General features: G+C 63.5%; 217 protein-coding genes, 3 tRNA genes, 1 pseudogene, 1 CRISPR repeat array and 1 riboswitch (2 of these 223 running past the window's edge). Of the genes and pseudogenes, 95 read left to right on the top strand and 126 right to left on the bottom strand.

Translation table 11 applies throughout. The annotated features are described in order from the left end of the window. Positions 1–343, bottom strand: partial view of a BA14K family protein gene (locus tag ACK8CP_RS04070; protein WP_414833428.1) — the 5' portion only. It extends 182 nt beyond the left edge of the window; 343 of the gene's 525 nt are visible here — the first part of the coding sequence; it begins with the start codon at positions 341–343; its stop codon lies off the left edge, out of view. A gap of 422 nt (positions 344–765) precedes the next feature. Here ACK8CP_RS04070 and ACK8CP_RS04065 point away from each other — a divergent pair. The 8 genes from ACK8CP_RS04065 (at position 766) to cas2 (ending at position 9,170) form a co-directional block, all read left to right on the top strand. After that, positions 766–841: transfer RNA gene (locus ACK8CP_RS04065), tRNA-Thr, on the top strand. A gap of 517 nt (positions 842–1,358) precedes the next feature. Further along, positions 1,359–3,647, top strand: coding sequence for a CRISPR-associated helicase Cas3' (cas3, locus tag ACK8CP_RS04060; protein WP_414833427.1), 2,289 nt, complete (start codon positions 1,359–1,361; stop codon positions 3,645–3,647). Between the two features lie 98 nt (positions 3,648–3,745). Continuing rightward, positions 3,746–4,444, top strand: coding sequence for a type I-C CRISPR-associated protein Cas5c (gene cas5c, locus ACK8CP_RS04055; protein WP_414833426.1), 699 nt, complete (start codon positions 3,746–3,748; stop codon positions 4,442–4,444). Next, on the top strand, positions 4,441–6,207 hold the full coding sequence (cas8c, locus tag ACK8CP_RS04050) for a type I-C CRISPR-associated protein Cas8c/Csd1 (protein WP_414833425.1): 1,767 nt from the start codon (positions 4,441–4,443) through the stop codon (positions 6,205–6,207). The genes cas5c and cas8c overlap by 4 nt, the downstream gene beginning before the upstream one ends. Next, entirely contained in the window at positions 6,200–7,153 is a 954-nt protein-coding gene (gene cas7c / locus ACK8CP_RS04045) for a type I-C CRISPR-associated protein Cas7/Csd2 (protein WP_414833424.1), read from the top strand. The genes cas8c and cas7c overlap by 8 nt, the downstream gene beginning before the upstream one ends. 11 nt (positions 7,154–7,164) lie before the next feature. Beyond that, positions 7,165–7,845, top strand: coding sequence for a CRISPR-associated protein Cas4 (gene cas4 / locus ACK8CP_RS04040; RefSeq protein WP_414833423.1), 681 nt, complete (start codon positions 7,165–7,167; stop codon positions 7,843–7,845). Beyond that, a complete protein-coding gene (cas1c, locus tag ACK8CP_RS04035; RefSeq protein ID WP_234628259.1) occupies positions 7,842–8,876 on the top strand; it encodes a type I-C CRISPR-associated endonuclease Cas1c in 1,035 nt (344 codons plus the stop codon). Before cas4 ends, cas1c begins: the two co-directional genes overlap by 4 nt. Positions 8,877–8,879: 3 nt before the next feature. Beyond that, positions 8,880–9,170, top strand: coding sequence for a CRISPR-associated endonuclease Cas2 (cas2, locus tag ACK8CP_RS04030; protein WP_234628260.1), 291 nt, complete (start codon positions 8,880–8,882; stop codon positions 9,168–9,170). Positions 9,171–9,384: 214 nt separating this feature from the next. Next, positions 9,385–10,407: direct repeats of the CRISPR family, unit length 32 nt; unit sequence GTCGCCCCTCACGCAGGGGCGTGGATCGAAAC. Positions 10,408–10,785: 378 nt separating this feature from the next. On the opposite strand, the gene ACK8CP_RS04025 is transcribed toward cas2, so the two are convergent. Then, positions 10,786–11,919, bottom strand: coding sequence for a 1-propanol dehydrogenase PduQ (locus ACK8CP_RS04025; RefSeq protein ID WP_414833422.1), 1,134 nt, complete (start codon positions 11,917–11,919; stop codon positions 10,786–10,788). 761 nt (positions 11,920–12,680) lie between these two features. On the opposite strand from ACK8CP_RS04025, the gene ACK8CP_RS04020 reads away from it, so the two are divergent. Then, complete coding sequence (locus ACK8CP_RS04020) at positions 12,681–13,136, top strand: DUF2231 domain-containing protein (RefSeq protein WP_414833421.1); 456 nt, start codon at positions 12,681–12,683, stop codon at positions 13,134–13,136. Then, complete coding sequence (locus tag ACK8CP_RS04015) at positions 13,129–14,811, top strand: PQQ-dependent sugar dehydrogenase (RefSeq protein ID WP_414833420.1); 1,683 nt, start codon at positions 13,129–13,131, stop codon at positions 14,809–14,811. The genes ACK8CP_RS04020 and ACK8CP_RS04015 overlap by 8 nt, the downstream gene beginning before the upstream one ends. A 147-nt stretch (positions 14,812–14,958) precedes the next feature. On the opposite strand, the gene ACK8CP_RS04010 is transcribed toward ACK8CP_RS04015, so the two are convergent. From ACK8CP_RS04010 to ACK8CP_RS03975, 8 genes are all read right to left on the bottom strand, one after another. Beyond that, positions 14,959–15,651, bottom strand: a complete 693-nt coding sequence (locus ACK8CP_RS04010) for a response regulator (RefSeq protein WP_414833419.1) — start codon at positions 15,649–15,651, stop codon at positions 14,959–14,961. Continuing rightward, positions 15,648–18,347, bottom strand: coding sequence for an ATP-binding protein (locus ACK8CP_RS04005; RefSeq protein ID WP_414833418.1), 2,700 nt, complete (start codon positions 18,345–18,347; stop codon positions 15,648–15,650). The genes ACK8CP_RS04010 and ACK8CP_RS04005 overlap by 4 nt, the downstream gene beginning before the upstream one ends. After that, positions 18,344–18,955 carry a potassium-transporting ATPase subunit KdpC gene (gene kdpC, locus ACK8CP_RS04000; protein ID WP_414833417.1) on the bottom strand — a complete coding sequence of 204 codons (612 nt, stop codon included), beginning with the start codon at positions 18,953–18,955 and terminating at the stop codon, positions 18,344–18,346. The genes ACK8CP_RS04005 and kdpC overlap by 4 nt, the downstream gene beginning before the upstream one ends. Before the next feature lie 8 nt (positions 18,956–18,963). Next, on the bottom strand, positions 18,964–21,000 hold the full coding sequence (gene kdpB / locus ACK8CP_RS03995) for a potassium-transporting ATPase subunit KdpB (RefSeq protein ID WP_414833416.1): 2,037 nt from the start codon (positions 20,998–21,000) through the stop codon (positions 18,964–18,966). Positions 21,001–21,095: 95 nt separating this feature from the next. Next, on the bottom strand, positions 21,096–22,817 hold the full coding sequence (kdpA, locus tag ACK8CP_RS03990; protein ID WP_414833415.1) for a potassium-transporting ATPase subunit KdpA: 1,722 nt from the start codon (positions 22,815–22,817) through the stop codon (positions 21,096–21,098). 9 nt (positions 22,818–22,826) lie between these two features. Next, on the bottom strand, positions 22,827–22,916 hold the full coding sequence (kdpF, locus tag ACK8CP_RS03985; RefSeq protein ID WP_092816200.1) for a K(+)-transporting ATPase subunit F: 90 nt from the start codon (positions 22,914–22,916) through the stop codon (positions 22,827–22,829). A gap of 634 nt (positions 22,917–23,550) precedes the next feature. Then, positions 23,551–24,774 (bottom strand): hydantoinase/carbamoylase family amidase, encoded by a 1,224-nt coding sequence (locus ACK8CP_RS03980; RefSeq protein WP_414833414.1) that lies wholly within the window; start codon positions 24,772–24,774, stop codon positions 23,551–23,553. A gap of 181 nt (positions 24,775–24,955) precedes the next feature. Continuing rightward, positions 24,956–25,933 carry a transporter substrate-binding domain-containing protein gene (locus ACK8CP_RS03975; protein WP_414833413.1) on the bottom strand — a complete coding sequence of 326 codons (978 nt, stop codon included), beginning with the start codon at positions 25,931–25,933 and terminating at the stop codon, positions 24,956–24,958. A gap of 435 nt (positions 25,934–26,368) precedes the next feature. Here ACK8CP_RS03975 and ACK8CP_RS03970 point away from each other — a divergent pair, with 435 nt between their 5' ends. The 3 genes from ACK8CP_RS03970 to ACK8CP_RS03960 all read left to right on the top strand — a co-directional run bounded on the left by ACK8CP_RS03970 (position 26,369) and on the right by ACK8CP_RS03960 (position 31,969). Continuing rightward, positions 26,369–27,961, top strand: a complete 1,593-nt coding sequence (locus tag ACK8CP_RS03970; RefSeq protein ID WP_414833412.1) for an alpha-amylase family glycosyl hydrolase — start codon at positions 26,369–26,371, stop codon at positions 27,959–27,961. A 27-nt stretch (positions 27,962–27,988) separates the two neighbouring features. Then, positions 27,989–29,638, top strand: a complete 1,650-nt coding sequence (locus ACK8CP_RS03965) for an alpha-amylase family protein (protein WP_414833411.1) — start codon at positions 27,989–27,991, stop codon at positions 29,636–29,638. Between the two features lie 156 nt (positions 29,639–29,794). Next, positions 29,795–31,969: a putative bifunctional diguanylate cyclase/phosphodiesterase gene (locus tag ACK8CP_RS03960; RefSeq protein WP_414833410.1), complete on the top strand. Its 2,175-nt coding sequence runs from the start codon at positions 29,795–29,797 to the stop codon at positions 31,967–31,969. A 17-nt stretch (positions 31,970–31,986) separates the two neighbouring features. Here the strand turns inward: ACK8CP_RS03960 and ACK8CP_RS03955 are convergent, their stop codons facing one another. Both ACK8CP_RS03955 and cutA read right to left on the bottom strand, forming a co-directional pair. Continuing rightward, positions 31,987–32,511, bottom strand: coding sequence for an AAA family ATPase (locus ACK8CP_RS03955; protein WP_414833409.1), 525 nt, complete (start codon positions 32,509–32,511; stop codon positions 31,987–31,989). After that, a complete protein-coding gene (gene cutA, locus ACK8CP_RS03950; RefSeq protein ID WP_414833408.1) occupies positions 32,508–32,873 on the bottom strand; it encodes a divalent-cation tolerance protein CutA in 366 nt (121 codons plus the stop codon). The genes ACK8CP_RS03955 and cutA overlap by 4 nt, the downstream gene beginning before the upstream one ends. Positions 32,874–33,019: 146 nt before the next feature. Here cutA and ACK8CP_RS03945 point away from each other — a divergent pair, with 146 nt between their 5' ends. Continuing rightward, on the top strand, positions 33,020–33,799 hold the full coding sequence (locus ACK8CP_RS03945; RefSeq protein ID WP_128291722.1) for an NAD kinase: 780 nt from the start codon (positions 33,020–33,022) through the stop codon (positions 33,797–33,799). A 3-nt stretch (positions 33,800–33,802) separates the two neighbouring features. Here the strand turns inward: ACK8CP_RS03945 and ACK8CP_RS03940 are convergent, their stop codons facing one another. After that, entirely contained in the window at positions 33,803–34,963 is a 1,161-nt protein-coding gene (locus tag ACK8CP_RS03940) for a DUF2336 domain-containing protein (RefSeq protein ID WP_414833407.1), read from the bottom strand. Positions 34,964–35,066: 103 nt separating this feature from the next. On the opposite strand from ACK8CP_RS03940, the gene ACK8CP_RS03935 reads away from it, so the two are divergent. Next, a complete protein-coding gene (locus tag ACK8CP_RS03935) occupies positions 35,067–35,990 on the top strand; it encodes an HpcH/HpaI aldolase/citrate lyase family protein (protein WP_414833406.1) in 924 nt (307 codons plus the stop codon). Here ACK8CP_RS03935 and ACK8CP_RS03930 read toward each other — a convergent pair. Beyond that, positions 35,956–36,573 (bottom strand): flavin reductase family protein, encoded by a 618-nt coding sequence (locus tag ACK8CP_RS03930; RefSeq protein ID WP_414833405.1) that lies wholly within the window; start codon positions 36,571–36,573, stop codon positions 35,956–35,958. The two genes, ACK8CP_RS03935 and ACK8CP_RS03930, sit on opposite strands and share 35 nt — an antisense overlap. 9 nt (positions 36,574–36,582) lie before the next feature. Further along, positions 36,583–37,194, bottom strand: a complete 612-nt coding sequence (locus tag ACK8CP_RS03925; protein ID WP_414833404.1) for a nitroreductase — start codon at positions 37,192–37,194, stop codon at positions 36,583–36,585. A 77-nt stretch (positions 37,195–37,271) separates the two neighbouring features. Between ACK8CP_RS03925 and ACK8CP_RS03920 the strand changes: the two genes are divergently transcribed. Further along, positions 37,272–38,405 carry a hypothetical protein gene (locus ACK8CP_RS03920; RefSeq protein ID WP_414833403.1) on the top strand — a complete coding sequence of 378 codons (1,134 nt, stop codon included), beginning with the start codon at positions 37,272–37,274 and terminating at the stop codon, positions 38,403–38,405. Positions 38,406–38,423: 18 nt separating this feature from the next. Here ACK8CP_RS03920 and thrS read toward each other — a convergent pair whose 3' ends face one another. Genes thrS through ACK8CP_RS03905 form a run of 3 tightly spaced genes read right to left on the bottom strand, consistent with a single transcriptional unit; the run spans position 38,424 to position 41,308 of the window. Next, on the bottom strand, positions 38,424–40,436 hold the full coding sequence (gene thrS / locus ACK8CP_RS03915; protein WP_414833402.1) for a threonine--tRNA ligase: 2,013 nt from the start codon (positions 40,434–40,436) through the stop codon (positions 38,424–38,426). A 16-nt stretch (positions 40,437–40,452) separates the two neighbouring features. After that, positions 40,453–40,806: a membrane protein insertion efficiency factor YidD gene (gene yidD / locus ACK8CP_RS03910; protein ID WP_414833401.1), complete on the bottom strand. Its 354-nt coding sequence runs from the start codon at positions 40,804–40,806 to the stop codon at positions 40,453–40,455. A 4-nt stretch (positions 40,807–40,810) separates the two neighbouring features. Beyond that, positions 40,811–41,308, bottom strand: coding sequence for an iron-sulfur cluster assembly scaffold protein (locus ACK8CP_RS03905; RefSeq protein ID WP_234628279.1), 498 nt, complete (start codon positions 41,306–41,308; stop codon positions 40,811–40,813). Between the two features lie 123 nt (positions 41,309–41,431). On the opposite strand from ACK8CP_RS03905, the gene folE reads away from it, so the two are divergent. Both folE and hisI read left to right on the top strand, forming a co-directional pair. After that, complete coding sequence (folE, locus tag ACK8CP_RS03900) at positions 41,432–42,052, top strand: GTP cyclohydrolase I FolE (RefSeq protein WP_234628280.1); 621 nt, start codon at positions 41,432–41,434, stop codon at positions 42,050–42,052. An 18-nt stretch (positions 42,053–42,070) separates the two neighbouring features. Beyond that, positions 42,071–42,478: a phosphoribosyl-AMP cyclohydrolase gene (gene hisI / locus ACK8CP_RS03895; RefSeq protein ID WP_414833400.1), complete on the top strand. Its 408-nt coding sequence runs from the start codon at positions 42,071–42,073 to the stop codon at positions 42,476–42,478. 9 nt (positions 42,479–42,487) lie between these two features. Here the strand turns inward: hisI and ACK8CP_RS03890 are convergent, their stop codons facing one another. Next, the gene (locus ACK8CP_RS03890; RefSeq protein ID WP_414833399.1) at positions 42,488–42,916 is read right to left on the bottom strand and encodes a CBS domain-containing protein; all 429 of its coding nucleotides are present in this window, start codon (positions 42,914–42,916) and stop codon (positions 42,488–42,490) included. A 122-nt stretch (positions 42,917–43,038) separates the two neighbouring features. Beyond that, a complete protein-coding gene (locus tag ACK8CP_RS03885) occupies positions 43,039–43,734 on the bottom strand; it encodes a rhomboid family intramembrane serine protease (RefSeq protein WP_414833398.1) in 696 nt (231 codons plus the stop codon). A 216-nt stretch (positions 43,735–43,950) separates the two neighbouring features. On the opposite strand from ACK8CP_RS03885, the gene ACK8CP_RS03880 reads away from it, so the two are divergent. Both ACK8CP_RS03880 and ACK8CP_RS03875 read left to right on the top strand, forming a co-directional pair. Beyond that, positions 43,951–44,616 (top strand): PilZ domain-containing protein, encoded by a 666-nt coding sequence (locus ACK8CP_RS03880; protein WP_234628284.1) that lies wholly within the window; start codon positions 43,951–43,953, stop codon positions 44,614–44,616. A 372-nt stretch (positions 44,617–44,988) separates the two neighbouring features. Then, complete coding sequence (locus ACK8CP_RS03875) at positions 44,989–45,510, top strand: transglutaminase-like cysteine peptidase (RefSeq protein ID WP_414834186.1); 522 nt, start codon at positions 44,989–44,991, stop codon at positions 45,508–45,510. Between the two features lie 127 nt (positions 45,511–45,637). On the opposite strand, the gene ACK8CP_RS03870 is transcribed toward ACK8CP_RS03875, so the two are convergent. From ACK8CP_RS03870 to ACK8CP_RS03855, 4 genes are all read right to left on the bottom strand, one after another. Continuing rightward, on the bottom strand, positions 45,638–46,165 hold the full coding sequence (locus tag ACK8CP_RS03870) for a gamma carbonic anhydrase family protein (RefSeq protein WP_234628285.1): 528 nt from the start codon (positions 46,163–46,165) through the stop codon (positions 45,638–45,640). 250 nt (positions 46,166–46,415) lie between these two features. Continuing rightward, positions 46,416–46,628, bottom strand: a complete 213-nt coding sequence (locus ACK8CP_RS03865; RefSeq protein WP_092816236.1) for a DUF3126 family protein — start codon at positions 46,626–46,628, stop codon at positions 46,416–46,418. A 62-nt stretch (positions 46,629–46,690) separates the two neighbouring features. Next, entirely contained in the window at positions 46,691–47,536 is an 846-nt protein-coding gene (gene cysE / locus ACK8CP_RS03860; protein WP_092816238.1) for a serine O-acetyltransferase, read from the bottom strand. A 242-nt stretch (positions 47,537–47,778) separates the two neighbouring features. After that, positions 47,779–48,543, bottom strand: a complete 765-nt coding sequence (locus ACK8CP_RS03855; RefSeq protein WP_414833397.1) for an alpha/beta fold hydrolase — start codon at positions 48,541–48,543, stop codon at positions 47,779–47,781. A 170-nt stretch (positions 48,544–48,713) separates the two neighbouring features. Between ACK8CP_RS03855 and ACK8CP_RS03850 the strand changes: the two genes are divergently transcribed. The 3 genes from ACK8CP_RS03850 to ACK8CP_RS03840 all read left to right on the top strand — a co-directional run bounded on the left by ACK8CP_RS03850 (position 48,714) and on the right by ACK8CP_RS03840 (position 51,999). Then, entirely contained in the window at positions 48,714–48,950 is a 237-nt protein-coding gene (locus ACK8CP_RS03850; protein WP_234628287.1) for a zinc-finger domain-containing protein, read from the top strand. A gap of 45 nt (positions 48,951–48,995) precedes the next feature. Continuing rightward, the gene (locus tag ACK8CP_RS03845) at positions 48,996–50,132 is read left to right on the top strand and encodes an FAD-dependent monooxygenase (RefSeq protein ID WP_414833396.1); all 1,137 of its coding nucleotides are present in this window, start codon (positions 48,996–48,998) and stop codon (positions 50,130–50,132) included. 139 nt (positions 50,133–50,271) lie between these two features. Further along, positions 50,272–51,999, top strand: a complete 1,728-nt coding sequence (locus ACK8CP_RS03840) for a PRC-barrel domain-containing protein (RefSeq protein WP_414833395.1) — start codon at positions 50,272–50,274, stop codon at positions 51,997–51,999. A 264-nt stretch (positions 52,000–52,263) separates the two neighbouring features. On the opposite strand, the gene ACK8CP_RS03835 is transcribed toward ACK8CP_RS03840, so the two are convergent. Further along, positions 52,264–52,350, bottom strand: a tRNA-Leu gene (locus ACK8CP_RS03835). Between the two features lie 208 nt (positions 52,351–52,558). On the opposite strand from ACK8CP_RS03835, the pseudogene ACK8CP_RS03830 reads away from it, so the two are divergent. Together ACK8CP_RS03830 and ACK8CP_RS03825 are read left to right on the top strand one after the other, a co-directional pair. Next, positions 52,559–52,803: pseudogene (locus ACK8CP_RS03830) on the top strand (BrnT family toxin). After that, positions 52,800–53,108, top strand: coding sequence for a BrnA antitoxin family protein (locus ACK8CP_RS03825; RefSeq protein ID WP_414833394.1), 309 nt, complete (start codon positions 52,800–52,802; stop codon positions 53,106–53,108). Before ACK8CP_RS03830 ends, ACK8CP_RS03825 begins: the two are co-directional and overlap by 4 nt. Positions 53,109–53,147: 39 nt before the next feature. On the opposite strand, the gene ACK8CP_RS03820 is transcribed toward ACK8CP_RS03825, so the two are convergent. From ACK8CP_RS03820 to ACK8CP_RS03810, 3 genes are read right to left on the bottom strand one after another with little or no spacing between them, the layout of a single operon-like run. After that, positions 53,148–54,596, bottom strand: a complete 1,449-nt coding sequence (locus tag ACK8CP_RS03820) for a TrkH family potassium uptake protein (RefSeq protein ID WP_234628291.1) — start codon at positions 54,594–54,596, stop codon at positions 53,148–53,150. 22 nt (positions 54,597–54,618) lie between these two features. Continuing rightward, positions 54,619–55,116, bottom strand: coding sequence for a xanthine phosphoribosyltransferase (gene gpt / locus ACK8CP_RS03815; RefSeq protein ID WP_234628292.1), 498 nt, complete (start codon positions 55,114–55,116; stop codon positions 54,619–54,621). Positions 55,117–55,140: 24 nt separating this feature from the next. Further along, complete coding sequence (locus ACK8CP_RS03810) at positions 55,141–55,902, bottom strand: competence/damage-inducible protein A (protein WP_414834185.1); 762 nt, start codon at positions 55,900–55,902, stop codon at positions 55,141–55,143. Between the two features lie 153 nt (positions 55,903–56,055). Between ACK8CP_RS03810 and map (ACK8CP_RS03805) the strand changes: the two genes are divergently transcribed. After that, positions 56,056–56,859 (top strand): type I methionyl aminopeptidase, encoded by an 804-nt coding sequence (gene map / locus ACK8CP_RS03805; protein ID WP_092816250.1) that lies wholly within the window; start codon positions 56,056–56,058, stop codon positions 56,857–56,859. 7 nt (positions 56,860–56,866) lie between these two features. Beyond that, entirely contained in the window at positions 56,867–57,571 is a 705-nt protein-coding gene (gene radC, locus ACK8CP_RS03800; RefSeq protein ID WP_234628293.1) for a RadC family protein, read from the top strand. A gap of 18 nt (positions 57,572–57,589) precedes the next feature. Here radC and ACK8CP_RS03795 read toward each other — a convergent pair whose 3' ends face one another. The 9 genes from ACK8CP_RS03795 to ACK8CP_RS03755 all read right to left on the bottom strand — a co-directional run bounded on the left by ACK8CP_RS03795 (position 57,590) and on the right by ACK8CP_RS03755 (position 64,035). Continuing rightward, on the bottom strand, positions 57,590–57,994 hold the full coding sequence (locus ACK8CP_RS03795; RefSeq protein WP_414833393.1) for a c-type cytochrome: 405 nt from the start codon (positions 57,992–57,994) through the stop codon (positions 57,590–57,592). Beyond that, on the bottom strand, positions 57,991–58,383 hold the full coding sequence (gene cueR / locus ACK8CP_RS03790) for a Cu(I)-responsive transcriptional regulator (RefSeq protein WP_261214067.1): 393 nt from the start codon (positions 58,381–58,383) through the stop codon (positions 57,991–57,993). The genes ACK8CP_RS03795 and cueR overlap by 4 nt, the downstream gene beginning before the upstream one ends. Before the next feature lie 89 nt (positions 58,384–58,472). After that, positions 58,473–58,754 carry an usg protein gene (locus tag ACK8CP_RS03785; RefSeq protein WP_234628296.1) on the bottom strand — a complete coding sequence of 94 codons (282 nt, stop codon included), beginning with the start codon at positions 58,752–58,754 and terminating at the stop codon, positions 58,473–58,475. A gap of 102 nt (positions 58,755–58,856) precedes the next feature. Continuing rightward, positions 58,857–59,189, bottom strand: coding sequence for a c-type cytochrome (locus ACK8CP_RS03780; protein ID WP_234628297.1), 333 nt, complete (start codon positions 59,187–59,189; stop codon positions 58,857–58,859). 61 nt (positions 59,190–59,250) lie between these two features. Further along, on the bottom strand, positions 59,251–60,873 hold the full coding sequence (locus ACK8CP_RS03775) for an NTP transferase domain-containing protein (RefSeq protein ID WP_414833392.1): 1,623 nt from the start codon (positions 60,871–60,873) through the stop codon (positions 59,251–59,253). Then, positions 60,870–61,565: an XdhC family protein gene (locus ACK8CP_RS03770; RefSeq protein WP_414833391.1), complete on the bottom strand. Its 696-nt coding sequence runs from the start codon at positions 61,563–61,565 to the stop codon at positions 60,870–60,872. The genes ACK8CP_RS03775 and ACK8CP_RS03770 overlap by 4 nt, the downstream gene beginning before the upstream one ends. Beyond that, a complete protein-coding gene (locus ACK8CP_RS03765; RefSeq protein ID WP_414833390.1) occupies positions 61,565–61,891 on the bottom strand; it encodes an XdhC family protein in 327 nt (108 codons plus the stop codon). Before ACK8CP_RS03765 ends, ACK8CP_RS03770 begins: the two co-directional genes overlap by 1 nt. 11 nt (positions 61,892–61,902) lie before the next feature. Beyond that, positions 61,903–63,099, bottom strand: coding sequence for a vWA domain-containing protein (locus tag ACK8CP_RS03760; protein WP_234628299.1), 1,197 nt, complete (start codon positions 63,097–63,099; stop codon positions 61,903–61,905). Between the two features lie 15 nt (positions 63,100–63,114). Next, on the bottom strand, positions 63,115–64,035 hold the full coding sequence (locus ACK8CP_RS03755) for an AAA family ATPase (RefSeq protein WP_414833389.1): 921 nt from the start codon (positions 64,033–64,035) through the stop codon (positions 63,115–63,117). Between the two features lie 236 nt (positions 64,036–64,271). Between ACK8CP_RS03755 and pcaD the strand changes: the two genes are divergently transcribed. The 11 genes from pcaD (at position 64,272) to ACK8CP_RS03700 (ending at position 75,106) form a co-directional block, all read left to right on the top strand. Beyond that, positions 64,272–65,057: a 3-oxoadipate enol-lactonase gene (gene pcaD / locus ACK8CP_RS03750; protein ID WP_414833388.1), complete on the top strand. Its 786-nt coding sequence runs from the start codon at positions 64,272–64,274 to the stop codon at positions 65,055–65,057. A gap of 249 nt (positions 65,058–65,306) precedes the next feature. Further along, complete coding sequence (locus ACK8CP_RS03745) at positions 65,307–66,563, top strand: outer membrane protein (protein WP_414833387.1); 1,257 nt, start codon at positions 65,307–65,309, stop codon at positions 66,561–66,563. Between the two features lie 169 nt (positions 66,564–66,732). Further along, positions 66,733–67,659 (top strand): ABC transporter permease subunit, encoded by a 927-nt coding sequence (locus ACK8CP_RS03740; RefSeq protein WP_261214081.1) that lies wholly within the window; start codon positions 66,733–66,735, stop codon positions 67,657–67,659. A 1-nt stretch (position 67,660) separates the two neighbouring features. Continuing rightward, entirely contained in the window at positions 67,661–69,112 is a 1,452-nt protein-coding gene (gene livM, locus ACK8CP_RS03735) for a high-affinity branched-chain amino acid ABC transporter permease LivM (RefSeq protein ID WP_414833386.1), read from the top strand. Further along, the gene (locus ACK8CP_RS03730) at positions 69,112–70,119 is read left to right on the top strand and encodes an ABC transporter ATP-binding protein (protein WP_414833385.1); all 1,008 of its coding nucleotides are present in this window, start codon (positions 69,112–69,114) and stop codon (positions 70,117–70,119) included. The genes livM and ACK8CP_RS03730 overlap by 1 nt, the downstream gene beginning before the upstream one ends. Continuing rightward, positions 70,116–70,859, top strand: a complete 744-nt coding sequence (locus ACK8CP_RS03725) for an ABC transporter ATP-binding protein (protein WP_128291689.1) — start codon at positions 70,116–70,118, stop codon at positions 70,857–70,859. Before ACK8CP_RS03730 ends, ACK8CP_RS03725 begins: the two co-directional genes overlap by 4 nt. Then, positions 70,856–71,221: a DUF6867 family protein gene (locus ACK8CP_RS03720; RefSeq protein WP_128291688.1), complete on the top strand. Its 366-nt coding sequence runs from the start codon at positions 70,856–70,858 to the stop codon at positions 71,219–71,221. Before ACK8CP_RS03725 ends, ACK8CP_RS03720 begins: the two co-directional genes overlap by 4 nt. Before the next feature lie 145 nt (positions 71,222–71,366). Then, positions 71,367–72,506, top strand: coding sequence for a branched-chain amino acid ABC transporter substrate-binding protein (locus ACK8CP_RS03715; RefSeq protein WP_128291687.1), 1,140 nt, complete (start codon positions 71,367–71,369; stop codon positions 72,504–72,506). A gap of 84 nt (positions 72,507–72,590) precedes the next feature. After that, complete coding sequence (locus tag ACK8CP_RS03710) at positions 72,591–73,646, top strand: P1 family peptidase (protein WP_414833384.1); 1,056 nt, start codon at positions 72,591–72,593, stop codon at positions 73,644–73,646. A 106-nt stretch (positions 73,647–73,752) separates the two neighbouring features. Further along, complete coding sequence (locus ACK8CP_RS03705) at positions 73,753–74,181, top strand: Lrp/AsnC family transcriptional regulator (protein WP_092816352.1); 429 nt, start codon at positions 73,753–73,755, stop codon at positions 74,179–74,181. Positions 74,182–74,389: 208 nt separating this feature from the next. After that, positions 74,390–75,106, top strand: coding sequence for a 3-keto-5-aminohexanoate cleavage protein (locus ACK8CP_RS03700; RefSeq protein ID WP_414833383.1), 717 nt, complete (start codon positions 74,390–74,392; stop codon positions 75,104–75,106). Between the two features lie 8 nt (positions 75,107–75,114). Here the strand turns inward: ACK8CP_RS03700 and ACK8CP_RS03695 are convergent, their stop codons facing one another. Further along, positions 75,115–75,735: an HAD-IA family hydrolase gene (locus tag ACK8CP_RS03695; RefSeq protein ID WP_414833382.1), complete on the bottom strand. Its 621-nt coding sequence runs from the start codon at positions 75,733–75,735 to the stop codon at positions 75,115–75,117. A 230-nt stretch (positions 75,736–75,965) separates the two neighbouring features. On the opposite strand from ACK8CP_RS03695, the gene purB reads away from it, so the two are divergent. The 4 genes from purB (at position 75,966) to ACK8CP_RS03675 (ending at position 81,135) form a co-directional block, all read left to right on the top strand. Next, the gene (gene purB / locus ACK8CP_RS03690) at positions 75,966–77,273 is read left to right on the top strand and encodes an adenylosuccinate lyase (RefSeq protein ID WP_128291684.1); all 1,308 of its coding nucleotides are present in this window, start codon (positions 75,966–75,968) and stop codon (positions 77,271–77,273) included. 42 nt (positions 77,274–77,315) lie between these two features. Next, on the top strand, positions 77,316–77,864 hold the full coding sequence (locus ACK8CP_RS03685; RefSeq protein ID WP_128291683.1) for an RBBP9/YdeN family alpha/beta hydrolase: 549 nt from the start codon (positions 77,316–77,318) through the stop codon (positions 77,862–77,864). 100 nt (positions 77,865–77,964) lie between these two features. Then, positions 77,965–79,383 carry a glutamate decarboxylase gene (locus ACK8CP_RS03680; RefSeq protein WP_414833381.1) on the top strand — a complete coding sequence of 473 codons (1,419 nt, stop codon included), beginning with the start codon at positions 77,965–77,967 and terminating at the stop codon, positions 79,381–79,383. A 147-nt stretch (positions 79,384–79,530) separates the two neighbouring features. Next, positions 79,531–81,135, top strand: a complete 1,605-nt coding sequence (locus ACK8CP_RS03675) for an inorganic phosphate transporter (protein WP_414833380.1) — start codon at positions 79,531–79,533, stop codon at positions 81,133–81,135. 86 nt (positions 81,136–81,221) lie between these two features. On the opposite strand, the gene ACK8CP_RS03670 is transcribed toward ACK8CP_RS03675, so the two are convergent. Both ACK8CP_RS03670 and ACK8CP_RS03665 read right to left on the bottom strand, forming a co-directional pair. Then, positions 81,222–82,016, bottom strand: coding sequence for an HpcH/HpaI aldolase family protein (locus ACK8CP_RS03670; protein ID WP_414834184.1), 795 nt, complete (start codon positions 82,014–82,016; stop codon positions 81,222–81,224). Next, a complete protein-coding gene (locus ACK8CP_RS03665) occupies positions 82,013–82,336 on the bottom strand; it encodes a DUF1476 domain-containing protein (protein ID WP_234628312.1) in 324 nt (107 codons plus the stop codon). The genes ACK8CP_RS03670 and ACK8CP_RS03665 overlap by 4 nt, the downstream gene beginning before the upstream one ends. Before the next feature lie 200 nt (positions 82,337–82,536). On the opposite strand from ACK8CP_RS03665, the gene purC reads away from it, so the two are divergent. The 5 genes from purC to ACK8CP_RS03640 all read left to right on the top strand — a co-directional run bounded on the left by purC (position 82,537) and on the right by ACK8CP_RS03640 (position 85,662). Beyond that, positions 82,537–83,301, top strand: coding sequence for a phosphoribosylaminoimidazolesuccinocarboxamide synthase (gene purC / locus ACK8CP_RS03660; RefSeq protein WP_128291678.1), 765 nt, complete (start codon positions 82,537–82,539; stop codon positions 83,299–83,301). Between the two features lie 156 nt (positions 83,302–83,457). After that, entirely contained in the window at positions 83,458–83,691 is a 234-nt protein-coding gene (gene purS / locus ACK8CP_RS03655; RefSeq protein ID WP_261214102.1) for a phosphoribosylformylglycinamidine synthase subunit PurS, read from the top strand. 93 nt (positions 83,692–83,784) lie between these two features. Continuing rightward, on the top strand, positions 83,785–84,525 hold the full coding sequence (locus tag ACK8CP_RS03650; protein ID WP_414833379.1) for a DUF4336 domain-containing protein: 741 nt from the start codon (positions 83,785–83,787) through the stop codon (positions 84,523–84,525). 16 nt (positions 84,526–84,541) lie between these two features. Beyond that, positions 84,542–85,225, top strand: coding sequence for a phosphoribosylformylglycinamidine synthase subunit PurQ (gene purQ, locus ACK8CP_RS03645; protein WP_414833378.1), 684 nt, complete (start codon positions 84,542–84,544; stop codon positions 85,223–85,225). Continuing rightward, entirely contained in the window at positions 85,222–85,662 is a 441-nt protein-coding gene (locus ACK8CP_RS03640; protein ID WP_414833377.1) for a hypothetical protein, read from the top strand. Before purQ ends, ACK8CP_RS03640 begins: the two co-directional genes overlap by 4 nt. 113 nt (positions 85,663–85,775) lie before the next feature. Here the strand turns inward: ACK8CP_RS03640 and ACK8CP_RS03635 are convergent, their stop codons facing one another. Continuing rightward, positions 85,776–86,003 carry a DUF1127 domain-containing protein gene (locus ACK8CP_RS03635; RefSeq protein WP_370642314.1) on the bottom strand — a complete coding sequence of 76 codons (228 nt, stop codon included), beginning with the start codon at positions 86,001–86,003 and terminating at the stop codon, positions 85,776–85,778. A gap of 82 nt (positions 86,004–86,085) precedes the next feature. On the opposite strand from ACK8CP_RS03635, the gene ACK8CP_RS03630 reads away from it, so the two are divergent. Then, entirely contained in the window at positions 86,086–87,492 is a 1,407-nt protein-coding gene (locus tag ACK8CP_RS03630) for a PLP-dependent aminotransferase family protein (RefSeq protein WP_414833376.1), read from the top strand. 25 nt (positions 87,493–87,517) lie between these two features. Here the strand turns inward: ACK8CP_RS03630 and ACK8CP_RS03625 are convergent, their stop codons facing one another. Beyond that, positions 87,518–88,219, bottom strand: a complete 702-nt coding sequence (locus ACK8CP_RS03625; RefSeq protein ID WP_414833375.1) for a class I SAM-dependent methyltransferase — start codon at positions 88,217–88,219, stop codon at positions 87,518–87,520. Continuing rightward, complete coding sequence (locus ACK8CP_RS03620; RefSeq protein ID WP_414833374.1) at positions 88,209–88,667, bottom strand: Rrf2 family transcriptional regulator; 459 nt, start codon at positions 88,665–88,667, stop codon at positions 88,209–88,211. The genes ACK8CP_RS03625 and ACK8CP_RS03620 overlap by 11 nt, the downstream gene beginning before the upstream one ends. Before the next feature lie 190 nt (positions 88,668–88,857). Here ACK8CP_RS03620 and purL point away from each other — a divergent pair, with 190 nt between their 5' ends. The 4 genes from purL to ACK8CP_RS03600 all read left to right on the top strand — a co-directional run bounded on the left by purL (position 88,858) and on the right by ACK8CP_RS03600 (position 93,355). Next, positions 88,858–91,089, top strand: coding sequence for a phosphoribosylformylglycinamidine synthase subunit PurL (purL, locus tag ACK8CP_RS03615; RefSeq protein ID WP_414833373.1), 2,232 nt, complete (start codon positions 88,858–88,860; stop codon positions 91,087–91,089). A 107-nt stretch (positions 91,090–91,196) separates the two neighbouring features. After that, positions 91,197–91,430 carry a BolA family protein gene (locus ACK8CP_RS03610; protein WP_092816322.1) on the top strand — a complete coding sequence of 78 codons (234 nt, stop codon included), beginning with the start codon at positions 91,197–91,199 and terminating at the stop codon, positions 91,428–91,430. Between the two features lie 47 nt (positions 91,431–91,477). Next, positions 91,478–91,807 (top strand): Grx4 family monothiol glutaredoxin, encoded by a 330-nt coding sequence (grxD, locus tag ACK8CP_RS03605; RefSeq protein ID WP_234628322.1) that lies wholly within the window; start codon positions 91,478–91,480, stop codon positions 91,805–91,807. Positions 91,808–92,119: 312 nt separating this feature from the next. Then, on the top strand, positions 92,120–93,355 hold the full coding sequence (locus tag ACK8CP_RS03600; RefSeq protein WP_414833372.1) for a multidrug effflux MFS transporter: 1,236 nt from the start codon (positions 92,120–92,122) through the stop codon (positions 93,353–93,355). 57 nt (positions 93,356–93,412) lie between these two features. Here the strand turns inward: ACK8CP_RS03600 and ttcA are convergent, their stop codons facing one another. Further along, a complete protein-coding gene (gene ttcA, locus ACK8CP_RS03595; protein WP_414833371.1) occupies positions 93,413–94,288 on the bottom strand; it encodes a tRNA 2-thiocytidine(32) synthetase TtcA in 876 nt (291 codons plus the stop codon). Between the two features lie 98 nt (positions 94,289–94,386). Then, positions 94,387–95,007, bottom strand: a complete 621-nt coding sequence (gene rpsD / locus ACK8CP_RS03590; RefSeq protein ID WP_092816678.1) for a 30S ribosomal protein S4 — start codon at positions 95,005–95,007, stop codon at positions 94,387–94,389. A gap of 352 nt (positions 95,008–95,359) precedes the next feature. On the opposite strand from rpsD, the gene ACK8CP_RS03585 reads away from it, so the two are divergent. Beyond that, entirely contained in the window at positions 95,360–96,709 is a 1,350-nt protein-coding gene (locus ACK8CP_RS03585; RefSeq protein WP_414834183.1) for an esterase-like activity of phytase family protein, read from the top strand. A gap of 81 nt (positions 96,710–96,790) precedes the next feature. On the opposite strand, the gene murI is transcribed toward ACK8CP_RS03585, so the two are convergent. Together murI and ACK8CP_RS03575 are read right to left on the bottom strand one after the other, a co-directional pair. Then, a complete protein-coding gene (gene murI / locus ACK8CP_RS03580) occupies positions 96,791–97,573 on the bottom strand; it encodes a glutamate racemase (RefSeq protein ID WP_414833370.1) in 783 nt (260 codons plus the stop codon). Between the two features lie 5 nt (positions 97,574–97,578). Further along, positions 97,579–98,388: an RNA methyltransferase gene (locus ACK8CP_RS03575; RefSeq protein ID WP_370642315.1), complete on the bottom strand. Its 810-nt coding sequence runs from the start codon at positions 98,386–98,388 to the stop codon at positions 97,579–97,581. 477 nt (positions 98,389–98,865) lie between these two features. On the opposite strand from ACK8CP_RS03575, the gene ACK8CP_RS03570 reads away from it, so the two are divergent. Beyond that, positions 98,866–100,080, top strand: coding sequence for an NADP-dependent isocitrate dehydrogenase (locus ACK8CP_RS03570; RefSeq protein WP_234628325.1), 1,215 nt, complete (start codon positions 98,866–98,868; stop codon positions 100,078–100,080). Positions 100,081–100,143: 63 nt separating this feature from the next. On the opposite strand, the gene ACK8CP_RS03565 is transcribed toward ACK8CP_RS03570, so the two are convergent. Continuing rightward, complete coding sequence (locus ACK8CP_RS03565) at positions 100,144–101,388, bottom strand: MFS transporter (protein ID WP_414833369.1); 1,245 nt, start codon at positions 101,386–101,388, stop codon at positions 100,144–100,146. A 133-nt stretch (positions 101,389–101,521) separates the two neighbouring features. Here ACK8CP_RS03565 and ACK8CP_RS03560 point away from each other — a divergent pair, with 133 nt between their 5' ends. From ACK8CP_RS03560 to ACK8CP_RS03550, 3 genes are all read left to right on the top strand, one after another. Next, positions 101,522–102,331: an AraC family transcriptional regulator gene (locus ACK8CP_RS03560; protein ID WP_414833368.1), complete on the top strand. Its 810-nt coding sequence runs from the start codon at positions 101,522–101,524 to the stop codon at positions 102,329–102,331. A gap of 126 nt (positions 102,332–102,457) precedes the next feature. Further along, positions 102,458–103,723 carry an NnrS family protein gene (locus tag ACK8CP_RS03555; protein WP_414833367.1) on the top strand — a complete coding sequence of 422 codons (1,266 nt, stop codon included), beginning with the start codon at positions 102,458–102,460 and terminating at the stop codon, positions 103,721–103,723. A gap of 149 nt (positions 103,724–103,872) precedes the next feature. Then, positions 103,873–104,574: a Crp/Fnr family transcriptional regulator gene (locus ACK8CP_RS03550; RefSeq protein ID WP_414833366.1), complete on the top strand. Its 702-nt coding sequence runs from the start codon at positions 103,873–103,875 to the stop codon at positions 104,572–104,574. A 74-nt stretch (positions 104,575–104,648) separates the two neighbouring features. Here the strand turns inward: ACK8CP_RS03550 and alaS are convergent, their stop codons facing one another. From alaS to ACK8CP_RS03525, 5 genes are all read right to left on the bottom strand, one after another. Then, positions 104,649–107,318 (bottom strand): alanine--tRNA ligase, encoded by a 2,670-nt coding sequence (alaS, locus tag ACK8CP_RS03545; RefSeq protein WP_414834182.1) that lies wholly within the window; start codon positions 107,316–107,318, stop codon positions 104,649–104,651. Positions 107,319–107,827: 509 nt separating this feature from the next. Beyond that, a complete protein-coding gene (gene recA, locus ACK8CP_RS03540) occupies positions 107,828–108,916 on the bottom strand; it encodes a recombinase RecA (RefSeq protein ID WP_128291660.1) in 1,089 nt (362 codons plus the stop codon). Positions 108,917–109,042: 126 nt separating this feature from the next. Beyond that, positions 109,043–109,696, bottom strand: a complete 654-nt coding sequence (locus tag ACK8CP_RS03535; RefSeq protein ID WP_234628330.1) for a carbonic anhydrase — start codon at positions 109,694–109,696, stop codon at positions 109,043–109,045. Between the two features lie 120 nt (positions 109,697–109,816). Continuing rightward, a complete protein-coding gene (cckA, locus tag ACK8CP_RS03530; protein ID WP_414833365.1) occupies positions 109,817–112,318 on the bottom strand; it encodes a cell cycle histidine kinase CckA in 2,502 nt (833 codons plus the stop codon). 222 nt (positions 112,319–112,540) lie between these two features. Then, entirely contained in the window at positions 112,541–112,747 is a 207-nt protein-coding gene (locus ACK8CP_RS03525; RefSeq protein ID WP_234628332.1) for a hypothetical protein, read from the bottom strand. Here ACK8CP_RS03525 and ACK8CP_RS03520 point away from each other — a divergent pair. Then, complete coding sequence (locus ACK8CP_RS03520; protein WP_414834181.1) at positions 112,673–114,514, top strand: hypothetical protein; 1,842 nt, start codon at positions 112,673–112,675, stop codon at positions 114,512–114,514. The genes ACK8CP_RS03525 and ACK8CP_RS03520 overlap by 75 nt on opposite strands. A 123-nt stretch (positions 114,515–114,637) precedes the next feature. Here ACK8CP_RS03520 and dksA read toward each other — a convergent pair whose 3' ends face one another. Beyond that, on the bottom strand, positions 114,638–115,054 hold the full coding sequence (gene dksA / locus ACK8CP_RS03515; protein WP_092811269.1) for an RNA polymerase-binding protein DksA: 417 nt from the start codon (positions 115,052–115,054) through the stop codon (positions 114,638–114,640). Positions 115,055–115,249: 195 nt separating this feature from the next. Here dksA and ACK8CP_RS03510 point away from each other — a divergent pair, with 195 nt between their 5' ends. Beyond that, positions 115,250–115,627, top strand: coding sequence for a hypothetical protein (locus ACK8CP_RS03510; RefSeq protein ID WP_234628334.1), 378 nt, complete (start codon positions 115,250–115,252; stop codon positions 115,625–115,627). Between the two features lie 5 nt (positions 115,628–115,632). On the opposite strand, the gene ACK8CP_RS03505 is transcribed toward ACK8CP_RS03510, so the two are convergent. Next, complete coding sequence (locus tag ACK8CP_RS03505) at positions 115,633–116,967, bottom strand: NAD(P)/FAD-dependent oxidoreductase (RefSeq protein WP_234628335.1); 1,335 nt, start codon at positions 116,965–116,967, stop codon at positions 115,633–115,635. A 296-nt stretch (positions 116,968–117,263) separates the two neighbouring features. On the opposite strand from ACK8CP_RS03505, the gene ACK8CP_RS03500 reads away from it, so the two are divergent. From ACK8CP_RS03500 to ACK8CP_RS03470, 7 genes are all read left to right on the top strand, one after another. Further along, on the top strand, positions 117,264–118,598 hold the full coding sequence (locus ACK8CP_RS03500) for a hypothetical protein (protein WP_234628336.1): 1,335 nt from the start codon (positions 117,264–117,266) through the stop codon (positions 118,596–118,598). Then, positions 118,585–119,472 carry a hypothetical protein gene (locus ACK8CP_RS03495; RefSeq protein WP_414833364.1) on the top strand — a complete coding sequence of 296 codons (888 nt, stop codon included), beginning with the start codon at positions 118,585–118,587 and terminating at the stop codon, positions 119,470–119,472. Before ACK8CP_RS03500 ends, ACK8CP_RS03495 begins: the two co-directional genes overlap by 14 nt. 71 nt (positions 119,473–119,543) lie before the next feature. After that, on the top strand, positions 119,544–120,050 hold the full coding sequence (locus tag ACK8CP_RS03490) for a SixA phosphatase family protein (protein WP_234628338.1): 507 nt from the start codon (positions 119,544–119,546) through the stop codon (positions 120,048–120,050). 65 nt (positions 120,051–120,115) lie between these two features. After that, entirely contained in the window at positions 120,116–121,612 is a 1,497-nt protein-coding gene (locus ACK8CP_RS03485) for a YcjX family protein (RefSeq protein WP_414833363.1), read from the top strand. Further along, positions 121,609–122,658, top strand: a complete 1,050-nt coding sequence (locus ACK8CP_RS03480; RefSeq protein WP_414833362.1) for a YcjF family protein — start codon at positions 121,609–121,611, stop codon at positions 122,656–122,658. Before ACK8CP_RS03485 ends, ACK8CP_RS03480 begins: the two co-directional genes overlap by 4 nt. A gap of 59 nt (positions 122,659–122,717) precedes the next feature. Then, positions 122,718–123,296, top strand: coding sequence for a hypothetical protein (locus ACK8CP_RS03475; RefSeq protein ID WP_234628340.1), 579 nt, complete (start codon positions 122,718–122,720; stop codon positions 123,294–123,296). Between the two features lie 73 nt (positions 123,297–123,369). Continuing rightward, positions 123,370–124,587, top strand: coding sequence for a GNAT family N-acetyltransferase (locus tag ACK8CP_RS03470; RefSeq protein ID WP_414833361.1), 1,218 nt, complete (start codon positions 123,370–123,372; stop codon positions 124,585–124,587). A gap of 135 nt (positions 124,588–124,722) precedes the next feature. On the opposite strand, the gene ACK8CP_RS03465 is transcribed toward ACK8CP_RS03470, so the two are convergent. The 3 genes from ACK8CP_RS03465 to ACK8CP_RS03455 form a co-directional block, all read right to left on the bottom strand. Beyond that, entirely contained in the window at positions 124,723–125,751 is a 1,029-nt protein-coding gene (locus ACK8CP_RS03465; protein ID WP_234628342.1) for an NAD(P)/FAD-dependent oxidoreductase, read from the bottom strand. Beyond that, complete coding sequence (locus ACK8CP_RS03460) at positions 125,748–126,068, bottom strand: 2Fe-2S iron-sulfur cluster-binding protein (RefSeq protein ID WP_234628343.1); 321 nt, start codon at positions 126,066–126,068, stop codon at positions 125,748–125,750. Before ACK8CP_RS03460 ends, ACK8CP_RS03465 begins: the two co-directional genes overlap by 4 nt. Before the next feature lie 96 nt (positions 126,069–126,164). Continuing rightward, positions 126,165–126,482 (bottom strand): Hpt domain-containing protein, encoded by a 318-nt coding sequence (locus ACK8CP_RS03455; protein ID WP_414833360.1) that lies wholly within the window; start codon positions 126,480–126,482, stop codon positions 126,165–126,167. 412 nt (positions 126,483–126,894) lie between these two features. Here ACK8CP_RS03455 and ACK8CP_RS03450 point away from each other — a divergent pair, with 412 nt between their 5' ends. Further along, on the top strand, positions 126,895–133,182 hold the full coding sequence (locus tag ACK8CP_RS03450) for a hypothetical protein (protein WP_414833359.1): 6,288 nt from the start codon (positions 126,895–126,897) through the stop codon (positions 133,180–133,182). Positions 133,183–133,317: 135 nt separating this feature from the next. Here the strand turns inward: ACK8CP_RS03450 and map (ACK8CP_RS03445) are convergent, their stop codons facing one another. The 5 genes from map (ACK8CP_RS03445) to ACK8CP_RS03425 all read right to left on the bottom strand — a co-directional run bounded on the left by map (ACK8CP_RS03445) (position 133,318) and on the right by ACK8CP_RS03425 (position 138,657). Further along, the gene (gene map / locus ACK8CP_RS03445) at positions 133,318–134,067 is read right to left on the bottom strand and encodes a type I methionyl aminopeptidase (RefSeq protein ID WP_414833358.1); all 750 of its coding nucleotides are present in this window, start codon (positions 134,065–134,067) and stop codon (positions 133,318–133,320) included. A gap of 85 nt (positions 134,068–134,152) precedes the next feature. Continuing rightward, positions 134,153–134,782 carry an ABC-type transport auxiliary lipoprotein family protein gene (locus ACK8CP_RS03440; protein ID WP_414833357.1) on the bottom strand — a complete coding sequence of 210 codons (630 nt, stop codon included), beginning with the start codon at positions 134,780–134,782 and terminating at the stop codon, positions 134,153–134,155. A 53-nt stretch (positions 134,783–134,835) separates the two neighbouring features. Beyond that, entirely contained in the window at positions 134,836–136,698 is a 1,863-nt protein-coding gene (locus ACK8CP_RS03435) for an MlaD family protein (RefSeq protein ID WP_414833356.1), read from the bottom strand. A 2-nt stretch (positions 136,699–136,700) separates the two neighbouring features. After that, positions 136,701–137,522 (bottom strand): ABC transporter ATP-binding protein, encoded by an 822-nt coding sequence (locus ACK8CP_RS03430; RefSeq protein WP_414833355.1) that lies wholly within the window; start codon positions 137,520–137,522, stop codon positions 136,701–136,703. A 7-nt stretch (positions 137,523–137,529) separates the two neighbouring features. Further along, positions 137,530–138,657: an MlaE family lipid ABC transporter permease subunit gene (locus ACK8CP_RS03425; RefSeq protein ID WP_414833354.1), complete on the bottom strand. Its 1,128-nt coding sequence runs from the start codon at positions 138,655–138,657 to the stop codon at positions 137,530–137,532. Between the two features lie 124 nt (positions 138,658–138,781). Here ACK8CP_RS03425 and dgcN point away from each other — a divergent pair, with 124 nt between their 5' ends. Together dgcN and dgcA are read left to right on the top strand one after the other, a co-directional pair. Then, positions 138,782–139,789 (top strand): N-acetyltransferase DgcN, encoded by a 1,008-nt coding sequence (gene dgcN, locus ACK8CP_RS03420; RefSeq protein ID WP_414833353.1) that lies wholly within the window; start codon positions 138,782–138,784, stop codon positions 139,787–139,789. After that, positions 139,786–140,760 carry an N-acetyl-D-Glu racemase DgcA gene (dgcA, locus tag ACK8CP_RS03415; RefSeq protein ID WP_234628352.1) on the top strand — a complete coding sequence of 325 codons (975 nt, stop codon included), beginning with the start codon at positions 139,786–139,788 and terminating at the stop codon, positions 140,758–140,760. The genes dgcN and dgcA overlap by 4 nt, the downstream gene beginning before the upstream one ends. 28 nt (positions 140,761–140,788) lie before the next feature. Here dgcA and ACK8CP_RS03410 read toward each other — a convergent pair whose 3' ends face one another. Continuing rightward, the gene (locus ACK8CP_RS03410; protein ID WP_414833352.1) at positions 140,789–141,970 is read right to left on the bottom strand and encodes an MFS transporter; all 1,182 of its coding nucleotides are present in this window, start codon (positions 141,968–141,970) and stop codon (positions 140,789–140,791) included. 44 nt (positions 141,971–142,014) lie between these two features. Between ACK8CP_RS03410 and ACK8CP_RS03405 the strand changes: the two genes are divergently transcribed. Then, entirely contained in the window at positions 142,015–142,443 is a 429-nt protein-coding gene (locus tag ACK8CP_RS03405; protein ID WP_234628354.1) for a hypothetical protein, read from the top strand. Here ACK8CP_RS03405 and ACK8CP_RS03400 read toward each other — a convergent pair. From ACK8CP_RS03400 to ACK8CP_RS03390, 3 genes are all read right to left on the bottom strand, one after another. After that, positions 142,440–143,429, bottom strand: coding sequence for a threonine/serine dehydratase (locus tag ACK8CP_RS03400; RefSeq protein WP_234628355.1), 990 nt, complete (start codon positions 143,427–143,429; stop codon positions 142,440–142,442). The two genes, ACK8CP_RS03405 and ACK8CP_RS03400, sit on opposite strands and share 4 nt — an antisense overlap. A gap of 71 nt (positions 143,430–143,500) precedes the next feature. After that, positions 143,501–144,523 carry a glycosyltransferase family 4 protein gene (locus ACK8CP_RS03395; RefSeq protein WP_414833351.1) on the bottom strand — a complete coding sequence of 341 codons (1,023 nt, stop codon included), beginning with the start codon at positions 144,521–144,523 and terminating at the stop codon, positions 143,501–143,503. A 10-nt stretch (positions 144,524–144,533) separates the two neighbouring features. Continuing rightward, complete coding sequence (locus tag ACK8CP_RS03390) at positions 144,534–145,334, bottom strand: UDP-2,3-diacylglucosamine diphosphatase (protein WP_234628357.1); 801 nt, start codon at positions 145,332–145,334, stop codon at positions 144,534–144,536. 151 nt (positions 145,335–145,485) lie between these two features. Here ACK8CP_RS03390 and ACK8CP_RS03385 point away from each other — a divergent pair, with 151 nt between their 5' ends. Beyond that, positions 145,486–146,262, top strand: coding sequence for an SDR family oxidoreductase (locus tag ACK8CP_RS03385; protein WP_414833350.1), 777 nt, complete (start codon positions 145,486–145,488; stop codon positions 146,260–146,262). A gap of 163 nt (positions 146,263–146,425) precedes the next feature. Here the strand turns inward: ACK8CP_RS03385 and ACK8CP_RS03380 are convergent, their stop codons facing one another. After that, positions 146,426–147,691, bottom strand: a complete 1,266-nt coding sequence (locus tag ACK8CP_RS03380) for an OmpP1/FadL family transporter (protein ID WP_414833349.1) — start codon at positions 147,689–147,691, stop codon at positions 146,426–146,428. Between the two features lie 495 nt (positions 147,692–148,186). Between ACK8CP_RS03380 and ACK8CP_RS03375 the strand changes: the two genes are divergently transcribed. Genes ACK8CP_RS03375 through ACK8CP_RS03365 form a run of 3 tightly spaced genes read left to right on the top strand, consistent with a single transcriptional unit; the run spans position 148,187 to position 150,588 of the window. Continuing rightward, the gene (locus ACK8CP_RS03375; RefSeq protein ID WP_234628360.1) at positions 148,187–149,188 is read left to right on the top strand and encodes a sulfurtransferase; all 1,002 of its coding nucleotides are present in this window, start codon (positions 148,187–148,189) and stop codon (positions 149,186–149,188) included. Positions 149,189–149,228: 40 nt separating this feature from the next. Continuing rightward, the gene (locus tag ACK8CP_RS03370; RefSeq protein WP_414833348.1) at positions 149,229–150,431 is read left to right on the top strand and encodes a YeeE/YedE family protein; all 1,203 of its coding nucleotides are present in this window, start codon (positions 149,229–149,231) and stop codon (positions 150,429–150,431) included. A 7-nt stretch (positions 150,432–150,438) separates the two neighbouring features. Then, positions 150,439–150,588 (top strand): hypothetical protein, encoded by a 150-nt coding sequence (locus ACK8CP_RS03365; RefSeq protein ID WP_164879583.1) that lies wholly within the window; start codon positions 150,439–150,441, stop codon positions 150,586–150,588. A gap of 15 nt (positions 150,589–150,603) precedes the next feature. On the opposite strand, the gene ACK8CP_RS03360 is transcribed toward ACK8CP_RS03365, so the two are convergent. The 4 genes from ACK8CP_RS03360 to thiM are packed head-to-tail and all read right to left on the bottom strand — an operon-like array spanning position 150,604 to position 153,960. Next, entirely contained in the window at positions 150,604–151,689 is a 1,086-nt protein-coding gene (locus ACK8CP_RS03360) for a TRAP transporter substrate-binding protein (protein ID WP_414833347.1), read from the bottom strand. Continuing rightward, the gene (gene thiD, locus ACK8CP_RS03355; protein WP_414833346.1) at positions 151,686–152,492 is read right to left on the bottom strand and encodes a bifunctional hydroxymethylpyrimidine kinase/phosphomethylpyrimidine kinase; all 807 of its coding nucleotides are present in this window, start codon (positions 152,490–152,492) and stop codon (positions 151,686–151,688) included. The genes ACK8CP_RS03360 and thiD overlap by 4 nt, the downstream gene beginning before the upstream one ends. After that, the gene (gene thiE / locus ACK8CP_RS03350) at positions 152,489–153,142 is read right to left on the bottom strand and encodes a thiamine phosphate synthase (RefSeq protein ID WP_414833345.1); all 654 of its coding nucleotides are present in this window, start codon (positions 153,140–153,142) and stop codon (positions 152,489–152,491) included. The genes thiD and thiE overlap by 4 nt, the downstream gene beginning before the upstream one ends. Further along, positions 153,139–153,960, bottom strand: a complete 822-nt coding sequence (thiM, locus tag ACK8CP_RS03345; protein WP_414833344.1) for a hydroxyethylthiazole kinase — start codon at positions 153,958–153,960, stop codon at positions 153,139–153,141. Before thiM ends, thiE begins: the two co-directional genes overlap by 4 nt. Positions 153,961–154,015: 55 nt before the next feature. Then, positions 154,016–154,126, bottom strand: a riboswitch (TPP riboswitch). A 98-nt stretch (positions 154,127–154,224) separates the two neighbouring features. On the opposite strand from thiM, the gene ACK8CP_RS03340 reads away from it, so the two are divergent. Further along, entirely contained in the window at positions 154,225–154,461 is a 237-nt protein-coding gene (locus ACK8CP_RS03340) for an Lrp/AsnC ligand binding domain-containing protein (RefSeq protein WP_234628365.1), read from the top strand. Between the two features lie 12 nt (positions 154,462–154,473). Here the strand turns inward: ACK8CP_RS03340 and ACK8CP_RS03335 are convergent, their stop codons facing one another. After that, a complete protein-coding gene (locus tag ACK8CP_RS03335; protein WP_414833343.1) occupies positions 154,474–155,400 on the bottom strand; it encodes a DMT family transporter in 927 nt (308 codons plus the stop codon). Positions 155,401–155,463: 63 nt separating this feature from the next. Continuing rightward, complete coding sequence (locus ACK8CP_RS03330) at positions 155,464–157,785, bottom strand: xanthine dehydrogenase family protein molybdopterin-binding subunit (protein WP_414833342.1); 2,322 nt, start codon at positions 157,783–157,785, stop codon at positions 155,464–155,466. 117 nt (positions 157,786–157,902) lie between these two features. Here ACK8CP_RS03330 and ACK8CP_RS03325 point away from each other — a divergent pair, with 117 nt between their 5' ends. The 3 genes from ACK8CP_RS03325 to ACK8CP_RS03315 all read left to right on the top strand — a co-directional run bounded on the left by ACK8CP_RS03325 (position 157,903) and on the right by ACK8CP_RS03315 (position 160,557). Further along, positions 157,903–158,856 (top strand): DMT family transporter, encoded by a 954-nt coding sequence (locus ACK8CP_RS03325; RefSeq protein WP_234628368.1) that lies wholly within the window; start codon positions 157,903–157,905, stop codon positions 158,854–158,856. 128 nt (positions 158,857–158,984) lie between these two features. Continuing rightward, complete coding sequence (locus tag ACK8CP_RS03320) at positions 158,985–160,049, top strand: DNA topoisomerase IB (protein ID WP_414833341.1); 1,065 nt, start codon at positions 158,985–158,987, stop codon at positions 160,047–160,049. Between the two features lie 28 nt (positions 160,050–160,077). After that, the gene (locus ACK8CP_RS03315) at positions 160,078–160,557 is read left to right on the top strand and encodes a pyridoxamine 5'-phosphate oxidase family protein (protein ID WP_234628370.1); all 480 of its coding nucleotides are present in this window, start codon (positions 160,078–160,080) and stop codon (positions 160,555–160,557) included. Positions 160,558–160,669: 112 nt separating this feature from the next. Here ACK8CP_RS03315 and ACK8CP_RS03310 read toward each other — a convergent pair whose 3' ends face one another. From ACK8CP_RS03310 to ACK8CP_RS03300, 3 genes are all read right to left on the bottom strand, one after another. Further along, positions 160,670–161,218 (bottom strand): sigma-70 family RNA polymerase sigma factor, encoded by a 549-nt coding sequence (locus tag ACK8CP_RS03310; RefSeq protein WP_092811201.1) that lies wholly within the window; start codon positions 161,216–161,218, stop codon positions 160,670–160,672. A 12-nt stretch (positions 161,219–161,230) separates the two neighbouring features. After that, on the bottom strand, positions 161,231–161,452 hold the full coding sequence (locus tag ACK8CP_RS03305; RefSeq protein WP_234628371.1) for a NepR family anti-sigma factor: 222 nt from the start codon (positions 161,450–161,452) through the stop codon (positions 161,231–161,233). Positions 161,453–161,984: 532 nt separating this feature from the next. Next, a complete protein-coding gene (locus ACK8CP_RS03300; RefSeq protein WP_414833340.1) occupies positions 161,985–162,248 on the bottom strand; it encodes a Rho termination factor in 264 nt (87 codons plus the stop codon). 148 nt (positions 162,249–162,396) lie between these two features. On the opposite strand from ACK8CP_RS03300, the gene ACK8CP_RS03295 reads away from it, so the two are divergent. Then, positions 162,397–163,557: a hypothetical protein gene (locus tag ACK8CP_RS03295; protein WP_414833339.1), complete on the top strand. Its 1,161-nt coding sequence runs from the start codon at positions 162,397–162,399 to the stop codon at positions 163,555–163,557. Here the strand turns inward: ACK8CP_RS03295 and ACK8CP_RS03290 are convergent. The 3 genes from ACK8CP_RS03290 to ACK8CP_RS03280 form a co-directional block, all read right to left on the bottom strand. Continuing rightward, positions 163,551–164,468 (bottom strand): diacylglycerol/lipid kinase family protein, encoded by a 918-nt coding sequence (locus ACK8CP_RS03290; protein ID WP_414833338.1) that lies wholly within the window; start codon positions 164,466–164,468, stop codon positions 163,551–163,553. The two genes, ACK8CP_RS03295 and ACK8CP_RS03290, sit on opposite strands and share 7 nt — an antisense overlap. Before the next feature lie 114 nt (positions 164,469–164,582). Next, positions 164,583–164,849, bottom strand: a complete 267-nt coding sequence (locus tag ACK8CP_RS03285) for a DUF2945 domain-containing protein (RefSeq protein ID WP_234628375.1) — start codon at positions 164,847–164,849, stop codon at positions 164,583–164,585. Between the two features lie 2 nt (positions 164,850–164,851). Next, positions 164,852–165,256, bottom strand: coding sequence for a hypothetical protein (locus tag ACK8CP_RS03280; RefSeq protein WP_234628376.1), 405 nt, complete (start codon positions 165,254–165,256; stop codon positions 164,852–164,854). 169 nt (positions 165,257–165,425) lie between these two features. Between ACK8CP_RS03280 and ACK8CP_RS03275 the strand changes: the two genes are divergently transcribed. The 6 genes from ACK8CP_RS03275 to menA all read left to right on the top strand — a co-directional run bounded on the left by ACK8CP_RS03275 (position 165,426) and on the right by menA (position 171,981). Further along, entirely contained in the window at positions 165,426–166,310 is an 885-nt protein-coding gene (locus tag ACK8CP_RS03275; protein WP_234628377.1) for a formate/nitrite transporter family protein, read from the top strand. A gap of 109 nt (positions 166,311–166,419) precedes the next feature. Then, positions 166,420–166,617: a CsbD family protein gene (locus ACK8CP_RS03270; protein ID WP_234628378.1), complete on the top strand. Its 198-nt coding sequence runs from the start codon at positions 166,420–166,422 to the stop codon at positions 166,615–166,617. A gap of 125 nt (positions 166,618–166,742) precedes the next feature. Further along, the gene (locus tag ACK8CP_RS03265) at positions 166,743–168,092 is read left to right on the top strand and encodes a UDP-glucose dehydrogenase family protein (RefSeq protein ID WP_234628379.1); all 1,350 of its coding nucleotides are present in this window, start codon (positions 166,743–166,745) and stop codon (positions 168,090–168,092) included. A gap of 22 nt (positions 168,093–168,114) precedes the next feature. Then, entirely contained in the window at positions 168,115–169,017 is a 903-nt protein-coding gene (gene cysD, locus ACK8CP_RS03260; protein WP_414833337.1) for a sulfate adenylyltransferase subunit CysD, read from the top strand. Continuing rightward, positions 169,017–170,915, top strand: coding sequence for a sulfate adenylyltransferase subunit CysN (gene cysN / locus ACK8CP_RS03255; protein ID WP_234628380.1), 1,899 nt, complete (start codon positions 169,017–169,019; stop codon positions 170,913–170,915). The genes cysD and cysN overlap by 1 nt, the downstream gene beginning before the upstream one ends. Before the next feature lie 139 nt (positions 170,916–171,054). Further along, complete coding sequence (menA, locus tag ACK8CP_RS03250; RefSeq protein WP_234628381.1) at positions 171,055–171,981, top strand: 1,4-dihydroxy-2-naphthoate octaprenyltransferase; 927 nt, start codon at positions 171,055–171,057, stop codon at positions 171,979–171,981. On the opposite strand, the gene ACK8CP_RS03245 is transcribed toward menA, so the two are convergent. The 25 genes from ACK8CP_RS03245 to nifA form a co-directional block, all read right to left on the bottom strand. After that, positions 171,968–172,750, bottom strand: a complete 783-nt coding sequence (locus ACK8CP_RS03245) for a metallophosphoesterase family protein (RefSeq protein ID WP_234628382.1) — start codon at positions 172,748–172,750, stop codon at positions 171,968–171,970. The genes menA and ACK8CP_RS03245 overlap by 14 nt on opposite strands. Before the next feature lie 155 nt (positions 172,751–172,905). After that, on the bottom strand, positions 172,906–173,205 hold the full coding sequence (locus ACK8CP_RS03240) for a ferredoxin family protein (protein WP_234628383.1): 300 nt from the start codon (positions 173,203–173,205) through the stop codon (positions 172,906–172,908). Continuing rightward, positions 173,202–174,509 carry an FAD-dependent monooxygenase gene (locus ACK8CP_RS03235; protein ID WP_234628384.1) on the bottom strand — a complete coding sequence of 436 codons (1,308 nt, stop codon included), beginning with the start codon at positions 174,507–174,509 and terminating at the stop codon, positions 173,202–173,204. Before ACK8CP_RS03235 ends, ACK8CP_RS03240 begins: the two co-directional genes overlap by 4 nt. A gap of 10 nt (positions 174,510–174,519) precedes the next feature. Then, a complete protein-coding gene (locus tag ACK8CP_RS03230; RefSeq protein WP_414833336.1) occupies positions 174,520–175,620 on the bottom strand; it encodes an electron transfer flavoprotein subunit alpha/FixB family protein in 1,101 nt (366 codons plus the stop codon). A gap of 12 nt (positions 175,621–175,632) precedes the next feature. Next, positions 175,633–176,487 carry an electron transfer flavoprotein subunit beta/FixA family protein gene (locus ACK8CP_RS03225; RefSeq protein WP_128291605.1) on the bottom strand — a complete coding sequence of 285 codons (855 nt, stop codon included), beginning with the start codon at positions 176,485–176,487 and terminating at the stop codon, positions 175,633–175,635. A 204-nt stretch (positions 176,488–176,691) separates the two neighbouring features. Further along, positions 176,692–177,030 (bottom strand): nitrogenase stabilizing/protective protein NifW, encoded by a 339-nt coding sequence (gene nifW, locus ACK8CP_RS03220; RefSeq protein ID WP_414833335.1) that lies wholly within the window; start codon positions 177,028–177,030, stop codon positions 176,692–176,694. A gap of 51 nt (positions 177,031–177,081) precedes the next feature. Next, positions 177,082–178,236 carry a homocitrate synthase gene (nifV, locus tag ACK8CP_RS03215; protein ID WP_414833334.1) on the bottom strand — a complete coding sequence of 385 codons (1,155 nt, stop codon included), beginning with the start codon at positions 178,234–178,236 and terminating at the stop codon, positions 177,082–177,084. Next, the gene (gene nifS / locus ACK8CP_RS03210) at positions 178,229–179,431 is read right to left on the bottom strand and encodes a cysteine desulfurase NifS (RefSeq protein ID WP_414833333.1); all 1,203 of its coding nucleotides are present in this window, start codon (positions 179,429–179,431) and stop codon (positions 178,229–178,231) included. The genes nifV and nifS overlap by 8 nt, the downstream gene beginning before the upstream one ends. A gap of 10 nt (positions 179,432–179,441) precedes the next feature. Beyond that, the gene (locus tag ACK8CP_RS03205) at positions 179,442–179,912 is read right to left on the bottom strand and encodes a NifU family protein (RefSeq protein WP_414833332.1); all 471 of its coding nucleotides are present in this window, start codon (positions 179,910–179,912) and stop codon (positions 179,442–179,444) included. Between the two features lie 11 nt (positions 179,913–179,923). Then, on the bottom strand, positions 179,924–180,244 hold the full coding sequence (locus tag ACK8CP_RS03200) for a HesB/IscA family protein (protein WP_128291600.1): 321 nt from the start codon (positions 180,242–180,244) through the stop codon (positions 179,924–179,926). 158 nt (positions 180,245–180,402) lie between these two features. After that, a complete protein-coding gene (locus tag ACK8CP_RS03195; protein WP_414833331.1) occupies positions 180,403–181,023 on the bottom strand; it encodes a nitrogen fixation protein NifQ in 621 nt (206 codons plus the stop codon). Between the two features lie 4 nt (positions 181,024–181,027). After that, complete coding sequence (gene fdxB / locus ACK8CP_RS03190) at positions 181,028–181,324, bottom strand: ferredoxin III, nif-specific (protein WP_234629357.1); 297 nt, start codon at positions 181,322–181,324, stop codon at positions 181,028–181,030. A 44-nt stretch (positions 181,325–181,368) separates the two neighbouring features. Beyond that, positions 181,369–181,845, bottom strand: a complete 477-nt coding sequence (locus ACK8CP_RS03185) for a NifX-associated nitrogen fixation protein (RefSeq protein ID WP_234628391.1) — start codon at positions 181,843–181,845, stop codon at positions 181,369–181,371. A gap of 2 nt (positions 181,846–181,847) precedes the next feature. Continuing rightward, positions 181,848–182,300 (bottom strand): nitrogen fixation protein NifX, encoded by a 453-nt coding sequence (nifX, locus tag ACK8CP_RS03180; protein WP_234629358.1) that lies wholly within the window; start codon positions 182,298–182,300, stop codon positions 181,848–181,850. Positions 182,301–182,313: 13 nt separating this feature from the next. Further along, positions 182,314–183,711, bottom strand: coding sequence for a nitrogenase iron-molybdenum cofactor biosynthesis protein NifN (gene nifN / locus ACK8CP_RS03175; RefSeq protein WP_234628392.1), 1,398 nt, complete (start codon positions 183,709–183,711; stop codon positions 182,314–182,316). Beyond that, the gene (nifE, locus tag ACK8CP_RS03170) at positions 183,712–185,157 is read right to left on the bottom strand and encodes a nitrogenase iron-molybdenum cofactor biosynthesis protein NifE (RefSeq protein ID WP_414833330.1); all 1,446 of its coding nucleotides are present in this window, start codon (positions 185,155–185,157) and stop codon (positions 183,712–183,714) included. A gap of 26 nt (positions 185,158–185,183) precedes the next feature. Continuing rightward, the gene (gene nifK / locus ACK8CP_RS03165) at positions 185,184–186,719 is read right to left on the bottom strand and encodes a nitrogenase molybdenum-iron protein subunit beta (protein ID WP_414833329.1); all 1,536 of its coding nucleotides are present in this window, start codon (positions 186,717–186,719) and stop codon (positions 185,184–185,186) included. A gap of 33 nt (positions 186,720–186,752) precedes the next feature. Then, on the bottom strand, positions 186,753–188,252 hold the full coding sequence (gene nifD, locus ACK8CP_RS03160) for a nitrogenase molybdenum-iron protein alpha chain (RefSeq protein WP_234628395.1): 1,500 nt from the start codon (positions 188,250–188,252) through the stop codon (positions 186,753–186,755). Between the two features lie 69 nt (positions 188,253–188,321). After that, a complete protein-coding gene (gene nifH / locus ACK8CP_RS03155) occupies positions 188,322–189,221 on the bottom strand; it encodes a nitrogenase iron protein (RefSeq protein WP_234628396.1) in 900 nt (299 codons plus the stop codon). Positions 189,222–189,546: 325 nt separating this feature from the next. Continuing rightward, a complete protein-coding gene (locus ACK8CP_RS03150; RefSeq protein ID WP_414833328.1) occupies positions 189,547–190,446 on the bottom strand; it encodes an SIR2 family NAD-dependent protein deacylase in 900 nt (299 codons plus the stop codon). Further along, positions 190,443–190,658, bottom strand: coding sequence for a putative nitrogen fixation protein NifT (gene nifT, locus ACK8CP_RS03145; protein WP_092811143.1), 216 nt, complete (start codon positions 190,656–190,658; stop codon positions 190,443–190,445). The genes ACK8CP_RS03150 and nifT overlap by 4 nt, the downstream gene beginning before the upstream one ends. Continuing rightward, positions 190,655–190,972 (bottom strand): nitrogen fixation protein NifZ, encoded by a 318-nt coding sequence (locus ACK8CP_RS03140; RefSeq protein WP_414833327.1) that lies wholly within the window; start codon positions 190,970–190,972, stop codon positions 190,655–190,657. The genes nifT and ACK8CP_RS03140 overlap by 4 nt, the downstream gene beginning before the upstream one ends. 106 nt (positions 190,973–191,078) lie before the next feature. After that, positions 191,079–191,273, bottom strand: a complete 195-nt coding sequence (locus ACK8CP_RS03135) for a 4Fe-4S dicluster domain-containing protein (protein WP_092811139.1) — start codon at positions 191,271–191,273, stop codon at positions 191,079–191,081. A gap of 17 nt (positions 191,274–191,290) precedes the next feature. After that, the gene (gene nifB / locus ACK8CP_RS03130) at positions 191,291–192,715 is read right to left on the bottom strand and encodes a nitrogenase cofactor biosynthesis protein NifB (RefSeq protein ID WP_414834180.1); all 1,425 of its coding nucleotides are present in this window, start codon (positions 192,713–192,715) and stop codon (positions 191,291–191,293) included. 230 nt (positions 192,716–192,945) lie between these two features. After that, complete coding sequence (gene nifA, locus ACK8CP_RS03125; protein ID WP_414833326.1) at positions 192,946–194,667, bottom strand: nif-specific transcriptional activator NifA; 1,722 nt, start codon at positions 194,665–194,667, stop codon at positions 192,946–192,948. A 557-nt stretch (positions 194,668–195,224) separates the two neighbouring features. Between nifA and ACK8CP_RS03120 the strand changes: the two genes are divergently transcribed. After that, positions 195,225–196,193, top strand: a complete 969-nt coding sequence (locus tag ACK8CP_RS03120) for a bile acid:sodium symporter family protein (protein ID WP_414833325.1) — start codon at positions 195,225–195,227, stop codon at positions 196,191–196,193. A gap of 116 nt (positions 196,194–196,309) precedes the next feature. Here ACK8CP_RS03120 and ACK8CP_RS03115 read toward each other — a convergent pair. Then, positions 196,310–196,385: transfer RNA gene (locus tag ACK8CP_RS03115), tRNA-Lys, on the bottom strand. Positions 196,386–196,585: 200 nt separating this feature from the next. Between ACK8CP_RS03115 and betB the strand changes: the two genes are divergently transcribed. Beyond that, positions 196,586–198,040, top strand: a complete 1,455-nt coding sequence (gene betB, locus ACK8CP_RS03110) for a betaine-aldehyde dehydrogenase (RefSeq protein WP_414834179.1) — start codon at positions 196,586–196,588, stop codon at positions 198,038–198,040. A 56-nt stretch (positions 198,041–198,096) separates the two neighbouring features. Here betB and ACK8CP_RS03105 read toward each other — a convergent pair whose 3' ends face one another. After that, on the bottom strand, positions 198,097–199,041 hold the full coding sequence (locus ACK8CP_RS03105; protein WP_414834178.1) for a LysR family transcriptional regulator: 945 nt from the start codon (positions 199,039–199,041) through the stop codon (positions 198,097–198,099). Positions 199,042–199,101: 60 nt separating this feature from the next. Here ACK8CP_RS03105 and ACK8CP_RS03100 point away from each other — a divergent pair, with 60 nt between their 5' ends. Next, on the top strand, positions 199,102–200,412 hold the full coding sequence (locus tag ACK8CP_RS03100) for an aspartate aminotransferase family protein (RefSeq protein ID WP_414833324.1): 1,311 nt from the start codon (positions 199,102–199,104) through the stop codon (positions 200,410–200,412). Between the two features lie 205 nt (positions 200,413–200,617). Then, complete coding sequence (gene recQ, locus ACK8CP_RS03095) at positions 200,618–202,429, top strand: DNA helicase RecQ (protein WP_414833323.1); 1,812 nt, start codon at positions 200,618–200,620, stop codon at positions 202,427–202,429. Positions 202,430–202,568: 139 nt separating this feature from the next. Here recQ and ACK8CP_RS03090 read toward each other — a convergent pair whose 3' ends face one another. The 4 genes from ACK8CP_RS03090 to ACK8CP_RS03075 all read right to left on the bottom strand — a co-directional run bounded on the left by ACK8CP_RS03090 (position 202,569) and on the right by ACK8CP_RS03075 (position 207,527). Next, the gene (locus ACK8CP_RS03090; protein WP_414833322.1) at positions 202,569–203,423 is read right to left on the bottom strand and encodes a DUF1624 domain-containing protein; all 855 of its coding nucleotides are present in this window, start codon (positions 203,421–203,423) and stop codon (positions 202,569–202,571) included. An 11-nt stretch (positions 203,424–203,434) separates the two neighbouring features. Then, positions 203,435–204,997 carry a 2-isopropylmalate synthase gene (locus tag ACK8CP_RS03085; protein WP_414833321.1) on the bottom strand — a complete coding sequence of 521 codons (1,563 nt, stop codon included), beginning with the start codon at positions 204,995–204,997 and terminating at the stop codon, positions 203,435–203,437. A 377-nt stretch (positions 204,998–205,374) separates the two neighbouring features. Continuing rightward, positions 205,375–206,274, bottom strand: a complete 900-nt coding sequence (locus ACK8CP_RS03080; protein WP_234628406.1) for a PhzF family phenazine biosynthesis protein — start codon at positions 206,272–206,274, stop codon at positions 205,375–205,377. 8 nt (positions 206,275–206,282) lie between these two features. After that, complete coding sequence (locus tag ACK8CP_RS03075; RefSeq protein WP_234628407.1) at positions 206,283–207,527, bottom strand: cation:proton antiporter; 1,245 nt, start codon at positions 207,525–207,527, stop codon at positions 206,283–206,285. 133 nt (positions 207,528–207,660) lie between these two features. Here ACK8CP_RS03075 and ACK8CP_RS03070 point away from each other — a divergent pair, with 133 nt between their 5' ends. Further along, positions 207,661–207,927, top strand: coding sequence for a PilZ domain-containing protein (locus tag ACK8CP_RS03070; protein ID WP_128291865.1), 267 nt, complete (start codon positions 207,661–207,663; stop codon positions 207,925–207,927). Positions 207,928–208,016: 89 nt separating this feature from the next. Here ACK8CP_RS03070 and ilvC read toward each other — a convergent pair whose 3' ends face one another. The 4 genes from ilvC to crcB all read right to left on the bottom strand — a co-directional run bounded on the left by ilvC (position 208,017) and on the right by crcB (position 210,421). Further along, complete coding sequence (gene ilvC / locus ACK8CP_RS03065; RefSeq protein WP_414833320.1) at positions 208,017–209,036, bottom strand: ketol-acid reductoisomerase; 1,020 nt, start codon at positions 209,034–209,036, stop codon at positions 208,017–208,019. A gap of 217 nt (positions 209,037–209,253) precedes the next feature. Next, positions 209,254–209,598, bottom strand: a complete 345-nt coding sequence (locus ACK8CP_RS03060; RefSeq protein ID WP_128291581.1) for a DUF190 domain-containing protein — start codon at positions 209,596–209,598, stop codon at positions 209,254–209,256. 3 nt (positions 209,599–209,601) lie between these two features. Further along, on the bottom strand, positions 209,602–210,036 hold the full coding sequence (locus tag ACK8CP_RS03055) for a fluoride efflux transporter FluC (RefSeq protein WP_414833319.1): 435 nt from the start codon (positions 210,034–210,036) through the stop codon (positions 209,602–209,604). Further along, positions 210,017–210,421, bottom strand: a complete 405-nt coding sequence (crcB, locus tag ACK8CP_RS03050; RefSeq protein WP_414833318.1) for a fluoride efflux transporter CrcB — start codon at positions 210,419–210,421, stop codon at positions 210,017–210,019. The genes ACK8CP_RS03055 and crcB overlap by 20 nt, the downstream gene beginning before the upstream one ends. A gap of 480 nt (positions 210,422–210,901) precedes the next feature. Between crcB and ACK8CP_RS03045 the strand changes: the two genes are divergently transcribed. After that, positions 210,902–212,131, top strand: a complete 1,230-nt coding sequence (locus ACK8CP_RS03045) for a S8 family serine peptidase (RefSeq protein ID WP_414833317.1) — start codon at positions 210,902–210,904, stop codon at positions 212,129–212,131. 70 nt (positions 212,132–212,201) lie between these two features. Next, a complete protein-coding gene (locus ACK8CP_RS03040) occupies positions 212,202–212,444 on the top strand; it encodes a hypothetical protein (protein ID WP_414833316.1) in 243 nt (80 codons plus the stop codon). 64 nt (positions 212,445–212,508) lie between these two features. Here the strand turns inward: ACK8CP_RS03040 and ACK8CP_RS03035 are convergent, their stop codons facing one another. The 6 genes from ACK8CP_RS03035 to ACK8CP_RS03010 form a co-directional block, all read right to left on the bottom strand. Next, on the bottom strand, positions 212,509–213,645 hold the full coding sequence (locus ACK8CP_RS03035) for an ATP-dependent DNA helicase (protein ID WP_234628412.1): 1,137 nt from the start codon (positions 213,643–213,645) through the stop codon (positions 212,509–212,511). A gap of 144 nt (positions 213,646–213,789) precedes the next feature. Beyond that, the gene (locus tag ACK8CP_RS03030; RefSeq protein WP_414833315.1) at positions 213,790–214,239 is read right to left on the bottom strand and encodes a hypothetical protein; all 450 of its coding nucleotides are present in this window, start codon (positions 214,237–214,239) and stop codon (positions 213,790–213,792) included. A 129-nt stretch (positions 214,240–214,368) separates the two neighbouring features. Next, complete coding sequence (locus ACK8CP_RS03025) at positions 214,369–214,962, bottom strand: LysE family translocator (RefSeq protein WP_234628414.1); 594 nt, start codon at positions 214,960–214,962, stop codon at positions 214,369–214,371. Positions 214,963–215,020: 58 nt separating this feature from the next. After that, positions 215,021–215,581 carry an acetolactate synthase small subunit gene (ilvN, locus tag ACK8CP_RS03020; RefSeq protein WP_307155704.1) on the bottom strand — a complete coding sequence of 187 codons (561 nt, stop codon included), beginning with the start codon at positions 215,579–215,581 and terminating at the stop codon, positions 215,021–215,023. Between the two features lie 178 nt (positions 215,582–215,759). Continuing rightward, the gene (locus tag ACK8CP_RS03015) at positions 215,760–217,517 is read right to left on the bottom strand and encodes an acetolactate synthase 3 large subunit (RefSeq protein ID WP_414833314.1); all 1,758 of its coding nucleotides are present in this window, start codon (positions 217,515–217,517) and stop codon (positions 215,760–215,762) included. A gap of 207 nt (positions 217,518–217,724) precedes the next feature. Continuing rightward, a complete protein-coding gene (locus tag ACK8CP_RS03010) occupies positions 217,725–218,126 on the bottom strand; it encodes a hypothetical protein (protein WP_414833313.1) in 402 nt (133 codons plus the stop codon). A 119-nt stretch (positions 218,127–218,245) separates the two neighbouring features. Between ACK8CP_RS03010 and ACK8CP_RS03005 the strand changes: the two genes are divergently transcribed. Next, positions 218,246–219,688 (top strand): sensor histidine kinase, encoded by a 1,443-nt coding sequence (locus ACK8CP_RS03005; protein ID WP_414833312.1) that lies wholly within the window; start codon positions 218,246–218,248, stop codon positions 219,686–219,688. A gap of 27 nt (positions 219,689–219,715) precedes the next feature. Here the strand turns inward: ACK8CP_RS03005 and miaA are convergent, their stop codons facing one another. Then, positions 219,716–220,630, bottom strand: a complete 915-nt coding sequence (gene miaA, locus ACK8CP_RS03000; protein ID WP_414833311.1) for a tRNA (adenosine(37)-N6)-dimethylallyltransferase MiaA — start codon at positions 220,628–220,630, stop codon at positions 219,716–219,718. Between miaA and serB the strand changes: the two genes are divergently transcribed. Continuing rightward, positions 220,629–221,543, top strand: coding sequence for a phosphoserine phosphatase SerB (gene serB, locus ACK8CP_RS02995; protein WP_414833310.1), 915 nt, complete (start codon positions 220,629–220,631; stop codon positions 221,541–221,543). The two genes, miaA and serB, sit on opposite strands and share 2 nt — an antisense overlap. Beyond that, positions 221,540–222,106: a GNAT family N-acetyltransferase gene (locus tag ACK8CP_RS02990; RefSeq protein ID WP_414833309.1), complete on the top strand. Its 567-nt coding sequence runs from the start codon at positions 221,540–221,542 to the stop codon at positions 222,104–222,106. Before serB ends, ACK8CP_RS02990 begins: the two co-directional genes overlap by 4 nt. A 2-nt stretch (positions 222,107–222,108) precedes the next feature. On the opposite strand, the gene ACK8CP_RS02985 is transcribed toward ACK8CP_RS02990, so the two are convergent. The 4 genes in view from ACK8CP_RS02985 to hflK are tightly spaced (at most 44 nt apart) and all read right to left on the bottom strand, a layout consistent with a single transcriptional unit that may run on beyond the window. Beyond that, entirely contained in the window at positions 222,109–223,629 is a 1,521-nt protein-coding gene (locus ACK8CP_RS02985) for a DegQ family serine endoprotease (RefSeq protein WP_414833308.1), read from the bottom strand. 44 nt (positions 223,630–223,673) lie between these two features. Further along, entirely contained in the window at positions 223,674–223,859 is a 186-nt protein-coding gene (locus ACK8CP_RS02980; protein WP_092811084.1) for a DUF2065 domain-containing protein, read from the bottom strand. Then, on the bottom strand, positions 223,856–225,082 hold the full coding sequence (locus ACK8CP_RS02975; protein WP_414833307.1) for an SPFH domain-containing protein: 1,227 nt from the start codon (positions 225,080–225,082) through the stop codon (positions 223,856–223,858). The genes ACK8CP_RS02980 and ACK8CP_RS02975 overlap by 4 nt, the downstream gene beginning before the upstream one ends. Then, positions 225,079–225,902 carry the 3' portion of an FtsH protease activity modulator HflK gene (hflK, locus tag ACK8CP_RS02970; RefSeq protein WP_234628421.1) on the bottom strand. It continues 319 nt past the right edge of the window, so only the last 824 of its 1,143 coding nucleotides appear in the window; the start codon falls outside the window, past its right edge; the stop codon is at positions 225,079–225,081. Before hflK ends, ACK8CP_RS02975 begins: the two co-directional genes overlap by 4 nt.

The raw sequence follows: 225,902 nt of genomic DNA, 5'->3' as shown, positions 1-225,902 counted from the left end.
GCCCAAGACCCAAGCCGGCGACACCCGCTCCAATGCTGTTCCTGTTGCGATGCCGGTAATAGTGGCGCCCGTAGCGGTAGTGCCGATCACGGTAGTGCCGCCCGCGGTAATGATGACCGCGATATCGGTGGCCGTTATAGTAGCGACGGGGCGCACGAGGCCCGATGCGGTGGCCGCCCCGCCAGTGACGATCCTGCACTTTGATGAGAGGGGCTTCGACACCACTCGCCGGTGAAGCCTGGGGCGCGCGAGGCATCGCTGCCATCGTCGGCGAGAGAGATGCAATCACCATCGAAAGCCCTGCCGCGATCGCGATTGCTGCCCGAGTAGACCTGGATTGCATGACGAAAATCTCCTGAGGACCGCACCACAAGATTCTCGTGCGGCCAACCATTCTTAGAATGCTAACAAATTAAGCAGCTGCATGTTCCCCATTGAAAAGGTCCGATCACGTTTCTTTTACCGCCGGGCGTCGGAACGCGGTCGATTCATGGTTTCCTCCCCTCACCGTCATCGCTGCCCGAGCTTCCGCCCCTGACAGGCATCCCCTGACAGGCATCGAGGCCGATCGCGCAGCCTCGTTGGCCCCGCATGTTGGTCCGAAAAGGCACTCGTTGTGACAGGCTTGCGAGCCCGCCGACGAAGCTGTTGCGCCTGTCAGAAGGAGCGGTTAGGGAATATCGGCTCCAGGCGGCGTCAAATGGCGGAATTTGGAGCCCTGAAGGCGCACCAGAGGCCCAGCCAGTCTCTGCCGTCACGCGTCATGCCGGCTTAGCTCAGTTGGTAGAGCATCTGATTTGTAATCAGGGGGTCGGGGGTTCGAGTCCCTCAGCCGGCACCATTTTCACCATTGATATATCTCGCCTTTTTAATCAGCTGCCGTTTCTTAAAAAACACCACCAACAAAATCATCCGGCCGCACGGAGCGACATCCCTGCCCGGCCGAGAGAAAAGACGTCACTCACGTCTCTCTGATGATCTGGTGATGATGGCCCTAGACTTTCTCTGCAGTCTGCCGGCTCATGCCCAGGAAACCGGCCACCTTCCATTGTCAACGCCCGACTGCATCGCCCATGTCTCCGCCGTGTGCCGGAGTGCGTGCCCGACGACGACGTCTTCCACTGAAAAACCAGAGCGCCGGCCCTCCGCGCACCCACGGCCATTCCGCCCACACAGCGCCGGCATGCGACTCGATTACCCTCCACACATCACGTGAATGGAGATAACATTTGAGAATATCTCGATATTCGCTCGCATATTGAATTTCAGTATTAGCTTGAACAAGCGATGCGCCAATATTTCTGGGATTCATGACCAACACGTACTTCGGCTTCGCAAAGCCGCGATAGTGAAGGAAAATGGAATTCTACGCCCATTCCACCAAGGCGACCGATTGCTGCGATTGGGAGCTTCTCTCTGACCACCTCAGTGCCGTGGCGCGGCGGGCACGCGAATTCGGAGCGCCCTTGAAGATTGCAGAGGCCACCGCGTTTTGCGGCGCCCTGCATGACCTGGGAAAATTCTCGCCAGCGTTCCAGGCGCGACTGCAAGGCGCGAGCGAACCGGTCGACCATTCCACGGCCGGTGCGAAGGCCGTTCTCGGTCTCTTCGCGCATGCGCCGAACCAGTGGATCGCCTGGCTCATGGCGCAGGCGATCGCCGGCCACCACGCGGGTCTGCCCGACCGGGCCAGCCATGAGCCCGGCTCCCTCGAGGAGCGCCTGGAAGGTTTTGCCATGGAAAGGCTCAACGCAAGCTGGCAGACCGTCGTTCCTGACACGCCGTCCGAACTCATGCCGCCGTTCGACTGGCAAGCCCCCAACGAGCCCCAACGCGCCTTCCGCTTCGCCATGCTCGGGCGCATGCTCTTCTCCTGTCTCGTCGATGCCGACTTCAAGGAGACCGAGCTCTTCTACGAGAAAGCCGGAGACGTCGCGAAGGACCGCGACTGGCCGAACCTTGCGGAATGCTTGCCCACGTTTTTGGACGCCTTTGAGAAGAGGATCGCCGCCTTCGGCGAGCCGCAGAGCGAGATCGGCCGATTGCGGGCCGAAATCCTCGCCACTGCGCGGGCACGCGCAGAAATGGCGCCCGGCCTCTTCACGCTCAACGTCCCGACCGGCGGCGGCAAGACGCTCGCTTCGCTCGGCTTTGCGCTCGACCATGCGAAACAGCACGGCCATCGCCGGATCATCTTCGGGATTCCCTTCACGTCCATCATCGACCAGACGGCCGCGATCTTCCGGGAGATCCTGGGCAACGATTTGGTGCTGGAGCATCATTCTGCCATCGAAGACGAAGAGACCGGCCAGGTCGGCCCAGCGGACAGCACCCGATCGATGAAGGGCAAGATGCGGTTCGCCATGGAAGACTGGGCCGCACCCGTGATCGTCACAACGCATGTGCAGCTGTTCGAGAGTCTGTTCGGCGCCCGCACCTCGCGCTGCCGCAAGCTCCACAACATCGCCGGCAGCGTCATCGTGCTCGACGAAGCACAGACCCTGCCGAAGAAGCTCTTGGCACCGACGGTCTGGGCAATCGACGAGCTCTGCCGCAACTACGGCTGCTCAATCGTTCTGTGCACGGCGACGCAGCCCGCCTTCGATGCACGCAAGCTGAAGGCGCTGAAGCCCGACCATCTCCTGGCGCTCGATCTCGACGGCCGCGAGCTCGCACCCGACCCGCCGCGACTTCACAAGGCCCTCGAGCGTGTGCGCCTCGTGTTCGCCAGAGAGATGAGTGACGAGGATCTCGTGGAAGCCCTGAAGGACCATCCGCAGGCGCTCATGATCGTCAACAGCCGCCGCCACGCGCTCGATCTTTACCGGGCGGCGCAGATGGAGGAGCTCGACGGGCTCGTGCATCTGACGACCCGGCAATACGCGGCCCATCGGCGCAACATCCTGGCTGACGTGAAAACGCGTCTCAACGAGGGACGCCCCTGCCGTCTGATCGCCACGTCACTGATCGAAGCGGGCGTCGATGTCGATTTTCCCGTCGCCTGGCGGGCCGAAGCGGGGCTTGATCAGATCGCCCAGGCCGCGGGGCGGGTGAACCGTGAGATGCGGCGACCAGTCGACGAAAGCGTCGTCACGGTTTTCAGGCCGTCCGACCCGGACCATGCGCCGCCCGCCGAAATCAAAAGCCTCATCGGCAGCATGGAGCGGATGAAGGATCTCTTCGACAACCATTTCGCGCCGGAGGCCATCGAGCGCTACTTTCATGAGGTCTACTGGCAGGCCGGTGAGGAACGCCTCGGCAAGCCGATCCTCCATCTTTCAAAATTCTCGCAGAGCTACGGTCCGGACATTGCCTATCGCACCATCGCCGAACACTACCGGATGATCGAAGACGGCATGGCGCCGGTGATCGTCGCCCGCGACGAGAAGGCGCGGAAAGCGGTTAGAAACCTAGAAGTGCCCGAGATTTCCTCGGGTCGGATCGCCCGTGAATTACAGCCGTATATTGTCTCGGTCCCGCCCCGGGCGCGGGCACTCCTCAAGACAAACGAACATATCGTCTTTCCACATCGGGAATTGCGGAAGAAACAGTTCGCGATCCTGAAGACGGACACGCTCTACGAGGAAGACGTTGGTCTGCTCTGGGAGAATGCAGAGTACTTGGAGCTCGAAAACACCATCACTTAGAAAACGACCTTCTCTGCGGCTACGCGGCCCAGTTGCATGATCTCCATAAGAGACGAGATAATCAGTAACCGAGAAAACAAAGGTGGGGGCGATTCACCATGACCTACGGCATCCGTCTTTTGGTCTCAGGTCCCTTCGCCTGCTTCACCCGACCCGAAATGAAGGTGGAGCGCGTCTCCTATGACGTGATGACGCCCTCGGCCGCGCGCGGCATTCTGGAGGCGATCCACTGGAAGCCGGCGATCCGCTGGGTGATCGACGAAATCCATGTGCTGAAGCCGATCCGCTTCCGATCCATCCGGCGCAACGAGGTGGGTCACAAAGCCTCGGCCCGCAATGCCAAGACGGCGATGAATCGCGGCGATCTCTCCGGCCTCGCCCTCCTCGTCGACGACGACCGCCAGCAGCGCGCCTCCACCATCCTCGTCGACGTCGCCTACGTCATCGCCGCGCATTTCGAGATGACGGAAAAGGCCGGACCGCAGGACAATGAAGGCAAGCATCTCGACATGTTCAATCGCCGGGCGCGCAATGGGCAGTGCTTCCACCAGCCCTGCCTCGGCACGCGGGAGTTCGACGCCCGCTTCCGCTTGATCGAACCGGATGAACCAATCCCCGAACCCGACACCTCCGCACATACGGCCGAGCTCGGCTACGGCAGCCCTCGCGATCTCGGTTTCATGCTCTTCGACATCGACCACCAGGCAAAGGGGCGGCCGTCACTCTTTTTTCGGGCCATGCTTCAAAACGGCGTCGTGAAGGTGCCTCCCCCCGGCTCGCCGGAGATCCTGCGATGACCATCCTTCAATCCCTGGCGCGCGCCTATGAACGGATTCCCGACGCACCACCTCCAGGTTTCGCGATGCAGAAGGTCGGGCTCGCCATTGGACTAAACCCCGATGGGACGATCGCGACCGTCACAGACCTGAGGGAAGCGCAAGGCAAGAAAAAGGTCGCGCGGCAGATGTCGGTGCCGGCCCCGGTGAAGCGCGCTTCCAACATCCTTCCGAATACCCTTTGGGATAAGACGGCCTACACGCTGGGCGTGACGAAGATGCCTAAGCCGCGCACGGCGCAGGAGCATCAAGCCTTCGTCGAACATCATCGCGCGTTGATCGGGACGAGTGACGATCCGGGCCTTCTCGCCTTTTTGCGCTTTCTCGACCTCTGGAAGCCGGAAATGTTCGAGGAACACTTCGCCGAGGAGATGAAGGACGAGAATACCGTCTTCGCGCTGGAGGAGGAGCGGCTTCGGCACATCTATCTGCACGACCGCCCGGCGGCCCGCGCCCTTCTTAAGAACGGCGAGGGCCGTTCCGGCCAACTCTGCCTCGTTAGCGGACAGCACGGCCCGACCGCCCGGCTCCACCCGGCGATCAAGGGAATGTGGGCCAAACCTGGACAGAAAGCCGCAGACACGATTGTCGGATTCAACTGGCCTGCCTTCGAATCCTACGGCCATTCGCAGGGCGACAACGCCCCCGTCTCCGAGAGCGCGGCAGAGGCCTATACCGGTGCACTCAACCATTTTCTCCAAAGGGGCTCCGGCCATCGCGTGCAGATCGGCGACGCCTCGACCGTATTCTGGGCGGAAGCAGACGATGCGCAAATGGCCGCTCTGTCGGAGAGTATCTTTGGAGCGATGGTCGGCGGAGCGGACACTAAGGCGTCGGCCGCCGAGGACGAAGCCGCGGCCAAGCGGGTCGGCATCGTGCTTGAGAAAATCCGCGCCGGCCAGGCGCTGAAAGACGTCGAACCGAAGCTCGGCGAGGGCGTTCGCTTTTACGTGCTGGGCCTGGCGCCGAACGCTGCGCGCATTTCCGTCCGTTTCTGGCTGGCGGAGAGTTTCGGCGAGCTCGCGAAAAACTACGGCCGCTACACCGCGGACATGCGCATCGCGCCGCCCGACCCACACGGCACGCCGGCGCTCTGGCAGTATCTTTCCGAGACGGCGGTCCTCGGCAAGCGCGAAAACGTCCCGCCGAACCTCGCCGGCGAGTGGACGCGCGCAATTCTGACGGGCACGCCCTACCCGCTGACGCTTCTCAATACGGTTCTCATGCGCATCCGCTCTGACGGGATCATCAACGCCCGCCGCGCGTCGATGCTGAAAGCCATTCTCGTTCGCAATTTCCGTAAGGAAAAGGAGGCTCCTGTGGCGCTCGACCCGGACAATCGTAACAAAGGCTATCTGCTCGGCCGCCTCTTCGCGGCCTACGAGCACGCCCAGACCGGCGCACTCGGCCGCAGCGTCAACGCCACCATCAAGGACAAATTCTACGGCGCGGCCTCCGCCCAGCCGAGAAAAGTCTTCGCACTCTTGGAGGCAGGTTCAGCCAACCATCTGTCGAAGATCGGCAAGGTCCGGCCGGGCCAGCGCATCCATATGGAGCGCACGATCGGCGAGATCATGGACCTGATGGATCCGAATTCCGACCCCTTCCCCGCGACCTTGTCCGCCACCGAGCAGGCTCTTTTCGGCCTCGGTTATTACCACCAACGCAACGCCTTTTTCGCACCCAAAGAAATTTCGTCTGAGGAGACTTCGACCGATGCCTGATCTTGCGCAGCGCCATGACTTCGTTCTGATCTTCGACGTCAAGAACGGCAATCCGAACGGCGATCCCGATGCGGGAAACCTGCCCCGGCTCGATCCGGAAACGGGCCACGGCCTCGTCTCCGACGTCAGTCTGAAGCGCAAGATCCGCAATTACATGGAGATCGCGCATGGAGGAGAGAGCGGCCGGGCCATCTACGTGCAAGAAGGCGCAATCCTGAACGAAAAACACCGTGAGGCTTACAAGGCCATCCGGCCGGGCGAAAAGGTCGATGGTGCGAAGCTCAACCCCCATGGCGACGAGGAAGCCGACAAGCTGCGCCGCTTCATGTGCGACAATTTCTTCGATGTCCGCACCTTCGGGGCCGTCATGTCGACAGGCATCAATTGCGGTCAGGTACGTGGCCCTGTGCAGATGACCTTTGCCCAATCGGTCGAGCCAATCGTGCCGCAGGAGATTTCCATCACCCGCATGGCCGCAACGACCGCCAGAGAAAAAGAAGAACGCCGCGAAGGCGAGGTCGATGACGACAATGCCCGCACGGAGAACCGCACCATGGGGCGCAAGCACATTGTCCCCTATGGCCTCTATCGTGCCCATGGCTTCATCTCTGCAAAACTTGCGGAGCGCACCGGTTTTTCGGACGATGACCTGGCACTCCTTATGGAAGCGCTGGAAGCCATGTTCGAGCATGACCATTCGGCCGCACGCGGCGAGATGGCGACCAGGAAGCTCATCGTCTTCCGCCATGCAACCGCACTCGGCAACGCGCCCGCCCATAGCCTTTTCGATCGCGTCAAAATCTGGCGCGCCTTCAAGGGCGAAACGTACGAGCCGGGCAGCGAACGCCTCGACAACGCGCCTCCCGCCCGCGCCTTTTCCGACTATGCCGTGACGATCGACCGGGAGAACATGCCGGACGGGGTGGAGATCATCGAGCGGCTGTAATGGCGGTGGCGGTGGATCTTCCTGCAACACAAGCCACCGTTGAGAGCGGCGAGCCCATTCCCCTCTCCGCCCTTCAGCATGCCGTTTATTGCCCGCGCCAAGCCGCGCTCATCCATCTGGAACGCATGTGGGCGGAGAACCGCTTCACGGCCGAAGGCGATATCCTGCACATTACGGCGGACCGTCCCGGCCAGCGCCGTGTCCGCGGTGTGCGTCGCGTCTTTTCGCTGCCGCTTGCGAGCAAGCGCCTCGGCCTCGCCGGCGTCGCCGATTTAGTCGAATTCCATGCCACGGAAGACGGACGCGAAGTGCCGCTGCCCGTCGAGTATAAGCGCGGTAAGCCGAAGGCCCATCATGCCGACGAGGTGCAGCTCTGCGCCCAGGGCTTGTGCCTCGAAGAGATGCTCGGACGGCCCGTGCCGGAAGGCGCGCTCTTCTATGGCGAGACGCGCCGACGTGTCGCCATCACTTTCGACACCGGCCTGCGCGCGTTGACCGAAGAGACGGCTGCCGAACTCCGCACCATCTTTGCGGAGCACGTGACGCCCGCTCCCACGCCTCACAAGAGCCGGTGTCGGGCGTGCTCGCTCGCCGAGCTCTGCCGTCCGACGGCGGTAGTCCGCTCCGCCGGCGCCTGGACACGGCAGAGGCTCGCCGACCTCCTTGCAGAAGTGCCGGGAAACGCTGGATGAAGAAGCTCCTCAACACGCTCTACGTCACCACCGAGGGCGCCGCACTTCGCAAGGACGGAGAAAACGCCGTGGTCTCGGTCGAAGGCATAGAGCGGGCGCGCGTTCCCTTCCACATGCTCGCCTCGATCGTTCTGTTCGGCCCGATCGCCGTCTCACCCGCGATGATCGGGGCAGCAGCCGCACAGGGTATGACGATCGTGCTTCTCGACCGCGTCGGCCGTTTTCAAGCACGCATCGAAGGGCCCGTCAGCGGTAACGTGCTCTTGCGGCGCGCCCAATACGCCGCCTCCGCGACGCCTGTCGACATCGTCCGCGCCCTCCTTTTGGGCAAGATCGCCAACCAGCGCACTGTCTTGATGCGAGGTTTGCGCGACCATGGCTCCGGACTGAGCGAAGGAGCGCACCAGGCCCTTGAAAACGCGGTTGCGCGACTTGCCCAGATCTTGCGACGGGTCGAACTTCGCGGAGGTGACGCAGAAGCGCTGCGCGGCGCCGAAGGCGAGGCTGCAGCGCTCTATTTCACCGTCTTCGACCATCTGATCCGCGTCGAAGACGGTAACATGCGTTTTCGCGGCCGTTCGCGTCGCCCGCCGCTCGATCCCGTCAACGCGCTCCTCTCCTTCCTCTACACGCTTTTGACGCATGATTGCCGTGGTGCGGCGGAAGCCGTCGGACTCGATCCGGCCGTAGGTTTCTTGCACCGCGACCGCCCTGGACGTCCGAGCCTTGCGCTCGACCTGATGGAGGAGTTGCGCCCCGTACTGGCCGACCGGCTGGCGTTGTCGTTGATCAATCGCAGGCAGCTTGCTGCCGACGATTTCGAGACACGCGAGGGCGCCGCGGTGATCATGCGTGACGAGGCTCGTCGCACCGTTCTGACGGCCTGGCAGGAACGCAAGCGTGAAGAGCTTCTCCACCCCTTCCTGGGCGAAAAAGCACCGCTCGGCCTCGTCCCGTACATCCAGGCGCAGATGCTCTCGCGGCATCTTCGCGGCGACCTCGACGCCTACCCGCCCTGGTTCTGGAAATAGACGATGCTGGTTCTCGTAACCTATGACGTGAGAACGAGTGACCCGGGCGGTGCCAGGCGGCTCCGACGCATCGCCAAGGCTTGCCGCGATTTCGGCCAGCGCGTGCAATTCTCGGTCTTCGAGATTGAGGTCGACCCGGCCCAATGGACGAAACTGAAGGGACGGCTGGAAGGCATTATCGATCCGGCAGCCGACAGCCTGCGCTATTATTATCTTGGTGCAAAAGGGCAACGCCGCGTCGAACATGTTGGCGCCAAGCCAGCATCCGATCTTGAAGGCCCCCTGATCGTATGATCCTCCACCGAAAGCGGTGGCAACGCTGAAGAGCTATCGCGAACCGCAAGCGTGCCGCGTTTTCCCGGCAGGTTCGCGCACGCCCCAACCTCCTGAAAACATTGCACTGAAACGGAAGCCTTTCCCGGAGCGCCGTCTTCCAGACGCACGCCGAGGCCCGGTTCGCGCAAACATCGTCGTTTTCTCTGCCTTGGTCTCGCTTTATCGTGAGGCCGTCGCCCCTCACGCAGGGGCGTGGATCGAAACGATGTCCGTTGCTCTCCTACAGATCGCAAAGGCCGGTCGCCCCTCACGCAGGGGCGTGGATCGAAACAAGAGCGAGTTCCCCGACGCAGAAGATCCGGACAAGTCGCCCCTCACGCAGGGGCGTGGATCGAAACTCTTACCGGCAATTACACCCTCACGGCGACGAAGTCGCCCCTCACGCAGGGGCGTGGATCGAAACTTGCGCCATCGCGAGGCGGTGTTCCAGGCGGAAGTCGCCCCTCACGCAGGGGCGTGGATCGAAACAGACAGAGCCTCTTCCGCCAGCAGCTTCCATTTCGGTCGCCCCTCACGCAGGGGCGTGGATCGAAACTTACGATCGATATGATCACGCGGGAAGCTCTGCGTCGCCCCTCACGCAGGGGCGTGGATCGAAACCGTCATGCTAATCCGAACGCGGCCCGCCAGACTTGTCGCCCCTCACGCAGGGGCGTGGATCGAAACCTCAAGAATGCCCATGGCCCGTGCCCTATCTGCCGTCGCCCCTCACGCAGGGGCGTGGATCGAAACTCTTGCTGCGACGGGGACAGGTTGTCCCACGCATGTCGCCCCTCACGCAGGGGCGTGGATCGAAACTCTAAGGGCTCCACGTCGAAATTATAAGTCAGCGTCGCCCCTCACGCAGGGGCGTGGATCGAAACATTGAGACGCTTGCCAGCGTCGTCGATGGCTGTCGTCGCCCCTCACGCAGGGGCGTGGATCGAAACCCACCCGCCGATGACCTGCATATAATTGTTGCGCGTCGCCCCTCACGCAGGGGCGTGGATCGAAACCTTGGAACAGGCACGCAGAAAACTCCACGAGTGCGTCGCCCCTCACGCAGGGGCGTGGATCGAAACCGGTCACGCTCTCGACGCTCCGAAGGTGCTCCGCCGGTCGCCCCTCACGCAGGGGCGTGGATCGAAACATGCGCACGGAAACCGCCGACGGCGTCCGCCGATGTCGCCCCTCACGCAGGGGCGTGGATCGAAACCAGTATTGTCGGCCGGTTCGGCGGCGATGGATTGTCGCCCCTCAGGCGGCACCATTTTCACCCTGAAAAGACTGCGCTTTTTAGACCAGCCGGTGTCTCGAGGAACGGATTGGGAGACACGCGCTTATCCGGCCGCGCGGCGCCTCTCGACTCAGAGAGAGCGCCCGGCCGCGCCTTTGAGGCGCGGCCTTTGTCTGGCGGCCGGGACTGCGCATAAGCCCAGTTCCGGGGAATCGAGCGCCAAGTGTGGATCCCCCACTTTCCCGTAAAATTGCAACGCCAGGAAAGGGCCGCCGAGAGACGGTTGAAGACGGCTCAACGAGATTGGCAAGACCCGGACGACGCCTTAATCGCCCGGGAATCGACAGGGCCGGCGCCTCAGCCAGCCACCTTTTCGATGATCCGCCGGACATCCTCCGCACTTGCCTTGCGCGGGTTTCCGGACGTGCAGAAATCCGCCAAGGCGGAAGCAACGAGCGCATCCTTGCTCTCAGCCAGCACATCCATGTCGGCGCCCAAGGCCTTGAGCGTCAACGGGACTCCAAAGCGCTTGTTCAGGCCCACGATCGCGTCGATCAAATTCTGCGTGCCTTGCAGGGCTGTCTCGCCTTCAAGATCGAGGAGCCGCGCCAAACGCGCATAGCGCTCTGCCGCGGGCTCCGCAGAGTTCGTGTCGAGACCGGCATTGAACGCGATCACGTACGGCAGGAGCATGGCGTTGATGCGCCCATGCGGAATATGCAGGCGGCCTCCGATGGCATGCGCCAGCCCGTGGTTGAGACCGAGCCCGGCCGAGTTGAAAGCCATGCCGGCCATGCACGAGGCGTTGTGCATTGCAATCCGGCCCTCGACGTTCTGGCCATCGGCAAAAACCACGGGAAGGTTCTTGAAGGTCAGGCTGACAGCCTTCTCGGCAAGAGCATCGGAGAAATCGGTCGCGCAATGGGCGACATAGGCCTCCAGAGCATGGGTCAGCACATCCATGCCCGTATCCGCCGTGATCTGGGGCGGCACGGTGCGCACGAATTCCGGCTCCAGCAGCGCGATATCCGGAATCAGATCGTCGGAGACGAGCGGGAACTTCGTGCCCTTCTCGGGATCGGAAATCACCGAATAAGCCGTCACCTCGGAGCCGGTGCCGCTCGTCGTCGGAATGGCGATGAAGGTGATGCGGCTCCGGCTGTTCATCTCCCGCAGGATGGCCAGTATCGCTTTCGCTGCATCGATGGCCGAGCCTCCGCCGAGGCCGATGATGATCGTCGGGCGAAAGGCGGAAAGCTCCCTCGCCCCTTCCTTGACGCTGGCAATGGGCGGATCGGGAGTGACTTTGTCGTAGATCGTGACGGCGGAGCCGGAAAGGTACTGGCGCACCCGGTCCGCCACACCGAGCTTCACCATAAGCGCATCGGTGACGATACCGACCCGCTCGCCGTGGAACTCACGAAGCCGCTCGAGGGTACCCACCCCAGAGACAACCTCTGTCTTGAGTGAAAACGTATGCATGGCGCTCATCGTCTTGGCCTCCTTAGCCGAAGAGCTCCCCCGCATTTTTAGGTCCGGCGTTGCCCGGAGCTGAAAACCGGTCCCTTCGCGCCATCGCATCAAGCCCCAAGCGACATCGCATCCAGTTTCGGATCAGTGCGCCATCATCTGGCGCGTCAGTTGAGCTCCGTCTAGCGATGAGGGGTAGTATGTCGGGCGATGGGGCCTCGAATTGGCGGGCCCCACCCGATCGCCCCTCCTCCCGGTCATCTGAGCGGCATGGGGCTGGGCGACCTCAGATCCTTGCGGGAAGCGCACGATCTCGCGTGTTTCCTCGCCGCTTTCGTCGCGGCGGCACGGCTCGCCTCTCCCGCTCCGGCATCTCCGCACGCCGGCGCCGGCCACCCTCCGCGGCATTATGCCCCTGTGTTTCCTCAGCTTTTGGAGCTCTGTGCCCGACCGCTCGTCACGACAAAATCATCCATCGAGCGGCAATCGGCTCTTCGATGCGACGAATGCCGCTCCACACGCACAACCTTTCGTTGAGATAGCGCAAAGTTGATCCTGTCTTCTTCGGAAGCGGCCCGCACGGGCCCTTCAACCCATACGCAAGAAACCCGGCCGTAGAGACCAAATCTCGCGCGGTTCTGAGCACCGATGCTCGAAGCGGCCGCGTGCGTTTTGTCGATCCGGCCGGCCTCACCGGAACCGGATGGAACTGAAAGCGCCCCCACGGGTCATTTCACTGTCACTCAGTCCAATGCCACCGAACAAATCGGAAGGTGCAATCCATGGCGCAATCGCATCCCGCCGCGGACGACGCCGTCGCCGGGCAGCCCATCCACGCAGTGCTGGTCCAGTTCCCGACGGTCTGTTTCACCCTCGCCCTCCTCACGGACCTCGCCTACTGGCAGACGGCCAATCTCATGTGGCAGAATTTCTCCGCATGGCTCCTCTTCGTCGGTCTCGTCGTCGGCGTCCTTGCCGCGCTTGTCGGTATCATCGACATTCTCGTCCGCAGGTCGGCCCGCAGAAGCGGTGCAGCCGGGCCGCACGCGATCGGCAGCATCATCGTCCTCGTGCTCGCCTTCATCAACAGCCTCATCCATGCCGGTGACGGCTGGACGGCCGTCGTTCCGTGGGGCCTCACCCTCTCCATTCTCACCGTCCTCGTCATGATAGCGACCGGATTTCTCGGCCGCTCCATGACGGCGAGCAGCCATCGGGGAGATCGCGACCATGCCTAGACTTCACGCGGGTCTCGCGGGCCGCACGCTCACGCTCGCCGGCAGCGTCCTCCTGACCGCCATGCTGGCGAGTTGCGGTGACGACGGCTCAGACTTCGACATTTCGCAACAGATCGGTCCCGATCCGGTTCTCCCGGAGCCTGATCCTCCGCTCATTGCCAACATGAAGGTGGCAGAGGTGATCGGCTGGAATGAGGGCGAAGCGCCATCGGTGCCTGATGGCCTCGCCATCACCGCCTATGCCCAGGATCTCGCCAATCCGCGGGCGCTGCATACGCTGCCGAATGGGGACGTCCTCGTCATCCAATCGCGAGGTCCAGGAGGCGAACCCGTGTCGCGTCCGAAGGATATCATCCGCGGATGGATCATGTCTTTTGCCCATGGCGGAGGCGGCGATACGAAGGAAAGCAATCTCATCACGCTTTTGCGGGACACCGATCGCGACGGCACGGTCGATGAACGCCACGATCTTCTCACCGGACTGAACTCCCCCTTCGGCGTGGCGTGGGCCGACGGCACGCTCTACGTGGCCGCAACCGACGCCATTCTCACCTATCCCTACGCGCTCGGAGACACCGAGATTACGGCATCGCCGGAAGTGCTCACCCCGCTTCCAGGCGGACCGATCGACCATCATTGGACGAAGGATCTCGCCCTCTCTCCGGACGGGCAGAGCCTCTTCGTGTCGGTCGGCTCCAATTCCAACATCCTGGAAAACGGACTGGAGGCCGAGAAAGGTCGCGCCGCAATCTGGCAGGTCGACCGTCAAACCGGCGCAGCGCGGGTTTACGCCTCGGGACTCCGCAACCCGAATGGCCTGACCTTCAATCCGGAGACCGGCGCGCTCTGGGCGGTCGTCAACGAGCGCGACGAACTCGGGCCGAACCTTGTCCCCGACTACATGACCTCCGTCCAGCAGGGCGCCTTTTACGGCTGGCCGTGGAGCTATTACGGCGATCATGTCGACGAGCGCGTCCGCCCGAAGAGGCCCGATATGGTGGAGAAGGCGATCGCGCCGGACTACGCCCTCTCGAGCCACGTCGCGCCTTTGGGCATGACCTTTTCGTTGAACTCTGCCCTGCCACAGGCCTATCGCAACGGCGCCTTCGTCGGCGAGCACGGCAGCTGGAACCGCAGCTTCTTCAACGGCTACAAGGTCGTCTTCATCCCGTTTGAGAACGGCACACCCTCTGGCATGGCGCAAGATGTGGTGACCGGCTTCATTGATGGCGACGAAGCGCATGGCCGCCCGGTCGGTGTTGGGATCGACGGCACTGGCGCGCTCTTGATTGCCGATGACGCCGGCAACACAGTCTGGCGCGTGGCGGCCGCCGACGGCTCCGTCACGCCTCAGCCGATCGGCACCGATCAGGTCTCGGCCGCGTCTGCGGGCAGTGCCGGAGCCTCCGGTGCAACCTCGGGATCGGCAGCAGGCAGCTCCGGCCCGCAGCAATCGCCAGAGGCGGCTTCGCCATCCGGCACAACGTCGGCGCCAGATCAGGCCTCCACACCTGCCGACCAGGAGAGGCCCGCCGCCTCTGCCGACGAGATGATGACAGGCCAGGCGCCCGTTGCGCCGCCGGCGGATTCGGCGCCTGCCCCCGGCCAGACGGAGATCGCTCCGGCTGTTCTTCCGCAGACAGAGCCGGCACCGAACTCTGGCAGAAACCAGTGACAGGCGAGCCGGTGTTCTGCGGAGCCACGGAGCGATGGCAACAGCGCCCATATGGCATTAACAAAACCAAACATCATATTGGTTTATAATGTGATTTAGGCAGAACCATATGGAGCGGCGACGGGCATGAGTTTCAGCACGCCGCCCTCACTCCTCCGGGCGCAGGAAGCGGTAGCCGACCCCGGGCTCGTTCAGGATGTAGCGAGGGCTCGCCGGGTCATCGCCGAGTTTCTGGCGCAGACGTCCGACGAAGACGCGCAGATACTGCACGTCTTCGGCATTCGCGGGCCCCCAGACGCTCGTCAGGATCTGCCGGTGGGTGAGGATGCGGCCGGCATTGCGCATCAGATAAGCGAGAAGTTCGAATTCTTTCGGCGTCAGCTTGAGCTTCTCCGCCGCCAGCGACACCTCGTGGCGGGCGAGATCGAGCGTCAGATCACCGACGATGATCTCGGCGCTGTCCTCTCCGGTTTTTCGCGCGGGACGCAGGAGAACCCGCACGCGCGCCAGAAACTCCGGGATTCCGAAAGGCTTGACCACGTAGTCGTTCGCCCCGGCATCGAGGGCGGCGACCTTCTCGTCCTCGCCTTCCCTGACGGACAGCACGAGGATCGGCAGGTTCGACCATTCGCGAAGGCGCGTGATCACCTCCTTGCCATCGATATCGGGCAGACCGAGATCGAGAATGACGAGGTCGGGTTCCTTCAAGGCGACGGCCTCCACTCCCTTGCGGCCATTCTCCGCCTCGAAAACCTCAAAACCATGCGCTCCGAGCGCCACCCGGAGGAACTTCCGGATCTGCGGCTCGTCGTCGACGATCAGGATACGCGTGGCGCTCATGGTTCTGCCGTCGCCGTCTTCGGCACCTCGGGAGCCAGAGGAAGCTTTACATTTATGACGGTTCCGCGGCCTCCCGAGCCCGTGCCGATGGTGATCTCACCGCCGTGTGCCTCCACGATCCCCTTGCAGATGGCGAGCCCGAGGCCGGTGCCGGCTCTCTGCGCGTCACCGGCACGCACGCGATAGAACATGTCGAACACACGGGCGCGGTCCTCGACCGGGATGCCCGGGCCCTCGTCGCGCACCGAGAGATGAAGCTGCCCCGCCTCGACGCGGCCCGAAACCGCGATCTCGGTGCCGGCCTCGGCGTATTTCGCGGCATTGTCGAGAAGATTTGCGATGACCTGCTCCAAAAGCACGGGATCCCCCGCAGCCATGGGCAAGTCACGCGGCAGCTCGATGGCGAGGGTATGTCCCGCAAGGCGCCGCCGAAGCTGACGAACGGCGCGGCCCACCACCTCCCGCATGTCGACCCAGTCGCGCCGGACCTGCAATGCGCCATAGCCGAGACGCGTCATGTCGAGGAGATTCTGGATGTAGCGGTTGAGCCGCTCGCCCTCGTCGCGGATGGTTTCCGCCATCGCCACACGACCCGACGGGCCGAGCGCTTCATCGGCCTCCAGGAGGCCCGACGCGGCCCCAATGATGGACACGAGCGGCGTGCGCAGATCGTGGCTGACGGACGACAGAAGCGCGGCGCGCAGCCTCTCCGTCTCGGAAAGCAGCCGCGTCTCCTCCATGTCGGCCGCCAGACGGGTGCGCTCGACGGCGATCGCCACCTGATCGACGAGCGCTTCCAGGAGGCGGCGCTCGTCGGGAGCGAGCGGCTGCGAGCGCGCAAAGCTCACGCCGAGCAGCCCTTCCCTGCCATGCGCCGTCTTGAGCGGCAGAAACAGCCACGAAGACGCCGGCAGCGTGGGCGAGCCCCAGCCGGCGATTTCGCCGTGCTCCCAGGCCCATTCGGCGGCTCCACGATCCTTCGCCTCGAGCTGATCCTCGGGCGGATAGCCGCCGAGGATGGTCAGCTGCCCGTCCGGGCCGGGCCCGAGGATGAGCGAGGAGCAGTTCAGCGTCGAGGCGACGTGGTGGACGGCCGCCCAGACCACATCGTCGAGCGAAGCGGCGCTCGCGATCTTGCGGCTGAAATCGTAGAGCGCGGCCGTACGCCGGGCGATGTTGCGCTGTGCCTTCACCTGCGCGCGCAACCGTGCGGCCAGATTGCCGGTCGCGATCGCGACGGCGAGATAGAGGAGAAGGGTGCGGACCACCGTCTCGCTGTGGACGCTGAACGTATAATACGGCTCGGTCAGAAAGTAGTTGTAGGCGAGGAAGGACAGGACGCTCGCATAGATCGAGGGCCAGAGGCCGTACCGCGTGGCGAGGGCGATCACCGAGGCAAGGTAGAGGAGCGACAGGCTCTCCACCGGCAGAGCCCGATGGACCGCCGCCCCGATCGCGCTGCTCGCGAGAACGGCCACGGTCGCCACCCCATAGGCTTCCGCCTCCCAGGTCGGAAAGAGATGCGGCGCCCTCACCTTGTCGCGACGCGCTCGTGCGGCGTCCGAGGCGATCACCGTGACCTCGAAATCCCTCGCGGCGCGAATGATCTCGCTCGCCACGTTCTCGCGAAAGAACCGCGCGGAAAAGGTGCGCATGCGCGGGCGACCGACGACGATGCGGCTCACATTGCGCGAGCGTGCAAAAGCGAGAATCTCTTGCGCGATGCGCGATTCTGCGTTGAGCGAAGCGACTTCGCCGCCGAGGGTCTCGGCGAGCCTCAGCGTCTCGGCGATCTGATCCTTCGCGGCCTCCGGCAGGCTCTCCGAGGCCGGGGTGACGACATGCACCGCGATCCACGGAAAGCGGCCGCGGTCGGCAGCCCGTTTGGCGGCCCGCACCAGCACGCCGGCGACCGGCGATTCGTTGACGCAAACGAGGATTCGCTCCTGTGTCGGCCACGGCCCCGGGATCGCGTGGCTCTTCATATGCGCCATCATCTGCGCGTCGACGCGATCGGCCGCGACGCGCATGGCAAGCTCGCGCAGAGCCGTCAGATTGCCCTTGGAGAAGAAGTTCTGGATGGCCCGCGCAATCTGCTCCTGGACGTAGACCTTCCCCTCACGCAGCCTTTCGATCAGCTCGTCGGGAGGCAGGTCGATCAGCTCGATCTCATCCGCCAGTTCGACGACGCGATCGGGCACCGTCTCGCGCACACGCACGCCGGAGATGCGCGCGACGACGTCGTTGAGGCTCTCCAGGTGCTGGATGTTGAGCGTCGTATAGACGTCGATGCCCGCGCCGATCAGCTCCTCCACATCCTGCCAGCGCTTCGGATGCCGGCTTTCGGAAACGTTGGTGTGGGCGAGTTCGTCGACGAGGACGAGGCCCGGCCGACGCTTCAGGATCGCATCGACGTCCATCTGGGAGAGAAACCGGCCGCGATAGAGGACGCGCCGCCTCGGGATGATTTCAAGCCCGGCTGCAAGGCGTTCCGTCTCGGCGCGGCCGTGCGTTTCGACGACGCCGACGGCAACGTCGAGACCCGCCGTGCGGCGCTCGCGCGCTGCTTCGAGCATGGAATAGGTCTTGCCGACGCCGGGCGCTGCACCGAGGAAAATCTTGAGCCGCCCCCTTCCTTCCCGCGATGCTTCCGCAAGAAGAGCTTCAGGCTCGGGACGGTTATCCGGCTCGTTCATTGCGTCCTGCTGATCGCCCCTTCCGCCACCGGCACGCCGTTATTCCCGGCCGGCCGAAGCTCGTCGAGCGCCAGGTTGAGCGCAAGAACATTCACGCGTGCCTCGCCGAAAAGACCGAAGCTGCGCCCCTCGATATGACGCGCGACCAGGTCGCGCATCTGCTGCAGGGGAAGGTCTCGCGCCTTGGCGACTCGCGGCGCCTGAAAGAAAGCCGCTTCCGGAGAGATATGCGGATCGAGACCGCTGCCCGATGTCGTAACGAGATCGACGGGCACGCGCGCACCTCCGGCTTCCCGGCTGAGCCTTTCGGCCTCGCTCGAAACCCGCTTGAGGAGGGCCGCGCTGGTGGGACCGAGATTGCTGCCTCCGGACGCGCCGGCATCGACGTCACCGGCCGACGGCCGCGGATGGAAATAGCCCGGAGCCGAAAATGTCTGGGCGACCAGACGGGATCCCACGACCTGTCCGTTGCGCTCGACGAGGCTGCCGGCGGCCTCGGGTGGAAACAGCGTTTGAGCGAGACCGGTCATGGCGAGCGGATAGCAGAGGCCGAGAAGCACGGTCATGAGAACCGAAAGAACGATGGCAGGACGAAGCTGGTCGATCATGGCTTTGCTCAAACGATTGCGATGGAGGTGATGAGAAGGTCGATGGCCTTGATGCCGATGAAGGGCACGATCAGCCCCCCGAGGCCGTAAATGAGAAGATTGCGCCGCAAGAGGCTCGCGGCCGTCGCCGGCGCATAGCGCACGCCCTTCAAGGCGAGCGGGATGAGCGCGATGATGACGAGCGCGTTGAAGATCACCGCCGACAGAATGGCGCTTGCCGGGCTTTCCAAGCGCATGACGTTGAGCGCTGCGAGACCTGGATAAGCGGCCACGAAGATCGCCGGCAGGATCGCGAAATATTTCGCCACGTCATTGGCGATCGAGAAGGTCGTGAGCGAACCGCGGCTGATCAGCAGCTGCTTGCCCACGAGCACGATCTCGATGAGTTTCGTCGGATCGCTGTCGAGATCGATGAGATTGCCGGCCTCCTTGGCGGCGGGCGTGCCGGAATTCATGGCGACGCCGACATCGGCCTGCGCCAGCGCCGGCGCATCGTTGGACCCGTCGCCGCACATGGCGACGAGTTTGCCCCCCGCCTGCTCGGCGCGAATGAGTTCGAGTTTCTTTTCCGGCGTCGCTTCCGCCAGGAAATCGTCGACGCCTGCTTCGGCCGCGATCGCTGCCGCCGTCAGCGGGTTGTCGCCCGTCACCATAACGGTGCGCACCCCCATGCGCCGGAGCTCGGCAAAGCGCTCGCGGATACCGGGCTTCACCACATCCTTCAGATGCACGACGCCGATCGGCTTGCGGTCGGCGGCGACGACGAGCGGCGTGCCCCCGGAGCGGGCGATGCGTTCGATGAGGCGCGAAAGCTCCGGCGTCGGCGCCTTGTCGCACCAGGCGAGAATCGCGTCGCTCGCCCCCTTGCGGATCGCGCGCCCGTCTTTCAGATCGGCCCCTGAGATACGGGTCTGCGCGCTGAACGGAATAGCCGCGACCACCCGATCATCGTGATCGATCTGCCGGCCGAGGCGTTTGCGGGCAAGGTCGACGATCGATTTTCCTTCCGGCGTCTCGTCTGCCGCCGAAGCAAGATGCGCGAGCTCGGCAAGCTGCCGTTCATCGATGCCTGAAACCGGCAGAAAATCGTCGGCCATCCGGTTGCCGAAGGTGATCGTGCCGGTCTTGTCGAGAAGGAGCGTATCGACATCGCCCGCCGCCTCCACGGCCCGACCTGACTTGGCAATGACGTTCGCCTTCACCAGCCGGTCCATTCCGGCAATTCCGATCGCCGAGAGAAGGCCTCCGATGGTCGTCGGGATGAGGGTGACGAGAAGCGCGATCAGAAAGGCCACGGGAACCGTCGCACCGGAATAAAGCAGGAAGGGCTCGAGCGTCGCGGTGACGATCAGAAAGATGATGGTCATGCCGGCAAGCAGGATCCCGAGCGCCACCTCGTTCGGCGTCTTCTGCCGCTCCGCTCCCTCCACGAGCGCGATCATGCGGTCGAGAAACGTCTCGCCCGGCTTCGACGTCACCTTCACCTTCAGCCAGTCGGAGACGAGGCGCGTACCGCCGGTGACGGCGGAGCGATCGCCCCCCGCCTCGCGAATGACGGGGGCGGATTCGCCGGTGATTGCCGATTCGTCGACCGAGGCGATGCCGTCGACGATCTCACCATCCGCCGGGACGATGTCGCCCACTTCGACGAGAACGAGATCGCCGGGTTTCAGCGTGTGGCTCGAAACCGTCCGTGTCTCCACCGCATCGAGCGCTGCGAGAAGCTTCGCAGGCGTTTCGGTCTGCGTCGCCCGCAGCGTGTCCGCCCGCGCCTTGCCACGACCTTCCGCCATCGCTTCGGCAAACGTCGCGAAATAGACCGTGAACCAGAGCCAGGCTGCGATCTGGCCCACCACCGCCGTCTCGCCGGCACCGGTCACGACACCGCGCAGGAAAAGGAGCGTGGAGAGCGCCGCCGCCACCTCCGTGACGAAGATGACGGGGTTCTTCATCAGATGACGCGGATCGAGCTTGACGAGCGCCACGCGCAAAGCCGGCCCCGTCACCTGCATGTCGAAGAGAGAAATATCAGGCTTTCTGCGCATGGCGCCTGGCTTTCTGACAGGATGCTGATGGAGGGCCGCAGTGTCGGCGCTCGGGAGATCGCCGTGAGTTGCGGCCTGCAAAGGAGCTTGCGGCATCAGAACGTCTCCCCGGCGAGCATCGCCGTGTGTTCGGCAATCGGCCCGAGGGCGAGCGCCGGAAAGAAGGTGAGCCCGCCGAGGATCAGGACGACCGCGACGAGAAGCGTGACGAAGAGAGGACCGTCCGTCGGAAATGTGCCGGCCGAGGCCGCGACCTTCTTCTTGGCCGCCAGCGAGCCGGCGATCGCCAGCATCGGCACGATGAAGACGTAGCGACCGAGGAGCATGGCAATGCCGAGGAGCGTGTCGTGGAAGGGCGTGTCAGCACCGAAGCCCGCAAAGGCCGAGCCGTTGTTCCCCGTCGCCGAGGAATAGGCGTAAAGGATCTCCGACAGCCCGTGCGGGCCTTTGTCCTGAAGCGAGGCGAGTGCCACCGGGAGCGTCGCGGCCGCGGCGCCGAAAACGAGGACGCCGAGCGGCATGACCAGGAAGGCGATGACGGCGAGCTTCACTTCTCTCGTCTCGATCTTGCGTCCGAGATATTCAGGGGTTCTTCCGACCATCAATCCGGCCAGGAAGACGGTCAGCACGACGAAGGCGAGCATGCCGTAGAAGCCGGAACCGACACCGCCGAAGACCACCTCGCCGACCTGCATGAGCAGCATCGGCGCGAGAGCACCGAGCGGCGTGAAGCTGTCGTGCATGGAATTCACTGAGCCGTTGGAGGCGGCAGTCGTCGCCGTCGCCCAGAGCGCCGATTCGCCCACGCCGAAGCGGACTTCCTTGCCCTCCATATTGCCGGCGGCCTGCTCGACGGGAAGGTTCGCGAAGAGCGCGTTGCCTTCGCTCTCCGCCCCATAGGTGAGCGCCAGCGCGCCGAGAAAGAGGATGCCCATGGCGGCAAAGATCGCCACGCCCTGGCGCATGTCGCGCACCATGCGACCGAACATGAAGGTGAAGGCCGCCGGGATGAGAAGGATCGTCACCATCTCGGCGAAATTCGAAAGCGGCGTCGGGTTTTCATAAGGCACGGCGGAATTGGCGTTGAAAAAGCCGCCGCCATTGGTGCCGAGCTGCTTGATGGCGATCTGCGCCGCTGCTGGCCCCTGGGCGATCGTCTGCCGCGCGCCCTCGAGCGTCGTGGCGTCCACATAGGCGGAGAGGTTTTGCGGCACCCCCTGCCAGACGAGAAAGAGCGTGAAGAGGATCGAGAGAGGCAAGAGCAGGTAGAGGACCGCCCGGGTGAGATCGACCCAGAAATTGCCGAGATTGCGCGCATCCGCGCCATCGGACCCGCGGCCGGCAAAGCCTCGGATCACGGTGGCGCCGACGGCGATGCCGGTCGCGGCCGAGACGAAGTTCTGCACCGTCAGCCCCGCCATCTGGCTGAGATACGAAAGCGTCGTCTCGCCCCCATAGGCCTGCCAGTTGGTGTTGGTGACGAAGCTGACCGCCGTGTTGAAGGCGAGATCGGGCGCAAGCCCCCCAAAACCTTGCGGGTTGAGCGGCAGGTGGCCTTGCAGGCGCAGGATCGCATAGAGGATCAGCCAGCCGGCCGCGTTGAAGGCGAGGCAGGCCGCCGCGTAGCGTGCCCAATTCTGACCCGCATCGGGATCGATGCCGCCGGCGCGATAGAAGAGCCGCTCGATCGGGCCGAGCACCGGCGTCAGGAGTGTTCGTTCTCCCGAAAAGAGCCGCGCCATAAAGAGCCCGAGCGGCCAGGCGAGCGCCGTGACGACGGCGCCGTAGACGATGAAAAGCAGGATGTCGGACGACATGGCCGCGCCTCAAAGCTTTTCTGGATTGAGGAGCGCCCAGACGAGATAGCCGAGAAGGGCGAGCGCCACGACGGCGCCGAGCACAAGGTCGAAAGCCATCGCTCAAAGCCTCTCGATGAGGCGCAGCGAAAGGGCTGCGGCAGCGAAAAAGCCAAGCGCGAGGCCGACAAAGAAGACGTCGAGCATTTCATCTCCATCATCCGGAACGTGACCGGAGGATGGGCGCGGAGGCCATAAACGGGCCATTCGCGTTTTTGGCGGATCGCATCAACGAGGCATAAATGAAGGAGGCGACATCCGGCCTCCCTCAGACGACCATGACCTCATGCAGGATCTCTGCGGGTAGACCATGGGCCCTTCGGGGGTGAAGTGCCCTGCCCGTCCTCAGCCGCAATGCTTGGATGAACGTTTCGATCGAAGTCGTTGAGACGATTCCGGACTTCGCAGTCGGAATGCCTCGCCGGAGGCTAACGCGACGCGGGCTCCGTTTCCGAAGCCGGGCTCCCGTCCTCTGCCTTTCGGTCCGGCTCGTGCCATTTCTGAGCGAGCCCGGAAAGGTCATCGAACGTGTTGGACGTATCCGACACCGTGCGGCCCATCCCGCATCCGCCAAGCGTTCCGAGAACGGCGAAAAGACCAAGCGCCAAGGCGGTTTGCGTCACGACCTTCGAGGCGGCATTCGAAGAGGAGGTGTCCTTTCGACGGTGAATGGCGCGCATCGTTCTTCCCCTCGTCACGGCAGCTCGTTTGAGATCAGTCGCTCGACCGCACGAGCCAGCACCCGACAGCCGAAGACGATATCCTCTTCCGCCGTATCTTCGTCGATATCATGGCTGCGTCCACCGATGCTCGGTACGAAAAACATCGCCGCCGGCATCGTCTGGCCGATAATCATGCAGTCGTGACCGGCCCCGCTTGCAAGCCGCATCGGTTGTTCGCCGAGATCTGCGGCCGCTTCGGCGAGTTCCTCCGCAAGCTGCGAATTGGTCGTCGTCGGAGGGACCCGCGTGGTCACATCGACGGAGACAGCAAGCCCGGTCTCGCGCTGAAGTGCCGCCGCCTTGTCGTGCACGGCCGATTCCATTCGCTCCAGCCGCTCCAGGTCGCCGTCTCGAAACTCCAGCGCAAGTTCGGCCCGAGACGGCACGACATTCGGGGCGCCCGGTTTCAGCGCCACACTGCCGATATTCCAAACGGTCTCCGATCCGGAGAGCTCCGGAAAGGTCGAATCCACCCAGGACGCGAAAGCGAAGATCGCGCGGCCCGCATCGCGGCGCATCGTCATCGGTGTCGTTCCGGCGTGATCTGCACGCCCCTCCGCCTTCACGCTCATGCGGCGCGTGCCGGCAAAGCCGGTGACGATGCCGATCCTCCGCCCGGCGGCAAGGAGCCGTGGGCCCTGTTCGATGTGGCCCTCGAGGAAACCACTGAGACGACGCCTGTCGGCGACGATCGGATCGCCCAGGAAACCTGCCGAAGCGATGGCAGAGGTGAGCGCCTCGCCATCCGATCGGTGCGCATGCCCGACGTCACCCTCCGACAGGAGCCCGGCGAGGCTCTTGGAGCCGAGGAGAGGCAGATAGGTGCCCTCCTCATCCTGGAAGGCGATGACGTCGATACCGATAGGAACGCTCGTGCCGCTCTCGCGAAATGCCCGCGCGACTTCGAGCGCGTAGATGACGCCCATCGCACCATCGAGCCAGCCGCCACGCGGCACCGTGTCGGAATGCGAACCGAGCAGCAGAGCCCGGTCGACGTCCGGCCACGCCCCGTAGACATTGCCGAAACGATCCTGCTTCACGACGAGGCCGATTTCGCCCAGCCTCTCTTTGAGCCAGTCGCGCGACGCGACATCGGCCTGCGAAAACGCGATCCGATCGACCCCGGTCTTGTACTTTCCGAATTCGGCGAGGCGCCGCAGATCTGCGATCAGCCGTTCACTTTTGATCTCAACCACAGCCGGCTCTTCATTCTGGCGCGGACGAAGCCAGCGCGATCGATGCGCCGCCCCGACCGCCGCGAACACGTGAAGGCTCCTTCATGGCGCGGATCGCGAGCCTCGTCGAGCGCCGAAGGCACGACCACGGGAATGGACGCCTTCGGCGACAGCGGAGCGCGCCGGCCACGATGCAGAAAGCTCAGGAGGGATCGTCGCCGAAATACTGCGTGCGCAAACGTTCCACCAGCTCGCTCTCTTCGGCCCAGATGACCTCGACGGTCAAATCCCGCGTCAGACCGGAATTTCGGCTGACGCCGAAACCATATTTGTCCGGCTCGAAGATCGGACCCACGACGTCGAGCGGCTCGTCCTGATGCGTGTGGGCGTAATATTCCAGGACGGGCGCATCGGCGATGATCGCATCGATATCGCCATCAAGGAGACCGGCCACAGCCCCGTCGAGATCATTGTAGGCCCGCGTCTCGAGAAAGGCCTGCTGGGCGAAAGCCTCCGAAACACCGCCCTTGAACACCCCGACGGTCTTTCCCGGCAGATCGGCAAGACTGTCGATCTGGCTGTTGATCGAAATCGCCGTCATGACGCTGGTGACGGTCGACGTCAGATAGGCGACGACAGCGACACCGCAGACGAGCCAGAGGGCTGCCCAGACCCGGCCGACCCAGCCGAACAGGTTCTTGCGGATCGGAGCCCGCCCGGACGTCGCCACCGACATGACGGAGTAAAAGCCCTCGGCGAGCGCATCGGGCCACGTCTTCGGAAACTCCGGATCGAAGCGACGATAGTAGATAGTGCTCAGGACGGTCGCCACGAGAATGACGAAGGCGAGCCAAAGATAGGCTCTCAGAAAGCCGCTATCCCTCAACCCCGACACGACCTCGCTGAAGCCGGCCCCGGCATCCTCGTTGATCATGATCCGAAGGCCGGCGTCGAACCAGGGATAGGTGAAGTCGATCCGGTGGGCACGCTGTTCGGTGATGGAGAGATTGGTAACCGCAACGTCGATCTCGCCAGAGGCCGTCGCATCGAGAAGTGCCGCAATGGTCGGATAGGGCTGGTAGTTCGTTTTGAAATTCAGTCGCCCGGCGATCGTCTCCCAGAGATCAATCGCCATGCCCTCATAGCGGTTGTCCTGTTCCATGACGAAAGGCGGGCTCATGTAAAGCCCGACATCGACCGCACGCGGCGATGCTTGCTCCTGCGTCTGTTCGTCAGGTGCCGGCGGTTCTCCGTCCGAGGTTTGGGCAAACGCAGCGCCCGCAGCACTCATGAGAACGAGAACAAGCAAAAGCATCACGAGATGAGACAGTGCCGTCCACCGCCTCTCGAAAACATAACGACTTGATAACTTCACTGAGACTGTCCCCCGGCGCCCTTCTTTGGGTTTTCGATTGCTCCGGCCACATCTTCGTCAAGATGTCTTAGCCGTCGCCTAACACAAACTCGGAACGCCGACTTGCCGGTCCGCGAAACCCGCTAGCCTCCAAGCGAAATCGGTTTTTCGCAGATGCGAACCTCACGCGGCCTCACGCGTTCAGTTTGCGACGGGCGACGACGGTTTCACAGCAAAGAAAGAGCGAGAGAAAGAGGCGAGATGTCCGACACTCTGTGGTGGCAGCATGGAACGATCTACCAAATCTATCCGCGGTCTTTTCAAGATTCGAATGGCGACGGCATCGGCGACCTGGAAGGCATCCGTCAACGCCTTCCCTATCTCACCTGGCTCGGCGTCGACGCAGTTTGGATCTCGCCCTTCTATCCCTCTCCGATGGCAGATTTCGGCTACGACGTTGCCGATTATTGCGACGTCGATCCGATCTTCGGGACGCTCGAGGATTTCGACCGCCTGAGCGCCGACATCCACCAAGCCGGCATGAAGCTCATCCTGGACTTCGTGCCGAACCACACATCGGACCGGCACCCCTGGTTTCAGGAGAGCCGCATTTCGCGCGATAGCCCGAAACGGGACTGGTATATCTGGCGCGACCCCGCTCCGGACGGCAGCCCACCGAACAACTGGATCTCCAATTTTGGTGGCAGCGCCTGGCAGTTCGACGAAGCGACGGGCCAGTATTACTACCATGCCTTCCTGAAGGAGCAGCCCGACCTCAACTGGCGAAACCCGGAAGTGCGGTGGGCCATGCACGACGCCCTGCGCTTCTGGCTCGACCGAGGCGTCGACGGGTTCCGCGTCGACGTGATCTGGCACCTGATCAAGGATGCCGACCTGCGCGACAACCCCATCAATCCCGCCTACGAGCCGCATCAGCGCGAGCTCAATCGCCTGCTCGAGGTTCATTCCTGCGATCAGCCGGAAGTGCACGAGGTGATCGCTGAGATGCGCGCCGTGCTCGAGGAGTACGACGAGCGTGTTCTCATCGGCGAAATCTATCTGCCGATCGAGCGCTTGATGGCCTATTACGGCGACGACCTCAAAGGCGCGCACCTCCCGTTCAACTTCCAGCTCCTGCAATCGGCCTGGGATGCCCGCCACATCGACAATCTCATCCGCGAATACGAGACGGCGCTTCCCGACGGCGGGTGGCCGAATTGGGTGCTAGGAAACCACGACCAGGCGCGCATCGCCGATCGTCTCGGCCCTGCCCAGGCGCGGGTTGCGGCTTTGCTGCTTCTTACCCTTCGAGGCACACCCACGCTCTATTACGGCGACGAGATCGGCATGGTGCAGGTCCCGATCCCTCCCGAACGCGTGCAGGATCCGTGGGAGAAGAACGAGCCGGGCCTCGGCTTCAATCGCGATCCGGCGCGCACCCCGATGCAATGGGATGAGAGCGCCCACGTCGGCTTTTCGACTGTCGAGCCCTGGCTGCCGGTGGATCACCGAGAGAGCAACCGCAACGTCGCCGCGCAGAAGCAGGATCGATCCTCGCTTCTCTGCCTCTACAAACGATTGCTCGAGCTGAGGCGCGAGCGAAAGGCTCTTTCCATCGGACGCTACGTGCCCGTGACGGCCGAAGGAGACATCCTCGCGTTTCGCCGCGAGCACGGCGAGGAGCGCTTTCTGATCGTCCTCAACCTCGGCAGCACCACCCATCGGCTGATGCTGGATGAGGGCGTGCGTGGCCACGTCGTGCTGTCTTGCCTCGGAAGAGAGGCCGGAGACGAGCTCTCCGGCACCATCGAGATACCCGCAAACGAAGGCCTCGTCGTCGAACTCGCCGACTGATCTCAAACCTCAGGCAGGAGCCCTGCAATGCTCGATCTCTGGTACAAGAACGCTGTCATCTATTGCCTCGATGTGGACGCCTATATGGACGGCAATGGCGACGGAGTCGGCGATTTCCGCGGGCTGGCCGATCGCCTCGATCACATTGAGGCACTGGGCGCGACCTGTATCTGGCTCCTGCCCTTCTACCCGACACCCAACCGCGACAACGGCTACGACATTTCCGATTTCTACAATGTCGATCCACGTCTCGGCTCACTCGGGGATTTCGTCGCCTTCACGCGCGCCGCGGCAGACAGAGGCCTGCGAGTTCTGGTCGACCTCGTCGTCAACCACACCTCGACGGACCATCCCTGGTTCCAAAGCGCCCGCTCCGACCCGAACTCCCCCTATCGCGATTGGTATGTGTGGTCGGAGGAAAAGCCGGAGAATATCCACGACGGCATCGTGTTTCCCGGCGTGCAGGAGGCGATCTGGACCTACGACCAGAAGGCTAAGGCCTGGTACCTGCACCGCTTCTACAAACACCAGGCCGATCTCAACATCGCCAACCCGGCGGTGCGCGAAGAGATCGACAAGATCATGGGCTTTTGGCTGCAGCTCGGCGTCTCGGGCTTCCGCATCGATGCCGTGCCCTTCCTGATCGAATATCTCGGCCTCGATCACGCACCGGCCCGCAACCCGGCCGAGTATCTCTCCGACATGCGCCGCTTCCTCTCCTGGCGAAAGGCGGAATCGGTCCTTCTCGCCGAAGCCAACGTCACCATGAAGGAAGTGACGAGCTATTTCGGCGAAGACGGCAACCGCATGCACATGGTCTTCAACTTCATGCTGAACCAGCACATGTTTCTGGCCATGACGCGCCGCGATGCCGAGCCGATCCGCCGCATCATGTCGATCATGCCGGATCTGCCGGTGGAAGGTCAGTGGGGCTCCTTCCTCCGAAACCACGACGAAGTCGATCTCGGCCGCTTGTCCTCGCAAGAGCGCCAGGAGGTCTTCGATGCGATGGCGCCCGATCCCGGAATGATCGTCTATGACCGGGGCATCCGTCGCCGCCTCGCACCGATGCTCGAAGGCGATGTCCGCCGCCTCAAGCTCGCTTACGCTCTCATGTTCGCGCTGCCCGGAACACCCGTCATCTGGTACGGCGAGGAAATCGGCATGGGCGACGACCAGAGCCTTGAGGAGCGCAATTCCGTGCGCACGCCGTTGCAATGGTCGAACCGCAAGAACGGCGGCTTTTCCTCAGCCGATCGCGAAGCACTCGTTCGTCCAGTCCTGAGCGACGGCCCTTTCGCCTACGACAAGGTCAACATCGCCGACGCCATACGCGAGCCGGACTCGCTGCTCTCCTTCGTTCGCGAACTCGTGCACATTCGAAGGTCGTTGCCCGAAATCGGATGGGGAAAATGGACGGTGATGGACAGCGACACGGGGGTTCTCGCACTGCGCAGCGAGTGGAAGGGAAATGTCACCCTCACCTATCACAACCTTTCCGATGAGGAGGTCGAGGTGACACTCGAACCCGCTCGGGAAAGCGATAGCGAGGAGACCGCCTATACCTCCGTTCTCTTCGGACCCGGCGCACCCCCTCGCAACTTGAAACCGGGCACCAGCCTGAGGCTCGCGCCCTACGGCTTCGCCTGGCTGCGGCCGGACAAGGAGCGCCGCTGACCGCAAGCCGCTGAAGTCCCAGCGGCAGCACCAAACCCCGCACAAAATTCGTTATTTCTCAACCACATCTCGCCTTGCTCCGACGCTTTGCGGCCAGGAGGTCAGCCTCAGATCAGACAGACATCCCATTAGATCTCGATTCAAAGAGGTTTCGACATGGGAGCTATCCGCAAGGCGAAAGCGCTTTCCACCCACGTATTGTGGGTGATGAGCCTGTTCGCCCTCCTGGCTGTTGGCGGAATGTTGTTCGTCGTTCTGCAAGCGCTCGTGGGCACAGACCACGTCTCCATCGAAAGACAGCAGCAGCTCGTGCGCCATGCCATGGAGGCCCAGACGACGCGCGTCTCCGAAGAGCAGAAGAGCGTCACCTGGTGGGATGAAGCCGTCGAGGCGGCAAAAAACCGGGATATGCCTTGGATTCACGAGAATCTCGGCGAGTGGATGTATGAATTTTTTGGGCACGATCGCACCCTCGTCGTCGCGCCTGACGACCGTGCGATCTACGCCATGGAAGAAGGCCGGGCTGCAGACCTTGAGACAGCCGCAGACGTGCTGCCCATCATGGGACCCGAACTGGCAAGCCTTCACCGCCGTTTCGCAGAAGTCGAAGGACGCGACGCCGTCGTCGAGCGCAGTGTCAAGATGGTCGGCGGACGGCCTGCGATCATCAGTCTCCTCCCGCTCCTGCCTTACTCTGAGGCTTTGCGTGTCACGCCGGGCGAAGAATACGTGCTCGTCAGCGTGCAATTTATCGATCGCGCCTTCCTCGATCACATCCGCGACGGCTACCTCCTGGCCAAAGCGCGCATCCAGGCGGATGAGCCGGAGAAGTTCAACGAAACGTCTCTCCCGGTTCTGGACGATAAGGGCAACACGCTCGCCTATCTCGCCTGGGAGCCAGATCTGCCAGGTCGTGAAATCCTCAACCAGGTGCTTCCGACGGCCGTAATCGCGGGTCTTGCGATGCTGGCACTCATCGTCTTCTACGCCCGCAACATCTACCGCAGTTCGGCCGAGATCGAGGCTGGGCGACTCCGCGCGCTCCATCTCGCATCGCACGACGGGCTGACCGGCCTGCCGAACCGCTCAGGCGTCATTCAACGGCTGGAGCGCATTCTGCCTCTGGCAGGCGAAGAGAGCATTGCCCTCCTTTTCGCCGATCTCGACCGCTTCAAGGAAGTGAATGACACTTACGGCCACCCGGCAGGAGATGATGTCATCCGGCAGTTCGCAACCCGCGTCACGCGCCTGCTCGGTGAAAAGGACATGCTCGGACGCCTCGGCGGCGACGAATTCGCCATTCTTATTCGCAATCTCGGCACGCGAGAGGATATCTCGGTGATCTGCGAGCGCATCCTCTCATGCGCCAGCGCGCCTTTCTCGATCGAAGGAGGCACGGCCCATGTCGGCGTCTCGATCGGCTACACCTTTCTTCATCCCGACATGCCCCGGAGCGAATCTCTGAGGCGGGCCGACATTGCTCTTTATGCGGCCAAGCGCGAGGGCCGCGACCGCTTCGTCGCCTTCTCACAGGAAATGGACGCTGCCCTGCGCGCCCGTCACCTCATCGAAGAAGAACTCGCAGCGACGCTGGCGCGAGGCGGGCGCGATCTCGTCCTTCACTATCAGCCGCAAGTGTCGGGACGCGACGGCGAGATTTGCGGGGTGGAAGCGCTCCTGCGTTGGCGTCATCCGCGGCTCGGCTTCCTTCTGCCCGGCGCCTTCATCGGCCTCGCCGAAGACACGCGCCTCGTGGCCAAGCTCGACGAGTGGGTTCTGCGCCACGCCTGCCGTCAGGCGCGAGACTGGCCGGAGCTGACCGTTGCCGTGAACATATCGCCCTGCTCTTTCGAACGGCTCGGACTTGCCGGGCGCCTGCTCCGGATCATGCGCGAGGAAAGGGTGAACCCGAACCAGATCGAAATCGAAATCACGGAAAGCGTCCTCCTCAAGGAAGGCAAAAGTGCTGCAGAGGAATTGCTGCATCTGAGAAGCCATGGCGTGCGGGTCGCGCTCGACGATTTCGGCACGGGTTATTCGAGCCTCAATCGGCTCAGAATGCTGAAGGTCGACAAGGTGAAGATCGACCGCTCCTTCGTGCAACCGATCGGAGAAACGGCTGATTCGACCGCGATCGTCGACGCGATCGTCGAACTCGGCCACGCGCTCGGACTTTTGGTGACGGCCGAAGGCGTCGAAACCGAGCGGCAGCGCGAATATCTGCGTTTCATCGGCTGCGACGAAATCCAGGGCTTCTTGTTTTCCGGGCCGGTCCCGCCGGAAGCGATCAACGATATGCTGATCGAAGAAAGACAACGCGGCGCCGCCTGATTGCGCGGGCGAGCCTCTTAAAGCGCCAGCATGTGCCGGATATCGGCCGCACAGTCGCAAACCTTTCTGCCCGCGGTTTCGACCACCGGGACGGGACGCGTCCAGGGCCGGTAATCCCGCGCCACAACCTCTTGCCAGGTCGGTCCTGCGCAGCCGTCCGAAACCATCCTTCGGGTTTCGACCCGCTGGCGGTGCGCATCACGATCCGTGCAGATGATCTCCACCTCCAGAAGCTCTGCGTCGGCTGTGTGCGCGACCTCGCGCCACGCGTCGCGGGTCAGCATCCACGGATTGACGCAATCGGCGATGACGCGATGACCCAAGGCGAGATTGTCCGCGGCAACGGCATAGGCCGCGCGGTAACCGGCATCCTTCATATCGTCATCGACGACGCCGGACGCGCGAATGGCGTTCTCGATGGAATCGATACGAAGCCAGATGGCCGCGATCTCAGCGGCCAGCACGCTCGCGATGCTTGACTTGCCGACACCGGGAAGACCGGAGAGAGACACGAGGAGCCCGCGCTTGCGGCTGCGGCTCATGCCGTCTCCGCCTGCGCCCATTCGAGATAGGGTGTGTTCACCTGCACCGAGGCAAGCGTCAGGATGGCCGGGACGTCATAAGGGTGTCTTGCCTCGATGAGGCGACGCAGGTCCGCCTCCCTCTCGGGCGGCGTCTTCAGGATCAGCACCGTCTCCTCCTCGTCCTCGATGGCGCCCTGCCAGCGATAGACGGAGACCATTGTCGGGAGGATATTGGCGCAGGCCGCCAGCCTTTCGGAAACCGCGGCTGCAGCGAGCTCTTTCGCCGTCTCCATGTCCGGGCAGGGAATATAGAGAAGCATCAACTGCCCCGTCTCCTGCAGCCCGCCCACACTGCGCTTGCGCTCGTCTTCGTCGTCCATGGTCGTTCGCCTTTGATTTCCGTGTCCGCGAGGGCCTTCCAGGGTCCACGCGCAACTACAGCTTTGCCGAAGCGGCCGGCTCCGTGCTAGGCGAAACGTGACCCGAAGCTGGGCTCGCCACAACCGCCGCTACCGACACGCCCGTCATGACGATCGTATCGCCGATCAAGAAGATCGCCATCATGTCCTCCGATTCGCCCGAGGCCGTGGGGGCGGCAGACCTTTTGCGGGAAACCTATGGCGAGGTCCCGCCCAAAGATGCCGATGTCGTCGTGGCTCTCGGCGGCGACGGGCTGATGCTGCAGGCGCTGCACGCACACATGGATTCGGGCAAGCCGATCTACGGGATGAACCGCGGCTCCGTCGGCTTTCTGATGAATGAGTACAGGCCGGAAGGTCTGATGGAGCGCATTTCGGAAGCGAAGGTGGAGCCGGTCCATCCGCTGCGCATGAGCGTTCTCACCGCGGACGGCGAAACGATCACGGCGCACGCCGTCAATGAAGTGGCGCTCTTCCGCCAATCCTATCAGGCCGCAAAGCTGAGGATCACGATCGACGGCCATGTCCGCCTCGAAGAGCTCATCTGCGACGGCATCCTGCTTGCGACACCGGCAGGCTCGACGGCCTACAATCTCTCCGCCCACGGGCCCATCATCCCGATCAACGCACCCTTATTGGCCTTGACCCCGATCAGCCCGTTTCGGCCGCGTCGCTGGCGCGGCGCCCTGCTGCCCGATCGGGCCGAAGTGACGCTCGAAGTGCTCGAGACCGACAAGCGGCCGGTCAATGCAGTCGCCGACCACACGGAATTCAAGAGCGTGCGTCAGGTTTCGATCGTCGAAGACAAGACGGTGACCGGCTTTATCATGTTCGATCCCGATCACGGCTGGGACGAACGCATCCTGGCCGAGCAGTTCCGCTACTGACGCTCAGGCGGCCGCCTTGATCTGAAGGGCGTAGCCGCGCGCCGCATCACGCTTTGCATCCATCGCAAGACGCCTCAGAAGAGCGAGAAGATCGTCGAGTTCCCCCGTCGGCCGGGCTCCGTAACGCAGGAGCACGGCGTCGATCAGCCGGGTGGCGCGCCGATAATCGTGACCGGAACCGGCCTCGCAATCGAGGTCGCGCAAGACCTCCATGACGGTCACGATGACAGGCACGGCGCTCGCGGGCAGTCCGGCCTTTCGAAGAAGTGCGCCGAGCCCGGAGGAGCGCCCGGCGGCCACGAGAGCGGAAACCCGCCGTCGCGGCATATCGGCAAGCGCGGCGATCGCTTGCTCGAAGAAATCGATCTGTCCGCAGACCGCCGCGCGCACGAGGAGCACGGGGGTCAGCTGATCCGAATCGAGAAGTCGGTTGACGAGTTGCACGAGGCCCGCAGGTCCGGCGTCTTCGGCCAAGACGAGGACCGCGCGTTCGAGCGTTTCGTCGGCAACCGCACGCGCCTGCATCGGAGAAAGCCAGCCTTTCGCGGAGACGAAGGCGCAGAGGCTGTCCGCCAGATCTTCCAGAAGGACCTGGCGCACGCCCACAGGCAGATCGCTGCGCGCCAAGAGCATTTCGCGCAGCTCCGCCTCGTGGCCATAGCGTTCGACGATCCGATCGAGGGAGAAACGCGCCACGCAGGCCCCGTCGTTACAGAGGAGATCCATCACGGCTTCCAGGCAGCCGACTTCCGCGATCGCGGCGGCAAGCGCGCGCGACACAGTTCTGCGACGCGCGATCGCCGCCTGCACTTCCGGCTCGCGTGTCGCCACGAGATCGACGAGTTCGCCGTCGAGGAGAAGCGGCGAGTGTTCGACCACGATCGTCGCCACTTCAAAGTGATCTGCAGACAGCGCGAGAATGACATGGTGCGGCGCCCTATCGCTGTCTGCCAGCTGTTCCGCGAGCGCCAGACGGACCAGACGATTCGGATCGTCGAGCAGGATGGTCATCGCTGCTTCGAGGCCGTCATGCTCCTCCGGCGACAATTCGGAGGTGAGAAAAGCACGTGCAAGCGCACTCGCGGCTTCCACACGTCGCCTCGGTGCGGCACTTTCGATCCAGGTCAAAAACCGTTCGACGATCATCAAGACAATCTCCTGCATGTCGATCGTGCACGGGGATGATTAATGATCGGTTCACCATAGCGTCGGCCTTTGCGCAGCGCCCTCCTCAGTCCCCAGCTATGGCCCCAACAATGGGTGAAAAATGATGCGCTCCTACCTCCTCGTACCCGCAGACAGCGAGCGGAAGCTCGCGAAAGCGCTGACGAGCGGCGCCGACGCGCTCATCCTCGATCTCACCGATTCGGTTGCCCCGCGGGACAAGGGCAAGGCCCGAAAGCTGGCGACAGACTTTTTGCGCAGGCATGTCGGTCTCATGCGCCCTCGCCTCTTCGTGCGCATCAACGCTCTCGCGAACCCCCTGAGCGAGGGCGATCTCGACTACGTCATGACCGGAGCGCCGGCCGGCATCGTGCTGTCGGCCGCAGCGGGAAAAGACGATGTCGTGCTCCTCGGCGCCCGCATCGCCGTTCGCGAAGCGCTTCACGGTCTCCCAGACGGCGGCACACGCATTCTCGCAATCGCAGGAGATCGGCCCGATTCCCTCTTGGCGCTCGGAAGCTATGCCGGCGACGTTGCGCGCCTCTGCGGCCTTGTCTGGTGCGGCGACAGGTCTGCGGCGGGAATCGGGCGCCAGAGGGAGAGCGATGAAGACGACGACTGGGGAAACCCAGCTGCGCTTGCACGCAATCTGTGCCTTTTTGCCGCCGGTGCAGCACATGTCGATGCCATCGATCGCCCCTATCAGGACTTTGCCGACTCAGAGGGGCTTGCCGCCGAAGCCGCGAAGGCTGCTGACGCAGGATTCGCGGGCAAGATCGCTATCCATCCCTCACAGGTGGCGGCAATCAACGCTGCGTTTACGCCGGATCCCGACGCGGTCGCGATGGCCGAGGCTTTGATTGCCGCGTTCCGAGAAGCAGGAAACCCGGGCGCGCTCGCGATCGAGGGGCATGCCTGCGATCAGAGCGATCTGCGAAGAGCCGAACGCCTTGTCGCGCGCGCCGCTCAGATCACCCAGATCCGTAAGATCGTCAGCCCGTCACCTTCGGATCCTTCGGGCGAATGATCTCGAAGACACCGTCGACCACGGCATAGTCGAAATAGCCGCAGCGCGCGATCGTTCGGGCCGCCGCCATATCGAAGCGGTCGTCGCGGATGAAGCGGTCATCGACATAGATCGAGACGACTTCTCCGAAAACGACGATGTTACCGGACCACTGCCCGTCGAGACCGGCGAGACGGTCCGCCTTGAGAAGCCGGCATTCTAGCGCGGTCGGGGCGTCGCGAACGCGCGGCGGTTTGACGACGGCGCTCTCCGCCATGGCGAGCCCCGCCTCTTCCGCCTCACTCACCCCGCGAGGATAGGCGGCTGAGGTCGCATTCATCTCTTCGCGGAGATCGAACGTCGTGAGATTGCACACGAATTCGCCTGTCGCCTCGATGTTCTTCACGCTGTCTTTCTCGCCAAAGGACGAGAACATCACGATATGAGGATCGTTGGAGACGGCGTTGAAGAAGGAATAGGGCGCGAGATTGAGACGCCCTTCCGGATCGAGACTCGAAATCCAACCGATCGGACGGGGCGCGACAATCGCCTTGAACGGATCATGTGCGAGCCCGTGGTCCCGCAGGCGCGGCGTATAACGCATCTAAAATCCTCAGTTAGAAAAGAAAGTCGTGAGCGCGGAGATATCCGGCCGGTCGCGTTCCGGCGTTTCCTGGCTCGCCGTTCCGATATGGATGAAGCCGGCAAGCTTCTCGTTCTCACCAACGCCGAGCGCGCGAAGCGCTTCCGCATCGAAGGCGAACCATTGCGTCAGCCATTGGGCGCCGAAACCGTGGCCCGCGGCTGCGTGCAGGAGGTTCATGCAAACGGCGCCCGCCGTCAGCTCCTGCTCCCAGACCGGCACTTTCGCATGCGCGGCCGCTGTCGAGACAACGCCGATGACGACCGGCGCAATCGCAAACTGGGTGGCCTTTCCCGCTTTGCGCTCGGCCTCGGGATCACCGCTCTTAAGAACCAAAGCCTTCAGCGTTTCCGCCAAACGTTGCCGGTCTTCGCGGCTGTAGATAATGTAGCGCCAGGGTGCGAGCTTGCCGTGGTCGGGCACACGCGCGCCAATGGTCAGAATATCGGATAACGTTTCTGGATCCGGCCCCGGATCGCCAAGCTGGACGGAGGGTGTGCTCCGACGTTTGCGCAGATGGTCGAGAAGGTCGTGCATCGTCGCCTGTGTCATTTTGCCTTTGCGCCGAACGGTTTCCATCATGGCTCGGGCCGTTTCAACCTTGAAATCGACATGGTTCGCCGCTTACGACCAGGAAGAACCATCAACAGCATGAGCCGATGATCCGCTTCACCCCGGCTATTGTCCTAGCTTTCGCGACCGTGGCGACCGCCTTCGGCGGAGCGCTCGCAACCGCACCAGCCTATGCTCAAGACGGCCTGGGCGGTGGTGGAGCAGGCTTTTTCGGGCCCGGCCCCTCAGATCTCGGCCCGGGCGCCCCTCCGCAAGGAGACGAGCCGAGGAGCTTCTTTCGCAAGGACGGGCCCCCGCCTCCCCGGCAGGAAGATCCGCCTCACAAGCTCGACTTCGTCGCGCCTTCGAGCGAGTTCAATCTGCCCGGACCGGAAGAAACCATCATCTTTCCGGACAATCCGGACGGCGATGCAAAGGGATTGCTGCTCGGCGGCAACGTCCTCACGCTGAATGCGCGCCTGACAGATGACAGCCCCGACCTTACCCAGGGTCTGACCTGGAGGATCTTCGGCACCACACCGAGCGAAGACGGCAGCCTGCCGCTGATCGCAACGTCATCCGGCGGAACGGCGCGACTCACCCTGCCCGACGGCGCCTATTATGTGCACGCGGCCTTTGGCCGGGCGGGCGCCACCCAGCGCATCGAATTGAACGGCGTTCCGGAAACCGAAGATCTGGTGCTGGAGGCGGGCGGCCTTCGCCTGTCGGCCGTGGTGGGCGAGGACTTTCCTCTCGATGAGGGCAAAGTCACCTACGAAATCTACTACGAGACGGAAAACGACAAGCGCGAGCTCGTCACGCCCAATGCCGAAGCCGGTCACATCGTGCGTCTGCATGCGGGCACCTACAGCGTCGTCAGCCGTTACGGCACCCTCAACGCCATCGTGCGTGCGGAAATCGAGGTGAAACCCGGCGAGCTGACTGAGGCCATCATCCACCACGCGGGTGCCGAGGTGACGCTGAAGCTGGTGGAACAGGAGGGCGGCGAAGCTCTCGCCAACACACGCTGGACGGTGCTGACGCAGGGCGGCGACACGATTCACGAATCGGTCGGCGCCTTTCCTCACATCATCCTTGCGGAAGGCACCTACACTGCGGTCGCGCGCCACGACGACACGACCTATGCTCGTGATTTCGAGATCAAGGCAGGGATGAACCGTGACGTCGAAGTCCGGCTGACCGACCTTGTCCGTCCGGAAGGGATGCGCCTGGCTCGTTAGAGCCAGGCACTTTGAGACTTATGCCGCGGCGGCCTGGGCTTCCCCGGCCGGCCGAAGGTCAGGCGGCGTCGCCTCTTCCTTCAGGCGGCGAAGCGCTTCTTCGAGAGGCAGGGTCATCTGATCTTTCTGGCCGAGACGGCGCAGAGAAATCGTTCCCTCTTCCGCTTCACGACGGCCGACGACGAGCATCGCCGGCACTTTGCCGACCGAGTGCTCGCGGACCTTGTAATTGATCTTCTCGTTCCTGAGGTCGGCGACCGTGCGAAGGCCCGCAGCCTTCAGCTTCTCCTCGACCTCGCGCGCGTAATCGTCGGCTTCCGAGACGATCGTCGCGACGACCGCCTGCACCGGCGCAAGCCAGAGCGGCAGGCGCCCGGCATAATGCTCCAGAACGATGCCGATGAAGCGCTCGAAGGTGCCGAAGACGGCCCGATGCAGCATCACCGGACGGTGACGCTCGCCGTCTTCGCCGACATAAGACGCATCAAGCCGCTCCGGCAGCACATAATCGAGCTGATACGTGCCGCACTGCCAGGTCCGTCCGATCGCGTCGGTCAGGTGGAACTCGAGCTTCGGGCCGTAGAACGCCCCCTCGCCTTCGGCGATCTCGAACTCCACGCCGGCCGCCGTCAGAGCATCGGCAAGCGACTTTTCGGCACGATCCCAGGTGGCGTCGTCGCCGGCACGGGTCTCCGGCCGGGTCGCGAGCTTATAGCGGATATTGGTGAGGCCCATATCGGTATAGACGCGCGCAAACAGCTTCAGGAAGCGCTCGGTCTCGCTCACCACCTGCTCGTCCGTGCAGAAGATGTGCGCATCGTCCTGGGTCATCTGCCGGACGCGCATCAGCCCATGGAGCGCGCCATGCGCTTCGTTGCGATGGCAGCAGCCGAATTCGGCCATGCGGATCGGCAGATCGCGGTAGGATTTGATCCCGTGCTTGAAGATCTGCACATGCGCCGGGCAGTTCATGGGCTTGAGCGCCAGCCAGGTATCGACCTCGTCGGCGAGAACCGGCCCATCTTCTTCCGTATTCGGGGTCTGATCGGGGACCACGAACATGTTTTCGCGGAATTTCGACCAGTGCCCGGATTTCTCCCAGAAGCTCGAATCGAGAAGCTGCGGGGTTTTCACCTCCACATAGCCATCCTCATCGAGGCGCCGGCGAATGTAATCCTCCAGGACCCGCCACACGGCATAGCCCTTCGGATGCCAGAAGACGGACCCCTGCGCCTCTTCCTGCAGATGAAACAGGTTCATCTCGCGCCCGAGACGGCGGTGGTCTCGTTTCTCCGCCTCCTCGATCATGGTGAGATAGGCGTCGAGCTCTTTCTTGGAGGTCCAGGCGGTGCCGTAGATGCGCTGCAGCTGCTGGCGGCTGGAATCGCCTCGCCAATAAGCGCCGGCGAGTTTCGTCAGCTTGAAGGCGTCGCCGATCCGCCCGGTCGAATCCATATGCGGGCCGCGGCAGAGATCGAACCAGTCACCCTGGCGATAGATCTTGACGTCGTCGCCTTCGGGAATCGCATCGACGAGTTCCACTTTGAACTGCTCGCCCATTTCGCCGAAGACGCGCTTCGCCTCGTCGCGGTCCCACACCTCCTTCGTGAAGGGGCGGTTGCGCGCGATGATCTCACGCATCTTCGCTTCGATGGCGGTGAAGTCCTCGGTCGAAAACGGCTCCTGGCGGAAGAAGTCGTAATAGAAGCCGTCCTCGATCACAGGCCCGATGGTGACCTGCGTGCCGGGGAAGAGCTCCTGCACGGCCTCCGCGAGGACATGGGCGCAATCGTGACGAATGAGGGACAGCGCCTGCGGGTCCTCGCGCGTGACGATCTTCACCGTAGCGCCTTCCGGCAGCCTGTCGGCGAGATCGGCGAGCTGCCCGTCGACTTCGACGGCAACGGCCTTCTTCGCCAAAGATTTGGAGATCGACGCAGCGAGATCGGCACCGCTCGCCCCTTCGGGCAAGCTGCGCTCCTGGCCGTCGGGAAGTCTAATCCGGCTCATGACAGCAAAGTCCGGGCCCATCGGCCCGCTCCATAGTTCAATCCGAAAAGCGTTCGGTGATGTGTCGGCCCGTCCATAGGCCGTAGCGCCACGGCGTATACCAGCGGGCATTGTCGGGCAAGCGGGCTGGCACCGGGTCGAGCCCATTGCTGCCGAAAGGATGACAGCGCGAGAAGCGGGCAAGCCCCATCCAAAGCCCGGGCCACGCGCCGAAGGTGCTGATCGCCTCGCTCGTATAGTCCGAACAACTCGGCAAATGCCGGCACGTGCGGCCCATGATCGAGGACAGCGAGAGCTGATAAATCCTGATCAGTCCGAGGAGACCACTGGCGACGGGCGAGAAACGCCGCGGCTTCAGCCGACCGCCTTCTGATCCTTCGGCCCTCTCCATAGCGTCACGCGGCCTGACCGGCGCCGGCCGCTTTCCGGCCCTGCCCCTTTTCGAACGAGGACGAACCTGCGTGACCCGCCGCCTCGATCTGATCGAGCGCATCGACGACGGCGTCGAATGTCAGCATCGTCGAGGCATGCCGCGCCTTATAATCGCGCACCGGCTCGAGAAAACGAAGATCGGCCCAGCGGCCTTGCGGCGACGGCCCGTTCTCCTTGAGCATGGCGCGCATCTCCTCACGAACCTGCCGCAGCTCGTCGGGCGTCGAACCGATCACCGTCCGCGCCATGATGGAGGAAGACGCCTGGCCGAGCGCACAGGCCTTCACTTCATGCGCGAAATCCGCGATCCGGCCATCCTGCAGCTTCAGATCGACGGTGACCGTCGAGCCGCACAAGCGCGAATGCGCCTTGGCGCTCGCGTCGGGATCGGCAAGCCGTCCGATGCGGGGAATGTTCCCTGCGAATTCCAGAATTTTGGCGTTATAGACGTCGTCGATCATAGGTCACTCCGCTCGGGGGGTGGCCGAGCTTGGGCAAAATCATTACTTCGCCTTATATAGGTTCGACAGGCCGGCGTCACACCTCCACCCGAGAGCGGCCGGCACGTCTCGAAAGGACGCAAGATGGACAGCACGTTGAAGCTCTTCTCCTCGGCCGCGGTGGCGGGTCGAAGGCCAAGCCGCGAGGAGGCAGAAGCTGCCGTGCGAACGCTGATCGCCTGGCTCGGGGACGACCCCGACCGCGAGGGTCTGCGCGACACGCCGCGGCGCGTGGTTTCGGCTTATGAGGAGCTTTACGCCGGCTACCCCCAGGATCCGGGGACATTGCTCGCGCGCACCTTCAAGGATGTGGGCGGCTATCACGACATGGTGCTGGTTCGCGACATCGCCTTCTACTCGCATTGCGAGCATCACATGCTCCCGTTCTTCGGGCATGTGCATATCGCCTATTACCCGAACGACGGCGTCGTGGGCCTCTCGAAGATGGCCCGCGTCGTGGAAGCCTATGCGCGCCGCCTGCAGACGCAGGAGACGATGACGGCCCAGATCACCGATGCGCTCGAAAACGCCCTGAGCCCGCGCGGCGTCGCGGTGATGGTGGAAGCCGAGCATATGTGCATGTCGATGCGTGGCGTACAGAAGCAGGGCTCGTCCACCATGACGTCGCGCTTCACCGGCCTCTTCCATGACGAGGCAGCCGAACGCGAAAAATTCCTCAACCTCGTGCGCCCGACCGGCCGCTGATCACGGACGCCGGTGTCGATGAAGGACGATCAGGCAACGGCCTCTCCCGAGGCCGTCATCGAAGAGACGCAGGACTTCCGGCCCCGCTTCAACGAAGCGGGCCTCCTGCCCTGCATCACCCAGGATGCCGAAAGCGGCGATGTCCTGATGATGGCGTGGATGAACCGCGAGGCTATCGATCTCACGCTCGCCACCGGCGAGGTGCACTATTTCAGCCGGTCTCGGAACTCCCTCTGGAAGAAGGGTGAGACCTCCGGCGCCATCCAGAAGCTGATCGAGCTCAGGATCGACTGCGACCAGGATTGCCTTCTCGCGCGCGTCGCCGTCGCCGATCGCGCCAGGACCTGCCACACCGGTCGCACAGACTGCTTTTACCGCGTCGCGGAGGCAGCACCCGAGGGACTCCGCCTCCGCATGCGCGATTAGGCGTTCAGGTCAGCCCTGCGTCACGTATTCCCGGATCGCTTCGGCTTCGTTCTGCACCTCGGCGATCCGACGTTTGACCACGTCCCCGATCGAGATGATGCCAACGAGCTTGCCATCCTCCTCGACGGGCAGATGGCGAAACCGCTCATTGGTCATCATTTCCATGAGATCGTCGGTCGTATGATGCATCCGGCAGATCCGCACGCGCGCCGTCATAAAATTCGCCACCGGCTGACTGAGCGCCCCTGACCCCTCGCGGGCGACAGCAGAGACGATCTCGCGCTCCGACAAAATACCTTTGATAGCCGCGCCCTCGGTCACGACGACCGCACCGATACGATGTTCCGACAACGTGACGGCGACTTCGTGCAGGCTCATCTGCGGCCGGCACGTCACGACGTCATTGCCTTTGCTCTCCAGCAATTGCCGTACATGCATGTCTAGTCCTCCCCGAATGCGAACGTTTGTTTCGTCCGCTTATCAGTATCCTAGGGCGAGACGGCATAAGTTTGAACTCTTCTGAGATCGAGTTTTCTCAAAGAACCAAGATCCCCAGGAGCCTATGAACGAGTTTGGCGTCCGACCGGGTCGAACAAGGGAAAAAGAAGAAGGCCCGCGAGAAATCCGCCGATATGGGCCTGCCAGGCGATCGCACCCCCGACGCCCGGGAGCATCTGCCCGCCGACGCCAAACAGGAGATTGATTCCGAACCACATCAAAATAAAGAAGGCGGAGTATGGATTGAGAAGGCTCGCTCTCAGCCCCGGATCTGGCACGAGGTAGGCTTCCGGGCGCGCGCCTCCACCCGCCAGAGGACCGCCCGGCGCAAAGGCGAAACGCGCGGCCGCAGCCGTAATGCCAGAGACACCAGCGGAAGCTCCGATGACGAGGGTCTCATTCCCCGGCATCGCCAGAAACTGGGCGAGAGCACCCGCGGCGATCGCCACCAGCAGCAGGACGAGGAAGCGAGAAGTCCCGAAACGCCGCGCCACGGCACTCCCGAAGCTCAGCATCCAAAGAACGTTCACGCCGAGATGCAGCCAGTCGGCGTGCAGCAGCCCATAAGTGAGGGGCGTCCAAAAGCAGGCCGCGATCCCTCCAGGAAGGAATGAGGCCGCGCCCGTATAGCGTGCCGGCACGAAGCCGAACATCATGAGCACCTCGACGTCGCTCTGATAAGGCAACAGGGCGCGGATGACATGCACGATGAGCAGCACACCGACCGTCCACACGAGGACCGTCGGCAGGTTGAACATTCTCTCTCGTTCTCGTTCTTGCATGGGCGGGTCGCTTCTTCGGAGACAGGCGAAAAGGTGGAGCATCCGGGGGATTACGGCTCGCCCCTTCGCAATCACAGAGCGTCCGGGCAAGGAAAAGACTTGGAAAAACACTGTTTCTTTCTGCCACACTCGCTTACAGATGGTTAACTTGCACTATGATAGTTTTGCCACAGGCTCCTGGCTTCACGAGCAATGACCATCGCTTCCACAAACACTGATGCGCCCAAAGAGACGGTGGAGATCACCGTGGAGGACCCCGAACGCAATCGTCGCCAGCATGAGCGCGTCGAGGTCAACCTGCTCGGCCGCTGCATGTTTGCGGATCAGCAAGAGAACCCGTGCGAGATGCGCAACGTGTCCGCAGGTGGGGCCGCGATCATCAGTCCTCTCAAAGGGAATGTCGGCGAGAAGATCATCATCTATGCCGAGCAGATTGGGCGTATCGAAGGCATCATCACGCGTCACACACAAAATGGTTTCGCCATCACGATCACGGCCTCGGCGCGCAAACGGGAAAAGCTCGCGAACACGCTCGCCTGGCTCGGACGGCGCGACGTGCTCAAGGTCCGCGACGACCGCCGCTCCGTGCGGCGTGTGCCGGCCACCACGGAAACGCGGGTGACCCTGCCCGGCGGCAAACAGGTCGATTGCAAGATCATCGATATGTCGAAGACCGGCGCAGCGCTGGCGATTTCAGAGCGCCCGCCGATCGGCTCTCGCGTCAACCTCGGCCGGCTTGGAGGCCGCGTTGTGCGCCATTTCAGCGACGGCGTCGCCATCGAGTTTATGCGCATCATGTCGGAAGAAGAGATCGAGCGGATTATCGAGGAAGAGTTCTTCACAGACGGAAGCATGTGACAGCACTCTTTCCCGGCCGTCATAACAACATCTTTTTAACCAGACCGACAGTCGACTCTTATGTAAAAGCCCTTACACTTGCCGACAATTTCAGGAGAACTTCCTGATTTCAACCAAATGGTAGGCAGCGTAAAGAAGAGCTTGCCGAAAGCGTGAAACTCCGAAAGAACCGCTTAGCCCGCGCCTAAGCGGCCGGGGATACGGTCTCCCAAAACGGGGGATCGCGATATGCGGTTGAACAGAGTGACCGGAACAATGCTTGGGGCAGCTTTCGCCCTCGCCGTCTTTGTGGCGGCCCCGGCGGAGGTCCAGGCCCAACAGACAAGCTCCGGTCTTGGCATCAGGATCACGGGCAGCATCAGCGCACCGGTCATGCGCACGGGCCGTTATGCATCGCCACCGATTGGACATCGCGCCTTCTGCAGATCGTTTCCGGGTGAATGCGAGGTTCATGGCAGCCGCTCACCCATGCAGCTGATACCGTCCCGCTGGCAGGATCTCGTGCGCGTCAACAATTACGTCAACGACACGGTCGAGGCCGTGACGGACCAAGAATATTATGGGCAGGAAGAAGTCTGGACGCTCCCGCAGGGCTACGGCGATTGCGAGGATTACGTGCTTCTGAAGCGCAAGCAGCTCGTGGCGCGCGGCTGGCCCACCTCCGACCTCCTGGTCGCCGTCGTTTTCGACGAAGTGGGCGCCGGCCATGCCGTGCTCGTGGTGCGCACCGATCGCGGCGACTACGTGCTCGACAACAAGGTCTCCGATATCCGCCTGTGGAGCGAGACCGGCTACCGCTACGTGAAACGGCAGGACATCGCCGATCCGAAAAAGTGGGTCGCCATCGACGATTCCCGCTGGCAGCCGCTCGACGCCACAGGTCGCGTGCGTTGAATGTGACCTAGCCTGGTCGCCTCCAAACTCTCCCGTCCCCGACCAGGCTCAGCGGCCGGTCTCCGCAAGGAGGCCGGCCGGCGCTTTATCGAGCCGAGGAATTCCGGGCGCCAGACTGTGGAGCGCTCTATATTTCGCCGAGCGATTCCCGAAAGCGTCGGCCGTTGGCGACGTATCTTTCGGCCGATTCCCGCAGCCCCTCCTGTGCGGCCTCGTCGAGCGTGCGCACCACTTTGCCCGGAGAACCGACGACAAGCGAATAATCCGGGATCTCCTTGCCCTCGGTGATGAGGGCACCCGCGCCGATCAGACAGAAACGGCCGATCTTGGCGCCGTTCAGAACGATTGCGCCCATCCCGACGAGTGAAAAATCCCCGATCGTGCAGCCGTGCAGGATGGCGCGGTGGCCGATCGTGCAATCGCGACCGATCGTGCAGGGGAACCCGGGATCGGTGTGGATGACGCTGAGATCCTGAACGTTGGAGCGAGGGCCGACGGTGATCGGCTCGTTGTCGCCTCGCAGGACGGCGCCGAACCACACGCTTGCGTCTTCACCCACTCTCACGTCGCCGATCACGCTCGCGCCGGGCGCGATCCAATAGGCTCCGCTCTCGGGGAGGTCAGGCTTCCGTTCTTTCAGACAATAAATGCTCATAGGCGGGCAGCCACCAGAAAACTGAGAAACACCGTGCCCGAACATGCACTCCACAGACCCGCCACCACAAGTCCGAGACACACGATCTCAGGCCCTGCTTCCCTGCGACGCAAGGCGGCGAAGCACGGCAAGGTGCACGTCGCGATCGCTGGAAAGGAAACGTAACCGTCTCAGGTGGGCGCAACAAGATACGGGCGGCCGCTCGCCGCGACCGCCCGCATTTTCACATCAGATTCGTCTTCGACGGCCGTCAGGCGCGCAGGTCGAAATCCAGGATCGCCATCGAGAAATTGTAGGAGAGATCCTCATCCTCATCGTCCCGGAAAATGAGGCCGACGAATTCCTCGCCGACGAACACCTCCGCCGAATCGTCCTTCCGCGGCCGAGCCTTCACCTGGATCTTCTCGTTGTCGAAAAGCCTCTGCAGGTAGGCCTGGAGTTTTTTCAGTTCGTCGATGCTCAACGCGACACCCTTTAACTTGGTTTGGCCCGTCCTGACATAACGAGGAGCCGATCTCAACCGGCTCAGCCGGAAACGTCGTCGCTGCCCTGCTCCGCCTCGCGCAGGAGCTGATCCATGGATCGGCCGGGCTCGTCGCGGCCCGCTTTTCCGACGATTCGTGCCGGCACGCCCGCAACCGTGACCATAGGCGGCACCGGTTTCAAGACGACCGAGCCGGCCGCCACACGCGAGCAATGGCCGATTTCGATATTGCCGAGGACCTCCGCACCGGCGCCGATGAGAACGCCATGACGAATCTTCGGATGACGGTCGCCACAGGATTTTCCCGTCCCACCGAGCGTCACATTCTGCAGGATCGAGACATCGTCCTCGATCACGGCCGTGGAGCCGATCACGATACCCGTCGCGTGATCGATGAAGATCCCCCGCCCGAGAGGAACGGCGGGATGAATATCGACCTGGAAAACTTCCGAAGCCCGGCTTTGCAGATAAAGCGCGTAATCCTTATGACCTTGCTGCCAAAGCCAATGCGCCAGCCGGTGCGACTGGATCGCGTGGAAACCCTTGAAATAGAGCACCGGCTCGATCAGCCGCTCGCAAGCCGGATCGCGGTCATAGACGGCCATCAGATCGATGCGCAGAACCTCCGACAATTCCGGCTGATCCTCATACATCTCGCCAAAGGACCGGATGATCTGGCCCGTCGAAATGCCGGGATGGCGCAGCCTGTCGCCGACACGATGAGCGACCGCATCCTCCAGCCGCGGATAGTTCAAGATCGTCGAATAGATGAAGGCGGCCAGCACGGTCTCGCGGGCGACGATGTCCTCGGCTTCGCGGCGAAGCTGCGCCCAGACCGGATCGACCGTTTCGGCTCCCGAGCTCAGACGGGTTTGTTCGACAGCCATATCGGCTCCTCTCGCTGCGTCACGATCCGGTTCTCCGGCGCCCGGATATCTGGTGCGGCGCGGCCAGTTGGCCAGAGAGGTTTTGCAGGCTCTCTCTACCTTCGCCACCGCTCTCGCGGGCCACGCACAGTGTTATATAGCTTCCAATGAAAATCAGCATATGCCGGCGCGACCAAGGGTCAACAGCTCCCTGACATGATCGGCGCCGGTTCGCTCCGTTCGCCCACCACTCTCGGACACCGCTAGGCCGCTTTGCGCAGCCTCTCCAAAAACTCCAGGACCGCCGCCTTGGTCGCCTTGTCGCCAACCGCGCGCATGTGGTCACGCCGCGGGATGATCGCCGTCTCGGCGCCGGGGATGAGTTTTGCCAGCGCTTCCGGATCGCCGGCCACCTCATCCTCAGACCCCACGACGATGAGCACCGGCATGGTGAGCTTGCCGAGCATGTCCGGAGTAAGGTTTTCGCGGCCGGCCTCCATACAGGCGGCAAGCGCCAGGAGATCCGAACCGGTCTGTTCGGCGAAGACGCGAAATCCTTTTGCGGTCTCGCCGACGACCTCGTCCATGGAGGCGGCGCGCATGCCGGCTGCAACGTCATCAGCCTCGCCGAAACCCTGGACGAGCTGATCGCCGAGCCCGCCGATGATGAGGGCTTCAACCTTCTCGGGTGCAGCGACGGCAAGATGCGCCGCGATCCGCGCGCCCATCGAATATCCCATCATGAGGGCTCGCTCGAGGCCGAGATGATCGAGAAGCTCCAGCATATCGCGTCCCATCCGGTCCATGCCGTAGGCATCGGCCGAATGCGGCGCGTCGGACCAGCCATGGCCGCGATTGTCAGGCGCGATGACGCGATATCCGGCCTCATTGAAGGCCGACACCCAGCCGGTGGACTGCCAGTTGACCCGGTGGCTCGACGCGAAGCCATGGATCAGGAGGAGCGGTTCGCCCTCTCCCTGGTCGAGATAGGCGATGGCGACGCCGTCTGACGTTTCAAAGGAGGGCATGAGAAGAATGGACGTGCGAATGGATCATGCCGCCGCTTAGCCCCTCATGCGGCAGACGGTCAACGCGCAGCGGGAGCAGGCGCCTCGACGAGCTGGAATTTTGACATTGGCCCGCCGCCCCTGCACGCCTATGTTCCGCAAACCAGCAACAACGGACAGGACGAGCGACGATGGCGGAGAACGTGGTTCCGCATTTTCATAATACCGGCGGAGTCGAGGCGATTTCGGTCGGCGCCAGCGAATTCATGTGCATCGGTGCCCTGCCCCCGTTCGACCATCCGCACGTTTTCCTCGACATGGGTGACGAGCACGAAATCGTCTGTCCCTATTGCTCGACCCTCTACAAGCTCGATCGTTCGCTCAGCCCCAAGCAGGCGCGTCCGACCGAAGCCGTTTACCAGGAATGAGGATGGAGGGGAGCATGGGCGCCCGCCCCTGCCCTTCCTTATAGGATGCGCGTCGCCGTCATCGGGGCCGGCATCTCCGGCCTGACTTTCGCGCTTTCGCTGGCGCGCAAGGGGTTCGAGCTCGATCTCTTCGAGCGTGCGGAAACGTTGGAGGAAGTGGGCGCCGGCATCCAGTTGTCGCCAAACGCCTCTCGTCTTCTCCTCGCACTCGGCCTCGGGGAGGAACTCGGCAGATGCGTCGTCGTACCTGACAAGCTGCAGATCGGCAATGGCCAGCGCCTCAACTTGCTTGCAACGCTCCCCTTGGGAGAATGGGCGCAGGCGCGATACGGCGCGCCCTACTGGCTGATCCATCGCGCTGACCTGCAAGACGTGCTTTTGAAGGCCGTTCGCAAAGAGTCCGCGGTGCGCCTTCATCTCGGCGCAGGCGTGGAGGCTTTTGACGCACATGAAAGCGGTGTCGCCTTCGAGGCTGCCGGCGCCGAGCATTACGCCGATCTCGTCGTTGGTGCAGACGGGCTTCGCTCGGTCGTCCGCCGAAAGCTCGTCTCCGGTGCCGACCCCTCCCCGTCGACCCATGTCGCCTGGCGTGTGAGCATCGACGTTTCGGCCGCCCCCAACTGGCTCGACACGAGCTGCACCACGTTGTGGATGGGCCCCGGCTGGCACGTCGTTCACTATCCGATCAGGCGGGGCGAACGCCTCAACATCGTGGCAATCGAGCCGCAAAGAGCGACCGGCCAATCGGGACCCGTGCTCTTCCATGCGGCGCCCGAGATCGCCACGTTTTTCGGTTCCGAGACCCTGCGCCAGAAATGGCTGCCCTGGCCGCTCCAGACCGTCGACCCGAGCCTCGCCTGGACAAATGGGCGTGCCGTTCTCCTCGGCGATGCCGCCCATGCCATGCTGCCGACGGCCGCCCAGGGAGGCGCGATGGGGATCGAGGATGCCGCGACGCTTTCCGCCGAGCTCGCAGGCGACGGAGCGCTTTCGGGAAAACTCGCCCGCTACGAGCTTTCGCGCAAAACACGCGTCCGTAAGGTTGTATCCATGGCGGACAGCAATCTCCAGATCTACACCATGCCCAGTCTCGTCGCGGGCCTCAGGAACACAGCGCTCCTGGCGCTCCCCGGCGAAGTTTTGATGCGCCGCCAGGACTGGCTATATTCTTTTACCGCCTAAGCATTTCAGAGAGTTATACATCTCCGCAATCGGAACCCGATCGACCACTTAACGTTGTCGGGCGGTAACGGCCGCGCGAACGGCTTCCACACACATCCGCGCGGCCTCAATAGCATCCGAGATGCAAGGAGATTACTACATGATCCGCACATTGATGGCGAGTACGGCGATTGCCGCACTGTTGACCACCGGCGCGATCGCCCAGACGCAGCCGGCCACTCAGAACGAGACGACGCAGGCTCAGTCCACCACCGAGGGCGTCAAGACGCAGCAGAAGCAGGGCGAGGATCTCGCCTCCTCCTGGATGGGCCAGACCGTTTACTCCTCGGCCGGACCGGACGCTGAAGAAGTCGGCGACATCGACGATCTTCTCGTCGACGAGAACGGCAATATCACCGCAGCGATCATCGGCGTTGGCGGCTTTCTGGGCCTCGGCGAAAAAGAAGTCGCCCTCGATTACGATCAGTTCCAGGTGACGCAGGACCAGAATGGCGAAATGCGCCTGGTCGTGGATGCCACCGAAGAAGAGCTGAAGAACGCTCCTGAATTCCAGGAGAATGACAATCAGCGCAGCTATGCGCAGATGCAGAAGGAAGGTGGCAACGACAGCGCGAGCTCCACGGATGCCTCGGCGACGACCGCCTCTTCGGCTGGCGCTGCAAGCGGGTCCATGACGAAGGATCAGTCGCAGCAGACAGCCTCCAGCACCACGACGACCAGCGACGGCGCCGCGAATAACAGCGCGATGAGCGGTCAGGACCGCCAGACGGCATTTGCGCAGCCGGAGCAGGGCGAAACCCGCCTGAGCGACTGGCTCGGACGGGAAGTCTACTCGTCGGCAACGGGTCAGGATGCGACGGGCGCCGGCTCCATGGGTGACAAGGCAGGCCAGCGCCAGCAGCAGGCCATGCAGAACAACACCGACAGCGGTCAGGCCAGCGGCTCCATGGGTCAGAACGACACCATGGCAAGCGGCGAACCTGTGACCGACATGCAGGATCGGGTGAAGACCGACGCCTCGGGCCAGACGACGGCCATGGGGACGAGCGGAACGACGTCCGGCGACAGCACCGATCAACAGATGGCGACGAACCGCTCGGCGACAGGCGGCTCGGCATCGGGTAGCGACACTGGCCAGAACCAGGAACTCGCCGCAAACCCGGACGATCAGCAGCAGAGCGTTGGTGAGATCGACGATGTCATCCTCGCCGACAACGGCAAGATCGATTCGATCGTGATCGACGTCGGCGGTTTCCTCGGCGTGGGCGAAAAGCCGGTCGCCATCAAGTTCGATAAGGTCGAGATGACCCAGGCATCGAACGAGGATGAGCCGCGCCTCACGATCCCGATGACGCGCGCCGAGCTGGAGAACGCTCCGAAGTGGGAGATGGCCGGCCAGGAAGGTGATGTCGCCAGCAACACCAGCGACATGAATGCCGATACGACGGGCTCGCAGACGGCGCAGAACAGCCAGAGCGAGATGACGAAATCGGGCACGAACGACAATGCCGGCACGGGCTCGATGACCACCGCTTCGCGTGATCAGACCGACATGGGCTCGAGCAAGTCCGCTGCCGGAGGTACGCAGCCCAGCGGATTGAGTGCTGACGAGATCATGGGCGCTACCGTCTACGGCAGCAACGATGAGAGCGTCGGTGATATCGATGACGTGATCGTCGGCCAGAATGGCGATGTCCGCGCCGTGATCATCGATGTCGGCGGCTTCCTCGGCATCGGCGAAAAGCCGGTTGCGGTCGAGTATGACACGCTCAACATCCAGAAGGATGCGAACGGCGAAACCCGCTATTCGATCAATGCCACCGAGAATCAGCTGGAAGACGCGCCGGAATACGAAGGCGCGCAGTAAGCACCCAGCGTTCACTCAGACAGATATGACCCGTCGGCTCCGGCCGGCGGGTTTTTGTTTGGCCTTCTACGACATCACGGCTTGAGATCGAGCGGCCCGGGCCCTGCGCTCTTCAGCAAGGGGGAGCGAAGTCCGAAGCTCGGATCGTGTGAGAAGAAAGCTCCTGACGCCGTCGATGTCAGCGCGCGCCGAACTCTCATCGTCTTGGTCTGCGACGCACGACGCCGCTCGGACACGACCCGGCAGAGAACTGACATGGCAGAATGGTGCGGGCGGCGGGACTCGAACCCGCATGGTTTTCCAACCGAGGGATTTTAAGTCCCTTGCGTCTACCTGTTCCGCCACGCCCGCGTGCCAGGGTTTCTCTCTGCTTTTCGATCCCCGGTCAATCGGATGTGTGCAGCTCAGCATACGGCATTATGTGCGGGCTTCTCCCCACCCGCAGTCGTGTCAGCTCAGCGACAGGCCCGTTGAACGACGACAAATGTCAGCCCAACCTCCACCCCTGAGAATATGTAAAGCTTGTAGGTCCTTTGGTTTATGTATATACGAAAACTAAATGATCGTCTGGGATGAACGAAAGCGGCTCGCGAACCTCGACAAGCACGGGTTGGACTTCGCCGATTTGGATGAAGACTTCTTTTTGAATGCGCTGGTGCTGCCGGCGAAAGCGGCCGGTTTCAGGCAATAGGGCGCCTCGCGGACGGGACCGTCTCGGCAATCTTCGCCACCCTCGGGACCGAAGGGCCGTCGATCATATCCATGCGCCCTGCCAGGAGGAACGAAAGGAAGAGGCTGGAATGACGAAACGCAATGAGAAAAAGAGGACGTTCGAACCGGGCCGCGGATACAGCCGCGACGATTGGGAGGAGGTATCGGACAATCCGGAACTGACCGAAGGAGACCTCCGAGAGGCCAAGCCGTTTCGCGAAGCCTTTCCCGATCTGGCCGCCAAAATGGAAAGGAACGTGGGAGGCCGCCCCAAAAAGACGAATCCGAAGCAAGCGGTTTCCCTTCGCCTGGATGCCGAGGTGATCGAAAAGTTCAAAGCCACAGGTCCTGGCTGGCAGACCCGCATTAACGACGTTCTTAAAGCTGCAAAGCTCTAAAAAGCCGCACGACGCCGGAAGCAACCGGCAAGAGGCGTCTCACCAGCGCCAGAAGGCCGGGTCGAAAAGCACCAGGACCGTGAAGAGCTCCAGCCGCCCGAGCACCATCGCAAAGGTGAGCGCGATCTTGGCGGCGTCGGGAAGCGACCCGAAATTGCCGGCCGGGCCCACGATCTCGCCAAGCCCAGGACCGACATTGCCGACCGCAGTCACTGCCGCGGAAATGGCGGTGACGAAGTCGAGGCCGAGCGCCGCGAGAATCATCGTGATGATCACCGTGGTCCCGACATAAAGCGTCAGGAAAGCCAGAACCGAGGGCGGAACATCGGCCGGGATACGGCGGCCGGCATAGCGCAGCGGATCGACGCGCGAAGGATGGGCGAGAAGCCGGATCTGGCGCCGGATGATCTCCCACAGGATAACGAGACGGTAGATCTTGATGCCGCCGGCCGTGGACCCGGTGCAGCCCCCCACATAGGTGAGCACGAAGAAAAGGCCGACCGAAAAGGTGCCGAGCTGCGTGTAGTCGAGCGAGGCATAGCCGGTCGTCGTCACCACGGAAACGACGTTGAAGGTGGAGTGCCTAAGAGCCTGGCCGAACGTGAACTCGCCCGTCAGCGTCAATTGGAACGCAAGGCCCGTACACACGATCACCAGGAGACCTACCAGCGCCCGCACCTGGGGATCGCGAAAGATCTCATACGGGCGGCCACGCAACGCGCCGATATAGGCGACGAACGGCATGGCCCCCGCCAGCATGAAGAAGCTGCCCGTCCAAAGAAGCTCCGGATTGTCGCCGAAATAACCGAAGGACGCGTCGTGGGTCGAAAACCCACCGGTCGAGAGCGTCGTCATCGCATGGCAGATCGCATCGAAGAAGGTCATGCCGCCGGCCGCATAGGCGAGCGCGCAGAGAAGCGTCAGACCGACATAGATGCCGCCGATCCAGGCGGCGAGATCGAACGACTTCGCCAGCACCTTCTCCGAACGGTCGGAGCTTTCCGCGTGGAAGAGCTGCATACCGCCGACCTTCAGGAACGGCAGCATGATGATGGCCATGACGACGATGCCGACGCCGCCGATCCATTGCAGGAGCGAGCGCCAGAGATGAATGCCGGGCGGCAGACTGTCGAGGCCAGTGAGGACGGTGGAACCCGTCGTCGTCATGCCGGAGACCGTCTCGAAGAAGGCATCGGCATAATCGACATCGAGGCCAAGGAACGGCAGGGCCGCAAAACCCGGCAGCACGAACCACAGAACGGTGGTGAGAATGAAAGCCTGCTTGAGATTGAGCCCGAGCGGCTCGTCCTCGCGCCCCGCAATGGCGAAGACCGCGCCGACGAGCGCCGTCACGACGCCCGAGAGCGCAAACACCATCCAGTCCGGATTGCCGGCCGAAAGATCGACGAGCGCCGGCAGAATCATCACCACGCCGAGCGCCACCAGAAGGAGGCCGGTTATCGCCAGGATAGGTTGATATCGAAGCAAGATGTCGCCTGCGCCCGTGGCGTCAGCTCGGCGCGCCGAAAATCGGCGGCTGGAAGCTCAGCCCGAGATCCCACGGGAAATAAATCCACGTGTCCTGGGAGACTTCCGTGACGAACGTATCGACCAGCGGGCGCCCCTTCGGCTTGGCATAGACCGTAGCGAAATGCGCATCCGGCAGCATTTCTCGCACGATCGACGCAGTCTTTCCGGTGTCGACGAGATCGTCGACGATCAGAACACCCTTGCCGCCCGCCCCGCCGAGATGGCGCACCTGTTCCGAAATCGGCTTCAAGACCTCGGTCGTGCCCTGTGTCTTGTAGTCGTGATAGGACGCGACGCAGACCGTCTCGATCAGCCGGATTTCAAGTTCGCGCGACACGACGGCCGCTGGCACGAGCCCGCCGCGCGTGATGCACACGATTGCCTCGAAGGGGCCGGCGCCGGCGAGCCGCCAGGTCAGCGCCCGCGCGTCGCGATGAAACTGCTCCCAGGAAACCGGGAAGGCCTTTTCTTGCACCATATCTCTCTCGTTCTTTCCGGCCTCTTATCCGCTTTGCAGGCGGCTTTCCACGGCCTCGGCCGCCTTTTTTAGCGCCTCTTCATCGCGCGAGCGGATCACGATGCGTGTCGTGAAGCGGCTCCCGTCCTGATAGGGGTAGGAACCGAAACGCACCTCCGGGTGCTCGTCCTGAAGGTCGGAGAGCCAATCAGCGATCTCTCCTTCCCCGCGTCCCGCCTCGATCGTCACAGACATGATCTTCGCGGCATGTGGCAGCGTGGGCGCGAGGGCGGCAAGCATTGCCTCCATCACGGCCGGCACGCCCGCCATCACATAGACGTTGCCGATCTTGAAGCCGGGCGCGCCCGAGACCGCATTGGCGATGAGGTCGGCGCCTTCCGGCGTCCGCGCCATTCTGAGGCGCGCCTCGTTGAGCTCCCAACCGCGCGCCTCGGCCCGCTCCCGCAGGATCCGAACCGCCTCGGGATGATGAATGAGCGGACGATCGAACGCGCTCGCAACCGCATCCGCCGTGATGTCGTCATGCGTCGGCCCGATACCGCCGGAGGTGAAGACGATGTCATACGCCGCCGACAGCGCCTTCAGCGCCGCCACGATCGCATGCTTCTGGTCGCCGACGATCCGCACTTCCTCCAGATCGATCCCGAGGTCGGTGCAGAAATCGGCAAGCGTGCCGATGTTCTTGTCCTTGGTGCGCCCCGACAGGATCTCGTCGCCGATCACCAGCATGGCTGCCCGAGGCGCGGCCTGGGTCGGGTATGCGATAGTCGCTTCGATCTCGCTCATTGAGACTGAGTGCCCTTTGTCGTAGCCGCCGGCAAGTCCAATCTGGCTTGCCGCCCGCCCCTTCCCCATATGGAAGGCGAAATACTCCATCTCCCCTTTAAAAGGGGCGCCTCAATCGGCTAGCTTGTCGCCGAATAAGGACGGTTTCATCCTATGCAGAACGCACTTTCAGGCCAGCGCGAAAAGGCCTCCATCCATACCTACGGCGAGGAAGGTTTTGTCGGCATGCGCCGGGCCGGTCAGCTCGTCGCCACCTGCCTCGATGAATTGACCGAGCGGGTCAAACCCGGTGTCACGACGCAAGAGCTCGACGATTTCGTTTATGATTTCGCGCTTCAGCATGATGCACTCCCGGCAACGCTCAATTATCGCGGCTACCGCAAGGCCTCGTGCATCTCGCTCAATCATGTCGTCTGCCACGGCATTCCCAACGACAAACCGCTCAAAGAGGGTGACATCGCCAATATCGATGTCACCTTCATCCTCGACGGCTGGCACGGCGATTCAAGCCGCATGTACGCGGTCGGCCAGATCAAGCGCGCGGCTGAACGGCTGATGGAGGTCACCTATGAGTGCCTGATGCGCGGGATCGACGCGGTGAAACCCGGCGCGACGCTCGGCGATATCGGTCACGCCATCCAAAGCTATGCGGAAGCCGAGCGCTGTTCGGTCGTGCGCGATTTCTGCGGCCACGGCGTCGGGCTGGCCTTCCACGAGCCGCCGAATATCCTGCATTACGGGCGTCCCGGCGAAGGGCTCGCGCTCGAACCTGGGATGATCTTCACGATCGAGCCGATGATCAATCTCGGCCGTCCGCACGTCAAACTCCTGAACGACGGCTGGACGGCGGTCACGCGCGACAGATCTCTCACCGCACAATACGAGCATTCCGTCGGCGTCACGGAGGACGGGGTGGAAATCTTCACGCTGTCGCCGGCCGGCTACGGCCGGCCCTGAGACCTCCGTGGGCTTTGATTTCGAAGAAGCCGGCCCCGGCCAGGTCCATTATCACGGCCACCGAGACCGTCTGCGCAACCGTTTTCGCGAGGCAGGAGCCGACGCGCTGGCGGATTACGAGCTTTTGGAGCTCGCTCTCTTCAGCGCCCTGCCCCGGCGCGACACGAAGCCGATCGCCAAGGCTCTGCTCGCCACCTTCGGTTCTCTCGGCGAAGTTCTGGCGGCATCGCCGACACGCCTGAAAGAAATCGATGGTGTCGGCGACGCCGTCATCCTGCAGCTGAAATTGATGCGCGCCTTCGCCGAACGTCTTGGTCGTCACGAAGTCAGAAGCCGGCCGGTTCTCGCCTCCTGGTCGACCCTTCTCGACTATTGCCGCACGGCGATGGCGTTTGAGGATCGGGAGCAGTTCCGCATCCTCTTTCTGGACAAAAAGAATGCCCTCATCGCCGACGAAGTGCAGCAGAGGGGCACGGTCGACCACACCCCGGTCTATCCCCGGGAAGTGATGCGTCGCGCCCTCGAACTCTCGGCGACCGCCCTCATTCTGGTTCACAACCACCCGTCCGGCGACCCCTCACCGTCTCGGGCCGACATTCAGATGACGAAGACGCTCATCGACGTCGGCAAGCCTTTGGGGGTGACCGTGCACGATCACATCATCATCGGCCGCGACGGGCATGCGAGCTTTCGCGGCATGGGGCTGATGTAACGGCTGCGTCGTCGGCGCTCACAAAATCCCGTTCGCGCGCTGCAACTCGCGCACATAGGCGGCGATCTTGTCCACCTCCGTCTGAGACAGACCTTCTACCGGCGCCATGTTGCCAAAGCTCCAATGATGCGCGGTCACGCCGCGGGCCACGGCAAGCTGAAACGCCTGATCGCTGTGATGCTCAGGCGCGTAGACCGCATGCACGAGAGGCGGCCCGGCTTCTGTCCCCGCGGCATTCTCGCCATGACAGGCGACGCAGTTCTCCTCAAAAAGCGCCCTGCCCGTCTCAGCGTCGGACGAAAGCTCCGGCACTTTGACGTTCGCGACCCGAACATCACCGTCCCCCGCCACGAACGCCCGGATGGCCAGGAAAGCGGCGATCGCAAGGCCCAGAAAGACAAAGGAAACCACCTTCGGCGTCATGTCCGATCCCCGGCCAGATCCTGCAAGATCGGGCAATCGGGCCGATGGTCGCCATGGCAGGCCTCGACGAGGTTCGACAGCGTATCGTGCATCGCCTGAAGTTCGGCGATCTTGCGCTCGATCTCACCGATATGGCGGATCGCAATCGCCTTCACGTCGCCACTCGCCCGGCAGCGGTCTCCGTAGAGAGACAGAAGCTGACGGCATTCCTCGATGGAAAAACCCAGAGAGCGGGCGCGCGCCAGGAATTGCAGATTGTGGACGTGGGTATCGGAATAGTCGCGGTAATTGTTGCCGCGCCGGTCCGGCTGTACGAGCCCGATATCCTCGTAATAGCGGATCGTTTTGGGGGGCAGGCCGGAGGCCTGCGCCGCATCGCCGATATTCATGCGCCAACTCCCACGCTTTCCTGCTGGATAAGGGTTCCAGCCACTGGAAAGTCAAGGGAGCGCCGCGCGCCTCACAATCCCTTTCGAGATTAGTTGAGCCGCCCTTCGAAGGTCGCGAGACGCCATTCCGAGGGCTTGATCAGACGCTCATGGGCAATCTCAACCGAATGGATGGCCGCATCGATCTCGCGCCGCCAGTAGTCGAGGAAGCGCTCCAGCCGCGGATGGTCAGGTGCCACATCGTAGAACTGCCAGACGAAGCTTTGAATGAGCTTCGGGCGCTCCGGCATGTAGTAGAGAACGTTGGCGGTGGTCAGGCCGTAACCGGCGAGCTGAAGGCCGAGATCACTCTCCTCGCGACTTTGCTGCATGCTCTCCTCCTGGGTCAGGAGGTGCAATGATTGCGTCTCATAGATTAAAAGTCTACTAGCCCTTGGTCGAAATCATGATATCGAACAATGGCTTAGCAGCCTTCACTCAGGAGTGCTGCCAGCAGCCGGACCGTCCTCCGACGGCTGGATCGAGGTGATATAGCCAAGAATGTCGTCGATATCGGCAGGCGGCCAGCGGAATTCCGGCATGGCCGGGTGGCCGGTCACGATGCCCTCGGCAAGCGCTTCCCATAATGTGTCGATCGGATAGCGCTCGGACAGATCGCGGAAGGCTGGTGCGGGCGGCATCGGGCTCGTGCCCGTCGATCCGACGGCATGACAGCGGGAGCAATACTCTTCGGCCAGCGCTTCGCCGCGGGCGATGTTCTGGCCCGCAGCGCCCTGCGCCGTTGCCAGCAAAAGCAGACCCGCCAATGCGATCGATCCCCTCATGAGCGCACGATAGTCGCAGCTCCGAACCGCGCCATGACCAGGATCAACCTTCGCGTGCCGGATCGATCACGCCACCGGCAGCCTGAAGTGCCTCGGGCGTGTCGACGTCGAGCCGCGCGGCCGCGCCGATCTCGACCTCAAAGACGTCGTCGGGATAAAGCCCGATCACATGCCGGCCGCCGGTGTCACCGCTCACCTGCAACAACTCGTCAAAATAGCGGCGCGCCCAGAGAACCGGATTGCCGCGTTTTCCCGACGCGGTCGCAAGCACGATGCTGCGGCTGGCGTCGGGCTCGAAGGCGGCCAGCATCTGGCCAATCGCTTCGCGTGTCAGCCCCGGCATATCGGCAAGCACGATGAGCGCACCCGACACGCCCTCAGGTAAGGCGCGCAATCCGACCCGCAGAGAGCTCGCAAGCCCTTCGGCAAAATCGGGATTGTGAACGAGGCGCGCTCCGCTTCCTTCCAGCACCTCTTCCACCGCCTCGCGCATATGGCCGGTGACCACCACGACTTCCGAGACGCCGGACGCTGTGACCGTCTCCACCGTGCGACGCACGAGAGGTACGTCGTCGAACCGGGCAAGAAGCTTGTTTGACCCGCCCATACGCCGCGAACGCCCGGCCGCGAGCACGATGGCGGCCACACCGCCATCTCCCTCGGACGGCTGACGAGGTTGCGGCCGCGATACGATCTCCGACAACAGACCCCCGACGCCCATCCCCATGATGTCTTCAGGCTTGACCTCAAGTCCCGCCAGGAAGCGATTCAGCACAAAGTCGAATCCGTTCTCCTTCGGGCTGCGGGCGCAACCGGGAGCTCCGATCACCGGGCGGCCGCCGAGTTCGCCAATGAGGAGAAGATTGCCCGGATCAACCGGCATGCCGAAATGCAGAACGCGACCGCCGGCCATGCGGAGCGCAGCCGGGATGATGTCGTCCTGATCGGTGATCGCGGAAGCCCCGAAGACGACGATCATATCCGCACCTTCCGACGCCGGCTGCCGCAACGCCTCCGCCAATGCTTGGGTCACATGCGCGACGCGCGTCTCGTCGGTGAGGCTCGCCCCCGCCTTCTCGAGCCGGGCTTCCAGCACGCGCCGCGTCTTGTCGAGCATCTTCGCCTGCGTCGATGGCAGGTATGTCGACACGAGGCTGACCCGGCAAGGGCGGAACGCCGCCACGGATAAGGGCGGTTCATGGCTCGCGAGAAGCCTCTCGGCCGTCTCGAGAACCTCTTCAGAGAGTGCGAAAGGGATGATCTTCACCGTCGCGATCATGCGGCCCGCTTCGACCGCTTCGAACGGCGCAAGCGTTGCCACCGTCAGCCCCGGATCGATCCGGTTGAGGGCGTCGATCAGATCTTTGTCGACTCTAAAGACTCCAGGGACTTCGGCGTGAAGATTGCAGCGCCCTGTGAACGGTGCCTCGATGCGGAGATGCCTGCCGGCAATCGCGCGGGCGATGCGTTCGGCGGCCTGATCTTCATGGACGTCGCCGGCATCGAGCCGCGCCGCAATGACCTCAGAGATCCCGGCAGCTTGAAGCCGTGCGATGTCCTCGGCACTCAGCCGCGCGCCCTTCTTCAGCGACAGGTCGCCTGCCCGGACCTTATGGGCCAGGATGGCACCTTCGGCCTCTGCGACCGCGATCGGGCCGAACTTCAAGCGGCCTCACGTGCCATCGACGGGCCCTTGCGGAGCGCCGCGATCACTTCCGCAACAACGGCGACGGCGATTTCAGCCGGCGAGGCCGCAGCGATGTCGAGACCGATCGGCGCATGAATCCGCTCGACATCGGCTGAGCCGACACCGGCTTCGAGAAGCCGCTCCACACGCTTGCCGTGCGTCTTCCGGCTCCCGAGAGCCCCGACATAGAAACAGCCGGCGGCGAGCGCCTCCCGCAGCGGGAAATCGTCGATCTTCGGATCATGGGTGAGCGCGGCGACCGCCGTATAGGCATCGAAGGGGATATTCTTGAGCGCCTCTTCAGGCCATTCCGCGATGAGCGATACACCCGGGAACCGCTCTTCCGTCGCAAAGGCCGTGCGCGGATCGATGATCGTGACGTCGAGGCCCGCAAGTTTCGCCATCGGTGCCAGGGCCTGGCTGATATGCACGGCCCCGATCGCGACGAGCCGTGGTGGCGGCACCGCGACGGTCAGAAAAGTCCGGCCATCCTCCAGCATCCCGGATCGGCCGGAGCGAAGACGCCTTGAAAGTTCCCCCGCGAGCGGATCTCCCGCAGCCTCGCTCTCTTTGACGAGACGTGCCTCACCGCTTGCCGTATCGGTGATGAGGACGGCGGCGCGGCGGGCGGCGCGCTCTTCGTTGAGCGCCTTGAGAAGCGACAGCTCCATCACGCCACCGGTTCGACGAAGACGCGGATGCGGCCTCCGCAGGAGAGACCGACCCGCCAGGCCGTCTCATCGGCGACGCCGAATTCGAGCATTTTCGTCGCCCCGCTCTCCAGAAGCTCGAGCGCTTCTCCGACGACGGCGCCTTCGACACAGCCTCCCGAAACCGAGCCTTCGAAATTGCCCTCTTCGTCGATGACGAGGTGACTGCCGACAGGCCGCGGCGCCGAACCCCAGGTCTCGACGACGGTGGCGAGCGCCACCTTCCGTCCGACCGCACGCCAGGCTTCAGCTGTGGCAAGCGCGTCGTGTTCCAACATCTCTGCCATGGTCCTCTCCCTCAGGCGGCCCGGCTCAATGCCGGGCGCGGCCTCTTGGCCGGTGTCGACAAGGCCTTCACCAGATCCTCAATCGCCTCCAACGAATGCACCGGCCGAAAGTCATCGACATGGGGCAGGATCGCTCGAATGCCACGGGCCTTGGCCTCGAATTGCTCAAAACGCAGGAGCGGATTGAGCCAGATCAGGCGACGGCAGGAGCGGCCGAGCCTCGCAGCCTCCGCCGCGAGATCCGCCCCCTCTTCGCGCTCCAGCCCATCGGTGATCAGAAGCACCGTCGCGCCCTGCCCCAGCACCCGCCTCGACCAGTCGCGGTTGAAGACGTGCAGCGCGTCGGCGATACGCGTGCCGCCCGACCAGTCGACGACCGCGTCGGAGCAGCCCGCAAGCGCCTCGTCGGGATCCTTGTAGCGCAGCTGCCGCGTCACGTTGCTGAGCCGCGTACCAAAAAGGAACGAGTGAACTTTCCGGCGCGACGACAGCGCATGCAGGAAATGCAGCATCACACGGGAATACTCGCTCATCGAACCGGAAATGTCGGCAAGCGCCACGAGCGGCGGCTCCTGCACCTTGCGCTTGCGCGCCTGCGGCAGGATCAGATCGCCCGCCGAACGCATGGTGGCACGGACCGTCCGGCGCGGATCGACCTTGCCCCGTGTCGCAGCGACAAGCCGCCGGGTTACGATCTGATCGTCGGGAAACTGCAGAGAGGCGAGCGCACGCATCGCGGAGGCGATCTCCTCGGCGCTCATCTGCGCGAAATCCTTGCGGCGCAAAATCTCCTTCTCGCTCACCGTCATGCGTGCATCGATCTCGATTTCGGGAAAGACCTCTTCCTCGCGGCGCTCTTTCAGCGCCTGCATCGCCTCCTCGACACGCTGCTGCCCAGGCTTCGGCTTTTCGGTCTCCGCGGGCCGTGGCGGGGCAACCGGCGACAAGAGCTCGAGCATCTTCTCCACGAGCCCGCGCTCGCGCCAGAACAGCTCGAACGCTTCATGGAAGACCGGGCGATCGGCGCGCTTGTTCACGAAAACCGCATGCAGGGTCCAATAAAAGTCGTCGCGCGAAGAAATGCCCGCAACCTCGACCGCACGGATCGCATCGACGACCGCGGCGGGGCCGACCGGCAGGCCCGCGCGCCGCAGCGCCCGGGCAAAATAGACGATGTTGTCGGCGATCTTGCCGCCCGTCTCCGTCACGGCGCTATCCGTCCTTCACTCGGCAGCGGCGAGCTCGGCCCGCGCCTCGTCCAGAAGCTGCTTCGAGCGGCTTCCCTCGATCCGGCCGATATCGTCCTGGTATTTGAGAAGCACGCCAAGCGTATCGGAAATCACCTCCGGATCGAGCGCCACCATGTCGAGCTCGGTGAGCGCGCTCGCCCAATCGAGCGTCTCCGCCACCCCCGGCTTCTTGAACAGATCTTCCCGGCGCAGCCGCTGAACGAAGCCGACGACTTCGCGGGCAAGCCGCTCGCGCACCCCCGGCACGCGCTCGTTGACGATGCGCAGCTCCCTCTCGGCGTCCGGATAATCGACCCAGTGATAAAGGCAGCGCCGCTTCAAAGCGTCGTGGATCTCACGCGTGCGGTTGGTGGTGACGACGACGACCGGCGGTTCGGGCGCGCGGATCGTCCCGATCTCGGGGATCGTGACCTGATTGTCGGACAGAACTTCCAGGAGAAAGGCTTCGAATGCCTCGTCGGCACGGTCGAGTTCGTCGATGAGAAAAATCGGCGGCCCGTTCAGATCCGGTTCTAACGCCTGCAGGACCGGACGCTTGATGAGAAACCGCTCGGAGAACACATCCTCCGCAAGCATCCGCCGGTCGCTGTCGCCGGCGGCCTCCGCGAGCCTGATCTCGATCATCTGCGCGGTGTAATTCCACTCGTAGACGGCGCTCGCGACGTCGAGGCCTTCATAGCATTGCAGCCGGATCAGGCGGCGATCGAGCGTCTGCGACAAGACCTTGGCGATTTCGGTTTTGCCGACGCCAGCCTCCCCCTCCAGGAAAAGAGGCCGGCCCATCTTGAGAGACAGGAAGAGGACGGTCGCGAGCGAGCGGTCGGCGACATATCCGGCACCGTTCAAAAGCTGGAGCGTCTCGTCGATCGATTGCGGCAAGGCTCGGACGGACATGGGGCTCCTATCGGCTTGGGCTCTCGCTATCAGTATAGATCAAGCCGCTCACCAGACCATCCGCCTGATGAAAACGCCCCAGCCGCCTTTCCTCTGCCGCAGGCGAAGCCTAAGTCTGCGACCGGCCCGAGCGACGAGAGGAATCGTTTCGCCGGCGGCTGAAAGCGGAATCAAACTCTCAGACCTGCCCGCCAAACCCCTCTCGTTCCACGACAATCGCGCAAAGGAGAATCCGAATGCCGTTTTGTGAGTTAAGCGATGGAGCCCGCATCTGGTATGAGGAAGCCGGCAACCGCTCGGCGCCGCCCCTCGTCTTTTCCAATTCGCTCGGCACCAATCTCGCCATGTGGGACGCCCAGGTCGACGAGGCGGAGACCAGTTTTCGGGTCATCCGCTACGACCAGCGGGGTCACGGCCGCTCTCCCGTCCCGGCAGACGCCTTCTCCATGGAACGCCTCGGCCAGGACGTCGTCGAGCTCTTGGACTTTTTGAAGATCGACAAGACCGATTTCTGCGGCCTCTCCATGGGCGGCATGACCGGCATCGTCCTGGCGCGCGATCATCCGGCGCGATTTGGCAAACTCGCTTTGTGCAACACCTCCGCCCATATGCCGCCGGCCGACCTCTGGAACGCGCGCATCAAGGCCGTCACCGACAACGGCATGGAAGCCCTGGTCGACGGCATCACCGAACGCTGGTTCACGGCCGCCTTCCGGCGCGACCGTCCGGATGAAGTGGAGCGTATCGCGGAACAGATCCGGGCAACCGAACCCGCAGGCTATGCCGGCTGCTGCGCCGCGATCCGCGACATGGATCTGCGTCCCACCCTGTCGGCGATCGAGGCGGACGTTCTCATCCTCATCGGCGACAGCGACCCCTCGACGCCGCCCCAGGACGGCGAACTTATTGCCGACAACATCGCAGGCGCTCGCAAGGAAATCGTGCACGCAGCGCATTTGTCGGCCGTCGAAGCACCGGCGGAATTCAACCGCGCTGTCTTCTCGTATCTGCGCGGAAACTGATCGAAGGCCTCCACGAATGCGGGCGCTCCGACCTCGGGGCTGAGAAGACCGCACGCACCTCCCAGCCCTGAGGACCAGCGCCGAGGACCAGCCGAGAACATCGATCGACCGCCTTCCCGGCCTCTATGGCCGATCGGCAACACCGTTTCGTGAAGTGCAGCGCAGAGAGCGCGTTCAATTGACGCCTGACTTGTCGGGGAAGATAGCTGCCCTCGATTGCGAAGTTCGCGGAAGCTCGAGGTGATTTGGATGCGTGGTCTTGGAACAGCCGTCTTCGGCATGGTCGTCCTCGCAAGCCCCGCTCTCGCCGCCGATCTTCCAGAAGCGCCCGCACCCTATGTTCCGGTCACCTCTCCGGTGTCCGTGTCGCAATGGGAGGGTTTCTACACCGGCATGCATTTCGGTTGGTCGTCGGACAATATCGACGGTCGGACCCCCGCCGGCACCGACTTCTCCATGAGCGACCATGGCGGTTTTTCCGGCGGCGGACTGCGCGGCTACAACTGGCTCTTCGGCAATATCGTCCTCGGCCTGGAAGGTGACATCACCATCCACGAGACCAAGACGGAAAATGCGTCCGTCTCCATCGGCAGCGATTACATCTGGGATGCCGGCGTCTATGGGCGCCTCGGCTATACGTGGGGCCGCTTCATGCCGTACGTCATGGCCGGCGGCCGCGTGGCCGAGATCCATGGCCATTCGCTCGCGCCGATGACCCAGGGCGATGTGACCCGCCATCTCGGCTGGTCGGTCGGCGCCGGTCTCGAAGTTGCGGTCTACTATCCGATCCGCCTGCGCGCAGAATACCTCTACACCCGCTTCGGCGCCGAGGATTACGTGTTCAGCGGCGGCTCGACGAAGTTCGAGCCGGAGGCCCAGCAGTTTCGTGGCGCCATCATCTTCGCTCTCGGCAACGGCTTTAAGGACTATCCCGAAAGCTTCCTGACGAAGCCCGGAAACACCTGGTCGGGCTTTTACGGCGGTGCGATGGTCAGCGCATCGATGCTCCAGGACGACGCAGAGATCGCCGGCCTGGGCAGCGATGATGCGAGCGACGGAAGCTTCGGCACGGGCATGTTCCTTGGTGCGAACTACCAGTTCGGCAATGTCGTCACCGGCCTCGATGCCGATCTCAGCCTCCGCCAGGGCGAATCGACCTCGACCATCGCGGGCGTGAGGCTCGACAAGGAGCCGATGTGGGATGCGCATGTGCGTGGCCGTATCGGCTACGCCTGGGACCGGTTCCTGCCCTACCTCGCGGGCGGTTTCGCCATCACGCAAGTCCACTTCCAGCAGGAAGGTACCTCTTCGCTCAATGTCGAACCCGCGAAGGGCTGGACGGTCGGTGCTGGCGTTGACGTTGCGATTACCGATCACGTGTTTGGGCGGCTCGAGTATCTCCACGACGAATTCGAAGACGTGACCGGCGACGTCGTTGCAGGTGCGGCGAGCTTCGAACCCTCTGTAGACACGGTTCGCGCAGGTCTCGCCGTTCGTCTTCCGTGATGTGAATATTTCAGACTTTCGTCGAAACCGTCACACCGTCCACAGCCACATATTGTGCACAGTGTGACGGCTTGCTAAACGATTGACCTCTTTGGCGTTCGAGTGTTCCGCACTCGAACGTGAGCCTATAATAAAATAATGGCCATAAGAGGGGTACAATTAAAGAACGATGGAATATTTCGTTCAGCAGCTGATCAACGGCGTCACGCTCGGTTCGATCTACGGCCTTATCGCCATCGGCTATACGATGGTCTACGGCATCATCGGCATGATCAATTTCGCCCATGGCGATATTTTTATGGTGAGCGCCTTCATCGCCCTCACCGTTTTCTTGATTATGCTCGCAATCGGAGTGACGGCACTGCCGCTCATCCTGCTTGCAGTCCTCATCATCGCGATGATCTTCACCTCCGTCTGGGGATGGACAGTCGAGCGCCTGGCCTACCGGCCGCTTCGCGGCTCCTTCCGGCTGGCGCCGCTCATCACCGCCATCGGCATGTCGATCACGCTGCAGAACTTCGTGCAGCTGACGCAGGGCGCGCGCGTCAAGCCGCTGCCGCCGCAGATCACCGGAGGCATCACCCTGATGCAGGGTGATGCGGAAGCCGGCAACATCGTGGTGCAGCTCTCCTACATGCAGATCATCATCATCGTCACGACCGTCGTCTTGATGGCCGGCTTCTCGATGCTGATCTCCAAGACCTCGCTCGGACGGGCTCAGCGGGCTTGCGAGCAGGATGCCAAGATGGCCTCGCTGCTCGGCGTCAACGTCGACCGGACGATCTCTTTGACCTTCGTCATGGGCGCCGCGCTCGCCGCCGTCGCAGGCGTCATGTTCCTGCTCTACTACGGCGTGATCGACTTCTACATCGGCTTCATCGCCGGCGTGAAAGCCTTCACAGCGGCGGTTCTGGGCGGCATCGGCTCCCTGCCGGGCGCCATGCTCGGAGGCCTCGCCATCGGTCTCATCGAGACCTTCTGGTCCGGATACTTCTCGGTGGAGTACAAGGACGTGGCGGCGTTCTCGATCCTGGCGATCACGCTCATCTTCCTGCCCTCCGGGCTCCTCGGCAAACCGGAAGTCGAGAAAGTCTGACATGTCCAACATAAACCAGGCAGGCAGCGCCGACGAACAGCAGGCGCCAGGCGCCTTGGTGGAGTGGGAACAGCGCGTCGCCGGCTATGCCGGCGAGCCCCCCTTCGTCGAAGAACCGCAGCGTCTTTCCGCAATCGCCGCTGCCTTGAAGGATGCCGCCATCGCCGCCGCGATCGCAGCAGCTCTCTTCCTCTTTTTCATCGGCTTCCGCACTGACATCGCGATCGGTGGACTGGACCTGTCGGCCCGCTGGCAAGCCTTCGGCACCGCCATCGTCGTCGTCTTCGTCGGCCGTCTCCTCTTTCGCATTCTGCTGTGGCGGCCGGCCACCAAGGCCGGAACGAGGCCGCTTCTTCTGCGTGCCTTCGGTTCCGGCGAAGGCACACCGTTATCTGAGCATTTCGCACGCCATTCGAAGTCGGTCGGTGTCGTGGCACTGGTCGCGGCGGTCCTCTACCCGGTCATCATCCTCGCCCTCTTCCCGATGAAGGATAAGCAATTCATCGATCTGGGCGTGCTCGTTCTCACCTACATCATGCTCGGCTGGGGGCTGAACATCGTGGTGGGCCTCGCGGGCCTCCTCGATCTCGGCTACGTCGCCTTCTATGCGGTGGGCGCCTATTCGTTCGCCCTCTTCGCCCAGTTCTTCGAAGTCGGCTTCTGGTTCGCTCTTCCGATCGCGGGCATCCTGGCGGCCTGCTGGGGCCTCATTCTCGGCTTCCCGGTGCTGCGGCTTCGAGGCGATTATCTCGCCATCGTCACACTCGCGTTCGGTGAGATCATCCGCGTCGTGCTCTTGAACTGGTATACGTTCACCGGCGGGCCGAACGGCATTTCCGGCATTCCCGATCCGACATTTTTCGGGCTGGAATTCAAGCGGGGCGCGGAAAACCTGCCCGGCCTTCTCGGGATCGGCTACGATTCCGCCTACAAGCAGGCCTACTTCTTCTACATCATCCTGGCGCTTGCCATGATCACCAACCTGGTGACGCTCAGGCTCCGCAAACTGCCGCTGGGGCGCGCCTGGGAAGCGCTGCGGGAAGATGAGATCGCTTGCCGGTCGCTCGGCATCAACACCACCAATACGAAGCTGACGGCCTTCGCCATCGGCGCCATGTTCGGTGGCTTCGCCGGCGCCTTCTTCGCCACGCGTCAGGGCTTCATATCGCCGGAGAGCTTCACCTTCATGGAATCGGCATTGATCCTGGCGATCGTGGTGCTGGGCGGGCTCGGTTCGCAGATGGGCGTCGTCATCGCCTCGATCGTCATGATCGGCGGCTTCGAGCTCTTCCGTGATTTCGCCGAATACCGCATGCTGATCTTCGGTCTTCTGATGGTGATCATCATGGTCTGGCGCCCCCGAGGCCTCATCGCCACGCGCGAGCCATCCGCCATTTTGAAGGAACGTCAGACGATCAGCGCCGATATGGTCTCTCAAGGTGAGGGCCACTGATGTCTGCAGCTCTCAAAGACAATGTCAGCGAGCCGGGACGCTGGGACGACAGCCCGGTCCTCACGGTCGAAAACCTGACCATGCGCTTCGGCGGCCTCGTCGCCGTCGACGATCTCTCCTTCAATGTCGGTCGGGGCGATATCACCGCCCTCATCGGACCAAACGGTGCCGGCAAGACGACGGTCTTCAACTGCGTCACCGGGTTCTACAAACCGACCGAAGGGCGCATCATCATGCGCCACGGCAGCACCATCTCCGACGCGGAAGTCCGCAAGCTGACGGAAAGCGGTGAGCAATCGATGAGCACCGCCGAGGGAGCGATCTTCCTGCTGGAGCGGATGCCGGATTTCTGCATCTCACGCGATGCAAAGGTCGCCCGCACCTTCCAGAACATCCGCCTCTTCGGGGGCATGACGGTTCTGGAAAATCTGCTCGTCGCCCAGCACAACGCGCTGATGGCCGCCTCGGGATTCACCATCGGCGGGATCTTCAACCTACCGGGGTTCCGTAAGGCAAGGCAGAAGTCGATCGACAAGGCCGTCTATTGGCTGGAGCACATTCGCCTGAAGGAGCGCGCCGATGAACCCGCGGCCGCCCTGCCCTATGGCGACCAGCGCCGGCTTGAGATCGCCCGTGCAATGTGCACCGACCCGCAGCTTCTCTGCCTCGACGAACCGGCGGCGGGATTGAACCCGCGCGAATCGAGCGAGCTCAACGAGCTTCTTCAGTTCATTCGATCGGAAGCCGGCACCTCCGTGCTCCTGATCGAACACGATATGGGCGTGGTGATGGAGATTTCCGACCATGTCGTCGTGCTCGATTACGGCGAGAAGATTTCCGACGGCTCGGCCGATTACGTCAGAAACGATCCCTCGGTGATCGCCGCCTATCTCGGCGTCGAGGACGAGGAGGTCGCCGAGGCGGAAGCCGAAGCGGCAGCCGCAGCAGCGGCCGGACAGGCGGCGTCTGCCGGAGAGCCCGCAGGCGAGCAGGAGACGAAGCCATGACGGGCCAAAATCCGCTTCTCGCCGTTGAAGGCGTCGAGACCTATTACGGCAACATCATCGCCCTGCGCGGCGTCGATATCGCCGTCTTCGAAGGCGAGATCGTCACCCTCATCGGTGCCAACGGCGCCGGCAAGTCCACCTTGATGATGACGATCTGCGGCAACCCGCAGGCCCGCAAGGGACGCATCGTCTATGATGGCGAGGACATCACCCATCTGCCGACGCATGACATCATGCAGCGCTCCATCGCACAGTCTCCGGAAGGGCGCCGCATCTTCCCGCGCATGACGGTGATGGAGAACCTGCAGATGGGCGCTCTCGTCACCGACGGCGCGAGCTTCGATGCCGATCTTCAGCGGGTGTTCGACCTTTTCCCGCGCCTCAAGGAGCGTCAGCATCAGCGCGGGGGAACGTTGTCGGGCGGCGAGCAGCAGATGCTCGCGATCGGCCGCGCCTTGATGAGCCGGCCTCGCCTGCTGCTTCTCGACGAACCCTCCCTCGGCCTCGCGCCGATGGTGGTCAAACAGATCTTCGAAGTCATCAAGGAGCTGAATCGAGAAGAGGGCCTGACCGTGTTCCTCGTCGAGCAGAACGCGTTTCACGCGCTCCGCCTCGCCCATCGCGGCTATGTCATGGTCAACGGACAGATCACGATGTCGGGCACGGGGGTAGAGCTTCTGGCAAGGCCGGAAGTTCGTGCAGCCTATCTCGAGGGCGGCAGAAAAGAGGCGGCCGAATGAACCTGATCTGGGAAGTTTCGCTCACGGAATTCGCGCTCGTCACGCTCGTGCTCGGCGGGCTTGCGGCTTGGATGACGGGGCGTGCCGTCGCGCTCACCTGGGGCTCCTGGCTGCGTCTTGCCGTCTATATCGCGCTTCTGTCTCTCGCTGTACGCTTCATCCATTACAGCCTGTTCAACGGCACGTTTCTCTTGCCGCCCGCAGGCTTTGCGACGGGTCTTCACTATTATGTCGTCGACTTCATCGCATTGATGCTGATTGCAGCCGCGGCCCGGCAGATGAATCGCTCGCACCAGATGAGCGAGCAGTATAGTTTCCTTTACCACCGTTCAGGGCCGTTTGGCTGGAAACGCAAGGTCTAGGCATAGATCCGGATGTCAGCAAAAGCCGTACCATCCGGGAGGAGAATGGGCTTAGATCGAGACAATTGAGGTTCGCCTCAATCACCCGCACGGGCACCGCGGGTCTTTTAGATCATGGTGCCATCTAAGAAAGAGGGAGAATCCATTGAAAAAAGCAATGTTGGCAGGCGTCGCTTTGAGCTTCGCAATGACGGGTGCGGCATGGGCCGATATCACGATCGCCACGGTCGGGCCGATGACCGGCCAGTACGCCTCTTTCGGCGAGCAGATGAAGGCTGGCGCCCAGCAGGCGGTGGAAGACATCAACGAGAAGGGCGGCGTCCTCGGCGAGAAACTCGTTCTTGAAATCGGCGACGACGCCTGCGATCCGAAGCAGGCTGTGGCCGTCGCCAACCAGATGGCCGGCAAGGGCGTCGTCTTCGTCGCAGGCCATTTCTGCTCGGGATCGTCGATCCCGGCTTCCGCGGTCTATGCGGAAGAAGGCATCGTCCAGATTTCCCCGGCTTCGACCAATCCGACGTTCACGGACGAGCGCCCGAACCCGGACGGCGGCACCTACCGCGTCTGCGGCCGTGACGACCAGCAGGGCAAGGTCGCCGGCGAATTCATCGCCGAGCATTATCCGGACAAGAAAGTCGCCGTCATCCATGACAAGACGGCTTATGGCAAGGGCCTCGCCGACGAGACCAAGGCGGCGATGGAAGCAGCCGGCAAGAAGGCCGACATGTACGAGGCCTACACGGCTGGTGAAAAGGACTACACGGCCCTCGTTTCCAAGCTGAAGCAGGAAGGCATCGGCGTCCTCTATGTCGGCGGCTATCACACCGAAGCCGGCCTGATGGCGCGCCAGATGAAGGATCAGGGCATGGATGTGCAGCTGATCTCCGGCGACGCCCTCGTCACCGACGAATACTGGGCGATCACCGGCGATGCTGGCGAAGGCACGATGATGACCTTCTCGCCGGATCCGCGGAAGAGCGAGACGGCCGCCCCGATCGTGAAGAAGCTGGAAGATGCCGGCAAGCCGACCGAAGGTTACGTCCTCTACACCTACGCCGCGATTCAGGCCTGGGCTCAGGCAGTCGAAACGGCCGGCGCGGCCGATTATGACGAAGTCAACGAGGCTCTGAACACCGGAACCTTCGACACGGTTCTCGGCGAGCTCTCCTTCGACGACAAGGGCGACGTGTCGCTGCCGGGCTACGTCTTCTACGAATGGCACGACGGCAGCTACGATTACCTCAACGCGGGCGACGAAAAAGCTACCGAAGAGAAGAAATCGTAAGCGCGTTAACCCGCTTTTTCGATCGGCCCCGGCGGCATCTCCGCCGGGGCTTTTCTTTTGCCTGCCGCTGCGTTTTGATCCGGCATGAATCGTTATCCGGTACCCTTTTCTGGAATGCCGGCAGGTCTGCGCATTGGCCACGCTTCCGATGAAACTCTGAAATCGGGCGTCACTGTCCTCCTGCCGGATGAACCTGCGGTGATGAGCGCCCATATCGGCGGCGGCGCGCCCGGAACGCGCGAGCTCGGCCTTGCCGAGCCGGAAGCGAGCGTGTCGAAAGTCGACGCGATCGTCCTGTCAGGCGGCTCCGCTTTCGGGCTCGCGGCAGCAGATGGTGCCATGTCCTTTCTTGCGGAGAACGGTCGCGGCTTCGAGGTGGCGGGGCTTCGCGTCCCGATCGTGCCGACAGCAATTTTGTTCGATCTCGCCAATGGCGGGGACAAGAGCTTTCTCCCGGCAAAAGAACGCGCCGCTGCCGCCAACCCCTACCCCGGATTGGCATATCGAGCCTGCAGCTCCGCCCTGGAAGCGATACAAGGCGGGGCGGTGGAAGTGGGAACTCTCGGAGCCGGCACGGGGGCCACGACCGCCAATCTGAAGGGCGGGTTCGGCCATGCCGGGGAGCAACTCTCCTCGGGAGCCACCATCGCCGCCTTCGTCGCGGTCAACGCCGTGGGCGCCGTGACGTTCGGCGACGGGCCGCATTTCCGCGCCGCCCCTTTCGAGGTCGACCACGAATTCGGCGGCCTCGGTTTGCCAGCCACGGCCAGTCCGGAGACGGCCGCGCGCATCACGAAATTCGATCCGGCGCCGGCCGCCAATACGACGATCGCCGTCATCGCGACCGATCAGCCTTTGACGAAGGCTGAGGCGAAGCGCCTTGCTATCGTCGCACATGACGGGTTTGCTCTGTCGATCTATCCGGCCCACACACCCTTCGACGGCGACACGGTCTTCGCATTGTCCACAGGCAAAGCTGAAACAGATCCGAACATGGAGCCCCTTTCCATGATGCTGGAGCTCTGCGCAGCCACCCCGGTGGTCCTGGCACGGGCCGTTGCGCGCGCCGTCTACTGGGCGACAGATACACAAAGCGATCGCCTCCCGACCTGGAAAGGGCGTTTTGGCGATACGGCTTGAGCGGCCGGAGACCTGAAAATTAGCTTCCGCGGCGGGAGGAGAGAATAACGTGCAGAGGCCTCAGGAAATTGAACTTGACCCAGGCGAGATCCGCATTCTGCGGATCATGCAGCGCGATGCGTCCCTGTCGGTGGCAGATATCGCGCGCGAAGCGGGGATGAGCCAGACGCCGGCCTGGCGGCGCATCAAGCGACTGAAAGAAGAGGGCATCATCCGCGCCGTCGTGGCGCTGGTGGAGCGCAACGCGGTCGGGCTCGATTTCGTCGCTTACGCCTTCGTCAAGCTCGGCGTACCGAGCCGTCAGAACATGGAAAAATTCGACAAGCTGGTGAATTCCTGGCCGGAAGTGCTCGTCTGCGAGCGGGTGACGGGCGCGGTCGACTATCTGCTCAAGATCGTCACCAACGACATCCACACCTATGACTGGTTCCTGCGCTCCAAGCTCCTCGACAACGAACTCGTCACGGATGTCCAGTCGCGCATCGTCGTCGCCACCGTGAAAGACACCCCCTCCCTGCCGATCCGGGAGGCGTGAGGGCAACCGCCCCTGTCTTCGCGTCCAACCATTCCCTGGCTTCCATCTGAACTTCGCAGCCCTCCATCCTTCTCGACCGTCCTCGTGACAGAGCCTGGACACGGCACCGACAGATGCGCAGCTTTGAAAGCTCATCCGCTCCGAGACCGGTCTTGCCGCCACTTCGGTTGCGGCTGATCTGGCCCGACAAAGGAAGCCGGAGACCCGCGTGATCGTCCAAGCCTGTTTGAACGGAGCACGCCCCGTCGATTACCACCCCCGCCTGCCGTTATCGGCCGACGCCATGGCGCAAGATGGCGCGGCCTGCATTGCAGCCGGGGCGGCCGAACTCCACATCCACCCACGCGGGCAAGACCGCCAAGAGAGCCTCGTAGCGGTCGGCGACACCATCCGGGCGGTACGTCGCGCCTGTCCGGGCACGCTCATCGGCGTCTCGACCGGCGCGTGGATTACGGGCGATGAGAGACGGACACGAGACGAAATCGCCGCCTGGCAGGAGCTGCCCGATTATGCCTCCGTCAATCTCGCCGACCCCGACGCACCTGCGGTCATCGCGTTGCTCCAGCGCATGGGTGTGGGCGTCGAAGCGGGGCTCGCCAGTGTCGCTGATGCCGAGCGGTTTGTCGCTCTTCAGGAGCGCAAGCGGGTCTTCCGCATTCTGATCGAGATCGAGGAACAAGAGACCGAGGAGGCGGACGCTGTCGCAACCGGAATCGTGCAGGTTTTGGAAGCGGCAGATGTTCACCGACCGCTTCTGTTGCATGGCTTTGATGCCACCGTCTGGCACTTTGTCGAACGCGCCTTTGCGATGAACGTCTCGACGCGCGTTGGGCTGGAAGACGGTTGCACCCTCCCGAACGGCGACATTGCCGACGGGAATGCCCGCCTGGTCTCACAAGCCATGGAGTTTCGCCGGGCTCGCTGACCGCAGGCTCAGACCTCGGCGACGCAGGCGCACTCGGCCTCAAGGAGGCCGACGAGGCTCTTGCCGCGTGTCCACTGGATCGCCAACCAGCCGGCCTCACGCGCCGCTTCGACATTTGCGCGCATATCGTCCACGAGAACGGTGTTCCGGGCGACCGACCCACTCTGCTTCAGAGCGGCGTCGAAAAAGGCTCGGTCGGGCTTCCTGACGCCAACGGCGGCCGAGTAGACGATCCCATCCACATGTTCGCCAAGGCGAAGATGTTCCATCAGGTAGCGCGCCCGCATATGCTCCTGGTTTGTCGCAAGAAACACGAGCATGCCGTGGCGGCGCAGATTGTCCGCCTCCGACAAGAGAGCCTCGTCGAGCAGACTGTCGTGGGCAAACCAGTAATCGACGAAGTCCTGCGGTGCGAGCCAGGGCGCCACGGGCGGCAGACACCTCTCCAGCACGTCCAGAAGCTGCTTTTTGCCGACGATGACATCGGCCCAGTGTGGCTCGAAAAAGCAGGTCTCCAGGATCGCAGGCGTGACACCGAGATCGCGCTCCACGTTCTCGACCCAGGAATCTCCCTCAGGATGCCCGTGAACCAGAACGCCGTCGACGTCGAGCATGAGACACGGCTTCACACTTTTCCTCCTTCAAGCAGCCGACTTGCTGCCCGCACCTCCGCGTCTACCATCTCATGCCGTTCCCGCAAGAATCGCAGCTTTCATTTTCCCGTGCAGGCGCAATCCCATCGGTCACCCGCCCGCCCTCATACCTATTGCGAGGCGGGAAGCGCCAGCAAGCGGCGCCGTTGCCGTTGCCCCAGCCCCATACCCTCATTAAACGGAAGGGCGATTGAAGGAGCCTTCCCATGATTCCGCGCTATGCACGCCCCGAGATGGTGGCGATCTGGTCGCCCGAGACGAAATTCCGCATCTGGTTCGAGATCGAGGCGCATGCCCTCTCCGCCATGGCCGAAATGGGACGCGTGCCCAAGGACGCTGCGGAAAAAGTCTGGGAAAAGGGCGGCTCCGCCACCTTCGATGTGGAGCGCATCGACGAAATCGAGCGCGAGGTGAAGCATGACGTCATCGCCTTCCTCACGCATCTTTCGGAGATCGTCGGACCGGAGGCGCGTTTCGTCCATCAGGGGATGACCTCGTCCGACGTCCTCGACACCTGTCTCTCGGTGCAGCTTGCGCGCGCGGCAGATCTCCTGCTCGCGGATCTCGACCGTTTGCTCGACGCTCTCAAGGCCCGCGCCTACGAGCACAAAGACACGCCGACGATCGGCCGCTCGCACGGCATCCATGCCGAGCCGACGACCTTTGGGCTGAAGCTCGCCCAGGCCTATGCGGAATTCGCCCGCAACCGCGAACGTCTCGTCGCCGCACGCGCGGAGATCGCCACCTGCGCCATTTCCGGCGCCGTCGGCACCTTTGCCAACATCGACCCGAAGGTGGAGGAATACGTCGCGGAGAAAATGGGGCTGAAGCCAGAGCCCGTCTCCACGCAGGTGATCCCGCGCGACCGCCACGCCGCCTTCTTCGCCACGCTTGCCGTCATCGCCTCCTCGATGGAAAGGCTCGCGACCGAAATCCGGCATCTGCAGCGCACCGAAGTGCTGGAGGCGGAGGAGTATTTCTCGCCGGGCCAGAAGGGCTCTTCGGCGATGCCGCACAAGCGCAATCCGGTTCTGTCGGAAAACCTCACGGGCCTCGCCCGCATGGTGCGTGCCTTCTCCGTGCCGGCCATGGAGAACGTGGCACTCTGGCATGAACGCGACATCTCGCATTCTTCCGTCGAACGCATGATCGGCCCCGACGCCACGATCACGCTCGATTTTGCTCTCGCCCGCCTCGCCGGCGTCATCGAGAAGCTCGTCGTCTATCCCGAGCGCATGCAGCAGAACCTCGACAAGCTTGCCGGCCTGCACAATTCGCAGCGCGTGATGCTCGCCCTCACCCAAGCCGGCATGTCGCGAGAAGATTCCTACCGTCTCGTCCAGAAGCACGCCATGAAGACATGGGAGCGCGGCGCCGACTTCTTGTCGGAGTTGAAGGCCGACCCGGAGGTGACTCAAAAGATTCCGGTTTCCGAGCTCGAGGCGATGTTCGATCTTGGCTACCACACCAAGCATGTGGACACGATCTTTGCCCGCGTTTTCGGCGCAAACTGAGCTGCACGACGCCCTTCCACTGCTTCACCAAGTCACGAGCGCATGAAAGCCCGCGAAGCCGATATTTTGATCCATCCCGGCCTCTACGGTCCGAAGCCCGACAATTGGTATGCGCGTTGGGCGAGACAGATCGGGACTGCGGAGATGATCGAGCAGGACTGGTCGCGACCCGACCGGTCTGATTGGACCGCCAATCTGATCGCCGCGGTGAAGCTCGCCAAACGACCGGTCGTGCTCGTCGGCCATTCCGCCGGCGCGCTCACCATCGTACATGCGGCTGCCCATCTCGCGGGTACGGCAGTGCGCGCGGCTTTTCTGGTGACCCCGCCCGACTTTGATCTTTGCGGCGACGAGCTCCCGGAGGGGCGCACGTTTCTCCCGGTTCCAAGAGAGCCAATGCCCTTCCCCACCCTGGTCGTCGCAAGCCGCAGCGATCCCTATTGCGCCTTCGAGACGTCGGAAGACTGGGCCGCTGCCTGGGGCGCTCTTTTCATCGACGGCGGCGAGTCCGGCCACATGAACTCAGATTCCGGTCACGGGCCCTGGCCGGAGGGCCTGATGGTCTTCGCCCGCATGATGGGACAGCTCTGACGACCTCCCGGTCGCAAAAACCTCGACCGGTCATTTTCTGGCAACCCGAAGCGGCGAAGCTCTGCGGACGAAACGAAGCTGCGCCACCAGGGAGGCCGACATGCCCCTCCACCACCAGAAGCCTCGGCACAAAATCTCCTCGTCGGAGATCGACGACATCTATGCCTCGGCGGATTCGATCCGCGAGCTTCCAAAAATGCGGTTGCCGGAGGGCGAGCACGATCCCCGCCACATCTATGCGGCGATCCGCGACGAGCTCATGCTCGACGGCAATTCGCGCCAGAATCTCGCGACCTTCTGCACCACCTGGATGGAGCCTGAAGTCGCCCGCCTGATGGCCGAAACGGCCGACAAGAACATCATCGACAAGGACGAGTACCCGCAGACGGCCGAAATCGAAGGTCGCTGCGTCCGCATGCTGGCCGATCTTTGGAACGCCCCGGACGGCGCTGCCGTCGGCTGCTCGACCACAGGCTCGAGCGAGGCGGCAATGCTCGCGGGCATGGCGATGAAGTGGCGCTGGCGTGAAAGACGCCGACAAGCCGGCCGGCCGACGGACCGCCCCAACATCGTCACCGGTCCGGTGCAGGTCTGCTGGCACAAATTCGCCCGCTATTGGGATGTGGAGCTGCGCGAGATCCCGATGCAGGGCGATCGCCTGATCCTCTCGCCCGACGAGGTGATCACGCGCTGCGACGAGAACACGATCGGTGTCGTTCCGACCCTCGGCGTCACCTTCACGGGCCAGTATGAGGATGTCGTCGGCGTCTGCGCGGCACTCGACGCGCTGAAGGTCAAAACCGGGCTCGATATTCCCGTGCATGTCGATGCGGCGAGTGGCGGCTTTCTCGCTCCCTTCGTGGTGCCGGGTCTCGCCTGGGACTTCCGCCTTGCGCGCGTGAAATCGATCAACGCCTCCGGCCACAAATTCGGGCTCTCCCCGCTTGGCGTCGGCTGGGCTCTCTGGCGCACGGCCGAAGACCTGCCGGAGGACCTCGTCTTCCGGGTCAACTATCTCGGCGGCGACATGCCCACCTTCGCGCTCAACTTCTCCAGGCCCGGCGGCGAGGTCATCTGCCAGTATTACAATTTCCTGCGCCTCGGCCGCGAGGGTTACCGCCGCGTGCAAGAGGCTTGCTACGCCAATGCCGCGGCTCTCGCCGAAGCGATTGCGGGCTTCGGCCTCTTCGACATGATCCACAAGGGTGGCACCGACGGCATTCCGGCCGTCTCCTGGTCGATGAAGGAGGGCCTCAATCCCGGCTTCACGCTCTTCGATCTCGCCGATCGCCTGCGTACGCGCGGCTGGCAGGTTCCGGCCTATTCCATGCCACCCGACCGCGAAGACCTCGCTGTGCAGCGCATTCTCGTCCGCCATGGCTTCAGTGCCGATCTCGGCAGACTTCTCCTCCGCGACATCAAAGACGCGCTGGCGTTTTTCCAGAAGCACCCGGTTGCCGCTCCGATGACGGGGGCCGAGGCCGGTGGCTTCGACCACAGCGGACGCGCAACCTCTTAAGCCGCGAAAGTATTTCATGCGCTGCATCAAATCAGACGTCACACGCATGTAATCACCGGCCGCTTAGTCCTTTAGGCGGCGACAACTCGTGACGAAGATTGGGGTTTTTCTCCTCGCAAACGGTCGCCGGAAAGGCAGAGCGACCGGATGGCGACCGAGATTCACACAGGTGAGCCGCAGACCCGATTGCGCGAGGAGCTTTCCTGGCTCAGCACCGTCTTCCTCGTCCTTCTCGTCGGCGTAACCGGATACTTTCTCTTCTGGGCGACAGGCTATACGGACGGCCATCGCAGCACCGTCCTCGTCGCAGCCACGCTCTTCGGCGTTTTCATGGCCTTCAATATTGGCGGCAATGACGTCGCCAATTCGTTCGGTACCAGCGTCGGCGCCGGCACTTTGACCATCCGCCAGGCGCTTGCTGTCGCTGCGATCTTCGAAGTCAGTGGCGCGGTCATCGCCGGCGGCGCCGTCACCGACACCATCCGCGACGGCATCGTCGAACTCGGCAATCTCGACGTCGCCCCATCGGATTTCGTCTTCATCATGATGTCGGCACTGATCGCGGCCGCACTCTGGCTTCTCTTCGCCACCATGCGTGGCTATCCGGTCTCGACGACGCATTCGATCGTGGGCGCGATCGTCGGCAGTTCGATCACACTCGGCGTCCTGATGAGCGGGCCCGAGGCCGCCTTCTCTCTCGTCCAATGGACGAAGGTCGGCCAGATCGTGGTCTCCTGGGTGCTCTCACCGCTTCTCGGCGGCGTGGTGGCCTATCTGCTCTTCTGGCAGATCAAGAAGCGCATCCTGTCCTTCAACGACACGATGACCGCCAAGCTCGATCAGATCCGCCAGGCAAAGATCGACCACAACAAGAAGCATAAGGAAGCCTTCGAACGCCTGTCGGAGATCCAGCAGCTCTCCTACACCCACGCTCTGACGCGCGACATGAACGTCGTCGCCGACAAGGATCTGGGACCGGAAAACCTCGAGACCGACTATTACCGCGAGCTGCAGCGCATCGAGGAGCGGCGCGAACAGCTCCGGCCCCACCGCGCGCTCGAAAAGCTCGTCCCGCCGATCGCATCTTTCGGCGCCATGGTGATCGCCGCCGTGCTTCTCCTGAAAGGGCTGGAGAACCTGCATCTCGGCCTCAGCCTCGTCGAAGATCTCCTGATCATCGCTATGGCCGGGATCGCCGTGTGGATGGCCGTCTTCGTCGTCGCCAAACTCCTGAAAAGCCAGCCGCTCGGGCGCGCGACCTTCCTCTTGTTCAGTTGGATGCAGGTCTTCACCGCCGCCGGCTTCGCCTTCAGCCACGGCTCCAACGACATCGCAAACGCCATCGGCCCCTTCGCCGCGATCCTCGACGTTTTGCGCAGCGGTTCGATCGAACAGAATGTGCCGGTGCCCGCGGTTGCCATGATCACCTTCGGCGTCGCGCTCGTGGCCGGCCTCTGGTTCATCGGCAAACATGTCATTCAGACGGTCGGGCACAACCTGACGACCATGCATCCGGCGTCAGGCTTCTCCGCCGAGCTGTCCGCGTCCGCCGTCGTCCTGCTTGCCTCGATCTTCGGCCTGCCGGTGTCGAGCACGCATATCCTGATCGGTTCGGTCCTGGGGATTGGACTCGTCAACCGTCAGACGAACTGGAAGCTCATGCGGCCGATCGCCTTTGCCTGGGTCGTGACCCTGCCGGCAGCCGCGATTCTCTCGGCAATCGGATTTATCATCCTGCGTCAGGTCCTTTAGGCAGGCGCGACCACGAAGCGGAGCCGGCCCGAACGTCCCGTGCGAGTCTTTAGTGGCGGGCGCCGGAGTGCCCGAGGCGAGCGGCTTTATTCCGCCTTCGCACGTTCCAGAACCGTCGCTGCCCCCAAAACCAGACTCTCCGTATCGGACGCGGTCGCCACGAGCCGGTACCCCATCTGGCGGTAGCGCCCGGCAAGGCCGGGATCTGCCGCATAGATGGCGGCGAGCTTGCCGCCCTTCTCCGCGGCCGCTGCGATCGCCTCGATCGCCGGCATCATCTCCTCGAGGCGGGGATCGACCTTGGCCCCTTCGCTCCAGGCGATGGAAAAATCCGCCGGCCCGACGAAAACGCCGTCGACCCCGTCGACGTCCAGAATGTCGTTGAGTCGGTCGAAGGCCTTGCGGGTCTCGATCATGGCGAAGGAAAGCGTCTCGCCATCCGCCGTCCGCATGAACGTCGAGACGTCCCCATGTCGCGAAAGTTGCATGGCCCGATGCGGCCCCCACGAGCGTTCGCCGAGCGGAGGAAACTTCGTCGCCGCCGCAAAGGCACGCGCATCGTCGACATCGTTGATCATCGGAGCAATCACCGCCGCAGCGCCCATATCGAGCGCGCGGCTCGCCATGTCGAAGCGGCCGACCGGGATGCGCACGATCGCAGGCTTGCCGGCGAGCGCCACACCGGCGATTCCCCGCAGCACGCTTTCGGTCGAATGAAAGCCGTGCTGCATATCGAGCGTGACCGCATCGAAGCCGAGCCTTGCGAGCGTCTCGGCGACGAGCGGATCGGGAAGGCCGGACCAGGCGGAAACGAGTTTCTCGCCCGCCCGCAGTCGTCCCGCGAGCGTTGGCTGCCCCCTGGCGTTATTGTCCTCGCTCAGCGTGCTGCCTCGATCTGCTCGGCCGCTTCCACCAGGAAACGGCGCATGAGCTGACGCAGCTCTTCATCGGAGCAGGCCACGCCGCCCGCCTCCAGATCGGTCTTCACCTTGAGGAAGACATCTTCTTCACCAGGCTTGGCGAAATCTGCCCTCACCACCTCGCGAGCGTAAGCCTCCATATCTTCGCCATCTTTTCCGAGCTTTTCAGCAGCCCAGAGGCCCAGAAGACGGTTACGCCGCGCGATCGACTTGAACTTCAGCTCTTCGTCATACGCGAACTTATTCTCATAAGCGTTTTCGCGATCGTCGAATGTTGTCATAGCCGCTCACTCCCTCCCACGACTACGGTTCTGTTAGCGGGAGAGTATGCGCTCCGCAATGCCGCCAACCGCCGCCGTTAACACGACATTGTGCTTCCTCGAGCTTTCGGCTAGGTTCCGACAGCAAATGGCGGATCGCCGCTTCGGAGCCGACACTCGCCAGCCCATCTTTCCTCATCATGATCGTTAGACTGAAACCTATGAACCGTCGTCGCCGCATCTACGAAGGCAAGGCCAAGATCCTCTACGAGGGGCCAGAGCCGGGAACGCTCATTCAGCATTTCAAGGATGACGCGACCGCGTTCAACGCCAAGAAACATCAAATCGTCGATGGCAAGGGCGTCCTGAACAACCGCATCTCCGAGTATATCTTCAACAATCTCAATGACATGGGCATCCCGACCCATTTCATTCGGCGTCTCAACATGCGCGAGCAGTTGATTCGCGAGGTGGAGATCATCCCGCTCGAGGTCGTTGTCCGGAACGTTGCCGCAGGGTCGCTTTCGAAGCGGCTCGGCATCGACGAAGGCACGCCGCTGCCGCGCTCGATCATCGAGTTCTACTATAAGAACGATGAACTCGACGATCCGATGGTGTCGGAAGAACACATCACGGCCTTCGGCTGGGCGACGCCCCAGGAGATGGACGACATCATGTCGCTCGCGATTCGTGTGAACGACTTCCTGTCGGGCCTTTTCCTCGGCGTCGGCATCCGCCTCGTCGATTTCAAGATGGAATGCGGCCGCCTCTTCGAGAACGACATGATGCGCATTGTCGTCGCCGATGAGATCTCGCCGGATTCCTGCCGTCTGTGGGACATGAGCTCCAACGAGAAGCTCGACAAGGACCGCTTCCGCCGCGATCTCGGCGGCCTCCTCGAGGCTTATCAGGAAGTCGCCCGCCGGCTCGGCCTGTTGAACTCCAACGAGCGTGTCACCGGCACGGGCCCTGTCCTGGTTCAGTAGGCTCGGCACCGTCCGTGCGCCTCAAAAAGACATGTTGATCGCGCGGCGCGCGGGCTCGCCCCGGCGCCGCGTTTTTGTTTATTCAGACGGAGCCGGCACAGTCGGCAGCACCGCAGCATAGAGGGGCCGCCCGGCCGAGCCGGCGCGGAAGATGGCATGAAAGCCCGCATTTTCGTGACGCTGAAGGACGGCGTGTTGGACCCGCAGGGCCAGGCCATTCAGGGCGCGCTCGGCGCTCTCGGTTTCTCCGGCGTCGAATCGGTGCGCCAGGGCAAGGTGATCGACATCGAACTCGCCCCGGACGGCGCCTCCGAAGAGCGCATCCGCGAGATGTGCGAGACGCTTCTCGCCAACACCGTGATCGAAGATTACCGCATCGAGATGCTGTGACGGCAGCGTAGCGGCGGCGACACGCCGCGGACGCCGTCACACGCCTGCCAGGTTGAGCTGAGACAGAGCGGGCGCCTAGTTAGGAGTTGTCCGATGACCTGTCTCATCCCTTACGAGCCGCTCAACGCTCTCAAGCCCATCGCCGAGAATGTGTGGATCGTCGACGGGCCGGAGATCGCCATGAGCTACGTGGTCGGCACATTGCCGTTCACGACGCGCATGACCGTGATCCGTCTTGCCGACGGCGCTCTTCTCCTGCACTCCCCGACGCCACTCAACGAAGATCTCGTCGAAGCCCTCGCCGCTCTCGGTGAGGTCCGCTTCCTCGTCGCCCCGAACCGTCTGCATTATTGGTGGATCGGCGAGTGGAAGGCCCGCTTCCCGAACGCGATCGCCTATGCCGCGCCTGGCGTGCGCGAGGCCGCAAAAGAGCGGTTTTCAGGCTTCGACGCGGAACTCTGCGAGGAAGCCCCGGCGGCATGGGCTGGTGAAGTCGAGCTGTTTCCGCTCGTCGGCAGCTACATGACCGAACTCGAGCTTTTCCATGTTCCGTCAAGGACGCTCGTTCTGACCGACATGATCGAGAACTTCGAGAAGGACCGCGTCACCTGCCGCCACATGCCGCCGCTTTTGAAGATCGGCGGCGTGCTCGATCCGAACGGTTCGACGCCACGCGACGTTCGCCTCACCTTTCTCGGCCACAAAAAGAAGCTGCGCCAGACCGTGAAAGAAATGCTGGAGCGCAAACCGGAACGGGTTCTTATCGCCCATGGCCGATGCTATTTAGCGAATGCGGAGGCGGAGCTTCGTCGTGCCTTTCGCTGGCTTCTTTGACAAATCGGATACACGCATGAAAGCCGCCATCATCCAGTTTCCCGGGACCAACCGCGAAGGCGACATGGCGGCGGCACTCCGCCTCGTCTCCGGGCGCGACGCCGACACCGTCTGGCACGGAGAGACGAGCCTGCCTTCGGGCGTCGACCTGATCGTGCTCCCTGGCGGCTTCTCTTTCGGCGATTATCTGCGCTCCGGCGCGATCGCCGCCCATTCTCCGGTGATGCGCGATGTGGCCAGGCGCGCCAATGACGGCGTCATGGTGCTCGGCGTCTGCAACGGATTTCAGGCCCTCTGCGAGGCCGGCCTTCTGCCCGGCGCATTGATGCGCAACGCCTCGCTCAAATTCGTCTGCCGCGAGGTCAAGCTCAAGGTAACGAATACGGCCACCCCCTTCACGAGCCTCTATCGCCCCGGCCAGGTGATCCGCTGCCCCGTGGCCCATGCCGACGGAAACTATTTTGCCGAGGCGGAGACTCTCGATCGGCTCGAAGCCGAGGATCGGGTCGTGTTCCGCTACGCCGACGGCACCAATCCCAACGGCTCGCAGCGCGACATTGCCGGCATCACCAATGAGCGGCGCAACGTGCTTGGCATGATGCCCCACCCGGAAGATCTCGTGGAAGCCGCACATGGCGGCGACGACGGGCTCGCTCTTTTCAAGGGGCTCGTGGAAGGTCTGCAGGAGAAAGCCGCTTGAGCGGCTCATCTGGCCGAAAGGCTCGGCCGTTCCGCTCCCGATTGCGCGGATTTGCCGGCATCGCCATCGCCACGCTCGTCGCGGCCGGCTGCACCCAGGCTCAAAAAGACTATCTGAGCTATTCGGCCAGCGATCGGCCGCTCGATGCATCGACGCGCATCGCCCGCGCCATGGGGCGATGCTGGTTCGCGGGCGATGCGACCTTCGCCTCCTACATCTACGCGCCGGAACTCAATTCCTATTCGGGCCAGCCGCGCATTCTCGTCCTGCCGAAGAACGAGCCCGGCGGATTGCCGCGGCTCGTCGTCCAGGCTCAGGAGGACGGCCGCGGCGCCGAAGTCAAACTCTTCGGTCCGCTCCTCGCCACCGAGGCGGCCCCGAGGATACGGGCCGACATCGCCCGCTGGTCGGCGGGCTCCAGCGCCTGCACAGCCTGATTCGATATCTCAATCAAAGCGCGGAAGCCTCTCTAAAGACTCCCGGTTTCCGCTGACGCGGCAGCGTGCGCCCGCCGAGCGGCGACGCGCCTGCCAGGGCGCGAGCGCGAAGCTTAGACGTCCCAGGGACGGCGAAGTCCCTCGCGATACGCATCGGCTCTTGAGACGCCGATATCCTTCAACTGGTCGTCGGTCAGCGACAGGAGCGCCCGCCTCGTGCGCCGCCTCTGCATGATCAGCACAAGTCGTGTCGACAGGCGCGCCACAGCAATTCGCATGCCCAGCTGCGCCTGCTGAAAGCGGGAAAGCCTGACACCGGAAAATGTAGCAATTGAACCCATCGTTCGTCTCCATCGGTACGACTTGCGACAGGCAATGTTCTGATTGACCCCGCTCAATGGTGCAATATACAACATTGACACCATGACAAATTGGCTTCCCGATCTCTCCACCGGCCAGGGGCCGCTTTATGTCCGCCTCGCCGATCAGCTCGAGCGGGCGATCGACGCGGGTCAGCTCCCCGCCGGCACGAGGCTGCCGCCGCAGCGCAATCTCGCCTTTGATATCGGCGTGACCATCGGCACGGTGAGCCGCGCCTATTCCCTCGCCCGGGAGCGAGGCCTCGTGTCCGGTGAAGTCGGTCGCGGCACCTATGTGCAGGCCGCGCATGCGCGCCAGGCGCCTCTGCCGCCCACGATCACCTATGCCACCGGCGATCGGCCGGGGCCGGAGGGGGCCCTCAGATTCGACACGACGGCGGCGCCCGAGAACGGCGCAGCGGCTGTGATGGCTCGGCTGACCGGCGAGATATGCCGGGAATACCCGAACGCGGTCTCCAACTACATTCGGGACGTGCCGCAACGATGGGCCGAGGCCGGGGCCCACTGGCTGACACGACCCGACTGGGAGCCGTCTCCCGAAGACGTCGTCCCGACATTTGGCGCCCATGCCGCCATCATGACCATCGTCGCCGCGGTGACGTCGCCGGGCGATCGCATCGCCTTCGAGCCCCTCACCTATGCCTCGATCGCGCGCAGCGTAGCGCTCCTTGGACGACGTCCCGTCCAGGTGGCCGCCGACCGCGAAGGCCCGATAGCGGAGGATTTCGAGCGCCTCTGCGCACAGCAGCACCCGAAAATCCTGTTCGTCATGCCGGCCTTGCAGAACCCCACTCTCGCCGTAATGGGCGAAACGCGCCGACGGGAGATCGCCGACATTGCCTATCGCCATCAGACCTACATCATCGAAGACGCGGTCTATGGGGTCCTGTCGCGCGGAGGACCGCCACCGATTGTATCGATTGCACCCGAGCGCGTCTTCTATGTGAGCAGCCTGTCGAAGGCCGTCGCGGCCGGGCTGCGCGGCGGCTTCGTCGCCTGCCCTCCGCATTTCGCCAATCGCATCAACATCGCCCACAAGATGCTGACCAGCGGAAAGCCCTTCCTGATGGCCGAGCTCGTCGCCCGGCTGATCGCCTCCGGCGCGGCTTTCGAGTTGATGGCGAAGACCCAGGCGGAAATCGCACGGCGCGTCGGCCTGGCGCGCGAGATTTTCTCAGGCCTCGATGTCTATCTGGACGACGTGTCCCCGTTCCTGTGGCTCAATCTTCCTGAGCCGTGGCTTTCCGGCACGTTCAAGAATGCCGCGCTGGGCGAGAACATCCGCATCGACGAGGAGGACGAGTACAAGCCGGTCCGCTCCGACACCTCCTTCCATGGCGTACGCGTCGGTTTCACCACCGTGCAGGATAGCGACCGCACAGCCGAGGGCTTCCGCACGCTCCGCCGCCTTCTGGATCAAGGCCCGGCCGCCTACGACAGCTACAATTGAAACGGCGCCCCTACCTCACGTCCGGTCAGGCATAGCCAACCCAGCCGCGCCAGGTGAAGGCGGCAAAAAACAGACTGACATCCCGGAACCCGGCCGCACTGAGAATGGCGGCATCCTTGTCAGGGTTGAAAAGGTCGAGACTGGCCGCCACCGCCGCACGAGCGTTTTCAGCATCGCCAGGATCAGCCCCCGAGGCTTTGGCATAGGCCGCGTAACGCGCCAGCCAGTGATCCCTCTCGCCTTCGCCTTGCGGGAAGCTCGAATGCGCGACAACCAGCGGCGCGCCGGGCCGCAGACGTCGGCGGATCGCCTCCGCGGTCTGCTGGCGCTCCCGAGCATCGAGAAAATGCAGGGTCAGAAGGCAGGTCGCGCCATCGAAAGGCCCCTCCGGCGCATGTTCGATCGTGCCGGTCACAAATTCGACCCGGGACGCGAGGGGGCCCAGCGTCCTTTCGGCGAGATCCAGCATCTGCTGTGCCGGGTCGACACCCACGAAGCTCCAGTCGGGATATGCCTTCGCCAGCGCCCTCGTCTCCAGGCCACCGCCAGCACCGAGGACGAGGATCTTGTCCCCTTCCCTGACGCGCTCGGCAAGGAGGATGCCCACCATCCGGTGTAACGCATCGAGAGCCGGCACGAAGCGCCGCACGCCTTCCTCGTATTGGGCCATCGCCTGCGGATCGGAGAACCGCTCGAGGAATTGCTTGGGACCCGTCTCAGACGGCATGGCACACCTCCGCGTCCCTTTTGTGCTTCGGAAGGCCGGCATGGAATTCGGCTGAAAGCATCGCGAGCGTCACCGTATCGAGGCGAGTGAGGATGAGAGCCTCGGCTTCGCTCAGGGTCTGATCGAGGGCTGCATTGACCGCCCTCTCCACGAGGCACGTCGATTCGTTGTTTCGGTTGCCCATGGCGAAGAACGACGGGCGCCCAAGAGCTTCGTAGACGTCGCGCAGCGAGATCTCCTCGAGCCGGCGGGCGAGCTCCCAGCCGCCGCGATGGCCCTTCGTGGAGCGCACGTAACCCTGCTCGCGAAGTCCCGCCATCACGCGCCGAACGACCACCGGGTTGGTCGACATCGCTTTTGCCAGCACCTCGGAGGTGATCGGCCCCTCGTGCTCCGCCATGTGCAGGAGCACATGCAAAACGCTCGACAATCTGCTGTCCAATATCATGTAACTTCTAGAATTACATAATCGTTGTGATGTCAAGATGACTGCCGGTCTCCGGAAATCGTGACAACGGTGCTGCCGCCGCCCCAACCGTCAGCACGGGGCCCGTCTGCATGGGGATTTTTCGTAAGGAAGGGTGTGTCGCGCGCCGTCACGCGCTAAGACACGGCGGCCAGAAGCATCAGGCAGAGACATGCATCCACAGAACGCGCCCGAGATCACCGAAGACCTCATTGCCGCCCACGGGCTCAAGCCCGACGAATACGAGCGGATCCTGGAACTGATCGGGCGCACGCCGACGATCACCGAGCTCGGCATCTTCTCGGCCATGTGGAACGAGCATTGTTCCTACAAGAGCTCGAAGAAGTGGCTGAAGACGCTGCCGACGAGCGGACCGCAGGTCGTCTGCGGCCCTGGCGAGAACGCCGGCATCGTCGATATCGGCGATGGTCTCGTGGCCGTCTTCAAGATGGAAAGCCACAACCACCCCTCCTACATCGAGCCCTATCAGGGGGCTGCGACCGGCGTCGGCGGCATCCTGCGCGATGTCTTCACCATGGGCGCACGGCCCGTGGCGGCGATGAACGCGCTGCGCTTCGGCGAGCCGGACCATGAAAAGACGCGCCACGTCGTGGCGGGCGTCGTCGCCGGTGTCGGCGGCTACGGCAATTCCTTCGGCGTGCCGACGGTCGGCGGCGAGGTGAATTTCCATCCCCGCTACAACGGCAATTGCCTCGTCAACGCCTTCGCCCTCGGCATCGCCCGGAAGGACGCGATCTTCTATTCCAAGGCGGAAGGCGTCGGCCTTCCCGTCGTCTATCTCGGCGCCAAGACCGGACGCGATGGCGTCGGCGGCGCCTCGATGGCCTCCGCCGAGTTCGGCGAAGAGACTCAGTCGAAGCGCCCGACGGTCCAGGTCGGAGACCCCTTCACCGAAAAACGTCTTCTGGAAGCCTGCCTGGAACTGATGACGACGGGCGCCGTCGTTGCCATCCAGGATATGGGTGCCGCCGGCCTCACCTGTTCCGCCGTCGAAATGGGGGCGAAGGGAGATCTCGGCATCCGTCTCGACCTCGACAAGGTGCCGACCCGCGAACGCGCCATGACGGCCTATGAGATGATGCTGTCGGAAAGCCAGGAGCGCATGCTGATGGTGCTGCGCCCCGACAAACGCGACGCGGCCGAGGCGGTCTTCAAAAAATGGGGCCTCGACTTCGCCGAGGTCGGCGAAACCACCGACGATCTGCGCTTCCGGGTGTCGCGCTACGGCGAGGAAGTGGCGGACCTGCCGATCAAGGATCTGGGCGACGAGGCCCCGGAATACGACCGTCCCTGGGTGGAGCCTGCCAAGGCCGCGCCGCTCGACCTCGCCTCCATTCCCGCGCCCGGCGATCTCGGCCTCGCCCTCATCCAGATGATGGGCACGCCGGACCTCGCGTCAAAACGCTGGGTGTTTGAGCAATACGACCATCTCGTCCAGGGCAACACCGTCGTGCGGCCGGGCGGCGACGCTGCCGTCGTCCGCATCGACCGGAGCTTCGGCGCGAAGGGCGACAAGGCGCTCGCCCTCTCCTCCGACGTAACCCCACGCTATGTCGAAGCCGATCCCTTCGAAGGCGGCAAGCAGGCCGTTGCCGAATGCTGGCGCAACATCACGGCCGTCGGCGCGACGCCGCTCGCCGTCACCGACAATCTGAATTTCGGCAATCCGGAAAAGCCGGAGATCATGGGCGTCTTCGTGAAGGCGCTGCAGGGCCTGGGCGAGGCCTGCAAGGCGCTTTCCTTCCCGATCGTCTCCGGCAATGTCTCGCTCTACAACGAGACCTCCGGTCAGGCGATCCTGCCGACCCCGACGATCGCCGGCATCGGCCTCCTCGATGACTGGAAGAAGGCGGCCACCATCTCGTTCAAACAAGAAGGTGATGTCATCCTCCTCATCGGCGCGGATACCGAAAGCTGGGGATCAGAACTCGGCCAGTCGATCTATCTGCGAGAGATTTTCGGCCGCGAGGAAGGTGCCCCGCCGCGCGTTGATCTCGCCAGGGAGATGAAGCACGGCGATTTCGTCCGCGGTCTCATTCACGAGGGCACCGTCACCGCCGTGCACGATTGCTCCGATGGCGGGCTTGCCGTGGCGCTTGCCGAAATGGCACTCGCCGGCAATCTCGGAGCCGAAATCGAGGAAGCGCCCGGGCGTGCCGATCGCGCGCTCTTCGGAGAAGATCAGGCTCGCTATGTGGTGACGCTTGAGCCGCAAGAGGCGGAGACAGTCATGCAGGCCGCCGCGAAGGCGGGCGTACCGGCCGTTCAGATCGGCAAAGTGGCGGGCGATGCGCTGACGTTCCGCAATGCCGGCTCGGCCGCCGTCGCCGCGCTTCGCGAAGCCTTCGAAGGCTGGTTTCCCAAATACATGGCGGGGGCCTGAACAGCCCTCCCCATGCGAAAGGCGAGATTGACCTTTCAGGGTCGCCGGATTGACGTTTCAGGGTCGATTGACCACATTCGGCGCATACGCACGAGGAGCAACCAAGAATGCCGATGAATGCAGGGGAGATCGAGCGTCTGATACGCGAAGCATTTCCCGATGCGAGTGTGACGATCAGGGATCTTGCCGGCGACGGCGACCATTTCGCCGCAGAGGTTGTATCCGAAAGCTTTCGCGGCAAGAGCCGCGTGCAGCAGCATCAGATGGTCTATGAGGCGCTCAAGGGAGACATGGGTGGCAAATTGCACGCCCTCGCCCTGCAGACCAGCATCCCGGAATAACCGACGAGACTGCGCGGCCGCGCCCGCAGTCTGGAGGACCAGCGATCATGTCAGCGATCAACGAATGGATCGATAGCCAGGTGAAGTCCAACGATGTCGTCTTGTTCATGAAAGGCACGCCGACCTTTCCGCAATGCGGCTTCTCGGGCCAGACCGTTCAGATCCTCGATTATCTCGGCGTCGCCTACCAGGGCATCAATGTCCTGGAATCCGACGATCTGCGCCAGGGGATCAAGGACTACACCAACTGGCCGACCATCCCGCAGCTTTACGTGAAGGGCGAGTTCGTCGGCGGTGCCGATATCATCCGCGAGATGTTCCAGGCGGGCGAGCTGCAGAACCTGATGGAAGAAAAAGGCGTCGCCAAAGCGGCGTAAGGGCGAGCGGAGGTCGCGCTCGCGCGTCTTCGATCACCGCTCAGCGATGCCTGACGGGAGCTGCGGCTGGATAAGCGAGGCTCCCGATCGCAGGCCAGATCGGGCTGCGGATTATCTCATTTGCAAAGACCGAGCCGGCCAGAAGCCGGCTCTTTCATTTTGAGGCGACCCGCTTCCCGGCGGAGGGAATGGGCATTCGGCACATCCCGTGACCTTGCAGGGGGCCGCCGCCGGCCCTAGAACCCGGTCTCCCAACAATTCTGCCGCACTCGTTCCGCGCGGGACTGCGTCCTGCCCGGGGAGACCGTTTCAATGCCATCCTCCACGCCTGCCGCCTCCCGGCTGACAATTCCCTATGTCGAGTTCGTCGCCCTCGCCGCCTCGATGATGGCGCTCAATGCCATGGCGATCGACATCATTCTGCCGGCCCTCGACAACATCGCAGGCAGCTTTTCCATCGCGGATCAGAACTCCAGGCAATTCGTCGTCACGGCCTTCGTGGTGGGCTTTGGCATCGCCCAGCTCGTCTTCGGTCCACTGGCCGACCGCTTCGGCCGCCGTCCGATCCTGCTCGCGGGCCTCGTGATTTATGTCGTCGGGGGCACGGCCTCGGCGCTCGCGCCCGATTTCGGCATTCTGCTCGCCTGCCGGACGGTGCAGGGAATGGGCGCGGCCGCAACCCGCGTCGTCGCAATCTCCGTGGTGCGCGACACCTTCGGCGGACGGCAGATGGCGAGCCTCATGTCGCTCGTGATGATGGTCTTCATGGCCGTGCCGATCTTTGCGCCGACCCTCGGCCAGCTCGTGCTCTTCGTCGCAAGCTGGCACTGGATCTTGTTCTTCACGGCAATCTTCGGCGCCATCGTCCTGCTGTGGTCTGGAATGCGCCTGCCCGAAACGCTTGCCGACGAGAACCGCCGCCCTCTCAACGGGCGCAAGGTCATCGAGGCCTTCCGCATCGTGCTCACCAACCGGCAGGCCTTCGGCTACGCCTTTGCCACGGCTCTCGCCTTCGGCGGCTTGTTCTCCTACCTCAATTCGTCGCAACAGATCTTTGTCGAGGTCTTTGGCCTAGGCCCCTGGTTTCCCGTGGCTTTCTCCGGCAGCGCCGTCCTGATCGCGGGCGCCTCGTTCGCCAATTCCCGCCTTGTCGGCCGTTTCGGCATGCGCCGCCTCGCTCACACGGCGCTGATCAGCTTCTGCGCCTTGAGCTTCGTCACGGCCATCCTGTCGGTCATTTATGCTGGCCCGATGCCGTTCTGGCTGTTTTTTCCGCTGATCAGCGCAGCCTTCTTTTTCTTCGGCTTCGTCGGCACCAATTTCAACGCACTCGCCATGGAGCCGCTCGGCCATGTCGCCGGAACGGCCTCCTCCGTGCTCGGCTTCATGCAGACCTTCGGCGGCGGCTTTTTCGGGGCGTTCGTGGGCTACCTTTACAATGGCAGTGTCACGCCCTTCGCCTTCGGTCTCACCATTCTTTCTGGTTTGGCGATCGCGACCGTGCTCGTCGCCGAACACGGCGTTCTGTTTCGCCAGCGCTATTCGTAACGAGAAAGCGCGCAGAACCGAGCGCGCAATAGCCTGAGCGCAAGAAGCGCCCCTCACTTACAAAGCGGCGAAATCGAAGCGGGTTGGATCGTGCAGATGCGAGGGACGCAGATGCGCGAGGGCTCGCAGCATGTTCGCCTTGGTGCCGGGCCGCTCGCGCTCCCATTCTGCCAGGATGTCTTTCACCCGCTGGCGCTCCAGCCCGTCCTGCGATCCGCAGAGATTGCACGGGATGATCGGCGCTTCGAGGCCCGCAGCGAAACGCTCCAGATCCGCCTCGGCCGAGCGAATGAGCGGCCTCAGCACCAGGAGATCGCCCGCGTCGTTCTTGAGCTTCGGTGGCATCGAGGAAAGCCGGCCGCCGTTCAGCATGTTCATGACGAAGGTTTCGAGCGCGTCTTCCCGGTGATGGCCGAGAACGACGGCCTGACAGCCTTCCTCGCGCGCGATCCGGTAAAGATGACCGCGCCTGAGGCGTGAGCACAGCGCGCACATGGTCTGCCCCGGCGCGATCTTCTCCGTCACCACCGAATAGGTGTCGCGCCGCTCGATCCTGTAGGGAATGCCGTGTCGCTCGAAATAGTCGGGCAGGATCCCGGCTGGGAAACCCGGCTGGGCCTGATCGAGATTGCAGGCGAGCAGATCGACCGGCAAAAGCCCGCGCCATTTGAGGTCGAGAAGCACGGCAAGGAGCGCGTGCGAATCCTTGCCGCCGGACACGCAGACGAGCCACCGGGCGCCCTCTTCGACCATCCCGTAGGTCGAGAGCGTCTCGCGCACTTCGCGCAGGAGCCTTTTGCGCAGCTTCTTGAAGGCGACGCTGCCCGGCGCATTGCGGAACAGCGGATGTGTCGCTTCCGAAGCCTCCTCGGGCTCGGGCTGAGGCGCAGCCCCATCCAGCACGTCGCCAATATCGTCCAGAACGTCGGTCATCGCCGCACCTTCACCGAAGCCGACCCCTCGCTCAAGCCCATGGATACAAAAAGGGCCGCCCAAAGGCGGCCCTTGAAAAGCTTTGTGATCGCAACCGTTTACTGGCGTGAATAGAACTCGACCACGAGGTTCGGCTCCATCGTCACCGGATACGGCACTTCGGAGAAGGCCGGCACGCGGGTGAAGGTGGCCGTCATCTTGTTGTGGTCGGCATCGATGTAATCCGGCACGTCACGCTCGGCGAGATCGGTCGCCTCGAGCACGACAGCGATCTGCTTGGAGCGCTCGCGCACTTCGATCACGTCGCCCGGCTTGCAGCGATAGCTCGGGATGTTGACCTTCTGGCCGTTGACGCGGACATGGCCGTGATTGACGAACTGGCGCGCCGCAAAGACCGTCGCCACGAACTTCGCGCGGTAGACGATCGCGTCGAGACGGCTCTCCAGAAGGCCGATCAGCTTCTCCGAGGTGTCGCCCTTCAGGCGCGCGGCCTCGTCGTAAATCTTGCGGAACTGCTTTTCACGGATCTCGCCGTAATAGCCCTTCAGCTTCTGCTTGGCGCGCAGCTGCACACCGAAGTCCGAAAGCTTCGACTTGCGGCGCTGGCCGTGCTGGCCCGGGCCGTACTCACGCTTGTTGACTGGGCTCTTCGGGCGACCCCAGATATTTTCGCCCATGCGGCGATCAAGTTTGTACTTGGCGCTCTGGCGCTTGCTCATAACGCTGATATCCTTACCGTTTCGCGTTTCGAAACGCGCCCTCCTCTGCCGCCCGTGCCGCACATGCGGACAAACGACTGACAGGGGCTCGGCGAAGCGCTCGCCGAAATTCCGATCCGAACAAGAGTTGGCGGAAGTGACCCCACGGGTGCGGGCCCCGCGCGCTGAAAGCGCCGAGCCGCGGCTCACTTATGGGTTTTATCGCCTGCTGTCAAACACCAACCGCGGCGGCGAGCCTTCCTGGGCCCTTCATCGTCGCTTCATCCGCCCGTCAACGGCCTGCAACGAAAGCCGTCTTCATGGAAGAGCCTGGCGCGCCCAGGCGCACCCGAACTGAGAGGCCCCATTGATGATGCGCACATTCCTTCTGGCGGCAACCGCGTCCGCCGCCCTTCTGAGCGACGCGAACGCGCAGGAGAAGGCGTTCCCGGCGAAGCTCGAAGCGCATGCCGTGCTGCCGGCAGCCACTTTCGTCGAGCCGCCGAAGGACGCTCCGGCGAGCCTCGCCACCTCCGCAAAGTTCACCTCCTCCGATTTCCATCGCGCCGGCGACACAAAGGTCGCGGGCAAGGACGGCACGCGACCGACCGGCCTCGACATGCCGTTCGACGGCCAGCCGATCCAGGGTTTTTCCGGCATCAAGAAAATGGACGACGGCACCTTCTGGTCGCTCTCCGACAACGGTTTCGGCTCCAAGATCAATTCGGCCGATGCGGCCTTGATGATCCATCATCTGTCGTTCGACTGGGACGCGAACAAGGTGAACCGGCTCGACACCGTCTTCCTGTCCGACCCGAACGGGGTGGCGCCCTTCCCGATCGTCAACGAGGGCACGGAAACCCGCTATCTGACCGGTGCCGATTTCGACGTCGAATCGATCCAGCCGGTCGAAAACGGCTTTTGGATCGGCGAGGAGTTCGGCCCCTATCTCCTCAAATTCAACACGGACGGAGAACTCGAGACGCTCGTCGAGACGAAAATCGGCGACAAACCGGTCACCTCGCCGGACAATCCCTTCCTGCGCCTGCCTGGCAATCCGGCGACCGAAATGCCGGCCTTCAATCTGAAGCGCTCCGGCGGTTACGAAGGTCTCGCCTCCTCGCCCGACAAGTCGAAGCTCTACGGTCTGCTGGAAGGTCCGGTCTATGTCGACGGCGAAGTCGAAAAGGTCGACGGCCATCCGGCATTGCGCATCATCGAATTCGATGTGGCGAAGGGCGAATGGACCGGCCGCTCCTGGCTCTATCCGCTGGCCGAGGGCGGCGAGGCGATCGGCGACTTCAACATGATCGACGACACGCACGGCCTCGTCATCGAGCGCGACAACGGCGCCGGCTCATCCGACGAGGCTTGTGACGACCCGAAGTCGACGGCAACCGACTGCTTCGCCAATCCGGCCAGGCTGAAGCGCATCTACAAGATCGAGATGACCGACGAGATGGAAGGCGGGCCTGTCCGCAAGATCGGCTACATCGACCTTCTCAAGATCGATGACACCGACGGCAAGAAGGTGCAGGGCGGCGGCAAAGGCTTTTACGACATGCCTTTCGTGACGATCGAGAATGTGGATGTGGTCGACCCGACGCATATCATCGTCGGCAACGACAACAACCTGCCCTTCTCGGCGGGCCGATCCCTGAACAAGGCCGACGACAACGAATTCGTGCTCCTGGACGTCGGCGATTTCCTCAAAGCCGAATAATCCCCTTTTGAAGCCGAGCAATCGGCATCGCCGGCGCGTCCGTCTCCCTGCGGGCGTGCCGGCGAAAAATGCCGCCCAGACTTAAGCTGGAGCCAATCGATACTGCCGCAGGATCTCTAACACCGGCGCCGGTACTGGCCGGCCGCTCGTAAATGCGGCACTCCCCGGCCCGCTATCCACCCGGCGGCCTTCCAGAACACTCGCCAGCCGACGCGCAATGGCCGGTGCGGGATCGATGAAACACACCGCCCATGGCGCATGCCGATCGAAAAGATCGGCCAGGAACGGATAATGCGTGCAGGCGAGGACGACCATATCGGTGCGCCTCCCCTCGAGCTCCACGAAGCATGGTTCGATCTGCTCTGCGAGCGCCCGCTCGTCGATCCCTTCGCCCCGCATCCGCGCTTCGGCGAAAGCCGCCAGCAACGGCGCACCGACGAGCCGCACATGAACGAGCGAGGCGAATTTTCGGATGAGGTCACGCGTATAATCGCGCCGCATCGTGCCGGGCGTCGCAAGCACCGCGATGATCCCGGTCTTGGTCTGTTCGGCGGCCGGCTTGATCGCCGGGACCGTACCGACGAACGGAATGTCGTATCGGGCCCGCAGCGCCGGCAGAACGAGCGTCGACGCCGTATTGCAGGCAATGACGACCGCCGTCGGGCGATACTGGGCGATGAGGCGCCCCATCAGCTCGACGATATGCGTGCGCAGCTGGTCGTCTTCCCAATCCCCGTAGGGAAAGGCTGCATCGTCGGCCACATAGACGAGACGGATGCGAGGTATTTGTTGGCTGATCGCCCGAACGACGGAAAGTCCGCCGAGGCCGGAATCGAACACCAGCACCGGGCCGGCGTCATGCATTCTCGTCACTCATCCTCTTCGCCGGCCGCTCTCGCGATATCGCGCTTGGTTTTGCGGCCCTCGAGCGCGGCCACCACGCCGCGCAACGCACGGATTTCGGTGGTCGTGAACCCTGGCCTCTGCAGCATGGCGCGCAGATTGCGGACCATCACAGGGCGCTTTTCTTCGGTGCGATAATAGCCTGTCGGCTCGAGCGCGCTCTCCAGATGCTCCATCAAACCGACCAGCTCCGCTTTCGGCGCCGGCATCTCATCGAGCTCCGGAAGCCCCGCACGCGTCGGAAGCTCGCCCTCGCCGAGGCCGGATTGCAGCCATTCGTAGCTCATCAGAAGCACGGATTGCGCCAGATTGAGGGAAGCGAAACTCGGATTGACGGGAAACGTCACGATCTTGTCGGCATAGGCGATCTCTTCGTTGACGAGCCCCCAGCGCTCGCGACCGAACAGGAGGCCGGTCTCCTGACCGAGGCTTTCGTGTTCGCGCAAGGCGGCCGCCGCCTCGCGCGGACCCAGAACCTCTTTCGGAATCTCGCGCGTGCGGGCTGTGGTCGCGAGCACGAAGCGAAGCTCTGCGACCGCATCCGCGACATTGTCATAGACCCGGACCGCCTCGATCACATGATCGGCCCGGCTTGCCGCGGCGCGCGCCTTTTCGTTCGGCCAGCCGTCGCGTGGCGCAACGAGGCGCAGATCGGACAGGCCGAAATTCGCCATCGCCCGGGCCACCATGCCGATATTCTCACCAAGCTGCGGCTCGACGAGGATGATCGCAGGCCCAGGGACTTGGGTGATTTTTGCCCCGCTTTCGCCGCTCACGCGCCCCTCCTTTGACCCAATGGGCCAAGAAATCCGCGGAACCATGTCGCAAAGCAGGAATTGTCACCGCAAAGCTGAATTGAACGCACACTGAGAGAGGGCATGATGCGAAGCATTATCTATATCGTTGGTCTGATCGTCGTCGTCGTGGCGGTTCTGTCGCTGCTCGGCCTCGCCTGAGCGGCACCTTCGACGCAACAGCGCTTATAAGCCTCAACAGCCACGGAGCCACCCGCCATGCGCAATATTGTCTACCTCGTTGGACTGATCGCCATCGTCATCATCATCCTCTCTCTTGCGGGTCTCGTATGACCTGAACGGGGCAGGCTCGCGACGAGCCTCATGAGAGAATCGATTTCTCGCCCTTCGCCGTGTTTGCGCGGCGAAGGGCGTTTGCTATACGCCCGTTGATCTGAATGTGCGGAAAAGCCGCTCCGGCCCCTCGCACAGCACCGAGCAACGCAGACAGGAAAATCCATGGCGAAGATCAAGGTGGAGAACCCCGTCGTCGAACTCGACGGCGACGAGATGACACGGATCATCTGGCACTACATCAAGGACAAGCTCATCCACCCCTATCTCGACCTCGATCTCCAGTACTACGATCTCGGTATCGAGAACCGTGATGCCACCGAGGATCAGGTGACGGTGGATGCGGCCGAGGCGATCAAGAAGGTCGGGGTTGGCGTCAAATGCGCCACGATCACGCCGGACGAAGCCCGTGTCGAAGAATTCGGCCTCAAGAAAATGTGGCGTTCCCCGAACGGCACGATTCGCAACATTCTGGGCGGCGTCGTCTTCCGTGAGCCGATCATCTGCTCGAACGTCCCGCGGCTCGTCCCGGGCTGGACGAAGCCGATCGTCATCGGCCGCCACGCTTTCGGCGACCAGTACAAGGCGACGGATTTCGTCGTCCCGGGCGCCGGCAAGCTGACGATGCGCTGGGAAGCCAAAGACGGGTCCGATTCGCAGGAATACGAGGTGTTCGATTTCCCCGGCGGCGGCGTCGCCATGGGCATGTACAACCTCGACGAATCGATCCGCGATTTTGCCCGCGCCTCCCTCAATTACGGTCTGATGCGCGGCTACTCGGTCTATCTTTCGACCAAAAACACGATCCTCAAGGCCTATGACGGCCGCTTCAAGGACCTCTTCCAGGAAACCTACGAGGCCGAGTTCAAGGAGAAGTACGAGGCGCGCCAGATCACCTACGAGCACCGGCTGATCGACGACATGGTCGCGGCGGCGCTGAAATGGTCCGGTGGCTTCGTCTGGGCGGCAAAGAACTACGACGGCGACGTGCAGTCCGACACCGTCGCGCAGGGCTTCGGCTCCCTCGGCCTGATGACCTCTGTGCTGATGACGCCGGATGGCAACACGGTCGAAGCGGAGGCCGCACACGGCACCGTCACCCGGCACTTCCGCCTGCATCAGCAGGGCCGCGAGACCTCGACCAATTCGACGGCTTCGATCTTCGCCTGGAGCCGCGGTCTCGCGCACCGCGCCAAGCTCGACGACAACAAGGAGCTGAAGCACTTCGCCGACACGCTCGAACGGACGGTGGTCAACACCATCGAATCGGGCGCCATGACGAAGGACCTTGCCCTGCTCGTCGGCCCCGACCAGCCGTGGCTCTCGACGACCGGCTTCCTCGACAAGATCGACGCCAATTTGCAGAAGGCCATGGGCTGACAGCCCAGTCTTTCTGACAGGTTGAAGGGCGGCGGCGAGCCGCCCTTTTTCTTTGGGGGCTCGTCAGCGCTCTGACGCGTTGGACGAGAGGCGGGCTTCCAGACGCGCCCGGCGCCGTCCTTCCGCATCCGGCAGGAAGGCTGCAAGAAAGCCCATCGCCGGCAGAAAAGCGCAGATCTTGTAGACGAACTCGATGCTCGTCCAATCGGCGAGAGCCCCCACCAGCGCGGCCCCGATCCCGCCCAGGCCGAAGGCGAGGCCGAAGAAGAGGCCGGAGACCATCCCGACACGCCCGGGCATCAATTCCTGCGCATAGACGACGATCGCGGAGAAGGCCGACGAGAGAATGAGGCCGATCAGAACGCTGAGGACGGCGGTGGCGGGAAGCCCGACATAGGGCAGAACGAGCGTGAAGGGCAGAACGCCGGCGATCGATGTCCAGATCACCGCCTTGCGCCCGATGCGGTCGCCCACCGGCCCGCCGATCAACGTGCCCGCCGCCACAGACGCGAGGAACACGAACAGGTAGAGCTGCGCCTCGCCCTGCGGCAACCCGAAGCGATGCATCAGGTAGAAGACGTAATAGCTCGTGAAGCTCGCGAGATAGAAATATTTCGAGAGGATCAGACCGAAGAGGAGTGCCAGCGCACGCGCGATCTCGCGACGGCCGAGCCCGCTCTCTTCGCCACTGCCCCGCCGCGCCACCGGTCGGCGCTCGGCATGACGCTTGTACCAGCCGCCGAGCCGCGTCAGCACGATGATCCCGCACAGCGCCACGAGCGCAAACCAGGCGATGCTCTCCTGCCCGCGCGGAAGAACGAAAAACGCGACGACGATGGGACCGAGCGAGGCGCCGGCATTGCCGCCGACCTGGAAGATCGACTGTGCGAGCCCGTGCGCGCCGCCGGAGGCGAGACGTGCCAGACGCGACGATTCCGGATGAAAGATCGAGGAACCGATGCCGAGAAGCGCGCTGCCGACAAGAAGGCCCGGATAGCTCGACGCGAAGGCGAGCGCGAGGAGGCCGCACAACGTGGAGCTCATCCCGACAGGTAGCGAATAAGGCTGCGGCCGGCGATCGGTATAGAGACCGACGAGTGGCTGCAGCATCGACGCGGTCGCCTGATAGGTGAGCGTCAAAAGGCCGAGCTGCGCAAAGCTCAAGTCGAACTCCGACTTGAAGATTGGATAGGCCGCAATCACCAGCGACTGCATCATGTCGTTGAGAAGATGGCAGAAGCTCGCCGCGCCCAGCACCGCAAAGGCGGTACCGCCGGAACCGGAACGGGAGGCAGTGACGGAGGTCATTCAAGGGGCCTTTCGAGCCTGTGCGGATTTCAGCCGGCGACTGCCGGCTTTTGGGGAGACCGCCTAGCAAGCCCCATCGACGGCGGCCCGCCACCGCATTAGGGTCATTGTCCTACGAGACTGGGCCACGATCTTGAAAAATCCTCCCCTTCTCCCTTTCGCGGATGACATTCCGCGCCGCGTGATCGCTCTCGGCACCGAGTATCGGGACGGCCAGATCATCGCGCCGCACAATCATCGCAGAGGCCAGCTCCTCTACGGCTCGACCGGCGTCGTGATGATGGTCACCCGCGACGGAGCCTGGGTGATGCCGCCCGAGCGCGGCATGTGGATCCCGCCTCAGGTGATCCATGAGGTTCACATGCTGGGTCGAGTGAAGATCCAGAGCCTCTATCTCCTCCCCGAGGCCGCCGAAGCGATGCCGGCCCGCTGTCAGGTCGTCGGCATCTCGCCTCTCATGCGCAACCTCCTCGCCGAAGCGGTGGCCCTGCCGCGGCACGGCGAGCTCGACGAGCGGGACGCCGCGCTCATGCGGCTCGTCGAACACGAAATGCACCGCCTGCCGGCCTTGCCGCTGTCGCTCCCCCTGCCCAAGACCGACCCTTTGCTGCGGCTCTGCCGCGCCTTCCTGCTTCATCCGACGCCGCACAGCACGATCGATGAATGGAGCGAAGCTCTCAGCCTGTCGCGGCGGAGCTTCACCCGCCTTTTTCGCCGTGAGACGAGCTTGAGTTTCGTCGCCTGGCGCCAGCAGGCCTGTCTGATGGCGGCCTTGCCGCGGTTGGCCGCCGGCGAGGCCGTGACGGCCGTCGCGATCGATCTCGGCTATGACAATCCAGCCGCCTTCACGACGATGTTCAAGCGCGTTCTCGGCACGCCGCCCCGAACCTATCTGGAGCGTCAGGCGGCTCCCGCCGAAGGAAACCTCAGCGCCACGAACTGAGAGAGCGGCGAGAGGTCGTCGTGAGTGCTCCCTGTCCGATCCGACCTCCCCTTCCGCAATTTGCCGAAGCGCAAAGACGTTCTGTCCGCTCCCGCTACTCTTGGCGCAAGCAAGCGAGAGACGATCATGTGCCCGATCACCGACAGGATTAACGCCACCCTCATCGACCGTTCCGTTCCGCGGCGCGAGCGGGCGGAGGGCGTCAGCAACAAAGACACGCGTGGCCGCAGTCTCGACGTCGCCCCCATCCTGTCTTACGGCTTCCGGCCCTTCTTTTTCGCCGGCACACTCTTCGCTGGCCTCGCCATTCCGTTCTGGCTGTGGATGTATTTTGCAGGCGGGAGCCCCATGGGCCCGTTCGACGCGCTCTCGTGGCACGAGCACGAGATGATCTTCGGCTATGTCGGAGCCATCATCGCCGGCTTCATTCTGACGGCCGTGCCCAACTGGACGGGCCGCCTCCCTTTGAGCGGAAAACCGTTGCTCGGCCTCGTTGCGCTTTGGCTTCTCGGGCGCGTCGCCTCAGCCTTCGTGGCCATGCCTGCGCTCGCGTTTGCGCTCGACCTCGCCTTTCCCCTGGCACTCGCATTTGCCATCGTCCGCGAAGTCGTTGCCGGCAAGAACTGGAAGAACATGCCGGTCGCCGTCATTCTTTCCGTGTTCGCGCTCGCCAACGCGCTTTTCCATGCAGAGGCCGCAGGGTTCCTCTCCTCCGGCTACGCCGTGCGTCTCGCTCTCGGCCTAATCGCACTTCTCATCGCCCTCATCGGCGGTCGCGTAACCCCGAGCTTCACCCGCAACTGGCTCGTGAAGAATGGCGACAAAAATCTGCCCGCGCCTTTCGGCCGGATCGACAAGATCGCCCTCCTCGCAACGCTCGCCGCCATCCCCGCCTGGGTCGTCTTCCCCTATGCCCCCGTGACCGGCATCCTCTGGCTGGCGGCAGGCCTCCTTCTCGGTCTGCGCCTGTCGCGCTGGCGCGGACACGCCACCTTCGGCGAGCCAATCGTCTTCGTCTTGCATCTCGGCTATCTCTGGCTCGCTATCTCGCTCGTCCTCGTCGGCGGCTCCATTCTTGCACCGACGCTGATCACGCAGAGCGCCGCCATTCATGCTTTGACGGCCGGCGCGATCGGCACCATGACGCTCGCCATCATGACGCGCGCAAGCCTCGGCCATACGGGCCGCGCGATCCACGCGGACCGCTGGACGCGGGCGCTCTATGGAGCCGTCAGCCTAGGCGCCGTCCTCCGAATCGCCGCGACCTTCGCGATCGGCCTCTATGCCGCGCTCATCACGCTCGGCGGCCTCGTCTGGAGCCTCGCCTTTCTCGCCTTCGCGCTCCGCTACGCACCGATCCTCTGGGGACGACGCCGACACGCGACGCCGTGAGGCCGTCAAACGAGCGGTGTTCCCCTCGCCTGCCCCCGCATTGTCTTCCGGTGCCGCAGAACTTCTTCGCGAACCGCTTTTCCTCCGCCGCTCAAGCCGTTTAGAACGGAGACCGGCACTGCGTTCCGCGGTTTGCGAGGGAGACCTGTTTGCCCGCTCTCGATCGGTCGCTCATCCAGGATCTGCCGCTCTTTGCAGGGCTGCAGCCGGATGATCTCGACGTCATCCTCAAAACGGCTCGCTCCGCCCGCTATCCCCGCGAGACGACGATCTTCGAGCAGGAGGCAGAGGCGCATTCCTTCCATCTTCTCCTGAACGGGCATGTGCGCGTGGTCCGCACCACGCCCGGCGGCGACCAGGTGATCACCCGCTACATCAACGACGGAGAGCTCTTCGGCATCGCGCCGGCGATTGGCCGCAAATCCTATCCGGCCAGCGCCGTGGCCGCCGTCGATTGCGTGGTGCTGACCTGGCCGACCCATCTCTGGGCCGATTTTGCGGCGCGTTTTCCGGCCTTTGCCGACAACGCCTCGCGCACGGTCGGCGCGCGCCTGCAGGAAACTCAGGCCCGCGTCGTGGAAATGGCCACCCAGCAGGTCGAGCAGCGCGTGGCGCAGGCGCTTCTGCGCCTCACCGAACAGGCCGGACGCCCGACCGAAGACGGCGTGGAAATCGATTTCCCGATCACCCGTCAGGATATTGCGGAGATGACCGGCACCACGCTTCACACGGTAAGCCGGCTCCTCAGCGCCTGGGAAGAGACAGGTTTCGTCAAGAGCGGGCGCCAGAAGGTGGCGATCGTCGACCAGGAAGGTCTTCGGCAAATCGCCGAAAACCGCCGTCACAAATAGTCTGACGGCAACAGCCTGAAAGACGGGGCGGCGATCTTCAACGGCGCCGCGCCCGCCCTTTTAACAAAACAGGCCTATGCCGCGAGTTCTTCGACCCGCGCGGTGATCGCCGCGAGTGCGGCTTCGGCCTGGCCGGCATCCGGACCACCGGCCTGCGCCATATCCGGGCGCCCGCCACCGCCTTTGCCGCCCAGGGCCTCAGACCCGAGCCGCACCAGGTCGATGGCGTTGAACTTGTCCGTCAGATCGCTCGTGACGCCGACGGCGAGACCCGCTTTGCCGTCGTTGACACCCACGATGGCGACGACGCCGGATCCGACGGCCTGCTTGCCCTCATCGACGATGCCGCGCAGATCCTTGAGCGCGACGCCTTCGACGAGGCGCGCCATCAGCTTGATCGAGCCGATTTCTCTGACGGGCTCCGCGCCCGCCTTGCCGCCGCCCATGGCCAGCTGCTTCTTCGCTTCCGCGAGCTCGCGTTCGAGCCGCCTGCGCTCTTCCATGAGACCGTCGACACGCTCGACAAGCTCTTCCGGGCGCACCTTGAGACGAGCGGCGAGATCCTTCACGCGCCTGTCCTGCTCGGCGAGATAGCGGCGTGCCGCCTCGCCCGTCAGAGCCTCGACGCGGCGCACGCCCGCGGCAACCGCCCCCTCACTCAACACCTTTACGAGGCCGATTTCGCCCGTCGCGCCGACATGCGTGCCGCCGCAAAGCTCCACCGAATAGGGTTTCGTCTCGCCGCCATTCTCGCCGACTTCCGTGCCCATGGAGACGACCCGCACTTCATCGCCGTATTTCTCGCCGAAGAGCGCCATGGCCCCGGCGGAAATCGCCGCTTCGCGATCCATCAGCCGCGTCGTCACCGGCGCATCCTGCAAGATGACGGCATTGGCACGGTCCTCGACGAGCCGCAGCTCCTCCTCGCTCATCGGTTTCGGATGCGAAAAATCGAACCGCAGCCGGTCAGGAGCCACGAGAGAACCCTTCTGAGCCACATGCGGACCGAGCGTGTCACGCAGCGCCTTGTGCAGAAGATGCGTCGCCGAGTGGTTGGCGCGGATCGTCGTACGGCGCTTGCCTTCGATGATCATGCGGACATTGTCGCCGACGGAGAGCCTGCCCTCCTCCATCCGCCCGAAATGCACAAAAAGCCCGTCCGCCTTCTTCTGCGTATCCTCCACGCGAAAGACGCCGCCCGCCTCACTGCGAATGACGCCGGTGTCGCCGACCTGGCCGCCCGATTCGCCATAAAACGGCGTCTGGTTGACCACCACCGCGCCCGCATCGCCGGCATCGAGCTCGGACACGCGCTCACCCTCCTTGACGAAACCAAGGGTGACGGCCTCCGCCGTTTCCGTGCCGTAGCCGAGGAATTCGGTGGCGCCATGCTCTTCCTTGAGCGCCATCCAGACTTCTTCCGTCGCAGCCTCGCCGGATCCGGCCCAGCTTGCCCGAGCCTCGGCACGCTGGCGCTCCATCGCATCGTTGAAGCCGGTGAGATCGACGCTGATGCCGCGGTTCTTGAGCGCATCCTGCGTCAGGTCGAGCGGAAATCCATAGGTGTCATAGAGCTTGAAGGCGGTCTCGCCGTCGAGCATGTCGCCTTTGTGAAGCGAGCCCGCCGCCTCGTCGAGAAGGCTCAGCCCGCGCGACAGCGTACGCTGAAAACGGCTCTCCTCCAGACGTATCGTCTCGGTGATGAGAGCCTCCGCGCGCATCAGCTCCGGATAGGCGCCCCCCATCTCGCGCATGAGGGTCGGGACCAGCGAATAGATCACCGGCTCCTCGGCGCCGAGAAGATGCGCGTGCCGCATCGCCCGCCGCATGATGCGGCGCAGCACGTAGCCCCGCCCATCGTTCGACGGCAGCACACCGTCTGCGATCAAAAAGCTCGTCGCCCGCAGATGATCGGCGATCACGCGGTGGCTCGCACGGTTCTCCAACGTCGCCTTGGCGCGCGTCGCCCCTTCCACGGCCTCGATCAGATGCCGGAAGAGGTCGATATCGTAATTGTCGTGCACGCCCTGCAGAACGGCCGCGATTCGCTCGAGCCCCATGCCCGTATCGATCGACGGTCGCGGCAGGTCGTGGCGCTCTCCGCCCGCCACCTGCTCGAACTGCATGAAGACGAGGTTCCAGATTTCGATGAAGCGGTCGCCATCCTCGTCGGGCGAGCCCGGAGGCCCTCCGGGGATCTCGGCACCGTGATCGTAGAAAATCTCCGAACAGGGGCCGCAGGGTCCCGTCTCGCCCATCTGCCAGAAATTGTCCGAGGTCGCGATACGGATGACCTTTTCTTCAGGCAGACCCGCAATCTTGCGCCACAGCGAGAACGCCTCTTCGTCGTCGGCATAGACGGTGACGAGAAGCCGCTTCGGGTCGAGCCCGAATTCCTTGGTGACGAGGTTCCAGGCAAGCTCGATCGCGCGCTCCTTGAAATAATCCCCGAAGGAAAAATTCCCGAGCATCTCGAAAAAGGTGTGATGGCGCGCCGTGTACCCGACATTGTCGAGATCGTTGTGCTTGCCGCCCGCCCGCACGCATTTCTGCGAGGTGACTGCGCGCTGATACGGAGCCTTCGCCCGCCCCGTGAAGAAGTCCTTGAACGGGACCATGCCCGCATTGGTGAACATCAAGGTCGGGTCGTTGCGGGGCACGAGCGGGCCGGAAGCGACGATCTCGTGGTCGTGCTTGGAAAAATAGTCGAGGAACGCAGAGCGGATCTCGTTGACGCCGATCATCTGGCGAAACACCTGTGGTTGGACCTCATGGCCACCGAACATCTACGGCCGGCACCGAAGTAATGGAATTTCCGGGCTGTCGTCGGGTCACCACCGTCACCGGATCACCGAAAGCCCGCAGGCGGTGGTTTTAGCGATGGGCCAGAGAACTGTCCACATGGCTCGACCCGGCGCCAAACGACATCGGAACGCCGCAAGCCGTGCAACTCATGCGTCAGTCAGAGACGCCGCCGCAAATGCCCGCTCTCGTCCCGTGAGAAGCCGACCAGCCGCAAACATCGGCGTCCATCGGCCGCGCCCGACCTCTCGTGACATTCCGGACGGTCCGCCCCTGCCGACCTCACCAGAAAAGCCACACGGGCGAAAACAAAAAGACCGAAGATGCAATAGCCCAAAATACCAGAAAGCCCGCCAGAAGCGGGCTTTCCAGAAACACAAATATTGCTCACTCATCCCGGGCCCGCTCGCCCATCTCGGCGAAGCGATGAGGATAAAACGACGAGCCTGCCTCAGGCCTTCGCTGCCTTGCCACCCTCATCCTCCTGGCGCGGGCCATCCAGAAGCTCGTCTGCAATGAGACCGGCGTTCTCGCGGATCGCCTTTTCAATGGCGTTGGCGACGTCCTCGTTTTCACGCAGGAAGTTCTTCGCGTTTTCCCGGCCCTGACCGAGACGCTGGCTGTCGTAAGAGAACCAGGATCCGGACTTTTCGACGATCCCGGCCTTCACCCCGAGATCGAGCAGCTCGCCCGTATGGGAAATGCCTTCGCCATACATGATGTCGAACTCAACCTCCCGGAATGGCGGCGCGAGCTTGTTCTTCACCACCTTGACCCGGGTCTGGTTGCCCACGACCTCGTCGCGGTCCTTGATGGCACCGATCCGGCGAATATCGAGGCGCACGGAGGAATAGAACTTCAAGGCATTGCCGCCCGTCGTCGTTTCCGGGCTGCCGAACATGACGCCGATCTTCATGCGGATCTGATTGATGAAGATGACCATCGTATGCGAGCGCGAGATCGAGGCCGTCAGCTTTCTGAGCGCCTGGCTCATCAGCCGCGCCTGCATGCCGGGCAACGAATCGCCCATCTCGCCTTCGAGCTCGGCGCGCGGCGTAAGGGCCGCGACCGAATCGACGACAAGCACGTCGATGGCGCCAGACCGCACCAGCGTATCGGCAATTTCGAGTGCCTGCTCGCCGGCATCCGGCTGCGAAATCAGGAGATCATCGAGTTTGACGCCGAGTTTGCGCGCATAAATCGGGTCGAGTGCATGCTCGGCATCGATAAAGCCGCAGATACCGCCCTTCTTCTGCGCCTGCGCCACGGTGTGCAGCGCCAGCGTCGTCTTGCCCGAGGATTCCGGCCCGTAGATCTCGACCACACGCCCGCGCGGCAGACCGCCGACACCGAGCGCGATATCAAGTCCGAGCGAACCGGTCGGGATCGTGGCAACCTCGACGACCTGCCCCTCCTGGCCGAGCCGCATGATCGACCCCTTGCCGAAGGAGCGCTCGATCTGGCTGAGAGCAGCGTCCAGAGCCTTGGTTCGATCCATGGATTCTTTGCCTCCTTCGACTACGCGCAACGGATTCGCCATCGGACTATCCTCTAAAGTTCAGCGGATGACCACCCGCTCCTCAGAGAATTTCGTACTCTATTTGTTCTATAGCGTCAACACCGCCGGATCCCCTCTCGGCAGGTCAAAAGACGCGCGCCGGAAAGCCTACTTTCCCGGCGCTGCGGCACCTACGGGCTCGAAGACGTCGCTGTCTGGACGCCGCACCATCAAAAGTCCGGTCGCCACCGCAAAATAGGCCGCATGGAGTTGGAGCGAGCCCTCTTCCACGCGCCGTTGCACGAACGGAAACGTCATCAGATTGTCGAGCGTCTTCACCGCCGACACCTGCTCGAGCCGCTGCAGGTAGTCGTCGAGAGGCGCCGCATCGCGCGGGCCGAGCTCTTCGGCGGCCGGTGCGATCAAAGACATCCACTTGCCGATGAAGTCGCCGGGGGAAAGCGGTCCCACCTCATCGTCGGCGAAAGCCCGGATGCCGCCGCAGCGGGCATGTCCGAGAACGACGATGTGCTTCACCTTCAAAGCCTCGACGGCGAATTCGATCGCCGAGGAAACACCGTGCTGCGAAGCCGACGGAGAGTAAGGCGGCACGAGATTGGCCACATTGCGGACCACAAAAAGCTCGCCGGGCCGGGCATCGAAGATGACTTCCGGCGAAACCCGCGAATCGCAGCAGCCGATGACCATGATCTCCGGGCTCTGCCCGACCTCTGCGAGCTCGGCATATTGATGCTGCTCGATGGGCAGCCGGCCATCGCGGAACGATTGATAGCCCTGAAGGAGACGCTCGGGAAAACGCATGTGACACACCTCTCGGCCGGCGGATTCGCCGAAAACATATGAACAGGCAAGGGAGAACGTCAGCTCACCCTATCCGCCCCCATCCAATCGAACGGCCTCCGCCCGGCACCTTTCCGCCCGTTAAGGCTGCAGGACACGCTTCACCGTGATCGCCAGATCCTTGAGCGAGAACGGCTTCGGGAGGAAGTGGAAGTCCTCGTTCTCGGGCAGATGCCGTGCGAAAGCGTCCTCGGCATATCCGGAGACGAAGATGATCTTCAAGGCGGGATTGGTCTTGCGCAGCTCTTTCAGGAGCGTCGGCCCGTCCATCTCGGGCATGACGACGTCGGACACGACGAGATCGATGGCGCCGTCCATGTCCTTCATGATGCGAAGCGCCTCCGGTCCGGACGCGGCCTCGTGCACCTCGTAGCCGCGCGCGGCGAGCGCGCGAGAGGCGAAGGCGCGCACGGCCTCTTCGTCTTCGACGAGGAGGATCGTGGCGCTGCCGGTGAGATCGGTCGGCTCGGACTTTGGCGAGGCCACCTCCTCCTCCGCTTCCCGCTCCGCCACATAGCGCGGGAGAAGCAGCGAAAAGGTCGTGCCTTTTCCAAGCTCGCTGTCGACGAAGATGAATCCGTCCGTCTGCTTGATGATGCCGTAGACCGTGGAAAGGCCGAGGCCGGTTCCCTTGCCGATCTCCTTCGTCGAAAAGAACGGTTCGAAGATCTTTTCCATCACCTCCGGCGTCATGCCGGTGCCGGTGTCGGTGATCTCGATCAGCACATAATCGGCGGGCCGGAATCCGTCCTGGCGGAAGCGATGACTCTCGGCCTCCTCCAGATTGCTGGCGCGGATCGTGAGCATGCCGCCGTTCGGCATGGCGTCGCGCGCATTGACGGCGAGATTGACCACCACCTGTTCCAGCTGGTTGAGGTCCGCCTTGACGGGCCACAGCCCACTCTTGTGATCCGTCTTGAGCTCGACGGTCTCCCCGAGGAGGCGATCCAGCAGCACGGTGAGATCCGACAACACTTCTTCGAGGCGAATGACGCGTGGCTGCAGCGTCTGCCGGCGGGAGAACGCCAAGAGCTGCCGCACCAGACCCGCGGCACGATTGGCGTTCTGCTTGATGTTCATAATGTCTTCGAACGCCGGGTCGGACGGCCGATGGTTCGACAAAAGCAGGTCGGAAAAGCCGATGATGGCGGTCAGCACATTGTTGAAGTCATGCGCGATGCCACCGGCGAGCTGTCCGACCGCCTGCATCTTCTGGCTCTGCGCGAACTGCGCCTCGAGCGCCCTCTGCTCGGTCGTCTCAAGCGCATAAACGATCGCCGCGTCCTCGCCGGGCTCGCCTTCGACGATCGGGCTGACGAAGAAGCGCGCACTCCTTTCCTCGTCGCTCTCAAACTGCGCGTCGACCGGAGAAATATCGCTTTGACCGTTGATCGCCGCATGCAGGGCGGCCTTGAGCGCAGGGCGGTCGGCGGCCTTCACCACGCTCGTCAGCTCGATGCGGGCGGGACCGCTCTTGCGGAAGAGTTTCAGGAACCGCGCATTCGAAAGATTGATCGCTCCGCTATGGTCGACGGAGGCGATCGCCATCGGCGTGTTGTTGAAGAAGCGCGTGAACCGCCGTTCGGCCGCAAGCCCGGCATCCCCGTCGGCAAGCCCCACTTCCAGAACGAGCGTGCGCGAGGCGCCCACCGTGCCGTCGGCCGAAACCGGCACGCGGTGCAGCAGACGCACGGGTTTGCGTGTCCCGTTCGCCCGAACGAGGTCGATTTCGAGCCGCTCCGTCGCGGTTTCGCCGCGCTGACCCGAAGCCTCCAGAACCGACAGGCTCTCGGCCGTGACGAAATCGCCGATCTCTGCCGCCCCCGGCTCGAAATCCGCAAGATCGATGCCGAGCCACTCCGCCAAGGTGGCATTGACATATCGGATGCGGCCGTCCGGCTGCATCGAGAAGAAACCTGCGGGAGCATGATCGAGATAATCGATCGCGTTCTGCAGTTCCTGAAAAATGTTCTCTTGATGCTCCCGCTCGCGCGTGATGTCGGAGATGAGCCACAAAGCGAGCTCCGGGCGCCCGGCAATCGGGTTCACCTTGACCCGGTACCAGCGCGCCGAACCGGACTGCCCGCCGATCCCGCCCGGCATGCGGATCTCTTCCATCGCCCGACGGCCTTTTTCGGCGGCTCCGGAAAGGCGATAGATCGCCTCCGAAGCATCGGGGCTTTCCGCGAAAAGCCGCTCGATGGAGCGCAGATCGCCGCTCTCCTCACCATAGAGGCGATAATAGGCACGGTTGGCCTTGATGGCGCCCGCAGCGCTGTCGGCGATCAGCGCACCCTCGCCGATCGCCTCGAACAGCTGTTCGGGAAGACCCGGCACGCGCGTGTCGGCGACCCGAGAGCGCACGAAGCGGATGAGGCCCCCGGCCGCCATGAACAGGCACATGACGCCGACGGTTGAAAGGATACCGAGGCACACGAGCACAACGGTATCGGTCCATTCCGGCGGGACGAAGAGGTAAGAGCCTGCCACGACGAGAAGTCCGAGCGACAAGAGGAAAATACGAATCATGCTGTCGCGCCGCTCTCCGGCTTCTGCAGCCTCGGTGCTCTGCCTGTCTGCCATGGGATCGCTGGTTACGGCCATTAAGTGAGATTAGCCGATTCGGCGAACCACGCCGCAGGCCTTTGCATGACTTGTGACAGCCTTGACGAGAGCTCGCAACTGACTCGCAAGGCACAGCTTCGTTTGAAAAGCCTTAATATCCGGGCTATCGTGCCATATCGACCGCGTGGGTTGAGTGTAGCGTAAGTCAAGGAGGCGTCCATGCGCGGTTTAACCGATCTTTCAACAGGGGCATTTGCGGGCCCCATTCTCCTCGCCATAGCCGTCCTTCTCGTCATCCTGGGACTTGTCGTCTGGATCACCCGGCGCGGCATCGTTCCGGGGCGCGGCGCCGGTGCGCAGCGGGTTTCCCGGCTGCAGGTCATGGAAACGCACGCCGTCGACCAGAAGCGCCGCCTGCTGCTGATCCGGCGCGACCAGGTTGAACATCTCGTGATGATCGGCGGCCCGGCGGACATCGTCGTCGAATCGCAGATCGTGCGCGGCCGGCCGACGGCTCAGCCGACACCCCGACGGCCAGGCGGTCCTTCGGTTGCTCCGCAGATGCCAGACTACCAAGCGTCGCATCGCCCGCCCGCACCGACCAGTGGCGAGTATCCCCCCACATCGAGTGCACCGCAGCCGATGGCGCAGATTCCTGTTTCCCCGGCCGAATCCCGCGCCCCATCGCCCGCCCTCGGACGAGCCTCAGGAGATGGGCCCGGATATGGCCCCAAACACGGCCCCGGACATGGCGTTGCGCAGGCAGCGCCGCTTGCGCCGAACCTTTCGAGGCCACGCCCAGAGGCGGCAGAGGTTTCGGAAGCTGAAGCGGAACCGGTTCGCACGAGGCGCGCCGTGCCTGAGGCCTATCGCTTCGGAATGGACGAGGACGACAGCCCGGCTCCCTCCTCGGCAGAGCTTTCAAGCAGGACCGCGGACGCCAGGGCAGAGCCGCGTCGTGACGGGACCGTTGCGAAAGACCGCGAGACAAGGAATGCGCCGGCCCAGACCCTCCCGGCAGGCGCCTCGAAAGACGAAACCAAGGCCGCGCAAGAGACACCCTTCGGCGACATGCCGCCGGCACTCAGGGCGCGGATGCTTTCGGGTCTGTTCAGTCCCGCCCCGAAACCGGGACAGCCGGTGCCGGACGAGACGCCGGCGGTTCAGGCGCCCTCCAACACCCTTCCGTTTGCAAAGCGTGCTGTCCCGCAGCAGGACAAAGCTCCAGTCAGCAGAGCATCCGCCGACCTGGAACCGGCAGAGCAGGAACCGGCCGACCCGAAACCGGAGCTGGTGGCGACCCCTCAGGAAACCGCAGCGATCGAAAAGGCGACCGTCAGCTTCTTCCAGAACATCCGCCGGGTTTCGAAGGAAGCAACCGAAGAGGTCGCCCCGGCCAAGACCGAGACGTCGCAGCCCGATACCCGCTCGCTTGAAGAGGAAATCGGCGAGGCTTTCGGCGAGATCGCGGCCCAGCGCAGCGACGCGGCCGATGCGAGACCGGCTGGAGCAGACCGCTCCGCGCTCAACGTTCCCCCTGCCCTCAACGAGGATCAGGGAGAGGCACAGACGACCACCGCTCATGTGACCTGGCCGACGATTTCCTTGGCCGGAGAAAAAGGGGAAGGCACTCCTGTCGGACTGACCGAGGCCCAGAGCCCGAGAGATGCACAAAGCCCGAGAGATGCACAAAGCCCGAGAGATGCCCAAAGCCCAAGAGATGAACGTCCGCAGCCAACGACGATTGCAGACATCGCAAGTCAGCTGGAAAGCGCACTGTCCGACCATGTGACGGCGCGCATTCCCGCGAGCGAACAGGTGACGGCGGGTGCGCAACCGGAAGGCCCGGGCGTTTCACCAGCAAAACCTGAGACGGTTTCGAAGGCCGAAAGCGGCGGCGACGACATCTCGGTGACGGCAACAGCGCCGGAAATCCACCGGGACGACGATCGCATCGAAACAAGGCTCGAACCGGAAGCGCCTGCGATCGCGTCAGCCCCCCTCTCCGCCCCGTCAGAGATGCGAGAGATCCCAGGTCAGAAAAGCGACGAGAATCAGCGGGAGCGTCGCTCGACCGCCAATCTTGAAAACGACGAATCGGCGAGCGTCGTGGCCTTCGAGCCGAAGCGCAAATGGGCGTCGGAGCAGGAACAGCTCGAAGACGAGATGGCGCGCCTTTTGGGCGAGCTGACAGGCGATCTGAAGAACCGTTGAGCCCTGGACGCCCGCAAGGGTGCCCGCGCTGTCGCGCAATCCAAAACATAAACACCCGGCTGATCACTCAGCCGGGTGTTTGATTCTCATGCCTTCGAAGAAAAATCCGTCTCCGCCCAGACCTCAGTCGTCGCGGTAAACCCTTTCCCGACGCTCATGACGTTCCTGCGCTTCGACCGACAAAGTGGCGATCGGCCGGGCGTCGAGCCGCTTCAGGCTGATCGGTTCGCCGGTTTCTTCACAAAATCCGTAACTCCCATCCTCAATCCGCCGCAGCGCAGCATCGATCTTGGCGATCAACTTGCGTTGCCGGTCGCGGGCACGGAGCTCGATCGAGCGGTCCGTCTCCGACGATGCCCGATCCGCAAGATCGGGATGATTCTGGTTTTCCTGCTGCAAAGCCTGCAGAGTCTCCCGGCTCTCGGCCAGAATCTCCTCTTTCCAGGCCTGCAGCTTCTTACGGAAATATTCGCGCTGGCGCTCGTTCATGAACGGCTCATCTTCGCTTGGCGAATAGATTTTCTCTGCCTCCAACACCATCGGTCTTCCCCGCAGTGCCGCGTGTGCCATTGGCGTGCCCTATACGGTCAAGACCACTGGCGTGCAAGCGTTCGAATATGAACCTTTGATATGACGTAGGGTCAAAGCCCATGGCTAACCTGACGTTAACCGTGTCATCGGCATTCTCCCTTTATGGACAATCAGGCGAACTCTTCTGCGGCTCATTTGCACGCCATGGCTGTAGCCGAAGCGATGGTCACGGATGCGATCGCGCAGCAGCGCGCGGCCTTGCGGGCGGGAAGAAAGCTCGCAGCCAAGGCCTACGGCACGGCCCTCAACGAGGCCGCACGAACCTATATCACGACGCTTCGCGCCGTGCGGCGCATGGTGACGAGCGAAGCCGAGTTCGAACGTCTGGACGCGCAACGTCGGGCTTTCGCGAATCTCCTGCGCGTCGAGCTCGCGGCTCTCGCCACGGCCCGCTTGAGTTCCGAGGCCGGCCTCGTCTTCAAGACGCCAGCTCCGAACGGAAAAAAACTCCCGCCCCAGTCCGAGAGGCCGGCGCGCACCCAGCCGCCAAAGATCCCCGGTCAGCGCGCCCGCGCCGCCTGACATTTTCACAATCTGCCCCGGGATTCCTGCCAGCGGTCCATGAGGCGCAGCTGCCAATAGACCAATTGCGTCGCGGCCTGCCCGAAGATGTTGCGGCCACCGACGAGACGGTCGATCCAGGCCGGCAGGAACGGCTCGAACACCCGCCAGCTCTCGTCGCCTGAGGCAATCGCCGCGGCAATGAGGTTGCCGCCCGTAGCGGTCGCCCCCATGCCATGGCCACCGAATGCCGTCACGCCCCAAAGACCGGCATCGCGGGCGCCTGCCAGGAGCCCGATGACCGGCATTTTGTTGCGCTGATAGCCCATGAGGCCACCCCAGGCATATTCGATGCGGAATGCGCCGAGTTGGGGATAAATCGACAAGATGTCCCGTGTCAGCATTCGCGCAAGCTCTTTCGGCTCGCTGCGCGCCGTGGTGATGCGTCCGCCCCACAGGAGACGGCGATCGTCGCCAGAGCCGACGATTCGGTAGTAGTCGCTCGACCGGCGCGTATCGCCGATGCAGCCGGAAAAATGGATCGCCTTGTCGAGGCGGTCGCCCAGAGGTTCGCTGGTGACGACGTAGGTCGAGACCGGCAGGACGGCGTGTTCGAGCGGCGGATAGAGGCCGACCTGCGTCGCATTGCCGGCAAGCACGACGTGGCGCGCGCGAAGCGTCCCCTTGGGCGTGGTGACGCGCCAGCCGCCGTTTTCGCGCGACAGGCCGGTCGCCGGGCTCGCCTCGTAGATTCTGGCCCCGCTGTCGGCTGCGGCGACAGAGAGAGCGCGGCTGTAGGCGAGCGGGTCGAGATGAAACGGTTCCGGATCGTGAAGCGCTCCGAAATAACGGTCGGTCTCAAGCGTCTCGCGCACCGCTTCGCGCGGCCACACCTGGTAATGAACGCCATAATCCCGCGCCATCCGTTCCGCGCGCTCTTTCAGCGCGTCTTCAGCCGGATAGCGCACGCATTTGAGCCAGCCGCGACCGCCGACGAGATGCTGCAGCCCGAACTCGTCGAGCCGTTCCGCCACGAACTGCGTCCCGGCCCGCCCCATGTTGAACAGCGTTCTGGCCTTCGGAAGACCGAGCTTGGCTTCGACGGCGAAGATCGACTGGGCATAGCCTGGCGAGACAAAGCCGCCATTGCGGCCGGAGGCACCCCAGCCGACCCGGTTCGCCTCCAGAAGAGCAACGCTCTTGCCCATACGCGCAAGGCAGAACGCAGTGGTGATGCCCGCAAGACCGCCGCCGACGACCACGGTCTCGACGTCCTCTTCTCCTTCCAGGACCGGGAAGACCGGCCCTTCTTCCTTGCTGGCGTACCAGCTCTCGGCATGCGGTTGGGCACCGATCGTCATCGTCTCACCTCATCTGCGGCTGGCGCCATCGGTCTGGATTGCCTCTTTGCGCGGCAGCCGGCAGCTTTGCGTTCTTTTAAGGCAGCTCCTACTGCCGCAACCCCCTGCCTGGCAAATCGAAAGCTTGCGGCGAATGCGCTGGAGGGCGCCGATGGAGCGTTTGTTCCACCAGCTCTGGAAGCCGATCCTCTTCGGCCCCAGATAAACCGCAGCCACAGAACACGTTTCGTTCGCGTCGCACGGGCCCTCGGCCGGAATATGCGGCACCGTCTATTTTGCGACAAAGGGGAAGCCGCATGGCGCGAGCTCTGCGCGAAAGCATCGACCGCCTCGAACTCACCACCAAGGTCACCCTCGCCGTCCTGGCGCTGGCCTCCGGCGTCTACACCTATCTGGGTGTGCGCGGGCTCCTGGACGGCTCCGCCTCGATCGTCTTCTTCGGGGCGATCATCTATTCGGCGGCGGTCTCCGTCGGCATCTACGCCTTCTGGACCTATCTCATGCGCTTCCTGCCTCTCATGCGAGAACGCGGCGGCCGGCGGGCTCTATGGGCCGCGATGGGCATCGGCTCGATCATGATCGTCGCCATGTCGTCCTGGCTGAACGCCGCGGCACTCGCAGGTTCAGCGGCGCTGGAACAGCACCTCGCGAACACGGTCGAGGATTACACGCAGGATCTCGACGCGGCGCACAACAATGCGCTCGCGGCCCAATCGCTTCTGCCCGACATCCAGATGGCCGCCGAAAGGTTCTCGCGCCTCGCCGATGAAGAGCGTTCATCCGGCGCGCTCACCGGCACCTCAGGCTCCGGAACGGTGGTCCAGCTTCTCAACCAGATGTCCCAGCAATTGCGCGGCCTTGCCGATGAGGTGGCGGCGTCGCGCGAACGTGTGAAAAGCCTGTTCGATCAGGGCAGCGAGCATCTCGCCTCGATGCGCCGTCTGGTCTCGGCCTCCGGACCGATCGATCCGCGGGCGAATTCCTTCGCCGAAGAGGCCGTGTCGCTGGCCGGCGTCATCGCATCTTTGCAGCAGACCTCGGTCGCCCCCGCCGTGAAACGGGCTGCAGAGGATCTGTCGCTGTCTTTCATCGCCCCCGTGGCCGACGGCGATGATGCGGACCTTCGCCAGCGCCAGACGGCGGTCGTCGGCAATGTGGCGCAGGCCGTACAGGCGCAATCGGCGGCGCTCGCCACGGCGGCCGACAACATCCTCTCCGAGCCGCCCGTCCAGCCGAAGCGTTTCGTGCCTTTATCGACGCCTGAAGCGGTCCTGCTTTACGCGAGCGACTTCCTGCCCTCCTGGGCGGGCGCGATCTCCATCGACCTTTTGCCGGCCGTCCTCGTCCTGATGCTCGTCGCGGTGCACGGCGCAATCCGCCATCACGAAGACCCCGACGTCGACGAACACGCCATGACTGCCGGAGACATGCTCGTGGCCATGCGGCTTTACGAGCGCATGCGTGCCGCCGACCCCGCCCGAGCGGCCGAGCCGGCCGTTTTCGCACGGGCGGAAGGGAACGCTGTGCCCACCCGCGACACCGAGACGACAGAACCGCGCAACATCACCACTCTGACACCGAAAGGCGGAGCACCCTCGCAGCACGGCGGCCACGGCAATGTCACCTCCTGAGCCCTCGAACGCAGGCGAAGCCGTCGTGCCCGAGACCGGGTTTGCGGAACGCATCCGGCAATTGCCGGAAGGCACGATCCTCAAAGGCGTCTTCTTCGGCCTCGTGGCACTTTCCGTGGCAATGGTCGGCTTCGATCTGAAATCGATCGTCGAGGAACGTCGTGCCGATCCTTTCGTCAATCCGGCGAGAGAGCCGGTCACGATGCCGCGGCCCGCTCCCGGCGATCAGGTCCGCCCCTATCTGCCTCAGACGCGGCCGGTCTCCCCCGATCGCGACGGAGTACCGAGGCGGCAACCTCCCCGCAGTTTCGAGGAGGCCGAACCGGTTCGCTTCCGCGCACTCAATGACGAGACGATCTCCATGGAAGGCACGATCGTTCCCGGCAGTGCCGGAGAATTCGAGCGCTTCCTCCAGGACAATGAGTTCGCCGCAGGGACGGAGGTCTTGCTTCACTCGCCGGGCGGCTCGGTCGCCGACGCCATGTCGATGGCCCGCCAGATCCGCGAGCATGAATTCAACACCCGGATTGCCACAGAGGGGTATTGCGCCTCCTCCTGCCCCCTCGTTTTTGCATCAGGCGTTGAACGCCATGCCGGCAAGAAGGCCTGGATCGGCGTTCACCAGATCTACGCGATGAAGGGCGCAGATGCGCTCGGTTCGCTCTCCGATGGATTCGATCAGGCACAGCGGGTTTCCGCCGAAGCCCAGGCCCTCTTGATCGATTTCGGCGTCGACCCGCGCGTCTGGATCCACGCCATGGAAACGCCGAAGAACCAGCTTTATCTCTTCACTCCGGAAGAGCTCGCCGACTACCATCTCGTCACGGATGCGCCAGATACGGACGCAAGCGAAACTGCGGCTGCGCGACAATAGACGCCGCACCATGAACGAGGTGATGCTTGCCCCTGCCTCCGCGTTTCGTCTAAGTCGCAATGATGCCGAAATTGCTCCTCCTACGTCACGCCAAGTCGGATTGGCATTCCGGCGCCCGCACGGACTTCGAGCGCCCGCTCAATGCGCGTGGCCGCGAAGCCGCCGAGGCGATGGGCGCCTTTATGGCTGCGGAGGGGTTGGCGCCTGATCTGGTGCTGTGCTCCCCGTCCAAGCGCACCCGCGAAACGCTCGAACTCGTCGCCAAAAGCCTGCAGCTTCCGGAAGACGTGCGTTTTCCGGAAATTCTCTATGAAGAGAATGGCAGCGATTATCAGGCGGTTCTCCGAGACGAGGCGGGCGAGGCCGAGTGCTGTCTCCTCGTCGGCCACAACCCGATGACCTATGAAGCGGCCTTGAGCCTTGCAGGAGATGGAGCCTCGCACGACATGGCGCGTCTTGCGGTGAAATATCCGAGCGGCACCCTCTCGATCCTGGAATTCGACGCGCCCTGGGCGGAACTGAAAACGGGCTCGGGACGCCTGACGGGATATGTCAGGCCGGCCGATCTGACGTCGTGATGGCACGCTTTGCACCAGCGACCGCCTCTGCCCATATAAAGCGCGCAAAACGAGCCTGAACCTCAGTGGCATCCATCATCACCCTCGCCGACGAAGCCAGATATGCGTTCGACAATCTCCTGGAAGGCGTGCTCGGCGGCCCGTCGACCCTGAGGCTCGGCGTCACCGGCCTGTCGCGCGCCGGCAAGACGGTCTTCATCACCGCACTCGTTCACAATCTAATCCACGGCGGCCGGCTTCCGCTCTTCGACGCCTACGCCTCTGGCAGGCTCGCCGGAGCCAAGCTGCAGCCGCAGCCCGACGACGCCGTCCCGCGTTTCGATTACGAATCGCATGTGCGCAATCTGGTCGATGCCCGCATCTGGCCGCGTTCGACGAGACGCATCAGCGAACTGCGCGTCACCCTGGAATACGAATCGGCGAGCACCTGGAAACGGACCTTCGGGCCGGGCCGTCTCGATCTCGACATCGTCGATTATCCGGGCGAATGGCTTCTCGATCTCGCTCTTCTCAACAAGAGTTACGGCGAATGGTCGGCCGAGGCTGTCGCCATGTCGCGCGAACCGCATCGCCAGGAGCTCGCGGCCGAGTGGCATCACCGTCTGCAGGGCGTCGATCCCGACGCGCCGGCCGATGAATTGAAGGCGCAGGAGCTCGCCGGCACCTTCACCTCGTATCTGCGCGCGGCCCGTGCCGACGAATATGCGCTTTCGATGCTGCCACCCGGCCGCTTCTTGATGCCCGGCGATCTCGAAGGCTCGCCCGCCCTCACCTTTTCGCCGCTCGATCTTTCGCCCGACCGCGAGCCGGTTCAGGACAGCCTCGCCGCCATGATGGCGCGTCGTTATGAATCCTACCGGACGCATGTGGTGAAGCCGTTCTTCCGGAACCATTTTGCAAGACTCGACCGGCAGATCGTGCTCGTCGACATGCTCGCCGCGCTCAATGCGGGGCCGGCGGCCTTGCGCGACCTCGAACAGGCGCTGGCGGACGTCCTCGCCTGCTTCCGGCCGGGTCGCGCGAGCTGGCTGACATCGATCTTGAGCCGCCGGATCGACAAGATCCTGTTTGCGGCGACGAAGGCCGATCATGTCCATCGCTCCGACCACGACAATCTCGGCGCCCTGCTCGCACGCCTGACGGACAAGGCTGCAAAACGCGCGGAATTTGCCGGCGCCGAAGTGCGCGTCATGCCGATGGCGGCAGTCCGCGCCACCCGCGAGGTGACGGTAACCCGTGGCGGCCGCAAGCTTCCAGCGATCGCCGGAGTCCCGCTCGAAGGTGAAGAAGTCGCCGGCGAAGTCTATGACGGCGCAAGCGAAATCGCCTTGTTTCCCGGGGACTTGCCGAAAGATCCGGAATCGATTTTCGAAGCCGCCCGGCAGTTCCAGTCGAAGCCGAGGGACCTTGCAGAGGAAGCCCACGACGACACGCTGGCGCTGCGTTATCTGCGCTTCCGCCCGCCCCGGGTGGAGCGGAGTGAAACCGGCCTGAAACTCTCACTGCCGCACATACGCCTCGATCAGGCCCTGCAATTTCTTGTCGGAGACCGGCTGCAATGACCGCCTCGGAGACCCGCCGCGCCCCGGAAGCCTTCCGCCTCGACGAGCCCGGGGAAGCCGAGATCGAAGAGGAGGTCTGGGAAGAGCTCGATCCCGAGGAAACGGATGCGGACCGGGCCGTCTCGACCATCATCGAGCCGAAGAAGAATGGCATCCGCTGGGGTCGGCTCGCGGTCGCCTCGGCGGGCGCGCTTCTGTCGCTCGCCGTCGGCATCGCCATCGACGATCTCATTCGCAGTCTTTTCACGCGCGCCGACTGGCTCGGCTGGGTCGGCCTCGTCTGTCTTGCTCTTTTTCTTCTCGCGCTCGGCGCCATCGTCGGCCGCGAGATCCTCGGGCTCGCGCGCCTCAAGGCGATCGCCCGCCTGCGCCTGACAGCAGACGCCGCCTACGAGGAAAACGATCCCGACAAGGCGCGCAAAGTCGTTAAAGAGCTGATCCATCAATATGCCGACCGGGCAGATACGGCGCAGGGTCGCCGGCAGCTCAACGAGCATCTCGGCGCGGTCATGGATGGTTCCGACCTCATTCGCCTTGCCGAGCGCGACCTCGTCGCAACGCTCGACCAGCGCGCCAAGCAGGCGATCTCGAGCGCCTCGCAGCGCGTCTCCGTGGTCACGGCCGTCAGCCCCCGTGCCCTCATCGACGTCGCCTATGTGTTGATCGCCTGTCTCGGCCTCATCCGCCGCGTCGCCGCCATTTACGGCGGCCGACCAGGGATGATCGGTCTGATGCGCCTGACGGGTGCCGTCGTCAGCCACCTCGCAGTGACGGGGACGATCGCCATCGGCGACACGCTGCTGCAGCAGGTGGTGGGCCAGGGTCTCGCGGCGCGCCTCTCCGCGCGGCTCGGAGAAGGCGTCGTCAACGGGCTCATGACGGCCCGCATCGGTCTCTCCGCGCTCGACGTTTGTCGGCCGGTGCCCTTCGTGGCGCAGCCACGACCCCGCCTCAAGGATCTGGCGGGCGATCTGATTTCGTTTTCCGCCTCCCGCCAGGAGGTCGTGACAACATCCCCACGAAATGCTCGTAGGGTTAACGAATGATTGGCATTTGGCTCCTAGGCTGATCGTCAGTTCAGGCCACGCCACATTCGGAGCCATTGATGTTGCGCGCTTTTTTCGTTGCAGCTCTTGCAATCTGCATACCTGCGCTTGCCCCTCAGCCGGCCGCAGCGGCCGATGAGGACGCTGTCGCCTTCATGGAGCGCTTCGGGGGTGAATGGCGCGGCAGCGGCCGTCTTTTGATCGGACCGGAAAGCGGCCTCCGCTTCCATTGCGCGCTCAACGGTGATCCGAGCCGCAGCATGATGGCCTTCGGCATGACCGGAAAATGCTGGACCGGTTCGCTCTCCGCCCCGGTCTACGCGAAGCTGCGCTACAATGGCGATCAGAAGCGCTTTTTCGGCTCCTTCATGGACGGAGCGGAAGGCGACGGCGCCAATATCGTCGGCGAGCGCGACGGCGAAGGATTCATGTTGAAGCTGATGCGCGGCGAGCTGCAGGGTCTTCTGAATGCCGAGCCGGCAGGCGACGGCAAGATGACCATCCTCCTTTCGCTCTATGATCCGAACTCGCGACGCTCTATTCCTGTCGCTGCGATGGGATTTGCGAGAGCCGGCTCCGATTCGCTGCCGATCTACGATCCGGCCATCACAGGCTCGATCGAGCCCGGTAACAAATAGCGGACCGCGGGCCCGGTTTTCGGGAATCTTCACGTTTCACCCTCACCTTCGGGCCGTCGGAGGGGGAAGCCGTATGTCAACCGCACAATCGTTGGAACGCGTCGTTAAGTCGGAATCTGAAGACCAGGCCGAGCCCCCCGCTCCAACAACCGCGCCAGCGCTCGACGCGACGATCGTGGAAGGCGCGGCCGCGCTGCTGTCGCTCACGTCCGATTGGCAAAGACTGATCGATGCCTCTCCTCGCGGCCGCATTTTCCAGACCCCGCAGCATCTGGCGATATGGGCGGAGCATTTTGCGAGCGATCCCAAGGTCGGCTTCAAATGTGTCGTTGTTCGTCGCAACGGTAAGGTTGCGCTGATCTGGCCTCTCGCCTTCTGGAAGATCGGCCCATTGCGCCTGGCGCAGACCGCCGGCGCACCCGTTGCGCAATACGAAGACATTCTGGTCGAGCACAACGACGAGGCCACCTCGCTCTTCGCTGCGGCCCTCGCCGAAGTCGAGCGAGCCGGCATCGATCTCATCCTCATGGAGCGCGTGCGGGCCGATTCCGCGCTCGCCTCGGTGCTACCGCCTCAGACAGTCGCACTGGGTGAGGAAGATGGCGCGCCATTCGTCGACCTCACCTCAGGCGACGTCGAGACGGCGCTTGCCGGACGCAAGGGGAAAGTCAAACGCCACCAGAGACGGCGCATCGCCGCGCTCACCGAGGAAGGCGAGCTCCGCCTCGAAGTGGCACCCGACGGTCCGACGACGCGGCAATGGCTGCGCGAGGCGACAGAGATGAAGCGCGCATGGCTGACGGAGAAAGGCTTCCTAAGCCGCGCATTTCTGGACGAGCGCACCAATCAGTGCCTGGAAGCCTTCGCCGAGCGCCATGGTGGAGCTGGTGTGAAAACCGGCATGACCGCCTCGCGGCTGACGGTCGGAGGCCGCCCCGTCGCCACAGAGATCGCCTACCGCCTGGGAAGCGATTACCTCCTCTTTCTCGGAGCTTTCGCGCCGGAATATGGCCGCTTCGGCCCCGGCAACGTGCTGACGGAGATGGTTCTGCGCTGGTGCGTTCAGAACGGCATCACGCGCTACGACATGCTGCCACCACGCTACCGCAACAAACACGAATGGGAGACGGGTGAGGTCGTCGTGCACGATTTCGGCGTGCCGCTGAGCCGGCGTGGCCGGTTCTACCTGCGCGCCGTCCTGGGCTACGGCAAGCCGCGGCTGAAGCGCTTGTATTACGCCCTGCCTCTGCCGGTGCGCTCGCGCCTGGCCAATCTGATGCTGCGCCTCTAGCGGGCTTCCCACCAGGTCGGCAAAGCCACCCGGCGGAACAGAGATCAGGTCACAAAAAAGGCGGCCGAAGCCGCCGATTGTCTTCAATCAAAAACTGCTGATCGCCTGCTTCGCAGCGGCAATCAGCAGACCGTCTCAGATGACGCCGAGCTTCTTCTGCAGTTTCGACGAGGACGTCGTGTACTGGAAGACGACGCGCTCGTCCGGGGAGATGTAGTGCTTGGCGGCCTGCGCCATCAAAGCTGCCTCGTGGAAGCCCGAGAGGATCAGCTTCAGCTTGCCCGGATAGGTGTTGATGTCGCCGATGGCAAAGATGCCCGGCTCGGAGGACTGGAACTTCTCCGTATCCACCGGGATCAGGTTTTCGTGGAGATTGAGACCCCATTCCGCGACCGGGCCGAGCTTCATCGTCAGTCCGAAGAACGGCAGCATGCGCGTGCAGGAGACCTCGATCTCCCCATCCGGCGTTTTGAGGACAGCCGCTTCCAGACTTCCCTCCCCGCCCTTGAGCGCAGTCACCTGCCCCTGCTGGAACGTCAGCTCGTGCTTTTCCTGAAGCGCGAACATCTTGTTGACGGAATCCGGCGCGGCCCGGAATTCCGGGCGCCGGTGGACGAGCGTCACGCTCTTTGCGATCGGATGCAGGTTCAAGGTCCAGTCGAGGGCCGAATCGCCACCGCCGACGATCAGGAGATCGTGGTCGCGGTAATCCTCCATGCGCCGCACCGCGTAGAAGACGGAGCTGCCTTCATAGGCTTCGATGCCCGGGATCGGAGGACGCTTCGGCTGGAACGATCCGCCGCCGGCAGCAACGACGACGGCCTTCGCCTTTATCGTCGTCGCGGCATCGGTCCTGAGAATGAAACCGCCATCTTCGGTGCGCTCGAGTTCGGAGACCATCTCGCCGAAATGGAACTCCGGATTGAACGGAGCGATCTGCTCCATGAGCTTTTCGATGAGGCCCTGGGCCGAAATCTCCGGCCAGCCCGGAATGTCGTAGATCGGCTTCTCAGGATAGAGCTCGGCGCACTGGCCGCCCGGACGATCGAGAATGTCGACCAGATGGCATTTCAGATCGAGCAATCCGAGCTCGAAAACGGCGAAAAGCCCGACGGGTCCCGCCCCGATAATGGCGACGTCGGTTTCAACAAGCGTTCCAGTCATGCTTGACGCTCCGGAATGGTGACGACGAGTCCGTCCAACTCGTCACGAACTCTGATCTGACAGGACAAGCGCGAGGTCGGCCGAACATCGTAAGCGAAATCCAGCATGTCCTCTTCCATCGGCTCCGGAGAGCCGGTGCGCTCGAACCATTCCTCGGCGACATAGACGTGGCAGGTCGCGCAGGCGCAGGCGCCGCCACATTCCGCTTCGATTCCGGGGAGGCCCTGCTTGAGAGCGGCTTCCATGACAGTGGAGCCATTTTCGGCTTCCACCTCGTGGCGGTCGCCGTCCAAACCGATAAAAGTGATTTTTGGCATGATCGATCCGTGTTGCGCCGCACGGGTTTAGGGACGCGGCGGGCGATGTCAAGAAGGGCACAAAACGGGTGCCCGCGTGTCGCAGGGAGCCCTGGCTCAGGTTCGGGCGAGATATCGCACAACCTCTTGCACGGCGGCTTCGAGCGGCGCAAGGTCGCAGCCCTGCGCTTTCAGCCGTTCTTCGGTGAGAGTAGCCGCCAAAGCCAGTCTTTCGGCGCCGACATTGCGGGCAAGGCCCTTGAGGGCGTGCACCCTCTCGCCGCGTGCAGAAGCGGTCTTCGCTTCCTTGACCTGATTGAAAAGCCGGTCCGCCTCGGTGACGAAAAGCGCCAGGATCTCAACCTTCAAGGCCTCGTTGTGCATCGTCTGCCGGTCGAGATGGGCCTCATTGAGGATCGCAGCATCCTCCGCCATGGCCTGTTCCTTCGTGGAAGCGGATGGTTTTGCCCCTAAGGCCCCGGTGGCGTCCGCTTCCGCCACGCATGTGCCCCAAAATAGCCCGAATCTTAGCTCGCTACATGCACGACAGGCTGCAGCACATTCATATTATTCATGAAACAAGTGCACAGAAACGGGAAATCCCGTGATTCCGGCTTCTCAGGCCGTTACATAAATATTAGGATGCATTCACCCATTTTGATGGGAAGGCGCAGCTGTGTCCTGGTCGACACGGCTGCGTTCGGTATCGGGCGGCGGCGGTTCTACAGCCAAGGGGGTGGCAGGAATCGTCCAGAACGGGTGGCCCCTTTATATGTCACCCTCGCATGCCGGCAGAGACTGGCACGGCGTCCGTTGGAGTGGTTGCGTACGGACCGGAGCGAATGTCATGGGTAAAATACCAAAAGCGGAATCGACCGAAGCGGCGCTGTCGGCGGTCGAAGAAGCGCTGAGGATCGACTTCGGCGCCGCGGCGAACAGTCCTGCGAGAGCTTCCGGAGGTGCGGCGGCGGCGAAGCCCGTGCCGGCCAACAACGGCCGCTCCAAAAAGACGGAAGCGCCCACCAAGGCTGAAAAGCGTGCCGAGACGGAATCGTCCCGCAGCAGCGAGCGCAAGGCGCGTCGCGCTGCCAATGACGACGTTCGTTCCATCGGCAATCTTCTTTACGCCCTGCAGCGACGGCCTTCCTACGCGCCTTTCTGGACCGCGCTTCTCATGTCGGCCATATGGGCCGGCCTCGGCACAGCCTTCGGTATGGCGCTCTGGCGCGACCAGATTGCAGCCCTCAATTCGATCGAACAGCTCCGCGAGGCGCCGCATCTCGTCGCCCTCGGTGTCGCGATCGTCGTCCCGGTCCTCCTCTTCTGGGTGATGGCGCTGATGATCTGGCGCTCTCAGGAGATGCGCATCGTGTCGCGCACCATGACAGAGGTGGCGCTTCGCCTTGCCGAGCCTGAGAACATCGCCAAGGAATCGATCGTCACCGTCGGCCAGGCGATCCGCCGTGAAGTCGCCTCCATGGGCGACGGCATCGAGAGGGCATTGGCGCGCGCCAGCGAACTCGAAGTGCTGGTGCAAAACGAAGTCGCCTCTCTGGAGCGCTCCTATACCGACAATGAGATGCGCGTCCGCCGTCTCGTCGACGAGCTCGTCAACGAGCGCGAGGCGATCCTGCAGAACGCCGACCGCATCAAGGCGGCAATGGGCGGCGCGCACGAGACGCTGACCTCGGACCTCGCCAAGACCAGCGACCAGATTCTTTCCACCGCCGATGAAGCGGCGCGCCGCATTGCGGACCTGCTCGTCGAGCGCACCAAGAACGTAACCGTCGATCTCTCCCGCGCGGGCGATGATTTCGCCACCTCCATTTCGAGCCGCACCGAGAGCCTGCTGGAGCGCATCAATCAGGTGAGCGGCCAGATCGGCGACACGATCGACCACCGCGGCGAAGAACTCGTCGGCCGGCTGAACCGCAGCCAGTCGGAAGCCACCGAGAGCTTCACCGAACGCGGCAGCGAGCTTCTGGAGCGCATCCGTGCCGCCAGCGAAGGGCTGAACGAGCTCATCGCCTCCAAGGGTGGCGAACTCAACGACCGCATCGTCGAGGCGCAGGACCGGCTGAATTACACGCTGACGGAACGCTCCACGGCCCTTCTTGAAAATCTCGGCCAGTCGAGCCAGCGCATCGAAAACGCCATCCTGGTCGATGGGCCCGCACTTGCTGAACGTATGTCGAGCCGCGGCGAAGAGCTTGCCGAACGTATGACCTCGAGCAGCGACCGCCTCACCCGCCAGCTCACGGAGAGCGGCGAAGCGATGACCGGCCGTCTCGTGACGAGCAGCGAAGAACTGACCGGTCGCCTCCTCTCCAGCAGCGAAGAGCTGAGCGGGCGGATCACGACATCGAGCAGGCAGTTCACCGACCGGATTTCTTCAACTGGCGAAGAGCTCATCTCACGCCTGGAGACCGGTGGCGAGGATGTGGCCGCTCGCATCACGGCGAGCGCCGATGCGCTGAATGACCGGTTGGGCACCACGGGAGCCGATATCGCCGGGCGCATCACCATCCGCGGCGACGAGCTCGTCGAACAGCTCGGCGCGCGTGGCGATGCCATCGCCGACCGCATCGGAGAAAAAACCGAGGAAACGGCGAGCCGCCTGGAACGCGCGAGCGACATCGTCGTCAACACGCTCGATACCCGTTCGCGCAATGTCATCGACCAGCTCGGTCAGACCGGAAAGTCGATTTCGGTTGCCATGCACACCGAGCTCGAAGGCGTCACGCAGCGCCTGACGGATGCGGAGCGCAGGCTGTCGACGACCGGCGAACGTGTCGCCGGCACCGTGGAAGAGCAGGTTGGCCGCATCGAGACCGGCTTCGATCAGAGCGCAGATCGCCTCAAGGGACGTCTGTCGGAGATCGAGGAGACCGTCAAAGGCTCGGCCATTCGGCTGGAAGAAGCCGGCGACAATGTCGGCGAACGCCTGCGCCAGAACATCGACGTCAACGTCGAGCGTCTCGCAGGCCGCCTCTCCGAAATGGAAGATTCGGTGCGCGGCTCGGCCGAGCGCCTGGTGGAAACCGGCGACGATGTCGCCCGCCGCCTCGGCGCCAGCATCGACGGCAATGCCGACCGGCTCGCCGGCCGTCTTTCGGAGATGGAGGATTCCGTCAGGAGTTCTGCCGATCGCCTGGAGGAAGCCGGCAACGGCGTGGCCGAACGCCTGCGCCAGAACATCGACGTCAATGTCGAGCGTCTCGCAGGCCGCCTCTCCGAAATGGAAGGCTCGGTCCGCGGCTCGGCCGACCGTCTGGTGGAGACCGGCGACGATGTCGCCCGCCGCCTCGGCGCGAGCCTCGACGGCAATGCCGATCGCCTCGCCGGACGCGTTGCGGAGATGGAAGACGCACTGCGCAACTCCGCCGGCCGCCTCGAGCAGGCGAGTGACAGCGCAGGCCAACGTCTGCGTCAGAATATCGACGTCAACGTCGAGCACCTCGCCGGCCGTCTCTCCGAGATGGAGACGTCTGTTCTCGCCTCGGCGACCCGGCTTGAGGACGCTGGCGAGCGCGTGTCGGAGCGGCTCGGCTCCAGTCTCGACAGCAATGTCGACCGCCTGACGGGCCGCCTGTCCGACATCGAGGACACGTTGCGGGCCTCGGCCGGACGTCTCGAGGAAACTGGCGAGCACGTCTCAGAGCGTCTGCAGCGCAGCGTCGACGGCAATGTCGAACGCCTGAACGTCCTCTTCGACGATCGCGGCAATACGATTTCGGAGACGCTCGACCAGAAGACGGCGATGCTGTCGACGGTGCTCGGCGAGCGTGGCCAGGCTCTCGGCGCCATGATCGACGGTCACGTCGCTCAGGTCGGAGAGACCCTCGACGGCCGCCTCGGCGGATTCGAGACACGCCTCAAGGAAAGCGCCGAGAACGTCGCGATCCGCCTCGCCTCCTCGGCCGAGACGATCGAGATGGCCGTGTCGGCGCGACTGTCGAACTTCGAAAACCGGGTCACGGCGCGCATCGGCGAGGTCACGCAGGAATTCGGCGAACGCGCCGACGGCCTGTCGGAGACCCTCGACGACCGCCTCGGACGCATCAACACGGCGCTCGACACGCGGGCACGCCAGATCAGCGACACGCTGGTGGCGCGCACCCGCGAGATCGCCACGGCCTTCAACGAAGGCCAGTCGGAGATGACGACGAGCCTCGACGCACGCCTCGGCGAACTCGGCGAGACCCTGACCAGCAAGACGCAGGAGCTGACCGAGACGATCGCCAGCCGCATGATCGACGTCAATGCGAGCTTCGGCGAGCGCCTGATGGCGGTGGAGCACAGTTTTGCCGACCGGGCGAACTCGCTGCAGGCGACGCTCACCGGCACCAGCGACGCGCTCAACGAGAAGACCGAGACGCTGAACAACATGCTGACCCAGCGTCAGAGCGAACTCGCTTCGGTCATCGATTCGCGCTCGTCGATCCTGGTGGAGACGATTGAGAACCGCGGCCGCTTCGTCATCGACGGCCTGGAGAACCAGAACCGCATCCTCACCGACACCTTCGGCACGCAGGCGGAGAGCTTCGTGGAAGGCCTGGAGGGACGCACCCGCGACCTCACCGAGGCGCTGGACAGCCGTCGCTCCGGTCTCATGGAAGATCTCGAACGGCAGCGCGACAGCCTCTTCGAGGGCATGGAGGATCGCAGCCGCAACACGGCCGATGCCATCCGCGCGACGAGCGAGGAATCGCTTGCCCGCCTGGACGACAGTGCCCGCGCGCTTCTGTCCAACCTCAGCACGCATTCCCACAACATCATCGATGCGGTCACCGGCACCAACGCCCGCTTCCGCACCGATATCGATTCGCTGCTGACGCGGATGGAAGAAACCAACGCGCAGCTGACCGAAGTTCTGGGATCGAGCGGAGAGCAGCTCTCCGCGATCGAGAGCAACCTCGCCGGCCAGGCGGAGAGCTTGCGCAACGCCCTCTCGGCGGCAGCGCAGGACACCTCCACCTCGACCTCGATCCTCTCCGACCAGATCAAGACGCTGCGCGACGTGTCGACCCACGTGCTGCGTGACATCACGGCCATCGCCTCGCAGTTCGACAGCCAGTCTGAATCGCTGTCGGAAGCCGGACGCATGCTCGACGAGGCCAACCGCACGATGGAAGGCCGCATCAGCGGCTCCACCGAGGCGTTGGAAGCAATGGCGCAGGGCCTCACCGGCCAGGCCTCCTCCGTCGAAGAGCAGCTTACGCGGCTCACGGCGATGCTCTCCGATACCCTTGGATCGGCCGAAGAGCGCATCAATTCGGTCGCCGATTCCTTGAGCTCGCGGGCCTCTCTGTCCGCGCAGCGGGCGACCGAAGAGCTGGCCCAGAGCCTCGGCGCGGCGGAAGAGCGGGTGAGCGCCATCGCGAACTCTCTCACCTCCACGGCGTCCGATTCGGCTCGCCAGGCCGCAGAGGAACTCGCCGCGAGCCTCGCAGAGGCGGAGGAGCGCATCAACGCCATCTCCGGCTCGCTCAGCACGCGCGCGGCCATGTCGGCCCGTCAGGCCGTGGAGGAGCTCGCAGAGAACCTTTCGCAGGCGGAAGAGCGTATTGCCTCCCTCACCGGCTCCCTGTCGTCTGCGGCCTCCGATACGGCCCGCAGCACGTCGGAGGAACTGGATCGGGCGATCGGTTCGGCCGAAGAGCGCGTTGCCTCTCTCGCGGAGTCGTTGAGCGCCAAGACCTCGATGTCGGTGCAGACCACCTCGCAGGAGCTGGAAACCACGTTGACTGCGGCCATGCAGCGGATCAACGAGGTCGCCGATGCCCTGAGCGCCCGCGCGGCCCAATCCGCCACCGGCGCTTCGGAAGAGCTGGAGCAGACCTTGAGCTCGGCCGAGCAGCGTGTGGCGCAGATCGCCCAGGCGCTGGGACGCCGGGCCGAGGAAGCCGCCCGCGCTGCCATCAGCCAGTTCGAGACGATGCGGCTTGCCGCCATCGCCGAAGGCCAGCGGACGGTGGAAAGCGTGGAACAGGCCCGCGCCGAACTGACGGAACGCCTCGCCGACGTGACGACCGGGTCCGACGAAAAGGTCCGCGCGGCGAGCGAGCGGCTCATGTCGGAAATCTCCGAGGCCGTCGAAAGCGCCACGGAGCGCTTCGCCGAAACCGCGGAGAAAATGCGTCATGCCGCCCGCGACATGAAGAGCGAGCTTGAATCGGCACGCGAGGATCTGCGTCGCGGCGTCAAGGACATGCCGGAAGAAGCCCGTCACGCTTCGGAGGCGATGCGCCGCGCCATCACCGAGCAGATCGAGGCGATCTCGGCTCTGACCGACATCGTCTCGCGCCGCGAAGGTTCTGCAAAGCGCACCGCCCAGCCGGCAGCGGCGACGCCCCGGCGGGAAGAAGCCGTCGAGGCAGCACCGCAGCCGCGCAGCCTGCCCCGTGCGGCAAATCTGGAGACGGAAAGCGCGTCCGACCGCGCCCCGATCGCACCGCGCTCGACGGGACCGGCTCCGGCCAGCGCCCCTTCGGCACCTGCAGCGCCTCAGCCTGCCCCGGCCCCGCAGCCGGCGGCTCAGCAGCCCCCGGCCCAACAGCCCGCAGCCCAGCAGACGCAGTGGAGCGAGCGTTTCGCCCGTCCCGCGGCGCAGCCTGAGCCGAAACCGGAAGCGCGCCCGCAAGGCGAGCGTCGCGGTTGGGTGGCGGATCTCTTGCGGCGCGCCTCGAGCGACGAGAGCGAGTACGACACGGGACCGGAGCCCGCCTCCGCCCCGACCCCGCAGCCCGCTCCCGCGACCCAGAATGCGACGCCGGGCCGTTCGCCCTCGCAGATGGTGGAGAGCCTCAACTCGCTGTCCGTCGACATCGCCCGGGCGATCGATCATCAGGCCGCGCTCGAGCTGTGGGAGCGCTATCGCAAGGGCGAGCGGAACGTCTTCACGCGGCGCCTCTACACGATCCAGGGCCAGAAGACGTTCGACGAGATCCGGCGCAAATACGAGCGCGACGGCGAATTCCGCCGTGCGGTCGATCATTACATCGCCGATTTCGAGAAGCTTCTCGACCAGCTGGCGAAGCGCCAGAAGGACCCGGCGATGGCACAAAGCTACCTCGCCTCGGACACGGGCAAGGTCTACACCATGCTCGCGCACGCGGCCGGCCGGCTGAGCTGAGCCAGTCGATCACGGACAAAAGAAAGGGCGGCCGCGAGCCGCCCTTTTTTGTTGTCTCTAACTGGCCATGAGAACGCTGAGGAGAGCCTCAAAGGTCTCCTCCCGGGCTCGAACCGCCGAGAGGCGGCAGGACCATCAGCCCGGCAGCGTCACAATGATCGGATCTCGATCAGTCGCGACGATCGTGTGCTCGTACTGCACCACGGGGGCGGAGGGCTCACTATAGAGCGTCCATCCGTCGTCACCCTCGGCAGCCCAGAGACCGCCTGTCGACAGGAACGGCTCGACGGTGAGCACGAGCCCCTTATTGATACGCCGCCGGTCGCTCAGCGTGGGCCAGGTCGCGATCTCTCCCGGATATTCGTGCAGGGAACGCCCCACCCCGTGGCTGGCGAGATTGTGGATGAGCGTGTAGCCGCGCTGCGAAGCGAAACGCCCAATGGCAGCTCCGATGGCCGCAAGCGGCCGGTCGCTACCGACCTGTGCGATGCCGATCTGCATGGCGCGCTTACCGTCTTTGCAGAGGCGCTCCAGCGAAGGCTCGACGGGACCGACGCGAAACGTCGCCCCGGTATCGGCAAAATAGCCGTTCTTGGAAGCCGAAACGTCGATATTGACCAGATCGCCTTGAGCGATCACCCGGTCGCCGGGGACCCCGTGGGCGATTTCCTCATTCACGCTGATGCAGGTGGCACCGGGAAAATCGTAGCAGCTTTGCGGTGCGGAGACGGCGCCTTGCCGATCGAGAAACGCCCGACCGATGTCGTCCAGTTCTCTGGTCGTCATCCCGGGCTCCATCGCTTTCGCCATCAAGCGCATGGCATTGGCGACGATGCGCCCGATTTCCTTCAGCCCGTCCAGTTCGTCTTCTTTGGTGACCGTCACGCTTCGGATCTCGCAGGGAAGTAAAATCACACGGCCGCAGCACCGGCGATCTCCCGCCGGCAGGAGTGAGAGCCGCGGCGACCAGCTACACGCTCGTCAGCGTCCAGCTGGCGATCTCGGCGAACGCCTGATCCATCGCGCGGTTCAGTCCGGCGACGATCGCGGCGTTGTCGTTGCTTCCGACCGGGCTTTCCGCATGGACGACGCGCGAGGCGACGACACGGCCGTTGCGGTCGTTGAGAAGCTTGACGCTGAAGTCCGCGACAGCGACGCCGTTCCTGAGCTCGAAGGTGCGCACGTCGAGGACGATCTGATAGTCGATCAAAAGCCCCTGCCCCGGCAGGCCGACGGCTTTCACGCGCCCCGTATTCTGCAGCGTCTCCATGAGCCGCGCCTGCAGCAGCCGCGGCAGCGTGTCGGGCCAGGAAGCTCCCGGCAGGTAGGCGAGCTCGGCGGGCGTCGGACGCGCGGCAATGCGCGTCGTGTCGAGGCTTGCGAGCGCGGCAGGCACCGGCACCAGAATCTGAGCGGATGTCCCGGCGCGCACAGAAACATCCTGCGGCGCGGTCAGATCATAGATGGAATCGGGTGTCTTCGGCAGCACGGCGCAGCCGCCGAGCAGCAACAGCGAGACGAGCGCCGCGGCCCCGGCCGTGCCTCCGAAGCGGCGCCGGCGCCGAGAGTGGGCCTTACCGATGTCCTTGCGCATGTTCATCCAATCGCCCTTGCGAGCTCTGCCCCAACCGGACTTTGCCATCATCGTCGCCATTACCGTCTTTGGCCGCGATAGGTGGGCGCGTTGTCTCCGCCGAAGATCAAGCGGCCCGGATTCTGTTCGAGATCGGAAATCAGCGAATCCAGCCGCGACACGGTTCGCCGACCCTCGTTCACGAATTGGCGGATATCGGCAAGTCCCCGGCTGGAAAAATCCGAAGCCCCGGAGCCGATCGTCTTCGCCTGCTCGTTGAAGGTCGCCGCGGCCGTCTGGATTTCGGCGAGCGTTGCCCGCGCCTGGGCGATCAGCCCCTGCCCCTCCTCGCTCGAGGCGGTGTCGTCGAGCGTGCCGAGAAGTCCCTCGGCCTTGGCACTCAGAATGCCGAGCCGGTCCGACACCTGACGCGCATTGGCGAGGATGACGCGAATGTCCTCGCGCGATTCGTCGACCGTCGTCGCGACCCGGTTGATGCTGTCGACCGTGTCGGTGATCTTCTGCGGATCGACGCTCGCAACCACCTCGCTCGCATCGTTGACCATCGTCTGCACCTTTTGCGGGTCGACGGCGGCCAGCACCTTGTCGGCCTGAGTGCTGACGGAGGCGAGGCGCGTCACCAGCTCGTCGATCTGTTCGCGCCGCGCCTTGAGGGTTGCGGCGAGGTCGGACACACCTTCGACGGTGGTGCGAATGCGCTCAGGATCGATGGCCGCGCTGATCCGGTCGACATTGTCGACGGTTGAGGAAATCTTCGCGGGATCGACACTTGCCACGATCGTTTCCGCCTGATCGACGACACTGCGCACGCGCTCCGGGTCGACCGCTGCCAGCACCTCGTCGAGGCGCGTGCTGACGGCGGAAAGCCGGGTGACGAACTGGTCGATATCGGCCTGTCTGGCGCTCAGCGTCGCCGCAAGATCGGACGCGCCTTTGACGGCCGTGCGCACCTCTTCCGGATCGATCGCTCCACTCACCCGGTCGATATTGTCGAGCGTGCGGGCGAGTTTTTCCGGATCCACGGCTTCGAGAATGGGGCCGGTCTTCGCCTGGACTTCGCTCACCAGGAGGTCGGCCTTTTCTCCGACATTGCGCATGCGATCGGAGAACTCGCGCACATCGTCGGAAACGCCGGAGAGATTGTCGACGAACTTGCGCACTTCCGCGCTCGTATCGCCGAGCGACTGGCTGAATTCGGCGACATTGTCGACGGTCTGCGAGACTTTGTCGGGCTGCACCGCGGCGACGATCGAGTCCGCCTTGGCGATGATGCCATCGAGCTTGCCCGACATCCCGGCCATGCCCTCGGCCGCACTGGAGACGGATTCGATCAGCCTCGAGATCTGCTGCGAGTTGTCGCTGAGCGCCCCGGAAAAGGTGTCGACATTGGAGATGATCCGATTGATGCCGTCGCGGTTGTCGGCGACGATCTTGTCGATGGCGTCGAGAGTGGATTCCGCACGTCCGGCAATCTCGCGTGCCGAGGCCATGAGATCCTGCATGTTGGACTGCTTGGCCACGAGCACGGGGACGTCACCGTCCGTCTGCTCCCACACGTCCGGCTCGTTGGCGGAGCCCCCGACCATCTCGATATAGCCGACGCCAGTCACACCCTGGAAGCCAAGCGAGACCTCGGTGTCCGACTTGATGGGCGTATTGGCGCCGACAGAAACGCGGGCATAGACGCGCGAGGGATCCGACGGATCGATCTCCAAAGCCTTCACGTCGCCCACCTTGATGCCGTTGAAGAGCACCAGTGCCCCTTTGGTGAGGCCGGTGATGGAGCCGGAGAAGACGATGCGCAGCGGCTGCTGCTCCTGCGAGCCCTCCCCGGCCGCCATCCAGTAGATGAAGCCGAAGGCCGCAACCAGGACAGCAAGGGTGAAGGCACCGATGACGGCTGTATTGGCTTTGCTTTCCATGTTTATCGGCTCACTTCCGAAAGACCGGCCGCCCGCGCGCGCTCGCCGCTGAAGTAATCACGGACCCAGGGATGGTCGAAGCGCTCCATCGTTGCGATGTCGCCTTCGACAAGAATGCGTTTTTCACCGACCACGGCAATGCGATCGACGATGGCATGCAGAGTATCGAGATCGTGGGTTACCATGACGACGGTCAAACCCAAAGTCTCGCGAAGGTCGGCAATCAGTTGATCGAAAGCCGCCGCCGAAATGGGATCGAGCCCCGACGTCGGCTCGTCCAGGAAAACGATCTCCGGGTCAAGTGCCAGCGCGCGGGCAAGGGCCGCGCGCTTGATCATGCCGCCGGACAGCTCTGACGGATATTTGATGCCGTCGGCGGCCCGCAATCCCACGAGTTCGACCTTCATCGTCGCCAGAGATTCCATCAAAGCGTCCGGAAGATCGAGGTATTCGCGCATCGGCACCATGATGTTGTCGGCAACCGTCAACGCCGAGAACAAGGCGCCGTGCTGGAAGAGAACGCCCCACCGCCGTTCGAGCTCGGGATTCGCCCCCTGGCTCAGATCGTGTCCAAAAGCCATGATGCGGCCTTCCCGGTGCGGTAGGAGACCGAGAATGGCACGCGTCAGCACCGATTTGCCGGCGCCCGAGGCACCCACAACCGCCAGCACCTCACCGCGATAGATATCGAGGTCGAGGTTTTGCAGGATCGGCTTGTCGCCGAAGCCGACGGTCAGGCCGCGCACCGAAATGATCGGCTGTTTGCCCTTGCCGCTGGTTCGTCCTTCGGACCCGTTTCCGCTTTCGTTGGTCGTCTGCTCCATCAAGACCTCAAAAGCCGATCGCGGCGTAGAAGACGGCAAACAGACCGTCGACGACGATCACCATGAAAATCGCCTTCACCACGGAGGCGGTCGTCCGTCGACCGAGCGATTCCGCGCTGCCCCCGACCGCCATGCCCTCGGTGCAGGCAATGAGACCGATGATGAGCGCCATGAAGGGCGATTTATAAAGACCCGCCAGCAGGCTCGTCATATCGACGGCATCATGCAGGCGGGCGATGAAGGCATCAGGCGTAATACCTGAATACAGCCAAAGCATCATCATGCCGCCGGCGAGCGTCGCCAGCGCGGCGATGAACGACAACAGCGGCAGGACGATCAGAAGCGCCAGGATGCGCGGCAATATGAGGACATTGACCGGATCCATCCCCATCACGCGCAACGCGTCGATTTCCTCGCGCATCTGCATCGAGCCGAGCTCCGCGGTGATCGCACTGCCCGAGCGGCCGGCGACCATGATGGCGGTCAACAACAACGAGATTTCGCGCAAAGCGAGAATGCCGAGAAGATCGACGGAGAAGACTTCGGCGCCGAAATAGCGCAGCTGGAAGGCCGATTGCTGGGCGAGGATGGCGCCGATGATGAAGGACATCAGCACCACGATCGGCACGGCGCGAAGCCCGATCATCTCCATCTGGGTGATGATCGCATAAAACCGCGCCGAGCCCGGGTGCAGGATGACGTGCAGGATTTCCAGGATCACCGAGCCGAGCATGGTGACGATGCGTCTCGCATCCGCGATGATCGACAGGACAGTCTGCCCGACATCGGCAAAAACGTTCGACTTCTTGGGGTGCGGCAGGCTCTCGCCGTCTTTGAGCGCCACGCGCACCCGCTCGATCAGGGTCTCGCGCCCGTCCTCCGCGCCGACATAGGTGACGTCGCGGCCAGATTCCCGCCAGGCTTTCTCCAGCCGCACGAGGAGAAAAGCGCCCGCAGTGTCGAGCGTCTCAAGATCGGACAGATCGATTTCCAGACGGCGCGCACGGCTCTCCTGATCGCCCGCCGCCTTCTGCAGCGAACGGTCGAGATTGGCGGCCTGGTCGATCGCCCACACCCCCTTGGGCCGCAGGACAAAACGCTCGCCGACCAGTTCGTAAGAGAGATCGGACGTCATAACCTCACGTGACGTAACAACAGCTGACGCTGCCCTTGCAGCGTGCTAACGGTGCGGCCTTCATGGCGCGGACTTTGCCCGCACCGACCAGGCATCACAAGCGCAACGAGGCCACACATTTCAAATGATTGAGCGTCCTTATCTTATTTTCCTCGGCGACGTTCCGGACAGGCTCGCGGCCAAGACGGCCTATGGCGTCGTCGACTGGAGCCGAGAATGGTGTGTCGGTCAGCTGCGTCTCCCCGGCTGCCAGGCCGATACGGGTCTGAAGGATATGACGATTGCCGAGGCGACCGAAGCTGGCGCCCGCACCCTCATCATCGGAGCCGTCAATCCCGGCGGAGTGCTGCCGGAGCATTGGACGTCGACGATCGTGGAGGCGATCGAAGCCGGCATGGATATTGCGAGCGGCCTGCATGTGCGGCTTGCCTCCGTCGACGCGATCCGCGAGGCGGCCGAGCGCAAGGGCGTCAAACTCCACGACACGCGCCACGCCGATCGTCGCTTTGCCACCGGCAAGGGCACGAAGCGCCCGGGCAAGCGGCTTTTGACCGTCGGCACCGACTGCTCGGTCGGCAAGAAATACGCGGCGCTCGCGATCGATCGCGAACTCAACGGACGCGGCGTCAACTCGACCTTCTGCGCCACCGGCCAGACCGGCGTCATGATTTCGGGCCGAGGCGTCGCGATCGACGCCGTCGTCGCCGACTTCATCTCGGGTGCGGCTGAGTGGCTGTCACCTGCGACCGAGCCGGACCACTGGCAGATCGTCGAGGGCCAAGGCTCGCTCTTCCATCCCTCGTTTGCCGGCGTCAGCCTCGGCCTTCTGCACGGTGCCCAGCCGGACGTCTTCGTCGTCTGCCACGAGCCGACACGCACCAAGATGCGCAATGTCGAAGCCCCGATTTCGACGATCGAGGCGGTGATCGAGGAAACGATGCGGCTCGGGCGGCTCACCAATCCGGACATCGCCCCGCTCGGCATCTCGATCAACACGCAGGCACTCTCTGACGATGAGGCGAAAGCCTGTCTCGCAGAGGCGGAAGAACGCTACGGGCTGCCGGCCTGCGATCCGATCCGCACCGGTGTCGCCAAACTCGTGGACCGCCTTCTCAAAGAGTTCGTGGCATGAGCCTGTCGCTCGATCTCGCCGTCGAATCCTGGCCGATCGCCGGCAGCTTCACGATCTCACGCGGTTCGCGCACCGAGGCGAAAGTCATCGTCGCGCATCTGAAGGACGGACCGCATACCGGCCGGGGAGAATGCGTCCCCTATCCGCGCTATGGCGAGACGGTTGAAAGCGTCGCAGAACAGATCCGCGGCGTCGACCTCGACGGGCTCGACCGCGAAACGCTGAGACAGCGGCTGCCGGCCGGTGCCGCGCGCAATGCGATCGATTGTGCCCTCTGGGACCTTGAGGCCAAGCGCGACGGCACCTCCGCCGCGGATCGCTGCGGCCACATGGTCGCCCGCCCGCTCGAAACCGCCTACACCATCTCGCTCGGTAGCCCGAGCGACATGGCAAGCGCGGCTCACCGTGCGGGTCACAATCATGTGCTCAAGCTGAAGCTCGGCGGAGAAGGCGATGCGGAGCGCGTCCGCGCCGTCCGGGCGGCCATGCCGCGCGTGCCGCTCATCGTCGACGCCAACGAATCGTGGAGCGAGCACAACATCCTCGAAAACATGCGCGCCTGCGCCGAATCTCACGTCCAGCTGATCGAGCAGCCACTGCCGGCCGGTGAAGACGAGATGCTGCGGGAGATGCCGCATGTGGCGCCCATTTGCGCCGACGAGAGCCTTCACACACTCGCCGATCTCGACGGCCTCACCGGCAAGTACGACGCCGTCAACGTCAAGCTCGACAAGGCCGGAGGCCTGACCGAAGCGCTGGAACTCGTCCGCGAGGCACGCCGGCGCGGCTATCTGATCATGATCGGCTGCATGGTGGGCACGTCGCTCGCGATGGCGCCGGCCGTCATCCTGGCCCAGGATGCCGATGTCGTCGATCTCGACGGCCCTCTCCTCCTGGCGCGGGATCGCCAGCCCGGCCTCGTTTATGTGGGCTCGCTCGTCGAACCCCCGACGCCGCAGCTCTGGGGCTGAGCCTTCAGAAAAGCCCTGAGAGACGGCTCTAGGCTTTGAGGCCACGCGGAAGGCGCCATGCAATCGCAAGTGCGCAGGCGCCGAACGCGGCCATGAGCAGGAACGGCAGAGACGGTGCAATGCCGTAAAGCACCCCGGCCGCCAGGGTGCCGCTGCCGATCACCAGCCCGGCGCTCAGCTGGTAGGCGGCCTGAAGCCTCGCCGTATGCCCTGCTTCGGCGACTGCGGCGAGCGCCATCATCGCCCCGAGATGCGTGGCCGCGAAGGTGAGGCCATGCAGGACCTGCAAGACGAAGGCCCATGTCACGTCGGTTGCAAAGGCGAAGAGCGACCAGCGCAGCAGCGCGCCCGTGGCACCCGCGATGAGAAAACGTCGCGCACCCCAGCCGACGAAATGGCGTGCGAACCAGAACAGCGCGATTTCGATGACCACACCGAGCGACCACAGAGCCGCAATGACGAGGTCGGAGAAACCGAGCGAGCGCCAGTAGAGGCTGCCGAAGGCGTAGTAAGCGCCGTGGCTGCCCGTCACGAGGCTGGCCGCAGCGATGGTCAGAACGAGCCGCCGGTCCCTTGGGAAACCGATCATCCCGCCCCCCTTGGCAAGCTTTGCGGCCCGCCCGACAAGCGGCAGCGACAGCGCGGCAACGATCCCGAAGGCGAAAGCCGCGAGCTGCAGCCCGTAGACGGCATCGACCGAAACGCTCGAAATGATCTGACCCGCGGCGAAATTCCCGACGATGAACGCGACCGAACCCCACAGCCGGATGCGCCCGTAATCGTTGCCGTGCCGGCGTACCCCGGTGAGCGCCACGGCATCCCCCAGAGGGATGAGCGCGTTCCAGAAGATGAGTGCGGCAGAGGAAATCAGAAGCAGCGCCGCGGCACCGCCGGCAAAATTGAGAGCAAAGAAAACGAAAGTCGCGATGCCGGCATAAAGTGCTGCGGCGACCCGCAATTCGCCGAGACGGTCGGCAGCCGCTGCGAGCGTCCCGCTCAGGACCGCACGCACCAGCAACGGCAAAGCAACGGCCACGCCGATCTGCCCGTCGGAAAGCCCCTGCGCCTCGAGCCACACCGGGAAGAAGGGCAGATAAACGCCGAGCGCGAAGAAGACGGCTGCGAGGAAGCCTGCGCTCTTCAGTCCGAAAACGCGTCGTGCACGGCGCTTGCCGTCGCCATTAGCTCTTTCTAAGCTCTTCCGGTCCATCTTCGGACCCGTCAACGCGATCGCGTTCTGGAAGAGGAAAAGGCATGGCGCGCCTGATCGAAAAGGGCCTGACGGACATCGAGTACGAGACGATGCTGTCGGCACTGACCAGCACGTCCAAGGGACGCGCTTTCCTCGACGAATATGTGCGCCGTTCGCGGCGCACCGAAACCCGCTCGCTGATGACGGCGATGACGCGCCTTGCGATGAACGTCAGCACCCTGCGCACCCAGCTGAAGCCGAGCCAGATCGCCCGCGAATTGACGCGGATTGCCGGCGAGGTACCGCCGGGACGCGCGCGTCAGGATCTGATGGTGCTCGCTGCGGGTTTGCACGACGCAGCACCCGATGCCGCGGCAACCGCGGGACAGACGGCCGACATTCTGGAGCGTCTGAAGCAATTCCGTCCCTTCGGCACCGCTTCGGAGGAAAGCCGGGACGACCGCGACCGGGCGTCGGAAGAAAACCACTAAGCGGCCGAGCGATAACGAGCGAGCGCCTGCGCCAGGACTGAATCGTCGACATTGCCGCCGGAGAGAACCAGAACGACCACCGTTCCGCGCACATCGACCGAACCCGACAACAGCGCAGCAAGCGCGAGCGCGCCGCCCGGCTCCAGCACCAGCCGAAAACGCTCATAGGCAAAGGCAACGGCATTGAGCGCCGCATCGTCGCTCACCGTGCGTGTTCCCGACAAACGCTCGCGATTGATGGCAAAGCCGATCTCCCCGGGTGCAGGCGCCAGCAGCGCGTCGCAAATGGAGCCGCTGGTACGCTCGTTGCTGACGATCTGGTCGGCGGCGAGCGATCGCCCATAATCGTCGAAGCCTTCAGGCTCCATCGCAAGAACGCGGCAGTTCGGGGCACGCTCGGTCACCGCGAGCGACACGCCGGCAGCGAGTCCGCCGCCGCTGCAAGGCACCATGACGATGTCTGGCACAAGCCGCATATTGGCAAGCTCAGAGGCGATCTCGAGCCCGATCGTTCCCTGCCCGGCGATGACCTTGGTGTCGTTATAGGGATGGATCAGAAAGCCGCCCTCGCGGCGGATGACGTCCGCAAGCACTTCCTCGCGGTCTTCGCGCGCACGATCATAGGTGATGATGCGGGCGCCCGCCGCGCGCGTGCGATTGACCTTCACCGCTGGCGCGTCTTCCGGCATGACGATCGTCGCCGGCACGCCTGCGAGACGCGCCGCCTCCGCCACGCCCTGGGCGTGATTGCCCGACGAGCAGGCGACCACGCCGCCCGCAGCGGCGTCGCCCCCCGCCATCAGCGCATTGTAGGCTCCGCGAAATTTGAAGGAGCCGGTCCGCTGCATGCATTCCGGCTTCAGGAAGACGCGGGCGGCGAATTGCTCCGACAGAGCTGGCGCAGCAATGAGAGGCGTCCGCATGGCACGCCCTTGCAGGCGGGTGGCAGCGGCCTCGATATCGTTGAGAGAAACCGGCAGGGTCATGGATCGCCCTTAAGGCCTTTTTCATCCGCTTTGAAGAGGTAGAAAAGTATCGTATCCGCTATTCTACGACGTCACGCGGCGAGCTGGCAGTCCGGTCCCTGTGCCTTGACGAGATTCTCGCGAAATTCTTGCACGCTCGCATCCCAGCTGAAGCGCGTCGCATAGTCACGCGCCGCCTCTCTCGAAAGATCGAGGCACTGAAGAGCGGCCGCACGCAGATCCTGGCTCAAAACCCCGATCTCCGGTTCCACGATCACATCGCTCGGGCCGGTGACGGGGAATGCGGCAACCGGCAGACCGGAGGCCAGCGCCTCCAGGAGAACGTTGCCGAACGTGTCCGTCAGGCTCGGAAAGACGAAAACATCCGCAGCCGCGTAGGCATGGGCGAGCTCCTCGCCTTCCATGGCTCCAAGGAAATGCACATCCGGATGGCGCGCCTTCAGATCGGCAAGGGCCGGCCCGTCGCCGACGACGACCTTGGAGCCGGGCAGGTCGAGCGAGGTGAACGCCGCGAGGTTCTTTTCCACGGCGACACGGCCGACATTCAAGAACACCGGGCGCGGCAATCCGAGATCGGCCCCCGGGCGCGGATGGAAGAGATGGGAATCGACCCCGCGCGACCAGCGCATCAGATTGCGGAAGCCGCGTTCGGTGAGCTCGGCCTCCAGAGAAGGCGTCGCGACCATGCAGCCGGCGGCGGCATTGTGGAACCAGCGCATCATCCCGTAGAGCGCCCCGAGCGGCACCGGCGCTCGCGCACGCACATATTCGGGAAACTTGGTGTGGTAGCTCGTGGTGAAGCGCTGCCCCGTCTTCAGGCAATGGCGCCGCGCCAGAAAACCGAGCGGACCCTCGGTCGCGATGTGAATGCAATCGGGGCGCGCCGCCTCGATCATGCGGCCGACACGCGTCTTCGTCGTCACGGAAAGACGGATGTCCGGATAGGTCGGCATCGGCAACGTGGAAAAGCGCTCCGGCGCGATCACCGTAACCTCGTCCCCGCCCTCGGTCAGAATGTCGACGACCCGCTTGAGCGAGCGCACAACTCCGTTGACCTGGGGGAACCAGGCATCGGTGACAATGACAAGCCTCATTGGATCATGCTCAGGCAGCAACCGGTGTCGGAGCGTGATGCAGCTCGTTCAAAGGGGCGGCCCGCATGATTTCCGACCAGCGGATGATCTCCATCCGCCCGTCGTGATGCTCGGCCACCGCGGTGCAGCTTTCGACCCAGTCGCCGCAATTGACGTATTTGATGCCATTGCTGTCGTCGCGAATGGCCGCATGGTGGATATGCCCGCACACGACCCCGTCGGCGCCCTGGCGCTGCGCCTCCGCCGAGAGCGCTTCTTCGAAAGCACCGATGAAGTTCACGGCGTTCTTGACCTTCAGCTTCGCCCAGGCCGACAGCGACCAGTAAGAGAAGCCGAGAGCGCGCCGCAGCTGATTGACGTAGGTGTTGACGGCGAGAGCCGTGACATAGGCCCAGTCGCCCAGGAAGGCGAGCCATCTGGCGTGGCGCACGACGACGTCGAACTGGTCGCCGTGGATGATCAGGAAGCGGCGTCCGTCGGCCGTCTCGTGGATGACGCTGTCACACACTTCGATGCCACCGAAATGGCTGCCGAGATAGCCGCGCAAGAATTCGTCGTGGTTGCCCGGGATATAGACGAGCTTTGCGCCCTTGCGGCCCTTGCGCAGAAGCTTCTGCACCACGTCGTTGTGGTTCTGGGGCCAGTACCAGCCCCGGCGCAGGCGCCAGCCGTCGACGATATCTCCGACGAGATAAATCGTCTCGGCGTCATGCACCTTCAGAAACTCCAACAACAGCTCGGCCTGGCATCCGCGCGTGCCGAGATGAATGTCCGACAGAAACAATGTCCGGAAATGATTTGGCGGAGCCATCGCCGTGCTTCCCATGTCTTTCAAGCATGAAAAACCCGATTCAGGTATCAGTTGTGTGACATTGGCCGCCGCAAAGCTGCGGCAAGGCGTCCCGCGCTGGAATGAAAAGCCGCCTCCCCCTAGAAAATGGCAACAAACATAGGAGAAAGCCATGGATCTCGGCATCGAAGGACGGACAGCAGTCGTATGCGCCTCAAGCCGCGGGCTGGGGAAAGGCTGCGCGGAAGCTCTCGCCAAAGCCGGCTGCCGGCTCGTCATCAATGGGCGCAACGAGGAGAGCCTGGAGGAAACGGCAAGCGACCTCCGCCGTCTGGGCGCCGACGTCACCGCGGTCGCCGCCGATATCGGAAGCCGTGAGGGGCAGCAACGTGTCCTCGCCGCGGCAAAGACCGTCGATATCTTGATCAACAACAATGGCGGCCCGCCCCGCCGCGGCTTCCGCGAACTGACGCGAGCGGACATGTTGGAGGGCGTCACCCAGAACATGGTGACACCGATCGAACTCATTCAGGCCGTCGCCGACGGCATGGTCGAACGCGGCTTCGGGCGGATCGTCAACATCACCTCCCTGTCGGTGCTGATGCCGATCCCTGGGCTCGACCTTTCCTCCGGCGCCCGGGCCGGCCTGACGGCCTTCCTCGCCGGGTTGTGCCGCGAATTCGTTCCCCACAACGTCACCATCAACAATATCCTGCCCGGCAAGATGGACACGGACCGCCTGCGCGCGGGGATCTCCTGGCAGGCCGAGAAAGCCGGCATCAGCGAGGACGAGGCAGCAAAGCGCGAGGCCGCCGCAATCCCTGCGGGGCGCTTCGGAACGCCGGAAGAATTCGGCGAGCTCGCCGCCTTCCTCTGCTCGGCGCAGGCCGGCTACATCACGGGACAGAATTTCCGGGTCGACGGAGGCCTTCTCCCGGTCGCTTTTTGAGTGCGGTGACGCGGCCTCACTCGATCCACGAAACCCGGGGGGAAGGCCAGACGGAAGAATACTCGGCAACGGCTGCGCTTTGACCCGCCACCACGAAAGCAGCAGCCACAAAAAAGGGGCCGGTCACCCGGCCCCTTCCGAATTCCAGGACTTCGACGAAGTCTCAGTATTTGGCGACGATCGGCTCTTCCGTGCGCGGGCCGCCGAACTTCATCTTCAAAGCCGCCGACAGGATGTGCACGGAGCCATCCGAGGTACCGCTGAAAGGTCCGTTTGAGAGCGGGCCTCCGGCGGCCGCCGGAACGAGATCGGTATCGTCCGCTGTGATGTAAGAATAGCCGACGTCGAAGGAGAAACGCTCGGTCGCCTGGTAGCTCGCACCGGCGGAGAACCACCAGCGATCGTTGTCCGGCAGGCGGAAGGAGCGGTTGGCATTGTCGTTCGGCGACAATTCACGCGCCACACCGGCACGCACCGTGAGGTCCGGATTGACGTCGTATTCGCCACCGAGAGCGAAATACCAGCTGTCTTCATACTCGAAGCCCAGCGGGATCGCAGCGGGCGCGCCGCTCAGCGTCACAGTTTCGAAACGGCTCCAGTTCGCCCATTCGATGCCGGCCGTCAGGCGGAAACCATCCATGATGCGCTGACGCAGACCCACACTCACTTTGTCCGGCAGGTCGAAGCCGTCTGCCTCGACATTGAACGTACCGATCTGCGTGACGAGCGGACCTTCGATGTCATGATCGATGCGGGAGCGGTAACCGATACCGATCTCCGTACCGTCCATCGGCTTCAACTGAATACCGGCGGTGATGCCGAAGCCGAAATCGTCCGCATCGTCGAGTGCGGAGACACCGAAGACCGGGAGCGCCTGTCCGGTCAGACGGACATTGGCATATTCCACGACTGCGCCGACGGCGACGGTGAGATAGTCGTTGAACTGATAGGCGACGACCGGGTTGGCCGCCATCGTGAAGACTTCCGTCGTTCCCGCGATACCGCTGGTGCGCACGAGCGAGTTGTAATCGTATTTCGTCGCAAGCCCGAACGGCGCGTTGATGCCGAGACCGAGGATGATTTTGTCGTTCACCCGGTAGCCATAATAAGAAGCAGGCACGGGCGCGTTCTCGGCAATATCCCCTTCGTTCTGCGGGAATGGCGAGAGAACATCGACATCAGAGCGCGGCGCGATATAGGAAATCACGCTCTCACTCTGGAAGCCCATGACGGCGCTCAATGTCGCCGGGTTCCAGAACATCGACGACAGGCTGCCCCCAGCGGCCATGCCGGCAAAGGCCATACCCTGGCCATAAGCACTCTGCTCACGCAGCGCGAATGCGCCTGCATGCGCCATGCTGCTCGTCGTCACCGCGATGAGTGCGGCGGCGGCCACGCTATGGCCGAGATGCCTCTTCAGTTTGTGCATTCGCTCCCTCCCCCGATTCGTTTGGCTCACATGTGGCAGCACTAAGCCATGCGTCTTTAGGACAAGCAATCGCGGAACGCTGACACCGGACCTGCTCCCCGTCTTCGGTAAGCGATTGTGACAAAACCGCCACGATTGCCGTTGCGGAAGTCTAGTGAAACAGTATTTCTTGGATATCTTCGCCTTGAGCTCCGCAGATCTCTACACCTCGACAAGAAGCTTAACACACATACAACCTGGCTCCGAAAAGCCGGAAGTGTGCCGGCGAAGCGCCGATCGGAATGCCTCGCTGCGAGCGAGCGAATAACTTTCTCCCGATTGTCCACTCGGCAGGACAGAGATGCGCTCTGTCGCCGCAAGGCGCATCGGCATGCTTTGGGAGGAGCCTGTCTCCGCCCTACATTGAGAACCGTTCTCAGTTTCCGTCATCACAGATGACGCTGGTGGCGCCACTCTTCCCCCCGGGTCGGCGCCACGTCACATTTCGGAGGTCGCATGACCCATCATCGCCTTTTCGGCCGGCTGGTTCCCGTGGAACTGGCAGCCGCCATCATTCTCACGGCCGCAGCATGCTTCAGCTTTGTCGGCCACGCCCACGCCACCGACGTTCCCGGGCCGCTCGTGGACGTCGACTGGCTCAAGACCAATCTCGACCAGCCGGATCTCGTCGTTCTCGATACGAGGGGCGAGGCGGACGGATCCGATCCCTATGCGGAAGGCCACATTCCGGGCGCCGTCCACGCACCCTATCCGGGCGGCTGGCGCGCGACGCGTGACGGCGTTCCCGGTCAGCTTCCGGAGCTTTCGGCTCTCGAGAAACATATCGGCGGCCTGGGAATTTCCGGCGACGAGACCATCGTCATCGTCCCGGCTGCCTCGAGCTCCAGCGAGTTCGGCGGCGCGACGCGCATCTATTGGACGCTCAAGCTCGCGGGCCTCGATCACCTCGCCATTTTGAATGGCGGCTACCGCGCCTGGAATGCCGATCCGAGCACGACGCTTGCAACGAATACGCCCGAAATCGTTGCCGCCGACTTCAAGGCGCAACTGCAGCCCGAACTGCTCGTCTCGAGCGATGACGTCCGGTCGCATCTCGATGACGGCTCTACGGTTCTTCTCGACGGCCGTCCGGCCGAGCAGTTCAAGGGCAAGGAAAAGCATCCGGCTGCGAAGCGCTTCGGTCATCTTCCCGGCGCCATCAATCTTGACCAGTCGGTCTTCTTTGATCCGGAAACGGGCAAGGTCGTGCCGCAGACAGTCGCCGCATCGCTTCTGCCGGAGGCTGCGGCGCAGTCGAAAGCCGAGGTGGTGAGCTACTGCAACACCGGGCACTGGGCCTCGATGAACTGGTTCGTCCTGTCGGAAGTTCTCGGCCACAAGAACGTGACGCTCTACGACGATTCCATGGTGGGTTGGACGGAAAACCCCGACAATCCGGTCGAAAGCGAGCGCAGCCGCCTCGACGACATCAAGGCCTGGTGGAACGGCAACGGCTAAGCCCGCCGTTTCCTGTCGACATCATAACCTGAGAGATTGAATGTCCGTCTCAGCTGAAACGGCGCGGGGAAGCGGGGCTCCCGCATCCGCTGCCGAAATCGTCGCCGCGATCGACCGCTCCGCCCTCGCCTTCGCGGCAGCCGCGCTCCTGCTCGGCACGCTGATCATCGGCTACGAGGTTTCGCCAAAGATGGCCTCGCTGTTCCTGATCGGCGCAGGCCTTGGTGCGGCTCTTCTTCATGGCGCTTTCGGCTTCACCGCCGGATGGCGCAATTGCGTGACGAAGAGCGATGGGCGCGGGCTCCGAGCTCAGCTCTGGGTGATCGCCTTCACGGCGCTCTTTTTCATCCCGTTGATCAACGGAATGGTGCCCGGTTTGACCGTCCAGGGCGCGATCGCACCGGTCGGCACCTCGCTCATTGTCGGCTCGTTCCTCTTCGGCCTCGGCATGCAGCTCGCCAATGGCTGCGGCTCTGGCACGCTCTTCACCCTCGGCGGCGGCTCGGGCCGGATGCTGATCACGCTCGTCGCCTTCATCATCGGCTCGGTCGTGGGCTCCATTCAGCTCCCCTGGTGGCTCGACCAGCCGGGCTTCGATCCGGTCAACCTCGCCGAGTTCCTGACCGTGCCGGGTGCGCTGATCGCAATCTTCGTCGGCCTTGCGCTCGTTGGCGCCCTCACCTTCGCCATGGAAAAGCGGGCGAACTTCATGGCCCCGGCCAGGAAGCCCGGCCATTTCTGGCGCGGACCCTGGCCGCTTCTGTGGGCCGGTGGGGCGCTCGTCGTGCTCAACCTTTTGACGCTCCTCATCGCTGGCCATCCCTGGACGATCACCTATGGTTTCGCTCTGTGGGGCGCGAAGGCGGCACAGGCGATCGGCATCGACATGTCGGCTTACGAGTTCTGGCAATGGCCGAAAGGCGATCAGGCGCTGCACACCTCGCTTCTCGCAGACGTCACCTCGGTGATGAATATCGGCCTGGTGCTGGGCGCAATGGCGGCCGCCGCACTTGCGGGATCTTTCGCCAAGGCGCCTCTGCCGAGTGCGAAATCCGCGCTTGCCGCCGTCATCGGCGGCCTTTTGATGGGCTACGGCGCCCGCCTCGGCTTCGGCTGCAACATCGGAGCCTTCCTCGGCGGCATCGCCTCGGGTTCCCTGCACGGCTGGATCTGGTTCGCATCGGCCTTTCTCGGCACTCTGATCGGCATCCGGCTGCGGCCTCCCTTCGGTCTGGCGAATTGAGGCGGTGATGGCGCGTTATCTTCTTTTCGGCTTCGTGACGCTCGGGCTCCTGCTCGTTCTTGCCGACCATCTCCTGTCACCGCCTCTGCATCAGACGGGAACGAGCGACGTCGTCGCCTGCGCCCCCTGCGGCGCGCCCTGCCCATCGACGCGGTAGGCGAGAGCGCTTAAATCAACGGCGGGCGGCGAGAAGCGCCGCCTCGCTCACTTCCGACCAGGGCTGCATCCGTGCCCGCGCCGAGCGGTAGCTTTCGACGATCTCGGCCTGCACGCCGCCGGCGTCTGCAAGCTCGTCGAAGACCTCATCGGACGCCTGACGCGCCGCGGCCAGGAAATCGTCGGGAAACCGCCTGAGCACCACGCCCTTTTCCTGCGTGAGCTGTTCCAGAGCCCGAGCATTTTCCCATTCGGCCTCACCCAGGCCGCGAATGTTCTCCACCGCAAGGACATGACGCACGATCGCCTTGAGATCGTCCGGCAGCTTCTCCCAGGCGGAGATCGAGACGAGGCCCTCGCCGGTTCCGTTAGGCTCGTGAAAGCCCGGCCAGTAATAGTTCTTCGCGACCTGCCAGAATCCCATGGCGAGATCGGACCAGGGCCCCAAAAACTCCGTCGCGTCGATCGTCCCCGACTGGAGTGCCGGCAAAATCTCCGATGCCGGCAGCGAAACGGGCGTTGCCCCGAGCCGGCGCGCGACCTCACCGCCGAGGCCCGGCATGCGAATCTTGAGGCCTTTGAAATCGTCGAACGAGGCGATCTCGCCGCGATACCAGCCGCCCATCTGAAAGCCGGTGTTTCCGGCCATAAACGGCTTTACGCCGAAGGGGCGATAAAGCTCATCCCACAGCTCCTGACCGCCGCCATGGTCGATCCAGGTGATATGCTCCAGAGGCGTCAGGCCGAAAGGCGCCGCGGTGAAAACGGGAGCGACCTTCGCCTTGCCGGCCCAGAACAGAGAGGCGGTATGCGCCATCTCGGCGGCCCCTTCCGACACCGCATCGAACACGGCAAGGGCCGGGACGATCTCGCCCGCAGCATGCACCTGCACGACCATGCGCCCGCCGGACGCGAGCTCGATATCACGTGCGATCCGTTCCGCCGAAACGCCGGGACCCGGCAGGTTCTTCGGCCACGACGTGACCATCGACCATTCGATGCGGCTTTGGGCGACTGCCGGTCGGGCAAGCGCGCCGGCGCCTGCGACCGCCGCCCCTCCGGTGAGAAGGCCGCGCCGGCTGAGACTGTGGCCGGAGCTCATCCATTCCTCCATTGCCGGTAGAAATGGTGAACCGGTCCATGCCCCTTGCCGATCTCCAGGAGGTCCGCATTGACGATGGCGTTGTGGACATAGGCCTTGGCGGCATCGACCGCCTCCGGCAGGCCGAGCCCGTTGGCAAGCCCCGCCGCAATCGCCGAGGACAGCGTGCAGCCGGTACCGTGTGTATTCTTGGTGTCGATGCGCGGCGCGCTGAACCAATGGGCCACGCCTTCGAACCACAACAGGTCCGCGGCTTCATCGCCGTTGCCATGCCCGCCTTTGAGAAGGACCGCCCCGGCGCCGAAATCGGCAAGCGCCTGCGCCTGGCGCAGCATGGTGTCGGAATTGTCCGCAGGCTCCTCGTCGAGCAGGCGGGCCGCTTCCATCAGATTGGGCGTGATCACGGCGGAAAGCGGGAAAAGCCTCTCGCGCAGGCTCGTCACGGCCTCATCGGCAATGAGCGGATCGCCGGAGGCCGCCACCATCACCGGATCGAGCACGACGGGACCGGGCTCCCACCGCGTCAGCCCCTCCGCCACGGTTTCGATGACCTCCGGCTTCGAGAGCATGCCGATTTTGGTCGCGCCGACGGCAAGGTCGGAGAAGACCGCATCCATCTCGGCCGCCACGAAATCCGCGGGCACGTCGTGAATGGCCCTCACACCGCACGTGTTCTGGGCGACCAGCGCCGTGATCACCGTCGCGCCATAGACGCCGAGGGCGGAGAAAGTCTTGAGGTCGGCCTGGATGCCGGCGCCGCTGGTCGGGTCTGTGCCTGCAATCGAAAGTGCGATGGCCGTCATTGTGTGTCCTTCGCTGTACGAATTTCTTCAAGAAGCGCCTGGGCGGCGGCTTGTGGATCGTCGGCCCCCATGATGGCGGACACGACGGCAACGCCCTCGGCCCCGGCAGCGATGCATTCGGCGGCATTGGAAGCGCTGATGCCCCCGATGGCAACGGATCGAAGCCCGACAGCCCTCGTGACGGCCGAAAGCCCCTCCACGCCGATCGCCGCACCGGCATTGGGCTTGGTGGCCGTCGTATAGACCGGCCCGACCCCGATATAATCGGCGCCAGAAAGAGCGTCCCGGGACGCCTCGTGCTCGGTCGCACTGCCCACGGAAATCCCGAGGATGCGTTCCTCGCCGATCAGCCGCCGTGCATCCGCGCCGTCCATATCGCTCTGGCCGAGATGCACGCCGTCAGCCTCGACCGCGAGCGCCACATCGATGCGATCATTGACGATGAGTGGCACGCCCATAGGCTCCAACAGCGCCTTCAGGCGGCGCGCAATGGCAACGAGTTCACGCGTGCCGGCGTCGGGGTCGCGCAGCTGCACCAGCGTCACGCCACCTTTGACGGCCGCAGCGACGGTCTCGAAAAAATCGCGCGGACCGCAAAGCCTCGGATCGGTGACGAGATAAAGCGAAAGATCGAACGGATGACGCATCATTCCCCCTCCCCGCTTCCGGCGCCAATACCGGAATGAGCGGCAAGGAGATCCTTGTCCATGCGGAAGAGCGCGTCACAAAGCTCGGCCGGCAGATGCCCTGGCCCGTTGCCGCATCGCTCACCGGCGATCCGGCCGGCAGCGGCATAAACGGCAAGCCCGGCGGTCGCCGCTTCGAGCGGCGGCCGCACGGCCGAGAATGCGGCGACACAGGCGGAAAGCGCACAGCCGAGGGCGGTCGAGCGCGGCATGAGATCATGCCCGCCGGTGACCGAAACGACCTCATCGCCATCTGTCGCGTAATCGGTCGCACCAGTCACGGCAACGACACTTCCCGATGTCCGCGCCAGCGCCTTCGCCGCCGCAACGGCCTGATCGGAGGCGGCAAGAGAATCGACCCCCCTGCCGAGTGCGCCCGCCTCGCCTGCGAGACTCATGATCTCGCTCGCATTGCCGCGCACGATCGTCGGCCGCAGGGACAGGAGTGTGTTCGCGGCCTCGCTTCGGTATGGCGTCGCGCCCGTCGCCACCGGGTCGAGCACCCAGGGCTTCTGCTGCTCCCCCATGGCCTCGGCCGCCTTTTTCATGGCGCGCAGCCAGGCGGGCGACAACGTGCCGATATTGACGACGAGGGCGTCCGCGAGCTTGGCGAAATCGCCGACCTCTTCTTCCGCATGTACCATCGCGGGCGATGCGCCGAGGGCGAGAAGCGCATTCGCGGAGACGCTCATCGAAACGAAGTTGGTGATGTTTTGGACGAGAGGCTGGCGCGCACGCAGATCCGTCAGCGCCGCAAAGACCTCATCGATCGTCATAGGCATGGAATTCTCCCACTTCGGATCCGGCCCGAAGCGGAAGCAAATGAACGACGAGGATCTCTCGGCATCATCCCATCCCTCCGCCGGTGTTAACCGGATCAGGTTCGAGGGGTTGGCCGGATCGCCTCTCAGCCGCCTACAGATTGCAGCGGCACCCCCTGAGACGTCTTCCGATCTAGTGGTCTAGGAACCGCTTTGCAAGCATCGGCCGCTTGGCCCTTGCCGCGACCGGACAGTTGCGGTTTTCTCCCGGCCAAGGAGACTGCCATGACCCCGTTTTTCGTACTCATCAAATGCCAGCTCGGCCAGGCCTACCAGGTCGCCACCGCCCTGGCGGACGCCGAGATCGCATCTGAAATCTATTCCACAGCAGGCGATTACGACCTTCTGGCAAAGTTTTATCTGAGCCCCGACGACGACATCGGCCGCTTCGTGCAGGAAAAGGTGCACGTCATCGAAGGCATCCAGGACACCAAAACGATTCCCACCTTCAAGGCGTTCTGAGGCTCATCCGCCTCACCCCTGCGGCGTCGACAATTTGCGCATCTTTCGCCGCTCCAGCCCCAATTGATGCTCGCGGTAGATGATGAAGATGCCGGCAGCGATGACGACCGCTCCGCCCACGGCAACATTGATCCCGGGAATTTCATTGAAGAGCAGATAGCCGGCGATCGTGCCCCAGATCATCGAGGCATACTCGAAAGGCGCGATCGTCGACGTCTCGGCATAACGATAGGCGGCGGTCAGGGAGATCTGCCCAAGGCCGCCGAAGAGCCCGCACAGGGTCAGAAGGACCATCTCTTCCGTATCGGGCATGACCCATCCGAACGGGATGGTGAAAAGCGCCACGACCGTGCACGTGACGGAAAAATAGAAGACGATGGCGGAGGTCGATTCCGTCGCCGTCATCTTGCGGATGAGGATCGCGACCACCGCCGTCAGCACCATGGAGCCGAGCGCGCAGAGCGAGCCGACGAATTCCCGCCCGACGAGTTCGCCGCTTGAGAGAAGATCGAAGCGCGGCCACAGCACGATCATGATGCCGACGAAACCGACAGCAACGGCGGTCGAACGATAGATGCGCACCGTTTCGTGCAGGATCAGGGCGCCCAACACGACGATCATCAAAGGCGCGCCGTAGCTGATCGCCATGGATTCGGGCAGAGGCAGGCGCTGGACGCCGGCAAACCACAGCATCATCGTGGTCACCCCGATGAGGCCGCGACGGGCATGGCTCCAGGGATCTTTGGTGCGCACGGCCTCCTTGAGCTTGTTCTGCCAGGCGAGCATGCCGAGGAGCGGAACGAGCGCAAAGGCGGAGCGAAAGAACACGATCTCGCCGGTCGGCACGCGCTCGCCGACGAGCTTGATGCAGGAAAGCATCAGCGCGAAGGCAATGGTCGAGCTGACCTTGAGAATGATGGCGCGGGTCGCTGTGGTCACGATTGCCCACCGCCTCGGCTCTGCCGCGCGTTACGCCGGCAGTCCGCTTCGTCTTTGGTCACCCTAGCCTCGTTGTTCGGGGAGCGCCGCCTTTGCGGCTTGAATGGCATTCCACACCCGCAGCGGTGTCGCCGGCAGGTCGAGATGGCGGATCCCGTACTCTCGATAAAGCGCATAGACAACGGCATTCATGACCGCGGGCGTCGCGCCGATCGTTCCCGCCTCACCCGCACCTTTGATGCCGAGGGCATTGTGCGCCGAAGGCACGTTGCGCGTCTCGAAATGGAAGGAAACCGTGTCCCATGCGCGCGGCATGGCATAATCGCTGAAGCTTGCGGTCAGAAGCTGCCCGTCTTCGTCATAGACCGTGTTCTCCAGAAGCACCTGGCCGATGCTCTGCGCCACACCGCCATGCACCTGGCCCTCGAGCAGCAGCGGATTCACGCTCACCCCGAAATCGTCGACGATGGTGTAGCGGTCGATACGCGTGCTGCCCGTCTCCGGATCGATCTCCAATTCGCAGACATGCGTGCCGTTCGGATAGGTCGCTTCCGCCTGCTTGAACTCTCCGATCGCCGTCACCTCGGCGCGGTCGCCCGCTTTGGCTGCGAGGTGGGCGAACGAAATCGCCCGGTCGGTCCCGACGATCCGCGCCTCTCCGGCGGCAAGCTCGATATCGCCCGCAGCCGCTTCCAGCGCATCGGCCGCCAGATCCTTGAGCTTTTCCGCAAGATTGTCCGATGCGATGCGCACGGACGGACCCCCGAGCGGGATGGAGCGTGAGCCGCCCGTGCCGCCGCCCGTTTCCAGCGCATCGGTATCGCCCTGATGCACCCGGATCTGATCGAGATCGAGGCCGAGCCGCTCGGCCACGAACTGGGCATAGGCCGTGCGGTGTCCCTGCCCAGTCGCCTGCGTGCCGATGAAAAGCGCGACATGGCCGTCGTCTTCGAGCACGATTTTCGCCGGTTCGGAGCCGGCAAAAGCGCAGGCCTCGACATAGGTCGCCATCCCGATGCCTCTGAGCCGTCCGCGCGCCCTGCTCTCTGCAGCGCGCGTCTCGAAACCGGCGTGGTCCGACACCTCCAGCGCCCGATCCAGGTGCCCAGCGAATTCGCCTGTATCATACAGCCGTCCGGTGACGGTCTCGTACGGCAATTGCTCCGGCCGGATAAAATTGCGCCGCCGGATTTCGTCTGGAGCCAGACCCGCTACGCGCGCGGCCTCGTCGATCAGCCGCTCCAACAGGAACGCCGCTTCGGGACGCCCGGCACCACGATAGGCGTCGACCGGCACGGTGTTCGAATAGACGCCTTTGACGCTCACATGGGCGATCTCGATGTCGTACAGACCGGTCGTCATCGAGACCCCGACCCAAGGGATATACGGCCCGAACTGCGAGAGATAGGCACCCATATTGGCCGTGAGATCGACCTTCATGGCGAGGATGCGGCCGTCTCGATCGAGCGCCATGGCCGCCTCCGCGAAGTTGTCGCGGCCTTGCACATCCGACTGAAAATGCTCGTTGCGATCGCAGACCCAGCGCACCGGCTGACCGAGCACGAAGGCCGCTTTGGCCGCGAGCGGATATTCCCGGTAAGCGAAGATTTTGGGGCCGAAGCCGCCGCCGACCTCCGGCGTGACGACACGAAGGCGCGACGGGTCCACTTGCATCGCTTTGGCGACCGCCTTGCGCATGCCGTGCACGCCCTGCGAGCCGACCGTCAGCGTCCAGCGTTCTTGCCGCGGATCGTATTCGGCAACGATCGCGCGCGGCTCGATATAGTTGCAGACGAGGCGGTTGTTGACGAGGCTGAGCCGGGCGACCTTGTCGGCCCTGGCGAACGCGTCATCCGTCGCGGCCGCGTCTCCCACCTCATACTCGAAGGCGAGGTTGGTCCCGTGCTCCGGCCATACGAGCGGCGTGTCCGCCTCGAGCAGCCGATCGGTGCCGACGGCCACCGGGAGAGGTTCGTAATCGATCTCGATCAATTCCGCCGCTGCGCGTGCATTCTCGATTGTATCGGCGACGACGAAAGCGACCGCATCCCCCACATGCCGAACCACGCCTTCGCAGAGAACGGGCACCTCGGCCTTGCGCATTTCGCCCTTGGCCGGCCCCGATCCGAGACAGGGCATGGCGGCCATGTCGGCGACATCGGCTGCCGTCCACACGAGCTTCACGCCCTCCACCTTTCGCGCCGCCTCAAGACGCGGCGTGTCGAAGCGCGCATGCGCAAGCGGCGAACGCAGGACAAAGGCGACCAGCGTGCCGGCCGGCTTCACGTCGGTCGTGTAGCGGCCCTCACCGCGAATGAGAGCCTCATCCTCGACACGGCGCACCCGCGCCCCCATGCCAAACTTTGGCGGTGCCAGATCGGTCATTAGCGCAATTATCCGTCGTGAAAGCAGGAGAGACAGGCGCGAGCGGGGAGCCTGCGCCGACGAACGAAAGACCGCCCACAGCTTGACGGAGAATGCGACGAAGCGTCAATAGACGCCATGGATGGAACGGGCCGGTTCGGCGAAACATCTGCCGGACTGACGAAACGGTTTCAGGCTCTGCCCGGCAATCTCCGTGGTGCCGCCTGGATCATCGTCGCCACCGTTCTCTTCACCATCATGATGACGCTGATCAAGCTCATCGGCACGAGGCTGCCGGTCGCTGAAATCCTGGTCGTGCGTCAGTCGGTGATGTTTCTCGCCGCTCTGCCGCTGATCATCCGGGGCTTTCCGGGTTCGCTGACGACGCGGCGCCCTCTCCTGCATGCGGGACGCATCCTCTTTGCCGTCATTGCGATGTTCTGCGGCTTCACGGCGGTTGTTCATCTGCCGCTCGCTGATGCAACCGCGATCGCCTTCGCCAAGAGCTTTTTCATCCCGCTCTTTGCCATCGTCATCCTCAAAGAGGCGGTCGGACCTCGCCGCTGGGGCGCGATCATCTTCGGCTTCATCGGCGTCATGGTGATGCTCAACCCGACCGGCGCAGGCATCGACGGCTATGGCCTTCTCGCCGTGGCGGGCGCCGCCTCGGCGGCCCTCGTCATGGTGATCATTCGGCTCCTGTCGCGCTCGGATCTCGCGATCACCATCCTCGCCTATCAGACGGTCTTCGTGGGTGTTTTGCTGACACCTCTCGCCATCTGGCAATGGGTGTGGCCGACCTGGACGGAATTCGGCCTGCTCGTCGCCATAGGGCTCGTCTCGGTCACGGCACAAAGCTGCAACATCCAGGCATTTCGCGCCGGCGAAGCGACCGTGCTGGCGGCACTCGATTACGCCCGCCTCCTTTGGGCGACGATCCTCGGCATCCTGATCTTCAGCGAGATCCCTGCCATGCGCACCTTCATCGGCGCCGGCATCGTCATCGCGGCGGCACTTTACACCATCCATCGCGAAGCGAGACGCGGCCAGAGGCTGGCGCGTTCACCGGCCGGCCGCGGCTATACGAACTGAGCGACAAGAGCGCTCCAACCTTCGCAAGCCCCTGAGAAACATAGGGTTGCCGGCTTAGGAAGCTCTGCGCTCAGCCGAGGAACCAGGGCTTTCTCCTGCCCGTTTCGTGCCCGTCCTTTGGAGGCACGATGGCCGACACGCTTCAGGAACGAGCCGAATTGTGCGGGCTCAACTACATCTGCGCGGAAAATCTCACGATCGAGCGCCGCCGCAGCGGGCGTGGCTTCACCTATAGGCGTGCCGGCAAGACCATCCGCGATCGCCGCCTGCGCCAGCGCCTGGAAGACCTCGTCATCCCGCCAGCCTGGACCTCGGTCTGCATCGCCGAGGACCCACATGCACATCTGCAGGCCGTCGGACGTGATCAGGAAGGTCGCCTGCAATACCGCTATCACGAGGATTGGACGGACGTCCGCAACGCCATCAAGGCCGAGCGTCTTTTGCGCTTCGGCCGGGCGCTACCGAAGATCCGTGAACGGATTGCCCGCGATCTCACCCGCCGCCAAACAGACAGGTGTTTTTCTGCCGCCGTCGCGGCACGCCTCGTCGACCGAGCCTTGTTGCGGTCGGGCCACCGAGGCGATCCGGCAGATTGCGAAAGCGCCCGCGGTGCCACCACGCTTCTGAAAAAGGATGTGCGGCTGAACGGCCGCGCCGTCACGCTCGATTTCATTGGCAAATCGGGCAAGCGAATCCGCAAGGTGATCCCGGACACCTGCCTTCCGTCGCGACTTCGTAAGCTCAAGGCGATCGGCAAGCGCCGCCTCTTCGCCTATCGCGAGAGCGACGGTCGCCGCGCTTATCTGAACGCCCGGGACTTGAATCAATATCTGAAGAACGCCGCCGGAGCGCAGGTGACGTCGAAGGATTTCCGCACCTTCGCCGCGAGCGCGGCGGCCCTTGAGCTCTTCGTCGAAAACGAAAGACCGGAAAGCGACGGTGCACGCAAACGCGCCATCGCATCCGTGATGCGCGAGGTCAGCGACAAGCTCGCCAATACCATGGCCGTATGTCGCTCCAGCTACGTGCACCCGCTGGTCGTCCAGGCCTTCCAGGAGGAACGCCTGCGCGCCGATCTTCTGCGCGGACCGCACCGCACACATCTCTCGGCGGCAGAGACCGCCCTCATGCGATTCTTGGAGGCCGAAGAGGCGCGCGTGAAGCGGGAACACGAGCCGGACGCCCGGCGTTGAATCGTCCGAGAAACAAGGAGACACGCCGATGACAGATGCGCCGATCGAGGAATTCTTCGATCTCATCGAAGACGTGACCGTCTGCATGCTGACAAGCCGAGACGGCAGCGAGCTGCGCTCTCGCCCGATGGGCTTCGATGTCGACAAGTCCACCCACGAATTCCATCTCCTGACACGGAAATCGTCGCACAAGGCCGATGCGCTGGCCGCCCATCCGGAGGTCAATCTCTCGTTCGCGCGGCCGGGGCGCCGGGAATATGTTTCGGTGTCGGGCCAGGCCTACCTCACCACCGACAAGCGCCTCATCGATGCGGTCTGGTTCGACGACGCCGACAGCTGGTTTCCCGGCGGCAAGGACGACCCGGATGTCGCCGTCATCCGCGTGGTGCCCTCGAGCGGCGAATACTGGGAAGGTTTCAACTCCTTGCGCAGGCGCTGGAACCTGATCAAGGCGAAGCAGACGGGTGAAGAACCGCGTCTCGGCGAGAACCGGAAGGTCGCTCTTTAGGGGAACGTCGGTTCGCCGGAGCGTAAGATACAAAAAGGCGAGACACAAAAAGGCGAGACAAAAAAAAGGCCGCTCCGGTTCGGAGCGGCCTTTTTTCGTTGTCGAGACAGGATCAGCTGAAACTGCGCGTGATCACCGTTGTCGCCATCGGATCGGAGCCGTAGGTCTCCCCCTCCTCCAGAGCGAGGAGTTCGGCGAGCCGCGTGCGTGCACGGCTGACCCGGCTTTTGATCGTGCCGACCGCACAATCGCAGATCTCGGACGCTTCCTCGTAGGAGAAACCGGATGCGCCGACGAGCACCAGGGCTTCACGCTGATCGTCGGGCAGCTGCGACAGCGCCTCGTTGAAGTCGCGAAGATCCATATGCCCGTTCTGGGCCGGCTGTGATGCGAGCTTGGCGGCATAGGCGCCTTCGGCGTCCTCGACCTCTCGACCCTTCTTGCGCACCTGCGAATAGAATTCGTTGCGCAAGATGGTGAAAAGCCAGGCCCGCAGATTGGTGCCTTCCTGGAAGGTGTGAAACTTGGCCCATGCCTTCATGAGCGTCTCTTGGACGAGATCGTCCGCACGCTCGCCATTGCCGCAAAGCGAAACGGCAAAAGCACGAAGATTGGGAATTGCTGACAGGAGCTCCTGTCGAAGAGCCTCGGATACGGCCATATTGGGAGCGGCCTAACTGCGACGGTTCTTGGTTGTGGATTCTTCCAGCTGCTCCAGGAGATCGAGGAAGCGCTGAGGAACTGGCTCGTTCACCACATCGTCGTACACGGCGCGCAAATGCTTCCCGATCTGAGACTGAACCAGAGGGTGCATTCCATTTTCGCGGCCGTTGCTGTCCGCCAACATCATATCCTCCTGCGAGCGACCGCTGCCCTCCCGGTCAGATTGATCCATGTCACTTCAACTCCGTCACGAGGTTAATTCGGATGCTCGGGTTTTGTTCCGGCAAAGCAATTTCTGGTGCGAAACGCCGCAGCCGACGCTCGGGCCGGATGCAAGGGTGCCGGACGGCCGCGTCGCATCCCGTCGGAAAGCGACATCAACCACAGTCTTGAACCTGTAAGGCATTTACCATGATCAAGGTTAGCAGGCCGTTTATCGCCTCGGCTTCCACGACTTCACGCCGCTTGTCAAACACAAATGCGGCCGAATTTGGCGTTGCAGCAAAGGCGTCTGGCCAGAAAATGGAACCCGCAGCTTTGAGAAAAGGGAAGGCCTAAAGCCCGAACCACAGCGCAATCGCACCCAGAGCAACGATCGCCAACAGCGCCCCCCAGACAAGGACATGGCGGTTGGTGTTTCTCTCCTCCGCCTGCGTCACTTCGACTTCATTCATGTCATCCCGGGGCATACGCGCTCCTGAAAAGTGCCGTGGGTTGCAAAGGGTCGAGCTCTCTCCGCCTGCACCCTTTCGTACGGTGCGAAACTAGTGATTGCGGAGGGCGTCGATGAGCTCGGATTTGTCCATCTTCGAGCGCCCATCGATGCCGAGCTCCTGCGCCCGATCGTAAAGGTCGTCCTTGCTCCAATCCTCGTAGGCGGGATTCTTTCCGCCCTTCTTGGAAGGATGCATGGACGGATTGGCACGCGCATTGGCGATCCTTGCGGCTTTCTCCTTGGATTCGCCGCGCTCGCGCAGATCCTCATAAAGCTTGTCGTCTTTGACCTGGTTTCCGTGATTCTTTGCCATCGCTCCGCTCACGTTGCCATTTGAGGACACAACGGCGAAGGCGCCCATGCGTTGCGAAAGAAATGTGACAACGTGCACCGGCGCGCCAAGGAACCCGTGATGCCCGGCGACCATTCCCCAGAAAGCTGCAACCCACAGGGAGATAACAATGAAACGCGACTGGATACGCGACCTGGCGGAGCGCACGGGCTTTCCCAAGATCAGCATCTACCTGCCGATGGAGATGCGCAGCGCCGAAACTCTGCAAAATCCGACGCGCCTCAAAAACGCTCTCGCAGAAGCACGGCGCAACCTGCACGCGGTCGACGAAGGAAAAGACGTCGACGCGCTGTTGCGACCGGCAGAAGAACGGCTGGACGATTTCGACTTCTGGCAGCACCAGGACCAGTCGCTGGCCGTCCTCATCGACGAAAGCGGCGTGCATTGGATCAAGCTGCCGGGCGAAGTCGAAGAGCTCTCGCTCGTCGGCGAGCGCTTTTATCTCCGCCCTCTGATCCGCATCTTCTCATCCGCGGGCCACGGCTACCTTCTGTGCGTCACGCGTGACGACGTACAGCTCTATAAAGTGCGCAAGCACGACCTTCGCCCTGTCGACGTTCCGAACATGCCAAAAAGCCTCGCGAAATTCCGCGGCATGACGGAGTTTGACGGCAATGTCGGCTTCCATTCGAACGCATCCGGCGGCCAGCAAGGCGGATCGGCCGGCATACCGCAATACCATTCGCTCGGGCCGAGCCCGGACGATTACAACGAGGTCGAGCTTGACGAATATCTGGGGCAGATCGCCAAGGCCGTCGATCACAAGCTGGGAGGTGCAGGCGCGCCTCTGGTGATCGCCGCCGAACCGCGCACCCTGGGCCACCTGCAGAACAAGCTCCACTACAAAGGCGTCTCGGAGGAGAACCTCAAGGTCGATCCAGCCTCCAAGAGCGAGCCGGAATTGCACCAGGCCTCCTGGTCCTTGATGCAGCAGGAAGTCGAGGGCGATCGACGTGATGCACTGGAGCGTCTCAAGGCACGCCTCAAGGACAAAAGCTCCAACGGCGCGCTACGCGACATCAACGAGATCGCTCGTGCGTCGATCGAGGGGCGGCTGGAAGCGGTCTTCATCGCCCGCTCGGCCCATCTGTGGGGAACCTACAATTCCGACGAACACGCCGTGCACGTGGTCGATGAACCGGGTCCCGAACAGTCCGATCTCATTGATTTCGTCGCGGTGAGAGCGCTCCAGGCAGGCGGCTCGATCTACAGCATGGAAGGCGAGACGGCCGAAAGCCTCGGCCCTGTCGCAGCGCTGACCCGCTACTGAGCCGCGGAATCCTTCGCGACATGTCCCGCGGGCGCCAGCACGGTCAGCCCGCGGGGATATTGCCGGATTTTGAGCGGCGGTCTGAGCGTCACCACTTCCCCGTCGACGGAGGCTCGCGCTTCGGAGCGCTGCATGGAAATCGTAACGGCCTGAGACCGTCGCATCGACAGAATCGGATTGTCGCTCATACGCCCGAGCGCGAAAGCCGCTGCGAGTTCCAAGAGGTCGGTCCATTTGCGCGAGGTGGCGAAATAGATGCCGAGCGTCTCGGCGCAGGGATCATCGGCATAAGGCAGATGCCCGTCCCCAAGAGGTCCGTTGCTGACCACGAGGGCCGCGGTTTCAAGGTCGATCTCCTCATCGGCAAGGGAGAGACGCGCGCGAATGATCGGTGGCCGCCGCAACGCAAGGCGGAGAGCCTTGGCGCTCGCCATGAGCTTGCCGAAACGCGATCCGTAATCGAGTTCCTGGCGCAGCCGGATCATCTTCGGATGCAGCCCGAGCGTGACATGGTGGACGAAGAGCCGCCCGTTCACATCCGCGATATCGACGCGAGAGACTTCACCCTCAGCGAGCACCCTCGCCGCCTCATACATGTCGAGCGGAACGCCCAGGGCGCGGGCGAAAAGGTTCATCGTGCCGAGCGGCAAGATGCCCAGTACTTTGCCGTTCTGGTAGGCTTGTGAGGCGGCAAACGACACGCTGCCGTCCCCGCCGCCGATGATCACCGTGTCATAAGCGTCGTCGGCAAAAGCGGCCTCGATGGCGGCAATCGCCTCCTTGCCCGCCTTCCAGTGAAGGGTCACGTCGTGCCCGGCCTGCCGGAAAATATCCGCGATCTGTTCGCCTGCAGACGGCTCGCACGTGCGCAAGGTCCCGGAATCGCTGTTGAGAACGAGAGCCAGGCGCATAGCCGCACTCGAGGGTCCGGGCTGTTCGGACGCCTCGGCGGAGTCTCTTTCATTCCCGATCATTGCGACGCTCGCCCCCAACGCCAGCGCCTGGTGAGACGCTCAAATTGTCTCTCAGCGAAGGCCGCTCAGTTCGCAATGCGACTTCATCACCCGGCTCTCGTCGTCCTGCTCGATCAGGTAGGCCGGGTTCTCGGCATCCGCATTGCGCACGATTTCATGGCCTTCCAGGCTGCGCACGACGGGACGCGTGAAGACTTCCACGATCCGGCCTCGGCTGGTCCAGCCACCGAACCGCCACTCAACGCTCTCACCCTTGCGATAGGTTTGCGCCATTTTCTTCTTCAAAACCTCTTTCGTCTCCGCCGGCATGGCGGTCATCTTCACTCGCGTTCTGCGCCTTCTTCCTTGACCGAGTCTTGCGCCCGCTCCAAAATTTCATCCGGCTGATCTAGCCGGTCTTCCGGAGCAAAGCCAAAACCCTCTGGATCTCCAGTTTCGACAGACGAGACCGGAGAGGTTCCCCAAAGAGACTTAAGCAGATCTCGGCCGTAGGCGATGACGCCGTCGACATCGTGGGAAACATCCATGGACCGGCGTGCCTCGAGTTCATCGAGCGCTCCGCGAAGCGCTTCGCGGCGCTCCTCGACCGTTCCACGCGCAGAATGCGCAAGTGCATCGAGATCGTCCGTGGTGATCGGCTGGGCCAGGCCCGGCTCGTCCGCATCCCCGCCGACGTCGTAGTCCGACGAGAACGGCACTCCAGGCCCATCGAGACGGTTTATCATTTCGTCCTCCATGACCAGTGAATGTCCCCGAAGGCTGGTGAGTTCCCACACCGGATAGCGCGGCCCTTCGCTCGTGGTGGATTGGCCACGCCACCTTGAAGCGCGCTCTTGCAGCGCAATCTTGATCCACCGGTGACGGGATTATGGCGAGAAGCGGAATCGAGCGAAGATGAACGAGATTCAAAGCGACAGGCAGGCGAGACGCAGCGAGGAACGCGAGCACAGAGGGGCCGAGCGCGCCCAGGATTCGCGTGGCCTCACCCAGCGTGAAGCCAAGACCGTCGAGAAGAGACTTCGCCTGTCTGTGCCCGCAATCTACGAAGTGGTGCGGCAGGAAGGCGAGGAGGAGATGCAGCGCCCCACCTCCTCTCTCTGGTGGTCGGGCATCGCGGCGGGGCTGTCGATCGGTTTCTCGCTCGTGGCGGAGGCGGCCCTGCGCTACCACCTGCCCGACGCTCCCTGGCGTCCGCTGATCGACAACTTCGGCTATTGCGTCGGCTTCCTGCTCGTCATCCTGGCGCGCCAGCAACTCTTCACCGAAAACACCATCGCTCCGATCCTGCCGCTCGCAGCGGAGTTCACACGCAAAAATGTTCTGTGTGTCTTGCGGCTATGGAGCGTCGTCTTCGTCGCCAACATGGTCGGAACGCTGGGTGTCGCGCTCTTCAATGCAGCTCTTCCCGGAACTCATCCCGAAGTCTTCCAGGCAATGCTGGAGATCAGCCAGGAGATGATGGACAAGAGCTGGTTCATGATGTTCGTGCGCGCCATCGGGGCCGGCTTTCTGATCGCGGCGATCGTGTGGATCCTGCCGAGCGCGTCCGGAAGCGAGTTCCTCGTGATCGTGCTTTTCACCTATATCATCGCAATCGCCGAGTTCACTCACATTATTGCCGGTAGCGTCGAGGCATTCCTGCTCGTTGCGCATGGAGATATCAGCATCTTCACAATGTTATGGCACTTCACTGTGCCCGTATTAATTGGCAACATCCTGGGCGGTACAGCGCTTTTCGCTCTCCTTGCCTACGCGCAGGTAAAAGAGGAAATCAAATAGCGATCCTTCATTAGCCGGGGTATGAAATTTTCTTCACCAACGGCGGGCGCCGGGAACCGCGCGACATCGATCCTCGTTTTCCTGTCATCGAAATCAACAGGAGAAAGTCATGAATTGGGACCGTGTTCAGGGCAACTGGAAACAGTTTAAAGGCAACGCTCAGGCTCAGTGGGGCAAGCTCACGGATGACGAGCTCGACCAAGTCGAGGGCAACCGCGAGGTACTCGCCGGCAAGATCCAGGAACGCTATGGCGTCGCCAAGGATCAGGCCGAGCGTGAAATCGACGACTGGCTCGCCCGTCACTGAGACGGTCGAGGTATAGGACAAACAAGTCCGGGGCCGGCTTCGTGCCGGCCCTTTTTGTGTCTTTCTCGCAATTGCAATAACCGCCTCGACGTGGCTTAAGAGTCGCGTTCGCGAGGAAGACCGCCATGCGCATCACGATGATTGGGACCGGCTATGTGGGCTTGGTCTCCGGTGTCTGCTTTTCCGAGTTTGGCTTCGACGTCACCTGCGTCGACAAAGACCAGGCAAAGATCGCGGCTCTGCAACGGGGCGACGTGCCGATCTATGAACCCGGCCTCGCAGAGCTGATGGTCAAAAACGCCAGCCGGCTGACCTTCACCACCGACCTTCCGGGTGCTGTCGAGAACGCCGACGTCATCTTCATCGCGGTCGGCACACCGACCCGCCGAGGCGACGGCGAGGCCGACCTCTCCTATGTCTATGCTGCGGCTCGCGAAGTCGGCGAAGCCATGCGCTCCGGCTCCGTCGTGGTCATCAAATCGACGGTCGTCGTGGGGACCTGCCGCGAAGTCCGACGCATCATCGAAGAGACGGCCCCGGACAAGGAATTCTCCATCGCCTCCAATCCGGAATTCCTCCGCGAAGGTGCGGCGATCGAGGATTTTCTCCGCCCGGACCGTGTTGTCGTGGGCGTGGAAGACGAGCGCGGCGAGCAAATCTTGAAGGCGCTTTATCGCCCACTCAACTTGCGCCAGACGCCGATCGTCTTCACCAGCCTTGAGAACGCGGAGATCACGAAATACGCAGCGAACGCGTTCCTCGCGATGAAGATCAGCTTCATCAACGAGATCGCCGATCTTTGCGAAACCGTCGGCGGCAACGTGCAGGACATCGCCCGCGGCATTGGTCTCGACAATCGTATCGGACCGAAATTCCTGCATCCGGGGCCGGGCTATGGCGGCTCCTGCTTTCCAAAGGACACGCGGGCGCTGGCTGCCACCGCGCGCCGTCTTGGCAGTCCGATCCGGCTGGTCGAAACCACGATCGCCGTCAACGAGGAGCGCATGCGCTCGATCCCCGAACGGGTGATCGCCGCACATGGCGGCAGCGTCGAGGGCAAGACGATCGCCGTGCTCGGCATCGCCTTCAAGCCCAACACCGATGATATCCGCGAGGCTCCGAGCCTGACCGCCATTCCCGCGCTGCAGGCCGCGGGAGCCACCATTCGCGCCCACGATCCCCAGGCGGCCGAGGCGGCAAAACCGCTGCTTCCGGGCGTGACCTGGTGTGCTTCACCCTATGCCGCCGCAGAAGGGGCCGACGGCCTCGTCATCATGACGGAGTGGAACGAGTACCGTGCCCTTAATCTCGCCACGCTTTCGCGGACGATGCGGGGCGATGTGTTAATCGATCTGCGAAACATCTATCCGCCCGAAGAAGTGGCACCTCACGCCTTCAACTATCACAGCGTTGGCCGCAAACCGCGGGTTGCCGAGCCCAAGAGCCCGGCACGTCCGCGTCTTGTATCCTCCTGAGATTTCTCGAACTGTAAGACCCATGTCCGCAAATCTGTCCCACCTTGACCGGTTGGAAGCAGAAAGCCTGCACATTTTCAGGGAAGTGGCAGCCGAATGCCGCAACCCGGTGATGCTTTATTCGATCGGCAAGGATTCGTCGGTCATGCTGCATCTCGCGCGCAAGGCCTTCCATCCGGCTCCGCCTCCCTTCCCGCTTCTGCATGTCGACACGACCTGGAAGTTTCGTGACATGTACGCCTTCCGCAACCGAATGGCGGCCGAGGCGGGCATGGAGCTCATCGTCCATGTCAATCAGGAAGGCGTCGCCGCCGGCCTCAACCCGTTCGACCATGGCGCCAATTACACGCGCGTCATGAAGACGGAGGGTTTGAAGCAGGCGCTCGACAGGCATCATTTCGATGCAGCCTTCGGCGGCGCCCGCCGTGACGAGGAAAAGTCACGCGCCAAGGAGCGGATCTTCTCCTTCCGCTCCAAGAGCCATGGCTGGGATCCGCGCAATCAGCGCCCGGAGATCTGGCGGCTCTACAACACCCTCATCCATGAGGGCGAATCGATGCGCGTCTTCCCGCTCTCCAATTGGACCGAGCTCGATATCTGGACCTATATCGAGCGCGAGAACATTCCGCTCGTGCCGCTTTACTTTGCGGCCGAAAGGCCGGTCGTGAAGCGCGACGATCAATGGATCATGGTCGATGACGAGCGCATGCGGCTGATGCCGGGCGAAGTCCCGCAACAGCGGCTCATCCGTTTCCGCACGCTCGGATGCTATCCCCTGACCGGCGCCGTGGAATCGTCGGCAACCACACTTGCCGAAGTGGTCAGGGAGACCATGGGCGCGACCCAGTCGGAGCGCGGCGGCCGTGCCATCGACCGGGAGGCCTCGGCTTCCATGGAGCGCAAGAAGCGGGAAGGCTATTTCTGATGGATACCGCCCACACCAATCCCGCGAGCTTGCAGACGCTCGCCGGCGCGCTTGCCGCGCCCGACACACTGCGCGTCCTGACCTGCGGCTCCGTCGATGACGGCAAGTCGACCCTGATCGGTCGCCTCCTTTACGATTCCAAACTGCTCTTGCAGGACCAGATCGCCGATCTGGAGCGCGACAGCCGCCGCCACGGCACGACCGGCGGCGACATCGACTTTGCGCTTCTCGTCGACGGGCTCGAGGCCGAGCGCGAACAAGGCATCACGATCGACGTCGCCTGGCGTTTCTTTGCGACACCACGCCGGCGTTTCATCATCGCCGACACGCCGGGCCACGAGCAGTACACCCGCAACATGGCGACCGGCGCATCGACCGCCGAGCTCGCCATTCTCCTGGTCGACGCCGAAAAAGGCCTGTCGCGACAGACACGCCGCCATGCCCTGATCTGCTCGCTGATGGGCATCAAGCAGGTCGTGCTGGCCGTCAACAAGATGGATCTCGTCGGCTACGATGAAGCCGTTTTCGAGAAGATCGCGGCAGATTTCGCAGCTTTTGCCGAGCGGACGCGCATCGAAAGCGTCACGCCGATCCCGCTCTCGGCCCGCGAAGGCGACAACGTCACGGGCCCGAGCCCCCGCCTCCCCTGGTGGAAGGGTCCGGCGCTCCTGCCGTTCCTGGAAGAAGCGCCGTCGGCTCCGGGCCTCGTCGAAACGCCGTTGCGCTTTCCGGTGCAATGGGTGTGCCGGCCCGATCATACCTTCCGCGGCTATGCGGGCACGATCTCATCCGGGCGCATCGCCGTTGGCGATGAAGTCGTGGTGGCTGCCTCCGGCAAAAAGAGCCGCGTGACGGCGATCGACATCGGCGAGAATTCACTCGAGGAGGCCGTCGCCGGCCAGTCGATCATGCTACGGCTTGCCGACGAGGTCGATATCGCCCGCGGCGACGTTCTGGTGCCGGCGGAAAATCGGCCGGAAGTGACCGATCAAATCGCCGCCCATCTCGTTTGGATGGCGGAGGAGCCGCTTCTGCCGGGCCGGCCTTATTGGCTGAAAGCCGCCAACCGCATGGTCTCGGCGCAGGTGAGCGAACTGAAGCATCACCTCTCCGTCGACACGCTTGAAGAGACGGCCGGCAAGGTCCTGGAATTGAACGAGATCGGGTTTGCCAACCTGTCGCTGGCGCATCCGATTGCATTCGATCCGTACGGCGAGAACCGCGAAACCGGCGGCTTCATCCTGATCGATCGGTTCACCCATTCGACGGTCGCCGCAGGCATGGTCGATTTCTCGCTGAGACGTGCCGCCAACATCCATTGGCAGTCGCTCGACGTCGACCGCAATGCCCGGGCGCGTCTCAAGAACCAGAAGCCGACGGTGTTGTGGTTCACCGGCCTCTCCGGCGCCGGCAAGTCGACCGTCGCCAATTGGGTCGAAAAGAAACTCTATGCGGCCGGCCGGCACACGATCACGCTCGACGGCGACAATGTCCGCCATGGTCTCAACCGCGATCTCGGTTTCACCGATGCCGACCGCGTGGAAAACATCCGCCGCGTCGCCGAGACGGCAAAACTGATGACGGACGCAGGCCTTATCGTGCTCGTCTCCTTCATCTCGCCCTTCCGCTCCGAACGGCAGATGGCGCGTCAGTTGATGATGGAGGGCGAATTCGTCGAGGTCTTCGTCGACACGCCTCTCGACATTGCCGAAAAGCGCGACCCGAAGGGGCTCTACGCAAAGGCGCGGGCCGGGCAGCTGAAGAATTTCACGGGCATCGATTCGCCCTACCAGGTGCCGGAAAACGCCGAAATCACCGTCGACACGACCTCGGCTTCCCCGGAAGAACTGGCCGACGAGATCATCGCTTACCTGCGCCAGAACGGCCGATTGAGCTGAACGGAGACTGCGGCGGCGCTCCAAAGGGCCGCACCCTGAAGGACAGAAAGAGCCGTTGACCCTAGTGTCAACGGCTCGTTACACCGGGCCAATCTTGCAATACAAATACCATCGGCGCCGCCCACAGCTCGGCGACAGCATGATGGTTATGGTCGATGCGATGACCCCGGAAAAACCGTCTCCTTTCGCCATCTGGTGGTATGCCATCCGTCCGCGCACGCTGGCGCTCTCCGTCTCGCCGGTCGTCGCCGGCCTGACGCTGGCATGGGCCGAGAACGGCGATTTTCACGTTCTTCTGGCGCTGGTGACCCTGATCTCGGCCGTGGCCATCCAGATCGGCACCAATCTCAACAACGACGCCGTCGACGCTTTGAACGGGACAGACGATTCCGGCCGCATCGGCCCGCCTCGGGTCACGCAAAAGGGATGGGCGACGGCGCGCGAGGTCTTCCACGCCACGCATCTCGCCTTTTTCATCGCAGCCCTCGGCGGCCTTTATCTCATCCAGGCCGGTGGCATTCCGATCCTCATCGTCGGCATCCTGTCGTTGATCGCAGGGTACGCCTATTCGTCCGGACCCTGGCCGATCTCGCGCAGCCCCTGGGGCGAAGCCTTCGTCATCACCTTCTTCGGTCTCGTGGCCGTCGACGGGACCTTCTATCTGCAGACGGGTTTCATCGACTTCCCCGCCATCCTTCTCGGACTGGCGATCGGATTGCCGGCAGCCGCCGTTCTCCTCGTCAACAACACGCGCGACCGCGAAACCGACACGCTGGCTGGCCGCCAGACGCTCGCGATCCGCGTCGGGCCTCTCGGTGCCGGACGCCTTTACGGCCGTCTGCTCGCCGCAAGCTTTGTGATGATCACCCTTCTGGCCCTCGTCGGCGAACACCTGACAGGCGCTCTCCTCGGCCTCGTCTGCATTCCGCTTGCCTGGAAGGCTCACGTGGCTTTCCGCAATGCGACGACGCCCGCCGATTTCAACGGCTGTCTCGGACAGACCGCCTCGGTTCAGGCCGCGCTCTGTCTCACCGTCAGCCTTGGTCTGATCTTCACCGCCGCCTGACCGCTTCGGGCTCTGCCACATCCTGCGTCTGCAGAAAGCGCCGCTCGTCCCCTTCCAGAACGAGGCAGGTCAGCCGGCCGGAGGCAAAGGCGCGCGTATCGATATCGATGCGGTTGGGGCGAATGTCGACCTCGTCGCGAGGTGTGTGCCCATGCACGACACAGAAGCCGAAATCTCGTCCGCTTGAGAGAAACGGCTCGCGGATCCACACCAGATCCTCCTCCCGCTGCGCCCGCATCGGGCGCCTGGGATCGATCCCGGCATGAACGAAGAAATAATCGCCGACGCTCTCACTGAGAGCGAGCGAACGTAAAAACTGTTCGAAGCCACCGCTCAGCGCCTGCAGCAAAGCCTGATGGCAGGTGACGAGCGAGCGCTGATCTCCGCCCGAAGGAGGCGCAACGCCGAACGACCGCAACGTCGCCGATCCGCCCTGCCCGCACCAATAGGGCAGCATGCTCGGATCGGAGAGAACCTCGAGAAGCACCGCCTCATGGTTGCCCTTGAGGCAGACGCGGCGGTCGCAGAGCTTTTCGCCCGCGAACAGATATTCCAGGACCGCGCGGGAATTGGGTCCGCGATCGATGTAATCGCCGAGAAAGATCTCGACGCTCTCTTCCGGAGGGGACGCCGCGAGATCGGCTTTGATCTGCTCTTGAAGATCGAGAAGCAGATCGAACCGCCCGTGAATGTCGCCGATCGCATAGACGCGGCATCCGTCTGGGACGGCGTGTTGCGGGTCAGTGCGTGCTGCGGAGAAAAAGGCCATGCCCGCGATATAGGGTGAGGGTCCGCAAAATCAGCCGCCCCACCCTCTCGGGCTCCGCTCGTGTCAGCGCCGCGCGCAGAAAAGATAGGCAGGCTGCATGTCCGGCCGAAGCCCCCTGGCACCGTCCATGACAGCCTGCCCGGCCGAGGCGAGCCTCAGCCGAACTTGAACAGGACGCCGAAACCGCCGCGCGGATAATTCCACTCGATGTCGTGCGTATCGGCGCACACGATGCGGCAGGTGCCGCATTCCATGCAGCCGTCGGGCGTCACCTCGACCTGCCCCTTGTCGTTGAGGGCATAGCAGCCCGCCGGGCAGATCTTCGTCAGCGCCAGAAGCGCCTGAGACGGCACCTCATGCGGGCGGATCTTGACGTGCGGACGGCCCGCATCCACCACGTACCGGTTGTAGTACAGCTTCTCTTCAACCTTCACGCCATCTGTCTCCGTGCTCATCGCCAGGCCCTCGCCAGTTTGAACGCGTCACCAATCATGCCCCTCAACGTCCGCGCCTGGCGGAACGAGGAGACGATCGCTTTCTCTTTCGCCTTCTTGTCCAGCCCGTCGACGCGGAACCATGTCTGCGCCGCCTTGCTCAAGAGACGCGGATAGAGGCCGAAGAGTGTTTCCTTGTTGCCGTGCAGGAAGGCAGGGATCTTGCGATATTTGCGCATATCCTTGAGGACGAAGGTCTTCTCCAGCCGCTCCTGATATTCGGCGAGATTGGTTTTCGACATCTCCTTGCGCATGCGGTGCAACCGCACGACGGTTTCCGCGGCAACGCGGCCCGTCGTCATCGCAAGGTTGGAACCCTCGCGGTGGACGGCATTCACGAAATGCCCGGCATCGCCCACCATCAGCCAGCCATCGCCGAAGAGCGAAGGGATGGCGTTGTAGCCGCCTTCCGGGATGAGATGGGCGGCATATTCCTTCACCTCCGAGCCCGCCAGAAGCGGCGCGATCGCCGGATGCGACTTGAACCTCTCCAGGAGTTCGTAGGGCTTTGCGCCCGTCTCTTTGAAATCGGAGACGAGGCAGCCGATGCCCACGGAGATCGATTCCTCGTTCGTATAGAGGAAGGCGGTCCCGGTCATGCCGAGCGTCACGCTGCCCATCGCCTCGATGACGACGCCTTCGTCGCCCTTGAGGTTGAACCGGCTTTCGATCACGTCGCGCGGCAGGAAGTGCATTTCTTTGACCGCAAGCGCCACGGTGTCCGGCTTCAGCTCATCGCGCAGCCCCGAACGCTGGCCAACGAGGCCGTTGACGCCTTCCGCAAGGATGACGACATCGGCCATCACCGCACCATCCTCGCGGTCGGTCTGCACGCCGATCACCTTGCCCGACGTGTTGCGAATGAGCTCCTTGACCGTCGTCTCATAAAGGACGGTCGCGCCGGCATCGCGGACCTTCTGGCTGAACCATTTGTCGAACTGCGCGCGGATGATCGTGTAGCGGTTCGGCTTCTCTTCGTTGAACTCTTCCGAGCGGTAATGCATGCCGGTGTAAGACGCGTCGTCGAGCATCCACAGACGCTGTTCGATGACATGCCGCTCGAGTGGCGCATCCTCGCGAAAGTTCGGGATGAGCTTTTCGAGCGCGTCGGAATAGAGGATCGCGCCCTGAACATTCTTGGAGCCGGCATATTCCCCGCGCTCCAGCTGCAGGACGTTCAATCCCTCCTTCGCCAGGGTGTAGGCGGCGGCGTTGCCCGAGGGCCCTGCACCAACAACGATCGCATCGAAACGCTGTTCGACCATGGCTGCCTCCTTAGCCTGCCAGGCGGTTGACGGAGAGGTGTTTTGCGAATGCCCGCGTCAGCGCCGGAAGCACTTCCAGGGCATCGGCCACCACGCCGAGATGAGCAAAATCGAAAATAGGAGCATTCGGGTCGCTGTTGATGGCGACGATGAGATCCGCGCCTTCCACACCGACACGGTGTTGGATCGCGCCCGAAATGCCGGCGGCGATGTAAAGCTTCGGCCGGATGGTTTTGCCGGTCTGACCGATCTGGCGCTCGGCCGGCACCCACCCCTTCTGCACGAGCGGCCGTGAGCAGCCGTATTCGGCGCCGAGGACTTCGGCGAGATCCTTCACCAGCTGAAAATTCTCAGCCGAGCGAAGCCCGAGCCCGCCGGCCACGACGATGTCGGCGAAGGCGAGCTGCACCTTGTTGGAATCACGGTCGGCGACGAAGCGCAAAACCTTGGTGACGACATCGTCCTCCGCCATGTTGAGCGGATGCTCGATCAGGCGTCCCGTGCGTCCCGGCTCGCGTTTCGGCATGGCCATGACGCGCGGCCGCACGGTCGCCATCTGCGGGCGGAAATTCAGCGTATAGATCGTGCACAGCAACGAGCCGCCGAAGGTCGGGCGCGTCGCCGCGAGCGAACGATCGTCGTCGATCGCGAGCTCCGTGCAATCGGCCGTCAGCCCCGTTGCGAGCGTCGTCGCCACAGAGCCCGCGAGGTCGCGGCCAAGCGTCGTCGCCCCGAGCAGCAGGATCTCCGGCTTGTAGGTGTTGACGAGATCCGTCAGACACTTCGTGTAGGTCTCGTTGCGGTAATGCGCGAGCATCGGATCGGCGACCTGATAGAGGACGTCGGCACCGTGCTCGTAGACTTCGGCTGCCGCCGCCTCGAGCTCGCTCTTGTCGCCGCCGAGAAGAACGCCGGCGAGCTCCACGTCGAGCTTCTCGGCAAGCTTTCTCCCCTCTCCCAGAAGCTCCAGCGACACGGGATGCACGTGCCCGTGCTCGTATTCGATGAAGACCCAGACATGCCGGTAGGCTTTGAAATGCTCCGGCAGTTCCTTCTTCATGCCGGCCCGACCGCCTGCGGGGCGGGCTTGCTGCTTTGGCGCGTTTGCCATCGGCTTTGCCTCCTACTGCCCGGCCGCGAAATTCATCAGATCGTCTTCGATCGTCTGATGCCGGCTGAAAATCTCGTTCATGAGCGTGTCCGCGATCTCGTCAGGGCCCTTGCCGCTGACGGGAAGCTGCTCGGCTTTCTCTTCGCGCGGCGTCGGCGCGAAGACGCGCTTGACGACCGTCGGCGAGCCGCGCAGGCCGCATTTGGTGACGTCCTCGATGCCGATATCCGCGGCGTTCCACACCGTCACATCGGCCTTGGCCGCCGAGAGCGCGGCCGAAAGCGAGCCGCGCCGCATCTCGTTGGTGCCTTCGAGCATGGTGATGAGAACGGGAAGCTTGGTCTGCAGAACCTGCACACCCCCTTCCGCACGCCGCTCGACCTCGATCGTGCCGCCCTCGCGGTCGATCGGCCCGATCTTCGCGACATAGGTGAGCTGATTGAGGTTGAGGCGCGTCGCAATTCCCGGCCCCACCTGAGCCGTGTCCCCATCGATCGTCTGCTTGCCGGTGAACACGATCGAGGGCGCGCCCCAGACCTCGCCGATCTTCTTGATCGCCTGCGACAGGGAAAAACTCGTCGCCAGAGTGTCGGAGCCCGCAAAGAAGCGATCCGTCAGGAGCACCGCGCGATCGGCCCCGAAAGTCAGCGCCTTGCGCAGCGAATCCTCGGCCATCGGCGGACCCATGGACAGAACGGTCACCTCTCCGCCGGACTTGTCGCGCAGCCGCAACGCCTCTTCGAGCGCGAAAAGATCGTAAGGGTTGATGATGGTCGGCACACCCTGGCGCATGATGGTGTTGGTGACCGGATGAACGCGGATCTGGGCGCTGTCCGGAACCTGCTTGATACACACGACGATCTGCATCGTTCCTGCCTTCCTCATGCGCACCGGAGCCAGCTTGCGTCTGGTGGCCGGTGCCGAATTCAAGACCTCATCAGGTCTTTCGCAAGCAGCGTGCCAATCTCAGAAATCATGTAAGCATCTGAAATTAATATGTTTTCATAGATTGTCGGGTTTGCGCGACACGGCCAAAAGCGGACGGCAGCTGTCGCAAACCCGACAGAAGTGTCACTGGCTGGCGCGTCCTGTCAGGGTGTTGAGCGCCACGAAGGGCTTTGATTTCGGCTTCGGTCCACCCGCGGCCTGCTTCAGCACCTTGAAGACGCGCTGTTCGAGGGGCGACGACCGTGTGAAGTCCTCATAGGCCTGTGCCAGATGCGTGCGGCACGCTTCGCGCGCGGCCTCATCATCGAGGTCGTCGAGATGGTCGGCGGCGAGATATTCGCCCATGCGCCGCAGAATGTGCAGGCGCGCGACATGCACCACCTTCGGATCGTACGGCACGTCGAGACACGCGAAAAACTCTTCCGCGGCCGACAGCTCCCGCAATTCGTCCAGAACGCCCATGATATCCTCCGCAGCGGCGGCCTCAGGGCCGCGCTTTCCCTTGAGAACCGGTCAGGCCGCGAGTTCGCGTGCCGTCAGCGCCGCATGAAGAGCGGCAACTTCGTGAAGGCCGACTGCGCGCTTGGCCTTGGCGGCCTCTGCCCGCACCAGATCGAGCAGCGTGCGCGTCTGCGCGTCGTCGGCGGCAAGTCCAAGAGTCTCGAGCGCATGGCGCATCGAGGAGATGCCGGAATGCTTGCCGAGAACGATGGTGCGCGCGCGCCCGAGCCGCTCAGGATTGAGGCCCTCATAGGTTGCCGGATCGCGCAGAAGGCCGGAAACGTGGATGCCGGATTCGTGCATGAAAGCGGCGGCGCCGACGATCGGCTTCGATTCCGGGATCGGACGGCCTGCCGCCGCCGCAACGAGCTCCGCGAGCCCCGTCAGATGCGTAAGGTCGACCCGGCTCTTATGCGCACTGATATGATCGAGCGCGGTCGCCACCTCTTCGAGCGCCGCATTGCCGGCACGCTCGCCGATGCCGAGAACGCAGACGGAGGCGTGCGTGGCTCCCCCGCGGATCGCGGCCAGCGTGTTGGCCGTGGCAAGGCCGAGATCGTCGTGGCCATGAAATTCCAGATCGAGATCGCTCATCGCCCGGAGCCGCTGAAAGACGGCAAAGGTCGTAAACGGATCGAGGATGCCGACCGTATCGGCGAAGCGGAATTTGACGGCGCCCGCCTCCTGCGCGACCGCAATGGCCCGACGAATGAAATCGAGGTCGGCGCGGCTTGAATCCTCCCCACCGAGCGCGACCCGGAGCCCATGCGCGCGGGCATAAGGAATGACGCTGCGAATGCGGTCGAGAACGTCCGCACGATCAGTGCCGAACTTCGCCTTGATCTGCCGATCGGACATCGGCACGGAGAGATTGACCTCTTTGAGACCGGTCTTCAGCGCGGCATCGACATCGCCCTTGGTCATCCGGCACCAGGCGATGACGCGCGAACCGGTCACCGCTTCGCCGATCGCCGCAAGGCTCTCGATCTCGGCCTCCCCCATCGCCGGCGTGCCCGCCTCGATCTCGTCGACGCCGGCCGCATCGAGGGCCCGTGCGATCGCCACCTTCTCCTCGATCGAAAAGGCGACGCCCGGCGCCTGTTCGCCGTCGCGAAGCGTCGAATCGTTGAAGGCGATGTGGCGGGGGACGATGCGCTCCTCAAGCATAGAGACGCTCCTGTGGCTTTGCGGGCTGCCGTGCCTTTCGCCAGAACGGCGACACGGCGCGCAGCTCTTCGATGATGTCGGGAAGGATCTCGATCAGCCGATCGACATCGGCTTTCTCGTTGTCGCGCGACAGAGAGAAACGCACGGCACCATGCGCCGCCGTAAAGGGAAGACGCATCGCACGGATCACATGCGAGGCGTCCATGCCGCCGGAGCTGCACGCCGAGCCGGACGAGACGGCGACGCCATCGCGCGACAGAAGATGCACGATCGCCTCGCCTTCGACGCCATCGAAAGCGATGTTGCTCGTATTCGGCAGGCGATTGTCCACGTCGCCGGTCACGATGCATTTGTCGATCACAGCCAGCACGCCGGCTTCCAGATGGTCGCGCAGCTCCCGCACGCGCGTTTGTTCGTCATAGAGATGGAAGGCGGCAAGCTCCGCGGCCTTGCCGAGGCCGACGATGGCCGGCACATTTTCCGTGCCGGCGCGGCGTCCCCGTTCCTGACGCCCCCCGCGAATGAGCGGCTGAAACGGCACGCCGCGACGGACATAGAGCGCACCGATCCCCTTCGGTCCGTGCAGCTTGTGTCCCGAGAGCGACAGCATATCGATCGCGCCGGATTGGAGATCCATCGCGATCTTGCCGACCGCCTGCACCGCATCGGTATGGAAGAGCGCGCCGGCCTCGTGCGCCATCGCAGCCAACCGTTCGACTGGAAAGATCGTGCCGGTCTCGTTGTTCGCCCACATGATGGAGACGAGAGCCGTCTGACGGCCGAGCACCTTCTCATAGGCATCGATGTCGAGCCGGCCCCGCCCGTCGACCGGTATGACATGGACGACCATACCGGCCCGTTTCGCCAGATCCTGAGCGAGCGCGAGGACCGCCGGGTGTTCCACCGCCGAGACGATGAGTTCGTTGCGGCCCTCCTGCGTGGCGAGTGCCGACAGGATGGCGGTCGTATCGGATTCCGTCCCGCCGGAGGTGAAGGTGATTTCCTGGTCCGATTCGGCACCCAGCAGCGACTGAAGCTGCCCGCGCGCCCGCTTCACGGCCGCGGCAACCACCGAGCCGAAGCCATGCAGCGAAGAAGGATTGCCGAAATGCTCCGTGAAGAACGGCAGCATCGCCGCCAGCACGTCGGGATCGACGGGTGTGGTGGCGTTGGCATCGAGATAGACGGGCCGCATCACCGCCTCCTCAATGTCTCGGGTGAACCGGGATGACGCGGACGGGCGCGCCGAGCTTTGCCATCAGCCGCATCTGGATGCCGCCGATGGTCACGCCGGCAAGCTGGCAGCCGACGCAGGCACCGGTCAGCCGCACCATGATCTTGTTGTCTTCGATATCGACGAGCTGGCAGTCGCCGCCATCGCCCGCGATGTAGCGGCGGATATCCTCCAGCGCCTCTTCGACGAGAGCGAATTTCTCCTCACGGCTGAGACCGAGCCCAAACGCCGCCACCTTGCGCGAGCCGGCCTCGCCCTCGGCGCTCTCAACGCGCGCCTCGGGCGACGACGCAGGCCTCTTCGGCATCTGCGTGCGGTTGAGAAGCGTCAGCCGCACCATCGGCTTCTCACCCGGGCCGGCCGCACCTTCGCAGCGTTCCTCTCGCTCTTCGGCGGCCGCCTCCAGAAGCTCATCCTGATAAAGGGGGGTAAAATCAGTCATGGGGCTCTCCATCATCCGAAGGACTTGCCGCAGGAGCAGCTCCAGGTCGCCTTCGGATTGTCGAAGGTGAACCCGGCGCCCTCCAGGCTTGTGACGAAATCGACGGTGGTGCCTTCGAGGTAGGCGATGCTCATCGGGTCGACGAAGACCTTGATGCCCGCCTGCTCCACCAGCACATCGCTCGGCTCGGCCTCGCCGACGAGGCCCATCATGTATTTGAGGCCGGCACAGCCGCCGCTCTCGACCATCAGGCGCAGGCCCTCGACCGGTTCTTCAGACCCGGCGATCGCTGTGCGCAGCGCATCCACGGCGGCCTCGGTCAGCTGGATCATGCCTTGCTCCTTCGTTGCCAGGAGCGCAGCAAGCCGCATGCCAAACCATAAGATTTTGTTTTTAAAGGATATTCAGAGATTGACGGAATGTCGCATTCCGCACCAATGTCACAAAGCCGACAGGCGCCTTCGCAACAGCGGGAAGGATCGATGCGCCCTCAGGAAGCCTTCTCGGCATCGCGCTTGACGCGGGCAAGCAGGCTTTCGCCGCTCTCATCGCCGAAGCACGTCTCGAAGTCGTCGCATTCGTTGCAGGTCGGCGCGGTGCAGATCTGATAGCCCGTGTCGCGGCAGATCATGCGGTAGAAGAACTTCTTCCACTTCATGTCCTCGCTGTTCGCCTCCGACAGCATTTCAAAGTGCCGCTCCATCAGCCAGCCGAGTTCGCGTCGGTTGCGGAGACCGAGATCCTGCCAGAGATGGTTCGGCCGCTGACAGCGCCGCGCGATGATCTCCGCAAACCGCATTTCGAGTACGCTGTCCTCGGTCGTGCCGCTCTTCAAGAGGTCGAGAAGGCAGGCCTCGTCTTCGCTTCTCGCCGGCGCGACATCGGCCGGCAGCCCGTCGAAAATCGCCGCCGCATGCGGAAAGAGCGCGCCGACGAGGTCTTTGAGATTGTCGCTGTCGAGGCCGAGCGTCTCGACGACGCTCACCTCGTCCCTGCGGCTTTCCGAAATGGCGAGCGCCAGCACGGAGGCGATGACATGCGCGTCGAACGCATTGCAGAGCGGCCGCTCGCCGCCCTCCATCAGAAAATCGTAGACCTCCGCCGCGTCCATCGTCTCAGGCCGCGAGCGCCTCGGCCCCGTGCGTCTGGCTGCCCGTCGGGCAGACCCGGGCGCAGGCGCCGCAGCCGATGCAATTGCCGGCATCGCCCAGCACCATCACCTTGCGCTCCAGCTCGTCGTCATCCTCGTCCTCGAGGTCGACGAATTCACCGTCCTCGGTGACGCCGCGAAGCGTCATCACGCTGCGCGCACAGACTTTGTAGCAGCGACCGCAGCCGATGCATTTCTTCGGATCGATCGAAAGAAGATATTCCGGCGTCCAGTCCCGGCCGTCACGTGTCACGAAGCTCATCATGTCCCCCTGGGCTCGCCCAAGCCCCTCTCATCGGCCACGCCTCAGGCGCGGGCCACGTCTGGATAGGTATCGATCGTCTCGCGCGCCTGGCGCACGACCTTCATGCCGGCCTCGGCGAGATCACTGAGGCTTTCGAAACCGAAGCGGTGCACGTCGCGTAGCGACTTCGCGAAGATCACGAGCTTGCCGGCCGTCAGGATGACGCGCCCGAACCCTTCCCAATGCATGCTCATCATCGGCGAGGCCATGAGCCCCGTCTCGCGCTCCACGGTCAGACCGACGGCGCGATAGAACTTGTCCACCCGGTCGAGAAGGTCGGGGTCGGGATCGTCGATGATCGGCTTTGCCCGCCGCTCTTCGGCGGTGACGATGAACTCCTCGAGAAGCTCGGCATCGCTCTTGCTCTCCCAGGCGCCGTAGGAATCCTCCGCCCGGTAGAGCGCGACGAGCGATTTGAGGAAGGGCGAGCCCATGGCCTTCTCGTCCGCGTCGCCCGCCGACATCAGAGCTTCCGCCATGCTCAATCCTCCTCGTCGAGAAAATCCATCGACCGCGGCTGCGCCGTGCCCATGACCTTTCGCAGCCAGGGCGGCGGATTGGTCGACATCATCGTCTGCACGCGCCCGATGAGGCCGTCGATCGGCTCCGGCGCCGGCAATTTGACGGGATGGATGCGCGCATTGATGACTTTCGCGGCCGAAGGCCCACCGATCGCCAGGCAGAAAAGAAGGTGGCAGCCATTCAAGGCCTCGATCTTCGGTCCGATGCGGTCATCGCCCTCGCGGCGGTGGCTGCCGCTTTCATCGGAGACGTCGTCGAAGGCGGCGGCGGAGACGAAGCGCGAAGCCGTCGGCGTCACATCGTAGATCGCGAATTTGCGGGCCGAGCCGAAATGCGCGTTGAGCCCTTTCATATCCTGCGTGGCGATCGCGACACGCAACTTCGGCTCGTCGCTCTCAGCGGTCACCGACATGACTTCCTCCCGTTCAACCAATTGCAAGTGTCTGACCGACATCGCGCTTCTCCTGAACCTTGAAGGGAGGCACTTTGGCCGAGGCGAAATCCTCGGGCTTTTTCTCCTTGATGAGGCTGAGGAAGATGTTTCCGACCTCGTAGAGAAAATCGCGGCTTCCCGCATAGCCGATCATCGCGCGGTGCTGGACGCCGAGCCGGTCGAAGATCGGGAACCCGACGCGCAGATGCGGCAGGCCGAGCCGTTCCGCAGCCTGCCGTCCGTGACTGTGTGTGACGAGGAGATCGGCCTTTGCCGCGGCCGCCCGTTCTTCGAAATCCATGAGGTCGCCGACGACGACCTCTTTCGCCGGCACCTTTTCGAGAAGCGCCGAATGATTGGTGGTCGTCACCGCCGTGACGATCTCCGCGCCGAGGCTCTTGAAGAAGACGGCAAGCTGATAAACGAGGTCCGGATCGGCCGCGATCGCGATCCGCTTGCCGCCGAGATAAAAATGGCAGTCGAGCATGGCATCGACGAGCTGGCTGCGGCGCCTCTTGAGGTTTTCGGGGACCGCAACGCCCGAGATGCGCGACAGCAGCGCCACGAGGTCATCGGTCGCGGCAAGCCCGGTCAGGTTTGCGAAAACCGTGCTCGGCACGCCGGTCAGCCCTTCGAGGGCCTCCGCTGCCGGGGTCATATGCTGGCCGATCGCGATGGTGGCGAGCGCCTCGCCCATGTCGGCGATGTCTTCGAGTTTCGTGCCGCCTGATGTGATCGGCGTGAACTCGGCGTTCACATGCCCGTCGAGCGAACCGGAAAGGTCCGGCAGGACGACAGCGTTGAGCCCGAACGCCGCCGCCATATCGCGCAACTGGTCGATATCGGCCGCCGTCTGATGCACGCCTGGAAGAATGTTGATCTGCCGCAGGCTTTTCTGCCGACGTTCACCCGGAACGACGAGGCCTTCGATGATCGCCGTCACCGCCTTCGCCCAGCCGTCTTCGAGCGCGCCGACATAATCCGGCGTCGAGGCGTAGACGATGGCCGTGCGTGCCAGTTCGTGGCGGCGCTGCATGATGGACAGGAGATCGCCGGTGATATCCTCGCCGCGCGTCTCGATGAGTGCCGTCGAGGCGATGCCGATGAACTTCGGGTTCATCCGCGACTGCAGATTGATGAGCGCCTCCTCCAGATTGTCGGCGCCCCCCAAAATCGTCTCGACCTCAGCGATCGCCGTCGTCTGCATCGGCATGTCTTCGCGGAAATGACGGACGGCGAGCGTCAGAGCGAAGGAGGTGCACCCTTGCGCACCATGAAAGAGCGGCACGGCGCCATCGACGCCGAGATAGGCAAGCGCCGCCCCGAGCGGCGCCGAGGACTTCAAAGGATTGATCGAGCCGCTTTTTTTCGGCTGCAGAAGCGTGGCCATTCAAGCCTCCCCAAGGCTGGAACGCGATTGCGGTCCGCAATCGAGCGGCACGATATCGGCGGAGATTTCCCAGGGTGCAGGCCGGCGGATCTCGTCCCAAACGGGATTGGACAAGGATTTCGCGAGCTCGGCGACGAGCGCCACGGTGCCGTCATATCCGGCATAGGCATAGTTGCGCTCCTGGTTGATATCGAGCCAGGGCCTGCGCGCCTTCAGGCCGACATATTGCGTCTTGCCGCCCGACAGGAGAATGTCCGCCTCGTCATTGGCGAGTTTCGCATACATCTCACGGGCCGGCACGGAGCCGACCATATGCGGATCGTCCATGATCTCTTTAATCCGCTCCTTGTCGCCTTCGGTCGATTTGCGCACCGAGGTGGCGACGATCTTCATGCCGATTTCCTGCAGCGCGGAGACGATCGACCAGGATTTGACCCCGCCCGTATAGAGGATGACGCGCTTGCCCTTGAGGATCTCGCGGTAAGGTTCGATGCGTGCCCAGGCCCGCGCCTCCTCCGCCGCGATCAGCACTTCCGTGCGCTGCAAAAGATCTTCGGGAGCTCCGCGCTCGACCAGCATCCGGGCAAGCGTGCGCAGCGCCGCCGAGGTATCGGCGATGCCATAGAAAGACCCTTCGAAATACGGGATGCCCCAGCGCTCTTCCATCTGACGCGCCAGATTGATGAGAGCCGCCGAGCACATCATCATGTTGACGCGAGCGCGGTGCGCGCCCGCAATATCGCGGTAGCGCGCATCGCCGGTGATGTTGGCGAGAAGCCGGATGCCGAGTTTTTCCAGAAGCGGTTTGATCTGCCAGATCTCGCCGACGATGTTGTATTCGCCCAGAATGTTGACGTCCGTCGGCGTCGTATATTCAGGCTCGATGGTGCCGATGACGTGCTTGAAGAGCGCCTCACCGGCGAGCTTGTTGCCGAAATTCTTCTTGCCTGAAAAGCCGGCCGACAGGACCGGAATGCAGGGCGTGCCGGTCTTCTCGGCCGCATGCCGGCAGACGGCCTCGATGTCGTCGCCGATCATCGCCGGCACGCAGGTCTGATAGACGAAGACGGCCGGTGGGTCGTAGCGGGCGATCGCGTCCTTGATCGCCCGGTACAGTCGCTTTTCTCCGTTGCCCATGACGATGTCGAGCTCGGAGAGATCGGTGGTGAGGCCGAGCCGGTAAGTGCTCGGCCCCGAGGTGGCGGCGTGGCGGTTGTCCCAGCTGTTGCCCTCGCACGCCGACGGCCCGTGCGTCAGATGCACGACGTCGACGATCGGCTCCAGCGCGATCTTGGCACCGTCGAAGGCACAACCGCCTGCGGCGGCGCCCGGCACCAAAGGCTTGGAGCAGCCTTTCTTGCGCTCCTTTTCGCTCTTGGCCTGGTTTTTCGCACAGCCCGGCTCGTTGAAGAGTTCGGCTGTTTTCGACCTCAAGACTTCGCCCATGATCGCCTCCCGGCGCCGCCCGCCTTTTAGCGGGTCAAATCGAAGGAAATGTCACCGCCCGGCTCCAGCCCGGCCGCGTCGAGCGTGTCGAACGCCTTGTCGAGCAGCGTCACCAGAACCCGCAATCCGCCCTGGTAGCCCCAGACGGGGAAGCGGTGGTGGTGGTGCCTGTCGAAGATCGGGAAGGTCAGCCGGATGAGCGGCACGCCCGTGTCGCGCTCCAGGAACTTGCCGTGCGAATTGCCGATCAGGAAATCCGTCGGCTCGGTGGCGAGAAGCGACCGCATATGCCACAGATCGTTGCCCGGATAGGCCTTGCATTCCGCACCGAAGGGCGAGGAATCGAAAAGCGCCTGCATCTTCTTCGCCCACGGCTTGGTGCCGTTGGTCGCCAGGCAGTGGCGCGGCTCGCCGCCGAACTCCAGCACGAAGCGGGCCATCGCATAGACGAAGTCCGGATCGCCGTAGATGGCGTAGGTCTTGCCGTGCAGGGTGGCCTGGCTGTCGGCCATCGCATCGACGAGACGGCCCCGCTCCATCCTGAGCGCTTCCGGGATCTCCTTGCCGGTGATCTCGGACACCTTCATCAGGAACTCGTCGGTCGCCGCCACGCCCATCGGGTAGTGGAAGCTCGCTGTCTCCTGATCGAAGGACTTCGCGTATTGCAGCGTCTTCGTCGAGCAGTAGTGCTGCAGGCTGATCGTCGCCTTGGCATTGACCGCGTTCTTCGCCGCTTCCAGCGTCGTGCCGCCGTCATACATGCGGAACTCGCCGTCTGAAGGCGTGTCGAACTGATCGGAGACGTCGGAGAGGATCGTATACTCCACGCCCATCAGGTCGAGGATGCGCTTCAGCTCGCGGTTGTTGCCGACCGCGAACCCGTCGAAGCCCGGCACGATGTTGATCGTCTCGTTCTTCGTGACCTCGGCATCCGCCCAGAAGCCCTCGAGAATGCCGCGCAGCATGTTGTCGTAGCCGGTCGTGTGGCTGCCGACAAACGCCGGAGTGTGGGCAAAGGGCACCGGAAAATCCTGCGGCACCGAGTCCTTTTCTTTGGCGCCGATGATGAACGACTGCAGATCGTCGCCGATCACCTCGGCCATGCAGGTCGTCGACACCGCGATCATCTTCGGCGAGTAGAGCGCATAGGCGTTCTTCAGGCCTTCGACCATGTTGTTGAGGCCACCGAACACGGCCGCATCTTCCGTCATCGACGAGGAGACCGCCGAGCACGGCTCCTTGAAGTGGCGGGAGAGATGCGAGCGGTAATACGCAACGCAGCCCTGGCTGCCGTGCACGAAGCTCAGCGTCTTCTCAAAGCCCGCCGCCGCAAAGACGGCGCCGAGCGGCTGGCAGGCCTTTGCCGGGTTGATGGAGAGGGATTCGCGGGCAAAATTCTTCTCGCGATACTCCCAGCTCTTCGTCCAGTCGGCAGTTTCCTGCACCTTCTCGGCGGCAGGCATGTTTTCCATGTCCGCACGCTTCTTGGCGAACATCTCCTTGTATTCCGGCTCCCGGAACAGAAGGCTGTGGTCGAGGACTTTCTCTGCAGATTGTGGCATGGGTCCATTCCTTCTTGAGGCTCGGCGCGCGCGCTATTCGGCGGCGACCGCCAGCGGCTCGGTCTTGGTCCAGGGAGCGTCGAACAGATCCCAGACGGGGTTGTTGATTGCGAGGTCCATGTCGCGGGCGAAGACCGCGAAACCGTCGTAGCCGTGATAGGGGCCGGAATAGTCCCAGGAATGCATCTGACGGAACGGGATGCCCATCTTCTGCACCGGGTACTTTTCCTTGATGCCGGAGCCGACGAGATTGGGCCGGATCTGCTCGATGAACTTCTCCAGCTCGTAGCCGGTCACGTCATCGTAGATGAGCGTGCCTTCTTTCACGTAATGGCCGGTGCGCTGATAATCGTCGTTATGCGCGAATTCATAACCCGTGCCGACGATTTCCATGCCGAGGTCGTCGTAAGCATTGACGATGTGGCGCGGACGCAGGCCACCGACATAGAGCATCACCGTCTTGCCTTCGAGGCGCGGCTTGTACTTGGCGATGACGGCATCGACGAGTGGCTGGTACTTGGCGATGACGCGCTCGGCACCTTCCTTGATGGTGTCATCGAAGTAGCTGGCGATATGGCGCAGCGATTGGGCGATCTGCGTCGGGCCGAAGAGATTGTACTCCGTCCACGGCACGCCGTGCTTCTCTTCCATGTGCCGGCAGATGTAGTTCATCGACCGGTAGCAATGGATGAGGTTGAGCTTCGCCTTCGGCGCCTGCTCGAGCTCGGCAAGCGTGCCGTCGCCCGACCAGCTGCCGATGACCCTGAGGCCCATCTCTTCCAGGAGCCGGCGCGAGGCCCAGGCGTCGCCGCCGATATTGTAGTCGCCGATGATGGTGACGTCGTAATCCGTCGCCTCGAACTCGCGTTCGCTCTTGTCGAGCACCCAGTCGCGGATCGTGTCGTTGGCGATGTGGTGGCCGAGCGACTGCGACACGCCACGGAAACCCTCGCAGCGCACCGGCACGACAGTCTTGCCGGTTTCGCTCTTCTTCTTGCGCGCCACGGCCTCGATATCGTCACCGATCAGGCCGATCGGGCATTCCGACTGCACGGAGATGCCATTGGCGAGCGGGAACAGCTCGTTGATCTCGTCGATCACCTTTTCGAGCTTCTTGTCACCGCCGAAGACGATGTCGCGCTCTTGGAAGTCGGTGGTGAACTGCATCGTCACGAAGGTGTCGACGCCCGTGGTGCCGGTGTAATAGTTGCGGCGCTGGGCCCAGGAATACTGGCCGCAGCCGACCGGACCATGGCTGATATGGACCATGTCCTTCACCGGGCCCCACACCACGCCCTTGGATCCAGCGTAGGAGCAGCCGCGGATCGTCATGACGCCCGGGATCGACTTGATGTTGGATTTGACGGCGCATTCCGACAGATTCTGTTCGCCACCCTCTTCAGGGGCCTCCGCGGGCTTGGCGACACTCAGATGCCGGCTCCGCTTCTTCTGGGCCTTGTCCGGATAGGCCTTCAACACCTCCTCAATGAGGCTGGCGTGGAACTCGGCGTCGTTCTTGTGGTCGAGGCTCATAGCGCTCTCCTCATCGAACAATGTTGAAGATGAGCCCGGCCACCGCCTCGCGGCGGCCGGGCGGGACAATTAGGCCGCGGCTTCGGCGGCCTTTGCGGCTTCCTTGGCCTGGAGTTCGGCGAGCGCCTGCTCCTCGGTCTTCATGATGCCGAAATCGAGCAGCATCTGCTCGAGCTCGTCCATGGAGACCGGCGTCGGGATCGTGCCCTGCCCGGAATTCGCGTGGATCTTTTGAGCGAGCGTCCGGTACTCCTTCGCCTGCTGCGAATCCGGGGCGTACTGGATGACCGTCTGGCGCCGCAGTTCGGCGTGCTGGACGATGTTGTTGCGCGGGACGAAGTGGATGAGCTTGGTGTTCAGCTTCTCCGCCAGCGCTTCCGACAGCTCGACTTCGCGATCGGTCTGACGCTCGTTGCAGATGAGGCCGCCGAGCCGCACGCCGCCCGAATGGGCGTACTTGAGGATGCCCTTGGCGATGTTGTTGGCGGCGTAAAGCGCCATCATCTCGCCGGACATGACGATGTAGATTTCCTGCGCCTTATTTTCGCGGATCGGCATCGCGAAGCCGCCGCAGACGACGTCGCCGAGCACGTCGTAAGAGACGTAGTCGACATCGTCGTAGGCACCGTTTTCTTCCAGGAAGTTGATGGCGGTGATGACGCCGCGGCCGGCACAGCCGACGCCGGGCTCAGGACCACCGGATTCCGTGCACTTGATGCCCTTGTAGCCGATCTTGAGCACGTCCTCGAGCTCGAGATCCTCCACCGAGCCCGCCTCGGCCGCGAGGCTCAAAACGGTATCCTGCATCTTGGTGTTGAGGATGAGGCGGGTGGAATCCGCTTTCGGATCGCAACCCACAATCAGAATCTTCTGCCCCATTTCGACAAGTGCCGCGAGGGTGTTCTGAGAAGTGGTCGACTTGCCGATGCCGCCCTTCCCGTAGAACGCAATCTGGCGAAGTGAACTCATAGTGTCTCTCCAGGTTGTCCGGTTCAAAACTGTTCCAGCGGGCGCTCTCGGCCGCGTACCCTCAGTTACGCAAAGGGCGTGCCAACTTAGGGAAAGCAGAATTTTCCTTATTTATAAGTAACTTACGTGATTTTCGAGCAAGCCGAACGTCCGACAGTCGCTGTCCGATCTCCGACAAAAGACGACAGTGGGACACGGTGAGAACACCCGACAAAACCGACACGACATCGCGCATGTCGCGTTTCGCCGTGACCTGGCGCAGCGACAGCCCAAAGGTGCCGCGAGCGATCGGCCGCATGAAAATCGTGTCAGGAGAGGAAGAAGGTCAGGCGAGCTCTGCGAGGCGCGCGGCCAGTCTTGCCGGAGAAGCGGCAAGTGGCGTGATCGCTTCCGTCTCGAAGAAGCGCAGCTCGTTGCGCGTGAGCCCATCGGGCTCCACCAGGGCGAAACAAGGCCCCTTGGAACGCTTCATGATCTGCCGGGCATAGAGCCGGAGCATCTGGTCGTCGAAGCGACACCCCACGAAGAGAAACCCGCAATTCGTCCGTCGCGCGCGCACGATCTCAGGGATCGGCGTCTGGATATCGATTTCCGTCAGCACTTCGACATAGTCGGAATCGGCGATGAGATAATTGTGCGCCGGCGCCACGCCGCCATGCGGTTTGTAGAGGAGCGTCCGCCATTCATCTTGCGGCGCGCTCACCTCCCCGCCTTCGGCATCGTAAAAGCGGAACCACAAAAACTCACCGATGCCGGCGCGGGTGATCCCCTGCACCTCGCCCCAATCAGCAGCCCGCTCAGGGCCCTGACCAGCACTCCGATTGCGGCGTTGGGCGAGCGCGGACCGCATCGCCCCATCGTACCAGCTGTCGACGATCATCGGGATTTGCGAACATGAGGCGAGCGCCTCGTGAAGCGGCGTCGGTGCCACCGGTTCGGCGAACGCCGCTGCCATCAGGGCGTCGAGTGTCTTGCGATGCTTGCGCCCCTCGATGAACTGCGCGGAGGCCCAGGGATTGCCCCGGGCGCGTCTCGGCAGGGCGACTTTTGCGGAGAAGAACTCGGCCAATGCCGCATAGCTTGTCGGGACGCCCGCATCGGCAGGCAACACACCGGGACCGAGATAAGGAATGAGGCCGCCGCCCTTCAGGCGACGGACGATATCGTCAAGAATCGGCTCGGCGTTGCGGACAACCACCTCGTCCAAAGCCGCAGCAGCACTCATGAAACGCTTTCCGGACGGCGCCGCGCTTCGACCGTGATCGGGAGCTTGGTGTCGGCCTCCATCTCCGGCAGCTCGAGGATCCAGCCGTTCTTCAGCTTCACCCAGCCGCCCCACAGCGCCTCGTGCTCGCATTCGACGATCGGCTCTTCGAGATCCTTCTTGGCGACATAGGCAGAAAGCCCCTTGGGCGTGCTGCGGATCATCACTTTCATGCTGCTGTCTCCTGCTCGTCCGAAATGTCGCCGACTGCTCCGTCGACCGCATCGGCGGCAGTCAGCTCGCGCCCACGCATGCCGACGATCCTGCCGCAATCGAGAAACTCGACCGCGTAGATGTAAAACCGCTGCAGATAGGTGCCGACGTCGCGCACATATCCTTCGTCACCTTTGCGCACGACGATCTCGCCGATTTCGCAGCCAGGCATCGTCCCGTCGTTCTTGACGGCCTTGCGGGCACGCACCTTGGCGCCGGGCATGAAGAGAGGCTGATCGTAGATCTCCACCTCTTCTTCGCGGGCAAGTCCCATCGCAGTCTCCTTCACGACATGGCGAATGTCAGGTCGGGGGTGTCCGTCCGGGGCGCAAAAGACAGCGCCGGCAGGCCGAACCCGACCCGCCGGCGGCCAATTCAGGTCAGGCCGGGACGCAGGTGTCCGGAACCGGGCAGACGGCGACGCATTGCGGGGCATCGAAATGCCCCTCGCATTCCGTGCACTTGTCCTGATCGATGATGTAGGTGTCGCCCTTGAACTTGATCGCTGCGTTCGGGCATTCGAATTCACAGGCGCCGCAAACGGTGCACTGAGACTTGATGATCTTGTAGGCCATTTGATTTCTCCTCTCGGTTAGGCTGTCAGCATTGCAGGCTGGGTGCCGTATTCGGCGGCGTACCAGGCAGCAATCCCTGCCTCGATCCAGTCAAAAGCATGGGCGTCGCTCGCCTTGATGCCGACCTTCTCCAGTCGATCTTTTGGGGCCTCGCCAATCTTCGCGCACAAAACCGTGGAGACGCCTTGCAGCGTTTCGACAATGCCGTCGAAGGCCCTCTCCTCGCCGTGTCCACCATGGCAATATTGCTCGACTTTGCGATGCCCCACGAAGGTCACGCCACCAGGTGACACTTCGAAGACCTGGAATTCCTGTGCATGACCGAAGTGTAGATTGATACGCCCGCCACCTCTTGTTGCCACCGCGACAAGAAGCACCGGCGCACCCTGCACTTCGGCAAGATCTGCTTTGGCCGCCTCTTTGGTCGCGGCATGCTCGCCACGCACCGTCGCGACCACGGAGCGATACTCCTCGCGTCGCGCCGGATCGTAGGACACCGTCTCGGGCAGCTGATCCATGGTGAATTCCTGGCCGCGATCCTCACCAAGGATACCGACGGCATCGGCGCGGCACTGGCGGCAATGGCGCATCAGCTTGGTGCCGCCCTCCACCTTGTCCTGCAGCGCCTTCACCTCCATCGGCGTCGGCCCGCGCTGACCCGTCAGCCCGAAATGCGTGCCGTGGGCGGGGTCGGAAATGAGCGGCATGATGTTGTGGAGGAAGGCGCCCTTCGCCTTCACCGCCTTGTTCACCTCGATGAGATGTTCGTCGTTGATCCCGGGGATCATGACGGAATTGACCTTCACCAGGATGTCGCGGGCCACGAGCAACTCCAGGCCGAGCATCTGCCGCTCCAGCAGGATCCGGGAGGCCTCCACGCCCGTCCAGCGCCTGTGATCGTAGAAGACCCAGGGATAGATCTTCGCACCGATCTCCGGATCGATCGCATTGATGGTGATCGTCACATGATCGATCGCCATCTCGGCGATCTCGTCGACGTAATCCGGAAGCGCCAGACCGTTGGTCGACAGGCAGAGCTTGAGGTCCGGGATTTCCTTGGAAACGCTCTCAAACGTCTCTTTCGTCTTGCGCCAGTCGTAGCAGGCGTCGCCGGGACCGGCGATGCCGAGGACGGAAAGCTGCGGCACCTCGTTGGCGACCGCGATGACTTTCTTGACCGCCTGATCAGGGTCGAGCCGCTCGGAGACGACGCCCGGCCGGCTTTCGTTGGCGCAATCGTACTTTCGATTGCAGTAATTGCACTGGATGTTGCAGGCGGGCGCGACGGCCACATGCATGCGCGCGAAATAATGATGCGCCTCTTCCGAATAGCAGGGGTGATCCTTCACCCGCTCCCACAATTCCGCAGACATATCTGCGGGTCCGTCAGAAGAGCCGCAGCTTGAGGAGGCGCAGCCGGACTTGGCGAGCGAAGCCCGCATTTGAGCGGCAGATGTCGGCGCCTTCAGGCTGCCAAGCGAGATGAGCTGAGCCAATCGATCCCTCCGCGACACACGTCCAAAGCGTCTTTCAGGAACCGTTGAGCAAGCCCCATGCCAGAACGAAAATCCTTCAATTACAGTGGGTTGAATTCATCCAGCCAGAGACAAAACCCTGTCGCGGCTCCGACATCGTGTCGGGTCTCCGACATTGGCCGGCCCTGCCGTCCCGCTCAGAAGCGCTTGATCGGAATCGAATGCTTGCGAAGCGCATAGCCGATCTGGCGCGGCGTCATACCGAGAATGCGCGCCGCCTTCGCCTGCACCCAGCCGGCCGTCTCCATCGCCTCGATCAGCCGGTCACGCTCCGAGCGCGTTTCCCCTCCAGGCACCGGGCAGGCGCCGGGCGACGGGCAGGCTTGCGGCGTCGAAACAGAGCTTTCCGCCTCGGCAAAAACCGTCCCGCCCATCTGCGGCTGCGGTTGGATGACTGGCAGCGGCTGGAAGCCGGGCGAATGGGTCGCCCTCTGGCTTCCCTGCCAGAGAACGGAGGAGAGGCATCCATCATTCTGGCAGGCGAGATCGTGCGCCACGATGGTCCGGTCGCGCGCCAGTGTCGCCGTGCGCCGGATGCAGTTTTCCAGTTCCCGCACATTCCCAGGGAAGTAGCAGCCGGAAAGCGCCCGAAGGGCCTCGCCCGTCAAGGTGAGATCGGTGCCATGCTCCTTGTTGAAGCGTTGCAGGATCTCCTGCGCGAGAAGCGGGATATCGCCGGTCCGCTCGCGTAAGGGCGGCAGGAAAATCGGCACGACGCTGATGCGATAATAGAGATCCGCGCGGAATTCGCCCTTGCTGACGGCGGCCTCCAGATCCCGGTTGGTGGCGCATACGAGCCGCACATCGACCTTGAGCGAGCGCGTGCCACCGACACGTTCAAACTCGCCCTCCTGCAGCACCCGCAAGAGCTTCGCCTGAAAGGCGGCGGAAATCTCGCCGATTTCGTCGAGAAAGAGCGTGCCGCCATGGGCGAGTTCGAAGCGGCCCTTGCGCTGCTGGATGGCCCCGGTGAAGGCCCCCTTCTCGTGGCCGAAGAGCTCCGATTCCAGCACGCTTTCCGGCAGCGCCGCACAATTGAGTTTGACGAAGGGGCCGGAACTGCGCGGCGACAGATCGTGGATCGCCGAGGCGAAGAGCTCTTTGCCGGTGCCCGATTCCCCACGCAGAAGCACGGTCGAACGACTGCGGGCGACGATCCGCACCTTGTCGAGGGCCGCACGCAAGGCCGGGCTCTCGCCGACGATGCCTTCGATCTTGCCGGAGGCCACGCCGTCGTCTCGCCCCGCCGACAATTGCTTTTCGAGCCGCCGCTGTTCGGCCATCAGCCGCTCGCGGTCGCGCGCCACCGCCTTGTGCAGCCGCAACGTCTGGCCGAGGAGATTGGCGACAAGTGTCAGGAAACGGACATCCTGATCGAACGGTGTCTGATCGGCGAATTCGTAGCTGCGGTCGATGGTCAGCGTGCCGACGACCGCCTCGCCGTTTTTGATCGGCACACCGATCAGGGAAAACGGCTTTCCGTCCTCCGGTCCCCAGCCGTCGAGATCCGTCCCGGCGAACAGCTGGTCGCTGCGCACATCCGGCACCACGAGGGGCATGCAGGTGGCCACGATCTGACCGATCGCCTGCTCGGGCAGGCGCTTGAAATAGCGCTTGGCGTTCTCCTCGCTCCATCCCGAACCGACGACGATCTCCGGTTCCCCATCGCCGTCCAGAAGAGCAATCAAACCATGGCGCATATCGAGAAAGCTGGAGAGCAGCGTGAGCACGCCAGCGAGCGTCGTCTCCAGCCGGTTGGGCGCGCTGAGGAGCTTTGAGATCTCATAAATCCCAATAAGCTCGATATCGGCGCGGCTTGTCCGCCCATGTGTACCGTTGCCGGGGCTGTGCACTGTCACGGTCTCCGCCCTCCATGACGATCTCGATGCGCATGCATCGAATACGCAGGCTGAAAGGCCCCCAAACCTTCCAAGAATCCGCCTACCTATGTTGCATCTGCTAAATAGTTAGACCAATGCGAAGGCTCGCACAGGTTCGACTTTTGTCGGACCCTAAAGAAAACCGCGAAAACAGGCTTTGCATAAGAGCCATGCGTCTTCCATAGAGCCATTCTACGGATCTTCTTTGCATATTCCGTGCCAGACGCAGAAAGACTTCGGAAGCCCCTGTAGAGAGGCGTTTTTCTGCACATAGGCCGAAATGCTCGCACCGGGACGAAGGCGAAAACGATTCCTTTTCTGAAGGACGTCACTTCGTAAAAATTTTCACCGCCGTGAGCAGAATTCTGGGCAACAGGAAAACAGATTTTTCGGAATGCCGGCAGAATCCGGTCTAATCCGCTCCGTCGGTAGACAGCACCACATGCGCGGGTGCATGACCGCTCCTCATCGGATTTTGCTTTTAGAAGCAAGCCATTGGCAGCTCCCGCAGCATTCGCTGCTATCAGGAGGAAACAGTGAGAGCTATTGCGCTTGTGTCCGCGTTCTTTGGGCGCACCTTTGCCTTGTGGGTCATTGCCTTCGCGGTCCTCGGATTCGTCCTTCCCGACGTCTTCCGAACCCTTGTCCCTTATATCGTCCCGCTCCTCGGCATGATCATGTTCGGCATGGGGCTGACGATCTCGCTGAAGGATTTCCGCGAGGTCGTCCGTCGGCCGAAGGACGTGGCGATCGGGGTCGGCGCGCAATTCCTCATCATGCCGCTCGTTGCGGTCGCCCTCACATCGATCATTCCGATGTCGCCGGAAGTGGCGGCCGGCGTCATCCTGGTCGGCTGCTGCCCGGGCGGCACGGCCAGCAACGTGATGACGTATCTGTGCCGCGGCGACGTGGCGCTGAGCGTCGCCTGCACCAGCGTCACGACCTTGGCAGCACCGATCGTCACGCCCTTCCTCGTCTGGCTTTTCGCCAGCCAGTATCTGCCGGTCGATGCCGTGAGCATGTTCATCTCGATCGTGAAGATGATTCTTCTGCCGCTCGGCCTCGGCTTCGTCATGCAGAAGCTGGCACCCTCGCTGGTGCGCGCCGCGATTCCCGCGCTGCCGCTCGTCAGCGTCACCGGCATCGTTCTCATCATCGCGGCCGTGGTTGCGGTCAATCAGGAGAAAATCGCCACGACCGGTCTTCTCATCTTCGCCGTCGTCGCCCTCCACAACGGCATCGGACTGGCGCTCGGCTACTGGCTCGCGCGCATGAGCGGCATGCCGGTGGCCAAGCGCAAGGCGATCTCGATCGAGGTCGGCATGCAGAATTCCGGCCTGGGGGCGGCGCTCGCCAGCGCCCATTTCTCGCCCCTCGCCGCCGTGCCGAGCGCGATCTTCAGCGTCTGGCACAACATCGCCGGCGCGATCGTGGCAAATATCTATGCAAAGCTCGACGACGGACGCGCGCTGCGCAGCGAGATGGCGCCTGCCCGCTCAAGCTGATCGACGTCGAAGAAGCCACAAAAAGCGAAAACCCGGCCGCGAGGCCGGGTTTTTTGTGCCGAGGCGCGCCAGCCGGAGAAGGCTCTCCACAGCGCGCTCTGTCGTTTTTGAAAGATTGGTGGGTGAGCAGGGACTCGAACCCTGGACCCGCTGATTAAGAGTCAGCTGCTCTACCAACTGAGCTACACACCCGAAGCGTGGGCGCTGTATAGTGGCGCCAGCCGCGCTGTGCAAGCCATCAGGCGCGGCATCGGTGCAGAATTGCACAACGCATCGATTTTCGTCAGGATATTTGTCCCCTGCCGGCACCCGCCTGAATGACGGCGACGCCGGCTCGCGCCCCTTCCACCCCCAAAAACCGTGTGATGCCGATGACCGCGCCCGATACGCTCATGCCCGACCTCGCCTCCCATATCGCCGGAGAAAAGGTGGCCGGCGGTGGCGAGAAGATCGCCACGATCAATCCCGCAAACGGCACGATCCTCGCCCGCTTCGCGGCCGCCGACAGCGCGACAATCGACCACGCCGTCGCCGCAGCCCAGACCGCACAGCGCGAATGGCTGGCAATGGCGCCAGCCGAACGCGGCCGCGTCCTCAACCGCGTCGCCCATCTCCTGCGCGCCCGCACGGACGAACTCGCGCGTCTCGAAGTCCTCGACACCGGCAAGCCCATCCAGGAAGCCCCGGAGGCCGATATCGGCTCGGCCGCCGATTGTTTCGAGTTCTTCGCAGGCCTCACCCAGATCGTCCATGGCGAGCATATGCCGCTTGGCGAGGATGCCTTCGCCTATACGCGCCGCGAACCGCTCGGCGTCTGCGCCGGCATCGGAGCCTGGAATTATCCGATCCAGATCGCCTCCTGGAAGACCGCGCCGGCGCTTGCCGCCGGCAATGCCATGATCTTCAAGCCGAGCGAATTGACGCCGATCACCGCGCTCAAACTGGCCGAGATCGTCGAAGAGGCCGGCGCCCCGAAAGGCCTCTTCAATGTCGTCCTCGGCGCCGGCGAAACGGGCGCCGCCATGACGGCCCATCCCGGCATCGCAAAAGTGTCGCTGACCGGCTCCGTACCGACGGGAAAGCGCATCATGGCGGCCGCGGCCGAGACGCTCAAACACGTCACGATGGAGCTCGGCGGCAAGTCGGCACTCATCGTCTTCGAGGACGCCGACATCGATGATTCGGTTTCTGCGGCGCTCCTTGCAAACTTCTACACGCAGGGCGAAATCTGCTCCAATGGCACGCGCGTCTTCGTACATGAATCAGTTCGCGAGGAATTTCTCGCAAGGCTCACGGAGCGCACGGAAAAAATCCGTCTCGGCGATCCGCTCGATCCGGACACACAGATGGGCCCGCTCATCTCCGAAGCGCATCTGCAAAAGGTCCTCGCCTATGTCGAAAAAGGCGTTGCCGAAGGCGCGAAGCTCGTCACCGGCGGCGAGCGGCTGACGACGGGCGAGTTCGAGAACGGCTTCTTCATGCGCCCGGCGATCTTCGCCGAGACACGCGACGACATGACAATCGTCTGCGAGGAGATTTTTGGCCCCGTGATGAGCGTCCTCTCGTTCTCCGAGGAGGCAGAGGTCGTCGCCCGCGCCAATGCGACGCCCTTCGGTCTCGCGGCCGGGCTGATGACGCAGAACCTCGCCCGCGCCCACCGCGTCGCGGCGGCGCTGCAGGCGGGCACGATCTGGGTCAATTCTTACAATCTGACGCCGATCGCCATGCCCTTCGGCGGCACCAAGCAATCCGGCATTGGCCGCGAGAACGGCCTCGCCGCGCTCGATTTCTACACCGAGCGGAAGAGCGTCTACATCAATCTCGGAAAGGTCGAGGCGCCCTACTGAGAGGACCGCAGACGACCGGAGAAATCGAGTTGCACCTGCGGGTTTCCGCCGGCCCTTCAGAGCGGATGGCGCAGGCCCTCCACGCCTTCGCCGGCAAAGGGGAGCGCTGCCTCGCCCAGCATCGGCAGAACTTCGCGAATATGATCGGCGAAGGCATTCACGATCGAGGATGGCCGTTCGTCCGCGAATTCGAGGGCGATGCCGATCTCCGGCAGAGGCGGCAAGCCTTCCGTGACGATTAAGAGATCGGACGGAACGGCGGTGCGGGTCAGAACGCTGATCGCATGGCCGGACCGGGCGATGGCGATGAGGCCCGCGAGACTGTTGCTGGCATAGGCGACCCGGTAGCGGCGATCGACGGCATCCATCGCATCGCACGCTGCGCGGTAGTCGAGCGTGACCGGGGCAGACAGCGCCAAAGGCAATGTGCTGCTTTCAAGAATGGCCGGCGCTTCGGAATCCGCGACCCAGACGAAGCGCTCCTTGCGGATCACCGCGCCATTCTCCGGATCCGCAAGAGACACCATCGCCATGTCGATCTGGCGCCGACGCAGCATCGGGCGCAGCTCGAAGGTCGGCGCGCAGATCATGCGCAGTTCGACCTCAGGGTGAAGCGCGCAAAAGCCGTTGAGGAGGGCCGGCAGAAAGGCGATCGAATAATCCTCCGGGCAGCCGAGGCTCAAGCTGCCCTTCAAGGCCGTTCCGTTCATGTCGGCGAGGATCTCGTCGTGCTGCGCCAGCAGGGCTTCCGCATGCGCGAGAAGCTTCTCGCCTGCCGCCGTCAGCCGCACCCCGGCTCCCGTCCGGCGCATCAGCCTCTGCCCCAAAAACTCCTCGAGCCGGTGCATCTGCATGCTGAGCGCCGGCTGTGTGCGCCCGACCTGCTGCGATGCGAGGCTGATCGAGCCCGCACGGGCGCAGATGACGAAATTCTTCAGGAGAGCGAGGTCGAGCAAGGGGGGGGCATCAATCAGATTGATATCGGAACAAAATAATATCAATTCGCTGAGTCTCACAAGCTTCTGCTAGCCTTCTCCGCAACGCTGCCGAAGGAGAGCTGCATGTCGCTCAATGACAATCCCGCCTTCTGGGCCTCCGCCCGCAAGCATCTGACGCGCTACGGACCGAACTTCGAGACGATCATCGCCGAGCGCGCCGAGGGAAGCTTTGTCTATGACGCCGACGGCCGCGCCATCCTCGACTTCACCTCCGGCCAGATGAGCGCCCTCCTCGGCCACACCCATCCCGATATCGTTGCGACGGTGAACCGTCAGATGGGCGCGGTCGCGCATCTCTTCTCGGGCACGCTGTCGCGCCCGGTGGTCGCGCTCGCCGAGCGTCTCGCCGCGCTTGCGCCAGGCCTCGACCGCGTGCAGCTCCTCACCACGGGAGCGGAATCGAACGAAGCGGCAATTCGCATGGCGAAGCTCGTCACCGGTGGCCACGAGATCGTCGCCTTCGCCCAGAGCTGGCACGGCATGACGGGTGCCGCGGCATCCGCCACCTACAGCGCCGGGCGCGCCGGCTACGGTCCGGCCGCGATCGGCTCCTTTGCCATCCCCGCACCCAACGCCTACCGCCCACGCTTTGTGAAAGCGGACGGCACGAACGACTGGCAGGCCGAGCTCGACGACGCTTTCTGGCTGATCGACCGCCAGTCGACCGGCAATCTCGCTGCTTTCATCGCCGAGCCGATCCTCTCGAGCGGCGGCATCTTGGACCTGCCCCCGGGCTATCTCGCGGCGCTCAAAAAGAAATGCGAGGAGCGCGGCATGCTCCTCATCCTCGACGAGGCGCAGACCGGCGTCGGCCGCACCGGCCACATGTTCGCCTTCCAGCGCGACGGCGTCACGCCCGATATCATGACGCTGTCGAAAACGCTCGGTGCCGGCCTGCCGCTCGCCGCCGTCATGACCACCGAGGCGATCGAGGAAAAGGCGCATGAGCGCGACTTCCTCTTCTACACGACGCATGTCTCCGACCCGCTGCCCGCCGCCGTCGGCGTCACCGTCCTCGACGTCGTCGCCCGCGACAACCTCGTCGAGCAGGCAAGTGTGCGCGGCAAGCGCCTCACCGACGGGCTTCTCTCGCTCAAGCAGAAATTCGAATGCGTCGGCGACGTGCGCGGCCGCGGCCTCCTCCTCGGCCTCGAAATCGTCACCGACCGGCAGACCAAGGCGCCCGGCTTCGAGCTCGGAGCGAAAATCATGGAAGAGGCGATGCAGCGCGGCCTCAGCATGAACATCGTCAAACTTCCGGGAATGGGCGGCGTCTTCCGCATCGCCCCGCCGTTGACGGTGTCGGAGGCGGAGATCGATCAGGGTGTGGAGATCATGTCGGACGCGATCGCAGCCGCCGTCGAGAGACACTGATCACCAGTGAGAGCGGGTCCGAATAGCGAAGTCGGCGGCCGTGGGCCTCGATTTCTCCACCGCGCGAGAAAGCGTCTAGGTGGATCTCGGTAAGGTCGGCGCCCCACTTCGAGGAAACCCCCGCAGCCGCCGACACCGCCCATTGATCGTGACCCGGGCGAAGCTGCTATGGAGAGCACTCCCACGATTCTCCACGCGACCTCACATGCCCACGAAAGCCGTCGAAATCCTCAAGGCCGTCTATGGCTATGATGCGTTCCGGGGCCCGCAGGCGCGCATCATCGAGCATGTGATTGGCGGCCATAACGCCTTCGTGCTGATGCCGACCGGCGGCGGAAAATCGCTCTGCTACCAGATCCCGGCGATCGCCCGACCCGGCATGGCGCTGATCGTCTCCCCGCTTCTGGCGCTGATGGCCGATCAGGTCGCGGCCTTGCGCCAGGCGGGGGTGAAAGCCGCCGCGCTCAACTCCGATCTTCCTCCGGAAGAGCGCCGCGCCTTGTGGAGCGACATTGCGGCCGGCGCGCTCGACCTCCTCTATGTCGCGCCCGAAACGCTCCTGCGCGGCGGGGTCTTGCAGCGGCTCGGCCGGACAAAGCTGTCGCTGATCGCCATCGACGAGGCCCACTGCCTGTCGCAATGGGGCCACGATTTCCGCCCCTCCTACCGTCAGCTCGACGGGCTCGTGCGCCAGTTCCCGAAGACGCCGCGCATGGCCCTGACGGCAACGGCCGATGCGCCGACGCGCGCCGAGATCCTCTCCCATCTTGATATCGCTGCAGCCGATGCCTTCATCGCCGGTTTCGACCGGCCCAACATCCGCTATGCCATCGCCGAAAAGGACAATCCCCGCGCCCAGCTGAAGGATTTTTTGAAGCGCCATCAAGGCGAGAGCGGCATCGTCTACTGCCTCTCCAAACGCAAATGCGAGGAGACGGCCGCCTGGCTGCGGGGCGAGGGTTACGACGCCCTCGCCTATCACGCGGGCATGGACAAGCCCGATCGCGAGGCGAACCAGCAGCGCTTCCAGCATGGCGACGCGGTCGTCATGGTCGCCACCATCGCTTTCGGCATGGGCATCGACAAACCGGACGTGCGCTTCGTCGCCCATATCGATCTGCCGGGCAGTCTGGAGGCCTATTACCAAGAGACCGGCCGCGCCGGGCGGGACGGTCTGCCCGCCGAGACGCTGATGCTCTACGGTCCCGAAGACGTCGCGCTGCGCAACCGCTTCATCGAGGAATCGGATGCCCCGGACGAACGCAAGCGGACGGAGCGGCAGAAGCTCGATGCGCTTCTGGGGCTGGCCGAGACGGCGGGTTGCCGCCGCCAGGTGCTGCTCGCCTATTTCGGCGACCATTGCGAGCCTTGCGGCAATTGCGACACCTGCGCCGCGCCACCACATCTCTTCGACGGGACGATCGCGGCGCAGAAGGCGCTCTCCTGCATCTACCGCACCGGCGAGCGCTTCGGGCAGGCCTATATCGTCGATGTCCTTCTCGGCGTGGAGAGCGAGCGCATCGCCCAGTTCGGGCACGACCGCATCTCCACCTTCGGCATCGGCAAGGAGCACGACAGCCGCCTGTGGCGGGCCATCCTGCGCCAGCTGATCGCCCTGCGCCTCGTCGACGTCGACCTTGCGGGTCACGGAGGCCTGTCGATCTCGACCGCCGGTCGCGACTTCCTGCGCGACAAGCCGACGCTCATGCTGCGCGTGCCAGCCCCTCGCCGAAGCCGGCGCGGCAAGGGCGGACAAAGCACGGCTCAGTCCGTCGTGCCGGAAGCCGATCGGGATCTCTTTCAGGCACTCAGAGAAAAACGTCTCAAGATCGCACGGCAGCAGAACGTGCCGCCCTATGTGATCTTTCACGACAAGACCCTGATCGAGCTCGCGGCGGCGCGTCCCCGCTCGCGCGCCGAGATGGCCCATGTTCCCGGTGTCGGCGAGGCCAAGCTCGATCGCTACGGCAGCGCCTTCGTCGCGGTGATCGCCGATTTTTCAGAGCGTTCTTCTTAAGCCTCGGGGCCGAAGCGCAGATAAATCCCCTTCGGCCGATGCCCGTGATGCTGCTCCCGATGGCGCAACCGAAACGAGCCTCGGCTCCGCTTCGCGCGCAGGTCTCAGGGCGCAGGGCCCAAGGCGCAGAGCTAAGAGCTCAGCGCATCGTCACCCACGCCGCCGCATAGACGAGACCGAACAGCACCGGCTGATGGATGAGGTAGAAGGCCAGCGAATGGCGTCCGCCGAAGGCGAGCGCCTGCGAGATCGGATCGCGCGCGGGTTTTGCCAGGAGTCTCAGAACCTGCTGATTTTTCAGAAGCAAACGCCCACCGACGAGGCCCGACAGGACGACGCCGAACCACGGAAAAAGCGGCACGTAATCGTTGGTGAACGGGCGGTAGGTCATCAGCCCGAGAAACTGCAGATAGCGGCCGTTGAAAGCGGGGCCTGCGAGGAAATCCGCCCCGAACAGGAAGAACGCTGCCGCAGCTGCGACGAGCCATAAAGGCGCCTGCAGGAAGAGGAGGCCGAGCACGCTCGCCAGTGCGATCTCGTGCAGAACGCCGAAGAAGATATAGGCCTCCGGGAAGACCAGATAGGTGACGACGGTAATCGCCGCCGCACCGCCCGCGACCATCGCAAGACGCTTGAGGAAAGGCTGAAAGCGAAGCCCGGAATGATGCGCAAGCGCGAGGCTCACGCCGACGAGGAACAGAAACGATCCGGCGATCATGCGTGCGAACAGGATCCAGCCCGGCGCGCTCGCCACGCCGGCATTGGAAAACCCGAAGAAGGCGAGATCCCAAGAGCAGTGGTAGACCGCCATCGCCACGAGCGCGATGCCGCGAAAGACGTCAATCCAGATGAGCCGCGGCAGCCGCGCCCCGGCGGCCGGAGGATCGAGACGCCCGGCCTTTTCGCCGAGCGAGGCGCCCGTCCCGTCCAAAACATTCCGGCCCGGCGTTTCCGCCGGACCGGTGATGCTGTCGTGCGTGTGTTCGTGTGCCAAGGGCAGCCGCGTCAGCCGGCCTGCGCGTGCAGCCGTTCGCCGCGCGCGATCAGCTTGTTGACCGCGGCGAGATAGGCTTTTGCGGAGGCAACCAGCGTGTCGGGATCGGAGGCACGCCCGGTCACCGCCCGGCCCTCGCGATCTTCGACGCGCACAGAAACCTCCGCCTGCGCGTCCGTGCCGCCGGTCACCGCATGCACCTGATAGAGCGCCAGGCTCGCCTCATGCGGGACGAGCGATTTGATCGCATTGAAGGTGGCATCGACCGGGCCGTTGCCCGTCGCCTGGAAGGTGCGGTGCTGGCCATCCTGACTGACCGTCAGGGTCGCGGCCTGCGGGCCCATCGTGCCGGCAATGATCGTCAGCGCTTCCAGCCGGATACGATCGGCCGCATTCGCCAGCTTCTCGTCGACCAGCGCCTCGATGTCCTCGTCAAAGACATGCTTCTTGCGATCAGCCAGCGCCTTGAAGCGGTTGAAGGCATCCTCGAACGCATTGTCCCCCAGGTCGTAGCCGAGCTCCTTCAGCTTGGAGCGGAAGGCATTGCGGCCGGAGTGCTTGCCCATGACGAGCGAGGTCTTCTGAACGCCGACCGATTCCGGCGTCATGATCTCGTAGGTCTGGGTATGCTTCAGCATGCCGTCCTGGTGGATGCCGCTTTCATGCGCGAAGGCATTGCGACCGACGATCGCCTTGTTGAACTGCACCGGGAAGGAGGTCGCCGACGACACCATCTTCGAGGCGCGCGTCAGCATCTTCGTATCGATACCGGTGTGATAGGGCAGAACGTCCCGGCGCGTTTCGATCGCCATGACGATTTCTTCCAGCGCCGCATTGCCGGCCCGTTCGCCGATGCCGTTGACGGTGCACTCGATCTGGCGGCAGCCGCCGGCGACGCCGGCGAGTGAATTCGCCACCGCCATGCCGAGATCGTTGTGGCAATGGACGGAAAAGACCGCCTGATCGGAATTGGGCACCGCCTCGCGCAGGCGAATGAAGAGATCGCGGTATTCGTCGGGCGTGGTGTAGCCGACGGTATCGGGGATGTTGATCGTCCCGGCGCCGGATCGGATCGCCGCTTCGACGCAGCGGCACAGGAAGTCGAATTCCGTGCGCGTCCCGTCCTCGGCCGACCATTCCACATCGTCGACCAGATTGCGTGCCCGGGCGACGGAATCGGTGACGAGCTGCAGAACCTGCTCCGGCTCCTTCTGCAGCTTGAATTTCATATGCACCGGTGAGGTGGAGATGAAGGTGTGGATCCGCCCGCGCTTCGCGTGCCGCACAGCCTCGCCCGCCCGGTCGATGTCGCCCGGATTGGCTCTGGCGAGACCGGCGATGACGGAATTCTTCGAGCGGCGGGCAATTTCCGAGACCGCCTCGAAATCACCCGGCGAGGCGATCGGAAAGCCCGCTTCGATGATGTCGACGCCCATCTGGTCGAGGAAGGCAGCGACTTCGAGCTTTTCCTCAAACGTCATGGTCGCGCCGGGACATTGCTCGCCGTCGCGCAAAGTGGTGTCGAAAATGACGACGCGGTCGCCTTCGGATCGGACTTCGTCGGTAATGGTCATCTGAATTCTCCTTGCCGGTCTCCCGGCTGGCCTCATCGAGGCGCTGAACGTTTCGGCTTGTTCGCGTCTCCCCTGAGTGCCCGCCCTGTGCGGCTCGGTCGAAACCGGCCCGGGCTGTCGACGCTCAGGGGCGCCTAAGGAGAAGAAGGTCGAGGGGAAGAAGGGTAAGCGACAGCGCCGCGCCCGAAGGGGCACGGGAGAAGGAAATGTCGCAATGCTTCGTCGGCGAGCGCATTCGAGCGGCGTTCCACAACGTCAACACGTCAGGCCTTTTAACCTCAGCGCGCCGCAAAAGCAAATGCCGGTGACGCCGCCGGCACCACCCACATCAAAGCTGCGCCTGGCGCCGCGCACTCGGTACAACAAGCGAGGCCTCGTCAAACCTGGAGCACACCTTCCATCACCTGCACGGCCGCACCGCCGATTCGCACCGCCGTGATGGCGGAACGCGTGATGCTGACTTCGAGGCGAATGATCGAAGGCCGGCTCATCTCGAAACCCTGCTCGATGCGCACGGCATGATCGCCATCCGGCAATTGATCGAACTTCAGAAGCTGGCCGGCAAAGGCCGCCGCGGCCGAACCGGTCGCCGGATCTTCCGCAATCCCGAGCGAGGGCGCGAGCATGCGGGCCCGAAATTGGTTGTCCCGCCCCTCCGGATCGCGACAGTAGAGATAGACGCCGTCCTGGCTGAACGTTTCGGCCCAGGCTGGATGCGCCGGATCCACGGCAGCGAGTGCGGCACGGTCCTGCACCGGAACGAAATGAAACGGCAGTCCCGCCGACCACACCATCGGCTTGTGGTTTTCGAACAGCAGTTCGCCGGTCGTCAGCCCGCAGGCCGCGGCGATTTCGTCGATCTCACGGGCAGGCCCCATTTCCACGGGAAGTTTTGGGCAGTCGAACTCGGCGAAGCCTGCCTGCTCGGAAAGCTTGACGCCGCACCGCACCGGCCCGATCCCCTCTTCCAGAACCACGACGGCGTCCTGTCCACTCGGCTGTCCGCCGAAACGCGCCGAGGCGAGGCACACGGCCGCGCCGACGGTCGGATGGCCTGCGAAGGGCAGTTCGCTGAAAGGCGTAAAAATGCGGGCCCGCGCCGAATGCGCAGGATTGTCCGCGGAGAGAATGAAGACCGTCTCCGACAAATTGAATTCACGTGCGATCGCCTGCATCTGGCTGGTCTCCAGCCCGTCTGCATCGATAACGATCGCCAGAGGATTTCCGGCCAAGGCCTTGTCGGTAAAGACGTCGTAGATCTGATAACGGCGTTCCACATCCCCTCCTAAGTGAACACGACACGACGTATGAGGCTTCTGATCGTCAGACCCTGCACCACGATGGAGAAAATCACCACCGCATAAGTGGTCAGGAGAATCGGCTGTTTGGCGGGCACGTCCGGCAATGACAGCGCAAGCGCGACGGAAATGCCCCCGCGCACCCCGCCCCAGGTGAGCACGGCGATCGACCCGGCCGTGAAGGTGCGTTTCAAGGCAAGGAGCGTGATCGGCAAAAAGACAGACACGAGACGCGCCAGAAGGACGAGAGGGATCGTGGCCACGGCAAAAAGTGCCAGCTCCGGATCGATCGCGACGATCAGAACCTCGAGCCCGATGAGGAGGAACAGGACCGAGTTCAAAAGCTCGTCGATCACCTCCCAGAAATGAAACAGATAGGTCTTGGTCTCCTCGCTCATCGCCGTGCGCTGGCCGCGATTGCCGACGAGAAGACCGGCCACGACGACGGCGATCGGCCCCGACATGTGCAGCGCGAGCGCGACGGCATAAAGCCCGGTCACGAGCGCGAGGCTTAAAAGGATCTCGACCGGATAATGGTCGATCGACTGCATCAGCCGGACGGCGATCCATCCGCCGACGAAGCCGAGAAGCGCGCCCCCGCCCGCCTCCAAAAGGAAGATCTCGCCGATATGGAGCGGCTCGATCTCGCCTCCCCCCGCCGCGATCGCGAGAAGCACGGTAAAGACGACGATGCCGACGCCGTCGTTGAAGAGGCTCTCGCCGGCGATCTTGACTTCGAGAGTCTCGGGCACCCGCACGGACTTCAACAACGACAGAACTGCGACCGGATCGGTCGGGCTGATCAAAGCGCCAAAGACCAATGCCCAGGGAAGCGAAAGGTCGACGCCAAAGAAATTCGCCCCGAAATAGAAGCCGAAGCCGATGAGGACGGTGGAGATGAGGACGCCGAGGCTCGCCATCAGGCCGACGGCCCAGCGTTCCGACTTCAAAAGCCCGAAATCGACATGCAGGGCACCGGCGAAAAGCAGGAAGGCCAGCATGCCGTGCATCAGCGTATCGAAGAAATCGATCTGCCGGATCGTCTGCGTAAAGGCTTCGCGCACATGCGAGCCGGGCATCACGATGTCGAAGGCGACGATGGCGAGCGAGGCGAACAACGCCATCAGCAGCATTCCGATCGTATGCGGCAAGCGAATGAAGCGCACATTGACCCACCCGAAGAGGGCCGACAGAACGAGCAGAAGGGCAGAAATATCAAAGAGGCTGAGCATCGGCTTTCCTGGCAATCGCACACCCGATCCGGTCAGCCAGATCCCTATCCGACCGTCGCGCGAGAGGGCTTGCGTTACGCCTGATGAACGGGTGAAAGGTATTTTTGGCCGGAGAAACCCTGGGTTGACAAGGATGGAAGATCAGGAAAAGCGGTCCGAGCACCGCGCACGGGCCCTCAAATCCGCGAAAATCGTACTGAACGACCGCCACTCCACGATCGATTGTGTGGTGCGGGACCTGTCGAAAGGCGGGGCAAAACTCAAAGTGACCAACCCGGTCGCCGTCCCGGAGAGCTTCGAGCTTCTCCTGGAATCGGACAATGTGATGCTGAAGGCCGAAGTGATCTGGCGCAAGGGCGACCAGGTCGGCGTGCAGTTCATCCGCGAACAGGCCGACTGAGGCACGAGAGACCAAAGCAAAAGGGGGCCGGCATGCCGACCCCCTCGAAACCGTGACGCAAGGCGAGGAGTATCCCCCTCGCCGCAGCCTCAGTTCTTCGCCTTGTCGACGAGCTGGTTCTCTTTGATCCAGGGCATCATCTCACGCAGCTTGGCACCGGTCGCCTCGAGCTGATGCGCGTCGTTCATGCGACGGGTACCCTTGAAGCGGGGCTGTCCGGCGCGGCACTCCGTCATCCAATCGGAGGTGAACTTGCCGGTCTGGATGTCCTTCAGGACCGCACGCATCGCCTGACGAGATTCGTCCGTGATCACCCGAGGACCGGACATGTACTCGCCGTATTCGGCGGTGTTGGAGATCGAGTAGTTCATGTTGGCGATGCCGCCCTCATAAATGAGGTCGACGATGAGCTTCATCTCGTGGACGCATTCGAAATACGCCATCTCCGGCGCGTAGCCGGCTTCCACCAGCGTCTCGAAACCGGCACGCATCAGCTCCACGACGCCGCCGCACAGAACGGCCTGCTCGCCGAAGAGGTCGGTCTCGCACTCTTCCTTGAAGGTCGTCTCGATGATGCCGGCACGGCCGCCGCCGATGGCCGACGCATAAGCGACCGCAACGTCGTGCGCATTGCCGGTCGCGTCTTGCTGAACGGCGACGAGGCACGGAACGCCAGCGCCGCGCTGATATTCCGAACGCACGGTGTGGCCCGGGCCCTTCGGCGCGATCATGATCACGTCGAGGCTCGCCTTCGGCTCGATCAGATTGTAGTGCACGTTGAGACCGTGGGCGAAGGCGATCGCAGCACCGTCCTTGATGTTGGCGGCGATGTGCTCGTTGTAGATGTCGGCCTGCAGCTCATCGGGCGTGCACATCATGATGAGGTCGGCCCAGGCAGCGGCATCGGCAACCGACATCACCTTGAGGCCCGCGCCTTCCGCCTTCTTGGCCGACGAGGAGCCTTCGCGCAGGGCGATGGCCACGTCCTTGACGCCTGAATCGCGCAGATTGAGCGCATGGGCATGGCCCTGGCTGCCATAACCGACGACGGCGACCTTCTTGTCTTTGATGAGATTCACGTCCGCATCGCGGTCGTAGTAAACGCGCATTTCCGGCACCCTTCCTGAAGATGAGAGGGGCTCGCGTCGCGGCGAGCCTCAAAGAGATAATCGCGGCGTTCTAGCGGGCAGAAGGGCGGCGGGCAACCACGCGCGCGCCCGATGCCGGGCCTGCACCGAATAAACCGGCGAAGAGCCCCGCAGAACCAGCATTCCCTTACGTCGCAAGGCCGCTCGAGCCAAACCGAAAAAGACGGAAAGAAGAGGCTTATTCGAGCCCTGCATCGTGGCCGTAGCGCACGACCTCGACCTTCTCCAGCGTGACGAGACCGCTGCCCAGCATCGGCTCGGCAGCCCGAACGAAGCTTTCGATCTTTTCAGCCGTGTCGACGATTTCGATGATGAGCGGAAGATCTTCCGAAAGGCGCAGGATCTTCGAGGTATGCAGACGGCTCGACCGGCCGAACCCCATCGGGCCGCGCAGAACCGTCGCGCCAGCGAGCCCCATCTCGCGAGCCTTCAGAACGATCGCCTCATAGAGCGGACGGCCTTCATGCTCGTCGCTTTCGCCGATGAAAAGGCGCAGGAGGCGCGCATCCTTCGTGTCAGGCATGGCTCAGCTTCCTTTCAGACGGTTGAGGCGCGTGCCGATGCGGTAGCCGACCCAAACGGCCACGAGCCAGAGAAGGACAGAGGCGGCAACATTGAGTGCGGCAGCCCCGAAAGCCTGGGCCTGAAGCAGGAGGAACGTCTCCAGGCTGAAAACGGAAAACGTCGTAAAACCACCGCAAAAACCGGTGAGCACGCCCTGGCGCAGGATCGGCCCCGCCATGATGCGCCCATCGGGCTCCGTCAGCGTCGAGTAAAACCCGATCAGAAACGAGCCGACGACGTTGACGAAAAGCGTGCCCCAGGCAAAGCCGGAGCCGAGAAGCGCGAGCGCAGCCAGCGAGGCGAGATAGCGCAGGAGCGAGCCGCTGGCGGCTCCGAGTGCAACGGCCATGAGGAGGCGCGCCTGCCGCGGCATGGTCTCAAGCCCCCAGGAGCGCATGCGCTGCACCGAAGCCGGAGGCGACCGCGAGAAGACAGGCGGCAAGAGATACCGCGATGTTGAGGACGGCATCGAGTGGCTCACCGGCACGCGCCAGCGCCAGCGTCTGCAGCGCGAAGGAAGAAACGGTTGTGAAGCTGCCGAGTCCGCCGGTGACGAAGAGCGCCCAGAGCGGCAGGTTCGACGGGCCCTGCGTCGCCGGATCCAACATGAGCGCGGCGAGGATGCCGATCGCCCCGCAGCCGATCACGTTGACGGTGAGCGTGCCCCACGGAAAGGTCTCGCCAAAACGGCGGGCAACGAGGCCCGACACGAAAAAACGACCGATGCCGCCGATAGCGCCCCCCAGAAAGACGAGAACGCAGGATAAGAGATAAGTCGTCACCACCACTGCCCTCTCAGGGCAGGCAGAGACATCCGGGGGATCGGCAGAAAGGGCAAAGGCAAGACGGAGCCCGGTGATGGAGTCTTGAACCGGCGACGGCCCAACGACCGCCCCCTCCCCGGATAAAACAAAGCGCCCCGAAAAAAAAGCGGCGTGCCTCCTCGGCATCGAACGACACAGACCATCCGGATCGAAACCTTGCGGCGGCGTGAAAGGGGTTCGACGCCCAGATGCGCAGAGAACCGACCGGAGACTGCCTTTCCTCACCCCAAGGCTGGAGTTCTTCTCCTCAGCGATGGTTCCCAAAAGCGAACCAACCCAAGCACGAAGCATAGCAACAAATACAATTTCAGATCCGACAAGATGCCTCCCGGAGCCGGATTTATTTTATTCATACTTTGACCGGGGCTTGGATAATCCTAAACTTCTCTCAGTGAACCTGTGCGCAGCAAGCGCAAGCCATGACGCAGGGGGGCAGACATGGCAGCTACGGACGAACCCACAACCGATGGCAACTCCGTCCTCGAACTTCTGCGACCGAAGGCGACGGGCGGTCTCGTCGTCTCCTTTGCCGAACGCGCCGGCCGCGAGGAGGTGAGCGCCCTGGAGAATGCCGTCGGCTCCGGCGTGCGTTCCGTCGGGCTGTCGGAGGCCACCGAGATCAAGGCGCTCGACGGCGAGCCTGCCCTTGTCTTCGAAGAGCTCGGCGTCGCCTTCGTCTCCGAGCGCTTCGGGCTGGAGGCGACGAGCTCGATCCGAGCCAAGCTGATGGACACCGAATGCGTACGGAACGTGCGGCCGGAATTCTATATGTTCGCAATCGAGAGCTTTGGGGACGCAGCCGAAGCGACCTGGGGTGTTCGCGCCGTCGGTGCCCTCGACAGCCCGCAGACGGGCCAAGATGTGCGCCTCGCGGTTCTCGACACCGGCCTTGATCTGACGCATCCCGACTTTGCCGGCCGCAACATCGTTCAGCGGAGCTTCGTCCCGGGACAGGACATGCAGGACGGCCATGGCCACGGCACGCACTGCGCCGGCACGGCTGCGGGTGGTCGGGCTGCGCAGAGCCCATTTCGCTATGGCCTTGCCTCCAATGCCGAGCTCTATGTCGGCAAGGTGCTCAACAATTCCGGGGCGGGGCGCGAACGCGACATCATCGCCGGCATGGTCTGGGCCATTCAGCAGCGCTGCGCCGTCGTTTCCATGTCGCTCGGCCGCCCCGTCCAGCCCGGCGAAGAACCAGCCCCCGAATACGAACGCATCGGCCGGCTGGCGCTTCAGCAGGGCTCGCTCCTCATCGCCGCGGCGGGCAATGAAAGTTCGCGCCGCTATGGCTTCATCGCACCCGTCGGCGCGCCTGCGAACGCGCCCTCGATCATGGCCGTGGCAGCCGTCGACCAGTCGTTGGACGTGGCGGAATTCTCCAGCGGCGCCATCAACCCGGGTGGCGGCGAGGTCGACATCGCCGCCCCTGGCGTCGGCATCCTGTCCGCAGCTCCGCAGCCCGAGCTCTACAGGAAGATGCAGGGAACCAGCATGGCTTGCCCGCATGTGGCAGGCGTTGCAGCCCTGTGGGCGGAGACAGACCCGGAACTGCGCGGCAGGGCTTTGTGGGATAGGCTGACGGACACGGCCCGCGGGCTCGCCGCTCCGGCCCGCGACGTCGGTGCGGGCCTCGTTCAGGCGCCGCAGGGCCAAGCTGGCGTCTGAGCCGCCGCCGCCCTATGTTAGCGCGTAGCGAAAGACAGGTGGCGAGACGGCCATCTGATGCGAGGTCGCCATGGCGGACATTGCCTTGAAAGTCGTTGTCGACGAGGCGCATATCGGCAAGACCGATGTGGTGAGCCGCTCGGCCGTCAAGGTCGGCATGCGCGTGGAATCGATCGTGCCCGAAATCGGGGTGATCTACGGCTCGGGCGACGAGACGCTGCTGGCGAGCCTTGCGAAGGTCGAAGGCGTCCAGAAGGTCGACAAGGAAACGAGCTTCTGTCTGCCGCCATGCTCGGAGAAAGTGCCGCAATAGGCAGCCGCCCCTCGCCCCGCCGACAGCTCTCACACCGGCGGGCACCGTCCCCTTTCCGCCACCGTCACTTCACGATGGTGATCTTCTCCGCCGCACGGGTGATCGCCGTGTAGAGCCAGCGCTCGCGCGTATCGGGAAAGGCAAAACTCTCGTCGAAGAGCACGAGCTCGTCCCATTGCGAGCCCTGCGCCTTGTGCACGGTCAGGACATAGCCGTAATCGAAATCGTCGAAACGCCGCTTCACCGGCCAGCCGGGATCGGAATCGGGATCTTCGAAGGCCGATTTCAAGACCTTGATCTTCGCCGTCGGCGAGCGCGGCACTTCATCGACCGCCTTCACCATCAACTGCAGACCGGGGCCGCGCGGCGTGCCGACGGAGGCAACGTCCCACAGCGAGCCGTTCAAGAGGCCCTTCTTCGGATCGTTCCTGAGACAGACGAGCCGGTCCCCCGCCTCCGGCAACGCGCCGTCAAAGCCTTTCAGTGTGCGCAGGCGCTGATTGTAGAGGCGGCGCGTGCGGTTGCGCCCGACGAGCACCTGATCGGCCGACATGACGATGTCCTGATCGACATCGTTTTTGGAGATGACGCGGCTTTCGCCATAAGAGCCGTAATCGATGCGCTCGCCCTCGCGCACCCGCATGGCGAGATCGATGATCGGGTTGTCGCGGGCCTGGCGATGCACCTCGGTGAGGAGCATGTCCGGCTCCGCCTCGGTGAAGAAGCCGCCGCCCCCCTCGCCCGCCTTGACCGGCGGCAGCTGCCCCGGATCGCCGAGCACCAGAATCGGCGTGCCGAAGGAGAGAAGGTCGCGGCCGAGCGCCTCGTCGACCATGGAACATTCATCGATGACGACGAGCGCCGCCTGCGCCACCGGACTGCCCCGGTTCAATGAAAAGGTCGGCGAGATCTTGGTCTTGCCGCTCTCCTCGTCCTCGACCGTCTCCTCACCGCGCGGCCGATAGATGAGCGAATGGATGGTGCGCGCATTCTCCGCGCCCTTGGCACGCAAAACCTGCGCCGCCTTGCCGGTGAAGGCGCCGAACAGCACTTCGCCATCGACGCCTTCGGCGAGATGCTGGGCGAGTGTCGTCTTGCCGGTGCCGGCATAGCCGAACAGCCGGTAAATCTGCTGGTCGGGCTTCTTCAGCCATTTCGAAACGGCCTTCAGCGCCTGTTCCTGCTGCGGGGAAAACTGCATCGTCCTTCGGGTATCGCGGCTCTCGGGGGATTCTGCCGCGGACACTCGCATGCCATCGGACAGAAAACGACCCCAACGGCGAGACGCTAGCCCGACATCAACAAGAACACAATAAGAACGCGCAAGGCACGAGAGACCGGCGCCTCACTTCTCTCGCACACAGCAACCCTTGCCGGTCACCTCTCGCGGCGTCGCCGTCTGCGCCCCCTGCTTGAACGAGACCATCACGGAAAAGTCCGTCGTCTCGCCGCTCGGTTCGGTGCAGCTCTGGCCGACGATGCTGGCGATGAGGTCGAGAGGCGCTTCCGTCGTCAGCTCGAAATCGTTCGGCGCGCCTTGCTCCACGCAGCCTTCGATCACGAGCGGGCTCTCCTGGTCGTCCGGGTTCTCAGGATCGGAGAAGCGCACCACTTCGCGCCCCTCGGCGTCGCTGCCCGTCGTAAAACTCCAGAAAGGCTCCGCGCCGCGGCAGGTGAAAGCGATGTCGAGGCAGGGATCGCCGGCACGCGCGGGAGCGGCAGCAACGATGCTACCCGCCGCAACCGCGCCCGTGATCATGACCGACGAAAGGATCTTGCCGAAAGAACTGCGCATCTCATTCCCCCACAGCCACGGCCCATGTCGGGCACACTGATCGCGGGAAGCGTGATGCCGAAGAAATCCGCTTTCAAGATGACACGTACGTGCGAGATGACACTTATTTTCGAAATGACACAGCGGCACTCACTTCAGCATCGGCCAGAGCGAAGCGACGAGCGCGAGCCCCATCGCGATGTTGAACCATTTGATGCGGACGGGATGGTTGAGCCAATCCTTCAGGGCTGACCCGAAACCTGCCCAGATCGACGCCGACGGAATGCCCACGAGGCAGAAGACGGAAACGACGATGGCGAGCGTCAGCGCATAATGGTCCGGATCTGTGTACGCGGCCATGGCCGCGAGCCCCATCATCCAGGCCTTCGGATTGACCCATTGGAAGAGCGCCGCCTCGAGAAAGGTGAGAGGCCCCTGCCCGGCGCTCTCCTCGTGCAGCGCACGCGACATCGCGATCTTCCAGGCGAGATAGAGAAGGTAGGCACCGCCCACGACCTTGAGCAGGGTGTGGAGCGCGGGAAAGCGTTCCACCAGAGCGCCGACACCGAGCCCGACGGCCGTCAGGAGAATGGCAAAGCCGACGAGAACGCCGAGAAGATGCGGGAGCGTCCGGCGGAAGCCGAAATTCACACCGGAAGCCAGAAGCATCAGGTTGTTCGGCCCCGGCGTCACCGAGGCAACGAGTGCGAAGACGATGAGGGCGGAGACGACTTCCGTCGACATGGCGCAGATCCCGAGCAGATTTCAAAAGGCGCCCGGGGCCTTACGCCCGCGGGCAGTGTTAGGAGGATTCAGGTCCGCGCGACAGCGCGGCAAGCCCCGTGCGGCAGACTTCGATGAGGCCCATCGGCTGCATGATGGAGATGAATTGCTCCACTTTGGCGGACCGTCCCGTCATCTGGAAGACGAAATGCTCGCGGGTCGCATCGATCACCTCGGCCTTGAAGGCATCGGCGAGGCGCAAAGCCTCCACCCGCATCTCGCCGTGACCCGCGACCTTCACCAGCGCCAGCTCGCGCTCCAGGGGCTTTTCCTGATTGCGTGCCACCGCCACTTCGGTGAGATCCGTCACCCGATGGACCGGGACGAGACGCCCGAGCTGGTTCTTGATCTGCTCGAGGACCGCGACGCTGCCGCGCGTCACGATGGTAATGCGCGACAGGTGCTTCTCATGCTCCGTCTCCGAAACAGTGAGACTTTCGATATTGTAGCCGCGCCCGGAGAAAAGCCCGATGACACGCGCCAGGACGCCCGGCTCGTTGTCGACGAGAACGGAGAGGGTATGCGCCTCCTCCGGGTCCTGGCGATCCTCGATGAAATAGGTCGAGGCCGGCGGCGTCATGGCGGGCTTGCCGGTCATGGTCGAGGAATCGTTCATTGTCCTTCGTATCCTTCATCGAACGGCGAAGGCGCTTCTCGCGAAAGCACCCGCCGAATGTCATCCGCCTGGCGGTCCGCGGACGGGCCGCCGTCACCTCAAACCAGGGGCCTCTGAAGCTGGGCCCCTCCAACCAACACCATCAAACCAGTGCTTTGCCGCCGGCGAAAGCCTCTTCGGCTCCCTCAGATTCAGCCGGCAGGATCATCTCGTTGTGCGCCTTGCCGGAGGGAATCATCGGGAAGCAGTTTTCGAGATTGGCCACGCGACAGTCGAACAGGACGGGCCGGCGCACGGAAATCATCTCTTCGATGGCGTCGTCGAGCTCGTCAGGCTTGTCCGCCCGCAGCCCGACGCAGCCATAGGCCTCGGCGAGCTTCACGAAATCGGGCAGCGATTCATTGTACGAGTTCGACAGGCGATTGCCGTGCAGAAGCTGCTGCCACTGCCGCACCATGCCCATATAGCAATTGTTCAAGATGAAGATCTTGATCGGCAGGTCGTGCTGCACTGCCGTCGACATCTCCTGCATGGTCATCAGCACGGACGCATCGCCGGCGATATCGACGACGAGGCTGTCCGGATGCGCGACCTGCACGCCGAGAGCCGCCGGCAGGCCGTAGCCCATCGTGCCGAGCCCGCCGGAGGTCATCCAGCGATTGGGCGCGTCGAAGTGATAGAACTGCGCCGCCCACATCTGGTGCTGGCCGACCTCCGTCGTGATGTAGGTGTCGCGGTCCTTCGTCGCCTGATAGAGCCGCTCGATCGCATATTGCGGCATGATCACGTCACGGTTCGTCCGGTAGGCCAGCGAACGCCGCCCCTTCCAGGTTTCGATCTGCGTCCACCAGGCCTTGAGATCGGGCTCGGGCGCACGCGCCTTCCACATGGCGAGCATGTCTTTCAGAACATGGGTGACATCGCCGATGATCGGCACGTCCACGCGGATGTTCTTGTTGACCGAGGACGGATCGATATCGACATGGATCTTCTTCGAGCCGGGCGAGAAGGCGTCCGTGCGCCCGGTGATCCGGTCGTCGAAACGGGCGCCGATGCACACCATCACGTCGCAATCGTGCATCGCCATATTGGCTTCGTAGGTGCCGTGCATGCCGAGCATGCCGAGCCAGTTTCGGCCCGAGGCCGGATAGGCGCCGAGCCCCATCAGGGTCGAGGTGATCGGAAAGCCCGTCGCCGCCACCAGCTCACGCAAGAGCTGGCTCGCCTCCGGACCGGAATTGATGACGCCACCGCCCGTGTAGAGGATCGGGCGCTTGGCATGCGCCATCAGCTCGACGGCATGCGCGATCGCATTCTCGTCGCCCTTCATGCGCGGCTCGTAGCCCTGATAGCTCGAGCGTCCGTCCGGATCCGGGGTGTGATAGATGCCGGTCGCGAACTGCACGTCCTTCGGGATGTCGACGACCACCGGTCCCGGACGGCCCGTCGTCGCGACGTGAAAGGCATCATGCAGGATGCGTGAGAGATCGTTCACGTCGCGCACCAGCCAATTGTACTTGGTGCAAGGCCGCGTGATGCCGACAGTATCGCATTCCTGGAAACCGTCGGAGCCGATGAGATGGGTCGGAACCTGCGCCGTGATGCAGACGAGCGGGATGGAATCCATCATCGCATCGGTCAGCGCCGTCACCATATTGGTCGCCCCCGGCCCGGAGGTCACCAGAACGACGCCGGGCTTGCCGGAGGAACGCGCATAGCCTTCCGCCGCATGGCCTGCGCCCTGCTCATGGCGAACGAGGATGTGCTGGATGTCCTCCTGCTGGAAGATCTCGTCGTAGATCGGTAGCGCAGCGCCGCCGGGGTAGCCGAAGATATGCTTGACCCCGTGGTCCTTCATCGCCTGCAGGACCATCTCCGCGCCGGTCATTTCCTTGCCCATCAATCCTCTCCGCCTGGCCGCTCGGGCTCACCGTTATCTCGTTTCTTGAGGCAATAAAAAAGGCCCCCGAAGGAGCCTTGGCACGCACCACCGTAATCGCGGCGACCTAAGAGGTCGCCCCGGTGGCGCGCAACATTACGATAAGCGACGAGATATACATGACGCGGCTTCTAGGGTGATGCGACCGCAAGGTCAAGCGGAAGAATCTTATGCCACAGCCACGCCCGCCGGCGCCTCCTCCTCCCGGGCCGCGAGAAGCCCCGCTGCCGTGCGCCGGAAAACCTCAGGATCGACCGGCTTTCCAAGGCGCGGACAATTCCGAAAGCTCGCCGGCCAGATGCGCTCTTCCGCGACATGCGCCGTGACGAACATGATCGGCACGCCTGCGGCCATGAGCGCCCGCGCCAGCGGAAAGACGCGCCCGTCCGCAAGCTGAACGTCGAGAACCGCGGCATCAGGCCTCGTTTCCTCGGCGAGCCGCAGCCCTTCCGTCAGCTCCCCGACGGGTCCGAGAACCTCGTAGCCCGCGTCGCAAAGAGCGAATTCGAAATCGAGTGCCACCAAAGGCTGGTTCTCTGCGAGAAGAATACGAGCCTGTTGCACCATCATAACACCGGCGAGATTGCCTTTGCCTCCCTGCTGCGGTTAAGCATTAGGAAACAACGCAATTTGTCTCGCCCCTTCCCTGTCATCTTTCCTTGTCATTATTGCCAATGGCGCGATGCGTGATGAGTTCCGCCTCAGACAAGGATGAGGGATGGCAGGCTCGGATGAGCATCGACGGAACGATGGACGTAACCATGACGCCCGAGCGCCAATCCAAATGGCGCGCAGCACTCGGCCGAGCTCGCAACCGCATCATGCTCGCACGTATGGCGCTTTTCGGCCTGCTGCTCCTGTCGGTGGGAGCAATTCTCTTTTTGACCGTACGGGCCGACCGCACCGATGACTGGGTCGAACACACCTTGCGGGTGCGCAGCGAGATCGAATCCCTTCTCGGCTCGTTGCGGGAGGCGGAAGGCGCCCAACGCGGCTATCTCCTCACCGGCGACCAGACGTATCTGAACCCTTATCGGCCGGCCGTGGCGCTATTGCCGGATCAGGTCCAGAAACTGCACGATCTTCTCTCCGACAATCCGCCCCAGACCGCCCGTCTCGACGCCGCGAACACTCTTATCCGGCAGCGCCTCGACCAGATGGATGAGACGATCGAGCTTTTTGCGGCCGGTCAGCGGGACGCTGCCCGCGCCCAGGTCGAACAGCAGGGGCGCACCATCTCCAACGGCATCGCGCAGCAGCTGCGTGAGCTCGATGCGGAGGAAGTCCGCCATCTCGCTCAGCGACAGGCGCTGCAGCGGCGCAATCGCAATCTGCTCCTTCTCGCCATCACCGCCTCGCTGCTTGCGACCGCGGGGCTTGCCACCGCCATCCAGCGCGTCGAGCGCTTGCACATCGCCGAATTGAACCAGACCAACGCGTCGCTCGAAACGCGTGTGCGTGAGCGAACGGCAGAGCTCGAAATCGAGCGCCAGCGCGCCGAAGCGTTGTTGAGCGACGTCAATCACCGCGTCGGCAACAACCTGTCGATGGTGTCCTCCATCCTCGCCTTGCAGGCCCGTCAGAGCGAGAACGAGGAAGCCAAAGCGGTGCTCGACGGCGCGCGCGAGCATATCGGTGCCATCGCCTCGGCACAGCGCCGCCTGCACCTTCTCGCCGGGCGCGACTGGGTTCGCCTCGACGGCTATCTGGAACCCCTCGTGGAAGACCTGCAGGAATTGTCGGCGGGCAAGCCGATCACGCTGAAACTCGAGGCCGAACCGTTCCAATTGCCGAGCAAGGATGCCGTATCGATCGGCATCATCGTCAACGAACTCGTCACCAATGCCATCAAATACGCGTTTCCCGATGGCGAGCGCGGCGAAATCCTCATTCGCTCCTATGCGGTCGAAGATCCGGCCAAGGGCTGCGTGATCGAAATCGTCGACAACGGCATCGGCTATGCGCTCGACGAGACCGAGGGGCCGGGTCTCGGTCGTGTCATCGTTTCCTCGATGTCGCGCAGCCTCGGCGCCGAAATGGAGGCGACGCCGGCGGCGCCGGGAGAAGCACGCCCGGGCGCAAAACATCGGCTGTTCGTTCCGCGGAAAGCCACACCGCCGGCGACAGCCTGAGCACCGGCTGCCAGCTGAGGAGCGCCATCAGGCGTGGATCTCGCACCAACCCTCGCCGCATTGGTGGCGCAGCCAGGTCAGCTGCCGTTTGGCATAGCGACGGCTTTCCGTTTTTCCCCGCTCGACCGCAGCCGTGAGAGCGATCTCGCCCCGCAGATAGGCGGACAGCGGCCGCACGCCGATCGCCTTCATCGCCGGCAGATCGGCCGGGAGATCGCGCGCCATCAACGCCTGGACTTCTTCAAGCGCACCTTCGTCGATCATCACACCGAAGCGCCTGTCGATCGCCCGGTAGACCGACTCGCGCTGCGGCAGCAAGATGAAGCGTTTCGCCTCGCTCACGAGCGCCGGCTCGCGCGTCTCGTTCTGCCAATCGATGAGCGAGCGTCCTGTCGATAGCTTCACTTCGACCGCCCGCACGGCCCTTTGGGTGTCGCCGGGCTTGACGGTCCCCGCCGCCCGCGGGTCGAGCGTCTCTAGCCAGCGGAGCATTGCATCGCTGCCTTCCCGCTCGGCACGCGCCCGCACCTCGTCGCGAATTTCGGGTTCAATCTCCGGGATCGGAGAAAGGCCTTCCGTCAGAGCCTTCAGATAAAGGCCTGTCCCGCCCACGAATATGACAGTCGCGCCGTCCTCCTGCACGGCAGAGAGGATGTCACCGACCTCCGACAGCCAGCGACCGACAGAATAGCGGTCCGCCGCATCGACATGCCCGAAAAGTCGATGCTGCAGACTGCGCATCTCGGAAGGCTTCGGACGCGCCGTCAGCACCCGGAGATCCCGGTAAACCTGCATGGCATCGGCGTTGATGACCACGGCTCGGCGGCCCCGAGCGTGAAGCCCCTCGGCCAAATCGAGCGCAAGCTGTGTCTTGCCGCTCGCCGTAGGCCCCGCTATCAGCACGACCTCGCCTTCCGCCACATGTTCAGGATCAATTCTCATGCAGTCCGTCCTAACGCTGATCGGCTCGAAACGGAAAGCGCCTGTCACCGAGGAGCTGATCGTCGCAGTGACGGCCGAGCTCGGCCGGGCCGGCCTTGCGGCGGGCAACCCGAAATGGCTGTGTGAAGGCGAAGCCTGCGACCTGCCTTTTGCCGGCATGAGCGCATCGGCCCTCGTCGCGGCACGGCAGGCGATCGGCCCGGCCGCCATCGACGTCGCCGCCATCCCGGCAGCGAACCGGCGCAAGCGGCTTCTGATTGCCGACATGGATTCCACGCTCATCGACCAGGAATGCATCGACGAACTCGCGGTCGAGGCGGGCATCGGCGAACATGTGGCCGACATCACGGCGCGCTCGATGGCCGGCGAACTCGCTTTCGAGCCGGCACTCAAAGAGCGAGTCGGCCTTCTCAAAAATCTTCCGGTCGACGTGGCAGACCGCGTTCTGGCGGAACGTATCACTCTGAAAACGGGCGGGAGGACGCTGGTCGCCACCATGCGCGCCGCGGGCGCTCACACCGTTCTCGTCTCCGGCGGCTTCACCATCTTCGCCGAGAAAATCGCCAAAATGCTCGGCATCGAAGAATTCCACGCCAACCGCCTCCTCCACGAAGACGGCCGTTTCACCGGCAAGGTCGCCGAACCGATCCTCGGCCGCAACGCCAAGGTCGAAACGCTGAAGGCGACCCTCGCCCGTCACGACCTCGCGGCAGAGGATGTCATCGCCGTCGGGGACGGCGCCAACGATATCGGAATGGTCGCCCATGCGGGGCTGGGCGTCGCCCTCCACGGCAAGCCGGCTCTGGTGCGGGAAGCGGATGCCGACATTCGCCATGGCGACCTCACCGCCCTTCTTTATCTCCAGGGTTATACGCGTGAGGAATTCCACGAGACGGAGGCAGGTGAGCCATGAGCAGACTTGAAACCGAACGTCTGATCCTGCGCCCCTGGCAAGACAGCGACCGCGATTTCTGGGCCGATCTCAACGTCGACCCGGAGGTGATGCGCTTCTTCGAGAAGACCCGCAGCCGGGCGGAATCGGACGCCATTTTCGAAAAGCTGAAGGGCCATTTTCTGGTGCACACCTTCGGCTTCTGGGTGTTGGAGCGCAAGACGGACGGCGAGCCGGTCGGCTTCGCCGGGCTGCAGCACACGGATTTCGAGGCGCCGTTCACGCCGGCCGTGGAAGTCGGCTGGCGGCTGAAACGCGCCGAATGGGGCAAGGGCTATGCCACGGAAGCGGCGACCGAAAGCCTCGCCTATGCCTTCGGTCCGCTCGCCCTCGACGAGGTAATCTCGTTCACCGTCACGGCCAATGTGAAATCGCGCCGTGTCATGGAGCGGATCGGCATGTTGCGTGACCGAGCCAAAGATTTCGACCACCCGCGTCTGCCCGAGGATTCTGCTCTCAGACGGCACGTGGCCTATTCGATCACGCGCGAGGCGTGGCAGGCCCGGCAACGCCAAACAGTCTGAGACTATTGCTCCGGGCTCTCTTCGTCAGGCGCATCGTCTGACGGCTGATCGTCGAGCCGGATCGCGACGAAGCGCAGGTCGCCATCCGGACTGGCGATCAGAAAGAGAGCCGACTGCCGGTCCTGAGCCCGCAGCCGTTCGATGCGCGCAGTGACGTCTTCCGGCTCCGTGACGGCCTCCTGGCTCACTTCGACGATGACGTCTCCGGCTGCGATCTGGTTTTCCTCCGCGACGCTCCCGGGCTCCACCGCGGAGATGAGAACGCCTTCGATATCGTCGGCAATCCCGTATTCGCTCCGCGCGTCGTCGCTCAAAACCTCGAGCGTCAGGCCGAGCGTCTGGACCGCTTCGTCGCTGTCCATATCGGAGCCGGGATTGTCGTCGCCGGACAGCGTCGAGACCGTCTGCTCTTCCTCGAGCCGGCCCAGGCGGGCGGTGACCGTCAGTTTCTCGCCCTTGCGCAGAAGCGTGACGTCGACGTCCTTGCCGACCGGCGTATCGGCCACGATGCCAGGCAATTCGCGCATCGAGGAAACCTGGCGGCCATCGAAAGTGATGATGACGTCGCCGGGCTGAATGCCCGCTTCCGCTGCCGGCCCGCCATCGGTCACGCCCGCGATCAGCGCACCTTCGGCCTTATCCATGCCGAGGCTTTCGGCGATTTCGTCCGTGACTTCCTGGATCCGCACGCCGAGCCAGCCGCGGCGCGTTTCGCCGAATTCGCGAAGCTGCTCGATGACCGGCATGGCGATTTCGGCCGGAACGGCAAATCCGATGCCGATCGATCCGCCGGTCGGCGAAATGATCGCCGTGTTGATGCCGACGACCTTGCCGTCGAGGTTGAACAGGGGACCGCCCGAATTGCCGCGGTTGATCGAGGCATCGGTCTGAATGAATTTGTCGTATGGCCCTGAATTGATGTCGCGTTCGAGCGCCGAGACGATGCCGACCGTGACGGTGCCGCCGAATCCAAACGGATTGCCGATCGCCATCACCCAATCACCGATGCGCAGATGCTCCGAATCGCCGAATTCGACCGCCTTGAGTGGGTGCGGCGGGTTCACCTTGAGAAGCGCGAGATCGGTCTTGGTGTCACGTCCGACGACCTCGGCTTCGAGCTTCGTGCCGTCGGCGAAGTTCGCGACGATCTCGTCGGCGTCGGCGATGACGTGGTTGTTGGTGACGATGAGCCCCGACGAATCCAGCACGAAGCCGGAGCCCAAAGACTGCACCCGTCGCGAGGGCTGCTCGCCCTCGCTCTGATTGCGATTGAAGAAATCTTCGAAGAACTCCTGGAAGGGTGAGCCTTCGGGGACCTCCGGAACCGGAATGCCGCGTGAGGCGCGCACCCGTTGCGAGGTCGATATGTTGACGACGGAATCGAGGAGGCTTTCCGCCAGATCGGCAAAACTCTCCGGCACGGGTCGGGCGGCGGCGAGGCTGGCCGTCAGCGTCACCATCGCCGCAAGGACAAGGCCGATGCCGGTCCGCGCGACCATGCTGACCGAATTGCGCTCACCCATCAAAGAACCTCCTCAAGCCGACGTTATGCCCCCGCCTCGCTTGCTCAACCTCGAGCCAACCAGACGAGGGCAACTCCGAAACCCGCCGAAACCAGGCCGACGGTTCTGAGCATGTCGCTCGGACTAGCCACCGCCTGTTCGGCCACTCGCTTCATGAAGTCAGGAAATAGCGCGTATAACGCACCTTCCAGGGCAAGAACGAGGCCGAAGGCGGCGAACAGGTCGCTCATTGCGGGATGGCGGTCGGCGTCGGTTCGCCCGTCGGCACACCCGGCTCGCCGGTGTCGCCATTGGAATCAGGGCTGGCGGGGCTCGTCCCGTCGGTGCCAGACGTACCGTCGGACGGAGACGAAGACGCCCCATCCGCAGCACCCGCAGGCGCAGCCGAAGGCGAGGTGTTGCTCTCCTCGCCTCCCGGAGCGGCTTGCGCCGCACCGTCATCGCTCTGCGCACCGCTCTCGTCATCAGCCGGGGCAACGCCCGAATCCTGGCTCCCGTCCGTTCCGGTCGCATCCGCCCCGCCGGCCCCATTCGGGGTGGCGGCGGGTTGCGCCGATCCAGGCTGGGGTGCGGGCAGCGAACCGCTCGGCACCGCATCCTGGAAATAGCGGAAGAACTCGGAATCCGGCTTCAAGAGCATGGTCGTGCCGGTGCCCTGGATCGCGTTCTGGTAGGCCCTCATCGAACGATAGAACTCGAAGAAGTTTTCGTCCTGACCATAGGCGTTCGCGAAGATTGAGTTGCGCTGCGCTTCGCCCTCACCGCGGAGGATGTCGGCATCTCGGCTCGCCTCGGCGACCGTCACCTGCGCCTCGCGGTCCGCCTCGGCCCTGATGCGGGCCGCCTGCTCGGTACCACGGGCACGCAGCTCCGCCGCTTCGGCAAGACGTTCCGCCTTCATCCGATCGAAGGTCTGCTGCGACACCTCGGGAAGAAGATCGGTCCGTTTGATGCGCACGTCGACGATTTCGATACCGAGATCGACGGCGAGCGGGCGGAGCTGATCACGCACTTCCACCATCATCGCGACGCGTTCTGCCGACAGAGCAGCCTCGAAGGAGCGCTGACCGTAGACCCGCCGCAGAGAGGCATCGAGCCGTGTCTGCAGGTTCTGCTGGGCGACTTCGAGCGAGCCCGAAACGTTTTCCCGGAATTTGCGCGGATCGACGATCTTATAGGCGAGGAAGGCATCGACGAGATAACGCCGGCCGTCACGCACCTGCACGCGGATGTTTTCGAGATCGAACGACAGGAGCCGATCCTCGATGATCTGCACCGTCTCCACGAAATTGGTCGGGATCTTGAAGTAGAGCCCGGGCTCCTTGATCACCCGGTTGATCTCACCGAAGCGCAGGACCAGGGCCTGCTGCCGCTCGTTGACGACGAAGACGGAGGAATAAACCAGGATCAGGATCACGATCGCGGCAACGAGGAGAATCCACAAACGCCTCATTGATTGCTCCCCTGCTGGCTCGTGCGCGAGCTGCTTGAATTGGACGATGAGGATCTACGCGCATTGCTGTTCGGCAGATCGTTCAGCGGCAGATAAGGCACGACGCCCGAGCCGTTTCCGTCCGTTTCCATGATGACCTTGTTGGAGTCCCGCAGCACGCCCTCCAGCGTTTCCAGATAGATGCGCTTGCGCGTCACCTCCGGCGCGAGCCGGTATTCGTTGTAGACGGAGATGAAGCGTTGAGCCTCACCCTGTGCTTCGGCGATCGTCGATTCCTTGAAGGCGCGGCCGGCCTCGCGGGTCTTCGACGCCTCACCACGCGCTTCACCGAGCCGCTTGTTCGCGTATTGCTCGGCCTCGCGCTGGTAGCGATCGAGATCCTGCTGCGCGCGCTGCACCTCTTCGAAGGCATCCGCGACTTCGGACGGCGGATCGGCGCGCTCCAACTGAACACCGACGATGGTGACGCCAGCGCCATAGGTGTCGAGTGTCCCCTGCAACAGGGCGCGCACCTGGTCTTCGACTTCCGCACGGCGTTCCGTGCGCACATCCTCGGCGCGCGAACGGCCCACATATTCACGCATCGCGCTCTCGGCGATGCGCCGCACGAAGCCCTCGGGATCGGCGACGTTGAAGAGGAAATCCTTGGGGCTGCTCACCCGCCAGATCACGGTGAAAACCACGTCGACGATGTTCTGATCGCCCGACAGCATGAGGCTGTTGGGGTCGTTGTTGCGCGCAGAACTCGTGCCGATCGTCTCGCGGCGCTGCCGGATGGTGACGATTTCCACGGTCTCGAACGGCCACAGATGGAAATGCA

It is taken from the genome of Afifella sp. YEN Y35, from assembly GCF_047553465.1.
GTDB lineage: Bacteria > Pseudomonadota > Alphaproteobacteria > Rhizobiales > Afifellaceae > Afifella > Afifella aestuarii.
The sequence above is the reverse complement of the archived record's forward strand: the minus strand, read 5'-3'. Positions and strand labels throughout refer to the sequence as shown.

Coding starts and splice junctions, on each gene's coding strand:
- cas3 (WP_414833427.1), top strand. CDS start 1,359: ATGGAATTCTACGCCCATTCCACCAAGGCGACCGATTGCTGCGATTGG.
- cas5c (WP_414833426.1), top strand. CDS start 3,746: ATGACCTACGGCATCCGTCTTTTGGTCTCAGGTCCCTTCGCCTGCTTC.
- cas8c (WP_414833425.1), top strand. CDS start 4,441: ATGACCATCCTTCAATCCCTGGCGCGCGCCTATGAACGGATTCCCGAC.
- cas7c (WP_414833424.1), top strand. CDS start 6,200: ATGCCTGATCTTGCGCAGCGCCATGACTTCGTTCTGATCTTCGACGTC.
- cas1c (WP_234628259.1), top strand. CDS start 7,842: ATGAAGAAGCTCCTCAACACGCTCTACGTCACCACCGAGGGCGCCGCA.
- cas2 (WP_234628260.1), top strand. CDS start 8,880: ATGCTGGTTCTCGTAACCTATGACGTGAGAACGAGTGACCCGGGCGGT.
- ACK8CP_RS04025 (WP_414833422.1), bottom strand. CDS start 11,919: ATGAGCGCCATGCATACGTTTTCACTCAAGACAGAGGTTGTCTCTGGG.
- ACK8CP_RS04020 (WP_414833421.1), top strand. CDS start 12,681: ATGGCGCAATCGCATCCCGCCGCGGACGACGCCGTCGCCGGGCAGCCC.
- ACK8CP_RS04015 (WP_414833420.1), top strand. CDS start 13,129: ATGCCTAGACTTCACGCGGGTCTCGCGGGCCGCACGCTCACGCTCGCC.
- ACK8CP_RS04010 (WP_414833419.1), bottom strand. CDS start 15,651: ATGAGCGCCACGCGTATCCTGATCGTCGACGACGAGCCGCAGATCCGG.
- ACK8CP_RS04005 (WP_414833418.1), bottom strand. CDS start 18,347: ATGAACGAGCCGGATAACCGTCCCGAGCCTGAAGCTCTTCTTGCGGAA.
- kdpC (WP_414833417.1), bottom strand. CDS start 18,955: ATGATCGACCAGCTTCGTCCTGCCATCGTTCTTTCGGTTCTCATGACC.
- kdpB (WP_414833416.1), bottom strand. CDS start 21,000: ATGCGCAGAAAGCCTGATATTTCTCTCTTCGACATGCAGGTGACGGGG.
- kdpA (WP_414833415.1), bottom strand. CDS start 22,817: ATGTCGTCCGACATCCTGCTTTTCATCGTCTACGGCGCCGTCGTCACG.
- kdpF (WP_092816200.1), bottom strand. CDS start 22,916: ATGGCTTTCGACCTTGTGCTCGGCGCCGTCGTGGCGCTCGCCCTTCTC.
- ACK8CP_RS03975 (WP_414833413.1), bottom strand. CDS start 25,933: ATGAGCCCGCCTTTCGTCATGGAACAGGACAACCGCTATGAGGGCATG.
- ACK8CP_RS03970 (WP_414833412.1), top strand. CDS start 26,369: ATGTCCGACACTCTGTGGTGGCAGCATGGAACGATCTACCAAATCTAT.
- ACK8CP_RS03965 (WP_414833411.1), top strand. CDS start 27,989: ATGCTCGATCTCTGGTACAAGAACGCTGTCATCTATTGCCTCGATGTG.
- ACK8CP_RS03960 (WP_414833410.1), top strand. CDS start 29,795: ATGGGAGCTATCCGCAAGGCGAAAGCGCTTTCCACCCACGTATTGTGG.
- ACK8CP_RS03955 (WP_414833409.1), bottom strand. CDS start 32,511: ATGAGCCGCAGCCGCAAGCGCGGGCTCCTCGTGTCTCTCTCCGGTCTT.
- cutA (WP_414833408.1), bottom strand. CDS start 32,873: ATGGACGACGAAGACGAGCGCAAGCGCAGTGTGGGCGGGCTGCAGGAG.
- ACK8CP_RS03945 (WP_128291722.1), top strand. CDS start 33,020: ATGACGATCGTATCGCCGATCAAGAAGATCGCCATCATGTCCTCCGAT.
- ACK8CP_RS03940 (WP_414833407.1), bottom strand. CDS start 34,963: ATGCAGGAGATTGTCTTGATGATCGTCGAACGGTTTTTGACCTGGATC.
- ACK8CP_RS03935 (WP_414833406.1), top strand. CDS start 35,067: ATGATGCGCTCCTACCTCCTCGTACCCGCAGACAGCGAGCGGAAGCTC.
- ACK8CP_RS03930 (WP_414833405.1), bottom strand. CDS start 36,573: ATGCGTTATACGCCGCGCCTGCGGGACCACGGGCTCGCACATGATCCG.
- ACK8CP_RS03925 (WP_414833404.1), bottom strand. CDS start 37,194: ATGATGGAAACCGTTCGGCGCAAAGGCAAAATGACACAGGCGACGATG.
- ACK8CP_RS03920 (WP_414833403.1), top strand. CDS start 37,272: ATGATCCGCTTCACCCCGGCTATTGTCCTAGCTTTCGCGACCGTGGCG.
- thrS (WP_414833402.1), bottom strand. CDS start 40,436: ATGGGCCCGGACTTTGCTGTCATGAGCCGGATTAGACTTCCCGACGGC.
- yidD (WP_414833401.1), bottom strand. CDS start 40,806: ATGGAGAGGGCCGAAGGATCAGAAGGCGGTCGGCTGAAGCCGCGGCGT.
- ACK8CP_RS03905 (WP_234628279.1), bottom strand. CDS start 41,308: ATGATCGACGACGTCTATAACGCCAAAATTCTGGAATTCGCAGGGAAC.
- folE (WP_234628280.1), top strand. CDS start 41,432: ATGGACAGCACGTTGAAGCTCTTCTCCTCGGCCGCGGTGGCGGGTCGA.
- hisI (WP_414833400.1), top strand. CDS start 42,071: ATGAAGGACGATCAGGCAACGGCCTCTCCCGAGGCCGTCATCGAAGAG.
- ACK8CP_RS03890 (WP_414833399.1), bottom strand. CDS start 42,916: ATGCATGTACGGCAATTGCTGGAGAGCAAAGGCAATGACGTCGTGACG.
- ACK8CP_RS03885 (WP_414833398.1), bottom strand. CDS start 43,734: ATGTTCAACCTGCCGACGGTCCTCGTGTGGACGGTCGGTGTGCTGCTC.
- ACK8CP_RS03880 (WP_234628284.1), top strand. CDS start 43,951: ATGACCATCGCTTCCACAAACACTGATGCGCCCAAAGAGACGGTGGAG.
- ACK8CP_RS03875 (WP_414834186.1), top strand. CDS start 44,989: ATGCGCACGGGCCGTTATGCATCGCCACCGATTGGACATCGCGCCTTC.
- ACK8CP_RS03870 (WP_234628285.1), bottom strand. CDS start 46,165: ATGAGCATTTATTGTCTGAAAGAACGGAAGCCTGACCTCCCCGAGAGC.
- cysE (WP_092816238.1), bottom strand. CDS start 47,536: ATGGCTGTCGAACAAACCCGTCTGAGCTCGGGAGCCGAAACGGTCGAT.
- ACK8CP_RS03855 (WP_414833397.1), bottom strand. CDS start 48,543: ATGCCCTCCTTTGAAACGTCAGACGGCGTCGCCATCGCCTATCTCGAC.
- ACK8CP_RS03850 (WP_234628287.1), top strand. CDS start 48,714: ATGGCGGAGAACGTGGTTCCGCATTTTCATAATACCGGCGGAGTCGAG.
- ACK8CP_RS03845 (WP_414833396.1), top strand. CDS start 48,996: ATGCGCGTCGCCGTCATCGGGGCCGGCATCTCCGGCCTGACTTTCGCG.
- ACK8CP_RS03840 (WP_414833395.1), top strand. CDS start 50,272: ATGATCCGCACATTGATGGCGAGTACGGCGATTGCCGCACTGTTGACC.
- ACK8CP_RS03825 (WP_414833394.1), top strand. CDS start 52,800: ATGACGAAACGCAATGAGAAAAAGAGGACGTTCGAACCGGGCCGCGGA.
- gpt (WP_234628292.1), bottom strand. CDS start 55,116: ATGGTGCAAGAAAAGGCCTTCCCGGTTTCCTGGGAGCAGTTTCATCGC.
- ACK8CP_RS03810 (WP_414834185.1), bottom strand. CDS start 55,902: ATGAGCGAGATCGAAGCGACTATCGCATACCCGACCCAGGCCGCGCCT.
- map (WP_092816250.1), top strand. CDS start 56,056: ATGCAGAACGCACTTTCAGGCCAGCGCGAAAAGGCCTCCATCCATACC.
- ACK8CP_RS03795 (WP_414833393.1), bottom strand. CDS start 57,994: ATGACGCCGAAGGTGGTTTCCTTTGTCTTTCTGGGCCTTGCGATCGCC.
- cueR (WP_261214067.1), bottom strand. CDS start 58,383: ATGAATATCGGCGATGCGGCGCAGGCCTCCGGCCTGCCCCCCAAAACG.
- ACK8CP_RS03785 (WP_234628296.1), bottom strand. CDS start 58,754: ATGCAGCAAAGTCGCGAGGAGAGTGATCTCGGCCTTCAGCTCGCCGGT.
- ACK8CP_RS03770 (WP_414833391.1), bottom strand. CDS start 61,565: ATGGAGCTGTCGCTTCTCAAGGCGCTCAACGAAGAGCGCGCCGCCCGC.
- ACK8CP_RS03765 (WP_414833390.1), bottom strand. CDS start 61,891: ATGGCAGAGATGTTGGAACACGACGCGCTTGCCACAGCTGAAGCCTGG.
- ACK8CP_RS03755 (WP_414833389.1), bottom strand. CDS start 64,035: ATGTCCGTCCGAGCCTTGCCGCAATCGATCGACGAGACGCTCCAGCTT.
- pcaD (WP_414833388.1), top strand. CDS start 64,272: ATGCCGTTTTGTGAGTTAAGCGATGGAGCCCGCATCTGGTATGAGGAA.
- ACK8CP_RS03745 (WP_414833387.1), top strand. CDS start 65,307: ATGCGTGGTCTTGGAACAGCCGTCTTCGGCATGGTCGTCCTCGCAAGC.
- ACK8CP_RS03740 (WP_261214081.1), top strand. CDS start 66,733: ATGGAATATTTCGTTCAGCAGCTGATCAACGGCGTCACGCTCGGTTCG.
- livM (WP_414833386.1), top strand. CDS start 67,661: ATGTCCAACATAAACCAGGCAGGCAGCGCCGACGAACAGCAGGCGCCA.
- ACK8CP_RS03730 (WP_414833385.1), top strand. CDS start 69,112: ATGTCTGCAGCTCTCAAAGACAATGTCAGCGAGCCGGGACGCTGGGAC.
- ACK8CP_RS03725 (WP_128291689.1), top strand. CDS start 70,116: ATGACGGGCCAAAATCCGCTTCTCGCCGTTGAAGGCGTCGAGACCTAT.
- ACK8CP_RS03720 (WP_128291688.1), top strand. CDS start 70,856: ATGAACCTGATCTGGGAAGTTTCGCTCACGGAATTCGCGCTCGTCACG.
- ACK8CP_RS03710 (WP_414833384.1), top strand. CDS start 72,591: ATGAATCGTTATCCGGTACCCTTTTCTGGAATGCCGGCAGGTCTGCGC.
- ACK8CP_RS03705 (WP_092816352.1), top strand. CDS start 73,753: ATGCAGCGCGATGCGTCCCTGTCGGTGGCAGATATCGCGCGCGAAGCG.
- purB (WP_128291684.1), top strand. CDS start 75,966: ATGATTCCGCGCTATGCACGCCCCGAGATGGTGGCGATCTGGTCGCCC.
- ACK8CP_RS03685 (WP_128291683.1), top strand. CDS start 77,316: ATGAAAGCCCGCGAAGCCGATATTTTGATCCATCCCGGCCTCTACGGT.
- ACK8CP_RS03680 (WP_414833381.1), top strand. CDS start 77,965: ATGCCCCTCCACCACCAGAAGCCTCGGCACAAAATCTCCTCGTCGGAG.
- ACK8CP_RS03675 (WP_414833380.1), top strand. CDS start 79,531: ATGGCGACCGAGATTCACACAGGTGAGCCGCAGACCCGATTGCGCGAG.
- ACK8CP_RS03665 (WP_234628312.1), bottom strand. CDS start 82,336: ATGACAACATTCGACGATCGCGAAAACGCTTATGAGAATAAGTTCGCG.
- purC (WP_128291678.1), top strand. CDS start 82,537: ATGAACCGTCGTCGCCGCATCTACGAAGGCAAGGCCAAGATCCTCTAC.
- purS (WP_261214102.1), top strand. CDS start 83,458: ATGAAAGCCCGCATTTTCGTGACGCTGAAGGACGGCGTGTTGGACCCG.
- ACK8CP_RS03650 (WP_414833379.1), top strand. CDS start 83,785: ATGACCTGTCTCATCCCTTACGAGCCGCTCAACGCTCTCAAGCCCATC.
- purQ (WP_414833378.1), top strand. CDS start 84,542: ATGAAAGCCGCCATCATCCAGTTTCCCGGGACCAACCGCGAAGGCGAC.
- ACK8CP_RS03635 (WP_370642314.1), bottom strand. CDS start 86,003: ATGGGTTCAATTGCTACATTTTCCGGTGTCAGGCTTTCCCGCTTTCAG.
- ACK8CP_RS03630 (WP_414833376.1), top strand. CDS start 86,086: ATGACAAATTGGCTTCCCGATCTCTCCACCGGCCAGGGGCCGCTTTAT.
- ACK8CP_RS03625 (WP_414833375.1), bottom strand. CDS start 88,219: ATGCCGTCTGAGACGGGTCCCAAGCAATTCCTCGAGCGGTTCTCCGAT.
- ACK8CP_RS03620 (WP_414833374.1), bottom strand. CDS start 88,667: ATGATATTGGACAGCAGATTGTCGAGCGTTTTGCATGTGCTCCTGCAC.
- purL (WP_414833373.1), top strand. CDS start 88,858: ATGCATCCACAGAACGCGCCCGAGATCACCGAAGACCTCATTGCCGCC.
- ACK8CP_RS03610 (WP_092816322.1), top strand. CDS start 91,197: ATGCCGATGAATGCAGGGGAGATCGAGCGTCTGATACGCGAAGCATTT.
- grxD (WP_234628322.1), top strand. CDS start 91,478: ATGTCAGCGATCAACGAATGGATCGATAGCCAGGTGAAGTCCAACGAT.
- ACK8CP_RS03600 (WP_414833372.1), top strand. CDS start 92,120: ATGCCATCCTCCACGCCTGCCGCCTCCCGGCTGACAATTCCCTATGTC.
- ttcA (WP_414833371.1), bottom strand. CDS start 94,288: ATGACCGACGTTCTGGACGATATTGGCGACGTGCTGGATGGGGCTGCG.
- rpsD (WP_092816678.1), bottom strand. CDS start 95,007: ATGAGCAAGCGCCAGAGCGCCAAGTACAAACTTGATCGCCGCATGGGC.
- ACK8CP_RS03585 (WP_414834183.1), top strand. CDS start 95,360: ATGCGCACATTCCTTCTGGCGGCAACCGCGTCCGCCGCCCTTCTGAGC.
- murI (WP_414833370.1), bottom strand. CDS start 97,573: ATGCATGACGCCGGCCCGGTGCTGGTGTTCGATTCCGGCCTCGGCGGA.
- ACK8CP_RS03570 (WP_234628325.1), top strand. CDS start 98,866: ATGGCGAAGATCAAGGTGGAGAACCCCGTCGTCGAACTCGACGGCGAC.
- ACK8CP_RS03565 (WP_414833369.1), bottom strand. CDS start 101,388: ATGACCTCCGTCACTGCCTCCCGTTCCGGTTCCGGCGGTACCGCCTTT.
- ACK8CP_RS03555 (WP_414833367.1), top strand. CDS start 102,458: ATGTGCCCGATCACCGACAGGATTAACGCCACCCTCATCGACCGTTCC.
- alaS (WP_414834182.1), bottom strand. CDS start 107,318: ATGATCGGCGTCAACGAGATCCGCTCTGCGTTCCTCGACTATTTTTCC.
- recA (WP_128291660.1), bottom strand. CDS start 108,916: ATGGCGAATCCGTTGCGCGTAGTCGAAGGAGGCAAAGAATCCATGGAT.
- ACK8CP_RS03535 (WP_234628330.1), bottom strand. CDS start 109,696: ATGCGTTTTCCCGAGCGTCTCCTTCAGGGCTATCAATCGTTCCGCGAT.
- cckA (WP_414833365.1), bottom strand. CDS start 112,318: ATGGCAGACAGGCAGAGCACCGAGGCTGCAGAAGCCGGAGAGCGGCGC.
- ACK8CP_RS03525 (WP_234628332.1), bottom strand. CDS start 112,747: ATGTTCAACCTGGTCGCGCCGGATCAGCAGCAGGCGGCGCTTCTGGTC.
- dksA (WP_092811269.1), bottom strand. CDS start 115,054: ATGGTGTTGGAGGCAGAGAAAATCTATTCGCCAAGCGAAGATGAGCCG.
- ACK8CP_RS03510 (WP_234628334.1), top strand. CDS start 115,250: ATGGCTGTAGCCGAAGCGATGGTCACGGATGCGATCGCGCAGCAGCGC.
- ACK8CP_RS03505 (WP_234628335.1), bottom strand. CDS start 116,967: ATGACGATCGGTGCCCAACCGCATGCCGAGAGCTGGTACGCCAGCAAG.
- ACK8CP_RS03500 (WP_234628336.1), top strand. CDS start 117,264: ATGGCGCGAGCTCTGCGCGAAAGCATCGACCGCCTCGAACTCACCACC.
- ACK8CP_RS03495 (WP_414833364.1), top strand. CDS start 118,585: ATGTCACCTCCTGAGCCCTCGAACGCAGGCGAAGCCGTCGTGCCCGAG.
- ACK8CP_RS03480 (WP_414833362.1), top strand. CDS start 121,609: ATGACCGCCTCGGAGACCCGCCGCGCCCCGGAAGCCTTCCGCCTCGAC.
- ACK8CP_RS03475 (WP_234628340.1), top strand. CDS start 122,718: ATGTTGCGCGCTTTTTTCGTTGCAGCTCTTGCAATCTGCATACCTGCG.
- ACK8CP_RS03470 (WP_414833361.1), top strand. CDS start 123,370: ATGTCAACCGCACAATCGTTGGAACGCGTCGTTAAGTCGGAATCTGAA.
- ACK8CP_RS03465 (WP_234628342.1), bottom strand. CDS start 125,751: ATGACTGGAACGCTTGTTGAAACCGACGTCGCCATTATCGGGGCGGGA.
- ACK8CP_RS03460 (WP_234628343.1), bottom strand. CDS start 126,068: ATGCCAAAAATCACTTTTATCGGTTTGGACGGCGACCGCCACGAGGTG.
- ACK8CP_RS03455 (WP_414833360.1), bottom strand. CDS start 126,482: ATGGCGGAGGATGCTGCGATCCTCAATGAGGCCCATCTCGACCGGCAG.
- ACK8CP_RS03450 (WP_414833359.1), top strand. CDS start 126,895: ATGGGTAAAATACCAAAAGCGGAATCGACCGAAGCGGCGCTGTCGGCG.
- ACK8CP_RS03440 (WP_414833357.1), bottom strand. CDS start 134,782: ATGAACATGCGCAAGGACATCGGTAAGGCCCACTCTCGGCGCCGGCGC.
- ACK8CP_RS03435 (WP_414833356.1), bottom strand. CDS start 136,698: ATGGAAAGCAAAGCCAATACAGCCGTCATCGGTGCCTTCACCCTTGCT.
- ACK8CP_RS03430 (WP_414833355.1), bottom strand. CDS start 137,522: ATGGAGCAGACGACCAACGAAAGCGGAAACGGGTCCGAAGGACGAACC.
- ACK8CP_RS03425 (WP_414833354.1), bottom strand. CDS start 138,657: ATGACGTCCGATCTCTCTTACGAACTGGTCGGCGAGCGTTTTGTCCTG.
- dgcN (WP_414833353.1), top strand. CDS start 138,782: ATGATTGAGCGTCCTTATCTTATTTTCCTCGGCGACGTTCCGGACAGG.
- dgcA (WP_234628352.1), top strand. CDS start 139,786: ATGAGCCTGTCGCTCGATCTCGCCGTCGAATCCTGGCCGATCGCCGGC.
- ACK8CP_RS03410 (WP_414833352.1), bottom strand. CDS start 141,970: ATGGACCGGAAGAGCTTAGAAAGAGCTAATGGCGACGGCAAGCGCCGT.
- ACK8CP_RS03405 (WP_234628354.1), top strand. CDS start 142,015: ATGGCGCGCCTGATCGAAAAGGGCCTGACGGACATCGAGTACGAGACG.
- ACK8CP_RS03400 (WP_234628355.1), bottom strand. CDS start 143,429: ATGACCCTGCCGGTTTCTCTCAACGATATCGAGGCCGCTGCCACCCGC.
- ACK8CP_RS03395 (WP_414833351.1), bottom strand. CDS start 144,523: ATGAGGCTTGTCATTGTCACCGATGCCTGGTTCCCCCAGGTCAACGGA.
- ACK8CP_RS03390 (WP_234628357.1), bottom strand. CDS start 145,334: ATGGCTCCGCCAAATCATTTCCGGACATTGTTTCTGTCGGACATTCAT.
- ACK8CP_RS03385 (WP_414833350.1), top strand. CDS start 145,486: ATGGATCTCGGCATCGAAGGACGGACAGCAGTCGTATGCGCCTCAAGC.
- ACK8CP_RS03380 (WP_414833349.1), bottom strand. CDS start 147,691: ATGCACAAACTGAAGAGGCATCTCGGCCATAGCGTGGCCGCCGCCGCA.
- ACK8CP_RS03375 (WP_234628360.1), top strand. CDS start 148,187: ATGACCCATCATCGCCTTTTCGGCCGGCTGGTTCCCGTGGAACTGGCA.
- ACK8CP_RS03370 (WP_414833348.1), top strand. CDS start 149,229: ATGTCCGTCTCAGCTGAAACGGCGCGGGGAAGCGGGGCTCCCGCATCC.
- ACK8CP_RS03365 (WP_164879583.1), top strand. CDS start 150,439: ATGGCGCGTTATCTTCTTTTCGGCTTCGTGACGCTCGGGCTCCTGCTC.
- ACK8CP_RS03360 (WP_414833347.1), bottom strand. CDS start 151,689: ATGAGCTCCGGCCACAGTCTCAGCCGGCGCGGCCTTCTCACCGGAGGG.
- thiD (WP_414833346.1), bottom strand. CDS start 152,492: ATGACGGCCATCGCACTTTCGATTGCAGGCACAGACCCGACCAGCGGC.
- thiE (WP_414833345.1), bottom strand. CDS start 153,142: ATGATGCGTCATCCGTTCGATCTTTCGCTTTATCTCGTCACCGATCCG.
- thiM (WP_414833344.1), bottom strand. CDS start 153,960: ATGCCTATGACGATCGATGAGGTCTTTGCGGCGCTGACGGATCTGCGT.
- ACK8CP_RS03340 (WP_234628365.1), top strand. CDS start 154,225: ATGACCCCGTTTTTCGTACTCATCAAATGCCAGCTCGGCCAGGCCTAC.
- ACK8CP_RS03330 (WP_414833342.1), bottom strand. CDS start 157,785: ATGACCGATCTGGCACCGCCAAAGTTTGGCATGGGGGCGCGGGTGCGC.
- ACK8CP_RS03325 (WP_234628368.1), top strand. CDS start 157,903: ATGGATGGAACGGGCCGGTTCGGCGAAACATCTGCCGGACTGACGAAA.
- ACK8CP_RS03320 (WP_414833341.1), top strand. CDS start 158,985: ATGGCCGACACGCTTCAGGAACGAGCCGAATTGTGCGGGCTCAACTAC.
- ACK8CP_RS03315 (WP_234628370.1), top strand. CDS start 160,078: ATGACAGATGCGCCGATCGAGGAATTCTTCGATCTCATCGAAGACGTG.
- ACK8CP_RS03310 (WP_092811201.1), bottom strand. CDS start 161,218: ATGGCCGTATCCGAGGCTCTTCGACAGGAGCTCCTGTCAGCAATTCCC.
- ACK8CP_RS03305 (WP_234628371.1), bottom strand. CDS start 161,452: ATGGATCAATCTGACCGGGAGGGCAGCGGTCGCTCGCAGGAGGATATG.
- ACK8CP_RS03300 (WP_414833340.1), bottom strand. CDS start 162,248: ATGGCAAAGAATCACGGAAACCAGGTCAAAGACGACAAGCTTTATGAG.
- ACK8CP_RS03295 (WP_414833339.1), top strand. CDS start 162,397: ATGAAACGCGACTGGATACGCGACCTGGCGGAGCGCACGGGCTTTCCC.
- ACK8CP_RS03290 (WP_414833338.1), bottom strand. CDS start 164,468: ATGCGCCTGGCTCTCGTTCTCAACAGCGATTCCGGGACCTTGCGCACG.
- ACK8CP_RS03285 (WP_234628375.1), bottom strand. CDS start 164,849: ATGACCGCCATGCCGGCGGAGACGAAAGAGGTTTTGAAGAAGAAAATG.
- ACK8CP_RS03280 (WP_234628376.1), bottom strand. CDS start 165,256: ATGATAAACCGTCTCGATGGGCCTGGAGTGCCGTTCTCGTCGGACTAC.
- ACK8CP_RS03275 (WP_234628377.1), top strand. CDS start 165,426: ATGAACGAGATTCAAAGCGACAGGCAGGCGAGACGCAGCGAGGAACGC.
- ACK8CP_RS03270 (WP_234628378.1), top strand. CDS start 166,420: ATGAATTGGGACCGTGTTCAGGGCAACTGGAAACAGTTTAAAGGCAAC.
- ACK8CP_RS03265 (WP_234628379.1), top strand. CDS start 166,743: ATGCGCATCACGATGATTGGGACCGGCTATGTGGGCTTGGTCTCCGGT.
- cysD (WP_414833337.1), top strand. CDS start 168,115: ATGTCCGCAAATCTGTCCCACCTTGACCGGTTGGAAGCAGAAAGCCTG.
- cysN (WP_234628380.1), top strand. CDS start 169,017: ATGGATACCGCCCACACCAATCCCGCGAGCTTGCAGACGCTCGCCGGC.
- menA (WP_234628381.1), top strand. CDS start 171,055: ATGATGGTTATGGTCGATGCGATGACCCCGGAAAAACCGTCTCCTTTC.
- ACK8CP_RS03245 (WP_234628382.1), bottom strand. CDS start 172,750: ATGGCCTTTTTCTCCGCAGCACGCACTGACCCGCAACACGCCGTCCCA.
- ACK8CP_RS03240 (WP_234628383.1), bottom strand. CDS start 173,205: ATGAGCACGGAGACAGATGGCGTGAAGGTTGAAGAGAAGCTGTACTAC.
- ACK8CP_RS03235 (WP_234628384.1), bottom strand. CDS start 174,509: ATGGTCGAACAGCGTTTCGATGCGATCGTTGTTGGTGCAGGGCCCTCG.
- ACK8CP_RS03230 (WP_414833336.1), bottom strand. CDS start 175,620: ATGGCAAACGCGCCAAAGCAGCAAGCCCGCCCCGCAGGCGGTCGGGCC.
- ACK8CP_RS03225 (WP_128291605.1), bottom strand. CDS start 176,487: ATGCAGATCGTCGTGTGTATCAAGCAGGTTCCGGACAGCGCCCAGATC.
- nifW (WP_414833335.1), bottom strand. CDS start 177,030: ATGGGCGTTCTGGACGAATTGCGGGAGCTGTCGGCCGCGGAAGAGTTT.
- nifV (WP_414833334.1), bottom strand. CDS start 178,236: ATGCTTGAGGAGCGCATCGTCCCCCGCCACATCGCCTTCAACGATTCG.
- nifS (WP_414833333.1), bottom strand. CDS start 179,431: ATGCGGCCCGTCTATCTCGATGCCAACGCCACCACACCCGTCGATCCC.
- ACK8CP_RS03205 (WP_414833332.1), bottom strand. CDS start 179,912: ATGACTGATTTTACCCCCCTTTATCAGGATGAGCTTCTGGAGGCGGCC.
- ACK8CP_RS03200 (WP_128291600.1), bottom strand. CDS start 180,244: ATGATCCAGCTGACCGAGGCCGCCGTGGATGCGCTGCGCACAGCGATC.
- ACK8CP_RS03195 (WP_414833331.1), bottom strand. CDS start 181,023: ATGGACGCGGCGGAGGTCTACGATTTTCTGATGGAGGGCGGCGAGCGG.
- fdxB (WP_234629357.1), bottom strand. CDS start 181,324: ATGAGCTTCGTGACACGTGACGGCCGGGACTGGACGCCGGAATATCTT.
- ACK8CP_RS03185 (WP_234628391.1), bottom strand. CDS start 181,845: ATGGCGGAAGCTCTGATGTCGGCGGGCGACGCGGACGAGAAGGCCATG.
- nifX (WP_234629358.1), bottom strand. CDS start 182,300: ATGTCGGTGACCGCTGAGAGCGACGAGCCGAAGTTGCGTGTCGCGATC.
- nifN (WP_234628392.1), bottom strand. CDS start 183,711: ATGGCCACGCTTCTGCAGCCGAAAAAAAGCGGCTCGATCAATCCTTTG.
- nifE (WP_414833330.1), bottom strand. CDS start 185,157: ATGGGCGAAGTCTTGAGGTCGAAAACAGCCGAACTCTTCAACGAGCCG.
- nifK (WP_414833329.1), bottom strand. CDS start 186,719: ATGCCACAATCTGCAGAGAAAGTCCTCGACCACAGCCTTCTGTTCCGG.
- nifD (WP_234628395.1), bottom strand. CDS start 188,252: ATGAGCCTCGACCACAAGAACGACGCCGAGTTCCACGCCAGCCTCATT.
- nifH (WP_234628396.1), bottom strand. CDS start 189,221: ATGAGTTCACTTCGCCAGATTGCGTTCTACGGGAAGGGCGGCATCGGC.
- ACK8CP_RS03150 (WP_414833328.1), bottom strand. CDS start 190,446: ATGAGTGCTGCTGCGGCTTTGGACGAGGTGGTTGTCCGCAACGCCGAG.
- nifT (WP_092811143.1), bottom strand. CDS start 190,658: ATGAAAGTGATGATCCGCAGCACGCCCAAGGGGCTTTCTGCCTATGTC.
- ACK8CP_RS03140 (WP_414833327.1), bottom strand. CDS start 190,972: ATGGGACTTGCCCGCGAAGAAGAGGTGGAGATCTACGATCAGCCTCTC.
- ACK8CP_RS03135 (WP_092811139.1), bottom strand. CDS start 191,273: ATGGCCTACAAGATCATCAAGTCTCAGTGCACCGTTTGCGGCGCCTGT.
- nifB (WP_414834180.1), bottom strand. CDS start 192,715: ATGCGGGCTTCGCTCGCCAAGTCCGGCTGCGCCTCCTCAAGCTGCGGC.
- betB (WP_414834179.1), top strand. CDS start 196,586: ATGCCCGACCTCGCCTCCCATATCGCCGGAGAAAAGGTGGCCGGCGGT.
- ACK8CP_RS03100 (WP_414833324.1), top strand. CDS start 199,102: ATGTCGCTCAATGACAATCCCGCCTTCTGGGCCTCCGCCCGCAAGCAT.
- recQ (WP_414833323.1), top strand. CDS start 200,618: ATGCCCACGAAAGCCGTCGAAATCCTCAAGGCCGTCTATGGCTATGAT.
- ACK8CP_RS03085 (WP_414833321.1), bottom strand. CDS start 204,997: ATGACCATTACCGACGAAGTCCGATCCGAAGGCGACCGCGTCGTCATT.
- ACK8CP_RS03075 (WP_234628407.1), bottom strand. CDS start 207,527: ATGCTCAGCCTCTTTGATATTTCTGCCCTTCTGCTCGTTCTGTCGGCC.
- ACK8CP_RS03070 (WP_128291865.1), top strand. CDS start 207,661: ATGGAAGATCAGGAAAAGCGGTCCGAGCACCGCGCACGGGCCCTCAAA.
- ilvC (WP_414833320.1), bottom strand. CDS start 209,036: ATGCGCGTTTACTACGACCGCGATGCGGACGTGAATCTCATCAAAGAC.
- ACK8CP_RS03060 (WP_128291581.1), bottom strand. CDS start 209,598: ATGCCTGACACGAAGGATGCGCGCCTCCTGCGCCTTTTCATCGGCGAA.
- ACK8CP_RS03055 (WP_414833319.1), bottom strand. CDS start 210,036: ATGCGCTCCTGGGGGCTTGAGACCATGCCGCGGCAGGCGCGCCTCCTC.
- ACK8CP_RS03045 (WP_414833317.1), top strand. CDS start 210,902: ATGGCAGCTACGGACGAACCCACAACCGATGGCAACTCCGTCCTCGAA.
- ACK8CP_RS03040 (WP_414833316.1), top strand. CDS start 212,202: ATGGCGGACATTGCCTTGAAAGTCGTTGTCGACGAGGCGCATATCGGC.
- ACK8CP_RS03035 (WP_234628412.1), bottom strand. CDS start 213,645: ATGCAGTTTTCCCCGCAGCAGGAACAGGCGCTGAAGGCCGTTTCGAAA.
- ACK8CP_RS03030 (WP_414833315.1), bottom strand. CDS start 214,239: ATGCGCAGTTCTTTCGGCAAGATCCTTTCGTCGGTCATGATCACGGGC.
- ACK8CP_RS03025 (WP_234628414.1), bottom strand. CDS start 214,962: ATGTCGACGGAAGTCGTCTCCGCCCTCATCGTCTTCGCACTCGTTGCC.
- ilvN (WP_307155704.1), bottom strand. CDS start 215,581: ATGACGCCGCCGGCCTCGACCTATTTCATCGAGGATCGCCAGGACCCG.
- ACK8CP_RS03015 (WP_414833314.1), bottom strand. CDS start 217,517: ATGGGCAAGGAAATGACCGGCGCGGAGATGGTCCTGCAGGCGATGAAG.
- ACK8CP_RS03010 (WP_414833313.1), bottom strand. CDS start 218,126: ATGATGGTGCAACAGGCTCGTATTCTTCTCGCAGAGAACCAGCCTTTG.
- ACK8CP_RS03005 (WP_414833312.1), top strand. CDS start 218,246: ATGAGTTCCGCCTCAGACAAGGATGAGGGATGGCAGGCTCGGATGAGC.
- serB (WP_414833310.1), top strand. CDS start 220,629: ATGCAGTCCGTCCTAACGCTGATCGGCTCGAAACGGAAAGCGCCTGTC.
- miaA (WP_414833311.1), bottom strand. CDS start 220,630: ATGAGAATTGATCCTGAACATGTGGCGGAAGGCGAGGTCGTGCTGATA.
- ACK8CP_RS02990 (WP_414833309.1), top strand. CDS start 221,540: ATGAGCAGACTTGAAACCGAACGTCTGATCCTGCGCCCCTGGCAAGAC.
- ACK8CP_RS02985 (WP_414833308.1), bottom strand. CDS start 223,629: ATGGGTGAGCGCAATTCGGTCAGCATGGTCGCGCGGACCGGCATCGGC.
- ACK8CP_RS02980 (WP_092811084.1), bottom strand. CDS start 223,859: ATGAGCGACCTGTTCGCCGCCTTCGGCCTCGTTCTTGCCCTGGAAGGT.
- ACK8CP_RS02975 (WP_414833307.1), bottom strand. CDS start 225,082: ATGAGGCGTTTGTGGATTCTCCTCGTTGCCGCGATCGTGATCCTGATC.